We start from the raw sequence: 205,036 nt of genomic DNA, 5'->3' as shown, positions 1-205,036 counted from the left end.
TCGACGATGGACGCGGTAGCGCCGTTGTTGATGTAGTAGATGTCGTCACCAGCACCGCCTTCCAGTGTGATCGTCGGGGCGGTGTGATCCGGGCCGACGGCGAAGGTGTCATTGAATGCCGAACCAATGACGGTTTCGACGCTGGTCAGGGTATCCCCCTCCGCATCCCCGCCCCACCCCGCCATGCCTGTGCCAAAGCGGACCTCAACGTTTACTCCGGTGGCCGAGGTCGAGTAATCGACCGTATCGGTACCGGTGCCGCCATCCAGCGCATCCGCACCGGCACTCCCCATGATCACATCATCACCACCCAACGCATTGATCTCGTCATCACCGCTGGTACCTGTCAGCGTATCCACGCCGTTTGTCCCGTCTATCACTGCCATTTCGACTTCTTCCTTGCCATGTTGTTGAACCAGATACCTGCCGCCACAACGACCTGCAAACGCAGGTCACAGACGAATCTTTCAATAAACGAAGCCTTGGCGGTTTATCGACACAAACGACACCAAGCTTGAGCTCACCACTGCAAAATCTGTAACGCCACCGACACAAACAAAACAGGCGACCGAAGGCCGCCTGAATAGAAAGTGAACGTCAATGCTGGATCAGTTTGGCAACCAGCCCTCGGCCCAGTAGTTGAGGTTGTTGCCTTTGAGCATGTAATCGCGCAGCACTTCCTCACGCAGTGCATCACCCATGCGGTAGCTCGCATCAGGGTCGGACAGGTGCATGCGGATTGCCTCAAGCCACTCCTCGGTGCTATTGCTCACGACCTTGGTGCAGGGCAAATAGCCGCGATAGGCTTCAGTGTCGGTGCAGATCACCGGGTAACCGCAGGCGCCGTACTCCAACAGGCGCAGGTTGCTCTTGCAGTCGTTGAAGATGTGAAATTCCAGCGGCGCCAGTGCCAGATCGAGGTTCAGGCTGGCCAATTTGGCCGGATAGGCCTCCAGGCCGATGCTGGGATGGAACTCATGGACAAACGGACGCAAAGCCGGCGGACACATGCCGAAGAACACCCATTCGACTTCGTTGGCCAGCAGGCGTACCACGTCCGCAATGATCGCCAGGTCTCCATCATGACTCGTCCCGCCGCCCCAACCCACGCGAGGTTTGCGAGAGGTGCGGCGCTGACTGGTGAGCCCGGTCCAGAGGTGCGGCGCAAGCATGTTCGGGACGACCCGGATATCGTGATGCATGTCCCGCAATGCATCGGCCAAAGGCTGGGTCGAGACCACAACCCGATCACACAGCCCTATGCCACGGCGCACTATTTTATCGACCCCGACCTCGGCCTTGCGCAGATGCGCGTTTTTTTTCGGGACATCAATCACATAATCGTCAAGTTCGAAGATGCGCAAAGCGTTCGAACAGTTTTTGACTCGCTCAACCTCATCGACCGCATTCTGGCTATAGCGCCCCTGCAACACGATCACGTCGGGGGAGCACCGTTCAAGGTCAATGTCTGTCGGCGTGTGATAACTCAGGTGCCCCACCACGCGCCCGGCCGCCTCCAACTCACGGAACGGCTGGGCAACCCGGTAATGGCCCACTGCAGTGGTATTGATTGGAATCGCCAGAATCTTTGGCAAAAGCTGACGCGAGAACGGGTCCCAACCATCCTTGAACCCCGGCTCCAGACTGAAGTTGCTGGTGCCCAGACTCAGATTAGGGTTGTAGGCCGGATCCCTGGCGATCACCGGCAACCATCGCTGGTAAAAACTTTTCTGCTCGGCCTGCAACACCCTGGGAGCTGGACTGAAGGCAGAGGATGGAACCACTCGCATCAATTCGGCATAGGGAGTCCACACCACCAGGTATCCGCTTTGCTTCACGCGCAGGCAAAAGTCAGCGCCATTGAGTGCTTGCGCCAGATTTTGCTCGTCCAGGCCGTGCAGATCATCAAAAACCTTCTTGCGCACCAGCAGGCAATCGATGCCCACGGCACTGAAGTTCTGCACTGTCTGCTGGCGCTGCATGTAACCCGACGTGTTGAGTGGCTCGCCACGATTGGGAATACCAATGACACCCCGCAACCCCAGCACCTGGGCCGTTCCCTCGATACGCCCTTGCGGACTTACCAGCCGACCGCCGACCACGCCGACTTCCGGACGCTGAGCGTGGTTGAGCAACTCGTCGAGCCAGTCAGGATTGACGACGATGCTGTAGGGACTGAGAAACAACAAATAGTCACCACGGGCGTGGCCGGTAGCGAAGTTCTGCACTGCCGCCAGATTGTCGCCATGATCACAGTGCAACACCCGAAGTTTGTCACTGCCCATTTGCTCCATGGCCGACAGCCAGTTGCAGGCATCAACAGCAGTGCTGCCATTGTCGACAATGAGAACTTCATAACGTTGGCAGGCGGTTTTCTCCAACAAACTTTCGACGCAACGCTCCAGGGAACTCAGTTCATCGCGGGTCGCAATGATGATCGAGACCATGGCCGGCTCATCATGCAGGTAGTCCACACGATTGATCATCGGCTGGCTGCCGGAGCGAATCCGGTGCGGTGCACCGAGCCGCTGCAGATGCGCGGCCAGCACTCGAGGGTTCTGCTCGATAATCTGCGGCTGCGTCAGCCACTGGGAGAGACGCAGAGCAGACTCCACGAGAATTTCAGCAATATGCCCGATCGCATGCGGCCCGTTACTCTCCACCAGTCGCCAGACCAGATCATGCACACTCAGCTCGCCAAAACCGTGTTGCATGCCACCCAGCTCGATCATCCGTTGCCGCTGCAGGGCCAGCACGCGGCCGACATAGGGATAGCTGCGCATCAGATCCAGGTTGAAGTCCGGCTTGAACACCGGCTCGACCGAGACGTCATCACGCAATCCGCCCTCGTCACTGTAGAGGCAGCGCACGTCAGGCATTTCCACCATGCGCTCTGCCAGCAACAGTAAAGCCAGTTCATTCAAGCAATCACCCGCGCGAACCAGATAGATCCAGTCTGCATTGTCCAACTGGGCCAGCAGGCGATTGAACTGGGCAACCGGCTCATCATCCAGGTGCATGTGACGCACACCGTCGCATGGCTCGTGCTGCAATTGGGACAGCACTACCACTTGCTCGGCGGCGTAGGTCTGATGACGAATGCTCTTGAGTGTCTCTTCCAGCGCCGGAACATCGCCGTCGCTGTCGAGAACAATCGGCACGATGCGCGGACGCCAGCTCCAACCCTGCAAACGGGCGTCGAGCAAACGTTGCTGGGCCGGTTTCAAGCGACGGCACGACAGCCATTCCCGGTACATGTCGGCAAAGCTGTCGCACTCGACGCCTACCCGGGTACGCACCATCGTTTGAATGAAGCCCAGTTGCCGGCCCAGCGCGGTTTCTTCCCAGGCATAGGCGTGCCCTTCAACCGCATCGGCCAGCGCCATATAACGCACCCAACCCGGCGCAGGCGCAGGCTCACCACTGCGCAAGGCAAGCATTTGCTTGAGCCAGTCGAGCTCTGTCATGACCGCAGCCTTGACTGGCGCCTGATTGCTTAGCCGCGCCGGATGCAAACGCTCAAGGCTCGACACCTGACTCACCACCACCAGATTGCCACGCCGTAGCAGACAGGCGAACAAGGCGAAGTCCAGACGAGCAATAAAACCTTCGCCTATCTGGGTCAGGGCCGGCAAATATTCCAGTGCATGCCGGGTCCGCAACAACGCCGCGCTGAGGCCACTGAGAAAATTGACCGGACTGCTTTCCAGAATGCCCAGCAGATCCTCCCCCTTGAACAAGGTGACACCCGTGGAAAAACAGCAATTTTCCACACGGTCGGAAAGCAGGATGTAATCACCGTCGTAAAACTGCCGCTGGCCGATCACCAGGTTGACGTCGTCGTGATCAATGAAGCCGGCGATCTGCTGAGTGATGCATTCAGGGAGTAGCTGGTCGTCGTCGCACAGCAACTTCAGATAATCACCGCTGGCCTCTTGCGCACAGGCCATGAGGTTGGCCTGAAAACCCAGGCGCCGCGGATTGCGCACATAGCGCAGGCGAATCGAGACAGGCACCTCACAGGCATCGACGATCTCGCGGACCTCGTCACCGCCGCTGTCATCGCAGACGATCACTTCAAGATTGGCGTAGGTCTGACTCAGCGCGCTTTGCAGTGCCGTCTGGAAGAACTGCGGGTTGAACGCGGGGATGGCGATGGTGACAAGAGGTGCTGGTTTCACGGCGGGAGAACTCGCGAGCGGCGGGAGCTTACTTCAACGAAGTGAAACTCCCCGAACCGCTGAATAAAGACGGTTTACACTCGGCAGTCGCAAGCCTTCGCGAGATCATCGCGAAGGCCCTGACTCAGACTTTGTTGAACAGCCCCAACTGAGCAATCTTGCTGAACGCCAGTTGCGAGGCCTGCAGCATGGTCTGCTGCAGAGTCAGGCGGGTCATCACTTCGGCCGGATCGGAATCGCGAATGGCCGATTGGGTCTGGGTGTTGGCGAGTGCCAGACTCTGGTTGATATCAGTCTGTGTATCCAATGACGAACCGCGACCGCCTACAGAACTGATACCTGAGGCCAGTTGATCCATGCCGCTGGACAGGTTGCCAATACCGGCAGCGACGGCAGCGTTCATTTGTTGAATGGCAATCGGATTATTATTGGTTGGCGTCGACAGCGCTGTTTTCAGCTGGCTGACGGTGTCCAGAATGTTTTGGGTCTGGTGCGTATTGACCGCCACCGAGAACTGATCGCCTGCACCCGGCGTGCCGGCCATGGTGAACGAGACACCTGACGCTGTCGCGGTCGTACCGGCCATGGTACCGGTGGACACCGGTTTACTGTTGGCGGTCAATGGCGCGGCATAGAGTTCGAAGTTCGTGGCACTGGTGAACTTGAGAATCGCCCCGCCGCCCGGGAAGCTTGCGTGGTAGTCGGTGCTGTTGGTCACAGAGGCGCCTGTCACCAGTGCGGCCGACGGGTTGCCCGGGCTGCGCGAAGTGTTAAAGCTGTCCGGCGTGGCTGCCAGCGTGAAGCTGTGCCCGGTGATCACAGTCCCCGGGACATCCCCCGCTTGCAGGTTGATGTTCAACTTCAGATCAATGCCACGAAAACTGACCGTCTGTGTGGCCGCACCACTGGTGGAACTGAACACGCCGTTCTGACTGGCCTCGGCGGTGACATCATTGCCTAACGAGTCAGTAATTTGTAGCTGCGTGCCGCTGACGAAATTCACGGTATAAGGCTCGCCGCTGCGGAACTTGGCGTTGTAGGTGACATCGGATTCGACCTGACCGTTGGACAACACCACACGACCGTCATCGACCGCAGGCGCGGTGAGTGTGGTCTGAGTCCGGGTGGTGTTGATCGCTTGCTGGAACACATCCCAACCGGTGCTGTTGGTGGCCATTGACTGGGTATCGCCAATCGGCAGATCCAGCGTGACCTGATCACCGTTGTAGGTGTAGCTGCCATCGGTGTTGCGGGTGAACGGCACCACATCGCCCTTGGAACCGGCGAAGATGTATTTGCCGTTTTCATCCTTGGTGTTCATCAGGCTAAGCAGTTGCTCTTCAATCTGCCCCAGTTCGGAAGCGTTGGCCTGACGGTCGCCATCGGTATAACCAGCGTTACCGGCGCCCAGCGCCAGCTCTTTGGCGCGTTGCAGTACGTTGCCGATGCTGGTCATCACCGCTTCGGTCTGGCCAAGGGTGCCTTTGATGGTGGTCATGTTGGCCGAGTACTGATCAAGCATCGAAGCCTGTTGACCCAATTGCAGCAGACGCGAAGCGCCGACCGGATCATCCGCCGCGGTATTCACACGAACCAGGCTGCTGGCCTCTTCGCTGCTCTTGACCACGTTGGAAAAGTTCTTCTGATAGTTGGCAGCAGAGGATTCGTAAAACTGGGCGGTAGAAATGCGCATGGGCTACGACTCCTTAAAGACTGTTGATCAGTGTGCTGAAGATTTCCTGCGCAGCCTTGATGATCTGCGAAGACGCGGTGTAGTACTGCTGATACTTGACCAGGTTGCCGGTTTCCTCATCGAGGTCGACACCCGACAGCGAATCGCGAGCCCCTTTGGCGTTAGCCAGAATCGCTTCGGTGGCAGCGCTGTCGAGCTTGCCCTGAGCGGCCTTGGCGCCAACACCCTCGACCAGTTTGCCGTAGGCGTCGTTCAGGGAAATACCGTTGCTGGCCGAACCCGTGTCCACAGTCTGCTTGGTCTGAAGGCCGGCCAATACGGTGCCGTTACGGTTGTCCAGAGAACCTGGCTGGCTCAGCGTCACGTTGATCGCCGTCGAGGTTGCCGGCGAGCCTGCGATGGTCATGTCGAACGTTGCATTCCGCTGCACGACTGGCGGTCCCGGATCATTGATCGCGGCGCCGCTGGCGTCGACCAGCGGAATGCTCAGGCTCAGCGTATTGCTCTGGCCGGGCACGATAGTGCCGCTGCTGAGCGGGTTACCTTGGGCGTCGAGCATCTGGTAAGTCTGAGTCGTGCCACCGGCCGCACCGAACACGATTTTGACCGGCGTCGAAGTCTTCAGGCCATTCTGGATCGTGGTGGTGGTCGCCGTGTCGTAGACATCGAACTTCGTGGTCAGGGTCGGTTGGCCGCTGGCCGGAATCGTCAGCGTGCCGCTGCCGCCCGCAGCAATGGCCGCGCCCAACGGTGCCGCGATGGCCAGACGCTTGGAGTCGGTCATCTCGGTCTTGATGTTGGTCGCCGCGTTGCGGGTCGGGGTGATCTTGAATGTGTCGCCAGCGGCTGCGGTGCCACCGGAAAGTGTCATGGAGAAACCGTCGATCACCGGTGGCGGCGTGGTCAGCGTGCTGAACGCGCCCATGGCGGTGCCTTCAGGCAGGCGCTGCACGGTGTAGTTCGTGGCGCTGGTGAAGGTGACCTTGTAATCGTTGATGGTCAGCTTGCCGCTGTCCTCGATGCTCACGTCGAAGTTGCCTGAGCCGGCGCTGTTGCCGACCGTGGCAACGCTGCGCTGAGCCATTTGCGCGGCACTGTTGATGCTGTTGAACAGGTTCGAACCGAAGTCACCGTTCTTGTCGATGCCCTGGGCCTGGACGGTGTTCATCTGATCGGCAACGACCAGCGCCACGCGACCCAGCTCGTTCATGGCCGGGTCCAGCACGGTGCTGCGATAACGCAGCAAGCCGCCCATCTCGCCACCGGTCACCACCGAAGTGATGTCGATGGTGCTCGAACCGCGATTGAGCTGAATGGCCGAACGCGACGGGTCGTCTTTGCTCGGCACCACTTCCAGCTTGCTGGCGGTGCTGCCCATGACCAGCGGCTGACCGCTGCCCAGGTAAATATCGAGGTTACCGTCACGCTCGATCACTTGCGCGCCGGTGAAGGTGGACAACTGGCGCACGGTCTCGTTGCGCGCATCGAGCAAGTCGTTGGGCTGGCCGCCAGCGTTGGAAATTTCGGAGATTTTCTGGTTCAACTGGGCCACGGTGGCGGCCAGTTTATTGACCTGATCGGCCATGTCCGCCAGGTTGCCGTTGACGTTGGCGTTCTGCTGCGTCAACTGGCTGGAGATCGAGTTGAACCGGTTGCTCAGGGCTTGCGCATCGCTGAGCAGCAGCTGGCGGGAAGCATCGTCGCCCGGTTTGGCGTTGACGTTCTGTACCGAGGCGAAGAACTTGGTCAGGGCGCCATTGAGCCCGGTGCCGCTGTCCGACAGCAACTTATCGAGCGGGCTGATCTGCCCGGCGTAGGCCGCCGAGTCACTATTGAGCGACGTGGTGGTTTGCAGCTGCGCATCGAGGTAGCTGTTGTACACCCGACGCACATCGGCCAGGGTCGTACCGGTGCCGATGTAGACATTGCCGAACTGATTCGAGGCCTTGGTGCCCTGCACGGTTTGCTGGCGTGAGTACCCGGAGGTGTCGGCGTTGGCAATGTTATTGCCGGTAGTCATCAGCGCGGTTTGGCTAGAGGATAAACCCGACATCCCGATATTGAGCAAACTCATGGTTCAAACCTTATACCTTGTGCCTATAAAGGCGTGGTGGAAGCGCCCGCCGCAGCGTAGTTTTGGTAACTCGTCATCTGCTTGGCTATCTGCGAAATCTTGCTTGCGTAATCCGGGTCGGTTGCATACCCGGCTTTTTGCAACTCGCGTACAAACTGTTCTGGGTTATCGGCCGACTTCAGCACATCTTGATAGCGATTATTGCTTTGCAGCAGCGTCACAAGGTCATGGAAGCTGTCCTTGTAAGAGCCGTAGGAACGGAACTCGGCCGTCTCCTTGACCTTCTCGCCATTTCTGAATTCGCTGGTGATCGCCCGCGCCGAATCACCCTTCCAGTTACTGCTGGCCTTGATACCGAACAGGTTGTGACTGCTGCTGCCATCCTGAGCACGCATGACCGATTTGCCCCAACCGGTTTCCAGGGCCGCCTGAGCCACCAGGTAACGCGGATCGACGCCGATGCGGTCGGCGGCTTCCTTGGCCAGCGGCAGCATGGTGTTGACGAATTCGTCGGCGGAACTGAAGGCTTTCTTCGCCGGTGCCAGGGGGATTTGCGCCATGGCACGACCATAAATCTGCAGGCGCCCGCTGGAGGACGTATCCGTTTGCGAAGCCAGCCAATCGCCGTTGTACAGGGGCCCGGAACCGGCCTTGGTGCTCTGCGGCAACTGGATGTTGTTCTGCACCGTTGTGGCGGTTGTTGCAGCGGTCGATGCCGACGGCACCAATCCTGCGAGCAAGCGGTCGGCCAGTTTCGGCGGCAGTGCCAGACGCCGCTGATTGATCAGCGCCATGTCATTGCGATGAGCACCCTCGCCCGCACTTGTCGACGCCTTCACCGAGCGCGAAGCCCACAACGGGCGTTCACCATTGAGGCGCGACAGCGGCCCGTTGGTGGCGACCGTACCGGCGGCAATCGGTGTTTCCACGGCGGCTTTCGCGGCAGCTTGCTTGGCGGCAGACGCCGCTGCGGCCTCCCCCGGCGCCATCGGTTTGTTCTTCGACATCTGGCGCATCAGCACGTCCGCCAGGCCAATACCGCCGCCTTCACGGGACATGGAAACAGCCAACTGCTGGTCGTACATTTCCTGGTACTGCTTGGCCGCCGGCGTATTGAGCGGATTGTCCTGGCCCAGCGCTTCGGTGGCCGAGCGCATGGACTTGAGCATTTCACCAAGGAACAGCGACTCGAATTCCTGCGCCACTTTGCGCATGTTCGCATCGCTGTTCTTGTCGCCGACCTTGAGCTGGTTAAGACGGTTCAGGTCCGAGTAGGAACCCGAGTCGCTGCTGCTGACCAGACCACTTTTGCGCATATCCATGGTCGCCGTCCTCAGATCACGATCAGGTCGGCTTGCAACGCGCCGGCCTGCTTCAGCGCTTCGAGAATCGCCATCAAGTCACCCGGTGCCGCGCCGACCTGGTTCACCGCACGGACGATTTCGTCGAGGGTGGTGCCCGGGCCGAACTTGAACATCGGCTTGGCCTCTTGCTGAGCATTGACCCGCGAGCGCGGCACCACCGCTGTCTGCCCGTTGGACAGAGGGCCGGGCTGGCTGACGATCGGGTCTTCGGTGATGGTCACGGTCAGGCTGCCGTGGGTTACGGCGGCCGGGGAAACCTTGACGTTCTGGCCGATCACGATGGTGCCGGTGCGCGAATTGATGATGACTTTCGCCACCGCCTGACCCGGGTCGACTTCGAGGTTTTCGAGGATCGACAAATAATCGACCCGCTGGCTCGGATCGAGTGGCGCAGTCACGCGAATCGAACCACCGTCGATGGCCTGGGCAACACCAGGGCCAAGCATGTTGTTGATCTTGTCGACGATACGCTTGGCGGTGGTGAAGTCCGAACGGTTGAGGTTCAGGGTCAGACTGTTGCCCTGATTGAAACCGCTTGGCACTGCACGCTCGACCGATGCACCGCCAGGAATGCGACCGGCCGACGGAACGTTGACGGTAATCTTCGAACCGTCACGACCTTCGGCATCGAAACCGCCAACCACCAGGTTGCCCTGAGCGATGGCGTAGACGTTGCCATCGATACCTTTGAGCGGCGTCAACAGCAAGGTGCCGCCGCGCAGGCTCTTGGAGTTACCGATGGAGGCAACGGTGATATCCACCTGCTGACCCGGCTTGGCGAACGCTGGCAAGTCGGCACTGATCGATACCGCCGCGACGTTCTTCAACTGCACGTTACCCGAACCCGCCGGCACCTTGATGCCGAACTGCGAAAGCATGTTGTTGAAAGTCTGCAGGGTGAACGGGGTCTGGGTCGTCTGGTCGCCGGTGCCGTTAAGCCCGACCACCAGGCCGTAGCCGATCAATTGGTTGGAACGCACGCCGGAAATACTGGCGATGTCCTTCAGCCGCTCGGCTTGAGCATCGAAGGCCACGGACAGCAACAGAGCGCCCGCTATGAGGCTTTTGAAATTCAACATAGCCACCTAGAAAGGGAATAGCGGGCTGAGGAAGAAACGGTCGAACCAGCCTGGCTGACTCGCATCGGCAAACGCGCCGGTGCCCGAATAGGTAATGCGTGCATCGGCGACGCGGGTCGACGACACGGTGTTGTCGGTGGCGATGTCATCGGCGCGAACGAGGCCGGCAATTCGCACCAGCTCGTCACCGGTGTTGAGGGTCAGCCACTTCTCGCCACGCACGGCAATGATGCCGTTGGGCAACACGTCGGCGACGGTCACGGTGATCGAGCCGGTCAGGCTGTTGCTCTGGCCGGACTTGCTGTCGCCCTTCGTTGAGCGGTCGGCGCTGTAGCCGGCGTTCAGACTCAGGTCGTTGCCACCGATCGGGTTATTGGTGGTCAGGCTGGAGCCGAACAACGAGGTCAGGCCGATCTTGTTATCGCTGTTCTTGTCCATCTGCGAGTTGGCGTTCTTGCTCGCCTGGGTGCGCTCGTTCAGGGTAATGGTGATGATGTCACCGACCCGGAACGCCTTGCGGTCGCTGTACAGGTTCTGTTCGAAACCGGCCTGGTAGATCGAGCCGTTATTGGCGGCAGCCGGCAGCGGCGTGCGCGGCAACACCGGGGCGTAGTAAGGGTCATTGGGCTTGGGCGGCGGAGCGACGCAGCCCGCGAGCACGACGACCCCACTCAGTGCCAGAACAGATACAAAGCGATTCATGACCCTACCTCACGGTGTTGCAGACGACCTCATGGCCGCCTCATAGACTTGATTACAGATTCTGCGTTACGAACGAGAGCATCTGGTCGGCGGTGGAGATCACCTTGGAGTTCATCTCGTAGGCGCGCTGAGTGGTGATCATGTTGACCATCTCTTCAACGGTGCTGACGTTGGACGTTTCCAGGGTGTTCTGCAGGGTGGTGCCAAAACCGGCGAGGCCCGGGGTGCCGACTTGCGGCGCGCCACTGGCAGCGGTTTCCAGGAACAGGTTGTTACCCACCGCTTGCAGACCGGCCGGGTTGATGAAGTCGGCGGTTTGCAGGTTGCCGATCACTTGGGAGGCCGGGTTGCCGGCAACGGTGATGGACACGGTGCCGTCACGACCGACCGTGAAGGTCTGGGCATCGTTTGGAATGACAATCGCCGGCTCCAGGGCGAAGCCGCTGGCGTTGACGATCTGGCCATTGGAATCCAGGTGGAACGTACCGTCACGGGTGTAGGACGTGGTGCCGTCCGGCTGCAGAATCTGGAAGAAACCGCGACCGTCGATGGCCATGTCCAATGGCTGCTCGGTGGTTTGCAGGCTACCGGCCGTGAAGTTTTTCTGGGTGCCGACGATGCGCACACCGGTACCCACTTGCAGACCCGACGGCAATTCGCTGTCCTGGGTCGACTGGGCGCCTGGCTGACGCTTGATCTGATACAGCAAGTCCTGGAACTCGGCGCGGTCACGTTTGAAACCCGTGGTCGATACGTTCGCCAGGTTGTTGGAAATGGTGGTGAGGTTGGTGTCCTGGGCGGACAGACCTGTTTTGGCAACCCATAGAGCCGGAAGCATTCGATTCTCCTCGTGCGCCTGTTTTACGGCGCGACGTTCTGATAATTAGCTGATCTGCAAGACCCGAGCCATGGCCTGGTCATCGTCTTTGGCGGTGTTCATCATCTTGATGTGCAGCTCGAACTGCTTGGCCAGCGCCAGCACCGAGGTCATTTCTTCCACGGCATTGACGTTGCTCGACTCAAGGAACCCGGACACCAGTTTGACGTTGGCATCGGCCTGCGCCGGCTTGCCGTCCTTGGTGTGGATCGAACCGTCCAGGCCTTTGGTCATGTTCTTGAAGTCCGGGTTGACCAGTTTGATGCGGTCGACTTCCGCCATCACCCGCGGGCCTTCGCCCATTGCACGGATGCTGATGGTGCCGTCTTCGCCGACTTCGATTTGCTGCTCGGGCGGCACGGCAATCGGCCCGCCATTGCCTACCACCGGCATACCGTTGCCGGCACGTAGCACGCCCAGCGCATCAACGTTGAGGCTGCCGGTGCGCACGTAGCTTTCGCCGCCGTCCGGGTTCTGCACGGCGATCCAGCCATTGCCTTGCACCGCGACATCGAGGTCGCGACCGGTTTCCACCAATGCGCCAGGGGAGAAATCGGTAGCCGGACGTTCGGACAGGGCAAACGCACGCGCCGGAAAGCTGTCACCAAACACCGGCATCGAACGGGCCTGTTCCAGGTCCTTCTGAAAACCGTTGGTAGAGATGTTCGCCAGGTTGTTGGCATGAGCCTTCTGCGCCAGTGCATTCTGGCTGGCGCCGGTCATTGCCACATAAAGGTACTTGTCCACACTCTTTCCTCTGCATGCCGGACGTTTGCCGCCCACCGCTGTACTGCTGAGCCATAAGCAATTTGCAGACCAACTTTTTTCTGGCGGCACAGGGCCCGGCAAACAAAGGACTTGAGGGATTCAGAGAGAATTGGGGGAATGTGTCGAAGACGAAAAACCGGCGGTGTTATGCCGGTTGGCGGCAAGGCTTGACCAAGGTGTTGGCGGCGCTGACGCCTTCGCGGGCAAGCCCGCTCCCACAGGTTACTTTGTTGTTCACAAAATTGTGTGCACCGAAGATCCCTGTGGGAGCGGGCTTGCCCGCGAAGAGGCCAGCACAAACATCGCACATGCCTGTCATGACTCGGTCTTGCCGACTTCATACTCACGCAACTTATTGGCAATGGTGGTATGCGAAACCCCCAGCCGCTTGCCCAATTGCCGACTGCTCGGATGCTCGGAATACAAGCGTTCCAGCACCGCTTTCTCAAAGCGCCCGACAATCTCGTCCAAGCCGCCCTCAAGGGAAAAATCGCCAAGCGGCTGACGCACGCCGTAGTCCGGTAGACGAATGTGCTCGGCTTTGACGGTCCCGCCGTCGCACAAGGAAACTGCCTGGAACAGTACGTTTTCCAACTGCCGCACATTACCCGGCCAGTGATAGTGACTGAGCCGCTCCATCGCCGCCGGCGCCAGTTTCGGCAGCGGACAACCGATCTGCCGACTGGCCTGATCGAGGAAGTGCTCCACCAGCGGCGCCAATCCGTCGAGGCATTCGCGCAGCGGCGGGATGTGCAACGAAAGCACGTTCAAGCGATGGTACAAATCCTGGCGAAACTCACCGCGTGCGCACAGCTCGGACAAGTCCACTTGCGTTGCGCAGATCACCCGCACATCCAGATAGACCTCTTCATCACTGCCTACACGACGGAAGCAGCCGTCCTGCAGAAAGCGCAGCAATTTCACCTGCAAGCGCGGGCTCATTTCGCCGACGCCATCGAGAAACAACGTACCGCCCGCCGTCAGCTCCAACAGCCCGAGCTTGCCTTCGGCCCTTGCCCCTTCGAAGGCGCCGGGGCCGTAGCCGAACAGTTCGGTCTCGGCCATGGACTCCGGCAGACCGGCGCAGTTGAGCGCCATCAGCGGTGATTGCCCACGCGGGCTCGCCAGGTGACAGGCCCGCGCCAACAATTCTTTGCCGGTGCCGGTTTCGCCTTCTATCAATAGCGGTGCATCCAGCGGCGCCATGCGTCGCGCTTCGCGAACCACCGCCGCCATCACTTTCGAGCTCTGGAAAATGCTGTCGAAGCCACGCAACTCCTGCTTACGCACGTTATAAATGCGCTCGCCCACCCGGTCCGCCCGGTGCAACGTCAACACCGCACCGGCCATGGCCTCGCTTTCGTCATGCTCCGACTGCAGCGGCGCGATGTCGGCGAGAAATACGTCGCCCTTGACCTTCACCCGCAAGCCGTTGATCCGCGACTTGTTGGCGCGCACCAGTTCCGGCAAATCGAAATCCTCGGCGTACCGCGACAGCGGAATCCCCGGCACCTCGTCCACCCGCACCCCGAGCAACTGCGCCGCCGCACGGTTGGCCGCGACGATGGAGCCACCCATGTCGATCGACAGCACTGGAAATTCCAAGGCACCGAGCAAGGCATTGAGCTCCATATGCCGACGCTCACTGGGCATCAGCCCTACGCGCTTGACGCCGAATACCCCGGCAATCGCCTCAAACTTCGGACGCAACGCCTGGAACTGAATGTTGATCAGGTTCGGGCAGTGCAGATAGATCGCATTGCCGTGCTCACCGCCCACTTCGCCGCGAGCGACGTTGATCCCGTACTCGACCAGCAGGTTGAGAATGTCGCGCAGGATACCGATGCGGTTCTGGCAGTGAACTTTGATACGCATATAAAGGCCCGTAACAGCGGTGATCGAGGCCCGGCGCAAGAAATTTTCTGCGTAGGCACTAAGTTAGTCGTCAAGATTATGTGACACCCGCCAGCCATTTCAAACCCGCAAATATCAATACTTGCGCCATAGCGGCCATTCCGTAACGAATACTTTACGAAAAGTGCGGATTTTTCCTACTATCACCGCGGTTCACCTGCTGCAACACCGCACGCCTTGGGGTATCTCTAGGTCTATAGCTGTACACACAACAAGAACGAATCCCCTAGCAGGAGAGCAGCATGAAGCAGACGCAATACGTGGCTCGTGAGCCCGATGCGCAAGGTTTTATCGACTACCCCGCCGAAGAACACGCGGTGTGGAACACGCTGATCACTCGCCAGCTGAAAGTGGTCGAGGGCCGTGCGTGCCAGGAATACCTGGACGGTATCGAAAAACTCGGTCTGCCCCACGACCGCATTCCGCAACTCGGTGAAATCAACAAGGTCCTCGGTGAAACCACCGGTTGGCAGGTTGCCCGAGTCCCCGCACTGATTCCCTTCCAGACCTTTTTCGAATTGCTGGCGAACAAGCAGTTTCCGGTGGCGACGTTTATTCGTACCCGCGAAGAGCTGGATTACCTGCAAGAACCGGACATTTTCCACGAGATCTTTGGCCACTGTCCGCTGCTGACCAACCCCTGGTTCGCCGAATTCACCCACACCTACGGCAAACTTGGCCTACAGGCTTCCAAGGAAGAACGCGTGTACCTGGCGCGCCTGTACTGGATGACCATCGAGTTCGGCCTGGTCGACACCCCACAAGGCCTGCGCATCTACGGTGGCGGCATTCTGTCTTCGCCCAAAGAAACCGTTTACTGCCTGTCGGACGAGCCTGAACATCAGGCCTTCGATCCACTGGAATGCATGCGCACGCCATACCGCATCGACATTCTGCAACCGCTGTACTTTGTCCTGCCGAACCTCAAGCGCCTGTTCGATCTGGCCCACGAAGACATCATGGGCATGGTCAAGCAAGGTATGCAGCTAGGGTTGCGCGCACCGAAATTTCCGCCAAAAGCTGCGTGAGCCGCCGTTTTTAGAATCAAGTGAGTCTGTCCGGAACCGACGCTTTGCTTTAGCGTGGTAACACTGACAGCCGACTTCCAATAATTCGATTTCAGGAACCCATCATGTCCACATTGAACCAAGCCCATTGCGAAGCCTGCCGCGCCGATGCCCCTCAAGTCAGCGACGAAGAACTGCCGATCCTGATCAAGCAAATCCCTGACTGGAACATCGAAGTCCGCGACAGCGTGATGCAGCTGGAAAAAGTTTTCCTGTTCAAGAATTTCAAACACGCGCTGGCGTTCACCAACGCCGTCGGTGAAATCTCCGAGGCCGAAGGTCACCACCCGGGCCTGCTGACCGAGTGGGGCAAAGTCACCGTGACCTGGTGGAGCCACTCCATCAAGGGCCTGCACCGCAACGATTTCATCATGGCCGCGCGCACTGACGAAGTGGCCAAAGACGCCGAGGGCCGCAAATAATGCATTTCGACGCCATCGGCCGAGTACCCGGCGATCCGATTCTCGGCCTGATGGAGGCCTATGCGCTGGACCCTAATCCGCGCAAATTCGACCTTGGCGTGGGTGTCTACAAAGACGCCCAGGGCCTGACGCCAATCCCCGAAGCGGTGAAGCTCGCCGAGCAGCACTTGGTGGAGCGTCAATCCACCAAGACCTACATCGGCGGCCACGGCAATGTAGCGTTCGGCAAGGTCATCAACGAGTTGGTGCTTGGCGCTGACTCGGCGCTGATCGCCGAACAACGGGCCGGTGCCACTCAAACGCCGGGCGGCACTGGCGCATTGCGCTTGAGCGCCGACTTCATCGCCCAATGCCTGCCGGGCCGTGGCGTGTGGTTGAGCAACCCGACCTGGCCGATTCACGAAACCATTTTCGCGGCGGCCGGGGTCAAGGTCAGTCATTACCCGTACGTGGGCAGCGATAACCGTCTCAATGTGGAAGCGATGCTGGCGGTGCTCAATGAAGCACCCAAGGGCGATGTGGTGCTGCTGCATGCCTGCTGCCACAACCCGACCGGTTTCGATCTGTCCCATGACGATTGGCGTCGAGTGCTGGACGTGGTGCGCAGTCGCGATTTGCTGCCACTGATCGACTTCGCTTATCAGGGTTTCGGCGACGGCCTGGAGCAAGATGCCTGGTCGACCCGGCTGTTCGCCGCCGAGTTGCCGGAGGTGCTGATCACCAGTTCCTGCTCGAAGAACTTCGGCCTGTACCGCGACCGCACTGGCGCACTGATTGTCTGCGCGATAACCGCCGACAAGCTGGTGGATATCCGCAGCCAACTGGCCAACATCGCCCGTAACCTGTGGTCGACGCCACCGGATCATGGCGCCGCCGTGGTCGCGACTATCCTCGGCGATCCAGAGCTGAAAAGCCGCTGGGCCGACGAAGTGGAAGCCATGCGTTTGCGTATCGCCCAGTTGCGCAGCGGCCTGGTGGAAGCGCTTGAACCCCATGGCTTGCGCGAGCGATTTGCGCACATTGGTGTGCAACGCGGGATGTTTTCCTACACCGGTTTGTCGCCGGAGCAGGTCAAGCAGCTGCGCGAGCATCACAGCGTGTACATGGTGAGCTCAGGCCGGGCTAACGTGGCAGGGATTGATGCGACGCGCCTGGACTTGCTGGCCGAAGCTATCGCTGAGGTCTGCAAGTAACACGACGCAATGGCGAGCTCCCTGTGGCGAGGGAGCTTGCTCCCGCTCGAGCGCGTAGCGGTCGCAAAAACCGCAACCGAGTTCTAACGCAAACAACTCATTGCCTGCATTGGGGCCGCTCCGCAGCCCAGCGGGAGCAAGCTCCCTCGCCACAGTAGGTCTTCGCCCCTGTAGACCTGTCTAGACAATCCCATCCGTCGCAACAATTGGATATAAAAGTCTTTTTGTCATTTCTCCTGCTGTATCCTGCGCAGGCTTTTTTAAAAGCGCGGATCTACCAGATCTATCAACAGACTTAGCGAGGAGCGCGAACATGCACGAGATCCCTAATCTCCCCTTCCCAAGCCTGCACGAAACTGAGCAGACAACCACGCAACAAGCCGGTGCCCAACAGCCCGAGACGAAAGAAGCACCTGAACGCCGCCAGGCCGACAGCGAAGACTGATACCTGCACGACCAGACCGTGTGGAAAGCGCTAATATGCGCTTTCCACACCGCCTGAACCTTGAGCCTTCCCCATGACCGATGAATTCACTCCTCCTTTTGATGAAGAGCTGCAGGCCAGCGTCCTGATCGGCACCGCCGAGAAGATGATCGAGATCTGGAACCGCCTTTCCCCCGAGAAACAAGCCGCCCTGCTGGCCCGCTTCGGTAGCGAAGAAAATGCCTTGGCCGCCCTGGTCACGACGCAACTGGTTGCCCCCGCCAAATCCTGATCATCCCCATCCGGGAAATAGTTTTACTTTTTCACGCCCCGCGACCGCCCGCGCCGCTATCATAAGCAGCCTATCTATCCTGCTGCCCCGTGGACCTTTTACCCATGTCAGAAACCCAGCGCCCCATGGCGGTCACGCTGCAAGTCGTTTCCATCGTCCTGTTCACGTTCATCGGTTACCTGAATATCGGCATTCCCCTGGCCGTACTGCCCGGCTATGTCCACAGCGACCTCGGTTTCGGCGCCGTGATCGCCGGGCTGGTGATCAGCGTGCAATACCTGGCCACCCTGCTCAGCCGCCCTTACGCCGGGCGCATCATCGATAACAAGGGCAGCAAACTGGCAGTGATGTATGGCCTTGCCGGCTGTGGCTTGAGCGGTGTGTTCATGTTGATTTCGGCCTGGACACAAAGCCTGCCCATGTTGAGCCTGATCAGCCTGTTGATCGGCCGACTGGTGCTCGGCAGCGCAGAAAGTCTGGTCGGCTCCGGCTCGATCGGCTGGGGCATCGGCCGGGTCGGTGCAGCGAACACCGCCAAGGTCATCTCCTGGAACGGCATCGCCAGTTACGGCGCGCTGGCGGTCGGCGCACCGCTGGGGGTGCTGCTGGTGAGTCAACTGGGTTTGTGGAGCATGGGCGTGAGCATCGTGCTATTGGCCGTTCTGGGCCTGGCGCTGGCCTGGCCAAAAACCGCTGCACCGATCGTTGTCGGCGAACGCCTGCCGTTCATGCATGTGTTGGGGCGCGTGCTGCCTCATGGTTGCGGCCTGGCCTTGGGCTCCATCGGCTTTGGCACCATCGCCACATTCATCACCCTGTATTACGCCACTCAGCACTGGTCCAACGCGGTGCTGTGCCTGAGCCTGTTCGGCGCCAGTTTCATCGGTGCGCGATTGCTGTTTGGTAACCTGATCAACCGCCTCGGCGGCTTTCGCGTGGCGATTGCCTGCCTCTCGGTGGAAACCCTCGGGTTATTGCTGCTGTGGCTGGCACCCGATGCCCATTGGGCACTGGCCGGCGCGGCGCTGAGTGGTTTCGGCTTCTCACTGGTGTTCCCGGCATTGGGCGTGGAAGCGGTCAACCTGGTGCCCGCCTCCAGCCGTGGCGCGGCGGTTGGGGCGTATTCGCTGTTCATCGATTTGTCGCTGGGGATTACCGGTCCGCTGGCAGGTGCGATTGCGGCTGGATTCGGCTTTGCCTCGATCTTCCTGTTTGCCGCATTGGCCGCTCTGAGTGGCCTGGCACTGAGCGTTTACTTGTACCGGCAAGCGCCGAAGCACCTTAATGAAAAGCACCGCGAAGAACGCGACGCCCGTTAGAAATCCACTTTGCCGCGTCCAGCCTTGATACTGCCGCGTTTGGTCTTGGATTCGAGCCGACGCTTCTTCGAACCGAGGGTCGGCTTGGTCGGGCGGCGTTTCTTTTCCACTTTGATGGCGCTGAGGATCAACTCGGTCAACCGCTCCAGCGCATCGGCGCGATTGGCTTCCTGCGTGCGGTATTGCTGGGCCTTGATGATCAACACGCCTTCGCTGGTGATGCGACTGTCACGCAGCGCCAGCAGCCGTTCCTTGTAGAACTCGGGCAAGGACGAGGCCGGAATGTCGAAGCGCAGGTGCACGGCGCTGGAGACCTTGTTGACGTTCTGCCCACCGGCGCCCTGGGCGCGAATGGCCGTCAACTCGATCTCGGCATCCGGCAGATGCACGTTGTTGGAAATCACCAGCATGGAAAAGCGTCCGTATTCAGAACAAGAAGGATACCGCGAATAGACAGAAGGAATGCGGCCCCTGTGGAAGCGTGGCTTGCCCGCGATGAACGATAACGCGGTATGCCTGATGAACCGCGGTGCCTGAATCGCGAGCAAGCCACGCTCCCACAGGGTTTTGTACGGAACCCAAAAATGACAAACCCGGCACATGGCCGGGTTTGTTGTTTCTGCGCTTTGCACTTACTTGGCAGCGGAACCCGCAGCCTGCAACGCCTGCTGGGCGCTGCGCTTGTTCTTGATGCCGTAGCAGACCCACATGAACGCGACCCACACCGGAATCGCATACACCGAGATCTGGATGCCCGGAATCAGCAGCATTACGCCCAGAATGAACACCACGAACGCCAGGCAGATGTAGTTCCCGTACGGGTACCACAGGGCCTTGAACAGCGGCGTTTGTTTGGTCTTGTTCATGTGCTGGCGGAACTTGAAGTGCGAGAAGCTGATCATCGCCCAGTTGATCACCAGGGTGGCCACCACCAGCGACATCAACAGTTCCAGCGCGTTTTGCGGGATCAGGTAGTTCAGCAACACCGCGATCAAAGTCACAGCGGCCGACGCCAGGATCGAACGCACCGGCACGCCACGCTTGTCGATCTTCGACAAGACCTTCGGCGCATCGCCCTGATCGGCCATGCCCAGCAGCATACGACTGTTGCAGTAAGTGCCGCTGTTGTACACCGACAGCGCCGCGGTCAGGACCACGAAGTTGAGGATGTGCGCGGCGGTGTTGCTGCCGAGCATCGAGAACACTTGCACGAACGGGCTGCCGCTATACGCGTCGCCGGAAGCGTTCAGGGTTGCCAACAAACTGTCCCAAGGCGTCAGCGACAGCAGGACTACCAGCGCACCGATGTAGAAAATCAGGATCCGGTAGATCACCTGATTGATGGCTTTCGGGATCACGGTTTTCGGCTTGTCGGCTTCAGCGGCGGTGAAACCGAGCATTTCCAGACCGCCGAAGGAGAACATGATGATCGCCATGGCCATCACCAGTCCGCTAACGCCGTTCGGGAAGAAGCCACCGTGGGACCACAGGTTGGTTACCGAGGCTTGCGGGCCGCCATGGCCGCTGACCAGCAGATAGCTGCCCAGGGCAATCATGCCGACAATCGCCACAACCTTGATGATCGCGAACCAGAACTCGGCCTCACCGAAGACTTTGACGTTGGCCAGGTTGATCAGGTTGATCAATACGAAGAACCCGGCTGCCGATACCCAAGTCGGGATATCCGGCGCCCAGTAGTGGATGTATTTGCCGACCGCGGTCAGCTCCGACATGCCCACCAGAATGTACAGAATCCAGCAGTTCCAGCCCGACAGGAAACCGGCAAAACCGCCCCAGTACTTGTGGGCGAAGTGGCTGAAGGAACCAGCGACCGGCTCTTCGACAATCATTTCGCCGAGTTGGCGCATGATCATAAAAGCGATGAAGCCGCAGATGGCGTAGCCGAGGATCATCGACGGGCCGGCGGATTTGAGCACGCCGGCCGAGCCGAGGAACAACCCGGTACCGATCGCGCCACCGAGGGCGATCAGTTGAATATGGCGATTTTTCAGGCCGCGTTTCAGCTCGCCTGAATGCGAGTTTTGTCCACTCATGAAAAGGTCTCACGCAAGGTTTGATGATGTTCAGTAGACGTTGCTGCTCAGTTGCGATTTCAAGCAGCGCCGATCAAACCCCAGCGCAGGCACCAGGAGTTCAGCGTTTTTACGACAGTCATGCGTCACCTGTTTGTTTTTATCTGTGACGAAATCGAACCCGACACGCTCGTGACGCGGCGGAGTGAACAAGGCGGATAGCCTTGAGGTTTGCGCGATTGCGCAGAAGGTCACAGTTAAAACGCGGCGCATTGTACACCTGTAACCCCCTGCTGCCAGACACCGCTGGATCAGCGCGTCGGTTGCCGGGATTGCCTGTGTCCGCCTCGAGGGTCTCGGGCGACTGCAAAAATTGAGTCAGACCTTTGCAGGTCATTGATAAGGGCAGCGGAAAAATCGCCCTTTGGGGAGAGATGGAGATGAGTCACGGCGTTCATTGCGCCTCCTTCTTGTTATGCACCTGCACGACAGGCATGGGGCGCATCTCACCCTTCATACGCTGCTGAAACAAGCGTGCCAGAGCCCTTGAAGACTATAAATCCGGCGGTTGGCGGAAGGTTTTCCTTACAGACCTTTCCTCAGCAGCATTCCATGGAGTTTGAGACGGGTTTTCGTAACGTTTTATTTACAAGTCGTAACGCAAGTTTTCCAAATCAGATCCAGAAGACCACTGACTGTAAATTGACGATAGGAAGCTTCCTAAGGAAATGTCCTGCTTAGTTTTCTGTTTTTTATTAAGAAAACTGGCTTTCGAAAAATGGAATAAATAGTTCAAATGAAAATTGTTTAATTATTTTTTTGCATTTTAAAAACCTGTGAACTAGGTTTTCAGCGACTTGCCGAGCCGCATCGACCGGCACGTTGACGCGCTCTTCAACGAGTGAAAAGCACGCCGTTGTTCTTACCGAAGCTGTTCTTACCGAAGAAGTCATCTAGGAGATTCACCATGCAAGCACTGGACAAAGACTTGGACACTGAACTGCAACTGGACGATTGGTTTGAAGCACCGACCCATGATGCCGCCGTCGAAATGATGCAAGCCGACGCGGTTGTTCCGTTCGGCACGGCGATGTGGCCTCTGTAAGACATCCCGGCAGGCATGATCCGGCCGGTCGTGCCTGCCACTTTCTCGGTTTGTCAGGGAGGACTACATGGATAAGCAACGCGCCATCTCGCATTTCCTTTACTACCTCGAACATCACCCTGCCGTTGCCGGTATCAACCCGGCGAAGGTCTTGCTCGGCCATACCGCTGATTACGAGGCACTGACCGGCGCTATCGCCGAACAGGCCAACAGCCCACGGTTCAGCTTCAGCGCGATGCGTCTGGACCTCGAACCCACCCAATTGCTGGCCCGGGCGATTACCGACAGCGATCTGTACATTTTCTTCTACGACTCTTCCACCCTGCCCAACCCGCGTCCCGACGGCCCGGACTTTGTCCGCGCGCTGCAAGGCGTGATGGCGGAGAACTGGAAGAAGTCATTGCTGTTCAAGGATTACGGCGATTACTTCTACGACACCTTCAGTGTCACCCCGCAGCGAATTGCCGGGTTGAACAGCCATTTGATCCAGCGCATGTCCCACGCCACCACCCTGAGCTTCAAAGATGATCATGGGTCGTGGTTCGAAACACCCTTGAGCAGTATCAAGAAGTGGACCGACATCAACGGTATCGGCAACTTCGATCTGGCGCCCGGCGAGATCGCTACTCATAGCGAGGCCATTAATGGGCGGGTGAAGTTTATGGGGACTTTCCTCAGTACGATTCCATTTGCCCGCAAGTACGGCGTATTGGCCTCACCCCTGGAGTTGTGGATCGAGAACTCGACCATCAGCAAAATCGCCACCGATGTGCCGGGGCTGGAACATGACTTCAACAAGTACCTGGACGCCAATCCGTCCAATCGGCGAATCGAGGAGTTGGGGATCGGCACCAATGAAGGCGTGAAAGATTTGTATGCGCGCAATGCAGGGTTCGAGGAGCGCCATTGCGGCTTGCACCTTGGGCTGGGCGGTGGCGCCAAGGGCAGCCATCATTTGGACCTGATCTTCTCCGGTGGCGTGTTGGCGCTGGATGATGACCCGCTGTTTGATGGACGGTTTGTGTTTTAAGCAACACCTAACCCTGTGGCGAGGGAGCTTGCTCCCGCTCGGCTGCGCAGCAGCCGCAAAACCTGCCGACGCGGTTTACCAGACATAACGAGGTGAATGGTTCTGGGGCCGCTTCGCGACCCAGCGGGAGCAAGCTCCCTCGCCACAGGTTCACCTGCTTTCTGAAAACCGGTTTGCCAGACAAAAAAAACGCCATCCCGAGGGATGGCGTTTTTCATGCAGCGCTTACCGATTACTCAGGCTTGCGACGACCAAAGCCCGGACGCTGGCCGGAACCGGCTGGCGCGCCGCGGCGTTTGCCCGATGGCGCGTCACGGTCGACCAGCACGATGCCTGGGCGTTTCTTCGGAGCTGGCTTGGCCGGGCGCTTGGTATCGGCCGGGCGGTCTGCCACGGGCGTACCACGACCGGCAGGCGCGCCGCGATCGCTACGACCACCGGACGGAGCACCACGGCCTTCGCCACGTTCAGTGCGACCGTTGGCCGGACGTGGCGTACGTGGGCCGCGCTCGCCATCAGCACGAGGTGCTGCTGGCTTGCGGGCCGGACGTTCGCCTTCGATGTGCGGTTCACGGGAATCACGCGGAGCAACAGCTGTCTGGCCACCGGCTGCTGGACGCAACGTACGCACGCGCTCGGTCTTGCCCATCGGACGCGACGATTTACGCTGCATGCGATCAAGCTTGTCTTTGCTCTTGGCGTTCATTTGCGGCATCGCCACCGGCGTCAGGCCGACCTCGGCACTCAGAACATCGACTTCGTACTGGCTCATTTCGCGCCAGCGGCCCATCGGCAGGTCGGAGTTGAGGAACACCGGACCGAAACGCACGCGCTTCAGGCGGCTAACCACCAGACCTTGGGATTCCCACAGACGACGGACTTCGCGGTTACGACCTTCCATCACCACGCAGTGGTACCAGTGGTTGAAACCTTCGCCACCCGGAGCCTGTTTGATGTCGGTGAACTTGGCCGGGCCGTCTTCGAGCACCACGCCTGCCTTCAGGCGCTCAATCATCTCGTCGTCGACTTCGCCACGTACACGTACCGCGTATTCACGGTCCATTTCGTAGGATGGGTGCATCAGGCGGTTGGCCAATTCACCGTCGGTGGTGAACATCAGCAAACCGGTGGTGTTGATGTCCAGACGACCGATGTTGATCCAGCGACCTTCTTTCGGGCGCGGCATCTTGTCGAACACGGTCGGACGACCTTCAGGGTCGTTACGGGTGCAGATTTCACCGTCGGGTTTGTTGTACATGATCACGCGGCGTACCGACTCGGCGGCTTCTTCGCGCTTGATTACCCGGCCATCGATGGTGATGGCGTCATGCAGGTCGACGCGCTGGCCGAGGGTGGCGTCTTTGCCATTGACCTTGATGCGGCCGTGGCTGATCCAGGCTTCTACGTCACGGCGCGAGCCGACGCCGATACGGGCGAGGACTTTCTGCAGCTTTTCGCCTGCAGGGCCGATTTCCTGGTCGTCTTTCTGGTCGTTGATACTCATCTGGGCACCTCCCGGTGTGGTCTGTTCAGGCTTTTGCCTGAAGCGATGTAAATCTGGGTACTTTTTGAAGAACTTGGGCGAAGCGATCGCCGAAGGGTCGCGAATCATACGCTCATGGAGACGTTCGCGCATCAGAGACTAGCTGATCAATGGAGACTTACTTGATTTTCCGCCGACCGGTGGTGCCAATTTCGACCGCAGTCGTCGATGAATTTGCAGACTCATCAAATACCCCAGTCAACACAACACCCTGTGGGAGCGGGCTTGCCCGCGATTGCGGTGGGTCAGACAGCAATGATGTTGACTGGCACGCCCTCTTCGCGGGCAAGCCCGCTCCCACAGGGACTCCCATTGCCCGCAGGATTTGGATCAATCTTCGAACTGGCGACGCTCGGCCTCGATGGCTTCTGCCAAAGCCTTGGCTTCGGCCTCTTCGTCGGTCAGTTCGGGCTCAGGTTTCGGCGGCTCCAGCGCGGCGACGGCGGCCAGGAGTTTTTCCCGCGCTTCGGCAACGCCAAGAATGTCATCTTCCTGTTCTGGTTCTGGTTCGGCTTCAGCCTCGACCTGAGGTTCAACTTCGGTTTCAGGCTCGGGTTGAGCCAATTCCCCTTCGGTCTCGGTCACCGCCCCATCCCGCAACAAATCGTCGAAATCGGTCTTGAGCCCTTCTTCCATGGTGTCCAGTTCCAGCAACAGCGTGTGGAAACTGGTTTCTTCCTTCGGCTCCTCCGGTTCAGCGCTGGCGTCGGCCAGTTCCTGCAAGCCTTGCGGAACCGGAGCGTCGTCGAAATCGAGGACAGGATCAGGTTCCAGCTCACGCAGCTCGGCGAGCGGCGGCAGGTCGTCGAGGTTTTTCAGGTTGAAGTGATCGAGAAACGCCTTGGTGGTGGCGAACATCGCCGGTTTTCCGGGTACGTCGCGGTAACCGACGATGCGGATCCACTCGCGTTCCAGCAGGGTTTTCACGATGTGGCTGTTGACCGCCACGCCGCGCACGTCTTCGATCTCGCCCCGGGTGATCGGCTGGCGATAGGCGATCAGCGCCATGGTTTCGAGCATGGCGCGGGAATAGCGCTGCGGCCGCTCTTCCCACAAACGTCCTACCCATGGCGCGAACTTTTCGCGGATCTGCAGGCGATACCCGGAGGCGACTTCCTTCAACTCGAAAGCACGGCCGTCGCAGGACTTGGCCAGAATCGTCAGCGCTTTCTTGAAAACAGGGGGCTCGGGCCGCTCGCCTTCTTCGAAGAGTTCGAACAGGCGTTCAAGCGATTGCGGTTTTCCCGAGGCCAACAGAAAGGCTTCAAGCAGTGGCGCCAGCTCGCGGGGTTCAGTCAGGTTCATGATTCAACTCGTTATTCGGCTCGGGCCCGGACATGGATCGCCGCAAACGGCTCATTCTGCACCAGCTCGACCAAGGATTCCTTGACCAGTTCGAGGATCGCCATAAAGGTCACCACCACCCCCAGGCGCCCTTCTTCAGCGGTGAACAGCTCGACAAACGGCACAAAACCGCCGCCCTTGAGCCGTTCCAGCACATCGCTCATGCGCTCGCGGGTGGACAGCGCTTCACGGCTGACCTGGTGGCTTTCGAACATGTCGCCACGGCGCAAGACCTCGGCCATGGACATCAGCAACTCTTCCAGACGAACATCCGGCAACAGTTTGCGCGCCCGGGCTTCCGGGGCATCGAGCTTGGGCACCACCACGTCGCGGCCGACGCGGCTCAGGCCATCGATGCCTTCGGCAGCAGCCTTGAAGCGCTCGTACTCCTGCAAGCGACGAATCAACTCGGCGCGAGGATCGTCCTCTTCATCTTCAATCGTTTCGGCACGGGGCAACAGCATCCGCGACTTGATCTCGGCCAGCATCGCGGCCATCACCAGGTACTCGGCGGCCAGCTCCAGGCGCACCGACTGCATCAACTCGACATAGCCCATGTACTGACGGGTGATTTCCGCCACCGGGATGTCGAGGATGTTGATGTTCTGTTTGCGGATCAGGTACAGCAGCAAGTCGAGCGGGCCTTCGAAGGCCTCAAGAAAGACCTCGAGCGCATCCGGCGGGATGTACAAGTCCAGCGGCATTTCCATGACCGCCTGACCATAGACCATGGCGAAAGGCAGTTCTTGCTGGGCGCCGGCCTGGCTGTCGACGGGTTCTACTGCAGACATCTAGGCCTCGGCCATGAAAGGCGCAGGGTCGCCGCAACCGACGCGGATGACTTCCGGTTCGCCGTCGGCGAGGCTGATCACCGTGGATGCCTTGATCCCGCCGAAACCGCCGTCGATGATCAAGTCGACCTGATGCTCGAGCAACTGGCGCATTTCATAAGGATCAGTCATCGGGTCGGTGTCGCCAGGCATGATCAGGGTCACGCTCATCAGCGGCTCGCCGAGTTCTTCCAGCAATGCCAGGGCAATCGGATGGCTTGGCACACGCAGGCCGATGGTGCGTTTTTTCGGGTGCAGCAACAACCGTGGCACTTCGCGGGTAGCGTTGAGAATGAAGGTGTAAGGGCCAGGCAAGTGAGCCTTGAGCACACGGAAGGTGCCAGTGTCGATCTTGGCAAACAGCCCCAATTGCGACAGGTCACTGCAAATCAGCGCGAAGTTGTGCTTTTCATCCAGCTGACGTAGCCGGCGCACGCGCTCCACGGCGTTCTTGTCGCCGATTTGGCAACCAATGGCGTAGGAAGAGTCTGTGGGATAAATCACCACCCCGCCGTTGCGGATGATCTCGACAGCCTGTTTGATCAGGCGCGCTTGCGGGTTTTCCGGATGAATCTGGAAAAATTGACTCACATTCTCTACCTGTTCAGACGACGGCAATAATTGGGTCATGTTTGAATCGACACCACAGTGGTGGCAGATCCTCCGGGAGCGGGCGGTATTCACCGATCTCGGACCAGCCTCCAGGGCCATGAAAATCACTGCCGGCGCTGACCAGCAGACCAAACTCGCGGGCTAGAATCGCCAGGCTGCCCACCTGTTCGGCGGGTTGATGGCCATTGACCACTTCTATCGCGTGGCCCCCTGCTTGAATATAGTCGGCAATCAGGCGACGACGCTTGCTACGAGTGAAATCGTAGTGCCAGGGATGCGCCAGGCTGACCCAGGCACCCGCGGCGCGCAGGGTTTCGACGGTGTCTTCCAGGGTCGGCCAGTGTTGTTTGACGTCCCCCAGTTTGCCGGCGCCCAGCCATTTGCGGAACGCTTCGGCGCGATCCTTGACGAAACCTTCGCGCACCATCCAGTCGGCGAAGTGCGGACGGGCCGGCGCATTACCACTGTCGCCCAGCTCCTGTTGAATGGCCCGGGCGCCGTCAAGCGCCCCCGGCATGCCTTTCAACGCCAACTTGCGGCTTATTTCTTCGGACCGTAACCAGCGGCCATCGTGCAATTTTGCGATGGCCTCGACCAACGGCGGCGCATTGACGTCGAAACCGTAGCCCAAAACGTGAATGGTCGCCCCGCCCCAAGTGCAGGACAATTCGACACCATTAACCAGTTGCATCCCCAGCGCCGTCGCGGCGCTGCGGGCCTCGTCGAGGCCTTCAAGGGTGTCGTGATCGGTCAAGGCCAGGACTCGCACGCCTTTCTCGAACGCACGCGCAACCAGTACCGCAGGCGCCAGGGCGCCATCGGAAGCCGTGCTATGGCAGTGCAAATCAACATTCACAGGACTGTGTAACCTCAAATCAGCTGACGCTATCGCGCGTCAATATGTTTGTTATTATGCCGCCACATCCTGCTTCTGGCTGCCACTGTGAAACAATTCATCGACTTCATCCCGCTTCTGCTGTTTTTCATCGTCTTCAAAATCGATCCACGGGTCGTCGACATTGGCGGTCATCAACTGACTGTCGGTGGTATTTACAGTGCCACCGCGATGCTGATCATCAGTTCCCTGGTGGTTTACGGCACGCTGTTCATCAAGCAGCGCAAGCTGGAGAAGAGCCAGTGGCTAACCCTTATCGCCTGCCTGGTCTTCGGCAGCCTGACCCTGGCGTTCCACAGCGAGACCTTCCTGAAATGGAAAGCCCCGGTGGTCAACTGGCTGTTCGCCCTCGCATTCATCGGCAGCCACTTCGTCGGTGATCAACTGCTGATCAAACGCATCATGGGCCACGCACTGACTCTACCGGAGCCGGTCTGGACCCGCCTGAACATCGCCTGGATCGGGTTTTTCCTGTTTTGCGGCGCCGCCAACCTGTTCGTTGCGTTCACGTTCCAGAACTACTGGGTCGACTTCAAAGTCTTCGGCAGCCTGGGCATGACGTTGCTGTTCCTGGTCGCCCAGGGCATTTACCTGTCCCGCCACCTGCACGACGCCGATACCACCACGCCAAAAACCGAGGACTGACATGCTTTACGCAATCATTGCCACAGACGTCGCCAACTCCCTGGAAGCCCGCCTGGCCGCACGGCCTGCGCACCTTGAGCGCCTGCAAGTGCTTAAAGGCGAAGGTCGTATCGTACTGGCCGGCCCTAACCCGGCCGTCGACAGCAATGATCCGGGCGCCGCGGGTTTCACCGGCAGCCTGATCGTCGCCGAATTCGATTCGCTGAGCGCCGCACAAGCCTGGGCCGACGCCGATCCGTACATTGTCGCAGGCGTCTACGCCAACGTTTCGGTCAAGCCGTTCAAGCAAGTCCTCCCGTAAACTCCATCAGCGCGATGAGCCTTGTCGGTTCATCGCGCGTTCAATCGCTCATTATTCTCGTTTATCGGCCGACAACCTGCCCAATACTCGTATTGGAATCAGGAGTTGCGATGCGCAAAGGTCCGTTGTGTCTGATGTTGGTGACGTTGTCGATCATGGCGCCCGCCCATGGTGAAGAAAGCGCCAATGGCGGTAGTTCGACGCCGCTGTCCTTGAGCGCCGGCAGCCAGATCACCGAGTTGCAGCAGCGCTTGAAGGCAAGCGAACAGCAACGAGAAGAATTGAGCAAACAACTGCAAAATACCGATGGCGAACGCGAAAGCGCCCATCTGAGCCGGTTGCGCCTAGAGAATCAGCGCCTGAAGCTGCAACTCAAGGAAGCCCAGGCCAGCAGCCCACTGCCGCGCCTGCTGACAGATCAGCAGCAATGGTTCGTTATCGGTGCCGCAGTAGCGCTATCGGCCCTGCTCTGCGGTATCTTCGCCAGTGGTGCAACCAGAAAACGTCGGCAATGGCTAAATTGAGTGAGTCATGAGCGAGCTGTTATTAATTGATGATGACCAGGAGCTGTGTGAGCTCCTGAGCAGTTGGCTGAGCCAGGAAGGCTTTCAGGTCCGCGCCTGTCACGACGGCCAGAGTGCTCGTCGCGCACTGGCTGAAACATCCCCCGCGGCCGTGGTGCTGGACGTGATGCTGCCGGATGGCAGCGGCCTGGAACTGCTCAAGCAACTGCGCAGTGACCATCCGGATTTGCCGGTGCTGATGCTTTCGGCCCGTGGTGAACCGCTGGACCGCATCCTTGGCCTGGAACTCGGTGCCGATGATTACCTGGCCAAACCGTGCGATCCACGGGAACTGACAGCGCGTCTGCGCGCGGTATTGCGCCGCAGTCATCCGACGGCAGTCTCCAGCCAGCTCGAATTGGGCGACTTGTGCTTCAGCCCGGTGCGTGGCGTGGTCAGCATCAATGAACAGGAGTTCACCCTGACTGTCTCCGAAAGCCGTCTGCTCGAAGCCCTGCTCAAGCAGCCCGGCGAACCGCTGGATAAACAGGAACTGGCGCAAATCGCCCTCGGTCGCAAACTGACCCTGTACGACCGTAGCCTGGATATGCACGTGAGTAACCTGCGCAAAAAAATCGGCCCGCACCCCGACGGTCGCCCACGCATCGTTGCCCTGCGCAGTCGCGGTTATTACTACAGCCTCTGAATCCGAACGCGATCCCCTTTGTGCGCGACCTGCGATCCCCCTGTAGGAGTGCAGTAGGCAGGCATCGTGTGGTGTGGCGGCCGATGTGTTGGAATTGTCAGTAAGATAGAAAATCGTCTTTACCCAAGCTTTACGCTCCGCTGACCGCCGCTGACCTAGATCTCCGTAATCTGCACACATCCGGAACGTACCGGGAATGAGACAAGGAGATACACCATGCGCAAGACTCTTATCGCTTTGATGTTTGCTGCCGCCCTGCCGACCGTTGCCATGGCCATGCCTGAAGGCGCAGGTCCAATGGGTGACCACATGGACGGCTCACGCCACGGCGGTCAGATGCACGGCATGCACGGTAAAGGCCCTTACAGCCAGCTGGACCTGAGCCGCGAACAGCGCGAGCAAATCCGCAAGATCATGGGCGAGCAGATGCATGAGCGTCAGCAACTGGTCGACAAGTACCTGGAAAAACTCTCGCCAGCCGATCAGAAAGCCCTGAAAGACGAGATGGAGGCCAAGCACAAGAAAGCCGAAGCCGACGTTCGCGCACTGCTGAAACCGGATCAACAGAAGCAATTCGACGAGATCCAGAAGGAACAAGCGGAGCGTCGCGCCGAATGGGCCGAGTTCAAGGCCTGGAAAGCGCAGCAAGCGCAAAAAGCGCAATAATGCGTTAACCCTGGACCCAACGGCTAAACCCCGTTGGGTCTTTGCCACTCAATTTAATGTGGGAGCGAGCCTGTGTGGCGAGGGGGCTTGCCCCCGTTGGGTCGCGAAGCGGCCCCGGCATTTCAAAGTTAAGCCGCAGGTAACGGGTTTACGACTGCTTCGCAGCCGAACGGGGGCAAGCCCCCTCGCCACATAAGCCCGCTCCCACATGGATTGCGTTTGTTTGAGGATTTTCTGTGCGCTCATTGTTCTGGCGTATCCTGGCCAGCTTCTGGCTGGCCATCGCTCTGGTTGCGGGCCTTTCCATTCTGCTCGGGCACATGCTCAATCAGGATGCGTGGATTCTCAGCCGCCACCCGGGCCTAAACACCCTGGCCGAACAGTGGACGCAAACCTACGAAAGCCAGGGCGAAGACGCTGCCCAGGACATTCTCGAGCAGCGCAAGCGCCAGTATCACATCGACGTTCAGGTGCTCAACGAGGCCGGTGACCCGGTGGTACGCGGCACCTTCCCCCGGCGGGCGGCGGCCTTCGAAGCGAGACAGAACGATAATGATCGACGCCTGCCATGGCGGCGTCTGACCGATGAGTACACCAGCGCCAAGACTGGCGACACCTACCTGCTGATCTACCGCATTCCGCACCCGGAACTGGATGCCTGGCACCGTGAAAGCCTGCTCTGGCCGTTGAGTGCGCTGGGTATCGCGTTGGTGGTGCTGACCCTGTTCAGCCTGCTGGTGACCTTTTCCATCACCCGACCGCTGAGCCGTTTGCGCGGTGCGGTACATGACCTGGGGCAGACGACGTATCAACAGAACAGCCTGGCGCAACTGGCCAACCGCCGCGATGAGTTCGGCGTGCTGGCCAACGACTTCAACCGCATGGGCGCGCGCCTGCAAAGCCTGATCGGCAGCCAGCGGCAATTGCTGCGCGATGTGTCTCACGAATTGCGTTCACCCTTGGCCCGACTGCGCATTGCCTTGGCACTGGCCGAGCGGGCAAATCCTGAGGAGCGGGAAAAACTCTGGCCACGCCTGACTCGTGAATGCGATCGACTGGAAGCGCTGATCAGCGAAATCCTGGTGTTGGCGCGAGTCGATGCCGACAACGCCAGTGCCGAAGAAGTGGATCTCAACGCGCTGCTCAATACCCTGCAAAAAGACGCGCAGCTGGGCTCGCCCGAGCAGAACGTGCGCCTTGAGGCCGAGCCGCAACTGAACCTCAAAGGCTGGCCGACCATGATTGAGCGCGCCGTGGATAACCTGCTGCGCAATGCCCAGCGCTTTAACCCGATCGGGCAACCGATCGAAATGCAGGCGTTGCGTCAGGGCGACAGGATTGTAGTCAGCGTGCGCGATCACGGCCCCGGCGTGGAGTCCGAGCATTTGAATCAGCTGGCTGAACCGTTCTATCGGGCACCGGGACAAACAGCGGCCGGGCACGGCCTGGGGCTGGCCATTGCGCGCCGTGCGGCGGAGCGGCATGGAGGGAGTCTGGTGCTGGCCAATCACCCGGAGGGCGGGTTTATTGCCAGCCTGGAGTTGCCGCTAGTGCCGGGGGCGGTGGTTCAACCCTGAACCCTGTGGGAGCGAGCTTGCTCGCGAAGACGAAGTGTCAGTCGACATCATCGTTGCCTGACACACCGCTTTCGCGAGCAAGCCCGCCCCCACATTAGATCGGCGTCTTCAGGACTTGCCAGGCCAGGCGCTAACAAACTCGGTCAAATCAACCTTCTCCGCCACCCGCGGTTCTTTCTGCGGCGTACCAAGGTAAAGAAACGCAATCACCTCTTCCCCTTCCGCCAACCCCAAGCCTTTAGCCACATGCGCTGAATAAGCCAGCTCACCGGTGCGCCAAACCGCGCCAATGCCTTGCGCATAGGCCGCCAGCAAAATCCCGTGAGCCGCACAGCCTGCCGCCAACAGTTGCTCGGACTTGGGATACTTGTCGTGCTCCTGCAAACGCGCAATCACCACAACCACCAGCGGCGCACGCAACGGGCCGTTGCGCGCCTTGTCCAGCAAGGGCTCGGACACATCACTGTCTTGCAGCTTCGCCGCTTCGGCCAGCAACTCACCCATTTGCTCGCGCGCGGCGCCTTCGACTGTCAGGAAGCGCCAAGGCTGCAAGTGGCCATGGTCTGGCGCGCGCATCGCGGCGGCAAACAACACTTCCCGTTGCTCGGCGGTTGGCGCCGGATCGAGCAGTCGTGGGACGGAAACACGGTTGAGCAAAGCGTCGAGAGCCTGCATCGGCCACCTCCTGTAGAAAATGTCTGGCTATTCTAGCGTCAACTGTCGCGACGGCGTCGGTTTACATGCCCTGCCCCGCAGGTAGAATGGCGCCCTTCTTACTATCAGCCCGAGCGGACTTCATGGCGTTGCCGACCTTACGGATCATTGGTTTCATCATCGGCATCTTCCTGATCACTCTGGCCATCGCCATGGTCGTGCCCATGGCCACGCTGGTGATCTTCGAGCGCACCAGCGACCTGCCGTCGTTCCTCTGGGCGAGCATGATCACCTTCGTCGCCGGCCTCGCTCTGGTGATACCCGGACGCCCCGAGCACATCCATCTGCGCCCGCGAGACATGTACCTGCTGACCGTCAGCAGCTGGCTGGTGGTATGCATCTTCGCCGCCCTGCCGTTCTTGCTGACCCAGCACATCAGCTACACCGACTCGTTCTTCGAAAGCATGTCCGGCATCACCGCCACCGGTGCGACGGTGCTCACTGGCCTGGACAGCATGTCCCCCGGCATCCTCATGTGGCGCTCATTGCTGCACTGGATCGGCGGCATCGGTTTTATCGGCATGGCGGTAGCGATTTTGCCATTGCTGCGCATCGGTGGCATGCGGCTATTTCAGACCGAATCGTCGGACCGTTCCGAAAAAGTCATGCCCCGTTCGCACATGGTGGCGCGTTTGATCGTTGCGGCCTACGTCGGCATCACCATTTTCGGCAGCCTGGCATTCTGGTGGGCCGGGATGAGCCCGTTCGATGCGATCAACCATGCAATGTCGGCGATTTCCACCGGTGGCTTCTCCACCTCCGACCTGTCTTTGGCCAAGTGGCCTGAGCCTGCGGTGCATTGGGTTGCCGTCGTCATCATGATTCTCGGTGCCCTGCCATTCACCCTGTACGTGGCGACGTTGCGCGGTAACCGTCGGGCCTTGATCAAGGATGAACAGGTTCAAGGCCTGCTCGGCATGTTGCTGGTGACCTGGCTGGTGCTCGGCACCTGGTACTGGTGGACCACCCAGTTGCACTGGCTGGAGGCCTTGCGGCATGTGGCGCTGAACGTGACGTCGGTGGTGACCACCACCGGTTTTGCACTGGGGGACTACAGCCTCTGGGGTAACTTCTCACTGATGCTGTTCTTTTATCTGGGGTTTGTCGGCGGCTGCTCGGGGTCGACCGCTGGCGGGATCAAGATATTCCGCTTCCAGGTTGCCTACATTCTGCTCAAGGCCAACCTTAACCAATTGATTCACCCGCGCGCGGTGATCAAGCAGAAATACAACGGCCACCGTCTCGACGAAGAGATCGTGCGCTCGATCCTGACCTTTTCGTTCTTCTTCGCCATCACCATTTGCGTCATCGCACTGCTGCTGTCGCTACTGGGCGTGGACTGGATGACAGCGCTTACCGGCGCGGCCGCCACGGTGTCTGGCGTAGGCCCGGGGCTTGGTGAAACGATTGGTCCGGCGGGTAACTTCGCCAGCCTGCCGGATGCCGCGAAGTGGATTCTGTCGTTCGGCATGCTGCTAGGCCGACTGGAGATCATTACGGTGTTTGTTCTGTGTATCCCGGCATTCTGGCGTCACTAATCGGCATGGGCGCTTCCGTCAGCCGCGTCCGGTATTCGCCGGGGGTGGAATCGAACCAGCGTCGGAAGGCGCGGAAGAAATTGCTCGGATCGGCAAACCCCAGCAGGTAGGCAATTTCCAGCAGGGTCATATTTGGTTGCGCCAGGTATTGCTCGGCCAGTTCACGTCGGGTGTCATCCAGCAACGTCTGAAAACTCGTGCCCTCTTCCTGCAAGCGACGCTGCAAGGTGCGTTGCGACAAATGCAGCGTCTGGGCCACCGCATCGCGCTTGGGCTCGCCCTGAGGCAGCAGACGGCATAACACCTGCCGCGCCTTGTGGGTTACGCGGCTCTCGGAAAACCGCGCCAGGTACTCGCCGGCAAACCGGTCGTGCAGCCGCGCCATGGCCTCGTTGGCGGTGGGCAGCGGTGCCTCCATGTCGGCGCGCTCGAAGATCAAGGCGTCATAAGGCGCGTTGAACAGCAACGGGGCATGGAAGGCTTGTTTATACGGTTCAAGATCAACGGGCTCATCGCCCTGCAGCAAAACCTTGCGCGGCTGGAACGTGCGGCCGGTCAGCCAGCCGCAGAGTGCCAGGGCGCAGGCCATTGATGCTTCGGCACTCTGCCGGGTCGGCGGCAGGTGATCGCCATGGACTGTCAGAATCAGCGCATAACCCTCATCCAGCAATCGAAAACTCAAGTCGGCACTTTCGGCGATGATTCGCTGATAACGCACCAGACGTTGAAAGCCTTCAGCCAGGGTCTGGCTGGACATCAAGGCATAACCGGCGACATGGAAGGACGCCGGTCGCACCACCTTGCCCATGTTCAGGCCGATCGCCGGGTTGCCGGACAGTTCGACCGCGCGCTGCCAGAGTCGCGTCATGGAATCTTGCGGGAAGCGCGCATCCGGGTCATCCAGTGCCGCATAGTCGAGCCCTAGTTGCTTGAACAGAACCCGGCAATCCAGGCCGTCCATTTCCAGTGCCTTGACAATCCCCATCGCCCAGCTTGCAGAAGTCGTTCGTTCGCTCATGGCGTTTACTACGTGATGGCCGCATGCCACGACCCAATACCCAAGGATACTAAAGTGGCGCCTATTGTCACTGGCTGATACCAATGATCACTCTAGACTTAAATAAGCTACCCGCAGAACAACTTGTCGCATGCACAGTAACCACAGAGATCGCCGTCGTGGAAAACATCAAACGTTTCAACAGCTTCGCTGAGTTTTACCCGTATTACCTCGGCGAACACCGCAACAGCACTTGCCGACGATTGCACTTTGTCGGCACCTCCCTGGTTATTTTCATTCTGGCGCTGACCATCGGCAACGGCGCGTGGTGGATGTTGCTGGCCCTGCCGCTGGCCGGTTACAGCTTCGCCTGGGTCGGGCATTTCTTCTTCGAGAAGAATCGCCCTGCCACCTTTCAGCATCCTCTTTACAGCCTGCTCGGCGACTTCGTCATGTACCGCGACATGATTCTGGGTCGCGTGGCGTTCTAGGCTCCATTGGCCACAAAAGCGCCTTGAGCAGCCAATGCAGCCTTGGATCCAAGTCCTACACTCAATACATCCCTTTCGATCAGAACAAGAGGATAGCCGATGAATGCCCATGCCCGTTTTACCCATATGCAGGACGGCACGCAGGAAGACTGGGCGATCATCGCCGCAGATTTCAGCGCCTATGCCCGGCAATTGCCCAAACGGATCGTGGCGCACCTGAAGTTACTGGAGGGGGATTTCGGCGGTTTCCCGGTGGATCGTCTGACCCACTCCCTGCAAACCGCCAGCCGCGCCTGGCGCGATGGTCGCGACGAAGAATACGTGGTCTGCGCCCTGCTCCATGACATCGGCGACACGCTGGGCTCCTACAATCACCCGGACATCGCCGCGGCGATCCTCAAGCCGTTCGTCAGCGCCGAGAACCTGTGGATGATGGAGAAGCACGGGATTTTCCAGGGCTATTACTTCTTTCATCACCTGGGCTTGGACCGGCATTTGCGCGAGCAATTCAGCGGTCATCCGCAGTATCAGGCGACCATCGAATTTTGCGCCCGGTACGATGCGGCGGCGTTTGATCCGGCGTACGACACGCTGCCGCTGAGCTTCTTCGAACCGATGGTGGAGCGCCTGTTTGTGCAGCCGAAGAATTCGATTTACAAGGCGGCGATGGAAGAACACACGCCAGCCTGATAGGTCTCAGGAGACCGCTTCGCGGTCCATCGCGGGCAAGCCCGCTCCCACAGTTTTTTGCAGTGTTCAAAAAAGTTGTGCACAGCCACAACCCTGTGGGAGCGGCAAGCCCGCGATGAGGTCGGCCAATACACCCGATTTTTAAGCCGGCTCCGCGACCTTCACCGCCTTCAACTCGGCCTCTCGCGCCTGGGCATCGGCCAATCGATACAGCTCGATCGACCCATCCCAATGCTCAATCAGCGCCGTGCACGACTCCACCCAATCCCCGCAATTAAGGTAATCCACCCCACCGACCTTGCGAATCTCGGCATGGTGAATGTGCCCGCACACCACCCCGTGCAACTCGCGTTTGACGCATTCGTGGGCGATGGCTTCTTCAAAATCGCTGATGAAACTGACGGCGGTCTTTACCTTGTGCTTGAGGTACGCCGACAGCGACCAGTAGCCGTAGCCATAGCGGGCACGCCAATGGTTGAGCCAGCGGTTGAGCGTCAGGGTGAATTCGTAGGCCGAGTCGCCGAGAAACGCCAGCCAGCGGTGGTAACGGGTGATCACGTCGAACTGGTCGCCATGAATCACCAACAGATGACGGCCATCGGCGGTCACGTGCACGGCTTCGTCCACCAACTGGATATTGCCCAAAATCAGCTTCGAATAACGGCGCAGGAATTCGTCATGGTTGCCGGTGACGTAGATCACTTCCGTGCCGCGTTTGCTCATGGTCAGCAGGCGACGAATCACATTGGTGTGCGCTTGGGGCCAATACATGCCACTGCGCAGTTTCCAGCCGTCGATGATGTCGCCGACCAGGTAAATCTTGTCGGTGTGGTAGCCCTTGAGAAACTGCGACAGGTGTTCGGCCTGGCAGTCCCGGGTGCCCAAATGCACATCGGAAATCCACAAGGTCCGCACACGTTGCTTACGGCTGGGTTTGGCGAGCTCGGCGCTGGTCATGGGCAACCTCTGCGATATTTTTTGCGAGCTTGCGCCGGCGCCGTTAACAGTCAGTGACACAAACAAGTCAGTGTTGTGACAGTGAGTCCGCGAGTGCCGGTGTAGACTGGCGACCTGTCCCCGGGAGACCTGCGATGAGACCGATCCTCACCCTCCGCCAATACACCCACGATCTGATCGTCCACAGTCACGACCACGCACAACTGGTGTTCGGGCTGTCAGGCGCGCTGGATTTCGAGGTCGAGGGGCGTGGCAGTCAGGTGGTTCAGCAGAGTTTCGTGGTGGTGCCGTCGGGGGCGCATCATGCCTGCGACAGCGCCCATGGCAGTCGTTGCCTGGTGCTGGATGTGCCGAGCGATCAGTGGGTCTCGCAGTCCCTTGGCGATCACGCCGAAGCCAGCCGCCGCTTGCTCGACAATGCCGGGCGCCTGTCGCTGGACGCCGGGCAAAGCCAACTGGTGAGTTGGCTGGCGGGCAGCCAGATCAGCGATCCGCTGATCGCCCAGCAAGGCGCGGTGCTGTTGCTGGCCAGCCTGAACAACGCCAAACCCGACAGCGTGGGCGGCCGGCGTCTGCCTTATGCGGCGTTGAATGCGCACATCGATCAATACGCGGCCTATCCACTGCAAGTCGCCGATCTGGCGCGCATTGCCGGCCTGTCCAGCGCTCGGTTGCACGCACGGTTCGTGGCGGAATGCGGGCAAACGCCGATGGACTACATTCGCAGTCGTCGGCTGCACATTGCCGTGGGCCTGTTGCGCGATTCAGCGTTGCCCATTGGCGAGATCGCCTGTCGGGTCGGCTACAGCTCCCAGAGTGCATTCGCCGCTGCGGTGTTGCGTGAGTTCGGTGCCTCACCCGGAAAAATGCGGCGCGAGGCTGGCGACAAATGACGCGAGTCTGACGACAGACACAACCGGCTCAGCACGATTCAATGCAGGAGCTGCCGAAGGCTGCGATCTGTTGATCTTGTTTTTGGAGATCCAGATCAACAGATCGCAACCTTCGGCAGCTCCTACAGGGGTCGACGGTTGTCGGCCGGATTCGATACGTTTATCAAGGATTGCAATGACTCCCCGTACCGCCCTTGGCGCTCTGCATATCGGTGCATTGATGTTCGGTCTGACTGGCGTATTCGGCAAACTCGCCGCCGCCTCGCCAGCCATCATCGTGTTCGGCCGTGCTGCGTTTGCCGTCCTCGCCCTGACGTTTTTCGCACGGTTCGCCAGCAATACCCGTTGGCAGAAACTCGATGCAGTGGACCTGCGCCGCCTGCTGCTCAGCGGCTTGCTGCTGACCGGGCACTGGGTGAGTTTCTTCATCGCGGTGAAGGTGGCCGGGGTGGCGATTGCGACCCTGGGCTTTGCCAGTTTCCCGGCGTTTACCGTAATCCTCGAAGGGCTGATCTTCCGCGAGCGCATCCGCGCCAATGAAATCCTGCTGGTGGTGCTGGTCAGTATTGGATTGGTACTGGTCACGCCGGATTTCGATCTGGCCAGTGGCGCCACCATTGGCCTGTTATGGGCAGTGGCTTCCGGCTTGCTGTTCGCCCTGCTGTCCCTGACCAACCGCGCCAGCTCCGGACGAGTCCCGCCGGTGCAGGCTGCTCTGTGTCAGAACGTGGTGGTTGCGATCTGCCTGCTGCCGGTGGCGGTGCCGCAGTTGAGCGAAGTGCGCGCCATCGACTGGCTGTGGATCGGCCTGCTCGGGGTGTTCTGCACCGGCGTCGCCCACAGCCTGTTCGTCGCCAGCCTGGCGGTGATCAAGGCTCGGACCGCCGCCGTGGTATTCGCGATGGAACCGATTTACGGCATCACCGTTGCCTGGCTACTGTTCAATGAAAACCCGACACTGCGCATGCTGATCGGCGGCGCACTGATCATCGTGGCTATCGTGGTCTCGAGCCGGTTGTCCGGCAGTTCAAGCAAGAACGCTGTAGCGACACAAGCCCCGTCTCACTGAGTGCGGTCGTTGTGGCCCAGGTCGCGGTCCGGATCGATCTGATCGCGGACCCGCTGCTTGAGCACCTTGGCCTCGGGAAAACCGCCATCGGCCTTGCGCTCCCAGAGCTGCACATCGTCACAGAAAATGTGAAAAACCCCGCCGGTTCCGGGCACCAGGGACACTTTTCCCAGGTCATCGCCGAAGGTACTGAGCAGTTCCTGGGCCAGCCAGGCGGCGCGCAACAGCCATTGGCATTGCGTGCAGTAGGTGATGACGATTTCCGGTTTACGTGCGGTCATGATTGGCAAAACTCCTGTGCCAGAGGGCCTCGCTATAATAGCCGCCTTTATCGCTCGCCCCGAGATCCATGATGCGCCGTTTGCTGTCCTGCCTGTTGCTGTGCCTCTTCCCCTTGATCGTGCAAGCCGTCGATGCCCCGCGACCAAAAATCGGTCTGGTGCTGTCCGGTGGTGCCGCCCGTGGCTTGGCTCACATTGGTGTGCTCAAGGCACTGGAAGAACAAGGCATCAAGATCGATGCGATTGCCGGCACCAGCATGGGCGCGGTGGTCGGCGGCCTGTATGCCTCGGGCTACAAGATCGATGAACTGGAAAAACTCGCCCTGAGCATCGACTGGCAGCAGGCGCTGTCCGACGCCCCGCCTCGGGAAGACGTACCGTTTCGACGCAAACAGGACGACCGGGATTTCCTCGTCAAACAGAAACTCAGTTTCCGTGACGACGGCAGCCTTGGCCTGCCACTTGGCGTGATTCAAGGCCAGAACCTGGCACTATTGCTGGAAAGCTTGCTGGCTCATGCCAGCGATACCCGCGATTTCGACAAACTGCCGATTCCGTTCCGGGCGGTAGCGACCGACATCGCCAGCGGCGAAAAAGTGGTGTTCCGCAAGGGCCACCTGCCTAAGGTAATTCGTGCCAGCATGTCGATCCCGGCGGTGTTCGCGCCGGTCGAGCTCAACGGCCGCTTGCTGGTGGACGGTGGCATGACCGACAACATCCCGCTGGATGTGGCGCGGGAGATGGGCGTCGACATCGCCATCGTGGTCGACATCGGCACGCCGCTGCGCAATCGCAAGCAACTGACCACGGTGGTCGATGTGTTGAACCAGTCAATCACCCTGATGACCCGACGCAATTCCGAAGAACAACTGGCCGCCCTGCACAAAGACGACGTATTGATCCAGCCACCGCTGGCGAGTTTCGGGGTTACCGATTTTGGTAAAGCCCAGGAAATGATCGACGCCGGCTACCGTGCAACCAGAATTCTCGACGCGCGTCTGGCGCGGCTCAAACCTGCACAACCACTGGACGCCGAACTGACCGCCGCCCGGGCGCCGAGCCAACGCACGCCGATCATTACTGCGATCAAAGTGGAAAACGACTCGAAGGTTGGCGACGACGTAATTCGTTACTACATTCGCCAGCACATCGGTGAACCGCTGGACCTTGGCCGTCTGCAAACTGACATGGGCACGTTGTACGGCCTCGATTACTTCGAGCAGGTGCAATACCGCGTGGTCCATAAGGGCGCCGATCACACTCTGGTGATCAGTGCCCGCGGCAAACGCAGCGGCACCGATTACTTGCGGGTGGGTTTGAACCTGTCGGACGACATGCGCGGCGACAGTGCTTTCAACCTGGGCGCCAGTTACCGGATCAACGGCATCAATCGCCTCGGTGCCGAATGGCTGACCCGGGCACAGCTCGGTGACAAGCAGGAACTTTACACTGAGTTCTATCAACCGCTGGATGTCGGCTCGCGCTACTTCATCGCGCCTTATGCGGCATTCGAAGCGCAGAACGTCGAAGCGATTCTGGACAACGATCCGATCGCCCAATACCGCGTCGAACGCTATGGTTTGGGCCTGAACATCGGCCGGCAAATCGGCCATAGCGGCGAAGTGCGCTTTGGTGTCGGTGAAGCCTGGGGCAAGGCTGACGTGCGCATCGGTGATCAGGATTTGCCGAGTGAAAACTTCAACGAGGGTTTCTATGAGCTGAAGTACTCGTTCGACTCGCTGGACAACGTCTACTTCCCTCATGAAGGCCAGGATATCGGCCTGTCGTTACGCCAGTTCGAACCGGGCTTGGGTTCGGACAAACGCTATCGCCAATGGGAGTTCAAACTGGACAAGGCCCTGAGCAGCGGCCCGGACACCTTCATCCTCGGCGGGCGCTACGGACGCACACTGGATGAGGCCAACGTGGTCACTTCCAGTTTCCTGCTCGGCGGCGCGCGACAGTTGTCGGGCTTTCGCGAGGATGCGATCTCCGGGCAGAACGTCAGCCTGATGCGCGGTGTTTACTACCGCCGCCTGACGCCGCGCTCGTACCTGCCACTGGACTTCCCGCTGTACATCGGCGGCTCGCTGGAACGCGGCCGGGCGTGGAACAACGACAATGAATTCGACAGCGGCTACATCAATGCAGCCAGTATGTTCATCGGTTTCGACACGCCGCTGGGACCGCTGAACTTCAGTTACGGCATCAACGATGCGGACGAACAGGCGGTTTATCTGAACCTGGGGCAGACGTTCTAAAGCGAACACCCTCTACAGGTATCCTCCCACATTAGATCTCCAAGACTTTCCTATCGGATACCGGCCAACAGAGTCCGGGCCGTTTCCTTGAGCGGTTCGTCGCCTTCCTTGAGTAGCTCGTTAAGCAGCTCGATGGCGCTGTCCAGATCGCCGTCGTCGATGCAGGTCTGGGCCTGTTCGAGTTTTCCCGCGCTGCCCGGCCCGGCCGGTTCAAGATCGATCAATTCAGCATTCAGCGGCTCAAGCTCCAGCGGCTGGCCAGGATCGCTGAATTCGTTGAGAAAGGCCTCGTCCAGAGATTGAGCATCAGGTTCGGCGATCCATTCAAGCTCGGGCTCGTCCAGCGTCGGCTCCTCGGGCATTTCGAAGACATCGGGCAATACATGCAGGTTCGAGGTGAACCCGGGGTCGTTTGTTGCCTGCTCTGGCTCATTCGACGGTTTAGCGCTGGATGATGAGTTTTCGAAGGGGCTGATCAGATCCCAGTTCGAATCCATCGACAGGTCATCGAGGTTCAACTGGAACTCATCGCTCGGTGCCGCTTCAGGGATTACAGGCGCGGGCGGCGCTACTGCCACAGCGACAACCAACGGTGCGGCACTGATCAGTTTCGGATGGCGGGCGCGGATGTCCTGAAGTTGCTCTGCATCGAACCCTGCGTCTCGCAGGCTGCTTTCCTGCGCGTCATAAGCTTGCACGTCGCCCTGTTTACCGAGGACTTCCAACAGTTGCACGGCCAGATCGGTGCGCAGGGGTTCCCTGACCAACGCATCTCGCAACAAACCGGCTGCCTCGGACAAACGGCCATACGCCAGGTAGATACCAACCCCTTCCAGCACGTCGCCTGCGGGAGTCTCTTCGGCCGATCCGGCTACCGGTTGCGGCTGGGACGCCGGACTGGCCGGTTCTGTTGCACGGCTGAGCACCGATTCATGACGGGACGGCAGCACGGGTAACGGTTCGGGCTGGACCTGAGCCTGAACCTGCTGTCGTTGATGGCGAATGAATACACCGAGCAACGCCAACGCCACCACTGCCAGCAACCCGATGATCAGTGGCCATTGGGTGGTCTCGGGCGTCTCGACAATTGCCAAGGCCGGTGGCGTCACCTCAGGCGCAACCGGCGGCACCGATGCCTGTTTGATTTCCGCCAATTGGGTTTGCAGCTCGATCACCTGCTTTTTCTGGCCGGCGATCTGCTCATCCTGAGCCTGAAGCTTCGCATTGAGTTCATCGATAGTCTTTTGCAACTGCTGGTTTTGCAGCACGCTGGCGGCCAGTTGTTCGGCAACAGCATCATTCGCAGGCGCGGCAGCTGGTTTATCGACATCAGGCTTGGGCGCCGCCCCCTTCGCAGCAGGTGGCGGTGCAACAGCCGGTTCGACGGACGGGAACGCGGAAGACTGAGGGCGCGGCTCGGGCTCGTCGCTGATGGGAACAATTCCCGGCGAACCCGGCGGATCGATCAGCACTGTGTACTCGTGCAGCAAACGCCCGTTGGGCTGATTAAGCTGCACCAGAAAATTCAGGAAGGGTTCCTTGACCGGTTTGCTGGAAGTCACCCGGATCAGGCTGCGGTTGCCCCGTAGGATCGGTGTGAACTTCAGATCGTTGAGAAAGAACAACCGCTCGACGCCGGCGCGACTGAACTCGTCCGCCGTCGCCAGGCTGACCGATAGCTCGCCCTCCTCCAGGCCACCGGCGTCCACCAGCGCGATGTCGGCATTGAAAGGCTGATTCAACGCCGAATGCTGGGTAATCTCACCCAAGCCTAGCGCCGGGGCCAATGCCGAGTAAGTGACGGCACCACCGACCAGCAGCAGCCTGGTGCAACACCGCAATACAACGTGCCAACTCTCGAGCATGAGCATCCCTTAGATAACCAGAACCAACCTGTACGTGTTCGCACATCCGGTACGAACACGATATTGCCTAGTAGTTCTTTATAGTCCGCCCAACGGGGTATCTCAAAAATCCGGCGCGTGGTTGTGCCTCAAGATTTTTCCAGGTTGGCCAGAATATGCCCATGGACTCGCATACAGACCTTTAAATCCGCCTCATCGACGCCTTCGAACAGTTCGTGGCGCAATTGAGTGGCGATGGTTTCAATTTGTTCGATCAAGGGCCGGGCCGGGGCACACAGGACGATTTTTTTCGCCCGACGGTCTTCCAGCACGGATTGGCGTTGCACCAGGCCCTGACTTTCCAGGCTGTCGAGCAGTCGAGCCAGGGTGGGCCCTTCGACGCCAACGCTCTGCGCCAGTTCTCGCTGGGTGGGAGCATCATCGAATCGCGCCAGGTGCAGCAGCACCAGCCAGCGCGCCTGGGACAGGCCCAGGCCAGCCAGTCGGCGGTCCAGTTCGGCACGCCAGCCCCGAGACATCTGGGCCAATTGCATGCCAAAGCGGTGTTGATCGGTTAACGGCATAAAACACTCATGATTAGACTGAAATAGAGAAAAACTAATTATTAGTCAGCTAAGCATGACCTTTGGCTATAGGCAAGGCTTGCTCTGTACTGAATCGTTACATCTGTGCCGCAGGTCACTCAGACTTCGAATTCCGACTGCAGAGCGGCACGAACGCAATACAAAACACCTTCAGGAACTCTCCCTGCGAACAGCGCGGCAATTTCTGACACCGGCGGCAGTTCGCCTTCGCCGTCGAGGAACGCATCCTGGACTTCGCCCATCAACTCTTCCGGCAGGTCCAGCGCCTGCTCAAGCGACAACTGCTGCTTGCCGATCGCCTCGGCGAGCATCGCGTAGACGTTCTTTTCCGAGCATTGCAGCTGACCGGCGATCTGCAGTGGTGTCATGCCGGCCCGGGCCAGTGTGATCAACTCGTGGCGCACGTCGGCCACGACTTTCGGCGCCTCGACCTGACCGCCGAGCACTTCGAGGAAGGCCTCGCCGTAACGCTCCAGTTTTCGCGCACCAACGCCGCTGACCGTGGCCATTTCCGCCAGCGAGGTCGGCTGGCTGCGGAGCATTTCCAGCAGTGTCGAGTCGGGGAAGATGACGTATGGCGGCACGCCATGCTCTTCGGCCAGTTTGCGACGCAGGGCACGCAAGGCTTCCCACTGTTCGCGTTCTTCGCCGCGAACCAATTGGCTGGCCTGGCTCTTGCTGCTTTTGGCGGTGGTTTGCGGCTTGAGGTCGCGGCGCAGTTCCAGGGTCACTTCGCCCTTGAGCAGCGGCCGACAGGTGTCACTCAGGCGCAGCCCGCCGTAGCCTTCGAGGTCGATGTCCGCCAGACCACGGGCAACAAGCTGTCGGAACAAGGAGCGCCATTCGCTCTCCCCCATCGCTTTGCCTACGCCGAATACCGACAAATGCTGATGACCGAAGCTGCGGACCTTTTCGTTGTCCTTGCCCAGCAACACGTCGACCAAATGACCGACGCCATAACGCTGACCGGTGCGGTAGATCGCCGACAGCGCCTGACGGGCCGGCTCGGTGGCGTCCCAGGTCTGTACACCGTCGACGCAGTTGTCGCAGTGGCCGCAGGGTTCGGGCATGTCTTCGTCGAAGTACGCGAGCAGCGTCTGGCGACGGCAGCGGGTTTCTTCGCAAAGCGAGAGCATGGCGTCGAGCTTGTGCTGCTCCAGACGCTTATGGCGCTCGTCGCCTTCGGAGTTTTGCAGCATCTGCTTGAGCATCACCACGTCTTGCAGGCCGTACGCCATCCAGGCATCCGCCGGCAGGCCATCACGACCGCCGCGACCGGTTTCCTGATAGTAGGCCTCAAGGGACTTCGGCAAATCGAGGTGCGCGACAAAACGTACGTTAGGCTTATCGATGCCCATGCCGAACGCCACGGTGGCGACCATGATCAGGCCTTCCTCATTGAGAAAACGCTTCTGGTGTTGGGCCCGCGTGTCGTTGGGCAGACCGGCGTGGTACGGCAGCGCCGGGAAGCCTTGCTCGCTGAGGAACACCGCTACTTCATCAACCTTCTTGCGCGACAGGCAGTAAACGATACCGGCATCGCTGCGCCGCTCGGCGAGGAACGCCAGCAACTGCTTGCGCGGCTGCTCCTTGGGCACGATGCGATAGAAAATATTGGGGCGGTCGAAACTCGAGAGGAAGCGCTCGGCATCCTGCAGATGCAGACGATCGACGATTTCTTCGCGGGTGCGCTTGTCGGCGGTGGCAGTCAGGGCAATACGCGGGACGTTGGGGAACAGTTCCGCCAACTGGCCCAGTTGCAGGTATTCCCGACGGAAGTCGTGTCCCCATTGGGACACGCAATGCGCTTCGTCGATGGCGAACAGGGCGATTTCAAGGCTTTGCAAGAACGCCAGCATGCGCGGCTGAACCAGGCGCTCGGGCGCCAGGTAGAGTATTTTCACCTCGCCGCGCTTGATCCGCGCCGCCAGATCACGCTGTTGCTCAGCGCTCAACGTGGAGTTCAACGCCGCCGCGGCGACGCCCAGCTCTTCTAGGGTGGCGACCTGATCGTCCATCAGCGCGATCAGCGGCGACACCACCACCGCCAACCCCTCGCGCAGCAGTGCCGGCACCTGGAAGCACAAGGACTTGCCGCCACCGGTAGGCATCAGCACCAAGGCGTCGCCGCCACTGGCCACGCGCTCAATGATTGCACCCTGACGGCCACGGAAACTGTCGTAGCCGAAGATGTCCTTGAGGACGCGTTGAGCCTGTTCGAGCATAAAAACTCCAAAAATCACCGAAACATCCCTGCAAGGCTGGTTCAGAATCACCAAAGCTGCACCGACAAATCGTAAGTGCGCATTGCATGACGCTGCACATTTCAGCCGTGACGCCAGCAGGGCATCACAAAACGCGCGAGTATACCCGACGCCTGTCCGGCAAAGGGCGCCGCTGAGAAGAGGAACGCAATGCAATCCCTGTGGGAGCGGGCGTGCCCGCGATGGCGGCGTGTCAGGCGAAAAATGTATTGGAAGTACCGGCCTCATCGCGGGCAAGTCGAATCGTCGCACCGCCGCTCCCACAGGGATTGGGCCAGACTGGCGGTATCGATAACCACAGAATTCCCCCGCAAGGCTGCAAATACACCGCGCGGCTGGCCTGAGCGCTCAAGAAGGCCTAGAATTCCCGCATCGTATATTCCCCAAGGTAGCCCTTTAATGTCCTTCGCTGAGCAACTAACCCGCCTGCAAGTCTTCCTCGACGCCGACGAGCTGCATGACGAGGCGCTGGACTACGTGGCCGCCCACGGCTACCTAACTGCGCTGTCGATCTGTTCCGAGAGCGTTCCCGACCGTGAATGGATCGACGCACTCTTCGCCGAAGAGCCGCATTACGCCGACGACACCGAGCGTGAAGCGATCGAATCCACCCTGCTGCTGCTCAAGGCGCACATCGCCCGCCAACTGGCGGCCGACGAAGAGTTCGAGCTGCCGTGCGACCTGGACCTGGGCGAAGAGCCGGACGATTCTGACCTGCGCGGCTGGTGCATCGGTTTCATGGAAGGCGTATTCCTGCGCGAAGCGGCCTGGTTCGAAACCGCCGAAGACGAAGTCAGCGAAATGCTGCTGCCGATCATGGTCGGTTCCGGTCTGTTCGACGAACAGCCAGAGTTCGAAGACATCGCCAAAGACGCCAACCTGATGGACGACATGATCGTGCAGATCCCGGAAGCCCTGACCGCGCTGTACCTGCTGTGTCAGGCGCCAGACGAAAAACCGGCGATTCTCAAGCCACGTCACCACTAAGGTTTTGCCTATGGACAACCCCATAGGCAACCGCTCCCTGATGTTGCGCTACGTGCTGCTGGCCATCGGCTGGCTGAGCGTAGCGCTGGGGGTGATCGGGATTTTCCTGCCGGTGCTGCCCACCACACCGTTCCTGTTGCTGGCGGCCGCCTGTTTCGCCCGCAGCTCGCCGCGTTTCTATCAGTGGCTGGTTGAACATCCACGGCTTGGGCCATGGGTTCGCGACTACCTGAGCGGCAATGGCATTCCGCTCAAGGGCAAGGTCTACGCCATCGGATTGATGTGGGCGAGCATCCTGCTTTCCTGCTACCTGGTGCCCCTGCCGTGGGCGCGAGGGTTCATGCTGACCAGTGCAGTGCTGGTGACGGTTTATATCCTCAAGCAGAAAACCCTGCGTAAACCCTGATCCCATCTGTGGCCCGGGGTCTTTTGTGGCGAGGGAGCTTGCTCCCGTTGGGTTGCGAAGCGACCCCAAAACCAGCCACCCAACTTTTCCTGACTCACCGCACTGACTGGTTTTGCGACTGCTGCGCAGCCGAGCGGGAGCAAGCTCCCTCGCCACAGAAAGCAACCCGCCGCCGTCCATTCGTCCGACGACCTGCCCTCCCTCGCCGAAAACACCGCCTAGACTTCAGACATCTGCACCCGAGCAGCCAGACATGTCCCGCAGTCCGCGTAGTCCAGGATGGTCAACGCTCCGACTTCGGTTCGGCGGATGGCTGCTGCTGACGAGTTTTCTGCTGGCAGGGTTGGGCAGTGTCTGGGCTGACTGGGACTTTGCGCAGATTCTGCAAACGGCCGAAAAACGCTACGGCCCCCTTGGCCTGGCCCGGGGACGGATCGAGGCCTGGAGTCAAATGCTGCAAAGCGAACGCAAGCAGCCTGAGCGCGAACAACTGAGCGCGGTCAATCGCTTCTTCAATCAGCAACTGAGCTTTCAGGACGACACGCGTATCTGGCGTCAGACCGATTACTGGGCCACGCCCGTCGAATCCTTGATCAAGGGTGCCGCCGACTGCGAGGACTACGCCCTGGCAAAATATTTCAGCCTACGTCACCTCGGGATTCCCAGCGAGAAACTACGTATCACCTACGTCAAGGCCCTGACCCAGAACCAGGCGCACATGGTGTTGACCTTCTACGCCAGCCCCACGGCCGAGCCGCTGGTGCTGGACAACCTGATCGACGAAATCCGTCCCGCCTCCCAACGCAAAGATCTGCTACCGGTGTACGCCTTCAACGCCGAAGGCCTGTACTTGCCGGGAGCCAATGGTGGCAAACGCAGCAGCGACTCGAAAAAATTGTCGCGTTGGCAAGACGTGTTGAAAAAGATGCAGTTTGAAGGGTTCGCCGTGGGCGAAGGCTAGCCGCTATTGCAAGGAGCGTTTTATGTCACTGCGCAAACAGTTGTTTCTCGCCATTTGCCTGTTCTTGCTGGTGGCCTTCGGCGGCAGTTTTTTTGTCAGCCTGGAAAGCTCTCGCGAACAGATGCTCAGCCAGTTGCGCTCCCACGCTCAGGACGCCGCCACGGCGCTGGGCCTGTCATTGACAGCGCAGATCGACGACCCGGCGATGATCGAGTTGATGGTCAGCTCGATTTTCGACAGTGGTTATTTCAGCAGCATTCGGGTCGTCAGTATTGTGGATGAACGAGTGTTGGTGGAACGCAGCGCACCGCCGCAAATCGAGGGTGTTCCCGGCTGGTTCATCAGCCTGGTTAACCTGCGCCCACAGGGTGGCGATGCACTGATCATGCGTGGTTGGGAGCAAGCGGCGCGGGTCGAAGTGTTGAGCAATCCGCAATTTGCCTTGGCCAAACTCTGGGACAGTACCCTCGGCAGCCTGATCTGGTTGCTGATTTGCGGACTGCTCAGCGCTGTGTTTGGTGGCTGGCTGTTGCGCCGGCAATTGCGCCCGCTCGACAACATGGTCAAACAGGCTGAAGCCATCAGCAAACGCGAGTTTCGCAGTTTGCCGAAACTGCCGCGCACACCGGAACTCAAACGCGTGGTGCTGGCCATGAACCAAATGGTCGAGAAGCTCAAGGCGTTGTTCGCCGAAGAGGCCGCGCGCAGCGATAAACTGCGCTCCGAATCTTATCAGGACAGTCTTACAGGCCTGGCCAACCGGCGCTTGCTGGATGAACAACTGGCCGACCATTTGCTGGTCTCCGAACAAAGCAGCGACGGCCACTTGCTGATGTTACGGATCAACGACCTGATCGGGCTCAACCAGCGCCTGGGTGGCCAGCGCACCGATGCCTTGATTAGCACGGTCGGCGAACTGCTCAAGCGCCTGACGCAACCACCGGAACGTCGCACCTGGCTCGCGGCGCGCAATCGAGGTGGAGAATTCAGCCTGCTGACACCGGGCCTGAGCAGCACAGATGCCGCACGCCTCGCCTCCGAAATCAGCGCCACCCTGGAAAACCTGCGCCTGACCGGCGCCAGCGACTGCATGCCCGTGGCACATCTGGGCGTGGTCGCCTATCACCCCGGCGAGCCGGCGAACGGCGTGCTGCTGCGCCTCGATCAAGCGCTGACCCAGGCCCGGCAACACCCCGAGCGGCCATGGATACACATGACCCATTCCGATACCGAGCCGAACCAGTCCCAACACGACTGGCGCAGCTGGATCGACGACGCGCTGACCGAGGGCAAGATGCAGCTGTATTTTCAACCGGTGGTGCAGTGCGCCGATACCAGCCAGGTGTTGCATCACAAAGTCCTCGCGCGCCTGCTCGACCCGCAAGGCGAGGCGATTGCCGCCGGGCATTTCCTGCCGTGGATCGAGCGCCTTGGCTGGTCGGCACGATTCGATCTGGTGATGCTCGAAACCACTCTCGAATATCTGGCTGCCAACCGTTGGCCACTCGCGTTGAGCCTCTCCGGCAGCACCCTGCGCGATCAAGCGCAGCTGCAACAAATTCTCGATCTGCTGGAATCACTGCCGGAACTCGCGCCACTGCTGACCCTGGAAATCGACGAACGCCAACTGCCGCCCCCCGAAGAACTGCAACGTCTGAGTCACAGTCTGCTCAACACCGGTTATCGCATCGGACTGCAGCACTTCGGCGGCAGCTTCAGCCAGATCGGTAACCTGACGCAGTTGGGGCTGGCTTACCTGAAAATCGACGGAGCCTACATTCGGGGTATCGATGAACAGACTGATAAACGACTGTTCATCGAGGCGATTTTCCGGGCGACCAACAGCATTGATTTGCCGTTGATTGCCGAGATGGTAGAGACGCAGGGGGAGCTGGAAGCGATTCGGGAGTTGGGGTTGTTTGGGGTGATGGGAAGACTGATTGGGCCGCCGGAGCCGATGTGAGTCGCAAGGCCCGCACGATCAGACACACCGCGTCATCGTTCATCGCGAGCAAGCTTCGCTCCCACAGGTGTTCGGTGTCGGAGCCTCAGGGCCGGCGATCCTCGACCCGAGCCTGACTCTTGCTCCAATCGGTCAACAAGCTGTAAGCCACGGCCAACAACGTCGGGCCGATGAACAGACCGATAAACCCAAATGCAATCAACCCACCAAACACCCCAAGCAACACAATCACCAACGGCAAGTTCCCGCCCCGACTGATCAGGTACGGCTTAAGTACGTTATCGACCCCGCTGATGATGAACATACCCCAGATCCCGAGGAATACCGCCATCCCATACTCGCCCTTCCAGGCCAACCACGCCGTGGCAGGAATCCACACCAGCGGCGGCCCCATAGGAATCAGGCTCAGCAAAAACGTCACAATCCCCAGCACCAGCGCTCCAGGCACGCCGGCAATCAGGAAGCCGATCAACGCCAACACGGCCTGAGCCGCCGCAGTGCCGATCACCCCGTTGACCACGCGCTGCACGGTGCCCGCCACCAATTCGATGTAATAGCCGGCGCGGTCACCGATCAGCCGTTCCAGCAACCCATGGACAAACACCGCCAACCGCGGCCCGTCCCGGTAGAAAAAGAACACAAAGACAATACTCAGCGTCAGCTCGAGGATGCCGCCGCCGATCTGTGCACTGCGCGCCAGCAACCAGTTACCGACTTGCCCCAGATAAGGCTTGATCGCCAGCATCATCGCCGCGCCTTGCTGATCGATGCTGTTCCAGATAGCCACCAACCGCTCGCCGACCAAGGGAATACTGCCCAGCCAGGTCGGCGCTTCAGGCAGACCGTCGACTTGCACATCCTTGATGAACGCCGTGGCATCGCGTACATGGTCCGCCAGGTTGAAACCCAGCCACACCAGCGGTGCTGCCACCAGCAGCATCCAGCCCAGCGTCAGCAACAGCGCCGCCAGGGATTCACGGCCATTGAGCCAACGGGTCAACAAACGCATCAGCGGCCAACTGGCAAACGCCAGCACCGCGCCCCAGAACAGCGCCGACCAGAACGGCGCCATCACCCAGAGGCTCGCGCCAAACAGCACCAGGAGCAGAATCTGCACCAACAGCCGATCGTTATTGGGCATGTAATGTCTCGAAAAAGTCAGTCAGCAAAGAGTAGGCGAACGCGCGAAGCGCGCTCGCCCAATGAAGCTTATCGCAACAGCTCAAAGTGCAGGCCAGAGCCTTCGACGTTGCCGGTTTCCATCCGTGCCGACCGTACACCCTGGCCGATCAGCGCCTGGCGCCAGGCTTCGGCATTGGGCCCCGACACATTGACGCGCAATGTGGTGTCCAGATTCAGGCCTCGGGAAATCAAACGTAGCCAGGTATCGTCAGGGTTGCCGTCGAGTTTGGGAAAATCAAGTTCACCGGTACTCTTGAGCTGCCGCAGCAAAGTCGCGGAAGTTGGCAGCAAATCGCCCAATGGTGCGGCAGCGTCGAACTGCTCGACGTGCAGATAGGCTTTGCGATTGCCGCGAGTGATGCTGTAAAGCGCCACCAACGTGTTGTCTTGAGGGGCTGCCAGACGCAGCAGCAAATAGGCCTGCTGGTTATCGGCGCCATACAGCTTGGCGTTGCCGAAGACTTCATTGGCCCACAGACTGCTTTCGCCGCAATCACGGGCCTGACACCAGAACAGCAACTCGGCGCCCTGCTTTTGCAAGACTTCGCGGGCGGCGGTAAAGGCATCGGTAGAGGAATGCTCCGGTGGCAGCTCGTAGGTCACCGAGGTGGCGTGCCCACGGGCGCTGACCTGACCGTCGAAGCGCAACTGACCGCTGATCTTGCGGATAGAACCCAGCGGGTAGATCCGCTCAAGCTCGACAGCCGGCCGATAGTCCACGATCTGCGCATCGGCCATACGCGGCACGATCGGCAGGTCCTGACTGCCAGGGACATCAGCGGCAAATAAAAGAGGACTGAAACAACACAGCGCCAGCAGAGTGAGTGAACGCATGGATAGACTCATCGAATCAGCATGGCCTGGGCACCCTTGATGACACTGTCGTCATCGATGCGCTCGGGCACCAGTAAACCGCGTTGTACCGCAGGGCGCGCCGCCATGGTCGCCATCCAGCGCTGCAGGGCTGACAAGCCATCCACCGCGACACCGGACCATTCATGCCCACGGACCCACGGATAAGTGGCAATGTCGGCAATGCTGTACTCGCCCGCCAGAAACTCTACGGCTTGCAGACGCGTGTCGAGCACTTCATACAGGCGCCGGGTTTCATGTTGATAACGATCGATGGCGCCTTGGAGTTTTTCCGGGAAATAGCGAAAAAACACGTTGGCCTGGCCCTGCATCGGCCCGATTCCGCCCATCTGGAACATCAGCCACTGCAACACCACCGAGCGCCCCTTGGGGTCCTGGGGCAGCAGTTCGCCGGTCATCTCGGCGAGGTAAATCAGGATCGCGCCGGACTCGAACACGGCGAAATCGCCATTGGCACGGTCGACAATCGCCGGAATCCGCCCATTGGGATTGATCTTGAGGAAGCCCTTGGACTTCTGTTCCTTTTTGTCGAAACTCAAGGCATGCACCGTATAGGGCAGGCCGAGTTCCTCGAGCACGATAGAGACCTTGTGGCCATTCGGGGTCGCAGCGGTGTACAGATCTATCATGGTTGTCTCCCATTTCAACCCGCCCAGCCTCGACAGTTGCCGGGCGCAAGTCAAGGAACGGCGAAGAACCGATTGAAACAGTCTGCGACAAGGTCGGCACCGGGTTCGTCATTCAGGTGCAAATGATGGCCGCCAGGCAACTGTTCACGGCTAAAGGGTAGACGTTCCAGCAACTCGGGATGTTTGGCCAGCATGCCGTCAGCCGCAACCACCAGGTGTGCAGGACAACTGACACGCTGGACGAAGGCCATCGCCTGCTCAGTGGTCAGACGTATCGGCGACGGCAGGGTCAGGCGGTTGTCGGTGCGCCAGGTATAACCGCCCGGCACCGGCATCAAGCCGCGTTGCGCCAGCAGTTCGGCGGCTTCACGACTGACCGCCACCAAGCCTTTCATTCGCGCCTCGATGGCGCGGTCGAGGGTGTTGTAGACCGGTTTGCGTTTTTCCCGCAGATCCAGCTGCGCTTGCAGGGCCATGCCCATGCGCTCGGCGGCGTTTTCGCCTTTATCTGTAGGAGGAATGATGCCGTCGATCAAGGCCAGATGAGTCACCCGCTCCGGCAACGAACCGGCCAGCACCAGCGAGACGATTGCCCCCAGGGAATGCCCCAGCAGCGCAAAACGTTTCCACCCCAACTGCTCGGCCACTTGCAGCACGTCGTGCGCGTAGTCCCACAGCGCGTAGCCGGCGCCGTTCGGCCGATGCCCCGAGTGACCATGCCCGGCCATGTCCAGTGCGATGATGCGCAAGCCCTTGAGCTTGGGCGCCAGCCGGGCAAAGCTGTTGGCGTTGTCCAGCCAGCCGTGCAAAGCGATCACCGGCAAGCCGTCCTCGGGACCGAACAAGTGCGCCGCCAACTCGATATGCGGCAGGCTCAGGCGAACTTCTTCGACGACGTTGCTCATGCGCAATCCTGTTGGCTGCGACCTTCCCAGCGGCTGAACAGATTCTTCAGCAGCGTGGCCGTGTCTTGTGGACGTTCGAGGGGAAACATATGGCCACCAGGCATGGTCAAGGACTCACCCAAAGGCATGCGCCCGACGGATCGGGCGTGATGGCGCATTACCACGCGGCTCTTGTGCCCACGGACCACCGCCAGTGGCACTTTCAACTGCCGTGCACGACCGGGGCTGGTGTGGGGCACACCGCGGTAGATGCTGATTTCCGTGGCCGGGTCGAAACGCAGGCGCAGTTTGTCGCCGACTTTTTGCAAACCATATTGAAGATAGGCGTCGAAACATTCCGGGTCAAAGCCACGAAACAGGGTTTTACCGGCGAAATACAGTCGGGCCGCGTCCAGATCGGCAAACTCTTCCCGTCGTCCCAACGTACGGCCGGCCGGGGTCAGCCGATCGATGAAACCGAAGCGCTTGGCGGCACGGATCACCCACTGATCGGCGCGGGTCAGCACCGGTGAATCGAGCATTACCACGCCGCGATACAGCTCTGGGCAACGCAAAGCGGCGTGCAGGTGCAGCACGCCGCCGAAGGAATGACCGACACCCCAGACCGGCTCGGGCTGTTGCTTGAGGTGATGAATCAACTCATCCACCAGATTGTTCCAATTGTCATCCGCCGGAAAACGCGGATCGTGGGCGTGCTGCTCCAGATGCGTCACCTGATACTCGGGCGCCAGCGCCGCGAACAACTTGCCGTAGGTTCCCGAAGGAAAGCCATTGGCGTGGGCGAAAAATATCTGTTGCGACATACCTGCAAATCCATGAGCGAGAACGGAGGTTGATTGTCCGTAAGACCGTGTCCTGCAGCAATGACCATAACTGCCAGGAATGGTGGTAGGAGATGTCGCAAAGATCAAAAGATCGCAGCCTTCGGCAGCTCCTACAGTGTGTACGCGATCCAGGTAGGAGCTGGCGAAGCCTGCGATCTTTTGATCTTGCTGCTTCAACGCGCCGGAGGGCTCTCCCCCACCGGCACCACCGCCATGGTCAACCGCGACACACAACTGGCCTTGCCCTCATCACTGCTCAACCGAATATCCCAGACATGCGTCGTGCGACCAATGTGAATCGCCTTGGCCACCGCCGTCACCCGACCACTGCGCAGGCCGCGCAAATGGTTGGCGTTGATTTCCAGGCCCACGCAATAAAACTTGCTGGTGTCGATGCACAGGAAACTGGCCATCGAACCGACGGTTTCGGCCAGCACCACCGAGGCGCCGCCGTGCAACAAACCATAGGGCTGGTGCGTGCGATGGTCGATGACCATGCTTGCGGTCAGGGACTCGTCATCGAAGGCTTCGAAGCGAATATCCAGCACTTCGCCGATGGTGTTTTTCTGGATTGCGTTCAACTGCTCGACGTTGGGAGTGGTGCGCCACAGACTCATCGTTACGTTCCTTTGTTGGAGTTGTTCGTGGCTCAATCCTGCCACAGCACCGCCTCGCTGCGCTCGCTCCATTCTGCAAACCGAGCACCGTAAGCCGTTTCAATCATGTTGCGCTTGATCTTCAGGGTCGGTGTCAGGAAGCCGTTTTCGACCGCCCAACTGTCCTTGACCACCACCAATCGACGCAAGCGCTCATGCCTGTCGAGAACGCCGTTAACCTCCTCCAGCAGTTTTTCCAGGCTTGAATGCAAACCCGCCCGGGCCGATCCCTTCGCGTCCTGCTGACCGACCGCCGACAACACGCACAACCCCAGTGGTGCGCTCAGCCCATCGCCGACCACGCACACTTGTTCGATCCGCGAATGCACTGCCAGACGATTTTCAATCGGTGCCGGAGCAACGTATTTGCCTTTGCTGGTTTTGAAGATTTCCTTCAGGCGCCCGGTCAGGCGCAGGTTGCCTTCGGCGTCTTCTTCGCCCTTGTCACCGGTGCGCAGGAAACCGTCCTCGGTGATGGTTTCGGCGGTTTTCCCGGGTTCCTTGAAATAGCCGAGCATGGTCGCGCCACTGCGCACCAGTACTTCACCAGACGGTTCGATGCGCACTTCGACTTCCGGGCATGGCTTGCCGATCCAGCCGGGTTTGTTCTGGCCAGGCCGGCCGATGTGGGAATAACCGCAACTTTCGGTCATGCCGTACACCTCCAGCACATCCAGCCCCAGTTTTCGGTACCAGAGCAGCAAGGTCTGCGGCACTGGCGCCGCGCCCGACAAGGCGATGCGCAAGGCGTCCAGCCCCAGCCCGGCGAGAACTTTGTGCCCTACACGCTTGCCGATGAAGGGCAAGCCGAGCAGGAAGTCGAGACGTTTTTCCGGGATCTTGCTGTAGACGCCCATCTGGAATTTGGTCCAGATCCGTGGCACACCGAATAACGCGGTGGGCCGGGCACGTTTTAAATCAGTGAGAAAAGTGTCGAGGCTCTCGGCGAAGAACACCGTTTGCCCGGTGTAGATCGACGCCAGCTCGACGAACATCCGCTCGGCGACGTGGCACAGCGGCAGGTAGGACAGCAGGCGATCCGACTCATTCAGGCCGAACAGCTGTGTGCCGCGAGTGGTGGCAAATCCCAAGGTGGCGAAACTGTGCATCACACCTTTGGGCTGGCCCGTGGTGCCGGAGGTATAAATAATGGTCGCCAGTTGATCGGCGGCGGGCTTGGGGTCGTCCTGAATCGGCGAACTGCGTTGCAGATCGGCCCAGCTGAAATCGAAGTTGCCGGCCGGGCACAGCGGCAGGCTGATAGTTGCCAGGTCGGGGCTGACCCCGGCGGACATGCCCGGCCAGTCATCCAGCTTGCCAATGAACACCAGCGCGGCTTCGGAGTGATTGAGTACCTGAGCCACGGAATCGGCGGTCAGATTGGGATACAGCGGCACCGAGACATGCCCGGCCATCCAGATTGCCAGGTCGGCGATGATCCAGTGGGCGCAGTTTTTCGAGATCAGCGCGATGTGACTGCCTTGCGGCAATTCGCGAGCCCGCAGCCAGTGGGCAGCACAGCGCGCCTGATGACCGACCTCGGCCCACGTCAGCGTCTCGACCTGGCCGCCCCCCATTGGCTGGACCAGAAAGCGTTGGCGGGGATGACGGGCTTCACGCTCGTAAAAGGCGTCCAATGGCAAACGGGAAGCAGCAGACATGCGACTTGCTCCTTTATTTTTGATCTGGAGCAAGCGTAGTCAACCAAGCAAGTGCTTGGTTGACTATTTCACACAAAAAACAAGAATGCCGCCGCCCCTGTGGGAGCGTGGCTTGCCCGCGATGGCATCACCGCGGTTTCACCGATACACCGTGGTGTCTGCATCGCGGGCAAGCCACGCTCCCACAAAAACGGTCAAGGGTGCTTGATGCCGTTGAGCTTCATCGCCCCGACCAGCAGTTCGTCGCCCTCAAGCTCCGCCAGCCCGGCGGTGCCGACTTTCTCCGGCTCCTGCACATGACCATGCTGCAAATAGCCCAGCAGGTTACCGACCAGCGGGTTATGGCTGACCAGCAGCGCGTAATCCACGGACACCAACTGCTCTGCCACCGCTTGCGGATAGTTGTCGGGCTTGAGCCAGTCGACCGTGCGGATCTCTGGCGCGAAACCCAGCGCCGTACGCACAATTTCTGCCGTCTCCTGCGCTCGATGATAAGGACTGGCATAAATGGCGGTGAGCGGCTGGCCGATCAATTGGGCCGCAGCACGCAACACCTCTTCACGGCCGTGAGCGGTCAATGTCCGCTCGGAGTCGGGGCGAGTACCGTGAGGTTCGGCTTCACCATGACGCAATACCCAGAGTTTCATAGCTTCGGTTCCTCATCTCGGGCCGGATGCGGTGCTGGCGCCACAACGTGCGGGGCTTCACCTTCCGGTGTACGCGGCGTCGGCCAGTCGGCGAACGGCCAAGGCTTCTGGTCGCTGTGAAAGCTGCCGAAACGACCGATCTGCGCCAGAAACTGGCTCAGGCTGTCGCCGAAGTTCATCAGGCTGGCGCTCGGTGCGCCATAAATCAAACGATAGATCAGCTGCACCAATACCACCGCACCGAGGATCAATTGCGCCACTTGCCAGACCAGCACATAGACAATCATCCACAGCACTCGCAGCAGGATGGATTCGTACTTGGCTTCTACTTTCTGATCGTTCATGTCTCACTCCGTTCCTATTGAGTAGAGGGTTCAGTTGAAACCGCTGGTTGAGATAAAATCGACGTCGGTTTTCGGCTCGCCACGCATCAGCAGTGCGATCACCTGATCAAGCGTGCGTCCTTCGAACAGAATCGCATGCAATCCGGCGACCAATGGCATATACACGCCCGCATCCGAAGCCTTGGCCTTGAGCACCTTAAGGGTGTTCACACCTTCGGCGACTTCGCCCAGACGCGTCACCGCGTCTTCCAGGCTCAAGCCCTGGCCGAGGGCAAACCCGACCTGATAGTTGCGGCTTTTTGGCGACGAGCAGGTGACGATCAAATCGCCGACGCCCGCCAAACCGAGGAAGGTCATCGGGTTGGCGCCCTGATTCACCGCGAAGCGGGTCATTTCCGCCAGCGCCCGGGTGATCAGCATGCTCTTGGTGTTTTCACCCATGCCCAACGCCACCGCCATGCCGGCGATGATTGCGTAGACGTTTTTCAGTGCCCCGCCCAGCTCCACGCCAAAGCGGTCGGCGCTGGCGTACACGCGAAAGGTCCGGCCATGCAGTGCTTCCTGAACCCTTTGGCAAAGCTCTTCGTCTTCACTGGCGACCACGGTGGCGGTCAGCGCGTGTTCGGCGATTTCACGGGCCAGATTCGGGCCCGACAGCACGCCGATGCGCGCTTGCGGGGCGATTTCTTCGAGGATCTCGCTCATCAGCTTGAACGTATGGGCTTCGATACCTTTGGTCAGGCTCACCAGCAGTTTGCCGCTCAAACGTTCGGCGTGAGGAACCAATACCGAGCGCAGCGCGCTGGACGGCAGCGCGACGAAGCACAGGTCGCAGGCCTCCAGGGTGGCTTGCAGGTCCGTAACCGCCTCCACCGCCGGAAGAATCTTGATGCCTTTGAGGTAACGCGGGTTCTCGCGATTGACCCGAATGGCCTCAGCCTGTTCGGGGTCACGCATCCACAACCGGACCTGATGCCCATTCTCGGCCAGCAGATTAGCCACGGCGGTACCAAAACTTCCGCCTCCCAGGACCGCAATCGGGCGCTGTTCAGTCATATGCAATCCGTTAATCCATACCAGTGGCGATGCCGGCATTATACGGAGCGGCCCGGTCGCGGCCAGCCCCAGCATCAATTACCGACACTTGTAGGAAGAAGACCAAGAAAACCGAGGAAAATGCCCACAACGTGACTGGAAAAGTCTCTGCCCTCGGTTAACATGCGCGCCAACTAATCGCTATCAAGGCCGTGCCGTGTCTTTTGGCTTTCCCCGTCCTCGCTCGCCGCTGGTATTGGCGCTGATCTTCAGCTCGCCATTACTGGCCGACGACCTGTTCCTCGACAATGATCCGTTGCCGCAAGTGCTGACGGCGACGCGCTTGAAGCAGTCGCCTGCGGCCGTGCCGGGGAGCATGACGGTGATCGACAGCGAACTGATCAATGCCAGCGGCGCGCGGGACATCAGCGAGTTGCTGCGGCTGGTGCCGGGGATGATGGTCGGTAATATCAGCGGCAATCAGGCGGCGGTGAACTACCACGGCACCAAGGCCAGCGAAGCACGGCGCATGCAGGTGTTGATCGACGGCCGCTCGGTGTACCGAGCAGGCCTGGCCACGGTGGACTGGAGTGATATTCCGGTGGCCATGGAAGACATCGAACGCATCGAGGTTTTCCGTGGCCCGAACACCGTCAGTTACGGCGCCAACGCGCTGATGGCGGTGGTCAATATCATCACCCGTAAACCCGCCGACAGCCACGGCACGCGGCTGAAAGTCTCCCGTGGCCAGCGCGGTATCAATGATTTCTACGCCAGCCAGGGCATGGGCTGGGACAGCGGCGATTTGCGCCTGTCGTTGTCAGGCCAGCAAGACGACGGCTTCGACTCGGACCGCACCGGCGCCGATTACCGCGACAGCCGTCGCTTGAACCGCTTCAGCCTCGCCGTCAGCCAGACGCTCGATGAAAACCAGAGCATCGACTGGCAACTGAACGCCAAGGACGGGACTAACCAGCGGCCCTATACCTACCGTCCGGTGTTCTCGGGGATTACCGCCGCAGGGGACAATTCCGACGTCATCGCCAAGGACTATGCCGGCTCGCTGCGCTGGAACCTGGACATTAACCCCAATCACAGCCTTTATATTCAAGGCTCGGCGCAACATTGGGATCGCCAGCAGACGTGGCGCGCCTGCGATGCCGAGATCTCGTTCAGCCCGGAGCTGACCCAACTGTGGCAACTCAACCCGAACTACACCGAACGTCTGGCGCGTAACATGCTGCGCTACACCGGTTCCGGCGCACCGGCGGGCACTGAGGCGGAACGTGCGCTGGGCAATCAGGTATTGAGGCAATGGCAAAACGGCGCCCGGCAAACCCTCTGCGGCGACATTGACCAGAGCGCCCGGGAATCGCGCTACGACCTCGAACTGCAAGACACACTCAGCCTGTCCGACAGTCTGCGGTTGGTCAGTGGCATGAATTATCGTTACGACCGGGCAAATTCCGAGACCTACTTCAATGGCACGCTCGACGACACGACCTGGCGAGCGTTCGGCCAACTCGAGTGGCGTGCCACCGAGCACTGGTTGCTGCAGGGCGGGGCGATGTACGAAGACTCACAGTTGACGGGCAACTCGCTGACCCCACGGGTGGCGGTCAATTACCTGATCAATCCGCGCCATGGCTTGCGCGCGGTGTATTCGGAAGCCATCCGCTCGCCGGATATGTTCGAAAACAACGTCAACTGGAGCTACCAGGTAACCAATTTGCGACCCAGTGCGTACGGCCAGACCAGCGCCCGCTATTTCGTCAAGACCCGTGGCCCGGGCGACCTCGAACAGGAACGCATGCGCTCCCGGGAATTGGGCTATAACGGCTACTTCGCCGAATGGGGGCTGGCGGTCGACGTGAAGCTGTTCTATGACGAAATCACCGGCATGATCAGCGAACCGCTGCGCAACAACCAGTACATCGCCAGCAACTCGAACAGCTCGCGCTTCAGCGGAACTGAAACCCAGCTGGATTGGCGCCTCAGCAGCGCCGATCGTTTGCGCCTGACCTATGCCTATGTCGATGCCGAGGCGAGCAACCCGCTGGATGCACAACAGACTGCGCGCAACAGCGGCTCCGCCGGTTGGCTACGCGGCTGGGGCCATGGCTGGAACAGCGCGCTCTTCTACTATGGAGCCGACGCTCTCAACGGTTATCGCTTCGAACGGGTCGACACCCGCATCGCCAAACGCATTGGTTTGGGCAAGGCCAATCTGGAGCTGGCCGGGGTCCTCCAGCAGCGCCTCGACAATCAGTCCACCACCTTCGTCGACAACCATTACGACGAGCGCCGGGTGCTCTACTTCAGCGCGGAGCTGGAGTTTTAAGATGCAGCATCGCCCGTCACCGAAGACGCCAACCCTTGGCCGCCTGCTGGTCGGGTTGTGCCTGGTGTTTACCGGTTTGCTGTGCAGTCTGCCGGCACGGGCCGCCGACATTCTGCTGACGGGTGCCGAGGACAGCCCCGGTGTGGAGTCTTTCGTTCAGGCCCTGAGCGAGTTGCGCCCCACCGACAGCGTGCGCTTCCAGCCTGTCGCCAGCCTGCCGGCACCAGGCCAACTGCCCGTCGACATCCGCCTGGTTCTGCTCGACTTGCCCAGCCTCGACTGGCGCCTGCAAGACGCTCAGGGTCCGGCAACGCTGGTGCTGCGCATCAGCCGCCTGCAAGCCCGCCAACGCTTGGGCAACGACCTGCCCCCGCACCTCAGCCTGCTCTGGAGCGATCCGCCGCTGGACCGACAGTTGCGCCTGACCCGACTGCTTCTGCCTGAGGCCCGGCGGGTCGGTGTGCTTTTCGACAGCCACAGCGAATTCCTTTTGAAAGAACTGCGCCAGGCCGCCCTGCCCCTGGGCCTTGAAGTGGTCACCGAGCGTTGGGATAACACCCATGACAGTCGCCCCTTACAAGCCCTGCTGAAAAACAGCGATGTGCTGCTGGGCCTGGACGACCCTGATCTGTATAACCCGAAAACCGTGAAAAACTTGCTGCTCAGCAGCTATGCGCGGCACCTGGCGCTGATCGGTCCGAACGCAGCCTTTGTCAGGGCCGGCAGCCTGGCCAGCACTTACAGCGACCAGAACGATTGGCTGAAGATTCTCGACGAGCTGCTCGACCGCCCCTCGAACACCTGGCCACGCGCACTTTATCCGCAACACTTCAAGGTCTTAAGCAACCCGCAAGTGGCTCGTTCATTAAGTATTGAACCGATGAATGAAGCCTCTGTCGCAACACAGCTGGCCGAAGGAGAACGCCGCCCATGACCTTTCGTCGCGGTTGGGACATCAATACCCGCACCCAGATCATCAGCCTCGGCCCGGCCCTGCTGCTGACGTTGCTGCTGATCAGTTTTTTCACCTTCGTGCGAATCCAGGACCTGCGCCAGGAACTCAATCACACCGGCCAGCTGATCGCCAATCAACTGGCGCCAGCCACCGAATACGGGGTGATTTCAGGCAACAAAGAGGTGCTCGAAAGTTTGCTCAAGGCCACCCTGGCCACGCCCAACGTACGTTTTCTGGAAGTACAGGACCGCGCCAACCGGATTCTGGTGTACGTCGAGCAACCGTCGGAAGCCCATAACCGCTCGCATCAGGTCGAAGTGTTCCAGGCACCGGTGCGCCTGCAACGCATCGCGCTCAACAATGACTTTTTCCAGAACAGTCGTACCGTCGCCAGCGCGCCGGGCGAGGATTATCTGGGCCGGGTGATCGTCGGCCTGTCCAATGACGCCTTCAACCAACGCCAACAGGAAATCCTCTTCAAGGCCGGGATCCTGGCCTTGTTCGCTCTGTTATTTACATTTTTGCTGGCTCGGCGCCTGGCCGGCAGCCTGTCGCAACCGATCCACGACATTGGCAATGCGGTCAAGGCGATCCAGAAAGGCGACTACAAAACGCCCCTGCCGATTGTCGACGACACCGAGCTGGGCGCCCTGTCGCAGCACATCAACAACCTTGCCCAAGGCCTTGAGCAAGCCAGTCGCGAACAGCATCAGGCCATGGCGCAATTGATCCAGACCCGCGAGGAAGCGGAAAAGGCCAACAACGCCAAATCCGATTTCCTCGCGATGATGAGTCACGAATTGCGCACGCCGATGAATGGCGTGCTGGGCATGCTGCAACTGCTGGAAACCACCGCGATGACCGAGGAGCAGATCGAGTATGCAGCGCTGGCCTCGGAATCCACCGAACACCTGCTCAAAGTCATCAACGACATTCTCGATTTCTCGCGCATCGAGCGTTCGGAGCTGGAGCTGGAGCACATTCCGTTCAACCTTGCGGACCTGATCGGCAGTTGCGCCCAGTCATTCCAGCACAGCGCGGCGCAACGCGGGCTCGACCTGCAACTGCGGATCCCCGAGGACATGCGCGTCCTGCAGGTTCAGGGCGATCCGACGCGGATCCGGCAGATCCTGGTCAATCTGGTTGGCAATGCGCTGAAGTTCACCGAACGGGGCAGCGTCGCGATCGAACCGCAGTGGCAGTCCCTGGATCACCAACTGCTGTGGTTCACTTGCTCCGTGCGCGACAGCGGGATCGGCATCCCGCCCGCAAGCCTGGAATTGATGTTCAATGCGTTCCAGCAGGCCGACAGTTCTATTTCAAGACGTTACGGAGGCACCGGACTGGGGCTGCCGATTGCCCGCACGCTGGCTGAACGGATGGGCGGCACCTTGCGTGCTCAGAGCGAAGAAGGCGTTGGCTCGGTGTTCACCCTGGAAATCCCGTTGGCTCTGTATAAACAGCCACTGCCGGTGCGGACCCCGAGAGGTCATACCGGCAATGACCACGGCGAAGGTCGCAATGTGCTGCTGGTGGAGGACAATCCGGTCAACCGCACTGTTGTTGAAGCAATGTTGCGCAGTCTGGGCTTTACTGTCAGCGTCGTCACCGATGGTGCACAAGCGGTGCGTAGTGCCGAGAGCCTGATTTTCGAAGCGATTCTGATGGACTGCCGACTGCCGGTCATCGACGGCTACGAGGCCACCCGACAGATTCGCCGACTGCCCGGCTGCGCTGACGTGCCAATCATCGCCCTGACGGCCAACGCCTTGCAGGGCGACCGCGAAGCCTGCTTATCGGCAGGAATGAACGATTACCTGGCCAAGCCCTTCAAACGCACTGATCTGCAGCAAATTCTGCAGCGATGGGTGCAGTAGTACAGGCCTTTCGGCTATCTGCGACTGGCGTGAATGACGAAAGTGCGGCAGTCTTAGGCACCCGAACAGGCCCGAAAAGGGGCTTGAATAATAATTTCAGTGCACAAGTGTACATTCATGTCCTTGGTGCTGTGACTTTCACCACAACGCAATAGTCTATGAGTAGGCTGCTGACTCGAGGCATGAACGCTTCGATCGGCCGGGAAGATTCGCCCCACCCTGCCGCATGGACTATTGAGGAGCTCGCATGACCAAACAAAACGCCTTTACCCGGGAAGACCTGCTGCGCTGCAGTCGCGGTGAGCTGTTCGGCCCAGGTAACGCGCAACTGCCCGCCCCGAACATGCTGATGGTCGATCGCATCACCCATATCAGCGAAGAAGGTGGCAAGTACGGCAAAGGTGAATTGGTCGCCGAGCTGGATATCACTCCAGACCTGTGGTTCTTCGCCTGCCACTTCGAAGGTGATCCGGTGATGCCGGGCTGCCTGGGCCTTGATGCCATGTGGCAACTGGTCGGTTTCTTCCTCGGCTGGCAAGGCCTGCCGGGTCGCGGTCGCGCCTTGGGTTCGGGCGAAGTGAAATTCTTTGGCCAGGTACTGCCGACCGCCAAGAAAGTCACCTATAACATTCATATCAAACGCGTCCTCAAGGGCAAGCTGAACATGGCCATTGCCGATGGTTCGGTGACCGTCGACGGCCGCGAAATCTATACCGCCGAAGGCCTTCGGGTCGGCGTTTTCACCTCCACTGACAACTTCTAAGGGTTATCCGCATGCGCCGCGTCGTTATCACTGGTCTGGGCATCGTTTCGTGCCTGGGCAATGACAAAGAGACCGTCTCCGCTAACCTGCGTGCAAGCCGCCCTGGCATCCGGTTCAACCCGGAATATGCCGAAATGGGTCTGCGTAGCCAGGTTTCCGGCTCCATTGACCTTCCCCTCGAAGAACTGATCGATCGCAAGATCTTTCGCTTCGTCGGCCACGCGGCGGCTTACGCCTACCTGGCCATGAAAGATGCCATCGCAGACTCCGGTCTGACCGAAGAGCAAGTTTCCAACGTGCGTACCGGCCTGATCGCTGGCTCCGGTGGCGCGTCGACCTTGAACCAGATGGAAGCGCTGGACATCCTGCGCGAGAAAGGCGTCAAGCGCGTCGGCCCGTACCGCGTCACGCGGACCATGGGCAGCACCGTTTCAGCCTGCCTGGCCACGCCGTTCAAGATCAAGGGTGTGAACTACTCGATCTCCTCCGCTTGCGCCACCAGTGCTCACTGCATCGGTAATGCCATGGAACAGATCCAGCTGGGCAAGCAGGACATCGTTTTCGCCGGTGGTGGTGAAGAAGAACACTGGAGCCAATCGTTCCTGTTCGACGCCATGGGCGCCCTGTCCACCCAGTACAACGAAACCCCGGAAAAAGCTTCCCGTGCCTACGACGCCAAGCGTGACGGTTTCGTCATTGCCGGCGGTGGCGGCATGGTCGTGGTCGAAGAGCTGGAACACGCTCTGGCCCGCGGCGCGAAGATCTACGCGGAAATCGTTGGCTACGGCGCGACCTCCGACGGCTACGACATGGTCGCCCCAAGCGGCGAAGGCGCCATCCGCTGCATGCAAATGGCCATGTCCACCATCGACGCACCGATCGACTACCTGAACACCCACGGCACCTCGACTCCGGTCGGCGACGTCATGGAAATGAAAGGTGTGCGCGAAGTGTTCGGCGACAAGGCTCCGGCCATCAGCTCCACCAAGAGCCTGTCGGGTCACTCCCTGGGCGCCGCTGGTGTTCACGAAGCGATCTACTGCCTGCTGATGATGGAAGGCAACTTCATGGCGGGTTCGGCCAACATCGACGAACTGGACCCGGAAGTGGCAGACATGCCAATCCTGACCAAGACTCGTGAAGACGCCACCATCAACACCGTGATGAGCAACAGCTTCGGCTTCGGTGGCACCAACGCCACGCTGGTACTGAAGCGTTGGGCAGGTAAATAACACCTCGCCGTTTCGCTGTACACAAAAACGCCCCGACTGGTTCGGGGCGTTTTTTTGTGCTCGAAGAATTGAACGCCACAACCATTGTGGGAGCGAGCTTGCTCGCGATGAGGGAGTGTCAATCGACATTATTGCCGTCTGACCCACCGCCATCGCGAGCAAGCTCGCTCCCACAGGTTCTGTGCTCTACACGGGATTTTCGGTGCTTCCAACATGAAGCTTTTGTCATGAAACCAAAAGCCCTGCGACTGAATGTCGCGTATTTCGCGGGCTGCAGGACTTTTTCTGTTTTGGCAAAAAAGCGTTACCAAACTCAGTCGTTTACTTAGCCGGCTAATCAAACTTATAACAAAGGCCTGCACACGCCTTGCTGCAGATAACAGAGATGGGAGTTAGCAGATGACTGTAAAAGTAACTGAACGCGACGATTCACATATGTCCCATGAAGGCATCGCCGCCGGTATCCGCATCTGGGATGTACATCAACAAGACCTGCTGGTCGGGATGTTCCACTCCGAGACCGAAGCCCACCAATACAAGGCCGAACTGGAAACACTGGAGCAGCAGCGCGAAGCGCGCTCTGCATAATGACCGCATTGAAAACGACAAACCCCGCCATGAGCGGGGTTTGTCGTTATTGCAGTCGCTAACGGCTTACCACATCAGATCATCAGGGATCTGATAGGCCGCGTACGGATCGTCTTCGACGCTGACTTCTTCTGTCTTCACGTTCATCTGCACGATGCGCTGTGGATCGCGCTCCTGGATCTTCAGGGCCGCCTCACGCGGGATCACTTCATAACCGCCGGCATGGTGCACGATCGCCAGGAAGCCATTGCTGAGCTGGTTACGCATCAGGGTGTTGACGGAGATGCGCTTGACCTTCTTGTCATCGACGAAGTTGTAGTAGTCCTCGGTGGTCAGCTTGGGCAGGCGCGAGACTTCGATCAATTGCTTGATCTGGGCGGCGCGGGCCTTCGCTTCGGCCTTCTCCTGCTGCTGGCGGTTCAGCTCCTGGTCGCGCTTGACCTTCTCGGCCATGGCTTCCTGAGCGGCACGCTGCTGGGAGTCATCGAGTTCAATCTGACCTTTATGGGCCAGACGTTGCTGCTTCTGCTTCTCTTTGCCGACCTGTTTGGCCTGCTTTTGATTGACCAGCCCTGCTTTGAGCAACTGGTCGCGAAGGGAAATGCTCATGGTGCTTATTTCTCACTTAGGCAACTGCTCAACCGCAGCTGGGCAAATTCTTTTCCTGACGTTTGGCTTCGCCCCACAAGGCGTCCAACTCTTCGAGGGTGCAATCTTCTATGGGACGGTGGGTGTCGCGCAATGCCTGTTCGATAAATCGGAAGCGTCTTTCAAATTTTGAGTTCGCGCCGCGCAGTGCGGTTTCCGGATCGACCTTGAGATGTCGCGCCAGATTGACCACGGAAAACAGCAGGTCGCCGACTTCATCGGCAATCGCTACCGCGTCATTGTCGGCCATGGCTTCGAGCACTTCATCGAGCTCTTCGCGCACCTTGTCGAGCACCGGCAAGGCGTCCGGCCAGTCGAAACCGACCTGCCCCGCGCGCTTCTGCAGTTTTGCCGAACGGGACAGCGCCGGCAACGCGGCAGGCACGTCGTCGAGCAAGGACAACTGCTCCGGCGCCAAAGACTTCTCGGCGCGTTCTTGCGCCTTGATCTCTTCCCAGCGTTGCTTGACCTGCTCTTCATTCAAACGCGGGATGTCCAGCGGCGCATACAGATCACCGGTGGGGAACACGTGAGGATGACGGCGGATCAGCTTGCGCGTGATGCTGTCGACCACGCCATCGAACTCGAAGCGCCCTTCTTCCCGGGCCAGTTGGCTGTAATAAACCACCTGGAAAAGCAAGTCGCCCAACTCACCCTGCAAGTGATCGAAGTCCCCGCGCTCGATGGCGTCAGCGACTTCGTAGGCTTCTTCCAGGGTGTGCGGGACGATGGTCGCGTAGGTTTGCTTGATGTCCCATGGGCAACCGTACTGCGGGTCGCGCAGACGGTTCATCAGGTGCAGCAAGTCTTCAAGTGAATACATTTATCAAACTCTGCAAGAACCTGTGGGAGCCGGGCTTGTCGGATCGCCGCACCGCCGCGATGGCATCACCTCGGTTTCTCAGGATGACCGAGGTGATGCCATCGCAGGCAAGCCAGCTCCCACAAAAGCCCGGCGGCCACAAAAAATGGTCGCGTTACGGTGTGCGGTTACGGCGGGTTTCGATGATATTCGGCAACTGGGAAATCCGCCCCAGCAACCGCCCCAGCGCATCCAGCCCCGGAATCTCGATGGTCAGGGACATCAACGCCGTGTTGTCCTCCTTGTTCGAACGAGTGTTGACCGCCAGCACGTTGATCCGCTCGTTGAGCAGCACCTGCGACACGTCACGCAGCAGACCGGAGCGGTCGTAGGCGCGGATGATGATGTCCACCGGATAGGTGAGCACCGGCACCGGCCCCCAGCTGACCTGAATGATCCGCTCCGGCTCGCGCCCGGCCAGTTGCAGCACCGAGGCGCAATCCTGACGGTGAATGCTCACACCACGGCCCTGAGTGATGTAACCGACGATCGCATCCCCCGGCAGCGGCTGGCAGCAGCCGGCCATCTGGGTCATCAGGTTGCCGACGCCCTGGATCTGAATGTCGCCGCGCTTGCCCGGCTTGTAGCCGGTGGCTTTGCGCGGGATCAGTTCCAGCTGTTCGTTGCCGCGCTCCGGCTCGACCAGTTGCTGCGCCAGGTTCACCAGTTGTGCCAGGCGTAAATCGCCTGCGCCCAAGGCGGCGAACATGTCCTCGGCGGTCTTCATGTTGGCCTTCTCGGCCAGCTTGTCGAAGTCCACCTGCGGCAGGCCGAGGCGATTGAGTTCGCGCTCGAGCAAGGTTTTACCGGCCGCGACGTTCTGATCGCGCGCCTGCAATTTGAACCAGTGAACGATCTTCGCCCGGGCCCGCGAGGTGGTGATGTAACCCAGGTTCGGGTTCAGCCAGTCGCGGCTCGGGGTGCCGTGCTTGCTGGTGATGATCTCGACCTGTTCACCGGTTTGCAGACTGTAGTTGAGCGGCACGATGCGCCCGTTGATCTTGGCGCCGCGGCAGTTGTGACCGATTTCGGTGTGCACGCGGTAGGCAAAATCCAGCGGTGTCGCGCCCTTCGGCAAGTCGATGGCGTGACCGTCCGGGGTAAAGATGTAGACCCGGTCCGGCTCGATATCGACCCGCAGTTGTTCGGCAAGGCCACCAATATCACCAAGTTCTTCGTGCCACTCGAGGACCTGACGCAGCCAGGAGATTTTCTCTTCATAGTGATTGGAGCTGGACTTGACGTCGGTGCCTTTGTACTTCCAGTGCGCGCATACCCCCAGCTCGGCTTCTTCGTGCATCGCGTGGGTGCGGATCTGCACTTCCAGCACCTTGCCTTCAGGGCCGATGACCGCGGTGTGCAGCGAGCGGTAGCCGTTCTCTTTCGGGTTGGCGATGTAGTCGTCGAACTCTTTCGGGATATGCCGCCACAGGGTGTGGACGATGCCGAGCGCGGTGTAGCAGTCGCGCATTTCCGGCACCAGCACGCGAACGGCGCGCACGTCGTAGATCTGGCTGAACTCCAGACCCTTGCGCTGCATTTTGCGCCAGATCGAATAGATGTGTTTGGCACGGCCGCTGATGTCGGCATCGACGCCGGTGGCCTGCAACTCGTCTTTGAGTTGGGTCATCACGTCGGCGATAAAGCGCTCGCGATCCAGCCGTCGCTCGTGGAGCAACTTGGCGATCTGCTTGTACTGGTCGGGCTCAAGATAGCGGAAGGACAAGTCCTCCAGCTCCCACTTGATATGACCGATACCGAGGCGGTGGGCCAGCGGCGCGTAAATGTCGAAGACTTCACGGGCGACGCGATTGCGCTTCTCGTCGTCAGCGGTTTTCACCGCGCGGATCGCACAGGTGCGCTCGGCCAGTTTGATCAGCGCGACGCGCACGTCGTCGACCATGGCCACCAGCATTTTGCGCAGGTTCTCGACCTGGCCCTGAGTGCCCAGCACCAGGGATTGACGGGGGCTCAGGCTGGCGCTGATCGCCGCCATGCGCAACACGCCGTCGATGAGTTTGGCGACCACCGGACCGAAACGCTGGCTGACCGCCGGCAATTGGATCTGGCCTTCGCGCACGCCGCGGTACAGCACGGCTGCGACCAACGAATCCTGATCGAGTTTGAGGTCGGCGAGAATCTCGGCGATCTCAAGGCCGGTGCGGAAACTCGAGGTCCCTTCGGACCACAGATTCTTTGCCGCATTGGCTTGTTGTTCGGCCTCGCGAGCGAACTCGCAGGCTTCCTTCAAGGCTTCGCGATCCAGTGCCAGATCGACACTGACCGCATGATCGAGCCAAGCCTCGAGGTTGATACTGCCGTCCGTGTTGATCGGCTGGTGTGCTCTCACCTGTACCATCTTGCTTTACCTTCCCTACGACGCAGATTCAATGCGTCAAATCGCTGACCTTCGCTGCCCGTGTGCACTCGCGGGGCTAAGACGAATGCATGTGCACGGGCGGGTCAGTCGGACCAGACGAGCCGTCCTAGCTCGCTTCAAATAACGCCATGGCCTCGACATGTGCCGTCTGAGGAAACATATCGAGAATCCCGGCACGTTTTAACCGGTAGCCCTGCTTGATCAATTCCACCGTGTCGCGCGCCAGCGTTGCCGGGTTGCACGACACATACACCAATCGTTTGGCGCCCAGGGACGCCAGCTTGCGCACCACCTCAAAAGCGCCATCGCGAGGTGGGTCCAAGAGTACCGCACAAAAGCCTTCATCGGCCCATTCGGCATCGGCCAAAGGCCGGGATAAATCGGCCTGAAAAAACTTCACGTTATGCAGATTATTGCTGACAGCATTCGCGGCGGCACGCTCGACCATCGCCTGCACGCCCTCCACCGCCACCACTTCGCGAACGGTTTTGGCCAGCGGCAAGGCAAAGTTGCCCAACCCGCAAAACAGGTCCAGAACCCGCTCATCAGATTTCGGCGCCAACCATGCCAACGCCTGGGCGACCATCGCTTCGTTGACCCCGGCGTTGACCTGGATGAAATCTCCTGGCCGATACGCCAGGTTCAAGTCCCACTGCTCAAGGCGATAACCCAGCGACTGATCGGCCTCGACCGGTTGCGGCTCGCCGTCGCCATGCAGCCACAACTGGGCTTCATGGAACGCGCAGAATTCCTTGAGGATGGTCATGTCGGCTTCGGACAACGGCGCCATGTGCCGCAGCAATACCGCCAATGACGAACCGCTGAACAACTCCACATGCCCCAGTGCCTGAGGTTTGCTCAAGCGCCGCAGCATCTCCGGCAAGCGGCTCATGATCGGTTGCAAGGGCTGTACCAGCACCGGGCATTCGTTGATGGCGACGATGTCCTGACTGCCGGCAGCGCGGAAGCCGACTTCGAGTTTTTTCGCTTTCATGTCCCAACGCACCGCCACTCGGGCGCGACGACGGTAGCCGAATTCCGGACCGCTCAACGGCGCTGCCCACTCTTCAGGTTCGACACCGGCAACCCGCGACAATTGCTCGGCGAGCATGCGCTGTTTCAGGGCGAGCTGTTCGTTGTGGGGCAAATGCTGCACGCTGCAACCGCCGCAGCGAGCGGCATGAGCGCACGGTGCCGGGCGGCGCAAATCACTGGACTGGAACACGCGCTCGGTGCGCGCCTCGACCACTTTGCCGTGGGCACCCAAGACCCGCGCCTCGACGTCTTCACCGGCCAATGCGCCGATGACGAACCAGGTGCGACCTTCGAAAAACGCGATACCGCGACCGTCATTGGCCAGGCGCTCGATGGTCAAGCGCTGCTTTTTGCCGGTCGGGACTTGCGGGGCCTTGCTGCCGCCCGTGGGCTGGAAGCGCAGGCCTCTCTCTTGCTTGGCCATCAGTTGGGCGCGTCGAAAATGCCGGTCGACAGGTAACGGTCGCCACGGTCGCAGATGATCGCGACGATCACCGCGTTTTCAACTTCTTTGGACAGGCGCAGCATCGCCGCCACGGCACCGCCCGAAGACACGCCGCAGAAGATGCCTTCTTCGCGCGCCAGACGACGGGTCACGTCTTCGGCTTCGCTTTGCGCCATGTCGACGATCCGGTCCACGCGCTCGGCCTGGTAGATCTTCGGCAGGTATTCCTGCGGCCAGCGACGGATGCCCGGAATCGCCGAGCCTTCCATCGGTTGCAGCCCGATGATCTGCACGTTGTCGTTCTGCTCTTTCAAGTAGCGCGAAACGCCCATGATGGTGCCGGTGGTGCCCATCGAGCTGACGAAATGAGTGATGGTGCCTTCGGTCTGACGCCAGATTTCCGGACCGGTGGTGGTGTAGTGCGCCTCGGGGTTGTCACCGTTGGCGAACTGATCCAGCACCTTGCCGCGACCTTCGGCTTCCATTCGCTGGGCGAGGTCGCGAGCGCCTTCCATGCCTTCTTCCTGGGTGACCAGAATCAGCTCGGCGCCATAGGCCGTCATCGCGGCTTTACGCTCGGCGCTGGAGTTGTCCGGCATGATCAGGATCATCTTGTAACCCTTGATCGCGGCAGCCATCGCCAGGGCGATCCCGGTGTTGCCCGAGGTCGCTTCGATCAACGTATCGCCGGCGTGGATCTGCCCGCGTAATTCGGCGCGGGTGATCATCGACAGCGCCGGACGGTCCTTGACCGAACCCGCCGGGTTGTTCCCTTCAAGCTTGAGCAAAAGGGTGTTGCTGGTGGCGCCAGGCAGGCGCTGCAAACGGACCAGCGGAGTGTTGCCGACGCAATCGGCGATGGTTGGGTACTGCAAGGTCATGGCGTATTCGCAATCCAGACTGCGGGGGCGCCTATCATACCGGCAAACGTGCGCAGGCCATATCACGCAAAGTAAGGGGCTTATGGCTTATGGGAATAAGGGTGGGTTTTGTATGGAATGTGAGGGCCTCTTCGCGGGCAAGCCCGCTCCCACAGGGTTTGGAGTTGATCACACAATTTGTGGCAGATACACATCAACTGTGGGAGCAGGCTTGCCCGCGATAGCGTCATCACTGACACCGTCATCATCTGCCAATAACCGCATATTCAGCCGCAACCCTGCCCCGCTATTCTCCGCCCACAACCGCCCACCCTGGCGCTGCACCGCATTCCTCGCGATGCTCAAACCCAATCCGAATCCACCATCCCCCGGCCGCGAACCATCAAGCCGGATGAACGGCGAGAAGATCCGTTCAAGATCCTCGTCAGCCACCCCGCCGCCCTCGTCCTCCAGCCACAAGCGCCAGAAATCGCCATCACGCCGACCACCGAGCGTCACGACACCGCCCTTGGGTGAATGACGAATGGCGTTGCGCAGAATGTTTTCCAACGCCTGGGCCAGGGTATTGAGATGGCCACGAACCCAGCAGGATGCATCCACTGCACAGTGCAACTGACTCGCCGGCCAGCCACTTTCATAGCAGGCGTTTTCCGTGAGCATTTCCCACAAGGCCTGGACCTGGATCGCTTCATCGGGCAACGGCGCGCGCTCGGTGTCGAGCCAGGCGAGTTGCAGGGCGTCTTCGACCAGACGCTGCATGCCGTCGACCTCCCGGCCAATCCGTTCGCGCAGTTGCCCCAGGTCCTGCTCGCTTTCACTGGCCACCCGCAGCCGGCTCAGCGGTGTGCGCAATTCATGGGACAGGTCGCGCAGCAGTTGCTGTTGCAGGGCCACTGTGCTTTGCAGGCGCTCGGCCATGTGATCGAAGGCCCGGCCCAGTTCACCCAATTCATCCGAACGATTGGTGGTGCGACTCGATAAACGCACCGTCAGTTGGTCGGCGCGCCAGGCGTTGGCCTGTTCGCGCAAGCTGTTCAATGGCACGACCAACAATCGATACAGCCCCACGCACAGCAGCAGGGTGAACAGCCCGGGAATCACCCCATTGGTGATCACCCGCCAAAACACCCGGTAGCGCCCGGGCATGAAACGCTGAGGCAACTCGATCACCAGGCTGCCGGCAGACGGGTCGTTGGGAAATGGAATTTTCAGCCACGGCAGGCCTTGGTGACGCCGACTCACCGGCCAATCCAGACCGCGCAAAAAGGTCAGGCGCTGGATTTCCTGGTTGGCTAGCGGATAGCTGCTCAAGGATTGCAAGTCGCCACCAATGACACCGACCCAGGTCGACTCGTGCTGGCCGACACGCCGCAACCAGGCATCAATGCCTGCACTCTGTTGTTCGTTCCACGCCCGCTCCGCCTCGGCGGCGTAGCTCGTCAGGGTGCCCCGGGCCTCGTCGGACAGGAACAGGTTTTTCTTTTCCATGTAGCGGCCCCAGGACCAGCTCAACCAGATCATCAGCAGACAGAACGCCACCAACAAGCAAGCCAGTTTCCAGAACAGTGAATGCCTGCCCGGCACGTCAGACCATTTCATCGGCGGCACTCAGTACATACCCCTTGCCCCAGACCGTACGCACTTCGCGCTCGGTGTAGCCGATGGCCTTGAGCTTGCGGCGAATCTGACTGATGTGCATGTCGAGGCTGCGGTCATGGGGCGCGTAACCGCGCTGCAACACCTGCTGATAAAGGAACGCCTTGCTCAGTACTTCATCACCGTTGCGATTCAATGTATCCAGCAACCGATATTCGCTGCGAGTCAGGCCGGCCGCGTGCTCGCCCAGAAAGACCTCGCACCGTTCATCGTCGAAACGCAGGCAGTCCATCGCAGGGGCAATCGGCGCCGGCACCGGCCGCCGGTCGAGCGCCACCCGCCGCAGGATCGCCTCGATGCGCACCCGCAACTCGGCCATGCTGAACGGTTTGGGCAGGTAATCGTCGGCGCCGAGGCGAAAGCCACTGATGCGATCCGCCTCCGCGCCCAGCGCCGACATCAGCACCACCGGCGTGGAATGGCTCTGGCGCAATTGGGTCAGCACCGCCAGGCCATCCAGCCCCGGCAGCAGAATATCCATCAACACCACATCGAAGGCTTGTTGGCGGGCAATGGCCAACCCTTCCTGACCGTTCTGGCACCAGGTCACCTGAAAACCGCAGCGCCCCAGATGCTCATGGACATAAGCACCGAGCACCAGATCGTCTTCGATGGAGAGGATGCGGGGATGGCCAACAGAGATGGGAGTCATGAGTATCTGCAAATAATTCTCAGTTGCCGATTATTCAAGATTGCCTCGACAGGGGCAAGCCAAGGTTTGCCCCCCGCGACCAAAGCATTGAACTGGCCGACGAATGACGACATCAATTTTACGAAGATTGCCCGCATGCAAATCGCTACACTGCGCAGGTGGCGCGTGCCGGACGCATGTGCAGGTCAATAAACAGCTGGATGCAGGAGAGATGCGTGCTCAAGAAACTGGGAATTAAAGGCCGCGTGCTATTGCTGACTCTGTTGCCGACCACCCTGATGGCGCTGGTCCTGGGCGGCTATTTCACCTGGATGCAGCAATCGGACCTGCAATCCCAACTCATGCAGCGCGGCGAAATGATTGCCGAACAGCTAGCACCGCTGGTTGCCCCGGCCATGGGTCGCAAAGACAACGACCTGCTGGAACGCATCGCCACCCAGTTCCTGGAACAAACCGACGTGCGCGCGGTGACTTTCCTCGCCCCCGACCGCACACCACTGGCCCACGCCGGCCCGACCATGCTCAATCAGGCTCCTTTGGGCAACGGCTCACAGCTGTTGCGCCGCAGTGGCAATGACGCCACGCGCTACCTGCTGCCGGTGTTCGGCAAACACCGCAACCTGGCCGGCGACCTGATCCCCGATGAATCCGACCGCCTGCTGGGCTGGGTCGAACTCGAACTGTCACACAGTGGCATGTTGCTGCGCGGTTACCGCAGCCTGTTCGCCAGCCTGCTGCTGATCGGCGGAGGCCTGATCGGTGCGGCGCTGTTGGCGTTGCGCATGGGCCGGACCATCAATCGGCCGTTGAGCCAGATCAAACAAGCCGTGGCGCTGCTCAAGGACGGTCATCTGGAAACCCGCCTGCCGCCCCTCGGCAGCCAGGAGCTGGATGAACTGGCGTCCGGCATCAACCGCATGGCCGGAACCCTGCAGAACGCTCAGGAAGAATTGCAAAACAGCGTCGACCAAGCCACCGAAGACGTGCGTCAGAACCTGGAAACCATCGAGATCCAGAACATCGAGCTGGACCTGGCGCGCAAGGAAGCCCTGGAGGCGAGCCGGATCAAATCCGAGTTCCTGGCCAACATGAGCCATGAAATCCGCACGCCGCTGAACGGCATTCTCGGCTTCACCCATTTGCTGCAAAAAAGCGAACTGACGCCGCGCCAGCTCGACTACCTGGGCACCATCGAAAAATCCGCCGACAGCCTGCTGGGGATCATCAACGAGATTCTCGACTTCTCGAAAATCGAGGCCGGCAAACTGGTGCTCGACCACATTCCGTTCAACCTGCGCGACCTGCTGCAAGACACCTTGAACATCCTTGCCCCGGCCGCCCACGCCAAAGAGCTTGAGCTGGTGAGCCTGGTTTATCGCGATACGCCATTGTCGCTGGTGGGCGATCCGCTGCGGCTCAAACAGATTCTCACCAACCTTGTGAGCAACGCGATCAAGTTCACCCGCGAAGGCACCATCGTCGCCCGGGCCATGCTCGAAGAGGAGCATGAAGACAGCGTGCAACTGCGCATCAGCATTCAGGACACCGGCATCGGTCTGTCGAATCAGGACGTGCGCGCCTTGTTCCAGGCCTTCAGCCAGGCCGATAACTCACTGTCCCGGCAACCTGGCGGCACCGGGCTGGGGCTGGTGATTTCCAAACGCCTGATCGAACAGATGGGCGGCGAGATCGGCGTCGACAGCACACCGGGTGAAGGTTCGGAATTCTGGATCAGCCTGAGCCTGCCCAAAACCCGCGACGACGCCGAAGACCTGCCCGGTCCACCGTTGCTCGGGCAGCGGGTGGCGGTGTTGGAAAACCATGAGCTGGCCCGCCAGGCCTTGCAGCATCAACTGGAGGACTGCGGCCTGACAGTCACGCCGTTCAATACCCTGGAAAGCCTGGCCAATGGCGTGACCGGCGCCCATCAGACCGATCAGGCCATCGGCCTGGCAGTGCTCGGCATCACCAGCAACGACATGCCGCCGGAGCGCCTCAACCAGCATATCTGGGACCTCGAACACCTGGGCTGCCGAGTGCTGGTGCTGTGCCCGACCACCGAACTGACGCTGTTCCACCTCTCGGTGCCCAACCCCCACAGCCAGCTGCAGTCCAAACCGGCCTGCACGCGCAAACTGCGCCGGGCCTTGTCGGATCTGGTCAACCCGCGCCAGCAGCGCAGCGACCCCGGCGAGCCGCTTTCAAGCCGCGCGCCGAAGGTCCTTTGCGTCGATGACAACCCGGCCAATCTGCTGCTGGTACAAACCCTGCTCGAAGACATGGGCGCCAAGGTGCTCGCGGTGGAAAGCGGTTATGCCGCGGTCAAGGCCGTGCAGAACGAGACCTTCGACCTGGTGCTGATGGACGTGCAGATGCCCGGCATGGACGGCCGCCAGAGCACCGAAGCCATTCGCCAGTGGGAAAGCGAGCGGCATTGCACGCCACTGCCGATCGTTGCCCTTACCGCCCACGCGATGGCCAACGAAAAACGCGCGTTGCTGCAAAGCGGCATGGACGACTACCTGACCAAACCCATCAGCGAACGGCAACTGGCACAAGTGGTGTTGAAATGGACCGGCCTGGCGTTGCGTAATCTGGGGCCGGAGCGCTCCAGCGAAAGCCACAACGGTCATGAGTTGCAGGTGCTCGATCACGATGAAGGGCTGCGCCTGGCGGCCGGCAAGGCCGATCTGGCGGCGGACATGCTGGCAATGCTGCTGGCTTCCCTGGAAGCCGACCGCGAGGCCATCCGCGTCGCCCGTGAAGCCAATGACCAGAATGCCCTGATCGAGCGGGTCCATCGCCTGCACGGGGCGACCCGTTATTGCGGCGTCCCGCAACTGCGCGCCGCCTGCCAGCGCAGTGAAACCCTGCTCAAGCAACAGGACCCGAAAGCCCCCGGCGCGCTGGAAGAACTCGAACGAGCCATCAATCGCCTGGCGGCCCAGGCGCGCATCAATGCCTGATGCAGCGCAATAACGCTGGGCGCCTTGAAGGCTAAGCTCACCGCATTCCGGTTTGAGACTTCCAGGAGCACATCATGCGCACGATTCTTTTCAGCAGCCAGACTTACGACCGCGACAGTTTTCTGAGTGCCGACCTTCCTGTCGGCATCGAGCTGCATTTCCAGTCGGCGCGACTGAGTCTCGACACCGTGGCGTTGGCAGAGCATCACGACGTGGTCTGCGCCTTCATCAATGATGACCTCAGCGCTCCGGTACTCGAACGTCTGGCGGCGGGCGGCACACGCCTGGTTGCCCTGCGCTCGGCCGGTTACAACCATGTCGACCTGACGGTGGCGAAGCGCCTGGGGCTAGCGATTGTAAGGGTTCCGGCCTACTCGCCTCACGCGGTGGCCGAACACGCGGTGGCGCTGATTCTGGCGCTTAACCGCCGACTGCACCGTGCCTACAACCGTACCCGCGAGGGGGATTTCAGCCTGCATGGGCTAACCGGTTTCGACCTCGTGGGCAAGACCGTCGGCGTGGTCGGCACCGGGCAGATCGGCGCGACTTTCGCGAAAATCATGAACGGCTTCGGCTGCCGGTTGCTGGCTTGTGATCCTTACCCGAACCCGCAGGTCGAAGCGCTCGGCGCGCGCTACCTCAGCTTGCCGCAACTGCTGGCCGAGTCGCAGATCATCAGCCTGCATTGCCCGCTCAACGAACAGAGCAAACACTTGATCAACAGCGAGTCACTGGCGCACATGCAGCCAGGCGCGATGTTGATCAATACCGGGCGTGGCGGTCTGGTGGACACGCCGGCGCTGATCGACGCGTTGAAGGACGGCCAATTGGGCTACTTGGGGCTGGATGTGTATGAAGAGGAAGCGCAGCTGTTCTTCGAGGATCGCTCCGACCTGCCGCTGCAGGACGATGTGCTGGCGCGCCTATTGACCTTTCCGAACGTCATCATCACGGCGCACCAGGCCTTCCTCACCCGTGAAGCGTTGGGCGCGATTGCCGCGACCACTCTGCACAACATCGCGGCCTGGGCGGCCGGTTCGCCACAGAATCAGGTCGAGAGCTGATCGGCTCAGGCCTTGGACAAAAGGTACATAAACGCCAGCCAGCCGAAGCCCAGCAAGCGCTGCCCCAGCGAATGCCCGCGACGCAGCAGGAACCAGACAAAAAACGGCGGAAGCAAGAAAATCATCAGTTTCAGCCAGAGTTCCACCGGACGCGGCCCGCCGGGTGCCGGTGCCGGGATCTCTGCCTCGACTTCGGCTTTACGTTTGCGCCCGAAAGCGGCCGGGGTCACCCTGGGCACGTTCTCATTGGTCGGTAAACGCCCGAAAGAAAGAGGCGCCTGCGTTGCCGTCGACGTGGCGGCTTCTGCCACCGCAGGTGCACCGCAATGAATGCAAGCAGGCGCCGTGGAACTGATGCGTTGCTTGCACTCAAAACATTCGATCAACGCCATTTCTGTTCCTTAGAGATGCAAAAGCGGCAGTGTGCCATGACTCGACAGGTAATTCGAACCAGATCGAAGGTCACATGCCCGCGCCATGCTGCGTTCATGCCCGTGCTAGCATATCGCGCATATTTGGAGGACCCATGGTCGAACACGATTTCCGCTACAGCCTGATGAACCCGCAACACACCCTCACCGAATGCCGCGCCCTCGTGCCGGGGCGTTATCAAGTCACTGGCAACGGCGGCTCGATTCGTAATAACGACGTGCTGGTAGTGACCCTTAAAGGCAGCAAGGACTTGTCCATGCGCCTGACCGTCGAAACGGTTCGCCATCTGATCAACCCGCCAGGCCAATGGGTCGCGGTGGCCAGTGGTCCAGTGTTCGGCGAACTGGCGATCCACACCTGGAAAGTCAACTGCGACAGCTGCGCCAAAGAGCTGAGCTTTGAGTTCGCGGTCGACGCCAAGCTGGGCAACAAGGCGGAAAAACCGGCGGCCACTGCTCGGATTGCCGAGCTGGGTTGGGCCACTGTTGCCGACAAGCACCTGTGCAAGAAGTGCCAGGAGCCTGCGTGATGAAACGCCTTGCTCTGACCGCCATGGCTGGCGCCAGCCTGTTGGGCTGCGCCGCCGAACCGGTGCAATTGCAACACAACCGCAGCTACATTCTGGAGTGGATCGGCGAGCGTCCGCTGATGGACTACAGCCACCTGACCATCACCCTCGATGAAGACGGTCGGGCCTATGGCAACGGCGGCTGCAACCACTGGTTCGCGCCGTATACCCTGGAAGGCGACAAGCTGAGCTTCGGGAAGATCGGCAGCACCCGCAAAATGTGTGCGCCGGCGTTGATGGAGCAGGAAAAACGCTTCCTGCAGGCGCTGGAAAACGTGCAACGCTGGGATGTTTCACCGATCGACCAGATGCGCTTCTGGCCGGCGCAAGGCAAACCGTTGCGTTGGTGGCTTGAAGAGGGTTGATCACGTAGCCAAGTGAGTGACTGTGGCGAGGGAGCTTGCTCCCGCTGGGCTGCGAAGCAGCCCTAAAACCCACCACCTCGGTTCTTCAGATATACCGTATGGACCGAATTTGCGACTGCTGCGCAGCCGAGCGGGAGCAAGCTCCCTCGCCACAAAAGCTCCCTCGCCACAGGTCGGCGCTCGATCAGTTAGTCGCCTGCAACGCCTCAAGCTTCGCCATCACCCCCGCCGCCGTCTGCTCTCCCATCAATTGTTCCCGCACCTTGCCCTTGTTATCGATGATGTAAGTCACTGGCAGCGCTTCACTGCGCGGCAATTCGAAAAGGTCGGCCGGATCCTGCGCCAGCACGGTGAAAGCGATCCCCAGTTTCTCGCTGGCACTTTTCAGCTCTTCGCCCTGCACATTGTCGAAATTGACCCCGAACACACCGATCTTCTTGCCCTTGAGCTGCTCGGCCAGCACGTTCAACTCGGGAATCTCGGTACGGCACGGGCCGCACCATTCGGCCCAGTAATTGAGCACCAGCCATTGTTTGTCCAGACGCTCGGCGGCGACTTTGTGACCATTTTGGTCGGTGCCATAGTCGTTGCCGCAGCCTCCCAGTAATAACGCCCCCATGATCGCCAATGCCGCTGCCAGTCGCCTTGTCATGTCTCAATCCTTGTCAAAAATAGAATGCACCTGCGACCCATCGCCTCCCAAGGTTCTGGATTACGCGCCGCACAGTTAGAATAGCCGCCACCTTACGCAAGATGCGACCCGCACATGACCGATCTGACGCTTTATCACAACCCGCGCTGCTCGAAATCCCGCGGTGCGCTCGAACTGCTCGAAGCCCGTGGCCTGGCCCCGACCGTGGTCCGCTACCTGGAAACCCCGCTGGACGCCGCGCAAATCCAGAGCCTGCTGAGCAAGCTCGGCATCAGCGCCCGGCAATTGCTGCGCACTGGCGAAGACGAGTACAAAACCCTCAACCTGGCCGACAGCAACCTGAGCGAGGCGCAATTGATCGCCGCCATCGCCGCGAACCCGAAACTCATGGAGCGCCCGATTCTCGAAGTCGGCGACAAAGCCATCATCGGCCGTCCGCCGGAGAATGTGCTGGAGTTGCTGCCGTGAGTGCGCCGTACATTCTGGTGCTGTATTACAGCCGCAGCGGTTCGACCAATGAAATGGCTCGGCAGATTGCCCGTGGTGTCGAGCAGTCCGGTATGGAAGCGCGCCTGCGCACCGTGCCGGCGATCTCCACTGAATGCGAAGCCGTGTCGCCGGACATTCCCGATGAAGGCGCGCTGTACGCCAGCCTCGACGACTTGAAGAACTGCGCCGGACTGGCCCTCGGCAGCCCGACCCGCTTTGGCAACATGGCCGCACCGTTGAAATACTTCCTCGATGGCACCAGCAATCTGTGGCTGACCGGCGCCCTGGTGGGCAAACCGGCCGGGGTCTTCACCTCCACCGCGAGCCTGCATGGCGGCCAGGAAACCACGCTGCTGTCGATGATGTTGCCGTTGCTGCACCACGGCATGCTGATCACCGGCCTGCCTTACAGCGAATCGGCGCTGCTGGAAACCCGCGGTGGCGGCACGCCTTACGGCGCCAGCCATCACGCAGGTGCCGATGGCAAAAGCGGTTTGAATGAACACGAAGTCGCGCTGTGCCGGGCCTTGGGCTTGCGGTTGGCGAAAACTGCGCAAAAGTTGGTGAGCTGATATGGCCAAAAAGCCGAAGATTCTGCCTTCCATCGAATGGCTCGAACCGCGAGTACGGGCGATGCGCGTCATCAGCCTGCTGTGCTTTTTCGGCCTGGTGGGACTGCTCTGCGCCTACTACCTGGTATTCGCCGACCTGCATGGCGCGCGGCCGTGGGTGATTCTGCTGATCGAACTGGTGCCGCTGCTATTGCTGGCGCCGGGGATGATCGTCGGCAGCGCCCGTGGGCATTCGTGGATGTGTTTTGTGGTGAACCTGTATTTCATGAAGGGCGCATTGGCCGCGTATGACCCGAACCGGCAGTTGTTCGGTTTACTGGAAATGGGCGCGAGCCTGGCGGTGTTCTGCTCGGCAATGTTGTATGTGCGGTGGCGGTTTCAGTTGAACCGCAAGTTGGCGGGTGAAGGCGAAACCAGCGTCGCCTGACAGGACGCCTTCGCGAGCAAGCCCGCTCCCACAGTGACCGGAGTCGTTCACAAATTTTGTGCTCAAAACCAATACCTGTGGGAGCGGGCTTTGCCCGCGATGGAGTCGACTCGGTCTCAATGATTCACTGTGTACGCCAGCATCATCGAAATCTGGCTCATCGGCCGCCCACCGCTCTCTTCGTGCCACTGGTTGAACGCATTCTGCACCGTGGCCATGTCCCGCAGGCTGGTCGGCACCTTGTCGACGATCTTCTGCGCACTCAGCGCTGCCACCACGTCGTAGCTCGGCACGAAGGTGTCCTTGCCCACCATCCGCAAGAACCGCGGTGCCGATAACCCGCCCAACTGATGCCCGTGTTTTTTCAGGTAGGTCCACAAACCGACAATATCGGTCACCGGCCATTCGGCGATCAACGCGCCAAAACTGCCTTTCTCATGGGCCACGTCCAGAATGAACTGCGCATTGCGTGGCACGCTCTTGAGCTTGCCCAGGTGGCGGATGATCCGCGCATCCTGCATCAAGCGCTCCAGATGCTCAGCGCTCATCAGCACGACTTTTTCCGGGTCGAACTTGAAGAACACCTCTTCGAACGCCGGCCACTTGGCGTCCACCAGGCTGTGCTTGAGGCCGGCGCGGAACACCCGCAACGCCATGGTCGAGAGGTAGCGGTCGTCGCTGATCTTGCGCAATTGCGCCGGGGTCTTGGGAACGGGCAGACGGGCTTCCAGTTCAGCCGCCGAACCGAAGCGGTTCAAGCAGTATTCGTTCAGCCACTTGTAGTCGCGCATGCCCTCTCCTGAGGATTGAAGCGAAAAACCAACTGTGGGAGCGACCTGTGGCGAGGGGGCTAGCCCCCGTTGGGCTGCGAAGCGGCCCCAAAATCTCTGATGTACCAAAGATCTTGTGAGTGCTACGCACTCAAACGGGGGCAAGCCCCCTCACCACAAGGCTCGCTCCCACACAATTTGTGTCAGAGATTGACCACGTTGACGAAGCGCGAAGCCGCCGTTTCGTCAATCTTGAGGCTGGTGAAGTCAAACAGGTTACGGTCCGCCAGTTGCGACGGGATCACGTTCTGCAAGCTGCGGAAAATGCTTTCGGTACGGCCCGGGGTCTTGCGTTCCCAGTCCTGCAGCATTTCTTTAACCACTTGGCGTTGCAGGTTTTCCTGGGAGCCGCAGAGGTTGCACGGGATGATCGGGAATTGTTTGAAATCCGAGTAGGCCTGAATGTCTTTTTCGTTGCAGTAGGCCAGCGGGCGGATCACTACGTTGCGACCGTCGTCAGCGCGCAGCTTCGGCGGCATGGCCTTGAGCGAGCCGTTGAAGAACATGTTCAGGAAGAACGTCTCGACGATGTCGTCGCGATGGTGACCGAGGGCCATTTTGGTCGCGCCGATTTCATCGGCAAAGGTGTAGAGCGTGCCGCGACGCAGGCGCGAGCATAGCGAGCAGGTGGTTTTTCCCTCAGGAATAAGCTCCTTGACCACCGAATAGGTGTCTTTCTCGACGATGTGGTACTCGATGCCCAGTTCTTTGAGGTAAGCCGGCAGCACGTGCTCGGGAAAGCCTGGCTGCTTCTGGTCCATGTTCACGGCCACGATCTCGAACTTGATCGGGGCGACCTTCTGCAAATGCATCAGCACGTCGAGCAGGGTGTAGCTGTCTTTTCCTTATAGCTCAAGGATATCCTAGTAAACAGTACACTCATGTTTGTAACCCTATAATTTTACTACGTTTTACGAATAACATTATTTACAAAAAAAGTCGATAATGTAAATTTCATGGTTTCGCGAGCTCCAGAACCTCCCTTTCCTCACAAAAAACGACGTTGAACCTTTACAAAACCTGGACGACATCTATCCAGTTTTCAACGCGGGAAGAAGAAACCGTTGCGTCTTCAAACTTGTAGGGCGGCCGGTCTTCCGATCTGTCAATAGACAGATTTACGAAGTCGAACAGACTGCGATCGGCCATCTGGGAAGGGTTTACGCTTTGTAAGCTGTGAAAAATATTTTCCACGCACCCGGGATTTACCGAGTCCCACTCCGCAATCATCGATTTAATTTTTTTCCTTTGGAGATTCTCTTGTGAGCCGCAGAGATTACATGGAATGATCGGATACGCACTATCAGCAGCGACCTTCGCTACATCTTTTTCTCGGCAATAGGCGAGCGGCCGAATAACGATATTCCTCTTATCGTCACTGAGAAGTTTAGGCGGCATCCCTTTCATCTGCGCTTGGAAAAACATGTTGAGAAATAAGGTCTCAACCATATCATCCATATGATGTCCAAGCGCCAATTTAGTAGCCCCTATTTCCTCGGCAAAACTATAAAGCGTACCCCTTCTGAGTCTTGAACAAAGAGAGCAGGTTGTTTTACCTTCAGGAATCTTTTGCTGGACGACTGAATAAGTATCTTTGTCAATTATATAATAATCAATCCCTTTACTCTCAAAAAACTCAGGCAAAATATGCTCAGGAAACCCAGGTTGCTTCTGATCAAGATTTACGGCTACAACGCTAAATTTTATTTGCGCAACGCGCTGGAGGTGTAGCAGCGCATCCAGCATTACAAATGAATCTTTGCCACCACTTACGCACACCATAACTTTATCGCCGTCGTCGATCATTGCGTAATCTACAACAGCCTTTCCGACACTACCACGCAGCTTTTTACGACGAAGCTCTGCCGCCTTATTTAATTGAGCTGTACTTTCATCTATCATCATGGCTTTAAGTTCCGACCAATAATTTAGAAGTTTAGAAATAATCCCAATGAAAAAACAGCCTACCTAAAACATCCACACTCTTGCAACGAGTTAAGATAGCTAATTAACACAAAAACAAAAAACAGAAAACAGAAAACCCATGACAAATAACATGCATTAGCCCAGACACTTCACATCTTATCTAGACGCTTAAAACTCGAAAATGAGATAAAGCGAACGATATCTGACTTGGCTGCATCATAACAAGATTGTGTCTACGTTTTAAGTGCACCCTGACCAACGATCGCTTTCAGCTTCGCTAGGGCGCCTCAGTGATTGACTACACCGCGGAGTACTGCTGGTGACCAGGGTTGATTGGCCTCAAAGACACTCATGGCGACAGATCATCCTCTACCATTTGGGACGGCAGCAGCCGCCATCAGTGCAGCCGGGATCATCAAGCGCACGTAACGTCGTTGGTGATTGCAGCGTGATCGGGACTGTGATTGGCCCACTGCAGAGGAATAGTCGAATCGAGTGTAAACGCCTAGTCAAATGCCATACGTTGCCCTAATTTATGTGGTGAGCTGTCTCGTCTAAGGTCGCGCGCCGCTACTTACAATAGATCGCTGCTAGCTTGGAGGCATTCCTTAAACGATCATTTTCTATAGAGCGTCATGACTAATCCAGATCTAATAGCGCTTCTCACCAGAGCATCCGAAATTGTTCAACGAGCAGGCGTTTTGCTATCCGAAGAGTGGAGTCGTCCGGATGGACCTCGAGGCCAGGGAGATAAGGCTGCGATTGACGTAGAAATTGAAAATATCTTGAGGCCTGAGCTCCTCAGCCTGCTTTGCTGCGATTTTTGGGGTGAAGAGACGGGACACATCCTCACGGGGAATGCTTGGTGTTGGGTTGTGGACCCTAACGACGGAACGAGTGACTTTCTGAACGGCTTGAAGGGATCTGCAATATCAGTGGGGCTATTGCATAAAACCATCCCAGTACTCGGGATTGTATTTGCCCCCGTAACTCCTGAGGGGCCACCAGACTGCATCGGGTGGGCGGAAGGCATGCCCCATCTGATTCGCAATGGTCAACCAGTAAGCTCCTGCCTTGCTGATAAAAAGCTGTCGAGCGACAGCACTATAATGGTCAGCGCTGCGGCTCTAAATAAACCGGACCTCAATCGAGAGATGTGTGCTCCAGGGAGTTTTCATGCAATGCCATCCATCGCATACAGACTGGCTAGAGTAGCCGCTGGCGACGGTGTATGCGGCGTTTCGCTTTACGCCGTTTCAGCACATGATGTTGTTGCTGGGCATGCACTGTTGAGAGGCGCCGGTGGTGTGCTGCTAAACGAAAACGGAATTGCCATCAGCTACGCCACGGAGGTCAATATGGAGACCGTTTCGCAGCGCTGCTTCGGTGGATCACCAACCGTTTGCCACGAACTGACAACTCGTAAATGGGATCGAGTCCTCCGAGCTTAAACGGGCCGAGGCCACTATAGAGATAACATCGAGACAACGAATGCCTTCAGAACTAACTGAAGAAGAAATGCGCCGAGCGTTGTTTGGCGGAGCCCAGGCCTCTGCACCTGTGGAAGTACACGTACAAACTGTCAGCGACGGTATTCCAAACCTGGCGAAAGTGGTGCCTATTCAGGAACTCCGAGGGCTTGAGCAAAATAGGGCGCCAGCGGGCGCTCAGGAGTAGACCTGCCACGGCGGTGTGGTTTGCTATTGCAGCCCTACTGAAGTAACGACAGTATGTGTAGCCAAATGCCAGCAGCCAAAGGATGATTTGATGCCCACCGACAATAGGATCATGCCCGCCATTTTGGATCGTGAAATTTCTGGTGCGGATCAAGATGCATTCGGCCATAGGCATTTCGCTCAGGGCCTGCAAAGCCTTATCGAGTCAGAGCAATTAGCCCCTCCGTTTAGCATTGGTCTCCTTGGTGGCTGGGGTACCGGCAAAAGCAGTATTAAGGAGCTGTACACAAACCATCTGAAAAATGATGCTTCCAAACAAGGTGGGAAGATTAGAAAGGATCGGTTCCACTGCATCACATTCAACGCTTGGCGATTCGGCGGGCACGACCAGGACATCAAGCGTGCCTTGTTGCGTCATGTGTACCTGGAGTTGGGCGGCAAGGAAGATCACCTACACGATAAGCTTTTTCGGCAGATCAGCGAGACAACCCAAAAACCGAAGGGATGGTTAAAAATTACTCTGGAGACGCTCAAGGCATGGACGTTGCCGGTACCTGCTTTGATCGCTGCAATGTCCCTTTTGTTTGGGATTTGCTACCTAACGCTATTCGTTTTCAATGTTCAAAGTGAGTTTCTGAAAAGCATCGTATTTTTGTGTGTAACCGCGGCTTACACCTACCTTCTAAAGCACATCAAACCACCTGCCGTTGGATCGTCAACCCCGATCACGCGAGTGGAGCTTCCTAACACTACGTCCGAACAATACGAAGACCTCCTCCTCGATCAAATCCGAAACTACAAGTCTGGTGACTGTAGATCTTTGGAAGGTCGCTCAGGAAAGTCCTGTGAACGGTTGGTTGTTTTTGTTGACGATTTGGATCGCCTTTCAGCCGAGGAAATGGTCCTTGGTTTGGATGCTGTACGCACCTTTATGGAGATTCCTGCAAATCGGCTTCCGAAGGGCATTGGCTTAGTGTTTGTTATTTCCTGTGACGAAGCCAAAGTAGCTGACGCTCTTGCTCGGGGGCGAAGAAATAGTGACCTTCCTGGCTCGGTAGTGACTCACAACGACGCACGTAGATATCTGGATAGGATCTTCCAATTCCGCTTGGAGATTCCACCGCCCCCCCGTCATGACATGCGCGAGTTCGCGCGCTTTCACTTGGCCAAATTGACTAGCGTCACGGCAGATCTTGAGGCCCGTGGTTTCCAGCTTGCGCCGATTATTGATCGTATGATTCATGTCAGCGTCCAGGATCCGAGAAACGCCCTTCAGATAGTGAATGCTTTCGCTCAAGCTTGGTGGATTGCTCGAAAGAGGGAAGCTGAAGGTCTAGGCACTAACAAGCCCGGAGGACTCCACGAAGGGGCTGTCACGTCGCATCCCATTTCACTTGGTGCACTATGTGCGATGAAAGTAAGTTTTCCTGATTTTTATCGCGACCTCCAGGAAGATCCAGCATTTCTGCAGCGTTTTACTGATGTTGTCATCCGCGGGCTAAAGATGGATGACCAGCCTCTGCAAACACAGGATCGCTTAAAGGAACGCTATTACAAGCTCACTGATGGTCTGCTCACTCTTAAGGCAGAGCATCGGCCACTTCGACAATTTATCGCAAGCCTCGTTGGCTTAAGGTGGCCACCCTCACTACAAAGCCTGCTTCTACTTTCCGAGGACCACATCACTCGACGTTTGGGGCCGAAGATCGCCCCAATCTACGGTGACTTTGTTTCCGGTAACACGCAGGGGGTTTTGGAGGGACTCGCCAGGCACAGCGATAATGCTCCTCTCCACGAAGACGAAGCCCGAGCGCTTTATCAGATGTTTGAAGACCTGCGGCAGGAATTACCTGCGCTCAGAGCGCGCGCTTCACGGGTAGTAGCAGACCTCGTGGAGCGCCTACCCGAGCCACCGGCCTACCAGCTCATCAGTATGCTTTGCCGTGAAATGGCTGACTCTCTGGAGCTACGCTCACAACTTGGGCTAGAAAAGATCGGCAAGATTCTGCGATCTGCCGTTTCCGACGACCAACGAGTTATTGCCTCCCGCCTTGTAGGCGATGTACTCGGCGGTACCGACGCCGTGAAGCTTTTGCGCGAGACCATGGAGCCCCCTAGTCTCGATGAAGCAATCGCTATGGTTCACATGGCAGTCCCGATGATTCTGACAGTGCGTGTAAGCATTGGACTGGAGCGTCGGGCTGACGAACAACTGCTTAGCTGGTTGCTCGACCGGAATATTTCGATCGGCACTAAACACGCCCAGCTGTCCTTCAATGAGCTGGAACAATGGCTGGAAAGCTATGGTGAGAAGCTAGTTGCAGACTTAGGCCTCGACTACATAAATGCGCTCGCAGACGAGCTGGAGAGAAGTCAGAACCCTCAATTTGATATGGCCTCCAGTATCTCTCGGGCCCGAGGTGTTTTTGACCAGATGATGGCGCAAGGCGCCGAGTCACGAACGCTGCTATGGGCCCCGCTGGCACGATATGTATCTCTCTCCGAGGAGGTTGCCGTGCGTATGGCTTGGGAGGTCGCTCTAAGCAACCACCGGTACGCTGATGATGAAGATGTTTGTCAATTCGTCAGCGATTTCGTCGCGCGGCTGTCGAAGGACTTCAACGACGAAGAGTCAACAATCGAACATGAAGTGGCAGCATCAATCTTGCTAGCGTTTGTCCGCGAACGGGTGGATGCCCTTGACGATGAAACGGTCAAAGCGACCGCTGATTTGGCTGATCAATGGGGTAAAAGCGACGTCCTTCCTGAGCAGGCATGTGCGTTGCTTTCAGAACTACGAAAAAGTAATGAAGCGGACTTCATGCGAGTGCTTGGCGGGTGGGTCCCCCAACTCTTCGTAAGTCTTCCCATCGAATGCGTGAAACTGATCGCGACTCAGTTTGAAACTCTGCCTGCACCGACTCAAACCGCGATAGGTAGTTCTCTTTCAACCTTTCTCACCAGTGTTGCTGTGACTGATCCGGCATTGGAAAGGTACAAAATATTCTCTCTTGCTACCCCTCAAGCGGCGTGGAAAGTCGGTCCGTTGCATGGCTATGTAAACAGCCTCCTTCCGCACTTGGTATCTCAGATCAGTGCCGAGGCATACATTAGATCGATCTTGGAGCCGAGCACGCCCCTCATACAATATGCATCGCCGAGCATCCTAGGACCCAACCTGCAGCAACTTTTTGTTCAGGGCAAAGGTTATCCGAGTCTTTTTTCGTGGCTGCACAGCTGTTTTGCGGAGCGTTGGCCTTCGAAGTCAGACAGCCTCCCAGGCTACGACCCACAGGCCATTTTCGATGAAGCTGGCACGTTTGCAGTGACTAACTCCGCCGAAACGAAGCGGGGGGTTTTGCGCTCCATGCGCCATATGGTTGAGAGAGGCCTTGTTGGAAGCGAGGGGCGCGCAAAACTAATTGCCGCTGCTAGTTCGGCCTGGTCAGCCAATCCGAATTCCGCATTGGACACCTTCGAGAGGGGCTACTGCGAGCTTACCCCTGATCAAGCTGCCAACCTTGCTTCACACATCTCGTGGGATAAACCCGAGCACCTCGACGCACTGCAAAAGGCTTGGACGGCCATTGCCGCCGATAAGAAAGGCCCCGAACCTAGTGAGGTAATGGTGCGAATTCTTCAGCGAGGTCTACTTGGGAATACAGAACAGCCTGACTTGGCGACCCGTATGTGGATTCAATCCCAACAGGACACAGGGCACGAGCTTATGGCGAATCTACTAGTAAGCAAAGCTCTCGAAGATAGCCATAGACGGAGGTTATGGGCTTGTGCGATTGAGCAGGTAAAAGAGCTCGGCGCTTCGTTCTTCCTAGAATTGATCCCCAAAGTAAGCGCACTCACCAACGCTGATGAAACGATCAAGGCGGTGTTTGACGACTTCAGCATCGTCATGACCGTACTGGACTCTAAAGATCTACAGGCTGAAATGGCAATGCGCTTGATGAACCAATTCTCAGGTGCCTCTACCAATTCAACGAAAGGGCGTATAGCCGAAATAAGCAACCAGCTTGTCAGCCAAGCAGCTTTAAAGAACTTCAAGCCAGAGTCGCTTCACAAGGATGAGTACGAGATTTTGGCGGTGCATTTTGGCACTCGCCCCACGAAAAGCTTCGAGAAGCTGCTGGTCAGTGAGTGACGTGTATGGTCACCAAAGAGTGCAACGTCTTGGCAGGGAGCTAATCGATCACAATGACGAAAATACGCGATAATTACGACAGTGTTCGAGCGTCAAGAGACGGTCATGAATTCCATGAGGCTTGGGTAGCACGAAAATGTTTGGGTTTACTGCTGCCGAAAGACGATTTCATCGGCTTGGCGATCGAGGGTTTTTCTCCGGCTGACCAAAAAACCGCGGAAGACGCAGGAAACGAAATCGCAGACGCCGTTTTGTACTATGGGTGTTGGGTCAGTTTTCAATCAGCGCCAACAGGCTATAGTCATCCAGGGCAAATCTGATGTCAGTCATCGGTCGCGCATCAACACCGTGCACGCGAAAGAATGCAGTCACGCCGTACGATCAATACTGGCGGTGTGCCTCGTCATTACGCGCAAAAAGGATCTCATTGTGACTCACAACGAGGGACAGAGTGATCAAGCAGCAATGGCCGCCTCTGACCTGCTCGAACTGCTTTTTCGTGCCTATCGCGGCGGCCTTAGCGTACGGTTGTGGAACGGTACAAGCATGCGACTCGGTAAAGCAGTGGAAAAACCGCTTCCCCCATTTACCCTGATATTTCGTAGCCCACAGGCAGTACTGAACCTGGCAATTGGGCGTGCCCCCCTGCGCTGGATTGATGCCTATCTTCGTGAAGACATCGATATCGACGGCGATCTGTTCAGCGCCTTAGCACTGAAAGACCACCTGGGGAACCTGAGCATTCGCGGTCTCGATCGACTTGAAGCGATTACCGCGGCGCTGCGCTTAAAACTGGCGATCCTTCGCAGTACGCCAGCTCGTCACCATCATCCGAGGCTTCATTCACGTCGAGTTAACTTACGGTCCCGAACCGCAAATCTAGAGACCATCGCTTTTCACAACACTCTGCCGAGCGCTTTCTACGGGTTGTGGCTGGATGAGTCGATGGTCTATTCCTGCGCCTACTTCAAGCGCATCGACGACGAACTGGAACAAGCGCAGCAGCAAAAGCTGCACCTGATCTGCCGCAAACTAATGCTCAAGCGCGGCGATCATCTGCTTGATATCGGTTGTGGTTGGGGAGCACTGATCATTTATGCCGCACGTAATTTTGGTGTACGCGCCCATGGCATAACCACCAACCAGCAACAGATGGACATTACACGAGAAAAAATTTGCGAAGCGGGCCTACAGGATCTAGTCACCGTCGAGGTCGCTGACTACCACACTCACCCGGGCGAAGAGATTTACGACAAGGTGACCAGCCTCGGCATGTTTGAGCACGTCGGCTTGGAGAATCTGCCACGGTATTTCACGGCCGTGTATCGACTCTTGAAACCCGGCGGTCTTTTCCTCAATCAGGGGATTACTCACGATGTGCATGGGTGGAAAGAAACCTTGTCCACCCTGTTCATCGATCACTACATTTTCCCCGAAGGCCAACTCGATACCGTCAGCCATATCCAGCAGGCGATGGAGCATTGCCTATTCGAAATCGCCGACGTCGAAGCGCTACGCCACCATTACGCACTGACGCTCAAGCGTTGGGTTGAGCGGCTCGAGGCGAACAAGGATCAGGTGTTGGGATTAGTCAGCAAGGTCACCTACCGTACATGGCGTCTGTATATGACGGCGTGCGCACTCGAGTTCGAAGCTGGTGACCTGGGGGCCTACCAGATAATGTCGAGTAAACGTGCAGGTAGCTTTTTAGCTCTTCCCTTGACGCGCAATCATCTAATGGCGAAGGGAAAAAAAGGCTGCAGGAGCAGCCTCAAGGATGGGGGGGGCAGAGATGACTTAGCATCACTCATGTTTTCTTATAGGGCGTAGCTTTATCGGCCAACCAACAAGATCAATCGACTACATGGAACCTAGGTAGCATCCATTTCCAACGAATGGCGGCAATACGGCTGACAAAAACGAACGCAATGGCAATTGCAGACGCTACTTCAAGTGAAATCTGCAAATCCAGCAGCGTGATGTAGGCGACGGCACCCAAAATACTGATGGATGCATAAACCTCACGTCTAAACACCAACGGTATTTCGTTACACAACACATCACGCATCACACCCCCAGCGACTGCGGTAGCTACACCCATGATCACTGCGATGCTGGGAGGGAGGTTTTGCTGAAGAGCCATATCTGTTCCTGTGACCGTAAATACAGCCAATCCAAATGCATCGGCTACCAACAACACCCTCTCGTTGAAGGTTTTCAAGGTCCTCGCCCAAATCATGGTTCCTAGCGAAGCACTAACCCCTACCAAAAAGCCATTCTCATTGGAAACCCACTCGATCGGATAATGAGCCATCAGTACGTCACGCAAGGCACCGCCGCCTAAAGCGGTGACTAAACTGATGGTGATTACGCCGAACCAGTCCAACGATTTTCGCCCTGCCATCAGGGTGCCTGTCACTGCGAAGGCTGCGACGCCTAACAACTCACAGTAATAGATCACCCAACCAGCGTGGTAAGCCTTCATCTACGGAACCAGCCTGTACTGCAAATGGGAAAAGCCCTTGAAATGAGGCGCCTTCAAGACACACATTAGGGTCTAATTACATTATCATAATATTATAATAAAAGTACAACCGAGGCGTGCGATGAAGACAGGGGCAAAAAACACCGTGGTGTATCGACATGAGGATTTTTCTCTTGGAAAAACCACCGTTGAACCAAGCGTGCGGGTCGAAACAGTTGGCGACCTAGCAATGGCGTATAGCCCAGGGGTGGCGCAGCCTTGCTTGGCAATCTCGAAAAATCCGGATGACGCTTACCGCTTTACGGGTAAGGGCAATCTCGTCGCAATCATTTCCGACGGCTCGTCAGTTCTGCATCTGGGCAACCTGGGATCTCTTGCCAGCAAGCCGGTGCTAGAGGGAAAAGCGCTCCTGTTTAGACGCCTGGCCAAGATCAACGCGGTAGATATCCAGGTCAACACCAGCGAATCGGCCGCTTTCATTGATACGGTTGTTCGAATTGCCGACACCTTCGGCGGCATCCATCTGGATGGCATGGCTGAGTTTCAGAGCCTGGAGATCGAACAAGCGCTGATCGCTCGGTGCGACATTCCGGTGTTCTCAGATGAACCACACGGAATGGCAATTGTTGTGGTGGCCAGCCTGCTGACGGCATTAAAAGTTCAGGGCAAAAAACTTAAAGACGTCAGAATCGTCTGCGGACTGCACGGGCGTGCGGCGGTCGAGTGTGTGAGGTTGCTGCTGAGCTTGGGAGCCCACAAATCTCGTATTGTCGTAACAACCGGCAGTGTCCGCACGATCGCGCAGCTGGGGCAAACTGTTCAGAATGGACTCACACAGCACTCGCCCGCGGCAATGAAGGGATCTGACGTTTTTATTGGTGTTGCAGATCCAGACTGGTTAACACCGGAAGCAATTCTGTCGATGGCAAGCAACCCCATCGTGTTTGCCTACGCGGGTCCCTATCAAGCGATTTTGCCTTGGCAGGCTCGTGAAATTCGGACGGATTTGATTCTCGCCACCGACAGCTTCGATCATCCAAATGAGTTAGCCAGCTGCTTGGCTTCGCCCTACGTCTTCCGAGGAGCCTTGGACGTTAGAGCGCGATGTATAAATGAAGCCATGAAGATTGCTGCGATCCGTGCTTTGCACCTGCTTGCTTTGCAACCGGTGCCGTTAGACGTACTGCGAACCTACAACGTCGACAGGCTGGTGCTGGGAAAGGATTACATTGTTCCCAAGCCTTTGGATGGGCGCTTGCACTCGGTAGTTGCCGGCGCAGTGGCCAGGGCGGCTATTGATTCGGGAGAGGCCAGAATCAGTTTCCCTGCCCATTACCCGTCTATCTATCCCTTCTTTTACCCGTTTCTGGTTGACGTACCGTCGCCATTTTTTGATCACGGTCAATCTAGTTAGCGGTAACGAACCTAACCGGTGACAAATAACCCTCCGCCTATTATAATTTGATTATCATCGACCGTTTTAGGGTACCGGTAATTCCATGGAAAATAAGACTGCACGATTAACTGTGCTCATTGATCCCGTCAAGAAAAAAGCACTTGAGGAGCTTTGTGCGTCTCAGGATCTGACACCTTCTCAGGTCGTTCGTCAGCTTATTCGGGACTACCTGGAGACGCATGGCGTGTCCTACTCGACCAAAAGCAGAATTGCAGCCAATGGTAAGTGATTCGTCTGCGCGTGGGCGGGCACGACGAATGCCTGCTCATCGCCCTTCTAAGCCTGCTGCACCCCATCTCTAGCCTTGGGGCTTGTCGATCTCGACATAACTGCCCAGTGCGCCACTGAAGTCGGCATGATAATGCTCTGAGCCGAGCGCCTGAAGAATCCCTGCCCTGTCGAGCTTGCCAAGGACTTTCTCGTTGGCTTCACACAACTTCACGACGATGCTGCGCTTGCGCAGCTGCTCAATGACTTCGAGCAGCGTTTGTAAGCCCGTGATGTCCATGAACGGTACCCGCTTCAAGCGAATAATCAACGTCCCGGGATCGGTGTGCGTTTGAGCCAAAACCCGCTCAAAGGTTTCTGCTGCGCCAAAGAAGAGGGGCCCCTCAATGGTGTAAACCAAAATACCGGGGGGAAGGTGCACATGCCCATTCATACGTAACTCTACCTCCAGCTCTTTTTCGACCATCAACTGAATCTCCACAGAAGACGCCATCCGACGCATAAATTGCAGCATGGCGAGAATGACCCCAATGTTCACCGCAATCGCCAGATCACTGAAAACAGTCAAGCTGAAGGTAATTAACAGGATGGCAACGTCGGCTTTTGGAGCTCGTTTGACCATGCGTTTGAAGTGCTTCAGTTCGCTCATGTTGTAAGCGACCACGAATAAGATCGCTGCCAACGCACACAGCGGGATATCCGCAGCCAAAGGCGCCAAGAAGAAGATCAGTAGAATTAACGTGAGGGCGTGTGCAAAACCCGCGATTGGACTGTTGCCACCATTGCGGATGTTGGTTGCTGTTCGAGCGATCGCGCCTGTTGCAGCAAAGCCACCAAACAGAGGAGTGACCAGGTTAGCAATGCCTTGTCCGATTAACTCCTGATTGGAGTCATGTTTGGTACCGGCCATACCGTCGGCAACAACAGCAGAGAGCAGCGACTCGATCGCCCCAAGCATCGCGATCGCAAACGCAGGGCCAATCAACTCAATGACCTGCGGCAGCGTTATTTCAGGAAGGCCTATCTTGGGAAGCCCTTGAGGAATACCCCCAAATGCACTACCGATCGTGGCCACGCCGTTGAATTGAAAATAGGAATGCAATGCCGTCACAACGACCATGGCGATCAGGGGGCCAGGAACACGTCTTACACCGGGTAGTTTAGGCGCGAGGATCACCAACACCAGGCTCAACAGGGCTAACAGTGTCGTGGGCACATGAAGGCTGGGTAGTGCCTGGATGAGGTGCCACAGCCGCTCGTGGAAATGGTCACCACTAATTTTCGGTAAGCCCAAAAAGTCTTTCCATTGCCCGACCCAAATGATCACCCCGATGCCGGCGGTGAATCCCACAATCACGGGGTCAGGGATGAACTTGATGAGTGCGCCAAGCTTGGTGATACCGAGCAGTAATAAAATGGCCCCGGCCATCATTGTCGCGATCTGCAAGCCATCCACACCGTACTTGGCCGTCACGCTGGCCAGAATGACGATGAATGCCCCGGTGGGGCCAGCAATCTGAAGCCGGCTTCCGCCGAACAGCGAAACCAGCAAACCACCCACTATGGCCGTGTAGATCCCCTGTTCCGGCTTGACGCCCGAGGCGATGGCAAAGGCCATGGCCAAGGGCAGCGCCACGACGCCGACGATGACCCCTGAGACGATATTTCGAAGCCAGTGCTCGCGCCCTAACAAGCCCGCTTTCCAAGCTTCTCGTATCGCAATCATGACTAGCCTCGCTCTGGTGGCATGTGCATACTATTCACACCTAGTGATAATAGCAAAGCAATTGGCCTAGCCTCGGTACGACACCTGCATCGCTGTAGAATCGGTACTTAAAGAGCTAATCCCTATGTCCGGAGGCCCGCATGAAACGCGAAGAAGTCAAAACCAAACACGGTGAAGGCATGCATTTCGACACACATGTGATCGCCAACCCGACCAATACGCACGAGTGGATCATTCTTTTCAAAAAGGATGCAGGAAGAAGCTATTTCCTGGTCAATGACAATGAGGAGATTGAGTCCTTTGGTCGCGTCGATGATGTGATCCATGAGCTTCGCGAGCTAGGCATCAAGTCTGCTGAAGTTCATTTTTGATCGGTGTACTCAGGAAGTTTGATCATGTCAGTAAAGATTGAGCATCTGTCGGGTCAAGGCGAGGAGCTTTGGTCTGTCTGTTTCGGTAGCCACAGCATTCAATTTCGTAACGAGCAAGGGGCGAAGGACTATGCAGCCACACTGAAAGAAAGAATCGACGCACCGCATACCTTTCCGCGAATTCACCATGCCTCTCCCAACCCGCACCACTGATCAACACTGAGCTGGATTTTTCCTCGATTGGACAGCCTCGAAGGCTGACGAACGAGGAGCAGAACGCTAAGTCCCTTGATGAAAGGCGTCCAAGGCAGCTCAGAACACACCAAGCTGTTGGCCATTCATTGACGCTGGCTGATCAGGTTTTTATCACGCTCGAGGCTGGAGTCCCAAGGTGGCAAAATTAAAAGACGTATCCGGTGCCACCATCCCTCCCGGGCTCTCCAATGAAGCAGCCGGCGCTGTGGCATTGCTGGGCACCTCTGTCATCGCATTTGTCTTAGCCAACTCTCCTTTCGCTCCCGGCTATTTTGAGTTGCTACATCGCGTCCATCTGGGCCTGTCATTAACCCACTGGGTCAATGACGGTCTGATGACGTTGTTCTTCTTGGTCATCGGGCTGCAATTCAAGCGTGAATGGCTGGTTGGGCATCTGGCCACGTGGGAGAAGCGCGCATTGCCAGGCTGTGCAGCGCTCGGTGGCATGGTCCTGCCGGCGCTTATTCTTTGGGGTTTTAATCACTCCCAAAACGAAACACCATTCTTGATGGCTGTTCCCACAGCCACGGACCTTGCATTTGCGCTGGCCGTCCTGTCGCTGCTCGGTGACAGGGTTCCAGCTTCGCTAAAAGTATTCCTGCTCGCTATCGCGATTCTGGAGGATCTTGGCGGAGTCATGATCGTTGCCTTTTTTCATACCCAACATTTTTTTGTTCCGATGCTGCTGGCCCCATTACTGCTGTTAAGTCTCCTTATAGCGCTGAACCGCAAAGGCATAACACGCCTGCGTCCCTACATAGTGACCGCAGTGTTTTTGTGGATGGCTCTTGGGCTATCCGGCTTTAATCCGACACTCGCCGGACTTGTGTTGGCGCTGTCCTTACCGCTAGGTAAGCCCGATACAAGCTCCAGCTCTGCGTCGCGAACCGTTGAAGAAAAGCTCATCCCTTATGTGACATTTTTGATATTGCCGATTTTCGGTTTTACCAATGCTGGCGTGTCACTCCTTGGCATGTCACTGCAAGATCTCTCAGCCCCGGTCACGACGGGTGTCGCGACAGGACTTCTGATCGGAAAGCCACTGGGTCTCTTCGCTGTATCGGGTCTTGTCGTTGCACTCGGGCTCGCCAAGCTCCCCGAGAACTGCAACTGGGTGCAGCTTTATGGCGTTGCTGCACTCAGCGGCATTGGTTTTACCGCAAGCCTGTGGATCGGCGCACAGACCATTCCTGCACCTTCGCAAACGATGACCGACGTAAAAATCGCGGTGCTGATGGGTTCAGTTTTGTCTGCGCTATTGGGCGTCTTGATTTTACGTTCTGGAGTGGCCGACTCAGTTTCCAGAATTCTGCACTCCACCTGTGCCCTCACGCAGAAATGAATTATTCACCCTCGCAGCAGCACTGTTTGGTATTGCTCAGGAGAAACCTAGATGTTTGAAACATCCATCAGTAAGTCACAGTCTCTACGTTGTGTAATTGCATCGATTTGACCACCTGTTTGTATTCGACTTGACCAGTTATTTGCATTCGAATTGACCGTGACACCTTTCATGATGTATCGCGCGGTTGAGATGGCATGCAGTGTAAAATAGATAAAGCCAGCATAGACAATGCGGAGATTTCGAGTGATGGCTACAGAATTGACGGTGCGAGTAGCACAACAGGACGATCACGAGTGGCTTATTGCTGCGAATGGTGACGTCTATGCCACCGAGTTCGGTTTTGACAGGCACTTTCAGGATGGCGTCGCCGAAAAGATGCGCAACTTTCTTGAATTACCAAGTCCATTCAATCGCATCTGGGTTGGATTGGTAGGGGACAAACGCGTAGCGTCGATAGCGATATCGGAGAGAGCTGACAGCGTGGCATTTCTTAACTTCGTGCTAGTCCTGCCGCAGTTTAGGGGTAAAGGTGTTGGTTCTGCGATGATGAAACTCGCTCTTGATCATGCTCGCCAGCACTCGTTTAAGCAGGTGCAGCTAGAAACCTATAGCTGCCTTGTCGACGCAAGGGCGCTTTATGAGCGCCTCAACTTTCGAATGACTGAGGTGATGCCTGGGCAAAAGGCTTATGGGAAGAAATTCGATCTGGAATTCTGGTCGCTGAAACTCTAGGGATTCTACGAGCCACATCTCCGAATGTGCTGAAGTATACCCTCACCACCTGATCCGAGCCGCCCATGAGCCAGATGAGCTTTCCGACTTTGAATACGCCGGAAAGCGCAAGCAGATACGCCGCGAGCGGTTCCTCGCCGAGATGGATCAGATAGTGTCCTGTAGCGGTTTACTGCCGTTGATTGAACCGTATTACTCAAAGGCCGGCAGTGGTCGAAAACCCGCTCAAGCCACCGGCTGACCAACCCTCATTTATTGAGTTTCAATCGTGCTTGATCGCAGTGTACCAGCGACCCTACGCCCAAACCTCCCAAGTCACTACGTTGATTATTTGGCAATGCTCGCACTGAACCTCGAACCGATGCCTAGCGTCATCGGGAACGAAATCCATCGTTAGGTCACAGTACGCACAGTCAGACATCCTCTGTTCTTCCTTTTCGCCGCCGCTCATAAAGCAAGCCTCAAGTGAAGCGATAAGCATACCCGTCCGCCCCTGGAATCAGGGTGTTCGACTGGAATAATCGGAGGCAGACCACCGTATTGATGTTGAGGGGCCAGCTACTGGCCGGTTTCTGCCTGCTTACCTGTCGAGTCGTACGGGTATTGCCATTCAACCAGTGCAGGACCTTTTTGATTTCAAAAGGTACGTTCCAGGAACTACTGAGGAACGCGAATAATGGCTGTAAATGCTGCGCTGGTATTGATTCACGGGCGAATGACCCACGCAGAAGCCCTATGCAACTGGGTCATGAGCTCACGCAATTGTCGAAATACGCGGATCAGATCCAAGAGGCCATGAGAAAACTCTGAATCCTAATGTGCCGCGCTTGGGCGTGACACCGATTGGGACATTCGAGCGCGCAAAAAAATGGCCACACGAGGTGGCCTAAGACGGGTTCAAGCATAGGAGGATCTCTATTGACCAACAGATACAGGCCCGCCCTGAAGTCTTAAGGCCAATAGAGTTGGTCCGCTGGCTGACAAACCCCTTCATCAGCAGCGTTCAAGCCGGCAATTCGACCCTGGTCTGTGGGTCAGGATCTCGTTGCCTTGCATTATAATAGTGTTAACATGGCATTGTAATCAACGTCTAATTAGGGGATCGCATGACTACCGACTTCAAGAAGGCTGCACTGGATTACCATGAATTCCCAACCCCTGGGAAAATCAGCATTGAACTGACCAAACCCGCCGACACCGCCGCCCAACTTGCCTTGGCCTATAGCCCAGGCGTCGCTGAGCCTGTACGCGAAATCGCGCAGAACCCAGAGAATGCTTACCGCTTCACTGGAAAAGGGAATCTGGTGGCCGTGATCACCAACGGCACGGCCATTCTGGGACTTGGCAATCTAGGCCCCTTGGCCAGCAAGCCCGTCATGGAAGGCAAAGCGTTGCTGTTCAAGCGTTTTGCCGGCATTGACTCGATCGATATCGAAGTCAACTCCGAGAGCTCCCAGGCCTTTATCGATACCGTCGTGCGCATTGCTGACACCTTTGGTGGAATCAATCTGGAAGACATCAAAGCGCCCGAGTGCTTTGAAATCGAAAAGGCACTGATCGAACAGTGCAGCATCCCAGTCTTCCATGACGACCAACACGGTACTGCCATCGTCACCGCCGCTGGCATGCTCAATGCGCTGGAAATTCAGGGCAAAACCCTAGAGGACGCGAAAATTGTTTGCCTGGGTGCGGGTGCCGCCGCCACTGCCTGCATGCGCCTGCTGCTCAGTCTCGGCGCTCAAAAAAGTAATCTGTACATGGTCGACCGTACCGGTGTCATCCACTCCGAACGAGAAGACCTCAACCAATACAAAGCACAATTCGTAAACGACGGTGGCCCGCGTACGCTGATGGAAGCCATGAACGGCGCTGACGTGTTTGTTGGCCTGTCCGGAGCTAATCTTCTCCCAGCTGAAGCACTGGCAGTGATGGCTCCCAATCCGATCGTGTTTGCGTGCTCGAACCCCGATCCCGAAATCAGCTACGAACTGGCCATGGCCACTCGTGATGACCTGATCATGGCGACTGGGCGCTCTGACTACCCAAACCAGGTTAACAACGTTCTGGGCTTTCCGTTTATCTTCCGCGGGACCTTGGATGTTCGGGCAACCCGGATCAACGAAGCGATGAAAATTGCGGCGGTGGAAGCACTGCGCCAACTGGCCAAAGAGCCCACCCCTGTTGAAGTGCTGCAAGCATTCAACGTCGATAAGCTTGAGTTTGGGCGCGATTACATTCTCCCAAAAGCACTTGATGCTCGCCTGCTCGGAGCAATTGCCGGCGCAGTGGCTAAAGCGGCGGTCGACACCGGCGTTGCGAAGCTGCACTACCCGACACACTACCCGCTCTAAGCTGACGTCAATCATGCTGATGTGCCGCAGCTGCACGACCTTTTACAAGGTCGCAGCTGTCGCACCGGGGATCATCCAGCCGCAGCACGTCCTGAATATCGACAGCCCGCCATTTGCAAGATCATCCGCTCTTGGCTGATCGCGGGGTGAAGCTTTCCGGATCCCCGTCTGCTTCCCCAGCAGGTAATCACCACACAGGGTTGCCATCCCAAGCAATCCTGATCACCGATCAGAAAAAACGACAGTCAGCGGCTTTACCACTCAACGAGCAGACCAGCCTAAATCGCGAGGACCTGGTGATATCAGATGTGCATAATCGGTTGGCTTTCTTGCTCCTCATACGCTTGGGACAGGGGTGAATGAATGCCGATCAAATATGTTAGGAGCCTCACTGGGCGAAGGCGTACCACAGACGCAAACCGACATCTTGGATTTGCCTTAGCCTTCGTAGCGGGGGCAACCAACGCCGGTGGTTTCCTGGCGGTGCATCAGTACACCTCACACATGACAGGCATCGTCTCCTCGATGGCAGACAATAGTGTGCTAGGGGCCTACGACCTGGTGCTTAGTGGTGCCGGCGCCTTGTTGTCCTTTCTGGTTGGGGCCGCGTGCTCGGCGGTCATGGTCAATTACTCCCGACGCAGACGGATGCACAGTGAGTTTGCAGTGCCGCTCTTGTTCGAAGCCTTTCTGCTCATCTGCTTTGGCTTTCTGGGCGCTCGGCTATCCACCGTGGATGGTCTATTCGTGTCCGTCACCGTGATGCTGCTGTGCTTCATCATGGGGCTACAAAACGCAGTGATCACCAAAATTTCCAAAGCCGAAATCCGAACGACGCATATCACCGGCATCATCACGGATATCGGTATTGAGTTTGGAAAACTCTTTTATTGGAATGCCGTCAACACATCGAAGCATCCAAAAGTTCTCGCCAATCGGACCCGACTCAAAATACTGATACTGCTTGCGCTGAATTTCTTTTTTGGCGGCGTGGTGGGTGCCTTTGGGTTCAAGCACATTGGTTATATCTCAACGGTACCGCTCGCGATGGTTCTGGTGACGCTGGCGATCGTGCCTGCCGTTGATGATGCCAGGCTTTTTGTCCGCCGCGTCATGCGAAAGTGAGCAGCCTGCCTGCAAGCATCTTTCCAGGCGTTGCTATACTGGAGTTTCACTACGTCGTGTCGATATATGACGCGCCCGGTGTCCAGCGCGGATCCCACTCGTTCGAATGCTAAAAGCGATGCCTTCGCCGAGCGGTTTTTTTCGTTTATACCCCGCGTGGTGACCGGCTCTTCAAGATCATCGAGATGAGGGTTGTGATGACCCACATATTGGCCTGTATCGACAGTTCAGCGACATCTCCGGCCGTCTGCGACTACGCCGCTTGGGTCAGTCTCAACTTTGTTTTGCCGTTAACCCTCCTGAATGTTGTAGACCGCCCCGCTGGCGTAGAGATACGGCCCGGCAGCCTGGCGCACGTGCTAGAAGCTATGTCGCTGGACGAAAAGCGCCATGAGCAAGCGTTGAAGCAAGGCTTGATAATGCTGCAAAACGCTCGAGAAAGAGCGATTGCTGATGGTGTGATGCAGCCAGAGCTTCGTCAAAGCGACGGAGAACTGTTGGGTCGGTTACTCGAGATGGAAACTGACATGCGCTGGCTGGTCATGGGAAAACAAAGCTCGTTCTATCCCCGACTCAACCAGCTCGAAACCATCATCCATGCGTTGCACAAGCCGATCCTGGTCACACCTTGTTCCTTCAACCCACCACGAAGCCTGATATTTGCTTATGACGGGAGCGAGGACACGCACATGGGGGTGGAAATGCTGGCAGCGAGTCCAGTTCTCAGAAAGCTGCCCGTGCACCTGGTCATGGTCGCAGCCAACACGTCGAAGAATCTGGAACGACTCGATGCGGCAGGAGCCATTCTGCAATCAGCCGGGTGTGACGTGCGGACAGCCATCTGTGGCGGGAGAGTAGAGCTCGCCTTACAGTCCTATCAGATCGAACACGATATCGACCTGATGGTTATGGGCGCTTTTGGTCATTCGCGAGTCCGTCGATTTTGTCTTGGCAGTACGACTTCAAGAATGATCCGAGCCACAACTCGTCCTCTTCTATTCCTGCCCAAAAGCTACCTCAACATGTAACGCACAGACATTCAAACACCTTACCGTCTCAGGATGAAAACGCTCCCTGTCAGCACATGTGATTAACATTATATGTTAATGTTGTGCACATCTTCGATGGAGCAAATGACAGCATCCTGATCAGGTAACTCGCCCGTTACAGCCGCATCCTTGAGTAGTTTTGTGCGGCGCGAGAACTGACACCCACTCAGGTCGCCCGTCTATTGATCCGCGATGACCTGCGCAGTCACGGCGCGGAGGATGAAACACAGCACACTGGCGCGGTGAAAGCCGCCAGACAGACAATGCCAATCAGCAGACTCGTGACACCAGTCTCAATGACCCAATCAATACAGCGGCTGACAAAGCGCTGTTAAGGAAGAGACCATGAGCAAAACTATCGCAATCATCAAGGGTGACGGCATCGGCCCTGAGATCATGCAAGCGACGCTACGCGTACTCGATGCCCTTGACTGCAATCTTCAGTACGACTTCGTTGAGGCCGGTTTAGAGGCCTTGCAGCAGCATGGGCAACTTATGCCTCCCGCGTCCATCGAGACGATCGCCAAACATGGTGTCGCACTCAAAGGCCCTCTGACAACGCCGATTGGTCGCGGCTTCTCATCGATCAATGTCCACCTTCGCCGCCATTTCGATCTCTACGCCAATGTCCGACCAGCGATCAGTTTCCCAGGCACCCGTTCGCGCTTCGAAGATATCGACATCATCACGGTGCGCGAAAATACCGAAGGGGCGTACCTACCAGAAGGACAAAGTATTTCGGAGGACGGCGAAGTCGCTCTGGCGAGCATTCGTGTAACACGCACTGCCTCCGAACGCATCGTGCGGTATGCGTTCGAGCTGGCTCGTAGCAAAGGCCGTAAGAAAGTGACCGCGGTGCACAAGGCCAACATCATCAAGTCTTGCTCCGGGTTGTTCCTTGAGGCGGCGCGTGAGGTCGCTGCGAATTATCCGGAAATCGAATTCCACGAGATGATCGTCGATAACGCCTGTATGCAGCTGGTGATGAATCCCCATCAATTTGATGTCATCGTCACCACCAACCTGTTTGGCGACATCCTTTCAGACTTGTGCGCAGGCCTGGTAGGTGGATTGGGCTTGGCGCCGGGGTCCAACATCGGCGCCGATGCGGCCATCTTCGAAGCGGTCCACGGCTCGGCACCGGACATCGCCGGCAAGAACATCGCGAACCCATGTGCATTGTTATTGGCTGCCGCAGACATGCTTGATTACCTGGGCATGGTGGACAAGGGGACACGCATTCGTACAGCTATCCGCGTTGTTCTGAAAAGCTCTTGTGATCAAGTGACACCCGATATGGGAGGGACCGGTACAACTGAGTCCTTCGCTGACGCCTTGGTGGCCTACTTGCGTGACTAAATAGAGAATCAAGAAACACGCGCTCCGTCCGAGTCGCCAGCTCAGTACGAGCTGGCGACTTTCTACTCGTGCTCCACTCTGACCTACCAGTAGGACAGTCTGTTGGATTAAATCTTCTTATACTCCACGGGCTGATCCGGCCATGCTGTCAACACCTCAAAGCCATCGCGGGTGACCAAGACCATATGCTCCCACTGGGCCGAGAGCGAAAGATCCTTGGTGATCACGGTCCAGCCATCCCCCAGCGTTCTAACACCGTGCTTTCCAGCATTGAGCATTGGCTCGATCGTGAAGATCATGCCCGGTTTCAGTCTCACACCTTCACCGGGGTTGCCATAATGACGGACCTGTGGCTCATCGTGGTAAACCATGCCAATACCATGTCCACAGTAGTCACGCACTACGCTATACCCTTCACGGTGCGCCACGGTTTGAATGGCGTGACCGACATCACCGAGCGTGGCACCAGGGCCTACTGCATGAATGCCGGCACACATCGCCTCATAGGTCGAGTCCACCAGCCGACGAGCCTCTGCGCTTGGCTCGCCGACAAAATACATGCGGCTTGTATCACCGAACCAACCATCTTTGAGCACCGCGACATCAATATTGAGGATATCGCCATCCGAGAGTTCTTTATCTGACGGGATTCCGTGGCAAACGACATGATTGATGGAGGTGCACAAGGTTTTGGGGAAACCGTGATAACCGATATTGGCTGGAGTGGCCTTCTGTACGTTGACAATGTAGTCATGACAGAGTTTATCAAGCTCATTGGTCGAAACTCCGGGCCTGACGTGAGGCGCAATCATGCTCAGAACCTCCGCAGCCATCTTTCCCGCAGTTCGCGACATAGAAATTAGTGCAGGCTTCATAGTGGTACTTTTACCCTCATTATGAACATTGGTTGGCCGGGTGCTCATTCGCCAGATGCTATGCAATTGCAGGAACGCAGCATAAAAATTAATTCGACTTACTAAGTCCCACAGTACTCTACGGAAGAAAATTTTTTTGCACGGTAACTTTAACGTTAACAGAAGTCCATTAAGCATTATTACTTGCTGCAGCCACGCGTGTAGGTGGACGGCAATGCACAAGGGTATGAGTGCGGAGCTTCTATACGCTCTTTTAGCTTTGCTGCGTAATCTTTTGCACCCTGCTCATTGCGGAATTGAATGCGCCTGGTTCCAATACACACGGACCATAGTTCTTCACTCTGACTAGACAGATACTCGATTCTGACTGACATGACGACACTCCAAGGAAAAGAATTCAAAAATGAATTTCAGCAACCTTGATACCGATTTCTCGCAGTTCATGAATCAAATCATCAAGGTATCGAAAGGGTTCGATTTCTTCGTTGTCATTGACCAGGAAGAAGCTTCTTCCTGCATCCTTTTTAAAAAAGACGATCCACTCCTGGGTGTTGGCCGGGTTGGCAATCAAATGGGTATCAAACTGAATGCCTTCAGCGTGTTTGGTTTTTACGTCCTCACGTTTCATACGGGTCTCCAAGCGCTCACAGTATTGCTGTTCTCATGCATGAATTTGCCTCCCGGCAATCGATCAAAAGACCTCGCCCGTGCCTGAAGCAAGGGCGAGTAGATTACCTTTCCATTATCACTTGATGATAATATTATGCACATATGACCCCTTGGAGGCTAGTCATGAGCAGGACTGTCGAAGCACCTGAGCCACGTGGGTCCGAGTAGGTCCACCCAATGCCGTGGCTTTGAAGGCGTGCGACCATGCGGTCGGCTTCCGGCGATAACAGGATTTGCCGGCCAGATAGAGAACAAGTAGGACCAAAGGGTTCTAATAATAAGTAGCGAGCTATCAATTCAAGGCCTTGAAGGTGATTGTCTGCACAGGCTCCGAAATGGCTTACTGGATCGTGATGGTTACCACCTTGAAGAACACATATGGCGTCATGCGCAAAGGCACCAGATGAGTACCTCGCAGCGGCGGATCCTCCTTGCTTTTGATTCAACGCGTACGGTTTCTGAATTTTAAGGACGACGACATTCATCATGCGGAAAACAGAAAGTGAGAAGCGCCTCCCGCTCAATGCTCCGACCCTAGAGCCTGGGCAACGACTGTTGGTTTGCCATGAGCAATGCGTCGTCGTCCAGCAGCGAGAAACGAGAATTTATCAAGTTGTATTCGACTGCAAATCACCCAAAACAATTCGAATTTTTTGGGCAGAAGATGAGTGGATTTTCATCGGCAGGCATAAGCAAGATGCTGAGAAAGATCCTTCACTGGAGACCTTTGTATCAACGCTAAGAACTGGGCTAAAAACTGTCTGGCGATAAATACGGTTCTGATCTATCGCGGTGAATCAAGACGCATGCAGTTGACCGCTCACTACTGATTTTTCTTCGCCTGTCCAAGTAGCACAACGTTGGGGCTCGAAAGCGCCAGCTCCAATTCGGCAACATGATTCTGGCAGTAGGCTGGCAAGGTATCGCGTTGCTGCACAACCGCTCCCATTCGTTCCCGGAGGCCGCGGTTCTTTTTACGAGCTGTAACCCTGACCTGATGAGCGGATTCCGGTCAACATCAAGATGGGCTGCTACATACTTCTGAGTTTCAGCGATGAGAGTGGGGAAGCGATATTTTAACTCTGATGGATCGCCCCCCACCTCCTTGGCCTGACTGACTCGGGCGCCCTTCGGCAAGCGCTCAGGCTCGTCATTTTTCAGGCACACAATGCGGCGCAGTAGAGATCGCCATGCTTTTTTGGTTGAGGTGATACGTCATCTATCGCTGGTCAGCTCGAATGCAAACAAGTGGTCAGTGGGAATGCAAACGACTGGTCAAGTCGAATGCAAACGGGTGGGCAGTGGCTGTGCAAACGGGTGGTCAAGTGAGGTGCAATTACGCAACGTGTACGGTATCAAGCTCTCTCACCCATGCGTGCCCTCAGTCGTCACGGATTATCATCGCAGGAAAGTCGCCCCATGGATCTGGATCAGCTCATAACAATCGAGCCTGCTGCGTTTAGGCAGCTCTTGGAAGAAGACTATTTCGACAACAACGGCATCTACATCATCCGGGTCTACAACGCGCTGATGCACAGTGCACTGGATCAACCTGTCAAAGTTGCACGGCTTGCTGAAGTTGCCGTCGAGGTCTATTCCGAGGCCGGGAATGACGAGGAAACAATCTTGTACCTGGAGCTGCAGATACGTGCATTGCTCTGCGATCAGAATCTTAATCAAGCGATGCTTCTAGTCGAACGTATTGCCTGTATAGACCATGACGCCAGTGAGACAACCGTGCTGGAGCTGGCCGAAGACATCTTGAGCAGTAAGGACGACTATGGGGTTAGCGTTGACCAGCGTCCACGCATCCTCGCTCATGTTGCGCGGCTGATTCAACGCTATGGTCAACAGGAGAGAGTGGCCCATCTCTATTTGGAGGCTGCCAGCCTCTACTCTAGTCATGGTGCGTTTCAACCGGCCTATCGCTGTGTGAGTGAAGCCGAAGAAATCGCCCAATCATTGGACTCACTGGCGCTTAAGGCACATTGCTACACAATCCTAATGAGCGTCGCGTGTGAAGAAAACGATTACGGTTTTGGTGTGACCACGGGCGAAATGGCAGTAAGTGCTTATCAGGAGCTTGGTGAGACATCTCCCGCCATGCTTCTTGGGAATCTAGGCGTGGCTTACATGAACTCTAATGAGGAAGAAAAAGCGATTGGCTATTTCGAACAGGCCCTCGCGAGCGCTGATTGCACGGATTACATGACAATCACGGCAAGAGGCAACCTGTCCGTATGCCTGAGACGCTGCGGTCGACTCGTCGAGGCCGAAAATCTGCTTGCCATAGCCGAAGCGGCGCTCGTGGATGATGTACAGAACCTGGAAGGACTTTTAGAGATTTCCTTGAGCGGTGCAAAGCTAGCGGTAGAACGACAGGATGCACCGCTTCTGGTTAAGCGGCTTCAAGACGCCACGAATCATTTGGATCGAATTCTTTCCGATGTATTAAGACTGCACCACCGCCGCGGTATCCGAGAGCGCTATATCACCCGCATTGAAGGACTGCTGCGTGCACTCCCGCCTACTGGAAACACTACAGATGCGCTGCTGCCTATCATCGCTACCAGGGGCAATGCGATGGGAGACTGGCTTACGATTTTGAGTTGGGCTAATGATTTCCGCAGGTCTCGACCAGCGTTGGACGAAACCGCCCTACAGCTTGGCCGCGTGCTAAAGGCCATACGAGAGATCGGCGCTCCCCATCTCTATGGATACCGCGAAAAAGCGGATGATGCATGGAGTGTTTTCAACACCACGCGCGTGTGGGACGAACTCTCAAATATCGCTGCGACCATTGACTCCCAGAGTGCCAATCGCCCCCTGGAACGCGCTAACGCTCAGCATCAGTCCACGCTCTGCCTGTCTCGCCTAGATGCTGGTCACTGCCTGATGGTAATGACTTATGCGGGGGAATCGGCGTTGCTTTGGTACTTCCTCGGAGGCGAGTACAACCGGATCTCGATTCCGTTAGTCCCAATGAAAGAATGGCATTTGGCTCAGCTCGACTTTGCTCAACAGTTCATGAGCAAGGGTGAATTTATGGGGGCGCTTAGCAAATTGATCACTTCGCTAGCGCCATCACTGGACACCGTGTTCTCTGATATTGCTGGCGCGGGATGTAAGTCCGTCCGATTCATTGAGGACTGTTTTAACGACGTCCCGCTGATAGAGTTTGCAATGCGCAATACCGAGCTATGCGCACGGATGGCGGAGGGGACGTTTGAGGTCAGAATGGTTCCAGCTCTCATCGAACCGATAGATGTAGAAGGCCCTCTCTTAACTACAGCAGCTATCATTGACCGCAAGGAAGACCTCCTGCTCGCCCCTTATGAATCCATGGCTTTTACCCAAGCTGCGGGCCTGGAGCAGGCTACGATGATGGAAGCAGATGGGCCTGCTGATTTAGAAGATCTTTTGCGGAAATACGATGCTTTGATCGTCTCCACACATGGGCATTCGCTGAAGTTTTTCGCAGACGCTCACTTTGCTCACCTGGGGAGCCGTGAACACCCGCATCCGATAGGCGTCGCCGCTATGCAGGCGGCTGCACCAAATCTTCAACTGCGTCTCGCATTAGTAAACACTTGCTTCTCGGGGACCAGATCATCGCGCAACACCCAAAAGAGATTTCGCACGAGCGACTCTGTGGCATTACCTAACCTCTTTTTGCTCAATCGAAAAGCCATCGCGTTAGCTGGGATGTGGAAGATATCTGACACGGCATGTTTCACACTTACGCACTTGGTAGGCGAAGGACTCAAGCTCGGATTTGAGCCCTCCCTTGCGGTGTCAAGGGCGGTCGCTAAGGTTCGTATGAGCACCCGTACATCTGTGACCAACATCCTAGAAAACGGTCTCCCTGAATCGCTTCATGCTGAAGCGCTCCAGCGGATTTCAGGAGCTCCGGAGGTTGGAATGTTTTCCAGTCCTTACGTCACAGCAGGTTTCACCATACACGGCCTCCTATGACCGTAAGCGTCCCGCAAAGGCATCTGGTTAGCACCGCTAAGCCAGGAAAGGGTCTCCACTAAGTGGACACCATTTCTAGCTCCTTTATTCGATGCTGAGTGCTGGAGGCTGATTTGCCGCCGCAGCAAGATCAGAGAGCAGCAATTGTTCAAAGTCCAGCGGGTCTTCTATCCACTCTGGCCACGTCATGTTCAGGCAAAGCCTGAGGTCTTGATCGGACTCCACAACCGGCGCGGGGACAGTGCAACACAGAATCTCGGCTACTCGATCACGAAAAATCAGGAGAGGTACCTTCCGAATTCAAAGCAGTCAACAACCGCGACCGCAATTTCACCAGCGCCAAACTGAAGCGGCGAATGGAAGAAATTGAATCGATTATCAATCGTTACCTGACGGCACTCGATGCTGCCGATCGGCAAGAATCAACAGCTTCCGAGCCCAGTGCCGAGCGGCTGGAAGAGAAAATCGCCAAGCTTAAAACTCAAATGAAAGAGCTTCAGGCGATCGAAATCCAGCTCAATGAATCGCCGGATTAGCAGGTCTCACTGACCGACCCAGACAGCCGCTCCATGATGACGCGCGGCACGGGAATCGTTGGCTACAACGTGCAGACAGCGGTCGATACGCAGCACCATTTGATCGTTGCGCATGAGGTGACCAACGTCGGTTCCGACCGCGATCAACTCAGCTCGATGGCCAAGCAGGCCCGCGAGGCGATGACGTCAGATTCGTTGTCGGTAGTGGCGGACCGAGGTTATTTCAAAAGCGAACAAATCCTGGCTTGTCACGACGCCGGCATCACCGCCTATGAGCCCAAACTGATGACCTCTGGAGCCAAGGCTGACGGGCGTTTCAATAACGATGCCTTCATCTATGACACAGCGAAAAACGAATACATTTGTCCGGCTGGCGAGGCGCTGATCTGGCACTACTCCTACGTTGAAAAAGGTCTGAAGTTGCATCGTTACTGGAGTTCGAAATGCCGGGGCTGCGTGTTGAAATCGCAGTGCACCCCGAGCACGGAACGACGAATTCGACGCTGGGAACATGAAGCTGTACTGGAGGAAATGCAGGCCCGGCTGAGCAATACACCGGAGATGATGCAAGTCCGAAAACGGACTGTTGAGCATCCCTTCGGGACGCTCAAACAATGGATGGGTGCGACGCACTTCCTGACGCGAAAGCTGGCTGGGGTGAGCGCGGAGATGAGCTTGAATGTGCTCGCCTACAACTTGAAACGGGTTATGAAAATCATCGGTGCCAACGGTTTGATGAAAGCGCTGACGGCCTGAAAAAGGCTGATTTTGGCCCATCCCAGAGGCTGTAAAACAGCGTTGACGTGTTCCAGAGAGCGATCGATGCGACCCGCGGCATTGACCGTGCGATCGCTCAGCCAACGAACGTTGATGATCCAAGACGATGAGGCCAAGAGCGTTTTTACACACTCTGGGCCAGAAGCAGACGGTCAATCGACTAAGGCAGCGAGCAAGGTTGAGATAGCCAGAGGACTACATTTAATTGCATTTCCGGTAGGTCTTGATTGAATCTCTCAGGGTTATAGGTCGCGGGCGATCAGTTCCTTCATAAATTTGTTGGAGCCGCCAGAGATCCGCATCGTTCGGCTATTGGTGTAGAGCCAAGCGATCGGATATTCAAAAAATATAGTGAATACGGCCGTCTTTTTTCCGCATGCCCACGATATTGTCTTTGCTGGATTACTCTGAAAGAGCGATGGGCGGCCATTTTTCGATGGCCGCCAAATGGCCGTAAAGGTCAGATACGTTCGACGCGGGTCTTGCCAGACGCGACCAGGCGTTCCAGCAAATGTGCTGGTTGGAACCACATGGTGCCATAGGCTCCAAGTGATTCTCGGTAATGGCCGATTCGTTCCAGTACCTGTGCCAGCCCCAGCCCTTCGGCGTAGTGCAGCGGGCCACCGCGCTAGGCCGGGAAGCCGTAGCCGTTGATCCAGACCAGATCGATATCGCTGCTGCGCTGGGCGATGCCTTCGTCGAGCAACTGGATGGCCTCGACATCGACTGTTTGGACGTTCGCTGCCCACTTTTGCCTATTCCTGCCATACCAGAACAGTATTCCACGCGAAGCGGAGGATTGAAGCCGAAACGTACTACCGTCATCTCCCACTCCGACTGATAAACCGGCCACTAAGTCGGCACATAGACTGTCCAACGTATGCAGGTGAAGCGGGCGGCTCGACTCCGTCGTCATGTTCGTCTCCTAGACTTGTTCTCTCCGCATCTTACGAAGGAAATTCCGGATTTAGCATTCACAGGATAGTTATATCTACTATTGCTAATAAAAGCATGGCACCCGGAGGCGAATGACCGCTATGGTCGATTTCTGCCTGTCGCCACCCTCAGTTATGTGGCTTGGGGCTGGCGACCAGTTAAACATTGAGATGTTGGATGGAGTGATGGTGTTAAATCCAGTCCGGGATACGTCTACCGCCCCCTAATGTTTGAGGCTTCAATCGAGACGAACCTATTGGGCGACCCGCGGTAACCGAATGCGGTTTAATGCCAGGCGGGCGAGCTAAGTAAGAGTACCCACTTACATCGACTTGACCGAGACCACTTCCACAAACCTGAATTTTTTTCTGGCCGTCTTAGTAGCTTCTTGTTCTGCAACCAGGGAGCTCAGCGTATCGGCCTCATGTACCATCTCGTGCATCTCGCCTTCAAATTCGTTTCCCACACGGAGCGTGACTCTCAACCTAGGCGTGAAGCCTTTTGAGACTGTCTTTTTCTTCGCTGCCTTCACCGGTTGCACGATCACAACATCCGGGACTGTGTCCTGCACGTCTGAGTTAATTGCCGGCGCAGAGGGCTCAGAATCACCGAATAGCGCCCGGCGCATCTCATCTTCCATCAATTCTGCATTCATACCATTTCTCAGAAAGGTGTTATCTATAACCTGATCGATTCTATCAGGATGGCCGGACTCTGTAGTAAAGCGTCGCAGGGGGCAGACCTGAAGTGGTAAAGGGCCAGCAGATACCGGCGAGCGTCAGCGTCTGTCCATCTGCCGCCTATCATGGCGGGCTGCTGTCGGCCAAAAGCCGCCGCTCGCGAACAGCAGCAATCAACCCATAGCTGCCGTTCGTAAACGGCAGGCTCAGCCGAAGACAGCGGAGCGTCCACCGGTGAGCAGAAACCTTGGGGGGCCGTGGAACACCCGACTGCAACGTCTAGTGGTCCGACATTTTAAGCCGGCATCCTTATATAGCAGGCGGTCGAATGTTCTCATCAATGGTGTCAGAATCAGGGAAATTTCTCCTGGCGGATGCGCCCATGCTGGTTACTCACATACTCGGAGACTGTCCAGCCTGCCAAGGTAAAGACTGCTTCGGGAACGTTGCCGTTTATAGCGACTACGTTCTGCGGGGATGTCTGCATTGTCGGCATGAGCTTACGGTTTGGCTGCCGGAGGTTCACAAGAAGGTCCTGTACCTAGACCAGTTCTTCTTTTCTGGCGCGTTTCGTGGTGGGGAGGCTAATGCTAAGTTTGTAGGGGCGGCCGAACGTGTGAAGCAGGCCGCGCGCTTACAGCTTCTGGTCGCGCCATACTCTTCAATTCACGAGGACGAGACCCGTCAGTGGCGCGGCTATGATGGCTTGAAAAACGTCGACCTCTTGGCGTTCATCAAAAATGTTTCGCATGGATCAGAGTTCCACCAGGACTATTACGTCGAGAGGACGCAGGTTTTCAAGGCGTGGAGCGCGTTCCTCAAAGGCGAGCCTCCAGAGTATGTGCTTGAGCGTGACGACGCTATCGAAGGAGCGCTGGACGAGTGGGACAGCTACTATCGCGTTGATGTGGATGGGTACTACAAAGATATCGAGTTGAAACGGTTACTGAAGGCGCAATCAGTCGATGAACTGATTACTACGTTCGATGAATGGCAAGTATCGACTCAATCGTTCGAGCAAGACGTCGCCCTTGAGGTGGCTGAAACCGCGAAGATTTACCTGAATACATACATCACCAAGTTGACTCGACTTGCGCACGGTGACTACGCAGCGCTAGGGGACTCTCCGATTGTGAGCCAGGTCGTCGAGCAGATGCTGCATTGGCTTCCGAAGGACCAGCCTCTGGATCTGCAACTCAGGCGGTGCGCTGACTTCTTTAAGTCTGAGCATTTTCAGCAGGTGCCAAACCTTTATATTTCCGCCCGAATTTACCCAACGCTAAAGGAAATGGTGAAGCGAGGTGCCTACGCCAACCGCAAATTAGCTCGCAAACGCCTCAACGGTTTTTTTGAAGACGTCAGCCACATTTCGCTATACGCGCCGTACTGCGACGCGTTCTTCATGGACCAGCCAATGGCTGAGCTTGTCAGCCATCCCAACATCGACCTTCAGGGCCGCTATGGAGTGCGTGTTTTCAGCCTGAACAATCTGACGCAGTTCTTCGAGTGGATTGATGAACTTGAGTCCAGTATGAGCGACGACCACAAGGCTGGAATCGAAGCGGCGTATCCCTCACGAAACACGCGGGTTGGATAGAGTGCGGGTGCAGGCCTCTGTTTTCGAGCTTGGTACAAAATGAGCAATGGCCTTCTGACTCTCGCCATGGCTCAGGTGAATTTGAAACAATGGCGTGTGGTTGAAACAGTGTATCAACGATAACGCAGGAAATGTCTGCCGACGCTAGTGATCAGCGCCAAGGCCCTCGTCACCCTGTTCCTAGCAGCCAGTGCACCGCTAAACAGGCCGTTATCGCTCAATTCGAGTATGTAGGGGAGGAGGTAATCCGATACGCTCCTCCCATAACCTAACAATTAGCTTTCCTCTAACGGTGGAGTATTTTCATCTTCAGATGAAAGTTTCTTCGCCTGTGCAGTCAGCTTGTTAATGATTTTTCCTGTGTCAGGGTGTGAAAACAGCTCTCGAAGGGCCTCTTCCAAACCCAGCTTGTCGTGGCATGTGATCGACTTTCCAGAAAATGAAAGCGATATGGGATAGCCCGTTTTAGAAAGCTCATAGAACGAAATGTCGTGCAGGGTTTCTTCACCGTCCAGTTTTATGCATAGGCAATTCTTTTTTATTTTTTTTCTTAATACATTGAGGGTGCCACCTATTATGCTGCTCAAAGGATCGTATGTCGAATCAGCATCCAGCGCCAAATCTTTAGTGCCACGAATCAGCGTTAACTTTCCCCCGCTGAAGCTTTCCAGTTGCGCTCCAAGTTCTGAGAAGACTCCATAAATCTCACTTATATTGGCTGCTGCGTCATTTGCAGCTTTGACACCCGACTCAAAAGCTTTAAAAAAATCACTCATGGCTAGATTACTCTCTCGACAGTTGCGTAGATTGGCATATGGTCGAACTTGCTCTTAGTGCTTCGAATTAGTTTGCGCAGCTCGAGCATATCCGGCACCATATGGCTTTGATGCGATAGTTTCCATGAGTCTCCTTTAAGTAACGAGGATGTAACAAAGATTTGATCGAAGGCCAGCCATTTTGCGAAGACACCCCCAGAGTAGTAGTAGGTTCCTTTAAGCCCCCTGGGGTCTTCAACTAATAAACTCCATGTAGGGTTGTAGAACATATTTTCTCTTTTGGTCACGAGTTCGCGATGCCTGCTTGTAAAGAGATGTTCCTGCATATGCTTGGCATAGGGCTCCGCGTTGTAATCACCCATCATTATAGATTTTATTAAATTTTCAGAGTCGTCCTTCGTTTTCAGAACCCAGTCCCGGAGAGTGCTTGCGAGGTGGTGTCGACGGTAGTCATCCGGTGCTACGTTGAGAAGGCTGGGCCAATGAGAGGCGAAAATACAAATCGGTTCGCCAGTTAATTTTTCAATGAGGGTTAATCTTTGGGCAACCTTGGCCGAGCCAATGTAATCATTGCTGGTTATATCGAAAACATTCAATAGCTCAAAGACTTCAGCTTTATATATATAGCACAGGTCGAAAATTGGCCCGCCAACATCGCTCTGATTGGCGAAAAATATCCAGCCGTCAAGAGCTAGTTCTTTGCTGATGCCCTCAAACTCATTAGAAGTAATTTCGCACAGAGCTATGAAGTCCGCCTTGATATCAGTTATCAAGGATCTGATGACGCTTGCTATAGTCTTCCTATGCCCTGTCATGTCGATGTCACGATCTTTGCCTGCGGGAACTAAAGCTGTATTCCACCATGCGAAAGTGAGCGAAATAGTAGTGATTTGCTCGGCAGTAGGATTGTTCATGCGCACCGTCTCAGACCATGGTTAACTTGGGCAGGGAAAATTTCATCATCCTATAGCTACAAGCCCGCTGTTGTTAGTTAGGTAAGAAATTTTAGCTCACATTTAGGCGCGGAAGCTAATTTCGCACGCGGCTTATCAGGATTTGATCAAACTAGTTTCATCGGTAGCGAGCCGTCACTCTGGCAAACGCCGCCTTGCGATCAGATGAAAGAGACCGGAATGGATGGCACTTTGGGCCGGTGAGGTCGCTTGGTAGCGTCCGCTTATGGCCGTTTTTTGCCTGTCGCGAAGGGCGGCAACCGACCCTTTGCAGTCATTCATATAGTCCCCTCGAAGCGGTTATCTGACGAGAATTCTCGCCTAAATGGGAGTCGGGTTTCATCAGACCACTACACAGTGAGTCATAGCGCTAATGGCAATGTGCTCATATAGTGGCTGAGTCATCAGGAAAGGGAGGTCAAAATGGCAGCGCATAGTGATGCAACAGGTTATCTTTTAGCTCACCGAGATTCGGTCAAAGAAGCGTGGTTTCACGCGGTGTGTGAAGCCGCAATCAACTCAGACGGAGGCAACCTATCTCCAGGTGAGCTTGAGCGCCTCTGGAGGCTGTTTTGCGGGCTGGAAACCTTTGCACCTGCGGCAGCTACTCCCCCGACGCTGAAGGCAAATGCACGCGACGCAATCCAACCGTTTCATCTGGAGAGTCTGTCGGACTTCTCCGGATTTAAGAAATTAGGCGGCATGCTAAGGTTGGATCTATCGAAGCGTATAACACTAGTGTTTGGTCGGAATGGCGCAGGGAAATCGAGCCTATGCCAGGCATTTAAAATCCTGGCAAATCCTGAGAAGCCGAAAGAGCCTCTGAATAATGTTCGTTCTTCTAGCAAGGTTCTTCCGTCCTTTAGCTATAAGCTACGGGGCGGCTCTGTACAAAATTGGACAGAGCTGGACGGTTTTGGTGGCCAGGCTCAGGCTCTGAAATATTTTGACTCCGCAGTTGCATACAAACACGTCAATAGCTCTATCTCACCAGAAGCTGTCGTGGAGTTGAGTGCGTTCCGATTAGAGTGCTTCGATTATGCACGTGAGTATTTGAAGCAGTTTCAGGCTTACGGTGGATCTAAAATTGCGGAGTACCGGCAGGATGCCGATAGGAAGATTGCCGAAATTAAGCTGGGCGCTCATGCAGTTATAGATACAAATTCTGGGGTTTTTAAGGATTGGAGTGCAACCAATTGCGAGCCTATGCTTTCTTGGATAGGGACGGTGAGCTTTGGTGTAGAAAAGCGCCTGCAAAAGGCAGAAAAGCAGGTACGGCTAGAGCAGCTTAAGGGTGCGACGAGCGCGGAGGGGCAACAAGCCCTCACTCTGAGGAAAAGCCTGCTAGGCCAAGTAAAACAATCATTGGCAAATTTCGTTCAGCAGTGCGGAGGTTTTTCATACTCTGCCTACAATCAGATTCTGCTTTCAATCCAGCAAAAGCAGGCTGCAAGCATTGAGCTTGCAGGTGCTGTATTTTCCAAAGACCTGGATGTGGCAGGCCAGCAGAAGCTTCTCTCCGCAGCTGCTGCATTGCGGCCATTTGTTCCTGCTGAAAACTGCCCGCTGTGCCGTCAGACACTAGAGAATGAAGCTAAGGCACTCTTCCTGGCCTTCCATAATCACTTGATTTCAACGGTTCAAACGGAGCTATACGCCCTAAATACTAAACAGCAGGCTGAGCACTCCAAGAAAAGAATGATCGAGGGCTTCGCAGAGATAAATTATTCACAATATTCGAATGTGTTGAATGCCGATTTCTTGCGTGCAGCCTCGGATCTGATCACCTCAGTCAAAGCCTCATTGCAGGCACCTCTAATTGATCAGGCTGCGCTCGATGCTTACTCTCGTTACGCCGAGCTGAATGCTTATATCGAAGCGGTTAATACAGAGTACAACAACGCTGACTCAGCTTTGACGTTAGCGTCGAATGGGTTGCAAGCGCTGAACGAGGAGATTTCAAAGCTCACAACAGAAATTGGTGTACTGAGCATCGATGAAACCGCATCTTCCGTGCGCCCTCAAATCGAGACGATTTGCCAAAACGCGATTTCCTTTGCTGGCGTCGCCACTGTGGTGGAGTCCTATAACTTCACATCACGCCTGTCCGCGCTGACCGCGCGAAAGAAGGATGCGCACACAGCGCTCGTTCTAGGTTCGTTTGTACCGTATTTGGATGGAGAGTATCGCCGTCTCTGTGGTGCCTCGCTGGAACAAATTGGTGTCCGCCTGGCCAACCAAGGAGCTGATGCGATAGTTCTTCCGAAAATCGGAGATGAGCTGGTGCATCGCGTGCTGAGTGAAGGCGAGCTTAAGGTTCACGCACTAGCCTTGTTCATGTGTGAGGCGAGCGTCGCACCGCACCAAGTCCTGATTCTGGATGATCCAGTCACCAGCTTTGACTACAACTATATCTCTAATTTTTGTGAGCGCCTGCGTGACTACGCGAAGGATAATGCACAGTCGCAACTGATCGTATTGACACACAATTGGGACTTCTTTGCGAACCTCCAGAATACGTTAAATGGTTCAGGCCTGAGTGGCGCCTTCTCCGTGCAAGTGCTGGAAGACTGTGCGACGGTATCTGAGTACGTAGAGAAATGGGAGGAGCTATGTGGGCAAATTGATAGCTACATTGGCCCACAAGTCGAGATCAGTCCTGATGAAAAATCCAAGCTTTCTGCTCTGCTAAGACGCTTGGTGGAGAGGTTAACGAACTCCTACGTATTCAATGAGCAACGTCACCAGTACAAAATCAGAACGTTGCAGGTTTCCAACTTTAAGGACTTCGTGAAGTTGGTGCCATTGCTTCCGGCAGAGGCGGACAGGCTTAAGGATTTATACGCTAATCTGAGCCCGCTTGAGCATGATGATGTGCGCAACTATTACTCCACCAAATCCATCTATCAATTTGGCACCTGGTACGATGAGATTAAATCAATAAAGAATGCAGTTGAGGGACGGCGCACCTAACGCGCTACGCCCTTGGCAGATGGCAGTGCGGCCTTGTCTATTGGGCAGTCGCCCGCATCAGAAAGCTCGCGGCCAAGAGGAATGAGTACCCAGAGCTAGCTTGCACGGCTTTGCGGGCGACCTGAACTTAGCGTGCTGGGCGCCTGGGCATAGAAGTGATCAGGTCATTGGTGGATGTCCGCTAATGGCTCGAAGAACGGGTTCACCGCTCACAATACCTGCCGAAATCTTTACGACATTTCTACGCCGGACTCACCAGAATAGTCAGCGTTTTTACACGGCTGTGGCTAGTCTGTTGCTTATCGTAAAAGGACGCTCAATATGACCAATAAAGTGTCGTTGTTGAGAAGTAAGTCGGAAAAATTCACCTCGCTACAGGGGTATTTACTGACCATCCTCGCCTGCAGCGCAATGACGCTTATAGCCACACCGCTGCTCTCTTATCTCGACTTGGCCAATATCGTGATGCTGTTCCTGCTGACCGTGCAACTGGTGGCGGCAAAGATAGGGCGCAATCAAGCCATTTTGGCCTCAGTTCTCAGCGTTTTACTCTTTGACTTCTTTTTCGTACCGCCACGTTTTTCTCTGGCAGTCAGCAACATCCAGTATCTGGTCACGTTTGGCGTCATGCTGGTGACCGCATTGACGACCGCGCAGCTTGCCGCCGGACTGAAACAAAGGGCACAACAATCTCACTTCCGCGAACAACAAACGCAGGCGCTGTATCAACTGGCCCGCCAACTGGCCGGAACCCTCACCGTTGAACAGGTAGTGGGCATTGGCCAGTCCTTCATCAAGACGCAATTCGATGCACAGTCAGTCATCTTGCTGCCCAATGAACAGGAAGTGCTGAGCAACTCGCCTAAGCCCGAATCTCCGCTGGTTGAAATGCGCCTTGCCCAGGTCGCGCTGGAGAGTGGACAACTGGTGCGTAACGACGAACTCAACAGCATGGGCTATGCGCCGCTGTATCTGCCCTTGCGAGCGTCGATGCGCACTCGGGGTGTACTTGCAGTCAAATTCGCAGAAGGCTCGCCAAAACTCTCAAGCAATGCCGTATCACTATTAGAGACCCTCGCGTCCCTGATCGCAGTCGCGGTCGAACGCCTGCATTACGTCGAAGTAGCGCAAACCACTGAAGTTAATATGCTGACAGAGCGCCTACGCGGCTCCATTCTCGCGGCGCTATCGCACGATCTTCGTACGCCGTTAACCGCAATGGTTGGCTTGGCTGACTCGTTATCGCTTATCCAGCCGGCGTTGCCTGCGATGGCCTTGGAAACGGCTCAGGCCTTGCACGAGCAGGCCGCGCGCCTGGCGGGTCTAGTCAGCAACCTTCTGGATATGGCCCGGCTGAATGCTGGTGAAGTCACCTTGCGGCGTGAGTGGCAGCTGCTTGAAGAGGTAATTGGTGCCAGCATCAAGTTGCTTGGCAGCGCATTGACTGAACATCCCATCAAAGTGACCCTCCCCAAGGGGTTGCCGCTGCTCAACTATGACGCCGTCCTGATCGAACGGGTCCTCTGCAACCTACTTGAAAATGCTGCGAAGTATTCGCCTGAAGGTAGTGCCATTGAATTGGTGGCCATACAGAATGACGACAACGTAGAGGTCCGTGTCGAAGACCATGGTCCAGGGTTTTCGAGCAAACGAAGCGACGATCTATTCAAGATATTCGTCCGAGGGGAAGGCGCATCTGACAAACCGGGGACAGGGCTTGGGTTGGCCATTTGCAAAGCCATTGTGGAAGCGCATAGCGGACGGATCAGCGCCGACAATCGACCAGGCGGTGGAGCCAGCGTCAGCTTTACCCTGCCCAAAGGGACACCACCGATTGTTGAGGAAGAGCAGCCATGATCTCGACCTCAGCCAAAGTTCTGGTTATTGAAGACGAGAAGCAAATCCGTCGTTTCGTTCGGCTGGCACTGGAAGCAGAAGGCTGCCAGGTGGCTGAAGCTGAAACGATGAGCCACGGCCTGATCGAAGCGGGAACGAGAAAGCCCGATCTGCTGATTCTCGACCTGGGTCTACCGGATGGAGACGGCATCGACCTGATACGGGACCTACGTAGCTGGTCCGATGTTCCGGTACTGATTCTGTCTGCCCGATCGCAGGAAAACGACAAGATCGATGCCTTGGATGCCGGGGCCGACGACTACCTGACCAAACCCTTCAGTGTTGGCGAGTTGCGTGCAAGGGTTCGCGCGCTGCTGCGGCGCCGTAGTCGGAGTGCCGAAGCGGCTTCCCCGATTATCGAGTTCGGCACCATCAGCGTGGATTTATCGCGCCGACTGGTGGTCCGTGATGGCGAGACCATTCACCTCACTCCAATTGAATATCGACTGCTTTCATGCCTGCTGGGAGAACCCGGCAAGGTGCTGACCCAACGCAGTTTGCTGCGGGAAATTTGGGGGCCGGCCTATGTCGAGAGTAGTCACTACCTACGCGTTTATGTCGGGCACTTGCGCCAGAAGCTCGAAGACGATCCGACTCAACCCAAATATTTTCTGACAGAAACAGGCGTGGGTTACCGCTTCCAGCCTTGAGGGGACTTGCATGCACGACGAACAAGGCAAAAAACGTCTGGCCACATTGACGCTGGCTGCACTAGGCATTGTCTATGGCGACATTGGTACCAGCCCGCTGTACTCTCTCAAGGAAGTATTCGGTAGCGCTCACCATCCGGTTGCCATTACCCCGGAAAATGTACTGGGAGTTTTGTCCCTGTTCTTTTGGTCGCTGATCATTGTGGTCACGCTGAAATATGTGGTCTTCATCATGCGGGCCAATAACAAGGGCGAAGGTGGCATCATCGCGCTAATGACCCTGGCCTTGCAGAAAGGTGTGGAGCGTTCCTGGCAGCAAAAACTGCTGGTTACTCTCGGGCTTTTCGGTGCGGCGCTGTTTTACGGGGACGGGGTCATTACCCCAGCAATTTCAGTGCTCTCGGCTGTCGAGGGATTGGAAATCATCACGCCCACGTTCAAGCCTTACATCATCCCCATTACCGTGGCCATTTTGATTGGCCTGTTCGCCTTTCAGCGCAAGGGCAGCGCCGGCGTAGGGGCCCTGTTTGGGCCGGTGATGCTGCTCTGGTTTGCCGTTCTGGCGGTATTGGGTGCTGCCGCCATTATTGGCAATCCGTCAGTACTCGCGGCCATCAACCCGCTGCATGCCATGCACTTTCTACTTGGGAACTCCATCCTTGGCTTTCTCGCCTTGGGTGCAGTGGTTCTATGCATTACCGGTGCCGAAGCTTTGTATGCCGACATGGGCCACTTCGGTGCCAAACCTATTCAATACGCCTGGATTGGGTATGTTCTGCCAGCACTACTGATCAATTACTTTGGCCAGGGCGCTCTGTTGCTTGCTGATCCGACGACAATACAGAACCCGTTTTATCTGCTAGCCCCGGAATGGGGACGCTATGCGCTGGTGATTCTGGCGACAGTGGCAACCATCATCGCTTCACAGGCTGTGATCTCCGGCGCCTTTTCCATCACCCAGCAGGCGATGCAACTCGGCTACACCCCCCGCCTGGAAATTCAGCACACCTCAGATCGGCAAATAGGCCAGATCTATTTGCCGGCCATAAATTGGCTGCTGCTCGCATCGATCATTGCTCTGGTTGTCGGGTTCGGCTCGTCCTCAAACCTGGCTGCCGCTTACGGCATTGCCGTTACCGGAACCATGCTTATCACCAATTTTCTGGCCATAGCTGTAGCGATTCGATTGTGGCATTGGAGTCCGTTGCGCGCCGTTCTGGGGGCATTACCCTTTATTTGCATTGATCTCGGATTTTTCCTGGCCAACTCAGTGAAAATTCCAGACGGTGGTTGGTTCCCACTGGTATTCGGCATGGCTATTTTCGTCTTGCTGACCACCTGGAAACGTGGCCGAGAACTGCTGAGTGAACGCTTGGCGGCCGAAGCGATGCAGTTGCAGCCCTTCATCGCCAATATTGTCGAAGGCGGCGTTCAGCGTGTACCTGGGACGGCTGTATTCCTGACCGCAGAGCCAGAGTCCGTGCCGCATGCCATGATTCACAGTCTGAAGCATTACAAAGCACTGCATGAGCAGATCATTATCCTGAGCGTGAAGGTACTTGATGTTCCTTATGTTCTTATTGACGACCGCCTAATGATTCGTCGCCTGGCGAGCAACTTCGCACAAGTGGTCGTGCAATATGGTTTTAAGGACGAACCAGATATTCCTGCAGCATTGGTCCTGGCAAGTGAGGCTGGGCTGGAGATCAACATGATGGATACGTCGTTCTTCCTCGGGCGAGAAACGCTGATTCCGAAGTTAGGTTCAAGCATGGCCTATTGGCGCGCCCTGATTTTTGTGGCGATGTTCCGCAATGCCAGTAGCGTTACTGCCTTCTTCAAAATCCCCTCTAATCGGGTGGTCGAATTGGGTACTCAGGTGGTGCTATAGCGCTATCCCTCACGACCTGTCTCTAATGAATAGAGTGGGGTGCCCGGGGTCATGGCGTAAGCGTCTGCCAAACCTACCTTCCTGATGCCTACGCTTATGTAGTACTGAAGCAGGTGCGTCGACCGACCGCTATTGGCCGACTTCTGCCTTTCACCACCGTCAGCTTTGGGTCGCACGCTACCCTTCGCGACAGGCACCGATCGGCCAAGTGCGGTCGTTCAGCGTCTAAAAAATTAGGGGCGATTCAGTATCTGTAGCTGTCGTTTCCTCCATTCCCGCTTTCTAAGATGGGATGCTCGACAGACCTTTAGACAAAAAAAGGTCGATTGCCTTTATCAGTGAGTCAAAATGTAAAACCTTCAACTGCTTGAATTAACATCTCTTCAACTTTCTGAGCACCTTGAATAGTGGAAAGCATCGCTATCGGCGTTGCGCCGGAAAAAACCTCTTTCGGCTCCGCCAACCAACGTCTTGCCTTCGAGTCATTACCGAAAATGACCTCAGCTAGCGCGACGACGTGTGCGACGCGAAACAAATGTGCGCTATCGTTCTCACTCAGTCGCTCACCACGCGATATATTCACATCAGGTATTACCGGCGAGATGAAGCTCGAACAATCGAGTAGGCTTGCCCTGCAGTATTCGAGAAGCGACTCGAGGCTGTAGGTCGGAAAACCGACCTTGATCATTTCGTGGATATCATGATCCGAAACGGCCGTAGGAATACGGATGATTACCTCCAGGCGGGCGCGGTAAGAATGGTGTGCCTTCGCACGCATAGCTTCTACAGACATGGCCAACACTCATACTCCGCATTTGTCGGAATGGCCTTCAATCCACATAGTTCCTATGGAGTGATGTTTAGAGCTGGGGCTCCAAATTATCATCAACAATCGCTATCGCATCCAAGAATCGACTCGCGCGAGCTGAACGCTTTTCGAGCAACTGACGCGCCTCCCGAGTGATTTCGATGGTCATCAACGGCTTGATGAATTTCTTTTTCTTACGTTTGTTTTTCTGTTTTCGCACAACAGGTTTCTCGCATTGGTGGCAAGCAGTGTTTTGCTGCTATCCAAACGAGCTTTTGGAAGCCGGCGTTTGCGCCCGCTAGGTCAGTTAACAGGGAAGCCGAAGCTGAGCTTTTCCAAGCTCAGCTACGTTGGTGCACCCATGCGCTCAATACACACTCAGAAGCTGAGTTCGGTAGTGCTGTGAAAAGTTGAGTTCATAGAATGCGGGCTCAGATGAGCCGAGAATCGAAATAGCGTGATCGCTCCCCATTCGGGAAAAGGCTCCGCCCATTGAGCCTCCTAAGATGGCGATTTCAATGCCACTAGGATCTGCTGGATGGCCGTCAATCTTGTCGTCGCACTCATACTCCGCAGCTCGCACGACACTCAATACGGCATGATCATCGGGCAGATCATCGGCCAAACGCTCCGAGTACTGCTGGAGCGCAGGTTCCGCGAGAACATACAGCCAAGCTTTTTCATCCGCATCACTTGAGCGCCTGAGGATTCTGCCCAACACCTGGCGATAGTGCAGTTCGGTACGTATACGACTTAGATGACAGCAAACCTGAAGCCTGGGTATGTCCGTCCCCTCGCTGATCATGCCAACCGCAATAATCCAGGTGCAGCCACCATGTCGAAAATCATTGATGACCTGCTGCGCGTTTGGCGTCTTATTGGTCACGACCTGACACACCTCCCCCTGAGCACGCATAAGGTCAGCTATGCGGTGAGCGTGCTCAATGTTTGTCGCAACCACCAGGCCCCCGGCTTCCGGATGGCGCTCACGGATTTCGTGAAGCTTTGTGCACCCTAACAACAGAATCTGCCGCAGGATATCGTCATGGAACAGCAGATCTTCATAAGACACGGGTGACTCAGAAAGTAGCCTGGCTATACTCGGATACGTCGTGACGGTGCCTTCTGTGGATAGCGTTTCAGTTAACCTCACCATGTTGTTATCCAATACGACGATGCGCGGCGACCGACATACGCCGTCAGCGATTGCCTCCTGCAGGCCATATCGGTAATCACAGATCAGCACCCCGTCTGGCTGAGAATATCGAGCAAGCGCTATTGCCTTCTGGTCAGACCTCCAGGGTGTCCCCGAGAGGGCAAGAGTGAAGGTGGCGCGATCTTGAATCCTTTGCACAATCTGCTGACCCCATGCATTGCTTAACAGCAAGTCATGGCCAGCGCAGTGATGGATTTCATCGAAAACTGCGAACACCCTATAGTCGTCGAACAGTTTCCAGAATGCTGCGTCTCGATATTCCATTCCTTGATACGTGCAAGCAGCACCGACGGCACCTATCAATCCATCCAGGCGCTTCCCTAGAACGGCTGAAAATGTTCTCTGAAATCCATCCATTGTTTGCCGTGACGGAGCAAAGCAGAGAATCAAATCTATCTTGTCTTGCTGCAGCAACTGCCTGGCCAACTCCGCTGCCATTTTCGTCTTGCCGGCACCGGGAGTTGCTTGGCAAAAAAAATGAGGTTGCTTGGTGTAGTGCTGCATAGCCAACTTAATGCAGTCGTGTTGCCATACCCTGAGAGTAGAGTTCATGCGGCAGAAATCGCCTTAAGCGTATTCTCGATTGCACGAACGTGACCAAGAAGCTTTGAGCTCCTATCACGGACTTCCAGATATACCCCTTCAAGACGCCCCTTCAGGTGAGGAATTTCCTCAAACAACTGCTTGTACCGCTCGGTCTCGCCCAAAGATGAAAGCAGATCAAGCTGGGTCTCCTTAAGCATCGCTTGAAGGCGGGCCTGATCGTCTTGCCCTTCCTTTGAGCTAGGCACAGGGCATGGTGTTTCTCTTCCCTCATCTGCTGGAGCTTCCAGAGGATCGACGGCCAGGGAGAAGTTCCCATCTACCAGTACGAGCTGCAGCCGTTGGGGCATCTCCAGCATACGAAACACCTGTCCGCGCTTCTGGCGCTGCACTGCCATCTCCGCCCAGCCAACGCGAATTAACCTTCGGATCTGTTCATAAACATAAACACGCACATCCGCGAGCCGAAAGCTTGAGGGAGGAAGGAGTGCCGCGTACGCGTCTCTCAACTGCCGGGTCGTGAACTCCCTAGAAAAATGGTCGCAAAGCAGAGAATGGAGCTGCCTGTCGAATTCGAATAAATCTTGTTTCATGCAGGCGCCTCAATGATCTTTAAACAAAATACGGATTATAGTCCGTGGCTGATTCGTCCGCAAACGCTCGATAGTCCTTCCTCATGTGTGTCGAGGCGGCTATGGGGAATCTGGCGAAAGAATTGGGGAAAAAGATCAGGCAAGCGAGGAAAGCGAAAGGTCTATCGCAAGACGTCTTCGCTCTGTTTTGCCAAGTAGACCGTAGCTATATGGGGCGAATTGAACGGGGCGAAGTCAACATTACGGTCGAAAAGCTGTACCAGATTGCCGAAAGCCTTGAATGTGGCCCAGCAGAACTATTACCGTAGAAAATTTATGAAAGACTCTGTGTTAGACAACACAACACTTATTTTTTGCATGCCAACTAAATCACCCGAGCTTTTTAAAACACTCCGCCATACTCTAAAAAAGATATGAGACAATTAAAATAAGTACATATTAGTTTTTTTGTACCTCCTCAGGTCTTCGCTTAACTAAAGCATACAGATCTAGATTGGGAATTGTACTTGCATTCAAAAGCATCCTTTCAATCATTCGAAGTTGTTCAGCATTATTTTTTTTCAGCACTTCAACCGCAGCCTTCAGGTTCTCTATCTGTTCGACCAACTTTACATCAGAAGCGGTAATTTTTGTGTAGAGCGAGGGGGATGCGCCTCGAAGTTGCGCTTTCTTGTTTTTATATGATGTAGCTATACCCACATAAGTGCAGAGAGTTTGTCTTGTCGTTTTCATCGCAAGTTCAAGCTCAACCTTTGTCACCAGCGCATCCCAAGTAAGCTTACCCGTCCATTTGGTCAGCATAATCTCTATCTTGCGTTGTGCCTGGGCAGATATTTTTGGTTCCACCACGTCATGCCTCCTTATTGCTCAGGCCGAAAGACGTCAAAAGAGAACGTAACTGAGGATTGGTATCAGTCGTAGCACTCGTAACTTTATCTTCAATCAGACCTTTTAAGCGCGCCTCAAGATCTGGGAGCGCACACGCAACTTTTTTTATGATCATCGTATTTAAATCGATCAGATTGAATTCAGAGTTTCTGTTCGAGTAACGAATTGTGGTACCTGCGGAACAATCTCTCATCAGATCAATCAGCATCGAAAGAACATGAACATTTCGAGAATGGATAACATACCATTTTTTCATTGCCGAAGAAGCTGACAAACGAATATCACCCGCTACCGACTCTAACCGCGCGTTTTGAAACCCTAAATCTTTTTCAAAAAGCTCGATAGCACTCTCATCACCTGCAATATAACAAGCCTCAGGACACAGAAAACACTGGGAGATGAAATCATTCAAATAATTGCAGGGGTCTACATGTAGATTTTGACTACAAAGTCCCGTCGAAGTGATCGAGGCTGGTAGATTCGTAACTGTTGCAAGCTGCTCCTTAGAATAAGTCCTAATTGAGCTCTTGTCGAACTTCGGCGGATTTACTATCGCGCTTACTCGGCTCGCTTTTACGTCATCACTCGTATGGATATAAGTATGAGTTTGCTCAGAGCTTTTCCTACCTGACCAAGCAGTAATAATTTCAACTGGAATATTACTTAAATCAGCGAGAGTATTTGTTAGGTGGCGCAACTGATTTGGTGTCAGCCGTATCTCTGAGGAATATCCATAGTCAACGAAAAGCGAATCTTCACCTCCATGGGGGCAAAGTCGAGTTAAAATGGAGTTTCCTAATGAGGCCAAAGGGACAACCGCGTAATTCGTTTTCTGAAGTGTCTTTCCACCTCCCCCTTGATTTTTTGAATCCCCATAAAACCAACCTCCCAAGAAGCAAAACATAGCGTTTTTAAGCTTAATGCTCGATTCACCGTTAGAGAAAGAAAGAGGAAACTCGGGTAAAATTTCTTTTCTATAAAAAGACACCCACCAATTTTGCACCTCTTCCACCGTCACGACATCTTTATCAACAAATAGCTCTGGGAGTTGTGTATACCCGAATAGATAGGGTAAAGCAGATAATTTAGTCTTCTTAGAACTCGATACAGACAACTGATCATCAGGTAGCAAAGAAAAAATTGGTTTATTTTCAAAAAAACGACCTCTGTGATTAGCATGAGTACTCGTTAGATCAGCCCCTTTTTTTAGTACCGGAACGCAATCGTCTACACCATAAAAGCCTAGTGCATAGCCCAGTGTAAAAAGATTTGGTTGCTGAGTCTGAGATAAGTTTTTCTTTAGTTCCGTTTCAATCTCGAACCCCCCAAGCAACCTTCTCCAATTCCCAGAAGGCTTTTCATAAAATCTGCAAAGTATTCTGGCGGGTTCACAAGCGTTGAAAAAATAGTTAACGGCTTTGTTAATTGACTCAGCAAGCGCAGAAAGTACGTGATTACGATTATTTTTGTATCCTTTGCTTCCAATCCAATTAAGATAATAAACGGGCTCCCCATCACCCTCTGAGTGAGACTGAAGTACTTGTTTAGGCAGAACTGGAATTTCAGCAGAGGTACGGTTAGGTGATGCAAGAGATAGAAGGGTAAAAGTTAAAACCATTGCATCATGGATTATTACGTCCTTACCAGGGAGAACAGTTCCTTTTTCATCTACATGTTCGAATACTGTCGAAAAAATATTACCTAAGGCTACAACTGCACTGATATCAGGAAGTTTTTCCAGTTTCTTATCGTAACTTGCATGCCCAGTCCTGTCTCGATCTTCAACACCCTGCAAATCAATCTTTCTCATCAATCCCTTATCAGCACAGAATTCAAAAAACGGGCGCAGACGGTCAACAGTCCTACTTCCTAAGCAAAGACTGCGAACTGAAGACTCCGATTGAACGTAAAGATCGCCATCCATGCGTGACAGCATCTTTCTGGCGGCAGATGTTCGAGCTTTTTTTTCACTGACAGACAAATTTGTATTGGTTGTTTCGACAACCCAAATTTTTATCAGATAACTATAAGGGTAAGGAAGAGCATCGCTAGACAGGTTACCGGAATATCTACCCTTTTTTCCATGTATGCCGCAGAGAAACCTATTATTGCGACCACTATTTGGATCGATGTGGTGCCAGATTAAATCATCGAAATCTGCCTTCTCTCCATCAGGGCCCTCAAATTGTATAAATTCCGATTCACGATACAAACAGATTAGTGATTCCAGTCTGTCTAAGTATTTATTAATCATCTATAGAGCGCTGCCTGGCAAGAGTCTCATCACACACGGCAATAGTCAATTTAACCCAAACAATCTGCCGCTCTAGTTTTTCGATGCTTCGAGTATGAAGAGGGTTGAGTAAGGCGTTACGATTTAGCGTAAGCTTATCCTCCGCCGCTTCTAAGACTGACCTGTGATCTGCCTCAAGTATTGGAAAGAAATTAGGACACCCATAACAGCCCAACGGTCGCCCCATAACTGTGGAACAGGTATGGCAAACACGCTCATTTCGCGCTCCCCCAACAGGGCTGAAATTGTAATCAACTATAACTTCATCTCTTTCCCGGCTCAAAGCTAAGGAGCCGCTAAACGCAGCCTTAAGAAATTCGTTGCCTATATATTTTGAGTCAATCTCCCGTCTAGACTTATAATCCAAGTCAATGTAGTGCCTTGCAGCTGGCACGGTTACACCGGTTATTTTGGCCAATTGTGCAGCAGAAAGTCCATCTTGAGCACCTCGAGTTAATACGGTATGGCGAACCCTATTAGAACTGGCTATACAATCCGCTACGCGATCAGAGCTGGGACGAACGCACCTGATGGCATTTGTGATGCACGATTCCGATACATGGTAGGCAGTAGAGCGGGGAGAAAAAAGACTTCTTAAGAAATCTAACGACTCAACTTCCAAAGAAAAAAGGCTTACATCTGGAAACATAGGAATATCGTTCATTAACTTCAGAAGCTCGGTATCATCAACGTCAATCTCCGATGATTTCATAAGCAACTTGACCCCCTTGAAAACTACTCCCTTAAACTCAATTAGCACTTTTGCTAACTCTTCAGAAATATACAATGGATATCTCTCGGGACGCTCCCGCGAAAAAAGCATTCCCGTAGACTTAGCGATGTACACTCTAAGTTGAAGCGTCTCTCCCCCCAAGCTGCCTATCTCGTCCACGCTCCGGATTGCCGCATCGTGAAAACTTGAACCTGAGGGAATCAAATCTGACCACTTCAAAAGCGCAATCTGGATTGGCCGACGTACAATGGACACCAACAACTTAGTCGTCACCATATTTTTGAGAACACCATAACGCATCGAAGACTGGTAAAAAGAAAGTTCTTGCTCAGCATTCCACTTAAATCGCTGAAGGTTTTCATTGATTTTCTTCGCCAACGAATCAAACTCTACATCGTTAAAAGCACCTGTGGACAAATCAAGTGGATTAACGCTAGTTTTATCCAAATGTTCTTTTGTGAATTTGTGGTAGCCATGAAATTTCTTATGCCCCATTTTTGATAGAGTACCAAAAAACTGATTAAGAGCCTTTTTCTTATGCGTACTCAACCCACTCCATAACGCCTTAACTTTATCTAACGAAGGTATACCACCCAAGACAAATGGCCTTATGTTGGTAACAACACCCGATGCAGTGCTTGCAGCCTTGGTTCTTACGTAATAGACAAACACATCCAAAATCAACTCTTTTTCAGTTTCTGTCATATCCGAAGCATGAACCCAACCAACGCTAACCCCCGCTCCTTTCCCCTTATTTGGAAGTATTACCCATTCATCATCTAAAGCATCAACAATCAAACCAGACTTGGCTGAAAACAATGAAGGCGCTTTATCAACTTTATTTGTCGATATCGATCCGTTTGAGTGGTTCATTTTTTTTGCGCCATACGTTGCTGATGCGCTATCGACAGTTCCCTTGCTACAAGCGCCAAGCGCTTATCATCGTATACGTCGACCATTGTGCTATTATGCGACCACCCCATCGCATATTTTCTAGTGTCCTCACGAAGAACTGGATCAATCCCAACACGATCCGCCTCTTTATCAAAAATCTCATTCCATTTATGGCGGAGCATATGGGGATGGACATGAAACCCCAAAGCCTTAGAAATGGTCTGAAAAATTGAATTTATCGACTTTAAGGAAAGTGGTTGGCCTGCAGTTCCTTTAGAATCATTTTCACTGATCAATAAAAAATCATGATATTGAGCCCGAGAAAATTTTGACCGAATCTGATCAATATAGAACTTAACATGAAACATCAAATCCTGACCAACCGTAGCCAGATGCGCCTTAGTCTTTTGGTTGGGTTTTTCTGTACGAGAGTCTGTCGGGTCGTTTCCCGAGCGGTATATAGATACCTGATCATAAGTTCCGTAGAAATGAAAGTCTGATACCTTTGACTTCGCTAGCGCGCCTCTCCTGATACCACCGCAAATTAACAAATTAACTATTAAGTAATTTCTAATTCTTGACCCTTTGAATGGATTATTAGGTGAAGATGGCACCATCATTTCCAACAATTTCGTGAAAACCTCATCAGGAATCACAGACTCGTCAGCCCCCTTTATTTCTTGTCCGTGATTTCGCCCAAGATCTTCTTCATCTAGTTTGATTTTTGAAATCAGCTTATCGAATCGATCATTCAGACTTTCTTCAATCCCGAATACACCATGAAACTGTTCAAACAGCCATATAAGAAAACATCTCAGCCTTCTGATGCGGCCTTGCAAAGTTTCATTTGACACCTTCGCCATCCCCTTCTGATTGGCGACAATAACATTACGGAGGTGTTTATCGCTTACTTGAAACTCTTTTATACTCAAACTTGAGTCAAACACATCCTTGATTAAGCAACACGCGTCATAAAACTGCATATACTCTTTCTGCGATATCAACTTCCCAGACGCAATTCGTGCCGGAAGATTTATATTTTTTTCAACAAAGAACTGAAGCACGAACAACAGTTCATTCGCGTATCTAAGTCTTGTATTTGGTGCTTTAGAAGACAGTGGCCCATTCAGATAACACGAAACATACGGATCGAACGGACAATCCGATTCATCGACTATGGACACGAAAGGTATCGAATTATATTGGTACTGTCTGACTTTCATTGACAAAATACCTCGTCCAATAACCAATCAGTGAAGATTAGTACGAAAGAGAGCTTTGTCAAGTTAGAGGGAGGGAGAACTGATATATGGCAGGCTTTAAAGGCAAGAACTAAGAAATTTTCTGTTTTACAAAATAATCTTTGCTTATAACTTGCCACCGGACAGGCAGACCATGACCTTGTCGCCGTCTTCAATCATGTTGAAATCGGCAACAGCCTCACCCGCCTGGCGGCGAAGGCGCTTTTGCAGTTTGTTCTGGTTGACCGTAAGAGTGCCCATGACGCGAAATCCGTGAGGTGTGACGAAAGGCCGGCATTTTACGCAAAAACCCTTTCGGGGCGAAGCCTGCGCTTTAGATGACTTGAGCATACCCCTGTGGCGAGGGAGCTTGCTCCCGCCCGGCTGCGCAGCAGTCGCAAAACCTGCCGCCGCCGGTTTGCCTGACACGACTGGGGTGGATGTCTTGGGGCCGCTTCGCGCCCCAGCGGGAGCAAGCTCCCTCGCCACAGAGGTCATTCGGTACAGACCCGGCGGCGATTAACAAGAGTGTTTACAGCGCGATTTGCTCTAAGCCCCTCGCACTATTACCGGTAACTCCTTTCTATACTGCGGCATAAGGTCGCACACGTATTCAGACCTGTACTTACCTGGCCACTTTGGCCCGTAAGCGCTCCGCTGGGGGGCGATGGCAACAACAAGAGGAGTGACTGGCATGATCCATCACGTAGTGGGGCTCTTCACCCACCCTGACCAGGAATGGAAAGAAATCCGTGGCGACCAGGAGGAAAGCATCAGCCACATGTACCTCACGCACACCCTGATTCTGGCGGCGATCCCCGCTGTATCAGCGTTTATCGGCACCACGCAGGTCGGCTGGGTCATCGGTAGCCGGGCGCCGGTGATGCTGACCACGGAAAGCGCACTTTGGATGACCGTCATGTCGTACCTGGCGATGCTCGGCGGTGTCGCAGTGATGGGGGCTTTCATCCACTGGATGGCCCGCACCTATGACGCCAACCCGAGCCTGGCACGCTGTGTCGCGTTCGCCACGTACACCGCGACTCCACTGTTCATCGGCGGCCTGGCGGCGCTGTACCCGCATATGTGGCTGGGAATGATCGTCGGCACCGCAGCCATCTGCTACACGGTGTACCTGCTGTATGTGGGCCTGCCAACGTTCATGAATATTCCGTCGGACGAGGGATTCCTGTTTTCAAGCTCCGTGCTAGCCGTAGGACTGGTGGTGCTGGTGGCGATCATGGCGTTCACGGTGATTGTCTGGGGACTGGGCGTGGGACCGGTCTATACGAATTAGCAACACACCCGCCAAAAACAAGATCTGCCAACACAGGCCGCCGCAAGGCGGCCTTCTACTCTCTAAGAGAGCAGGAGGTACGACCATTCGGCGCCTCGGCGATTCGCAAGTTCCGAGGGTTGCGGCATACTCGACGTCTCTGGAGATCCATCAAGCATGCCCGAGCAACTCAATACCCGCGTCGAAGACTGTTTCCAACAAGCCGAATCCTTTTTTAAACGACCTTTCAAACGCCCCGTGGTGAGCCTCAAGCTGCGCGGGCAAAAAGCCGGTGTCGCGCATTTGCACGAGAACCTGCTGCGCTTCAATCCGCAGCTCTACCGGGAAAACACCGAAGACTTCCTCAAGCAGACCGTGGCGCATGAAGTCGCGCACCTGATCGCCCATCAACTGTTCGGCGACCGCATCCAGCCTCATGGCGAAGAGTGGCAACTGATCATGCGCGGTGTTTACGAACTGCCGCCCAACCGCTGCCACACCTACGACGTCAAACGCCGCAGCGTGACCCGCTACATCTACAAATGCCCGTGCGCCGACAGCGATTTCCCGTTTTCGGCGCAGCGTCATGGTCTGGTGAGACAGGGGCGGCGGTATTTGTGCCGACGGTGCAGAAGCACATTGGTGTTTAGTGGGGAGATGCGGGTCGAATAAGTCAGATTTGTGGTGGTTCGGCCGGCCTCATCGCGGGCAAGCCCGCTCCCACAGTGATCGGATTCGTTCACAAATTTTGTAATCAAAGCTGATCCCTGTGGGAGCGGGCTTGCCCGCGATTGGGCCGGGACAGACGCTAGATAACCACCCTGGCACGGCGCAATTCCTCGATCCGCTCAACACTAAACCCCAACTCCCCCAAGACCTGGTCGGTATGCTCACCCAGCCTCGCCCCGATATGCCGCGGCTCAGGCAACCCCGCTGAAAACTTCAACGGGCAAGCCATCTGCGCCTGAGTCGAACCGTCCCCACGCGGCACCTCAGTCACCAATTCCCGCGCCTTCAACTGCGGATGCCGCACCGCTTCGTCCAGGCTCAACACCGGCTCGACACACGCATCGAGTTCGGCAAACAACGCGCACAAATCGGCAAAGTCATATTTTTCGAATTCAACTTTCAGCGCCTCCTTGAGCGCCTGTTGCCGGGCCGGTTCGGGTGACAGCCCCTGGGTCGCCAGTTCCGGCCGGCCCAGCGCCGTGCAGAGTTGCTGCATGAACGCCGGCTCCAGACTGCCCACCGACAACCAGCGTCCATCGCGTGAGCGGTAATAGTCGTAGAAGCTGCCGCCATTGAGCATCTGCTCTTCCCTGCCCGGCTCCACGCCACAGGCCAGGTACCCGGCACCGGCCATGGCATTCAGGCTGAAGGCGCAGTCGGTCATGCTTACATCCAGGTGCTGCCCTTGCCCGGTCTGCTGCCGTGCAATCACCGCCGCCAGCAGGCCGATCACCCCGTGCAGCGAGCCACCGGCGATATCCGCCACCTGCATGCCCAACGGCAACGGGCCGCTGTCGGCACGGCCGGTGTAGCTCGCCAACCCCGCCAGCGCCAGGTAGTTGATGTCGTGGCCGGCGCGATCCTTGTAGGGGCCGGTCTGGCCATAACCGGTGATCGACACATAAATCAGCTTCGGGTTGATCGCCTTCAAGGCTTCATACCCCAAACCCAACCGGTCCATCACGCCGGGGCGAAACTGCTCCAGCACGATGTCGTGGTCCTGCAGCAATTGCTTGATCACCTCCAGCGCCTCGGGCTGCTTGAGGTCCAGCGCCAGGCTGCGCTTGTTGCGATTGAGGTAGGCGTGGCTGGCCGACACGCCTTGATCATGCGGCGGCAATACTCGCAGCAGGTCCATGCGGGTCGGCGATTCGATGCGCAGCACCTCGGCGCCCATGTCTGCCAGCAGCAACGAGGCGAACGGCCCCGGCAGCAGTGTCGAGAAATCCAGAACCTTGAGTGATGCCAGAGGACCGAGCATAAGTGTTCTCCAATGCGATCCCCCAAGCCTAGGCAGCCTAGGACATTGCAGCAATCACCTTATGTGTCAGCGGTGGTGACCGTTGCGCTCAAATCGCAGGCATGAAAAAACCCGCCGAAGCGGGTTTTTCATTACAACAAGGCTTACTTGGCGTTCGTCGGGGTTGCCCCTTCGACGTGGCCCAGAACATCGTCTTTAGGTTCGTCGGCAATACCGCGACCGCCCGAGGCCAGCTCGGCTTGCAGCACGTCGGTATCCAGTTCCTTGACCCACTTGGCCACAACAAGGGTGGCAACCGCGTTACCGATCAGGTTGGTCAGCGCGCGGGCTTCGGACATGAAGCGGTCGATACCGAGGATCAGCGCCAGGCCAGCGACCGGCAGGTGGCCGACAGCGGACAAGGTGGCAGCCAGAACGATGAAGCCCGAACCGGTCACGCCGGCAGCGCCTTTGGAGGACAGCAGCAACACCACCAGCAGAGTGATCTGGTGAGTGAGGTCCATCTGGGTGTCAGTTGCCTGAGCAATGAACACAGCCGCCATGGTCAGGTAGATCGCCGTACCGTCGAGGTTGAACGAGTAACCGGTCGGGATCACCAGACCCACAACGGATTTCTGCGCGCCCAGACGCTCCATCTTGATCAGCATGCGTGGCAGTACCGATTCCGAAGAGGAAGTACCCAGCACGATCAGCAGCTCTTCACGGATGTAGCGGATCACTTTCAGCACGCTGAAGCCGTGAGCGCGAGCGATACCGCCCAGCACCACCAGAATGAACAGCAGGCACGTGATGTAGAAGCAGGCCATCAGCTGACCCAGTTGCACCAGCGAACCCACACCGTAGGCACCGATGGTGAAGGCCATGGCACCGAAGGCACCGAGTGGCGCGAGCTTCATGATCATGTTGATGATGTTGAACATCACGTGGGCGAAGCGATCGATGAAGTCCAGGATCGGCTTGCCGTAGGCACCCAGGCGATGCAGGGCGAAACCGAAGATCACCGAGAACATCAGCACTTGCAGGATATCGCCCGTGGCGAACGCGCCAATGATGGTGGTCGGGATGACATTCAACAGGAAGCCAACGACGCTTTGATCCGCACCGGCAGCAACGTAGGTAGCGATTTTGGAGGCATCCAGCGTGGTGACGTCGATGTGCATGCCGTTACCCGGCTGCACGATGTTGACCACGACCAGACCGACCAGCAAGGCGATGGTCGAAACGATTTCGAAGTACAGCAGCGCGTAACCGCCGGTCTTGCCGACCGACTTCATGTTCTGCATGCCCGCGATACCGCTGACGACGGTGCAGAAGATGATCGGAGCGATGATCATTTTGATCAGTTTGATGAACCCGTCACCCAGCGGCTTGAGGGCTACACCGGTCTGCGGGTAGAAGTGACCGAGCAGGATGCCGATAGCGATGGCAACGATCACCTGGAAGTACAGGGATTTATACAGTGGCTGACGAGTCGTCATTGCAAAGTTCCTCAAGAGTGCCTCAGTAACAACATCCATCTGTTGTCCCTGACACCTCATTTGCGAACCCTCCTGCACTGGAGGGATTTGTTTTGTCGAGCTGCGCGCTGGCAGACCTCTGCGGCTTGTATCGCAAGCCCCGTGCCACCTTCGGTAAAAACTCCTACACGCTTCAGGCATCAAGGGTTGCGAGTTCTTCCTTGTCACTGAGCGGTTACGTCAAAGTGGCGGATTTCCGCCCATCAACCAAACTGCGTCCTGCAATTTGGCGGATATCCGCCTTGTTCATCATCGACCGGCACCGCTACTCTCCATTACTCAGTGGACGGACCTGCCCTCTATGCGTGAACGCACCATCGCCAGCCATTTCGCCCGTGCCGCCCTCGGTGGCGCGCATCGGCGCGGGTATGACTATTCGAGCCTGCTGCAGCAACTGGGGATCAGCCCCGAGTTGCTCGACGAACCGCGTGCGCGTATCGCGCCCGAGCAGTTCGCCCGATTGATCCAGAGGCTGTGGCTGGCCCTGGACGACGAATACCTGGGCTTCGGGCAGGCACCTAGCAAACCCGGCAGCTTCGCCATGATGTGCCACGCGGTGATCCACTGCCACACGCTGGAGAAAGCGCTCAATCGCGGCCTATTGTTTTACAGCCTGTTCCCCGGGGCACCGCGTCTGACGCTGAACCGCGAAGGCGACATGATTCGCCTGAGCCTGGACGATTCGCCGCTGTGGGACCCGGACCACTTCCTCACTGAAAGCCTGCTGGTGATCTGGCATCGATTTGGCAGCTGGCTGATTGGCCAGCGCATTCGCCTGGAGCAAGCCACGTTCAGCTATCCAAAGCCCGAGCACGGGGCCGAATACGATTTGCTGTTTTCCTGCCCACTGGGCTTTTCCACAGCAAAGAGCACCCCTATTCAGAGTAGCCTGCTGTTCCACAGTCGCTACCTGAACATGCCACTGCTGCAGGACGAACGCACCCTCAAGCACTTTCTCGAACGCTCCCCCGCCGACCTGCTCTCGCGCCCCGACGAAGGCGACAGCCTGAGCAGCCAGTTGCGCCGCTTGCTCAGCCGCGACAGTGCACATTGGCCGGACCTGGAAGCCGTGGCCGCGCACCTGCACATCAGCCCGCAAACGTTGCGTCGGCATTTGCGCGAAGAAGGCACGAGTTTTCAGGAATTGAAGGACCAGTTGCGGCGGGACATTGCGATTTATCACCTGGGGCGTGCGGATCTGTCGTTGCAACAGATTGCCGAGCAGTTGGGGTTTTCCGAACCTTCGGCGTTTCACCGGGCGTTCAAGAAGTGGACGGGGTTGACGCCGGGGGCTTATCGGGCGCAGGAGCATTGATTCAAGGCTTGAGATCCAGCCCTCTCCCAAGGGGAGAGGGCTGGATCTCAAGCCAGGCGTATCTGTCAGGCACGACACTTACCCACTCGCATCGCGCAACATCAACGTTTAACCGACCGTTATATTGTCCAGGAACATATCGTTGGCATTACGGACTTCAAATGACGCTATTTTTTGGCCAACGGGCGCCGTAAAAATAACGTACGCGTATTGATAATTTCCGGTGTAGGGAAGTGGCCGATGACCAATGATCTGGTTGTTTGCTCCGTAGTAGGTGACGGCCCCTGCTTCCTCTTGCTGGTGCGAGTCGATCATAAACTTCACAGAGGATCCGCCTCTCGGAAACGTAAAACGCACAGCCCCTAACATGCCCAGCGTTACCCTTCCCAGCAAAGCGGTGTGCGGTGGAACAGGAGGGTTGGTTAAATAAACAGTACCGCCCAATGACTGGAGAACAATTGCGCTGGGAAGTCCATGCGCAACACCTGGCGTGAAATACACCGGAGAAGAGTTTTCAAAGCTTTCAACCGCCCTGAAAAAAGCCTGACTGACCGTGTACTCAGGCTCTTTAAAAACCACTGGGGTCACCGAATCACTACCGAATATCACCTCAACCCTGAGCGTGATTTTTTTGTTGTCCGATAAACCGTTTAACCAACTGCGAGATATAGCTCTGGTCAAACCACTCTCCGCTTCCGCAGCCGAGACAGAATGGCGCTGAAGCAAGATCAGTGACTGACTTCCTACGCTGGAAAGCGTTACCGAGATCAATTGTTGCGCTTGGATGAGTGGCCATTTAGCAATTGAAAAGGTGGCATCGCCGGCAAAATTGTTGAGGTCAACGACGGAAGTGCCATTCGCCTGCACAATGTGAGGAACTGTTAATCGAGGATCCCCATCCGCAATCCGATTCACGTTCAACACCAACGGCCCCGATCGGGCAATCTCCTTGCCCCCTCGAATCAGCGCCCAGCGAAACGTCAGTTGCGCCCCGTGCCGTGCCGCAAGAAAGGCCTGGCTGAGGACGGTGTTCGTCCGCTTGTTCGCATTGAACGCCACTGCTGGAAATGGTGTGGCACCGGCGGGTGGATTGATTTCGATCAATTGAGCCTGGTCCCCCGCAAGCGCATCCAGGAACTCGGTGCGCACGGTGACGCCGGTCGGATAGAGCCACAGATCGATCGGGCTGACAGCCGGTGCAACCAGTGTCGCCGGGTTTAATTTGATAACGCCTACGCCAATCACCTGCGCCGTGGCAGGTAAAGAAGTTGCGATGACTGCACCGCCTCGGACCTGTTCATACACCACCTTCACGGTGCTGTTGGGGATGATCTTATTATTGGGAACACTCCACACAAACTGACTCGGCACTTGCGTTATTGGCGATGTTTCTTCGTGAGTCGCAACGACACCGCCATTCAACTCGGCGGTAAACACCAGCTTGATTGAGTCACCCACCTTCCAGATCGTTTCGACGAGGTGGATCAGCGCCGACAGCGGATTACCGTTCAACTTGGCGAGGTCCACCGTGTTGGGGTCGTCATTGTTCTCGGTCGGGATTTCTCGAAGGATTGCCGCCGAGAGATTGACACGGCCAAGGTGAACATCGACCTCCTTGGTAGACGATCGGCTGAAATTGCCCAACTGGTCAAAAACGACGAAATCAAGCAGCAGATTCGGGTTGTCACCCACCTGCTGGAACGTGTCGGTGAAGAGTGTTTTGGTCACCGGCGTCGAAGCGTCGGTGATCTCCCACTCAACCGACTCATCGCCTAACTGAAAGCGAATACGGTCATAGGCTCGCGGGTTGGAATAGGTGAACCCGAACTCCACACCTTGCACCGCCCGCTCGGCGCTGACCCCGTCTTTGATAACGTCGGGCGGGATCACCAGGTCCAGGCCTTCCGGCGCAGGCTCACCAGGAGAACGCAGGTGATACAGCACATTTAAATCCCGAGAAGGTTCGGCGCTTCCACCGGGGCGGGTGACTTTGTAATGCAGTCTATTGACCCCATGACGCAGGCGCCCATGAGGCACGTACAGCCGCAGGCGCAGTTGCTCTTCTCCCGGAGCGACAGTCTTCCCCGTCACGGGGGTGGGATCGTCGTTGAGGTACAAATCAACGCGATCATCCGCCGCCAGCGCACCGGTGTGGACCTCGGTCCACGGATCAACCAGACACTCAAGGCCATTGGGCTGGCCATCGTAAAGGGACTTGGGAATACCGCCGTGAGCTAAATCGGCAGGTTTCACCGGTGACACCCAGCCTTGGATGATGATGGGGTACAGCACAAACAGCTCGTTCAACGCGGCAGACTGGATATCCATCATGTTCTCCTGGGGAGGTGACAAATCCTGAGTCCTCTCGGGACGAAGGCACATCACACACCAGGCAGGGGAAACTGGCTACTGTCAGAACTTACAGGTCGACGTGCTTTCCGGATGGACGGTCAGCCTTTACTGTCGATAGATCATTGCGAGTAGCTGAGGTTTTCCGAACCTTCGGCGTTTCACCGGGCGTTCAAGAAATGGACGGGGTTGACGCCGGGGGCTTATCGGGCGCAGGAGAACTGATATTTGCGTTGAATTGACTGGCCCCATCGCGGGCAAGCCCGCTCCCACAGGGGGCGGTGTTGTTCACAAATTTTGTGTCAGAAGTCGAAACCTGTGGGAGCGGGCTTGCCCGCGATGAGGCCCGAAAGAACACAGCAAAACTTGCAGCTAACCAAGCTGTTGTGGCGAGGGAGCTTGCTCCCGCTGGGTTGCGAAGCGGCCCCAAACCCGGCAATCACGTTTTCTTCAGACACACTGCATGCACCGGTTTTACGACTGCTGCGCAGCCGAGCGGGAGCAAGCTCCCTCGCCACAACAAGCTCCATTGCCATAGATCTTTTGATTTTCCTGGCTAGCCTTGTGGATCGAGGTTATCCAGCACCCGATTCACCGCCAGCTCACCGAGCATGACCACCGATTGAATCCCCAACATCATGTTGCGATGTGGCATGTCCATCAATCCGGCGAACTCATTGAGCATCATGCTCGCGGACGCCAGGGATTCGCAGGCGTTGACCAGCAGGGTTTCGTTATCGACCTCGGCGCCGACGTGGTAAATGGTGCTGGGTTTGCGCTTGGTGTCTTTGGGGATGGGCGGCTTGAGGTAGTGATCGAGGGCGCGGTCGGCGGCTTCGTTGAGTTTTTTGGAATCGAGGGATTCGTAGGGGGAAACGTCGTCGGTTTCCGGTGGGTTAGGTGTGATTTTGAACATGGTGAAGCTCCTTATACCTGATGGAGCCACCAGAACCTGTCGCTAAACAAGTAAGGGTGGCGGCTGTACGCAGGTTAGCGAACCGAGAGGTATAAGACCCGGCAGACCCGAGGGTCTCCCGCGCACAGCCGCCATATCGAAACTGCAGACGTTCGCCTGCAGCAAGACTGAAGTGTTGCGCTTATACCTGGTCGGGTCGCTAAACCCGATCGCTGATTGGCAGCGATGCGGAAACGATAAAGATCAGGGCCAAGGCGCACAAGCCGGCGGATTCTGGCGTAGTCGTAGGCAGCGGCGCAAGGATGTGTAGCCTGGGAGAGTATCTGGAAGTGTCGTTTAAACAGTGCTTGTTTAGCGGTCTGACACCGAGCCTTGTGGTGGCTGTACCGGCCTCATCGCGGGCAAGCCCGCTCCCACAGGTTTCGAGTCTGAACACAAAATTTGTGAACGACATAGCCCACTGTGGGAGCGGGCTTGCCCGCGATGAGGCCCAAAAGAACACCCTCAAACCCAGGATCAAACCACCGGAAAATGAATCCGGAACGCCGCCCCGCCCATCGGCGAATCCCCCAGTGTCAGCTTGGCGCTGTAGCTTTCAATAATGTCCTTGACCACTGCCAACCCGATCCCCTGCCCCGGGTGCTGACGATCCAGCCGCTCGCCACGCTGCAGAATCCGCGCACGTTGATCCGGTGGTACGCCCGGCCCGTCATCTTCAACGCTCAACTCAATCCCGCTGAGGGTTTCACGCACGCTGATGCGCACTTCGCCGAGGCACAGGCGATAGGCGTTTTCCAGCAGGTTGCCCATCATTTCCAGCAGCGCACCTTGCTCGATCGGCACGTAACACTGCTGCGGCAGATCAAAAGTGACGCGCACGGGCTTGTCGCGATAGACCTTGCCCAGCGTGTCGCAGAGGCTTTGCAGCACCGGTCGCAGGCGCACCTGATGGCGCACCAGGCCACTTTTGCGCAGGCTGGCGCGTTGCAGTTGATAGCCGATCTGCTGGCTCATGCGTTCGATCTGGGTTTGCAGCACCCAGGCCTGATCGCGCTCTTGCGGCTTTTGCGCCATGTCTTCACTGACCCCTTGCAACACTGTCAGCGGGGTTTTCAGGCTGTGGGCCAGGTCGTCGAGGGAATCGCGATAACGGCTGCGCTGTTCACGTTCGCTGTGCAACAAACGGTTGAGCGAGCCGGTCAGGCGCAGCAGTTCACGCGGGTGTTGTTCGCTGAGGCTTTCGCGGGTGCCGCTTTCGATCTGGTCCAGCTCCTGGCTCAGCCGACGCAACGCCTGCAAGCCCCAGGTCAGGCCGATCCACAGCAAGGCGAGCAACACCAGCAAGGCTGCGCCGAAGCCCAGATAAAGGTTTTCCCGCAGGCCTTCTAGCGTGACTTCGTATTCGCGCACCGGTTGCAGGGCGACGATGCTGAACGCCGCACTTTGGCCGCCCAGCAGTTTGACTTCGACGTCATAGACGAAGAACTCTTCACCATTGGCTTCGCTGATCCGCGCGAACTCGTTACCGCGTCCATCGTAGCGTGGCTTGTAGTTAATCTTCTCTTCCTGGGTGGCCTTCGAGCGCCAGACCAGATGACCTTCGCGGTCATAGATATAGCCGAGCAATCGGCTGTCGGCGAGGTTGAAGCGTTCATCGGGCAATTGCGCCGGCATCTGCAAGCGGTTGTTATCCACCCGGGCGGCGGAGATCAGCGTGGTGACGTCCGACGCCAGGCGTTGTTCGATGGAATCCTGCAACGCCAGGCTGAACGCGCCCTGCATCGCAGGCAGCAACGCCAGCATGAACAACACCGCCAGGATCGTGGCGGCGAGCATCAAGCGGACACGAAGGGAACGAATCAAGTGCAGCGCTCGTTGAACAGGTAGCCGAGGCCACGCACGGTATCGATCGGTTTGAAGCCGGCCGGGCCTTCGAGTTTGCGGCGCAAGCGGCCGACCAATACCTCGATCACATTCGGATCGCGCTCGCCGTCATCCGGGTAGAGCTGCTCCATCAAGCGGTCCTTGGCCACCACTTGCTGGTGATGCCGCATCAGGTATTCGAGGATCCGGTATTCGTAGGCGGTCAGCGCCAGCGGTTGCTCGTCGAGGGACGCCTGCTTGCGATTGAGGTCCAGCAGCAAGGGGCCGGCGACGATGGTCGACTGGGTGAAACCGCTGGAGCGTCGCAGCAAGGCATTCAGGCGGGCGTCCAGCTCTTCGAACTGGAACGGCTTGACCACGTAGTCGTCGGCACCGGCGGCGAGGCCTTCGACCTTGTCCTGCCAGTTGCCGCGTGCGGTGAGGATCAGGATCGGGAAGGTCTTGCCCCGGGAGCGCAATTGACGAATCAGGTCCAGTCCGCCCATGCCCGGCAGACCGAGATCGATCACCGCCAGGTCATGGTTGAACTGCTCGGCCTGATACAACGCCTCTTCCGCGTTGGCCACGGACTCGACCACGTGGCCGCTATCCGTCAGGCGGGTTTGCAGGTGATGGCGCAACAGCGCTTCATCTTCGACGACCAGCAATTTCATAACGCTCTCCTGGGCAAATCAACATCTCCAAAGGCGCAACACATACAAAGGCATGCGCACCTCGATGGCTAACATGGCGACGCCGGATCAACCGCTTGGGGTGATCCGGCGCGTGCACTAATGCCAGTCAATTAAGCCTTAATCCCTGTGGGAGCGGGCTTGCCCGCGATAGCGATCGGTCTGACACATCAATGGTGAATGTGCTGCCGTCATCGCGGGCAACCCCGCTCCCACAGGGATTGCGTTTAACAGACTGGCCTCGGGGCATACCCTCGCGAAACGCTTTTTAGAAAGCGTAGTTGGCGGACAGGTAAGTCTGGGCGCTGCTGGTCAAGTCCAGCGAACCCTGTTTGCTGCCACCGCGCTCGCTCATCTCGGTGCTGGCGTTGCTGCGCAGGTAACGGTAACCCAGCTCGACCGAGGTGTTTTGCGAAACTTGCTGCAATACACCGACCTGGCCACCAATGGCGTAACCGATGTCGCTGTCGCGGCTGAAGCCTGGCGAATCCTGGGTCAGTTTGGTCAAACCGGCCGTGCCACCGCCGAACAATTTGGTGCTGCCACCCACCGGGTAGAACAGATCGTAGCTGCCCAGCAGGTTTTCCTGACGCAGTTTAATGCCATTGTGCGAGCCCGACACGTTGTCGTAAGTGGCGTAGTAGCGGCCCTTGCTGTCTTGCTGGCCCAGACGCACGCCCCAGGTGTTGTCCTTGCCGATCACACCGTCGGCGTTCGGGTGGTTGAGGTTGTCGTTCAGGGCGCTGGATTTTTTAACCTTGTCGCTGGTCTGGCCAAAGGTCAGGCCGGCGAAATTGGTGGTATCGGCGTGGGCCGCAATACTGGCGCCCATCATGGTGAAAGCCAGAAACAGTTTTTTAAAAGTAGTCATTGGGGAGTTTCCTCATGCGCTATGTGCTTTTTGGGTACGGGGCAAGGTTACGCACCCCTCCCTGTACTGCCCCTGAACGCACTCTGAACCTGAGCTGAATCACATCGACTACGCTGTTCTGACGACTCTTAAGGAGATTTGATCATGCGTGTGTTCCTCGCCCTCGTGTTACTGGCTCTGAGCGGGGCCAGCCAGGCCGCCATCCAGACCCAGGAAATTCCCTACCAGAGTGCCGATGGCACCAAGCTGATCGGCTATTACGCCTACGACGACGCCATCAAAGGCCCGCGCCCGGGCGTAGTGGTGGTGCATGAGTGGTGGGGCCTCAACGACTACGCCAAGCGCCGCGCCCGCGATCTGGCCGGTCTGGGTTACAGCGCGCTGGCGATCGACATGTTTGGCGACGGCAAGAACACCGAACACGCCAAGGACGCCATGGCCTTCATGCAAGCAGCATTGAAGGACAGCGCAGCAGCCAGCGCGCGGTTTCAGGCCGGGCTCGATTTGCTGAAGAAACAGCCGCAAACCGACCCGGACAAACTGGCGGCCATCGGTTATTGCTTCGGCGGCAAGGTGGTGCTGGATGCAGCGCGTCAAGGCGTGCCGCTGGCAGGCGTGGTGAGTTTCCATGGTGCGCTGGTGACCAATACGCCGGCGACGCCTGGCAGCGTGAAAACGAAAATCCTGGTGGAGCATGGTGCTCTGGACAGCATGGTCACGGCGGAAAACGTGATGGCATTCAAAGCAGAAATGGACAAGGCCAAAGCCGACTACAAGTTTGTCAGCCTCGAAGGCGCCAAGCATGGGTTCAGCAATCCCGAGGCGGATCGTCTGAGCCATGGCGACCACGGCGGGCCAGACATTGGTTACAGCAAGACCGCGGATGAGAAGTCTTGGGCGGACATGCAGGCGTTTTTCAAGAAGATTTTTGGCTGACACACCAACAGCATTGAGCCGGGCATTGCTCCCTGTGGCGAGGGAGCTTGCTCCCGCTGGGCTGCGAAGCGGCCCCAAAACCTGCAACCGCATTTCGTCAGGTTCAATGCGGCTGCCTTACTTTACGACTGCTTCGCAGCCGAACGGGAGCAAGCTCCCTCGCCACAAAAGCCCTCAGCTACTACCCAGCCTCAAGGCAACCCGGCAAAATGCCCGTCATGAATCCCGTCCCCGCCCTACCCGTCTGCTGCACCCCGCTCGACGCCCATTGGCCGCTGCCGTTTGTGCTGCCCGATACGGTCTTGTTGGGTACCCACTTCGATACCAGGCAACTGGCCAGCGATGATTTCCAGCGCAGCGCCATTGAGCCGCCTGCGAGCATCCAGCGTTCGGTGGCCAAGCGCCAAGCCGAGTTTCTCGCCGGGCGGGTCTGCGCTCGGGCAGCGTTGCAACAACTGGAAGGGCTGAGTTTCATCCCGGCCATCGGCGAAGACCGCGCACCGGTGTGGCCATCGCATATCACCGGCTCGATCACCCACAGCCCCGGCCGGGCCGCGGCGATTGTCGCGAACAAGGCGCACTGGCGCGGTCTGGGGATGGACCTGGAAAACCTGCTCGATGCGGAGCGCGCCGAACGCCTGGCCGGGGAAATTCTCACCGGGCCTGAGTTGCAGCGCATGGCTGGCGGCGCTCGTGATCAATTGGCACTGTGGGTGACGCTGACGTTTTCGGTGAAAGAAAGCCTGTTCAAGGCACTCTACCCGATCGTCCAGAAGCGCTTCTATTTCGAACACGCCGAAGTGCTGGAGTGGAGCGCGGGTGGTGAAGTGCGGTTGCGGTTGTTGACTGACCTGTCCAGTGAATGGCGTAGCGGCATTGAGCTGGATGCGCAGTTTGCAGTGATGGATGGGCAGTTGTTGAGTCTGGTCAGTATCAAGGCTTGAAGGCTTTCAGTGTTTGGGATGGCCTCATCGCGGGCAAGCCCGCTCCCACAGTTTCAGTGGTGTTCACAGATTTTGTGTACGACACGGACCCTGTGGGAGCGGGCTTGCCCGCGATAGGGCCCTAAAGGACACCAACAATCTCAACGCCGCTCCTGATTCCTCGGCCAGCTCAGACTGAAACACGCCCCGCCCAAACTCTTGCTCTTGCTGATCAACGCTCGCCCGTCGTGCCAATGGATGATCCGCCGCACAATCGATAACCCCAACCCATGCCCGCCCGAGGCGCGGGTGCGGCTGTCATCGAGTCGCAGAAACGGGGTGAAGATTTTCTCCCACGCGGTTTCCGGCACGCCCGGTCCGTCATCCTCGACATCCACCCGACAACGCTGCTGCCCCACCTGATAACTGACGGTCACCCGCGAATGGGCGTGGCGCATGGCGTTGCTCACCAGGTTCTGCAACGCCCGGTGCAAGTAACGCGGCTCGGCCTCGACCCAGGCGTCGTCGCAATCGGCGGCCGACAGGCACAAGCCACGCTGTACGGTGACCTCGGCGCGCAGTGGCGCCAGTTCTTCGATCACCTGATTGACCAACGCATCCAGATCGATCCGCTGAAAATTCAACGCCGGCGAACCTTGCTCCAGCCGCGCATAGGTGAGCATCTCGTCGACTAGCCGATCGAGGTCCTCGATGTCGTGGTCCATCCCTTCGCGGTATTTTTCCAGCGCCTCAGGCGTGGTGGCCGAGCCGATCATCTCCAGGCCAAAACGCAAACGCGCCACTGGGGTGCGCAGTTCATGGGACACGGCACGCACCAGTTCTCGCTGAATCGCCAACAATTGCTGCAAGTGCTCGGCCATGCCGTTGAACGCCGAGGCCAGGCGCCCCACCGAGTCCGCGCCGCGTGCCGGTACACGGGTTTCCAGGCTGCCCTTGGCGATGCGCGTGGCGGCCGCTTCCAGCCCGCGCAAACGGCGCTCCAGCTGACGCACCAACAGATAGACAATCAAACCGATCAGGCTCAGGCCGAGAGCCGCGATCAGCACCAGCCACTCAGGCGGGTAAGGATTCATCTGATACAGCGGACCGATTTCCAGCACCCACGGCGTACCGACCATGCCGGCAAACACCCGGATCGAATCACCGCCCTTGCCCAACGCCATTACCGTGTCGCCTTCGGATACGCGGCGGCTCTGGTCTTCGTCCATGTCGGCCTGATCGATCGTGACCAACTGCAGATCGAAGCCGAACCCCTTCTCTTCCTTTAACTGCGCCAGACGTTTGGGCTGCTCGGCCACCGGGTAGCGCACCAGTTCGTCGGCCAGCAGATAAATGGTCGCTCGCGCCAGTTGCTCGCTGATCTGCTGGACTTCCCCCGTGAGCACCAGTTGTTCCTTGTCGCTGACCAGGCGATAAACCTTCGCCGCGTGCGGGCCGGTCTGCTCCACCAGGGCTTGGCCGCGCAGCACGCGGGTACGCTGGGTCAGGTCGAGGCCGGTCTGGGGGAATGTCTTCAGCGCCAACGGAATGCCGAGCAAGCGCTCCCACACCAGCAAGGCCCGATGGCGCTCGGTTTCGTTCATCGGTTGCAGGTTGTCGGCCATCAGCGAGAACGTGCCGTGGGCCAGGCGCTCGCGGTATTGCTCGCTGCGCACCTGATTGAGCAAGTGCAAGGCCAGCACGCCGAGCACGGCCACCAGAATCAGCGCCGCGCACATGCCGCCATAAATGCGCAGGAAGATCGAGTTCACAGCGACAAGTCTGCGCAGGCTTCGGGAACGAACAGATAACCTTTACTGCGGATGGTTTTGATCAGTCGCGGATGCTCCGGGTCATCGCCGATCTTCGGCCGGATGCGCGAGATGCGCACGTCGATGGAGCGGTCCTGGCCGTCATAACCGATACCGCGCAGCGCGGTGAAAATTTCTTCGCGAGACAGAATGCGCCCGGCGTTGGCTACCAGCAGCCAGAGCAAATCGAACTCGGCGCTGGTCAACTCGATGCCTTTGTCATGCAGCCAGGCCTCGCGCAACGCGTTGTCCACCACCAATGGGCCGAACTGCAGGCGCCGTTGTTTCTCCGGAGCGGTTTCAGGGGTTTCACTGCGCCGCAACAAGGCCTGGATGCGCGCCAGCAGCAGGCGTGGACGAACCGGTTTGCAGACGTAGTCGTCGGCGCCGAGGTCGAGGCCGAGGATTTGATCGGTGTCGTCGGTGCGCGCGGTGAGCATCAGGATCGGGCCGTCATACTTGTCGCGAACCTTGCGGCAAATGCTCAGGCCATCTTCGCCGGGGAGCATCAGGTCGAGGATCACCAGGTCCGGTTTTTCCTTGATGATGCGTGCCGCGGCAAGGGCGCCGCTGCCCTCGATCGAGACGCGCAGGCCATTGGCTTCGAGATAGTCGCGGGTCAGTTCGGCCAGACGCTGGTCGTCCTCGACAATCAATACCTGCCAGACTTCTTGCTCCACGGTGACCTCTGCTTGCCAACATCACTTTATAGGGAAGGATCCGCCCGTCTTTTTGTAATGATTGGGGAGGATAAGAATGCATCTGCATTGGCCGATTGTATAAACGGCGCACGTCTGGAACACAAGCGCGTAAATGCGTTCGGACACAGCGGTTTTTTGTGATAGGGTTCGCGCCCTTAAAAATCCGAATGACTGTTTTCAATCGCTGAAAATCCGTGAAAAACAGTCCGCTCCAGCTAGGTCGCGGCCTACACGCTCGTTCCACCTTTCACACACAATTTACGCACAGGTTTATCCACAGGCAGTACGTTGCAACACCCTCAAAAACGCATTATCTTGTACCTCTGCGCTAAAAAAACCCTACATGTAGGGTTTTAGCTTAAAAGCCCAACCACATTTCAGACCAGAAACTCAAGCGCTTTATTGCCTGTTGATGGTTGAACCAAGCGTGATTTTACAAGCCCAAACCGCATGCGCGGATGGCACCGTTTTTTTCAGGCCAGAACAGCCAAAACGGTACGGGTGTTGCAGTCAAAACTGGCACCCCTGAAAGGAATCCGGCTTCGAGCCCAGGCTCGCGGCCAAAGACTTCGGCAAGGAAGCGGCATCATTAGCCTTTTTCCTACTGTCCCGAAGTTGTTATGCCCGACGCCACGTCGGTTGTAGTGCTTCAGGACAGAACGGTGGGTACCGTGACGGTGCCCAAACAAACATAGAGAATGTGGAGACAACCCCCCATGCAAACCGACACAACTCGCGAGAACCCGCAGGGCACCTTGCCGCAGGCCGCCGATTCGAATTCGGATCTGTCCGCCACCGCGCCTGGCCAGCTGCGCGTGATCAAGCGTAACGGGACTGTCGTTCCTTACACCGATGACAAAATCACCGTCGCCATCACCAAAGCGTTTCTTGCAGTTGAAGGCGGCACCGCTGCCGCTTCGTCGCGCATCCACGACACCGTTGCCCGCCTGACCGAACAGGTCACCGCGACCTTCAAGCGTCGCATGCCATCGGGCGGCACCATCCACATCGAAGAAATCCAGGACCAGGTCGAACTGGCCCTGATGCGTGCCGGCGAGCAGAAAGTGGCCCGCGACTACGTGATCTACCGTGACGGTCGTTCCAAAGAACGCGCTGCCCACGCACCGGCCGAAGAAGCCGTTAACGCTCACCCGTCGATCCGCATCACTCGCGCCGATGGCAGCCTTGCACCTCTGGACATGGGCCGTCTGAACACCATCGTTACCGAAGCGTGCGAAGGCCTTGCAGAAGTCGACGGCGACCTGATCCAGCGCGAAACCCTGAAAAACCTGTACGACGGCGTGGCCCTGACCGACGTCAACACCGCTCTGGTGATGACCGCCCGTACGCTGGTCGAGCGTGAGCCGAACTATTCGTTCGTGACTGCTCGCCTGCTGATGGACACCCTGCGTGCCGAAGGCCTGAACTTCCTGGGCGTCGCCGAGAGCGCGACCCACCACGAAATGGTCGATCTGTACGCCAAGGCGCTTCCAGCCTATATCGCGAAGGGTATCGAATTCGAATTGCTGAACCCGGTTCTGGCGACTTTCGACCTGGAAAAACTCGGCAAGGCAATCAACCACGAGCGCGATCAGCAGTTCACGTACCTGGGCCTGCAAACCCTGTACGACCGTTACTTCATCCACAAGGACGGTATCCGCTTCGAACTGCCGCAGATTTTCTTCATGCGCGTGGCCATGGGCCTGGCAATCGAAGAGAAGAACAAAGAAGACCGTGCGATCGAGTTCTACAACCTGTTGTCGTCCTTCGACTACATGTCCTCGACCCCGACCCTGTTCAACGCCGGTACCCTGCGTCCACAGCTGTCGAGCTGCTACCTGACCACCGTGCCGGATGACCTGTCGGGCATTTACCATGCGATCCACGACAACGCCATGCTGTCCAAATTCGCTGGCGGCCTGGGCAACGACTGGACCCCGGTTCGTGCACTCGGTTCGTACATCAAGGGCACCAACGGCAAATCCCAGGGCGTTGTTCCGTTCCTGAAAGTCGTGAACGACACCGCCGTCGCCGTTAACCAGGGTGGCAAGCGCAAAGGCGCTGTGTGTGCCTACCTGGAAACCTGGCACATGGACATCGAAGAGTTCATCGAACTGCGTAAGAACACCGGTGATGATCGCCGTCGTACCCACGACATGAACACCGCCAACTGGATCCCTGACCTGTTCATGAAGCGCGTCTTCGATGACGGCAAGTGGACCCTGTTCTCGCCGTCCGAAGTGCCGGACCTGCACGACCTGACCGGCAAGGCTTTCGAAGAGCGTTACGAGTACTACGAAGCCCTGTCCGAGTACCCGGGCAAGATCAAGCTGTTCAAGACCATCCAGGCCAAAGACCTGTGGCGCAAAATGCTGTCCATGCTGTTTGAAACCGGCCACCCATGGCTGACCTTCAAAGACCCGTGCAACCTGCGCAGCCCGCAGCAGCACGTGGGCGTGGTTCACAGCTCGAACCTGTGCACCGAGATCACCTTGAACACCAACAAGGACGAGATCGCCGTTTGCAACCTGGGCTCGATCAACCTGCCGAACCACATCACCAACGGCAAGCTGGACACCGCCAAGCTGGAACGCACCGTGAACACCGCCGTTCGCATGCTCGATAACGTTATCGACATCAACTACTACTCGGTGCCACAAGCGAAGAACTCCAACTTCAAGCACCGTCCGGTCGGTCTGGGCATCATGGGCTTCCAGGACGCTTTGTACCTGCAGCACATTCCTTACGGTTCCGACGCTGCCGTCGAGTTCGCCGACAAGTCGATGGAAGCGGTCAGCTACTACGCGATCCAGGCTTCCTGCGACCTGGCCGACGAGCGCGGCGCTTACGAGACGTTCCAGGGTTCGCTGTGGTCCAAAGGCATCCTGCCGCTGGATTCGCAACAGATCCTGATCGAGCAACGTGGCCAGAAGTACATCGACGTTGACCTGAACGAATCCCTGGACTGGGCACCGGTTCGTGCCCGCGTTCAGAAAGGCATTCGTAACTCCAACATCATGGCCATCGCACCGACCGCGACCATTGCCAACATTACTGGCGTGTCGCAGTCGATCGAACCGACTTATCAGAACCTCTATGTGAAATCGAACCTGTCGGGCGAATTCACCGTGATCAACCCGTACCTGGTTCGCGATCTGAAAGCTCGCGGCCTGTGGGACTCGGTCATGATCAACGACCTGAAGTACTACGACGGTTCGGTACAGCAGATCGAGCGTATCCCGCAAGAACTCAAAGAGCTCTACGCGACTGCGTTCGAAGTGGACACCAAGTGGATCGTTGACGCGGCCAGCCGTCGTCAGAAGTGGATCGACCAGGCTCAATCGCTGAACCTGTACATCGCTGGCGCTTCGGGCAAGAAGCTGGACGTGACCTACCGCATGGCTTGGTACCGTGGTCTGAAAACCACTTACTACCTCCGTGCCCTGGCCGCGACCAGCACTGAGAAGTCGACCATCAACACCGGTAAGCTGAACGCTGTTTCCAGCGGCGGCAACCACGGTGAAGATTCGGTTCTGGCGGCTCCTGCCGGTCCTGCTCCAGTGCCGAAGGCTTGCGCCATCGACGAGCCGGATTGCGAAGCTTGCCAATAAGCTGAGCCGGTGAGCGCTGAAAGGCGCTTACCTCGACAACCCCCGATCAGTCCTCTGGATTGGTCGGGGGTTTTCTTTTGCCTTGAGGAACGTGGTGGCCGGTCTGACGCCATCGCGGGCAAGCCACGCTCCCACAGGATTTTGTGTGTTCATGGTTTCCACTAACGACACAAAACCCTGTGGGAGCGGGCTTGCCCCGGGCGGCGTTCCGACGAAGGGGTCAGCACAGACAACCAAAACCTTATGCACTGACAAAATTCCCGGCCATAAAAAACCCCTCTTGCGAGGGGTTTTTTATGCAGCGATACCCAGCATCAGGTCATCTGAATGATGGTCTGCATGATGGTGCTCTGGGTGGAGATGGTCTTGGCGTTTGCCTGGTAGTTGCTCTGCGCCTTGATCAGATCAACCAGTTCGTTGGTCAGGTTGACGTTGGACTCTTCCAGGGAGTTGGACACGACCGAACCCAGGGTACCGGTCTTCGGCGCATCGACGCCGGCCACGCCGGACGCAAAGGTTTCTTTCCAGCGGGTACCGCCCACTGGCTGCAAGCCTTGCTCGTTGGCGAAGCTGGCGACCGCTACCTGGCCGATGGCCTTGGTTTGCTGGTTGCTGAAGTTGGCGGTCATGACGCCGCTGGCGTCGATGGTCAGGCTGGAGATCTGGCCGGTGGCGTAGCCGTCCTGGAATTGGGCGGTACGAGCGGTTGGCGAGTTGTAAGAGGTGGTCAACGCCATGTTGAACGCAATACCACCCGTGGCCGCGACGGAACCGTTCGGGCCCCAGGTCACAGGAGTCGTTGCGGCGTTGGTCACGGCACCAGGCACCCAACCGGTCATGGTCAACGTGTTGCCAGTCTGGGTCCAGCCAGCACCCGCCGTCAGCGTATTGATGCTGCCGTTGGAGTTGAATGTGATGTCGGCGGTGATCGCCACTGGAGGCGTGGTTGCAGGGTTGGCCGGGGAACGACCGTCCATGTAAGTGTGAACACGCCAAGCGTTGGTACCCGTTTTCACGTAGTACTGATCCATGGTGTGCTCGTTACCCTGGCTATCGTAGACCTTGGTAGAAATGGTCTTGTTATAGCTGTTGGTATCGGTAGGACTGAACGGCGTCACCGTCGGTGTTGTTTCAGCCGAGTTCAGGTTCATCGTCTGATCAACCTTGGTCGTCGGGTTCGGTTTCAGACTCGAAGTATCAATCTTCAAATCGGTCAACACACCGTTGATGATCTTGCCATTGGAGTCGACGCCATAACCCTGCAGACGGTTGCCGTTGTTATCAACCACATAGTTTTCAGCATCGGTCTTGAACGCACCGGCACGGGTGTAGCTCAGGGAACCGTTGTCGCTGAGGATGAAGAAGCCGTTGCCCTGGATGCCCATGTCGAGCACGTTGCCGGTGTTGTTCACGTCGCCCTGGCTGAACTGCTGGGAAACGTTGGCCAGACGCACGCCATTACCAATGGTCTTGCTGCCGGTACCCAGGCGAGTGGCTGAGTACACGTCTTCGAATTCTGCACGGGACGATTTGAAACCGGTGGTCGCGACGTTGGCGATGTTGTTGCCGGTCACGTCCAGTTGCTTGTTGGCTGCATAGAGACCGCTAAGGCCGATATTGAAAGACATATTCCACTCCTTTGTGCCGTGCTAGTCGGCTCTATATACCAATGGTTTGAACTTTGGACAGGGCAACGCTGCCCATGCCTGCCAGGTTCAGCATCAACTCACCGCCGGTCTGGCTGATGGTCACGCTGTTGACCGTTGCCGGCAGGTAAGTAATCAGTGAGGTGTTCGTGCCGTCGATGGTGGTCGTCGCGCCAAAGGTGTAAGTACCCGCCGGTGCCACCACACCCGCATCGTCCTTGCCGTCCCAGATGAAACTGGCGTTGCCGGCGCTTTGGCTGCCCAGGTCGAGGGTGCGGATGGTCGTGCCTGCAGAGTTGGTGATCTTGACGGTGGCCGCGGAAACCGATGTCGGTACCACGACGGTACCGTTGAGGCTCTTGGAGGTGTCAACCACCGTTTTGTCGGTCTGCGCGACGACCGAACGCCCCACCAGCGAAGAAGCCTGCAAGGCTTGCGACGAGTTGTAGTTGCCCGCAATACCGCTGACAGTGTCGTTCAGCGTGGTGATACCTTCCAGGCTACTGAACTGCGCCAGCTGGGCCACGAACGCGCTGTTGTCCTGAGGATCGAGCGGGTTCTGGTTTTTCAGCTGAGTCACCAGCAATTGCAGGAACGCATCCTTGCCCAGCGCCTGGCCGCCGGTAGCGGCCGAGGTCAGGCTGTCTTTGGTGGTAGGGGTCTGGACCGAAGAGCTGGCCAGAACATCGCTGATAACGCTCATATGAATCGCCCCTTATCACTGACCGAGGGTCAGGACCTTCTGCATCATGGTTTTGGCGGTGTTCATCATTTCGGCGTTGGTCTGGAACGAACGGCTCGCGGAAATCATGTCGGCCATTTCTTCGACGACGTTGACGTTCGGGTAGTAGACGTAGCCCTTGGCATCGGCGGCCGGATGGTTCGGCTCGTAGCGCGCTTCAAGGTTGCTCTGGTCTTCGACCACGCCCAGCACTTGCACGCCTTGACCGGCCGCGTCCTGGTTCTGGAACAGCGAATCGCTGCCGCCGCTCTGGCCACCCTGGAACATGGTGGCGAACACCGGGTGACGGGCACGGTAGGTCTGGTCGATGCTCGACGAGACGGTCTCGGCGTTGGCGATGTTCGAGGCCACGGTGTTCAGGCGCGTGGTTTGCGCACTCATGCCGCTACCGGCAATGTTGAAAACACTGGATAGGGACATGGATTACTCTCCGCGCAGGGCTGACACGAGCCCTTTGAATTTACTGTTGAGCAGGGTGAAGCTGGCCTGGAAGTTGACCGCGTTTTCCGCGTAGTTCGACTGTTCCAGCTGGGCGTCCACGGTGTTCTGGTCAATCGACGGTTGCATCGGCGTGCGATACATCAGCGACTCATCGCCGCTGCCCATGCCTTCAGCTTCGATATGACGGCTGTTGGTCATGTTCAAGGCGAACTTGCCGTTTTTGGTTTTCTCGTTCTGCTCGGCGAGCACTTTCGAGAAGTCCAGATCCCGAGCCTTGTAGTTCGGGGTATCGGCGTTGGCGATGTTGTTGGCCAGGACTTCGGCACGCTGAGCGCGGAAGCCCAAGGCTTGTTCGTGGATACCGAGCGCTTTATCGAAGCTGATGCTCATGTCGGGAAACCTTCGGGTGACCTGATTTTTCGTACGATGGATATAGCAAGCGGCGTGCCAATTCAAAAAAGCCCGTAAACCGGGGCTTTGCGCGCGGTGGCAAGGCGGCAATGCCAGAAAAGCGGCAACCGATTTCCGCCGCCTGCCGCTTTTCTGCCGCTTATCACCAATCGCCAGAACAACAACTGACCCTGTGGGAACGGACTGTGGCGAGGGGGCTTGCCCCCGTTTGAGTGCGTAGCACTCACAGGATTTTTGCTACATCAGAGATTTTAGGTCTGCTTCGCAGCCCAACGGGGGCAAGCCCCCTCGCCACAGTTCGCTCCCACAGCGGGATGACGGTGGACTTGCGAAATCATCAGGCACAAAAAAACGGGAGCCCCTGAGGACTCCCGTTTTTTGATGAAGCAACGAATCACTTCGCCTTGTAAATGATCCCCGGGCTGCACTGGACCATTTGATAATGATCCGGCAAACCGTTCAGCGCTTCGGACGCGCCAAGGAACAGATAGCCGCCGGGCTTGAGCGTGCTGTGGATGCGCAACAGGATGTCTTTCTTCACCTCGGCGGAGAAGTAAATCAGCACGTTGCGGCAAAACACGATGTCGAACTTGCCCAGGCTCGCGTAGCTGTCGAGCAGGTTGAACGAGCGAAATTCCACGCGACTCTTGATCGGTGCCTTGATGGCCCAGCGTCCCGGCCCTTTCGGGTCGAAGTAACGCTGAAGGCGCTCGGGCGACAGACCGCGACCGATGGCCAGGCTGTCGTATTCACCGGTCTTGCAGTTGGTCAGCATGGTGCCGGACAGGTCCGTGGCAACGATCTGCACGCCCATCTTCAGCTGGCCCATGTTGACCCGCTCGAACTCATCGATGGACATCGACAGCGAATACGGTTCCTGACCCGACGAACACGCCGCCGACCAGATCCGCAGGCGCTGTCCGGGGCTTGCCTTGATCGACTCAGGCAATACCTTGTTCTTCAAGACTTCAAACGGATAGGTGTCACGAAACCACAGGGTTTCGTTGGTGGTCATGGCATCCACCACTAGCTCGCGCAAACCGCTGCGCGGTTGGGTCTGGATGCGCTGAACCAATTCACCCAGCGATTTGATGCCCTGCTGTTCCATCAGTTTGTTGAGACGGCTCGAGACCAGGTATTGCTTGTTTTCACCGAGCAAAATGCCACAGGCTTTTTCCAGGAAGACCCGGAACTGTTCGAAATCCAAATTACCCGTAGACAATGATGCGGCCTCTTAAATCGTGTTGACCGCCAGGGGCAAAGCGCCCCTAGCTGATATCTGCTGCTTTGATCCGGTCGACCACCCGGGATGCCAAGTCATCAGGACGGAACTTGGCCAGGAAGTCATCGGCACCGACTTTCTTGACCATCGCCTGATTGAACACACCCGACAACGAAGTGTGCAGGATGATATGAAGCTTTTGCATGCGCGGGTCGGCGCGGATCTCGGCCGTCAGGGTGTACCCGTCCATCTCCGGCATCTCGATGTCGGAGATCATCATCAGGAACTCGTCTTCCGGCTTCTTGCCCTCATCGACCAGCTTGCGCAGGTAATCCAGCGCTTGCCGACCGTCGTTCAACGCCACCACTTCGACGCCGATCGTTTGCAGACAACGCGTGACTTGCTTGCGCGCCACCGATGAGTCATCGACCGTCAGCACGCGCAAGGACAACGCCTTGTGCTGAGTCTCGACATCCACCACGCCCACCGAAATCGCTTCCGGTGTCGGCGCCACTTCCGCCAGCACCTTCTCGACGTCGATGATTTCGACTAACTGGTTGTCGACCCGAGTCACAGCCGTCAGGTAGTGGTCGCGCCCGGTGCCCTTGGGTGGCGGATGAATCTCTTCCCAGTTCATGTTGACGATGCGCTCCACCGAGCGCACCAGGAAACCCTGGGTCTTGGTGTTGTACTCCGTGATGATCACGAAGGGATTGCTTTGATCTTTCAGCGCTCCGGAACCGGTCGCCATCGCCAGATCCAGAATCGGAATGGTCGCCCCCCGAATATTTGCCACACCGCACACGACAGGACTGGACTTGGGCATCAGGGTCAGCTTGGGGCATTGCAGCACCTCACGAACCTTGAATACGTTGATCCCATACAGCTGCTGGCCGTCGAGACGGAACAACAACAGCTCAAGGCGATTCTGCCCTACCAGTTGCGTGCGCTGGTTCACCGAATCCATTACACCAGCCATGCCAGACTCCTACACCAACGCTAAGTGTGTTGCGACGCACATTCATCACTAAACGGCACGGCGCTTGCTTTTTAACTCTTATGAACACAGAACCGACATTTTTTCGACGCCTGACATCAACCTGCCGCAGATTGCGCGGCGTGTTGTCGGCCGTTTGCCTGTTCAACGCTGGCAGCCCTGCCCTTGCTGACGCGGTTACCTTGCCTGACATGCTTATCGGCGTCACTCAGGGCTTTCTTGAATTCACCGTAGAAGACTATCTGGCCACGAGTCAAACACAAGGGCGCTACGAGATCGAGGTCAACCAGCTCGATCCACGCCTGCGCATGCCCATGTGCGACAAGGAATTGACAGCCACCCTCGAGAGCCCCGCCAGGCCTCTGGGCCGGGTCACGGTCAAGGTTCGCTGCGAGGGCGCATCCCCCTGGACAGTCTTCGTACCCGCTCAAGTACGGCTGTTTCGCGACATCGTGACCACCACCCGCCCCCTCAAGCGCACAGGGATTATCGAGCCTCAGGACGTGACCCTGCGCGAACGTGATATCAGCCTGATAAATCAGGGTTTTCTGACCTCCGTGGATCAGGCGATCGGACAGAAACTTACCCGACCAATGGTCGCCGATCAGGTCATTACCCTGGTGCACCTCGAACAGGCGGAAGTCATTCGCAAGGGCGATCAGGTGGTGATTACCGCCCGCAGTGGTACGCTCAGTGTACGCATGCCGGGTGAAGCGCTATCCGATGGCGGCATGAGCGAACAGATTCGCGTGAAAAACCTTAACTCCCAGCGGGTCATCAAGGCGCAAGTCACCGCGCCCGGCCAGGTGGAAGTTTCTATGTGAGCGGCCATGTAGGGATCTCTGTTCGTGAAAATATGGCGCCGAGCCTGGCTGTTCCCTAAACTGTGCCGCATGCGGAAGACACGCTGGCGCATGCAAGCTCATTGATAAATGGGCCTAAAGTTTTCCGGGGAAGAGCCGAAAACATGGCAAGCGTCCAAATACCCAGAGGTTTTTTGTCATGGTCATCGATTTCAGTCGTTTAAACAGCTCCTCGTCACTTACGGGCAGTACACGTACCAGCGCAGCGAAGGAAACCGCCGAAGCCGGCCAATCCGCGCCGCTGAATACCCCGGCCGAACAGGCCAGTACCACCAAAAGCGGGGAATCGGTACACCTCAGCAATGAGGCTCAACAGTTGCAGAAGGTCACTGACAAGCTGCGCGATCAGCCTGCAGTCGACAAAGCCCGCGTGGCCGAGTTGAAAGCAGCGATTGCCGATGGCAGCTATAAAGTCGACAGCAACCGTGTAGCCAGCAAACTGCTCAACTTCGAAGCCCAGCGCTAGGCCACGGCCCGCGCCGGCTTTTGGACGCTTAAAACCCAAGGCCAGCCATGCACGACACTAATTTACTGCAACTGATCATCGACGACTTTGCCCCGGCGCAACACCTGCTGGAGCTGCTGCAAACCGAGTCCCTCGCGCTGCACGGTCGCGACATGCCACTGCTCGAAGAGATTCTGGCGCAGAAACAGGCATTGATCATTTTGCTTGAGCAGCATGGCCGCAAACGCAGTGAAATCCTCGCCAGCCTCAACCTGCCAACCAATCGCCAGGGCCTGGAGCAACTTGCCAGCCATTCGAGCATTGGTGACCAGTTGCTGGCACAGAGCGACGTACTGACCGACCTCCTGGCCCAGTGTCAGGCCGCCAATGTCAACAATGGCCAGTCGATTCTGGTGCAGCAGGCCGCCACGGCCAACCAGCTGAAAATCCTCACCGGCGGCGAGCCGCCAGCGCTCTACGATGCCCGCGGTTCAACCTCCAAACTCGCAAAACCACGCCCGCTCAGTCAGGCTTGAGCCTTTCAATGAGCACGCCCTATCAAGACGCGAAACATGCTGGCAGAATGCTGGCTAGTAGTCATATTTGTCTGGAGATTGATACCCCGTGTCCAATGCCTTAAGCGCGGAAGATGCTCCGCAGCCACCCAAGGTGCTCACCACGCCCCTGGAAATCTCCGGCAATCTGCGTCAGCTGCAAGACAGCCATGACCCGCTGATCATCACGTTCCATGAGCGCAGCCAGCGCTTCCAGAGTTATCTGGTGGACATCGACCGTGACAGCAACATGATCGCCCTGGACGAAATGATCCCGCGCGACGGCGAACGCTATCTGCTGGCTGGCGAACCGTTCAAGGTCGAAGGCTTTCACGACGGTGTACGCATCGCCTGGGAAAGCAATGGCCCGCTGACCATCGACGAATCCGGCGATGGCCGCTGCTACCGTGGCGCGCTGCCCGATGAGGTGGTTTACCACCAGCGCCGCAATGCTTTTCGCGCTGCGTTGAAGCTGGCACAACTGGTCAATGTCGAACTGGGGGGCGACAAACTCAAGTCGCCCATCAACGGCAAACTGCTGGACATCTCCGCCACCGGCTGCAAGTTGCGCTTCGAGGGCGACATCACCGCCAAGCTACAACTGGGTCAAGTCTATGACCGCTTCGTTGCCGCCCTGCCCTTCGGCAGCATGACGGCACCGGTCGAGCTGCGTTACCTGCACTTCGAAGAAAAGATCAACACCACTTTTGCCGGTGTGCGTTTTCACAACATGAGCGGCCTGGTGCAGCGGCAGGTCGAGCGGTTCGTCTATCAGCTTCAGCGCGAAGCGCGGCGCTTCGATAAAGACGACTTCTGATACGCCACTCCCATAAAAAAACGGGCAGCCCCTTGCGGTGACTGCCCGTTTTTTATGCCTTGATCAAGGCCTTGCTTCGGTAAAACTTTGCTCGCGACCCGCGTCAGGGTCTTTTGATTCCGAATCTGTTGCAGCTTCGGTTTCCGGCCCGGCATCCGGATTGAAGTCAGCTTCAGGGTTGACCGGATTCTGCATCTGATCCTGCACCACCTGCTCATCGACTCGCGGGTCAAGGCAAGCGACCAGTGGTGAACTCGACATGCTGTCCGGCATGGCCACGTGATGCAGTGGAGCATCGTCCACCTGATGCAGGTTGGTAACCGCTTTCGGACGAATTCGCCATACCAGCACCAAGGCGAAAAAACTGAAGAAGGCATAGAGCATCTGACTGCCGAACAGCTTCATCAACACCCCGGCCACCAACGGCCCGATACTCGCGCCGACACCGTAGGTCACCAGCAGCATCGCCGTCAGCGACACCCGGCGATCACCCTCGACGTGGTCGTTGGAGAACGCTACCGCCAACGGGTACAGGCAGAACTGCACCAGCGAACAGAAAAACCCGGCGACGAACAGCACCTCAAGCGGCACCTGCCGCATGATCGCCAGGGGCAATGCAGCCAGCGCCAGGCTAAACGCGAAACAGCGGATCAACAGCGCCCGGTCATAGCGGTCCGACAGCCAACCCAACGGCCACTGCACCACCAGCCCTGCAAAAATGCAGCTACCCATGAACAGACCGACCTGTTCGGTCGACAACCCTTGCTGCGAGGCATACAGCGGCGCCAGACCGTAGAATGAACCGACGATCAAACCCGACCCCAACACCGTACTCAATGACTGCGGCACGCGCTTGATGAAGAACCGTGGTTCCATCGGCGCCGGGTGCAAAGGCGCCGGGTGAATCCGCCGTGTCAGGGCTACCGGCACAAGGCACAGGGCGAAACACAGGGCGACCAGCATCAGCAATTCCAGGCCCAGGCCCGGGTGCATGACCAGAATCAACTGACCCAATACCAGCCCCAGGTACGAGGCGATCATGTAGCCGCTGAACACGACCCCACGCTTATTGGCTTCTGCCTGCTCATTGAGCCAGCTTTCGATCACCATGTATTGGCACATCATGCCCAGGCCGACGATCACCCGCAGGAACAGCCACGCGGGCAACCAGTCCACCAGACCATGACCCAGCACTGCCGCGCCGACGATTCCGGCGCAGGCTGAATAGGCTCGAATATGCCCGACCCGGGCAATTAGCCGGTGGCCGATCTTGCCGCCCAGCACCAGGCCGAAATAGTTGGCGGCCATCAACGCACCGACCCACAGGCTGTCGACTTTGTCGGCCGCCAGGCGCAGGGCAAGGTAAGTACTCAACAGGCCCGAGCCGATCAACATCATCAGCGAGGCGAAATAAAGCCCTCGAAAGGATTTCAGGATTTGGCGCATCGGCGTTCCGAGCGGCTCCTTGCAGTGAGTATCGGACTATCGACAAACGATAGCCCGATGGCGACGGATCGTCAGGCCTGGGCTGCTAGAACACGCCGTTCCCAGGGAGTAATTTCATCAAAAAAGCTGGTCAACTCCATGGTCTTCGAAGCGATGTAGCCTTCGATGAACTCCTTGCCGAACAGTTTCTTCGCCAATTGGCTACGTTTCAGACGTTCAAGAGCGGCAGGCAAGGTACACGGCAACGAAAGATTATCCGGTACAACGAACTCACCCTGGATCGGCTCGCTCGGCTCCAGTTTGTTCTCGATGCCATACAACCCCGCGGCCAGGCTCGCGGCGATCGCCAGATACGGATTGGCATCGGCCCCCGGCAAGCGATTCTCGACCCGACGAGCGACCGGTGAACTGGCCGGAATGCGCAGCCCGGCCGCGCGATTGTCGTGGGACCAGCAGGCATTATTCGGTGATGCGAAAGGATGGTACAGGCGCTGATAGGAGTTCACGTTCGGCGCAAACAGCGCGGTGAAATCCGCCAGGCCGGCCTGCTGACCACCGATAAAATGACGGAAGGTCGCGGTCGGCTCGCCGGCCTTGTCGCTGAATACGTTACGCCCGCTGCCGATCTCGACGATGCTCTGGTGGATATGCATCGAACTGCCCGGCGTGTGGGCCAACGGCTTGGCCATGCAAACCACAGTCAGGCCATGCTTGAGCGCCACTTCCTTGAGCAGATGCTTGAACAACAAGGTCTGGTCGGCCAACAGTAGCGGATCGCCGTGCAGCAGGTTGATCTCGAATTGGCTGACGCCCATCTCATGCATGAAGGTATCGCGCGGCAAGCCCAGCGCCGCCATGCATTCGTAGACTTCATTGAAGAACGGCCGCAAGCCGTTATTGGAGCTGATGCTAAACGCCGAATGACCGTCCTCGCGACGACCGTCCAGGCCCAGTGGCGGCTGGAAGGGTTGCTTCGGGTCAGGGTTCGGCGCGAAGACGAAGAACTCCAGTTCGGTCGCCACCACCGGCGCCAGACCGAGAGCGGCGTATCGAGCGATCACGGCCTTGAGTTGGCCGCGGGTCGACAATGGCGAGCGCTCGCCAGTCAGTTCGTCCGCATCGCAAATGGCCAGCGCCCGAGGCTGCGAGCTCCAGGGCAAGCGGTGGATCTGCGCGGGATCAGGCACCAGCGCCAAGTCGCCATCATCACTGCCGTAAAAGCGCGCCGGCGGATAACCGCCCATGATGCATTGCAGCAGCACTCCCCGCGCCATCTGCAAACGCCGCCCTTCAAAAAATCCTTCGGCGGTCATCACCTTGCCGCGTGGTACGCCGTTCAGGTCCGGCGTGACACATTCAATCTCATCAATGCCCGTCAATCGCTGCGCGAGTGAACGATGGCCATCGGTTGTCATGACGCAATCCTTGTTGTACGAGCCGCGAACGGCGACTCGTACAAAATAGGCTCCGGCTGTTCGGAATATCAAGCAGCGTCAAACAAAAAGGCGCAATCCTGTGGGAACAATCGAAGGGGTTGTGTCATTCAGGGAAGATAGAGGCTGAACACACCGCCACCCAATGGGCCGCCATTACTGATTTCGGTGCGCCCGCCCACGCCATTGCGCTGATGCAACGCGGCAATCCGCCCGGCAAAGTACAGGCCCAGGCCGGTGCTGCCACTGCTGTGGTTGATGCCCTGCACATAATCGGCTTGACGCTCGATCATCTCGGGCGGGTAACCCTCACCATCGTCATTGATGGTCAGCACCAGTTGCCCGGCCTCATCGCTGACGCGGATCAACAAGGCATGGCGGGCGTAACGAATGGCGTTGTTGATGCAATTGGCGAGCACCGAGGCAATCAGCTCACGGTCGAAGAAACCCAGCGGGCTCAACGGGTCCACTTCATACGTCGCGATGATGCCGCGGCTGGCGAACACTTCTTGGTGAGCCGCCAGTTGCGCTTCAATGAAATCATCCAGCTCATGGTAGGCCGGCTGCAACGGCATCTGGTTGACGCCGAGTTTGTACAACCCCAGCAGTTGCACCAGCATGCCATTGAGGTGGGCGAACTCGAAGTCGATCACGCCCTGCTCGGGGGTGTGCCGCTCGGGATCGGGCAAGCGTGCCAGCCATTGACTGTGCGCCTGCATCAGCATGGCCAGGGAGTTCTTCATGTCGTGCACGGTGGAGGCAATCACCGTGGAAAAGTCGAGTGACGGTTCGCTGTCGATCATTCGCCGAACGCCTTGATTTTCAGTTTCTGGTAGCGCGGATAACGCGCGTCGGTATCGGGCATCAGGCCGACCGTTTTCAGGCAGGTGCGGCATTCTTCCAGTTCGGCCGACGGCACGCTGGTGTCAGTGCCATGCAGCAACGATTGCGCCATGTTCAGGGCAATACTGATGTTCTTTGGCTGCAGTGCCAGAGCTTTGCGAAACACATCCCGGGCTTCCACCAGGTTGCCGGTCTTGTACACCCGCACGCCCTGACGGTTAAGGTCGGCGGCCGCGTTGCCGGAGTTGAGGATGGTCGGGTCGTCAGTCAGTTTGGCGATGCCTTTCATCACGGTCGGATCGTCGCCGTAGATTTCCGCACAGTTCTTCAGCATCGAAGCGCCGGCATCCGCCTGCCCGAGCATTTGCAGCTGTTTGGCCACCAGCAGCGCCGCTTCGGCGCTCATGAACTGCTCCATGCCATCGAGGCGCATCATCGCTTGCTCGGTGAGCTTTTCGGCCGTTTCGGCATCGTTGAGCAGCAGGCTGGTGGCTTTCATCAGACGCGCACGAATCTGCAGGCCGGGGTCGGAAGGATTCTCCTTCGCCACCGCACTCAGCGTCGTGTTGATTTCGAGACGGGTCCGGGTGTCCAGGCCCTTCTCACTGCCTTTGCTGATCAAGGCATGGGCCAGGCCGAGGTTGCTTTCCGCATCCTTGAAACGCGACTGAGCCCCTTGAGTCACGGCCTGGCGATAGGCTTTTGAGGCGGTGTCGAAATCCTCGTTGGCCATCGCCAGTTTGCCCAGCAACGCCTGCCGGCGCACCGCCAGCGGCGACAGGCGAATAGCCTCTTCCAAGACTCTCTGCGCCCCCTTGGTGTCGCCTTCGGCGACCAGCACATCGGCCATGCCGTCGTAGAGGGCTGGCATCATCGGGAAGACTTTCAGGGCTTTTTCGTAAATGCCTTTGGCCTGGCTGACCTGGCCGCGTTTGAACAGCAACTGGCCCAACCCGGCAAACGCCCAAGGCAAAGGTCGATCAGCAATGATGCTGTCGTACAGGCGCTCCAGCGCTTCGTTCTGGTTCAAGTCGCGCAACGCATCGGCGCGGTAACGCAGGCACAGCGGCGAATAACGAATGTCTTGTTTGCACAGAGCGATGCAGGCATTGAGCACTTCAACCGGTTTACCCCGGTCAAGGGCTTGCAGGATCGGTTTAAGCAAGGTCTTGCGCTGCTCCAGACGCTCCAGACGCTGGGCCAGGCCGGAACGGTTGAACGGCTTTGTCAGGTAAGCATCAGGCTCGTGCTCCAGTGCGCTGAGCACCATGGCCTGACTGGTTTCGGCGGTGACCATGACAAACACACTTTCATGGCTGATCAGCTTCTCGATCATCAGGTCTTCGAGCACCTGCTGACCGTTCTTCTTGCCATCGCCCAAGTGGAAGTCCTGCAGGATGAAGTCGTAGGACTTCTGCGAGCACATGCGCAACGCCTGTTCACCGGTATCGGCGGTGTCGACGTCCTTGACGCCCAGCTCCCGCAGCATGGACCTGACGGAACTGCGGAAATCCGAGAAATCATCGACGATCAAAAAACTTTTTTGGTGATACGACAGCATCGAAGATTTCCAGGCAATTTAAGAAGAACAACCCAAAGGCAACGACACGGGGCGAGCTCAGCTTCGCGGCCCTTTTTGGCGCGCAGATGATAGCGGGAGGCCATAGGCTATCAAGCAATTTCGCATAAACCCGTGATGACAATTGCCGGTCGCCAGAGATAAAAATGACAACGACCGTTCGGGTTATCGGCCAGTAGTCGCGTTCCCTTGAAGCGACGGGAGTGCATTTGCGCATTTGGCTGTCATGACAGGCTCTCCATATAAGTCGTCGGGTGGTTCGGGCGTAAAAAATCCCGCCAAAGCAAAACGCCCTGGCGGGCTTTTTTAACAGCTGAATGCTGAGATTTTATGGAGTTTCAGGGCCGGTACGATTCAGCCAGCCCGCGCCCCACTTGGATTTCAGCTCATTAGAGCCGCGTCTGTGTCGAGTATTCACGGCCCTTCCCCGCCCTCTTCGCCAAAAACAAATCGACATAATATTGACACCAAAATACCCGCCTGTCGGAATATTGGCACGTCGTACTGTTAGCTGCGGTTAACACCTTTACAAAGCCTGAGCCCACAACTAAACACACATCAAACTGATATCAGGAAAGGCCGTATCCCTGAGTCAGTGCTACCTCAAAACACGGCCTCATCCAGCCATTATTTCAGGAGTCCCTGCCACATGGGTGCTCTCAGTCTATTGCGTGCCATGTGCAGCGCAGCACCAGCCTCGGGCTCACATTCGCCCGACCTGTCCTGCGATCCGCTCCTCAAGCGCGGCGAACTTCTCCACCCCCGCAATACCCGCGCGCCTCTGCCGGCAGCGCCCGGCCCGTCAGGCCGACGATGTCCGGCGGCCGCCTCGCACCACTCCTGAACTACCTGAGCGGTGCAAGAACGGGACTTCGTCCTGTTAGCAGTCCCACGCGATTCTAAAAATAAAAAATGGCATTTTCGGGAGAAAGACATGGCTACCACCACAACTACCAGCGGCGGCACCGTTACTTCGTTTTCCAACACTCCGCAGGCGCAGGACGACATTTTCACTACCGGTGTTATTGGCACGGGCACCGCGGCCATCACTGAAGACCTGCTGGGGGTCGTGTACCTGGACGTCATGTCCAATGACCTCGGCGGCAACGCAAAGACACTTTGGTCACTCGATAACGCGACCAGTCTTTCTACTGCCACCAAGATTTATGCGCCGGCCGATCTCCTGATCCAGGACACGGGCAGAATTGAGGCGACGAGTACTGACACCAGTTTCAACGGGGCAAAGATCTGGATTACGTCGGATGGCAAAGTCGGCTACGACGCCGCTACGTTGTCGACTGCTTTCAGGACACAACTCCAGTCGCTGGCTGCCGGAGACTCCCTGACGGACAGCTTTACCTATGCGATTCGTCTCGGCAACGGCACGCTCAGCTGGGCCACTGCGCAGGTGCAGTTCGCTGGCATGAATGACAGTGTGACGATGAACATCGGCGTGCAAGCCAGCACGGTAACCGAAGATGCGACCACAACGCCGAGCCCGACCGACTCGCTGAGCGCGACAGGCACTATTGCCTTTAGCGATGTCGACCTGAGTGACACCCATACTGCCTCTTTCGTCGCTGCGAGTGGTAATGCCACAGCGCTGGGCAACTTTACCCTTGCCTCTGTGATCGAAGCGGCCAATGCGGCCAACGGCACCGTTAACTGGACTTATGCCCTGAATAATGCGGCAGCTCAGTTCTTGGCCCAGGGTCAGACGGCTACCGAAACTTACGTAGTCACCGTCAGTGATGGGCATGGCTCGTCGACAACACAGAATGTCACCATCACCATCACCGGCAGCAACGATCAGGTGCAGATCACCAGCGGCGTGCAAGCCGGCGATGCCAAGGAAGACAGCGGCGACTATGCAGCCAGCGGCAACATCACCTTCACCGATGTCGACCTGATCGACACCCATAGCATCACCGTCACGCCAGGTGCTTCCGGGTATTTGGGCAGCTTCACCACCAATCCACTGAGCGACAGCACCGGCACGGGCAGTGGTTCGCTGGGTTGGAACTTCGCGGTGAACAACACCGCCCTGCAATTCCTCGGCGAAGGCCAGACCCTCACCCAGACTTATAACGTGGCGATCGGCGACGGCGCGGTGCAGACCGTGACTATCACCATCGTCGGCACTAATGACCAAGTGCAGATCACCAGTGGCGTGCAAGCCGGCGATGCCAAGGAAGACAGCGGCGACTACGCAGCCAACGGCAGCATTACCTTCACCGACGTCGACCTGATCGACACCCATAGCGTCACTGTCACGCCGGGCGCTTCCGGCTATTTGGGCAGCTTCACCACTAATCCACTGAGCGACAGCACCGGCACGGGCAGCGGTTCGCTGGGCTGGAACTTCGCGGTGAACAACACCGCCCTGCAATTCCTCGGCGAAGGCCAGACCCTCACCCAGACTTATAACGTGGCGATCGGCGACGGCGCGGTGCAGACCGTGACCATCACCATCACCGGCAGCAACGACCAAGTGCAGATCACCAGCGGCGTGCAAGCCGGCGATGCCAAGGAAGACAGCGGCGACTATTCAGCCAACGGCAGCATCGCCTTCAGCGACGTCGACCTGATCGACACCCACAGCGTCACTGTCACACCGGGCGCTTCCGGCTATTTGGGCAGCTTCACCACTAATCCACTGAGCGACAGCACCGGCACGGGCAGTGGTTCGCTGGGCTGGAACTTCGCGGTGAACAACACCGCCCTGCAGTTCCTCGGCGAAGGCCAGAACGTCACTCAGACCTATAACGTGGCGATCGGCGACGGCGCGGTGCAGACCGTGACTATCACCATCGTCGGCACTAATGACCAAGTGCAGATCACCAGTGGCGTGCAAGCCGGCGATGCCAAGGAAGACAGCGGCGACTATGCAGCCAGCGGCAGCATCGCCTTCACCGACGTCGACCTGATCGACACCCACAGCGTCACTGTCACGCCGGGCGCTTCCGGTTATTTGGGCAGCTTCACCACCAATCCACTGAGCGACAGCACCGGCACGGGCAGTGGCTCGCTGGGCTGGAACTTCGCGGTGAACAACACCGCCCTGCAGTTCCTCGGCGAAGGCCAGACCCTCACCCAGACTTATAACGTGGCGATCGGCGACGGCGCGGTGCAGACCGTGACCATCACAATTACCGGCACCAACGACCAGCCAACGCTGACGATTGCCGACACTACCGGTGCGATGAGCGAAGGCAACGGCACTGCAACCCTGAGCGACAGCGGCGCACTGAGCTTCGCCGATCTGGACAGTACCGACACGGTGACCGTGTCGCAGACCGCCAACGGCGACATCGCCTGGAGTGGCGGCGCGCTCAATGCGACCGTGGCCTCGGCACTGGTGGCTGGTTTTTCGGTCGACCAGAACAGCTGGGACTACAGCAGCAATCAGAACCTCGACTTCCTCGGTGCGGGTGAAACCATCACCTTCTCGTACTCTGTGGTCGCCACTGACGATAGCGGCGCGGCTAACGCTGCCTCGGCGACGCAGACCGTCACCATCACTATCACCGGCACTAACGATGCGCCGGTGCTCAGCTTCGCGACGGGCAACGATGCCGGCGCGGTGCAGGAAGACACCACGCTCAGCGTGAGCGGCCAGTTCAGTTCGGCCGACATCGATCATGCTGCTACGGCCACTTGGAGCATTGCCGGTACGAATACCGGCACCTATGGTTCGATCGCGGTGGATAGCACTGGCCAGTGGACGTACACCTTGGCCAATGGCACCGACGGAATCGCCAGCGCGGTGCAATCGCTGAAGGCGGGCGAGAGTCATGATGACGTGTTCAGCGTGCAGGTCAGCGATGGCCTCGGCGGTGTCGACACCCAACTGGTGACCGTCACCGTTACCGGCACTAACGATGCGCCGGTGCTCAGCTTCGCAACGGGCAACGATGCCGGCGCGGTGCAGGAAGACACCACGCTCAGCGTGAGCGGCCAGTTCAGTTCGGCTGACATCGATCATGCTGCTACGGCCACTTGGAGCATTGCCGGTACGAATACCGGCACCTATGGTTCGATCGCGGTGGATAGCACTGGCAAATGGACTTACACCTTGGCCAATGGCACCGATGGCGTCGCCAGTGCGGTGCAGTCGCTGGGGGCTGGCGAGAGTCACGATGACGTGTTCAGCGTGCAGGTCAGCGATGGCCTCGGCGGTGTCGACACCCAACTGGTGACCGTCACCGTCACTGGCAGCAACGACGCCGCCGTGCTGTCCTCGGCCAGCGTCACCCTGACCGAAACCGATGCACCGCTGACCACCAGCGGCAGCCTGACCATCAGCGATATCGACAACGCTGCGACTTTCGTCGCGCAGTCTGGCACTGCCGGCAGTTATGGCCACTTCTCCATCGGCACCAATGGTGCCTGGACCTACGTCGCCGATAGCGCTCACAACGAGTTCGTCGCCGGCACCACCTACACCGATACCTTCGCGGTGAGCAGTGCCGACGGCACCCTCACTTCGGTCACCGTGCAGATCCTCGGCAGCAACGATGCAGCGGTACTGTCCTCGGCCAGCGTCACCCTGACCGAGACCAATGCCGCCGTCGACATCTCCACCAGCGGCAGCCTCACCATCAGCGATGTCGACAGCGCCGCGACTTTCGTCGCCCAGTCCAACACCGCCGGCAGTTATGGCCAGTTCTCCATCGGCACTAATGGGGCCTGGACCTATGTCGCCGACTCGGCTCACAACGAGTTTGTCGCGGGCACCACCTACACCGACACCTTCGCCGTGAGCAGTGCCGACGGCACCCTCACCTCGGTCACCGTCCACATCAACGGGACCAACGACGCCGCCGTCCTGTCCTCGGCCAGCGTCACCCTGACCGAAACCGATGCTCCGCTGACCACCAGCGGCAGCCTGACCATCAGCGATGTCGACAGCGCCGCAACTTTCGTCGCCCAGTCCAACACTGCCGGCAGTTACGGCCAGTTCTCCATCGGCACCAATGGGGCCTGGAGCTATGTTGCCGACTCGGCTCACAACGAGTTCGCCGCCGGCACCACCTACACCGACACCTTCACCGTGAGCAGTGCCGATGGCACCCTCACCTCGGTCACCGTCCACATCAACGGGACCAACGATGCCGCCGTCCTGTCCTCGGCCAGCGTCACCCTGATCGAGACCGATGCTCCGCTGACCACCAACGGCAGCCTGACCATCAGCGACGTCGACAGTGCCGCGACCTTCGTCGCGCAGTCCAACACCGCCGGCAGCTATGGCCAGTTCTCCATCGGCACCAATGGTGCCTGGAGCTATGTTGCCGACTCGGCCCACAACGAGTTTGTCGTGGGCACCACTTACACCGACACCTTCTCGGTGAGCAGCGCCGACGGCACCCTCACTTCGGTCACCGTCCACATCAACGGGACTAACGACGCCGCCGTTCTGTCCGCCGACATCGCGAACCTCACCGAAACCAATGCCGCTACCGACATCTCCACCAACGGCAGCCTGACCATCAGCGACGTCGACAGTGCCGCAACCTTCGTCGCCCAGACCAACACCGCCGGCAGCTATGGCCAGTTCTCCATCGGCACCAATGGTGCCTGGAGCTATGTTGCCGACTCGGCCCACAACGAGTTTGTCGTGGGCACCACTTACACCGACACCTTCGCGGTGAGCAGCGCCGACGGCACCCTCACTTCGGTCACCGTCCACATCAACGGGACTAACGACGCCGCCGTTCTGTCCGCCGACATCGCGAACCTCACCGAAACCAATGCCGCTACCGACATCTCCACCAACGGCAGCCTGACCATCAGCGACGTCGACAGTGCCGCAACCTTCGTCGCCCAGACCAACACCGCCGGCAGCTATGGCCACTTCTCCATCGGCACTGATGGTGCCTGGACCTACGTCGCCAATAGCGCTCACAACGAGTTCGCCGCCGGCACCACTTACACCGACACCTTCGCCGTGAGCAGTGCCGACGGCACCCTCACCTCGGTCACCGTCCACATCAACGGGACCAACGACGCCGCCGTTCTGTCCGCCGACATCGCGAACCTCACCGAAACCAATGCCGCTACCGACATCTCCACCAACGGCAGCCTGACCATCAGCGACGTCGACAGCGCCGCAACCTTCATCGCCCAGACCAACACCGCCGGCAGCTACGGCCAGTTCTCCATCGGCACCAATGGGGCCTGGACCTACGTCGCCAACTCGGCCCACAACGAGTTCGCCACCGGCACCACCTACACCGACACCTTCGCGGTAAGCAGTGCCGACGGCACCCTCACCTCGGTCACCGTCCACATCAACGGGACCAACGACGCCGCCGTCCTGTCCTCGGCCAGCGTCACCCTGACCGAAACCGATGCTCCGCTGACCACCAGCGGCAGCCTGACCATCAGCGATATCGACAGCGCTGCGACTTTCGTCGCGCAGTCTGGCACTGCCGGCAGCTATGGCCACTTCTCCATCGGCACTGACGGTGCCTGGACCTATGTCGCCGACTCCGCTCACAACGAGTTCGTCGCCGGTACCACCTACACCGACACCTTCGCCGTGAGCAGCGCCGATGGCACCCCCACCTCGGTCACCGTGCAGATTCTCGGCAGCAACGATGCCGCGGTGCTGTCCTCGACCAGCGTCACCCTGACCGAAACCGATGCCCCGCTGACCACCAACGGCAGCCTCACCATCAGCGACGTCGACAGCGCCGCGACCTTCGTCGCCCAGTCCAACACCGCCGGCAGCTACGGCCAGTTCTCCATCGGCACCAATGGGGCCTGGACCTACGTCGCCGATAGCGCCCACAACGAGTTCGTCGCCGGCACCACTTACACCGACACCTTCGCCGTGAGCAGTGCCGATGGCACCCCCACCTCGGTCACCGTGCATATCCTCGGCAGCAACGATGCCGCCGTGCTGTCCTCGGCCAGCGTCACCCTGACCGAAACCGATGCTCCGCTGACCACCAGCGGCAGCCTGACCATCAGCGATATCGACAGCGCTGCGACTTTCGTCGCGCAGTCTGGCACTGCCGGCAGCTATGGCCACTTCTCCATCGGCACTGACGGTGCCTGGACCTATGTCGCCGACTCCGCCCACAACGAGTTCGCCGCCGGCACCACCTACACCGACACCTTCGCGGTGAGCAGTGCCGACGGCACCCTCACCTCGGTCACCGTGCAGATTCTCGGCAGCAACGATGCCGCGGTGCTGTCCTCGGCCAGCGTCACCCTGACCGAAACCGATGCCCCGCTGACCACCAACGGCAGCCTGACCATCAGCGATGTCGACAGCGCCGCGACTTTCGTCGCCCAGTCCAACACTGCCGGCAGTTACGGCCAGTTCTCCATCGGCACCGACGGGGCCTGGAGCTATGTCGCCAACTCCGCTCACAACGAGTTCGTCGCGGGCACCACTTACACCGACACCTTCGCGGTGAGCAGTGCCGATGGCACCCTCACCTCGGTCACCGTCCACATCAACGGGACTAACGACGCCGCAGTCCTGTCCTCGGCCAGCATCAACCTGACCGAAACCGATGCCCCGCTGACCACCAACGGCAGCCTGACCATCAGCGATGTCGACAGCGCCGCGACTTTCGTCGCCCAGTCCAACACTGCCGGCAGTTACGGCCAGTTCTCCATCGGCACCGACGGGGCCTGGAGCTATGTCGCCAACTCCGCTCACAACGAGTTCGTCGCGGGCACCACTTACACCGACACCTTCGCGGTGAGCAGTGCCGATGGCACCCTCACCTCGGTCACCGTCCACATCAACGGGACTAACGACGCCGCAGTCCTGTCCTCGGCCAGCGTCACCCTGACCGAGACCGATGCCGCCGTCGACATCTCCACCAGCGGCAGCCTGACCATCAGTGATGTCGACAGTGCCGCGACCTTCGTCACCCAGACCAACACCGCCGGCAGTTACGGCCAGTTCTCCATCGGCACCAATGGGGCCTGGACCTACGTCGCCGATAGCGCGCACAACGAGTTCGCCGCCGGCACCACTTACACCGACACCTTCGCCGTGAGCAGCGCCGATGGCACCCTCACTTCGGTCACCGTGCACATCAACGGGACCAACGACGCCGCCGTCCTGTCCTCGGCCAGCGTCACCCTGACCGAGACCGATGCCGCCGTCGACATCTCCACCAGCGGCAGCCTGACCATCAGCGATGTCGACAGCGCCGCAACTTTCGTCGCCCAGTCCAACACTGCCGGCAGTTACGGCCAGTTCTCCATCGGCACCAATGGGGCCTGGACCTACGTCGCCAACTCGGCCCACAACGAGTTCGCCGCCGGCACCACCTACACCGACACCTTCGCGATAAGCAGTGCCGACGGCACCCTCACCTCGGTCACCGTCCACATCAACGGGACCAACGACGCCGCCGTCCTGTCCTCGGCCAGCGTCACCCTGACCGAAACCGATGCCGCCGTCGACATCTCCACCAGCGGCAGCCTGACCATCAGTGATGTCGACAGTGCCGCGACCTTCGTCACCCAAACCAACACCGCCGGCAGCTATGGCCAGTTCTCCATCGGCACTGATGGTGCCTGGACCTACGTCGCCAACAACGCCCACAACGAGTTCGTCGCCGGCACCACTTACACCGACACTTTCTCAGTGAGCAGTGCCGACGGCACCCTCACCTCGGTCACCGTCCACATCAACGGGACCAACGATGCCGCCGTGCTGTCCTCGGCCAGCGTCACGCTGACCGAAACCAATGCCCCGCTGACCACAGCGGGCACCCTCACCATCAGCGACATCGACAGCCCGGAAACCTTCCAGGCCCAATCCGGTACCGCCGGCGCCAACGGAACCTTCGCCATCAATACCGCGGGCAACTGGAGCTATACCGCCAACTCGGCCTTCGACGCGCTCAGTGTCGGTGACAGCCTGACCGACACCTTCACCGTACTCAGCGCCGATGGCACCGCGACTGCGGTGACGGTGACCATCAACGGCAGCAACGACTCGCCGACAATCACCTCCAACGGTGGTGGTACGACGGCCTCCATCAGCGTGGCGGAGAACACCACAGCAGTGACGACGGTGCTAGCAACCGACGTTGATCTTCCGGCACAAACCCTGAGCTACAGCATTGTCGGGGGAGCAGATGCCGCGAAGTTCTCGATCGTTTCAGGCACGGGCGCGCTGAGCTTTGTCTCTGCACCTAACTTTGAGTCCCCAACTGATTCAGGAACGAACAACGTCTACGACGTGATTGTGCGGGCATCGGACGGCACACTATTCGACGACCAAACGCTCGCGGTGAGCGTGACAGGCATCAACGACAACACCCCGACGATCACAACCAACGGTGGTGGTGCGACAGCCTCCGTCAACGTGGCGGAGAACACCACGGTGGTCACAACAGTGACGGCGACCGATGCCGATCTGCCAGCGCAAACCCTGAGCTACAGCATTGTCGGCGGAGCAGATGCCGCGAAGTTCTCGATCGTTTCAGGCACAGGCGCACTGAGCTTTATCTCTGCGCCCAACTTTGAGGCGCCGACTGATTCGGGAACGAACAACGTCTATGACGTGATTGTGCGGGCATCGGACGGCACGCTGTTTGACGACCAGGCGCTCGCGGTGAGCGTGACGGGCGTCAATGACAACAGCCCGGTAATCACCTCCAACGGTGGTGGTGCGACAGCCTCCGTCAACGTGGCGGAGAACTCCACGGCGGTCACGACAGTGACGGCGACCGATGCTGATCTTCCGGCGCAAACCCTGAGCTACTCGATCCTGAATACGGCCGGGACGGACTTCAGCAAGTTCTCGATCAGTCCGAGCGGGGTGCTGACGTTCAATTCGGCGCCGGATTACGAGAATGCCCAGGATGTCGGTGGTGCTGACGGTGACAATGCCTATGTTGTGGACGTTTTGGTGGCGGACGGCAATGGCGGAACCGACACCCAGACGATTACGGTGAATGTGCAGAACGTAGTTGAAACTCCAGTTGATACCGTGGCACCGACGGTGACTGTGACGGGGACTGCCTTAGGGATTCAGAACGGTTCAACGTCGACAGTCACATTCCAGTTCAGTGAGGTTGTGAGCGGTTTCAACCTTTCGGACGTCACGGTAACTACAACGAGCGGAACGCCCCGCGGAACCTGGAGTAACTTCACGCAGGTAGACGGCGATACCTACACGGCGACGCTGACTAGAACACAATCCGGTAGCGTGAAAGTCGACGTTACCGCGAACAGCTACACAGACCTGGCGGGCAATGCGGGGGCTGCCGGGAGCAGTGCAAACCTTCCGGCAGGCGTTGCCGGCGAACCCATCAATTTAGCCCTCAACACTCCGTCAGCTGATATTAGCGGCCCGATAACCGTATCAATCAGCGGTGTTCCTTCGGGATGGATATTCAATGCGGGGACCGACAACGGAGACGGCACCTGGACCGTGCAGACCAGCGATCCTGGTGCATTGACTGTGACAACCCCAAGCGACTTCGCGGGAGCGTTGGTGCTTGATGTCAACATGTACTGGAGCAATAGTGACGGCAGCGACGGTAGCGCTTATGTGTTCAATAACATCGAAGTCTATGCACCCGACGCGCCGATTTTCGCCTTGTCCGCTGATGACAACCTGACCGGCTCCTCCGGTGCCGACACGTTCGTCTTCGCCCAGCCGATCGGCAACAACCAGATCTACAGTTTCGATGCCGCAGCGGACAAAATCGACTTGATCGGCTTCGCGGGCGTCAACGGCTTTGCTGATTTGAGTATCACTAACGACGCCAACGGCAATGCGCTGGTCAGCATCGGCTCCGGCCAGTCGGTCACCCTTAAAGGTGTCGATGCGGCAGACTTGAGCGAAGCGAACTTCCAGTTTGATGTGGACCCGGAGATGACCAATACCGGTACCCTCATCATTGCCGACGGCGCGATCATGCCGTTCGGTGGCAGCATCCATAACAGCGGCACGATCGAGCTCGGCTCCACCGGCAGCGAGACCAATCTTGAGATTCTGTTCCGTGGCGCAACCTTGACCGGTGGCGGCCAGGTACTGCTATCCGACAGCGCGCAAAATGTGATTTTCGGCGGCAGCGCCGACACCGTGCTGACCAACGTCGACAACCGCATTTCCGGCGCCGGCCAATTGGGCGCCGGGCAGATGGTATTGGTCAATGCGGGGTTGATCCTGGCCAGCGGGCTGAACAGCCTGGTGCTCGACACCGGCAGCCACACCATCACCAACAGCGGGGTGCTGGAGTCCACGGGTGAAGGCGGCATGACGGTGGCCAGTGCGGTCGACAACTCCGGCCACTTATGGGCCAACGGTGGCGACCTGCGCCTGCTGGCTGACGTGATGGGCAACGGCAGCGCTACTATCGATGGCGACGCGACCCTGACCTTTTCCGGTGCTGCACACGGGTCCGTCGCCTTCCACGGCGAAGGCGCGGGCACGCTGGTGATCGCACAAGCCGAAGCAGCGGGTTCCCTGGTCGGCATCCTCGGCCTGGAAAGCGATGACATGCTGACCTTCAGCGATCTCGCCTTCGGCGCCAACACCCAACTCAGCTACAGCGCCAACGCCTCTGGCACCGGCGGCCTGCTGACAGTGGACGACGGCGTGCATCGGGCCGAGGTGAACTTGCTGGGGCACTACACAGTGGATGACTTCCAGGCCACCGACGGCGGCGAGACCGGTACCCAAGTCAGTTACAGCGGCGAATCCAGCGGCACACTGGTGGGCAGCATGGAGGCGGACGTACTCAGTGGTGGCGATGGCAACGACATCATCGTGGGTCGTGGCGGGGAGGACACGCTCAGCGGTGGCGCGGGAGCCGATGTGTTCGCCTACCTCAACGTGAACGAAGGCGGCGACCATATTCTCGACTACAGCTTCGCCGAAGGTGACACCGTCGACCTCTCCGCGCTGCTCAACGCCAACTTCGTCAACGGCACCAGCCAGGTGTCTGACTTTGTCCAACTGGCGCAGTCCGGCAGCGACATCACCGTGAAGGTAGACACCGACGGCGCAGCCAATGGTACGAACTTCGCCGATGTGGCGGTCCTTGCCAACACGGCCACGAGCGGTACCGATCTGGTGCGCACCTGGTTTGGGGAGGCTGACCATACGCTGACGGCGTGATGCTGGGCTGGAGTTGAATCCACCGCTGCAGACAGCCACAAAAAAGCCCCACCAGATCACTCTGCGTGGGGCTTTCAAATATGTGGTGTCCCAGGGCAGGTTCGAACTGCCAACCTTCCCCTTAGGAGGGGGATGCTCTATCCAATTGAGCTACTGAGACACAAGTCGCTCCGCAAGGAATGCGCAGCGATAGACGGCGTGCATGTTAACGGGCAGGCCCGCTTTTGTCATGTCGTCCGTAGGGCTTTTTAAGTGTAGGCAGACGCCTCACCGTCGCGTGGCTTTGTTTACCGTGCAAATTGCATCACCTCAAAATGCCATCATTGCAAAATGCAATGCGGGGATTTTTCAAAAATATCTTAATTCATTGTTTTTAAAGGATTTAATAGCCGTTAAACTTTTGGCATGCAGGCTGCTTCGGCTGTTCTCACAGAACACAGGAGGTCAGCCCCATGAACAGCGCTCTGTTAGTCGCAAACGCGGTCGCTTTGGCGGTTCTGGTGGGTTTTCATTTCTTCCCCGAAAACGACGTTGCGACGATTGCTCAGCGCATCCCCCATTATCTGCAACTGCAAAAAACACCGCAGTTGGCAGTCATGAGTGATCAACGCGGTTTTGTCAGCCACGAGGTGAGCCAGGAGACTATTCAGCTGCGCACACAGTCTTTTGAACGCTTGGTATTTTGAATCACCCCATCAGGAGCACAGCATGTCCAAATCAGCCGCAGGATTTTTCATCCTCGCCTTACTGAGTGGCATCCTTCATCTGTCATTGGTTCAGGACACGGTCGTCACCCTGCCCCTGATTGCTTGCGGCGTATTCGGTGCACTGTTCGTGCTGGCGCTGATCGCCGGGCGCAAGATCAAGTTCGATCCGGTTTTGCGCTGAGACTCAGCAGCTTCAGAAGATTGGCGACGGTGCCCGCAAGGTCGCCGGAGTTATCGAGTCGGCGGATCTGCGTATCACCGATTGAATCATCAGCCGTAAACAGCGCATTACGGTGCAGTCTTGCTTCAATTTCTGCCGAGCTCTCACGCCCCCGCCGTAGCAGGCGCTCGCGCAGGGCTTCATCCTTGACCGTCAACAGCACCGGCAATAGCGTGGGATAACGCTGTTGCGCTTCTGCCAGGTGCCCGCGAGAACCGTTGATCAAAACATCGCGACCGTCCGCGAGCCATTGGTCTATGCGCACTGGAACACCGTAACTCAGCCCATTGGCTTGCCACGACAATGCAAAATCCCCATTGGCTCTGCGTCGCTCGAACTCTTCGCGGGAAACCTCGATGGCGTCTTCACCCACGGATTCTGCCGAGCGCGTGATAACGCGGCGCACGACTTCACAATTGCCTGCGCGCAACGGCTCGCGAGCGGCTTCGATGAGGCTGTCCTTGCCGGATCCTGAAGGCCCCATTAAATAAATCAGCCTGCCATCCATCCTTAAATCATCCCGCGCCACGTGCCCACACTAGTATTTCGGCCATTTGCCACTATCCTTGTATGAAGTAAGGAACAAGGATCGAATCCGCATAGCATGCACCTTCAGGCGTCTTCGGGCATTACCTGTCGGGCAAGAGGACGCGGTTCAGCGATACGGACTCATGGATTATTTTCAAACCAGTCCGCATTTCTGATAACAGGTGCTGGCATTAAGCCTTTACCCAGATCGAAATTTGTCACAGAATTGACGCCAATGATCTGGCTAATTTGAGGCATGATGCGCGCCTCTATCAATTCAGGTTGAACATTTGGCCGGAGTGCTTGTCCTATCTGACATCCTGCGGCCTATCCCGAGAACCGCTCCCCTGAACTAACCGGTTAAATATATGCGCCCATTGAAACAGGCAATTTATTCCAGCCGTACGGCTGACAAGTTCGTCGTACGTCTGCCAGACGGAATGCGTGAACGCATTGCCGAGGTGGCTCGCAATCATCATCGCAGCATGAACTCCGAAATCATCGCGCGCCTTGAGCAGAGTCTTATTCAGGAAGGCGCGTTGGGTGAAGAATTGAGCATGCGCCTGGACAGCCCCGAGCTGTCATTGCATGAACGCGAACTGCTGCAACGCTTCCGCCAACTCTCCCACCGTCAGCAAAACGCTCTGGTTTCGCTGATCGCCCATGACGCCGAAATGGCCGCAGACGCTTCCTGATTCATCCCGAAAGCTCAAGCCAGCGTAATTGCTGGCTTTTTTTTGCCTGAAATTTGGCTAAAAATAACCCGCCGATCAGGCGGGTTGTTTTGAAGCAGGATGTTAAAGCAGGAAAATCGTCGCCAGCCCGAGGAAGATGAAAAAGCCACCGCTGTCGGTCATGGCAGTGATCATCACACTGGCACCCATTGCCGGGTCGCGCCCAAGCCGCGCCAGGGTCATTGGAATCAAAACCCCCATCAATGCCGCAAGCAACAGGTTAAGCGTCATGGCGGCGGTCATCACCACGCCCAGGGACCAACTGCCATAAAGCAGATAGGCCACCACACCAATCACGCCGCCCCAGACCAAACCATTGATCAAGCCTACCGCCAACTCTTTGCGCATCAGCCGCGACGTATTGCCGGTACTGACTTGGTCCAGCGCCATGGCTCGAACGATCATGGTGATCGTCTGGTTACCCGAGTTGCCACCGATACCGGCAACGATCGGCATCAATGCCGCAAGTGCTACCAGTTTCTCGATAGAGCCTTCGAACAGGCCGATCACCCGGGATGCAATGAACGCGGTGATCAGGTTCACCGCCAGCCAGGCCCAACGGTTACGCAGGGATTTCCAGACTGACGCAAAAATATCTTCTTCTTCACGCAGACCCGCCATGTTGAGAACTTCGTTTTCGCTCTCTTCACGGATCAGGTCGACCATTTCATCGATGGTCAGACGACCGATCAGCTTGCCGTTCTTGTCGACCACAGGGGCCGAGATCAAGTCGTAACGTTCGAATGCTTGAGCGGCCTCGTAAGCGTCTTCGTCCGGATGAAAACTCACCGGGTCGCTGGCCATGACTTCCGACACTTGCTTTTCCGGGTCGTTGACCAGCAGACGCTTGATCGGCAACACGCCCTTGAGCACGCCATCGTAATCGACCACAAACAGTTTGTCGGTGTGGCCCGGCAGCTCCTTGAGACGGCGCAGGTAACGCAAAACCACTTCGAGGCTGACATCCTCACGGATGGTCACCATCTCGAAGTCCATCAGCGCACCGACCTGATCCTCGTCATAGGACAACGCGGAGCGGACGCGCTCACGCTGTTGACCATCGAGGGTTTCCATCAGCTCGTGGACGACGTCTCGCGGCAGCTCAGAGGCCAGGTCAGCGAGTTCGTCGGCATCCATGTCCTTGGCCGCCGCCAGGAGCTCGTGATCGTCCATGTCGGCGATCAGGGTTTCACGAACCGAATCGGATACTTCGAGCAGAATGTCGCCGTCGCGATCAGCCTTGACCAATTGCCAGACCGTCAGGCGATCGTCCACCGGCAAGGCTTCAAGGATGTAGGCAACGTCGGCGGAGTGCAGATCATCGAGCTTGCGCTGCAACTCGACGAGGTTTTGCCGGTGAACCAGGTTCTCGACCCGGTCGTGATGCGGACCTTCCTGGCGATGAGTCAGGTCTTCGACCACCCGCTGGCGCTGCAGCAGCTCAACGACTTGAGCGAGGCGATCCTGCAAGCTTTCCTGCGTTTTCTTTACTTCAATTTCAGACATAGGCGAACTCCACTCCCAGCAGCGGGGCACGCCGGAAGGATCAATCAGTCAATTCATGATTGTAGAAACGGGGTACTGAGTAACTACTGGGTAAGTCCATGGAGGTATTCCACAAGCCCCGGCGGGGCTGACGGGCGCAATGATAACACCGCCTGACGGTTTTAAACGTTAAAAAATCGCGGCTGAAACAAGTGCTTGCGAGACAAACTTGAGCGCCATCCTGATCCATGAAACTGCGACGACTTATCCTGAAAAGAAAACACACCGCCGCCTGAAAATGTAATGACTACCCTTGATGGAGACCGTCATGGAGGACGTCGAATGCCATCCAATGCTCGTTATTTACTTGCTGCCCTGCTCTGCCTGCCGCCCCAGGCGCTCGCCACGACCGTTCACCGGTGCGAAGCCGCCAATGGGCACATCACCTTCACGACGTTGAGCTGCACGGCCGGAGAAAGCCTCTCACTTCAGGACGTACACACGTTTTTGCCAGGCAGCGCGACACCCCTGATGCCAGAAGCCGAGTTTCGCGAAACATCAGGTACGAAATCCCAAAGGAGAGAGCCGACGATCGTTGGTCAGTCCGAGGGCAAATGCGGAAATCTGCTCAGCGCGAAGGAACGCCGCATAGCGATCATCAATCAGCGGGTCGTTGCCGGCATGAGTCAGCAGGACGTCGAAAGCGCTCTCGGCAAACCCGACAAAATCAGCACCCGCAATTCAGCCACAAGCTATCGCTACGACAACAAGCGAGGGCGCAGTGCTCATATCGAGTTCGACGAAAAAGGTTGTACCAAAGGAAAAGCCAAATCGCAGACGGCCAAAAGCCCGCGTTAAACGCGGGCTTTTTGGTGTTTGGTGCACTCGACAGGATTCGAACCTGTGACCGCTCGGTTCGTAGCCGAGTACTCTATCCAGCTGAGCTACGAGTGCATTTGTTGCCGCGCATTATAGGCCGTTGAATCTTTTTGTAAAGCACTTTTTCTAGTAATTTCAACAACTTACCGAAGAAGCCAGATTACAACGTACTACGCAAATAATGGCGGAGAACGGGGGATTCGAACCCCCGACACCCTTTTGAGGTGTACTCCCTTAGCAGGGGAGCGCCTTCGGCCACTCGGCCAGCTCTCCGCAACACGGGGCGTATCTTAACCAACCTTTTCCCCGTTTGCAAACATAAAAAACGATAAAAATTAATGGCTTGGTTCTTCGTCCTTCTCTTTCTTTATACGCAGGTAAATTTCTTCACGGTGCACAGCAACCTCTTTCGGGGCGTTGACACCGATACGCACTTGATTTCCTTTAACGCCGAGCACGGTCACAGTGATTTCGCCATCACCAATAATCAGGCTTTCTGCGCACCGACGAGTCAGAATCAGCATACCTTTCTCCTCACGCATTTCATTTCAGGGACAACAGTCTGCAAAAAAAAGGCATTCGACCTACAACCAGAACGATCGCAGCCCTACATGCCTGAGTATTGACTAGCGCGGGCAAAAGAACAGCTTTGGGCCGCGCCATTCAAAAAAACGAAGGGCGCGGTCAGACCGCGCCCTTCGGGAAACGCATTACTCGCCCTGTCGGGCCGGCGCATCCAGTTCGAAAGCCGTGTGCAGAGCGCGCACAGCCAGTTCCAGGTACTTCTCTTCGATTACCACGGACACCTTGATTTCCGAGGTCGAGATCATCTGGATGTTGATGCTCTCTTTCGCCAGGGATTCGAACATACGGCTGGCCACGCCTGCGTGGGAGCGCATGCCGACGCCGACGATCGAGACCTTGGCAATCTTGGTGTCGCCAACGACTTCACGGGCACCGATCTCGCGAGCGGTGTTTTCCAGCACGGTTTGCGCCGCCTGGTAGTCGTTGCGGTGCACGGTGAAGGTGAAGTCGGTGGTGTTATCGTGCGCAACGTTCTGCACGATCATGTCGACTTCGATGTTCGCGGCACTGATCGGGCCGAGAATCTTGAAGGCAACGCCCGGGATGTCTGGCACGCCACGGATGGTCAGCTTGGCTTCATCGCGGTTGAAAGCGATACCGGAAATGATCGGCTGTTCCATGGTTTCCTCTTCATCAATAGTAATGAGGGTGCCCGGACCCTCCTTGAAGCTGTGCAGTACGCGCAGCGGAACGTTGTACTTGCCGGCGAATTCCACCGCACGGATCTGCAACACCTTGGAACCGAGGCTGGCCATTTCCAGCATCTCTTCAAAGGTGATCTTGTCCAGGCGCTGAGCCACGGATACCACACGCGGGTCGGTGGTGTAGACGCCGTCGACGTCGGTGTAGATCTGGCATTCGTCGGCCTTCAGGGCCGCCGCCAGCGCTACGCCGGTGGTGTCGGAACCGCCACGACCGAGGGTGGTGATATTGCCGTGCTCGTCGACGCCCTGGAAACCGGCGACAACCACTACACGACCGGCCTTCAGGTCACCGCGAATCTTCTGGTCATCAATCTGCAAGATACGCGCTTTATTGTGCGCGCTATCCGTCAGAATCCGTACCTGATTGCCGGTGTACGACACCGCTGGCACGCCGCGCTTGATCAGCGCCATGGCCAACAGTGCAATCGTCACCTGCTCACCGGTGGATACGATCACATCCAGCTCGCGAGGAACCGGTTGGCCGTCGCCACTGATTTGCTTGGCCAGATCGATCAGACGGTTGGTTTCGCCGCTCATTGCAGACAGCACAACCACCAGGTCATCGCCCGCATCGCGGAATTTCTTAACCTTGTCGGCGACCTGCTCGATTCTCTCGACAGTGCCGACTGAGGTGCCTCCAAATTTCTGTACGATCAAAGCCATTTCAAAGCCGCCTCTGCCCATGAAGGGCGCCCAATAATCACTCAAACAGCGTTCTGGCCCGCCACTAGACCGCGGGCCAGGCACACTGCCTTATAAACCCTGCTCTACAAATGGAACAGTCAGGGCCAATGCGGCATCCAGTGCGCCAGCGTCAATACCACCGCCCTGCGCCATGTCTGGACGACCACCGCCCTTCCCGCCCACTGCCGCAGCAGCCTGTTTCATCAAATCACCGGCTTTGAGTTGGCCAGTCAGGTCTTTGGTTACGCCTGCAACCAGAACGACCTTTTCCTCATGGACACTGCCGAGCAGGATCACTGCGCGGCCGAGTTTGTTTTTCAGTTGATCGACCAGCGCCAGCAGCGCCTTGCCATCCTGACCGTCCAGACGCACGGCCAGCACTTTCACGCCTTTGACGTCCAGGGCAGAAGCCGACAGATCGTCGCCCGCCGCGCTGGCCGCCTTGGCCTGCAACTGCTCGAGTTGCTTCTCCAGCAGACGGTTGCGCTCCAGCACAGCCGACAGCTTGTCGATCAGGTTATCGCGGCTGCCCTTGACCAGGTTGGCCGCTTCCTTGAGTTGTTCTTCAGCCGCGTTCAAGTAGGCCAGCGCGGCTGCGCCGGTGACTGCCTCGATACGACGCACACCAGAGGCCACACCGCCTTCGCTGGTGATTTTCAGCAGGCCGATGTCGCCGGTACGGTTGGCGTGAATACCGCCGCACAGCTCGACGGAGAAATCGCCCATGCTCAGCACGCGCACGCTGTCGCCGTACTTCTCGCCGAACAGCGCCATGGCGCCCTTTTGCTTGGCGGTTTCGATATCGGTTTCTTCGGTTTCAACCGGCGAGTTCTTGCGAATCTCGGCGTTGACGATGTCTTCCAGCGCCTTCAACTGCTCAGGCTTGATCGCTTCGAAGTGGCTGAAGTCAAAGCGCAGACGCTGACTGTCGACCAACGAGCCTTTCTGCTGAACGTGGTCGCCCAGCACCTGGCGCAATGCAGCGTGCAGCAAGTGAGTGGCGGAGTGGTTCAGCGAAGTCGCGTGACGCACGTCGGCATCGACATGAGTCTCGACCGGAGTACCCACGATCAGGCTGCCCGAATCCAGCACACCGTGGTGCAGGAACGCACCGCCGGTCTTGGTGGTGTCGCGCACGTCGAAACGCGCAGCGCCAGCCTGGAGGAAGCCGCAGTCGCCAATCTGACCGCCGGATTCCGCATAGAACGGCGTCTGATCGAGAACGACCACGCCCTCTTCGCCTTCGCTCAGCACGTCAACCGATTGCCCTTCTTTATAGAGAGCAACGATTTTGGCGGAACCGCTGTGAGCGGTGTAACCGGTGAACTCGGTGGCCACATCAACCTTGACCAGGCTGTTGTAGTCCATTCCAAAGGAGCTGGCGGAACGAGCACGCACGCGCTGGGCTTCCATTTCGCGCTCGAAGCCTTCCTCGTCGATGGTCAGGCTGCGTTCGCGCGCGATGTCGCCGGTCAGGTCCATCGGGAAGCCGTAAGTGTCGTAAAGCTTGAACACTACATCGCCCGGCACCACGTCGCCTTTGAGTTCGGCCAGATCCTGCTCGAGGATCTTCAGGCCCTGCTCCAGGGTCTTGGCGAACTGCTCTTCTTCGGCTTTCAGGACGCGCTCGATGTGCGCCTGTTGGGATTTCAGCTCAGGGAATGCTTCGCCCATCTCGGCGACCAGGGCCGCAACGATCTGGTAGAAAAAGCTGCCCTTGGCGCCCAGCTTGTTGCCGTGACGGCAAGCGCGACGAATGATCCGGCGCAGCACATAACCGCGACCTTCGTTGGACGGCAGCACGCCATCGGCAACCAGGAAGCCGCACGAACGAATGTGGTCAGCCACGACTTTCAGCGAAGCCTGAGCGTCGTTGGTGCAGCCGATGGCCTTGGCCGATGCAATCAGCAGGCTCTGGAACAGGTCGATTTCATAGTTCGAGTGAACGTGCTGCAGCACGGCACTGATCCGCTCCAGGCCCATGCCGGTGTCCACCGACGGCGCTGGCAACGGGTGCAACACGCCATCGGCGGTGCGGTTGAACTGCATGAACACGTTGTTCCAGATCTCGATGTAACGGTCGCCGTCTTCTTCCGGCGAGCCCGGCGGGCCACCCCAGATGTCGGCGCCGTGATCATAGAAAATCTCGGTGCAAGGACCGCACGGGCCGGTATCGCCCATGGTCCAGAAGTTATCGGACGCGTACGGCGCGCCTTTATTGTCGCCGATGCGAACCATGCGCTCGGCCGGCACGCCGATGTCTTTGGTCCAGATGTCGTACGCCTCGTCATCGCTGGCGTAGACGGTGACCCAGAGCTTTTCTTTCGGCAGGTTCAGCCACTTCTCGGAGGTCAGGAAGTTCCAGGCGTAGGTGATGGCGTCACGCTTGAAATAATCACCGAAGCTGAAGTTACCCAGCATTTCGAAGAAGGTATGGTGACGGGCGGTATAACCGACGTTTTCCAGGTCGTTGTGCTTGCCGCCGGCGCGCACGCATTTCTGGCTGCTTACAGCGCGGGTGTACGCGCGCTTTTCCTGGCCCAGAAAGCAGTCCTTGAACTGGTTCATCCCCGCGTTAGTGAACAGCAGGGTTGGGTCGTTGCCCGGAATCAAAGAGCTGGAGGCTACACGGGTGTGGCCTTGCTCTTCGAAGAAGCGAAGGAAGGCTTCACGGATTTCTGCGCTTTTCATTAGGTTCTTCCACGGAGGCTGCGGCCAAAGGCCTGTGCGAAACGTCAACAGACGAAGCGACGGCAAAGGGCCGCATTATATCGGCGTTAGTGACTAGGTACAGTGTGTTTGTACGTTACAAGCCGTCAATTGGACGGCTAACACGGTCAGTTGTGAGAAAAGTCGGCAAATGTGGCGACGACTTGCTCGATTTGCGCACGACTGACGTCCATGTGCGTGACCATTCGCAGACGACCGGCAGCACTGAGCTTGATCCCGCGTGTCGCGGCGAAGGCCTTGATCGCTTCAGCCTTGTCGCCCATCTGCACGTAAACCATATTGGTCTGCACTGGCTCGACCTCATAGCCCGCCGCTCGCAGGCCGTCGGCCAAATAGTGCGCATTGGCATGGTCATCCGCCAGGCGCTGAACGTTATTGTCCAGCGCATAGAGCCCCGCTGCGGCGAGAATCCCGGCCTGACGCATACCGCCGCCGACCATCTTGCGCAGACGTCGCGCCTTGGCGATCAACTCGGCCGAGCCGCACAGCACCGAACCGATCGGCGCGCCCAGACCTTTGGACAGGCAAACCGAAACCGAATCGAAATGCTGAGTGATCTCCCGGGCATCGACACCCAGTTTAACGGCCGCGTTGTAGAGCCGTGCGCCATCCAGATGCAGCGCCAAACCGTTTTCACGAGTGAAACGACGAGCCCGGGCCAGATACTCCAGCGACAGAACCTTGCCCTGCATGGTGTTTTCCAGTGCCAGCAAACGGGTGCGAGCGAAGTGGAAATCATCGGGCTTGATCGCCGCGGCGACCTGCACCAGGTCCAGCGAACCATCGGCCTGCACTTCCAGAGGCTGCGGCTGGATCGAACCGAGCACTGCCGCGCCACCACCTTCGTACTTATAGGTGTGGGCCTGTTGTCCGACAATGTATTCGTCACCGCGATCGCAGTGGGCCATCAGGCCCAGCAAGTTGCTCATGGTGCCCGTCGGAACGAACAGCGCAGCGGCAAAACCCAACTGATTTGCAAGCTCGGCTTCCAGACGGTTGACCGTCGGATCTTCGCCATAAACGTCGTCACCGGTGGCGGCATTGGCCATCGCGTCGAGCATCCCTGCGGTCGGTTGGGTGACGGTGTCGCTGCGAAGATCGATAACGCTCATGAATCTGGCCTCGGTAAGCAGGGAAAATCCCTTTCAGGATGGAATTACTGCGGTCATATCGGCGAATAATCAAGCCTTGAACGAGGAAAAGGCGCTTTACGTCTTCGAAAAAGCGCAATCCATGTGGGAGCGGGCTTGCTCGCGAAGGCGGACTGACAGGTAACATTTGCGTTGAATGCTAAACCGCTTTCGCGAGCAAGCCCGCTCCCACAGGTTCTGCATTTTGATTGACGGGCATTGGCATGCACACCACGGAAATATGTGTTAAAAACGCTTCGCCGCCAAACAATCTGGCGGCAAAACGTTCTCAGGGCGGGGTGTAACTCCCCACCGGCGGTAATTGCGCGCAATGCGCATAGCCCGCGAGCGCTTGGCGACAGGCACGGCAATGGCTGTGATGGCGACAAGGTCAGCAGACCCGGTGTGATCCCGGGGCCGACGGTCATAGTCCGGATGAAGAGAGAACGGGATTGGCGCCGCCTAGGCTCTGTACCAAAGCGCCGTCCGTAGGCACTTGTGCCTGCGTACCCTTAAATCCCATTCGATTCATAACGCCCTGTTTTTCACACAAACAGGAGTCAGAACATGCAACCCACCGCAATCGATAGCAAAAGCAAAAACCATCAGGGCGAGCGCGTCGCGTTCATCCAGGCCTGCTGGCACAAGGAAATCGTTGATCAGAGCCGTAAAGGCTTCGTCACCGAAATGATTGCTCAGGGTTATCAAGAGTCGGACATCGATTTCTTCGAAGTCGGCGGCGCCTTTGAAATTCCGCTGCACGCCAAGTTGCTGGCCAAGTCCGGCCGTTATGCCGGCATCGTCGCGGCGGGCCTGGTGGTCGACGGCGGCATCTATCGCCACGAATTCGTCGCCCAGTCGGTAATCAGCGGCCTGATGCAGGTTCAGCTGGAAACTGAAGTGCCAGTGTTCTCGGTGGTTTTGACCCCGCACCACTTCCATGCTGGCGAAGAACATCAGAAGTTCTTCTTCGAGCATTTCGTGCATAAAGGTCAGGAAGCGGCGAAAACTTGTGCGGATACGCTGCACAAAATGCGGGCGTTGCGTCGCAGTGAGCCCCGCGCGGTAGCCGTCTAAACACAAAACCTGTGGGAGCGGGCTTGCCCGCGATTGCGGTGTGCCAGTCACCTAGTTATCGACTGACAGTCCGTTATCGCGGGCAAGCCCGCTCCCACAAGGATTTATGTCGAGCCAGAGATCATAGTCAGGCGAGGTTTTCGTCGGTGGTCGGCACGATCAGGATGCCGGCGCGCAGGCCGTTCTTGACCTTGGGGTTCGGGAAGATGATCCGGGCGCCCTTCTCTTCGATGATCCAGCGGGTATTGGCGATGTCCTCGGCCAGCACATACCCCACTTTCAACTCCGAAAAGTTTTCGATATCCGCCGGCAGGTTCAGGCGGAAGCTATCGCTGTGCTTGATGATTTCCCGTGCGACGCTGAACAACTGCAACCCATCCAGCCCGTCGTCGGTCATTGGCGGCTCGGTGCCTTCGATGATCTGCTTCAGACGGGTTTCAAGAAGGTTGACGTTGACCCCATCGTTCTGCCCGAAAGGCCGGGCCTTGCCCAACTCCAGGGTGAAGGACTCGGCATCGAGCTTGTCGTAGGTATAAGAGCTGAAGACGATGGAGGGTTTGTTCTGCAACAGCACCGCTTCCATGCCGGCGGCGCGCAGGCGAGCCAGTTCCAGGCGTGAATGCTGACGACCTTCTTTCCAGGGATACAGGGCGAACTGCTCGATTTTCGAGCCACGGATCGCCGTGTGCAGGTCGTAGTGCAGGCGATTGCGATCCGACAGGCTGAAGAAAGTCGCCGCCAGCCGCTCCAGCTCACAAGCGCGCAAGGCCTCGGAACCGCTGGTTTGTTCGTGACGGCCGTTGAACAGCCGATTGACGTCCTGCTCGATAAAACGCTCGCCGCGGCGGATAGCCTCGGGATTGCCGAACAGAAACAGAATACGTGCGCGCGGCTTCAAGTCACCGCGGGCGATGTCATGCAACAGACGATCGAGCAGCTCGATCGGCGCTGTTTCGTTGCCATGGATACCGGCCGAAAGCAGCAGGTCCAGGCCATTGTCGCGGGCTTCAGGTGGCCGGACTTCCAGCGCACCTTCGCTCAACCAGCGCATCCGCACGCCTTCGACAGTCAGTTGAGTCTTCTCCGCCGGTTCGCGACCGGCGAGGGTCAGTTCAAGCAGTTTGCCGAGGGCGAGCATAGAGCGGTTTCCTTAGTGATCGTGATTGCAATCCGGGCCGTGTACGTGGTCCTCATCATCACCGACGTCGGCCGGTTCCATCTCCAGTTGCAGACTTACCAGATTAGTCGCCAATGGGCGCAGCAGCAGGTTGGCGTATTCAGCGTCACCTTCTTCGACGTCCACGCCGATCAGCAACTGGCCGCGGCCGTCCTGCTGGATCCACAGCTCTTTACCTTGCCACATGACCGCGACGCGGGTGCAGGAAGTTTCCAGTTGCGTGCCGTCGGTGTCTTCAAGGATCAGCTGCAGGGTATCGCTCATGTTTTACGCTCTCGTCTGGAGATAGCACGGCGCATTCAATTCATGCGCCGACTTTCAATTGATCTGGAATGGATAAACCGCGCCCAGTTTAAGGATTTGCGTCAGTTCATCCAGTGCCGTCCGGCACTCAAGCAGCAATTGCGGGTCCGCGAGATCGTTTTCGGTCATGCGGTCGCGGTAGTGCTTGTCGACCCATTCGGTCAATGTGCCGTACAACGGTGCCGTCATGATAACCCCTTGGTTGACGGCCGCCAGTTCGGTTTCGTTAAGTGCGACGCGTAACCGCAGGCAAGCCGGGCCACCGCCGTTCTGCATGCTCTGCTTGAGATCGAAAACTTTTACTTCGCGGATCAGGCCGCCAGAGCTGGTCAGGCCTTGCAGGTACTGCCAGACACGCTCGTTGCCACGGCATTCTTCCGGCACGATCAATAGCATGGAGCCGTCAGGACGCGACAGCAGCTGGCTATTGAACAGGTAGGAACGAACAGCGTCTTCTACGGTGACCGCGGAACGCGGTACGCAGATCGACTGAAATTTCCCACCGACCTTGGCGAGTTTGCCGTGCAGTTCAGCGAGCATCTTCTCGGTGTCGAGGAAGGCGTCCTCGTGATAGAACAGCACCTCGCCATTACCCACTGCGATCACGTCGTTGTGAAACACACCCTGATCGATCACCGAAGGGTTCTGCTGGGCATAGACCACGCCGTCATCGCTCAGACCGTGCAGACGCGCGACGGCCTGGGACGCTTCGAGAGTCTGGCGTGCCGGGTACTTCTGCGGATTCGGGTAACGGGTGTCGAACGCGCTGCGACCGAACACGAAAAACTCGACGCCAGCTTCACCGTATTCACGGCAGAAACGGGTGTGGTTGGCCGCGCCCTCGTCACCAAACTGCGCCACGGCCGGCAAAGCGGCGTGGTGAGCAAAGTGCTTCTGATCGGCGAACATCGCCCCCAGTACGCGACTGGTGGTCGGGTGTTCGATGCTGCGGTGGTATTTGCAGTTCAGGTTGGCGGCGGTGAAATGCACGCGGCCATCCGCGGTGTCAGCGCTCGGGCTGACCGTGGCGGCGTTGGCCACCCACATGCTTGACGCCGAGCAACTGGCAACCAGCAGCGGCATGGCCTCCTTGGCGGCGCGCTCGATCACCTGAGCATCGGTACCGCTGAAACCCAAGCGGCGCAGTGCGGCTACGTCCGGACGTTCTTGTGGCGCCAAAACGCCTTGTTGAAAGCCCATTTCCATCAGCGCTTTCATCTTCGCCAGGCCTTGCAGCGCGGCTTCCTTCGGGTTCGAAGACTGCTGGCTGTTGCTCTGGGACGCGACGTTGCCGTAGGACAGGCCGCCGTAGTTATGGGTCGGCCCCACTAGACCGTCAAAATTGACTTCATAGGATTTCATCAGCGAGGCTCCACGAGAATCTGTTGTTATAGGCATCAGTAACTAACTGTTCAGTGCGACCGGGTCGCGGCCATCGCGGGCAAGCCCGGCTCCCACAGGCCTAGCGGCGTTCACAGATTTTGTGTTCGCCGCAAACACTGTGGGAGCGGGCTTGCCCGCGATTGGGCATCACGCCATCGTCACGCCTGGTGTCAGAGCAGCTGGCATGACCAGGCTCGGGGTTTCCAGCGAGGCCACCGGGTACGCGCAGTAATCTGCGGCGTAGTAGGCGCTGGCGCGATGGTTACCCGAGGCGCCGACACCGCCGAATGGCGCGCTGCTTGCCGCACCGGTCAGCTGCTTGTTCCAGTTGACGATACCGGCGCGGCTTTCCAGCCAGAACTGCTGATAACGCGCTTCGGAATCCGACAGCAGACCGGCCGCCAGGCCATAGTCGGTGTCGTTGGCTTCAGCGATCGCCGCTTCAAAATCAGCGTAGCGGATCACTTGCAGCAGCGGACCGAACAGCTCTTCGTCCGGGCGATTGGCAACCGCCGTCACGTCCAGAATGCCAGGGGTCAGCAAGGCTGCCTGAGCCTGGGGCTGAGTCATTTCCAAAAGCGCCACCGCGCCGTTGGCCAGCAGATGTTCTTGCGCATCCATCAGCGCTTTCGCAGCGCCGAGGGAAATCACCGAGCCCATGAATGGCGCCGGTTGCTGATCGAACGCACCGACTTCAATCGTCGAGCTGACCGCTACCAGACGCGCCAGCAGCGTATCGCCCCAAGCGCCTTGCGGGACCAGCAAGCGACGGGCACAGGTGCAACGCTGACCGGCAGAAATGAATGCCGACTGAATGATGGTGTAAACGGCGGCATCGAGGTCCGCGACCTGATCCACCACCAATGGATTGTTGCCGCCCATTTCCAGCGCGAGGATCTTGTCCGGACGACCGGCAAACTGCTGGTGCAGGTGATTGCCGGTACGGCTGGAACCGGTGAAGAACAGACCGTCGATGCCCGGGTTCGCCGCCAGGGCAATACCGGTTTCACGAGCGCCTTGCAGCAAGTTCAGCACACCGGCCGGCAGACCCGCTTCGATCCAGCACTTGACCGTCAGCTCGGCAACTTTCGGGGTCAGCTCACTCGGCTTGAACAGCACACTGTTACCGGCCAGCAGCGCCGGCACGATGTGCCCGTTCGGCAAATGGCCGGGGAAGTTGTAAGGACCAAACACCGCCACCACACCGTGTGGCTTGTGGCGCAACACCGCCGTGGCGTCGCCCAGCGGGCCGCTCTTCTCGCCGGTACGTTCGCGGTAGCTCTGCACCGAGATGGCAATCTTGTTGACCATGCTGGTGACTTCAGTCGCCGCTTCCCACAGGGGTTTACCGGTTTCTTCACCGATGGTGCGAGCCAGTTCGTCAGCATGATTCTTCAGCGCGGCGGCAAAGGCTTCCAGCACGCTGATGCGTTCTTCCAGGGTACGGCGAGCCCAGCCCGGGAACGCTTGACGCGCAGCTTGCACAGCCGACTCGACCTGACCGGTCGTGGCGCCTTCACCAGCCCACAGCACTTGCTGGGTCACCGGGTTTACCGATTGAAAGCTTTCACCCTGACCGGCCAGCCATTCACCGGCGATGTATAGCGAATTCATTATTTCGACTCCCGAGCAGCGGACAACGGAACGGCGCGCACTTGATCGCCGACGTTGAGTTGAAGACGTTTGGCGGTCAGCGGATCGACCACCAAAGTGCCGGCGGCGAAGCGTGCTGGCGCGGCAGTGATCCGGCAGTCTTCGCGCTTGCGGTTATGAATCAGGAACGGCGTGGCGTCGTCACCCGGGGTGCCAATGGCCAGCACCAGCGCCTGGCTGTCACGCACTGCGCGGATCTTGGTGGTTTCGCATTCCACCGCAGGACCGGCATCGAAAATGTCGACGTAGCCTTGGTAGCTGAAACCTTCGCTCTTGAGCATCGACAGCGCCGGCTCGGTGTCCGGGTGAACCTGGCCGATCACGTTGCGCGCGTCTGGCGACAGGAAACAGGTGTACAGCGGGAATTTCGGCATCAGTTCGGCGATGAACGCCTTGTTGCCCACACCGGTGAGGTAATCGGCCTGGCTGAACTCCATCTTGAAGAAGTGCCGACCCAGGCTTTCCCAGAACGGCGAACGCCCGGCCTCATCGGACACACCGCGCATTTCGGCGATGATCTTGTTGCCAAACAGTTGCGGAAACTCGGCGATGAACAGCATCCGCGCCTTGGCCAGCATGCGACCGTTGAGGCCAGTGCGAAAATCGGCGTGCAGGAACAACGAGCACAACTCGGAATTGCCGGTCAGGTCATTGGCCAGGAACAGCGTCGGAATCTCGCGGTAGATATTCAGCTCTTGCGAGGCGCTGACGGTCAGACCGACGCGGAAGTTGTACCAGGGCTCACGCAGGCCAACGGCGCCGGCGATGGCGGAAATGCCCACCACGCGGCCGTTGTCGTCTTCGAGCACGAACAGGTAGTCCGCATCACCGCGCCCGGCGTCGCCACGGAAGGTCTTCTCGGCCCAGCCGACCCGATGGGCCAGACGCTCTTCGTTGGCCGGCAAGGTGGTCAGGCCGGTGCCGGTGCTGCGGGCCAGGTCGATCAGAGCGGGTAAATCGCTGCTGCGTACGGGACGAACGATCATGCTATCTCCTCAAACGGGCCGCTTGCGCCACCCGTGAAACTCGCTGCTTTACTAAGCATTCATTCTTTTAGGCATAGCGGCAGGCGTTAAACCGCCACCAGGCGCACGCTGGCACCTTCACCGACGCCCAAGGCTTCGGCCGCTTCAAGATCCAGGGTCACGGGTTTGCCCGGCGCGTAATCGAGCTCGAGCAAAACGGCGCGGTAATCCTGCAACTGGGCGTTGGCCACCAGGTATTGACGACCGGCACCTTTGACCGGCTCGCCGATTTTCACCGGGACTACACGGCTCTGGGCGATCGAACGGATCCCCGAGACGCGGGCATGCAGGGTCGGGCCACCGTCGAAAATGTCGATGTAGTGATCGGTCTCGAAGCCTTCGCGCATCAGGATGTCGAAAGTGATCTGCGCCCGTGGGTGCACCTGGCCCATCGCTTCTTGAGCGGAGTCCGGCAGCAAGGGCACGTAGATCGGATAATGCGGCATCAACTCGGCCAGGAACGTGCGGCTTTTCAAGCCACACAGACGCTCGGCGGCGGCGTAGTTGAGGTCGAAGAAGTTGCGACCGATGGCATCCCAGAACGGTGAGTCGCCATTTTCGTCGCTGTAACCGACGATCTCGGTGACCACCGAATCGGCAAAGCGCTCTGGATGGCTGGCCACAAACAGCAGGCGACCACGGGAATTGAGCTCCGCCCAAGGCGAACCTACCAATTCCGGCTTCACGTAGAAACTGGTCAGCAAGCTGTTACCGGTCAGGTCGTGGCACTGGGAGAGCACGTGGATCTTGTTGTGAATCTTCAGCTCGCGGGAGGCGTGCACGAAAGTTTCGTTACGAAAGCTGTAGAACGGCTCGGAATAACCGGCCGAAGCAACGATGGCCGAACAGCCGACCAGTTTGCCGGTGGCCGTGTCTTCGAGGACGAAGAAATAGCTCTCTTCACCGTTGAAGCTGACTTCGGCGGCGAATGAGGCTTCGCTCGCCGCGATCTTGTCGCTCAGGCGTTCAACGTCATCCGGCAAGGAAGTGACACCAATCGGGCTGTCCGCAGCCAGACGCTGTACCTCGCCCAGATCAGCCATTTGCGCGGGGCGCATCACCAGCATGGTGTCACTCCTTTCTCGAAAAAATTCACAGAGGAAAAATAATCCAGGCCGAGCATTGAGACACTGTGGGAGCGAGCCTGCTCGCGATTGCGCCCGGTCAGGCAACAGGATGTTGGCTGTCAGGCCCTCATCGCGAGCAGGCTCGCTCCCACAGTTGATCAAGCCTGGAACAAAAAATCAGGTTCGACGCCTGAACAGTTCAGGCATCGAAGGGACTATCAGGCTTGCGTCAGTTTCGCCGCGGCGCGCTCGAAACGGTCCAGACCGGCATCGATATCGGCGTCTTCAACCACCAGGCTTGGCGCGAAACGAATCACGTCCGGGCCGGCTTGCAGAATCATCAGGCCTTCACGCTCGGCGGCGTTGAAGATGTCCTTGGCCTTGCCTTTCCAGGCATCGTTCAGCACGCAACCGAGTAGCAGGCCCAGACCGCGGACTTCAGTGAAGAGGCCGTACTTCTCGCCGATCTGCTCAAGACGGGTCTTGAACTTGTCGTGCTTGGCATTGACGCCGTTCAGCACTTCAGGCGTGTTGATCACATCGATCACCGCTTCAGCGACAGCGCACGCCAGCGGGTTACCGCCATACGTGGTGCCGTGGGTGCCGACGACCAGGTGTTTGGCCAGGTCTTCGGTGGTCAGCATCGCTGCAATCGGGAAACCGCCGCCCAGGCTCTTGGCGCTGGTCAGGATGTCCGGGGTCACGCCGTAATGCTGATAGGCGAACAGCTTGCCGCTGCGGCCCATGCCTGTCTGAACTTCGTCGAAAACCAGCAGCGCGTTGTGCGCATCGCACAGTTCACGAGCACCTTGCAGGTAAGACAGCTCGGCCGGCAGCACGCCGCCTTCGCCCTGGATCGGCTCCAGAACCACCGCGCAGGTCTTGTCGGAAACAGCGGCTTTCAGCGCGGCCAGATCGTTGTAAGGCACGTGGGTGATGCCAGTGATCTTCGGACCGAAGCCGTCGGAGTACTTCGACTGGCCACCGACGTTCACGGTGAACAGGGTACGGCCGTGGAAGCTGTTGAGCGCGGCAACGATTTCGTACTTCTCGGTACCGAAACGGTCATGGGCCACGCGACGGGCCAGCTTGAAAGCGGCCTCGTTGGCTTCGGCGCCGGAGTTGCAGAAGAACACGCGCTCGGCAAAAGTGGCGTCGACCAGCTTATGGGCCAGGCGCAAGGCCGGCTCATTGGTGAACACGTTGGATACGTGCCACAGCTTGTTCGCTTGCTCGGTCAATGCAGCGACCAGCGCCGGATGCGCATGGCCCAATACGTTAACGGCAATCCCGCCGGCGAAGTCGATCAGCTCGCGGCCAGACTGGTCCCAAACACGGGAACCGGCACCACGCACAGGAATGAAAGCGGCTGGCGCGTAGTTGGGAACCATTACCTGGTCGAAATCGGCGCGTTCTACCGCAGCGTGCTCAACGGACATCGGAGTCTCCTGAAGAGGAACACTCGCCTGAAACTGGCGAGCGATGAGGGGATTGTAAGGACAGTTTTCAGCCCGGCCTTGCCGCCAAGCGACAACTTCTTATAGCGCAAACACAGGTTTTGACCGGGTTTACGGCAATGCGACATATAGGGTCGCAAAGGCGCAGTTTAAACCGACAGCACAGGTTATAGGCAGGGTTGGCGAGCGGTGCGGTAAATATGTACCGCACACCCCCCTCTTTCTTTTGTTTTCCTTGGGCTCAATCCAAACGCCAAGGGACTCGCACATGAATCAGCCCCCATTTGAGCTTGCCACTCATCCGGACGCGCACTATCACCACGCGTTCAAAAATCTGCCCGACTGGGTAATGAAAGCTTCACCCGTTACGCGCAACGCGCTGAAAAACGCCCGGCTGAAATTTCCTGATTGGCATGGCACAACCCGCCAGCAACATCTGTCGCTGAAAAGAGCCAGTGAGGAACACTGGACCCAGCGCAATCGACTGGAGACGATGTTCAATGAATTGCAGAACGCCCGGGACTTTGCCGAACGGCTCTTGAGTGATGCGCTGAAAACCCGCTTCGGCCTCGAACTGGACGTCAAGACAACCTTCCTGCGCCTGTACATTCCTCAGACGAGCCCCTGGTTCCCGATCAAGACCGGAGCCGCGCGCACCTGGACGGTATCGCTGCTCGATGCAGCCCTGCACAACTTTGAGGATTCGGAGACAAAGGCCGACGCTTATGAGTCCGACTCGACATTCATCACCGAACCTTCACCTTCAGGACAGTTCGATACGTTGCCGGCGATCAAACGCCAACTCTCTATCCAGAGCTTTACCCGGTTATGTCGGGAACTGGATATCGGCGCGCGGTACGAGGCCTACCTCACAGACCATCTGGGGCTGACCGATCCGGTGGCACGCTCGGTGCTGAAATCGAAAATCATCACGACGCACAAAACCGCGTTCAAATCCGCATTGCAAATGGCCCACGTCCGGGAAGATCTGCCAATCGACGCTTATCGTTCGCTCCTCTGCATTGTGCATGGGGATCAAAAGGTGGGGCTCGATGGCCGGCAGCTGTCCTGTCACACCCTGACGATGATGTCGTCACCGCTGACCGGCATCGTCATTTTCACGCCCGAACTTGAGCGCGCACGGCAGGCAACGCGGATCATTGTCTACATTCCCGACGATCCGGAGCACCCGCTCAAACAGTACCCCGATGCTCGCGCATTCATGACAGAGCTGACTCGCAAACTGCGCTCACCCGCTTACCAGACTTTCTTCAGCCGATTCGTCGATCATCAAGAACGAGGGCATTTTTTTGCCGACCTCAACGGCCGACTCAGCGCCGTTACCTGGCAGCAGCACCGGCACGGCGATCCGCTTCCCAGCTGGCGAAACACACCCATCGATAAACCCGACTTGCGATTTGCAGTGAGCCCGATCAGAACCGGGCTGTGGCCCCACCTCTATCAACAGCAACTGAACAAGATCCTCAATGACGCGCGTGCCATTGCCGTGTCCACCGCCAGCGCCGACCGAAACGCGCGATGGGCGTTGTGGGATGCCTTGAGCAAAGTCACCACGACAATTCTTGAAGTGGCAGCGTTCGTTGCCCTGCCCTTCGTGCCGCTGCTCGGTGAACTGACGCTGGCCTATATGGCTTACCAGTTACTCGACGAAACCTTCGAAGGTTTCGTGGACTGGGCCGAAGGTCTGCAAACCGAGGCGTTCGGGCATCTTGTCGGGTTGGTCGAATCGGCGGTGCAGCTGGGAACATTCGCAGCAGGCGGCGTCATTGCCCTTGGCGAACTCAAGCCTCTACTGCCCCGTGATGCACAGGCGTTTTTCGACAAGCTCACACCGGTCAAGACAATCGATGGAAAAACCCGTTACTGGAAACCCGACCTGACGCCCTACGAACAATCCGTCGACTTACCGACAATGGCCAAACCCGACCGCCTCGGGTTGTCCCGGTATCAGGGCAAAACCCTGCTGCCGATCGAAGGCCGGCGCTATGCGGTAGAACTGAATAAAGACACGGGGCAATTCCGGATTCAGCATGCGACCCGCTCCGACGCTTATCAGCCGTCGCTGCGGCATAACGGCCATGGCGCCTGGCACACCGAACTTGAACAACCGCTGAATTGGGACCGGGAAACCGTCCTGCGCCGGCTCGGCCCTAGCGTCGAATATCTTTCCAGCACCGAACGCGAGCAAGTCCTGCGTATCAGCGGCTTTCACGACAACGTGCTGCGCGAGATGCACGAAGACAACCTGCCACCGCCCTCGCTACTGACCGACTGCCTCAAACGCTTCAAGATCGATCGGGATATCCAGGCGTTTATCGAGCAGATCGGCAGCGAAAAACCGGAGCAATACGTGAAGGCCGATCCGGCCGTGCAACGTGATCTGCTGATCCGGTTTGAGGGTTGGCCCGCTGCCACTCCCCTGCCTGAACTTGAAGCGCAAACGCCTGAATTTCGCCAGCAAACCGCAGCTACGGCGCGCAACTACCGTCTATCGCTGTTCGAGTTACGCTATCGGGCACTCGAAAAAACCGACGATCAGGCAGCGCGGCAACTGATCGACGACATGCCGGGCCTGCCGACAGACATCGCAGAAGAGCTGGCAAACAACGCAGCAGGCAACGAGCTGATTCAATTGCATAACGGTCGAGTACCCCAGCGTTTGAAAGACGTAGCGCAAAAAGCCATGGAAGCGGTTCGCGCCGCCCGTGCCCACGAGGGGCTTTACTCCGAATCACTGACAACCGCAGATACTCATCGGCTGGCCCTGCATAGCCTCGAATCGCTGCCAGGCTGGCTGGAAAGCCTGCGAATTGAAATCAGGGATTATTCCGCTGACGGGACATTGCACGACAGCATTGGCAAAACCGACGCGCCGCTCCTCAGAACAATAGTGCGCAGCGATGAGGGAACCTATCGGGTCGAAGGAAACAGCGAACAGACCCGTGATTTCTACGACGCCCTCCTGCGGGCCCTGCCGGATACGCAACGCAAAGGGCTGAAGCTTTCGCTTGGCGACGGG

165 protein-coding genes, 3 tRNA genes, 6 pseudogenes and 1 riboswitch (1 of these 175 only partly in view) are annotated in these 205,036 nt (G+C 57.5%); of the genes and pseudogenes, 77 read left to right on the top strand and 97 right to left on the bottom strand.

Translation table 11 applies throughout. From position 1 onward, the window contains the following. The 10 genes from ACZ3HH_RS18430 to ACZ3HH_RS18385 all read right to left on the bottom strand — a co-directional run. On the bottom strand, positions 1 to 386 hold a 386-nt coding region (locus ACZ3HH_RS18430), incomplete at its 3' end, for a calcium-binding protein (protein ID WP_465806517.1). Between the two features lie 222 nt (positions 387 to 608). Then, the gene (locus ACZ3HH_RS18425) at positions 609 to 4,181 is read right to left on the bottom strand and encodes a glycosyltransferase (protein WP_465806515.1); all 3,573 of its coding nucleotides are present in this window, start codon (positions 4,179 to 4,181) and stop codon (positions 609 to 611) included. 124 nt (positions 4,182 to 4,305) lie between these two features. Then, positions 4,306 to 5,874 carry a flagellar hook-associated protein 3 gene (locus ACZ3HH_RS18420; RefSeq protein WP_465806513.1) on the bottom strand — a complete coding sequence of 523 codons (1,569 nt, stop codon included), beginning with the start codon at positions 5,872 to 5,874 and terminating at the stop codon, positions 4,306 to 4,308. Positions 5,875 to 5,887: 13 nt separating this feature from the next. Then, complete coding sequence (flgK, locus tag ACZ3HH_RS18415) at positions 5,888 to 7,948, bottom strand: flagellar hook-associated protein FlgK (protein WP_465806511.1); 2,061 nt, start codon at positions 7,946 to 7,948, stop codon at positions 5,888 to 5,890. A 23-nt stretch (positions 7,949 to 7,971) separates the two neighbouring features. Further along, entirely contained in the window at positions 7,972 to 9,270 is a 1,299-nt protein-coding gene (gene flgJ, locus ACZ3HH_RS18410; RefSeq protein WP_465806509.1) for a flagellar assembly peptidoglycan hydrolase FlgJ, read from the bottom strand. A gap of 11 nt (positions 9,271 to 9,281) precedes the next feature. Continuing rightward, positions 9,282 to 10,391, bottom strand: coding sequence for a flagellar basal body P-ring protein FlgI (locus tag ACZ3HH_RS18405; protein ID WP_465806507.1), 1,110 nt, complete (start codon positions 10,389 to 10,391; stop codon positions 9,282 to 9,284). 6 nt (positions 10,392 to 10,397) lie between these two features. Next, positions 10,398 to 11,093, bottom strand: a complete 696-nt coding sequence (gene flgH, locus ACZ3HH_RS18400; protein WP_123360246.1) for a flagellar basal body L-ring protein FlgH — start codon at positions 11,091 to 11,093, stop codon at positions 10,398 to 10,400. Between the two features lie 52 nt (positions 11,094 to 11,145). Next, entirely contained in the window at positions 11,146 to 11,931 is a 786-nt protein-coding gene (flgG, locus tag ACZ3HH_RS18395) for a flagellar basal-body rod protein FlgG (RefSeq protein WP_008011001.1), read from the bottom strand. Between the two features lie 45 nt (positions 11,932 to 11,976). After that, on the bottom strand, positions 11,977 to 12,717 hold the full coding sequence (locus tag ACZ3HH_RS18390; RefSeq protein WP_465806504.1) for a flagellar basal body rod protein FlgF: 741 nt from the start codon (positions 12,715 to 12,717) through the stop codon (positions 11,977 to 11,979). A gap of 336 nt (positions 12,718 to 13,053) precedes the next feature. Then, positions 13,054 to 14,613, bottom strand: coding sequence for a sigma-54-dependent transcriptional regulator (locus ACZ3HH_RS18385; RefSeq protein ID WP_465806502.1), 1,560 nt, complete (start codon positions 14,611 to 14,613; stop codon positions 13,054 to 13,056). A gap of 281 nt (positions 14,614 to 14,894) precedes the next feature. Here ACZ3HH_RS18385 and phhA point away from each other — a divergent pair, with 281 nt between their 5' ends. The 6 genes from phhA (at position 14,895) to ACZ3HH_RS18355 (ending at position 19,369) form a co-directional block, all read left to right on the top strand. Continuing rightward, positions 14,895 to 15,680 carry a phenylalanine 4-monooxygenase gene (phhA, locus tag ACZ3HH_RS18380; RefSeq protein ID WP_465806500.1) on the top strand — a complete coding sequence of 262 codons (786 nt, stop codon included), beginning with the start codon at positions 14,895 to 14,897 and terminating at the stop codon, positions 15,678 to 15,680. 104 nt (positions 15,681 to 15,784) lie between these two features. Beyond that, positions 15,785 to 16,141, top strand: coding sequence for a 4a-hydroxytetrahydrobiopterin dehydratase (locus ACZ3HH_RS18375; RefSeq protein ID WP_007938547.1), 357 nt, complete (start codon positions 15,785 to 15,787; stop codon positions 16,139 to 16,141). Next, positions 16,141 to 17,334 (top strand): amino acid aminotransferase, encoded by a 1,194-nt coding sequence (locus tag ACZ3HH_RS18370; RefSeq protein WP_465806497.1) that lies wholly within the window; start codon positions 16,141 to 16,143, stop codon positions 17,332 to 17,334. The genes ACZ3HH_RS18375 and ACZ3HH_RS18370 overlap by 1 nt, the downstream gene beginning before the upstream one ends. A gap of 313 nt (positions 17,335 to 17,647) precedes the next feature. Further along, positions 17,648 to 17,779, top strand: a complete 132-nt coding sequence (locus ACZ3HH_RS18365) for a hypothetical protein (protein ID WP_007902501.1) — start codon at positions 17,648 to 17,650, stop codon at positions 17,777 to 17,779. Between the two features lie 73 nt (positions 17,780 to 17,852). Further along, positions 17,853 to 18,050, top strand: a complete 198-nt coding sequence (locus tag ACZ3HH_RS18360; RefSeq protein ID WP_465806495.1) for a hypothetical protein — start codon at positions 17,853 to 17,855, stop codon at positions 18,048 to 18,050. 104 nt (positions 18,051 to 18,154) lie between these two features. Then, positions 18,155 to 19,369, top strand: coding sequence for an MFS transporter (locus tag ACZ3HH_RS18355; RefSeq protein ID WP_465806493.1), 1,215 nt, complete (start codon positions 18,155 to 18,157; stop codon positions 19,367 to 19,369). On the opposite strand, the gene arfB is transcribed toward ACZ3HH_RS18355, so the two are convergent. Together arfB and ACZ3HH_RS18345 are read right to left on the bottom strand one after the other, a co-directional pair. Beyond that, a complete protein-coding gene (arfB, locus tag ACZ3HH_RS18350; RefSeq protein ID WP_157714241.1) occupies positions 19,366 to 19,779 on the bottom strand; it encodes an alternative ribosome rescue aminoacyl-tRNA hydrolase ArfB in 414 nt (137 codons plus the stop codon). The genes ACZ3HH_RS18355 and arfB overlap by 4 nt on opposite strands. A gap of 222 nt (positions 19,780 to 20,001) precedes the next feature. After that, the gene (locus tag ACZ3HH_RS18345; RefSeq protein WP_465806490.1) at positions 20,002 to 21,423 is read right to left on the bottom strand and encodes an amino acid permease; all 1,422 of its coding nucleotides are present in this window, start codon (positions 21,421 to 21,423) and stop codon (positions 20,002 to 20,004) included. 946 nt (positions 21,424 to 22,369) lie between these two features. Here ACZ3HH_RS18345 and ACZ3HH_RS18340 point away from each other — a divergent pair. Both ACZ3HH_RS18340 and ACZ3HH_RS18335 read left to right on the top strand, forming a co-directional pair. Further along, complete coding sequence (locus ACZ3HH_RS18340) at positions 22,370 to 22,507, top strand: hypothetical protein (protein ID WP_038979531.1); 138 nt, start codon at positions 22,370 to 22,372, stop codon at positions 22,505 to 22,507. Between the two features lie 67 nt (positions 22,508 to 22,574). After that, the gene (locus ACZ3HH_RS18335; protein WP_465806488.1) at positions 22,575 to 23,537 is read left to right on the top strand and encodes a M29 family metallopeptidase; all 963 of its coding nucleotides are present in this window, start codon (positions 22,575 to 22,577) and stop codon (positions 23,535 to 23,537) included. Between the two features lie 232 nt (positions 23,538 to 23,769). On the opposite strand, the gene rluB is transcribed toward ACZ3HH_RS18335, so the two are convergent. The 5 genes from rluB to ACZ3HH_RS18310 form a co-directional block, all read right to left on the bottom strand. Then, positions 23,770 to 25,041 (bottom strand): 23S rRNA pseudouridine(2605) synthase RluB, encoded by a 1,272-nt coding sequence (rluB, locus tag ACZ3HH_RS18330; RefSeq protein ID WP_465806486.1) that lies wholly within the window; start codon positions 25,039 to 25,041, stop codon positions 23,770 to 23,772. Between the two features lie 369 nt (positions 25,042 to 25,410). Continuing rightward, a complete protein-coding gene (gene scpB / locus ACZ3HH_RS18325; protein WP_465806484.1) occupies positions 25,411 to 26,385 on the bottom strand; it encodes an SMC-Scp complex subunit ScpB in 975 nt (324 codons plus the stop codon). Between the two features lie 11 nt (positions 26,386 to 26,396). Beyond that, the gene (locus tag ACZ3HH_RS18320; RefSeq protein WP_258700775.1) at positions 26,397 to 27,155 is read right to left on the bottom strand and encodes a segregation and condensation protein A; all 759 of its coding nucleotides are present in this window, start codon (positions 27,153 to 27,155) and stop codon (positions 26,397 to 26,399) included. Between the two features lie 60 nt (positions 27,156 to 27,215). Beyond that, complete coding sequence (locus ACZ3HH_RS18315; protein WP_465806483.1) at positions 27,216 to 27,845, bottom strand: L-threonylcarbamoyladenylate synthase; 630 nt, start codon at positions 27,843 to 27,845, stop codon at positions 27,216 to 27,218. A gap of 13 nt (positions 27,846 to 27,858) precedes the next feature. Continuing rightward, positions 27,859 to 28,722 carry a PHP domain-containing protein gene (locus tag ACZ3HH_RS18310; protein WP_030130050.1) on the bottom strand — a complete coding sequence of 288 codons (864 nt, stop codon included), beginning with the start codon at positions 28,720 to 28,722 and terminating at the stop codon, positions 27,859 to 27,861. Positions 28,723 to 28,809: 87 nt separating this feature from the next. Between ACZ3HH_RS18310 and ACZ3HH_RS18305 the strand changes: the two genes are divergently transcribed. The 6 genes from ACZ3HH_RS18305 to ACZ3HH_RS18280 all read left to right on the top strand — a co-directional run bounded on the left by ACZ3HH_RS18305 (position 28,810) and on the right by ACZ3HH_RS18280 (position 33,159). Then, positions 28,810 to 29,406, top strand: coding sequence for a septation protein A (locus tag ACZ3HH_RS18305; protein WP_460147361.1), 597 nt, complete (start codon positions 28,810 to 28,812; stop codon positions 29,404 to 29,406). Between the two features lies 1 nt (position 29,407). After that, positions 29,408 to 29,707, top strand: coding sequence for a YciI family protein (locus tag ACZ3HH_RS18300; RefSeq protein WP_465806480.1), 300 nt, complete (start codon positions 29,408 to 29,410; stop codon positions 29,705 to 29,707). A gap of 110 nt (positions 29,708 to 29,817) precedes the next feature. Then, positions 29,818 to 30,231, top strand: coding sequence for an SH3 domain-containing protein (locus tag ACZ3HH_RS18295; RefSeq protein ID WP_465806478.1), 414 nt, complete (start codon positions 29,818 to 29,820; stop codon positions 30,229 to 30,231). Between the two features lie 7 nt (positions 30,232 to 30,238). Then, a complete protein-coding gene (locus ACZ3HH_RS18290; protein ID WP_460147363.1) occupies positions 30,239 to 30,916 on the top strand; it encodes a response regulator transcription factor in 678 nt (225 codons plus the stop codon). A gap of 216 nt (positions 30,917 to 31,132) precedes the next feature. Beyond that, positions 31,133 to 31,582, top strand: a complete 450-nt coding sequence (locus tag ACZ3HH_RS18285; protein ID WP_465806475.1) for an LTXXQ domain protein — start codon at positions 31,133 to 31,135, stop codon at positions 31,580 to 31,582. A 236-nt stretch (positions 31,583 to 31,818) separates the two neighbouring features. After that, positions 31,819 to 33,159 carry a sensor histidine kinase gene (locus ACZ3HH_RS18280; protein ID WP_465806473.1) on the top strand — a complete coding sequence of 447 codons (1,341 nt, stop codon included), beginning with the start codon at positions 31,819 to 31,821 and terminating at the stop codon, positions 33,157 to 33,159. Between the two features lie 108 nt (positions 33,160 to 33,267). Here ACZ3HH_RS18280 and ACZ3HH_RS18275 read toward each other — a convergent pair whose 3' ends face one another. Further along, positions 33,268 to 33,834 (bottom strand): NAD(P)H nitroreductase, encoded by a 567-nt coding sequence (locus ACZ3HH_RS18275; protein WP_465806471.1) that lies wholly within the window; start codon positions 33,832 to 33,834, stop codon positions 33,268 to 33,270. 122 nt (positions 33,835 to 33,956) lie between these two features. Here ACZ3HH_RS18275 and ACZ3HH_RS18270 point away from each other — a divergent pair, with 122 nt between their 5' ends. Further along, positions 33,957 to 35,411, top strand: coding sequence for a TrkH family potassium uptake protein (locus ACZ3HH_RS18270; protein ID WP_367374671.1), 1,455 nt, complete (start codon positions 33,957 to 33,959; stop codon positions 35,409 to 35,411). Here ACZ3HH_RS18270 and ACZ3HH_RS18265 read toward each other — a convergent pair. Continuing rightward, complete coding sequence (locus ACZ3HH_RS18265; RefSeq protein ID WP_465806469.1) at positions 35,368 to 36,429, bottom strand: AraC family transcriptional regulator; 1,062 nt, start codon at positions 36,427 to 36,429, stop codon at positions 35,368 to 35,370. The genes ACZ3HH_RS18270 and ACZ3HH_RS18265 overlap by 44 nt on opposite strands. A 158-nt stretch (positions 36,430 to 36,587) precedes the next feature. Between ACZ3HH_RS18265 and ACZ3HH_RS18260 the strand changes: the two genes are divergently transcribed. Together ACZ3HH_RS18260 and ACZ3HH_RS18255 are read left to right on the top strand one after the other, a co-directional pair. Beyond that, positions 36,588 to 36,899, top strand: coding sequence for an Mpo1-like protein (locus ACZ3HH_RS18260; protein WP_465806467.1), 312 nt, complete (start codon positions 36,588 to 36,590; stop codon positions 36,897 to 36,899). 99 nt (positions 36,900 to 36,998) lie between these two features. Beyond that, positions 36,999 to 37,589, top strand: a complete 591-nt coding sequence (locus tag ACZ3HH_RS18255) for an HD domain-containing protein (RefSeq protein WP_465806465.1) — start codon at positions 36,999 to 37,001, stop codon at positions 37,587 to 37,589. A 141-nt stretch (positions 37,590 to 37,730) separates the two neighbouring features. On the opposite strand, the gene ACZ3HH_RS18250 is transcribed toward ACZ3HH_RS18255, so the two are convergent. Beyond that, positions 37,731 to 38,546: a UDP-2,3-diacylglucosamine diphosphatase gene (locus ACZ3HH_RS18250; RefSeq protein ID WP_123495951.1), complete on the bottom strand. Its 816-nt coding sequence runs from the start codon at positions 38,544 to 38,546 to the stop codon at positions 37,731 to 37,733. A 134-nt stretch (positions 38,547 to 38,680) separates the two neighbouring features. Between ACZ3HH_RS18250 and ACZ3HH_RS18245 the strand changes: the two genes are divergently transcribed. Beyond that, positions 38,681 to 39,439, top strand: a complete 759-nt coding sequence (locus tag ACZ3HH_RS18245; protein WP_465806462.1) for a helix-turn-helix transcriptional regulator — start codon at positions 38,681 to 38,683, stop codon at positions 39,437 to 39,439. Positions 39,440 to 39,614: 175 nt separating this feature from the next. Then, complete coding sequence (locus ACZ3HH_RS18240; RefSeq protein WP_465806460.1) at positions 39,615 to 40,508, top strand: DMT family transporter; 894 nt, start codon at positions 39,615 to 39,617, stop codon at positions 40,506 to 40,508. Here the strand turns inward: ACZ3HH_RS18240 and ACZ3HH_RS18235 are convergent. After that, positions 40,502 to 40,789, bottom strand: a complete 288-nt coding sequence (locus tag ACZ3HH_RS18235) for an Rdx family protein (RefSeq protein ID WP_007895010.1) — start codon at positions 40,787 to 40,789, stop codon at positions 40,502 to 40,504. The genes ACZ3HH_RS18240 and ACZ3HH_RS18235 overlap by 7 nt on opposite strands. 71 nt (positions 40,790 to 40,860) lie before the next feature. Between ACZ3HH_RS18235 and ACZ3HH_RS18230 the strand changes: the two genes are divergently transcribed. Further along, entirely contained in the window at positions 40,861 to 43,050 is a 2,190-nt protein-coding gene (locus ACZ3HH_RS18230) for a patatin-like phospholipase family protein (protein WP_465806529.1), read from the top strand. A gap of 50 nt (positions 43,051 to 43,100) precedes the next feature. Here the strand turns inward: ACZ3HH_RS18230 and ACZ3HH_RS18225 are convergent, their stop codons facing one another. The 3 genes from ACZ3HH_RS18225 to recQ form a co-directional block, all read right to left on the bottom strand. Further along, entirely contained in the window at positions 43,101 to 44,915 is a 1,815-nt protein-coding gene (locus ACZ3HH_RS18225) for a motility hub landmark protein FimV (protein ID WP_465806458.1), read from the bottom strand. 128 nt (positions 44,916 to 45,043) lie between these two features. Further along, the gene (locus ACZ3HH_RS18220; RefSeq protein WP_007895007.1) at positions 45,044 to 45,478 is read right to left on the bottom strand and encodes a MarR family transcriptional regulator; all 435 of its coding nucleotides are present in this window, start codon (positions 45,476 to 45,478) and stop codon (positions 45,044 to 45,046) included. Positions 45,479 to 45,597: 119 nt separating this feature from the next. After that, positions 45,598 to 47,724 (bottom strand): DNA helicase RecQ, encoded by a 2,127-nt coding sequence (gene recQ, locus ACZ3HH_RS18215; RefSeq protein WP_465806455.1) that lies wholly within the window; start codon positions 47,722 to 47,724, stop codon positions 45,598 to 45,600. 438 nt (positions 47,725 to 48,162) lie between these two features. Between recQ and ACZ3HH_RS18210 the strand changes: the two genes are divergently transcribed. From ACZ3HH_RS18210 to lapD, 4 genes are all read left to right on the top strand, one after another. Further along, the gene (locus ACZ3HH_RS18210) at positions 48,163 to 48,750 is read left to right on the top strand and encodes a UPF0149 family protein (RefSeq protein WP_465806453.1); all 588 of its coding nucleotides are present in this window, start codon (positions 48,163 to 48,165) and stop codon (positions 48,748 to 48,750) included. A 10-nt stretch (positions 48,751 to 48,760) separates the two neighbouring features. Beyond that, positions 48,761 to 49,156, top strand: a complete 396-nt coding sequence (locus ACZ3HH_RS18205; protein ID WP_465806451.1) for a YbaN family protein — start codon at positions 48,761 to 48,763, stop codon at positions 49,154 to 49,156. A gap of 253 nt (positions 49,157 to 49,409) precedes the next feature. Further along, the gene (gene lapG, locus ACZ3HH_RS18200; protein WP_465806449.1) at positions 49,410 to 50,117 is read left to right on the top strand and encodes a cysteine protease LapG; all 708 of its coding nucleotides are present in this window, start codon (positions 49,410 to 49,412) and stop codon (positions 50,115 to 50,117) included. 22 nt (positions 50,118 to 50,139) lie between these two features. Next, entirely contained in the window at positions 50,140 to 52,080 is a 1,941-nt protein-coding gene (gene lapD, locus ACZ3HH_RS18195; protein WP_465806447.1) for a cyclic di-GMP receptor LapD, read from the top strand. Between the two features lie 85 nt (positions 52,081 to 52,165). On the opposite strand, the gene ACZ3HH_RS18190 is transcribed toward lapD, so the two are convergent. The 10 genes from ACZ3HH_RS18190 to ACZ3HH_RS18145 form a co-directional block, all read right to left on the bottom strand. Continuing rightward, positions 52,166 to 53,221 (bottom strand): AI-2E family transporter, encoded by a 1,056-nt coding sequence (locus ACZ3HH_RS18190; RefSeq protein WP_465806445.1) that lies wholly within the window; start codon positions 53,219 to 53,221, stop codon positions 52,166 to 52,168. 68 nt (positions 53,222 to 53,289) lie between these two features. Further along, a complete protein-coding gene (locus ACZ3HH_RS18185) occupies positions 53,290 to 54,096 on the bottom strand; it encodes a DUF4892 domain-containing protein (RefSeq protein WP_465806443.1) in 807 nt (268 codons plus the stop codon). 8 nt (positions 54,097 to 54,104) lie between these two features. Further along, positions 54,105 to 54,764, bottom strand: a complete 660-nt coding sequence (locus ACZ3HH_RS18180; RefSeq protein ID WP_465806441.1) for a glutathione S-transferase family protein — start codon at positions 54,762 to 54,764, stop codon at positions 54,105 to 54,107. 50 nt (positions 54,765 to 54,814) lie between these two features. Next, positions 54,815 to 55,669, bottom strand: coding sequence for an alpha/beta hydrolase (locus tag ACZ3HH_RS18175; RefSeq protein WP_465806439.1), 855 nt, complete (start codon positions 55,667 to 55,669; stop codon positions 54,815 to 54,817). Beyond that, entirely contained in the window at positions 55,666 to 56,472 is an 807-nt protein-coding gene (locus ACZ3HH_RS18170) for an alpha/beta fold hydrolase (protein WP_465806437.1), read from the bottom strand. The genes ACZ3HH_RS18175 and ACZ3HH_RS18170 overlap by 4 nt, the downstream gene beginning before the upstream one ends. A 194-nt stretch (positions 56,473 to 56,666) precedes the next feature. Then, entirely contained in the window at positions 56,667 to 57,110 is a 444-nt protein-coding gene (locus tag ACZ3HH_RS18165) for a hotdog fold thioesterase (protein WP_465806435.1), read from the bottom strand. 32 nt (positions 57,111 to 57,142) lie between these two features. After that, positions 57,143 to 58,810, bottom strand: coding sequence for an AMP-binding protein (locus ACZ3HH_RS18160; RefSeq protein WP_465806433.1), 1,668 nt, complete (start codon positions 58,808 to 58,810; stop codon positions 57,143 to 57,145). A 194-nt stretch (positions 58,811 to 59,004) separates the two neighbouring features. Continuing rightward, positions 59,005 to 59,457: a phosphohistidine phosphatase SixA gene (sixA, locus tag ACZ3HH_RS18155; RefSeq protein ID WP_465806431.1), complete on the bottom strand. Its 453-nt coding sequence runs from the start codon at positions 59,455 to 59,457 to the stop codon at positions 59,005 to 59,007. Further along, on the bottom strand, positions 59,454 to 59,801 hold the full coding sequence (locus ACZ3HH_RS18150; protein WP_095051689.1) for a DUF4389 domain-containing protein: 348 nt from the start codon (positions 59,799 to 59,801) through the stop codon (positions 59,454 to 59,456). Before ACZ3HH_RS18150 ends, sixA begins: the two co-directional genes overlap by 4 nt. 30 nt (positions 59,802 to 59,831) lie before the next feature. Next, the gene (locus ACZ3HH_RS18145; protein ID WP_253548636.1) at positions 59,832 to 60,857 is read right to left on the bottom strand and encodes an NAD(P)H-dependent glycerol-3-phosphate dehydrogenase; all 1,026 of its coding nucleotides are present in this window, start codon (positions 60,855 to 60,857) and stop codon (positions 59,832 to 59,834) included. A 196-nt stretch (positions 60,858 to 61,053) separates the two neighbouring features. Here ACZ3HH_RS18145 and ACZ3HH_RS18140 point away from each other — a divergent pair, with 196 nt between their 5' ends. From ACZ3HH_RS18140 to ACZ3HH_RS18115, 6 genes are all read left to right on the top strand, one after another. Further along, positions 61,054 to 63,177, top strand: coding sequence for a TonB-dependent receptor plug domain-containing protein (locus tag ACZ3HH_RS18140; protein WP_465806428.1), 2,124 nt, complete (start codon positions 61,054 to 61,056; stop codon positions 63,175 to 63,177). Between the two features lies 1 nt (position 63,178). Continuing rightward, on the top strand, positions 63,179 to 64,111 hold the full coding sequence (locus ACZ3HH_RS18135; RefSeq protein WP_465806425.1) for an ABC transporter substrate-binding protein: 933 nt from the start codon (positions 63,179 to 63,181) through the stop codon (positions 64,109 to 64,111). Further along, a complete protein-coding gene (locus ACZ3HH_RS18130; protein WP_465806423.1) occupies positions 64,108 to 66,009 on the top strand; it encodes an ATP-binding protein in 1,902 nt (633 codons plus the stop codon). Before ACZ3HH_RS18135 ends, ACZ3HH_RS18130 begins: the two co-directional genes overlap by 4 nt. A 247-nt stretch (positions 66,010 to 66,256) precedes the next feature. Then, positions 66,257 to 66,772 (top strand): 3-hydroxyacyl-[acyl-carrier-protein] dehydratase FabA, encoded by a 516-nt coding sequence (fabA, locus tag ACZ3HH_RS18125; RefSeq protein ID WP_007899046.1) that lies wholly within the window; start codon positions 66,257 to 66,259, stop codon positions 66,770 to 66,772. Between the two features lie 11 nt (positions 66,773 to 66,783). Beyond that, positions 66,784 to 68,004, top strand: a complete 1,221-nt coding sequence (gene fabB / locus ACZ3HH_RS18120; RefSeq protein ID WP_367374645.1) for a beta-ketoacyl-ACP synthase I — start codon at positions 66,784 to 66,786, stop codon at positions 68,002 to 68,004. A gap of 399 nt (positions 68,005 to 68,403) precedes the next feature. Beyond that, the gene (locus ACZ3HH_RS18115; protein ID WP_030130084.1) at positions 68,404 to 68,592 is read left to right on the top strand and encodes a hypothetical protein; all 189 of its coding nucleotides are present in this window, start codon (positions 68,404 to 68,406) and stop codon (positions 68,590 to 68,592) included. Positions 68,593 to 68,658: 66 nt separating this feature from the next. On the opposite strand, the gene ACZ3HH_RS18110 is transcribed toward ACZ3HH_RS18115, so the two are convergent. The 7 genes from ACZ3HH_RS18110 to ACZ3HH_RS18080 all read right to left on the bottom strand — a co-directional run bounded on the left by ACZ3HH_RS18110 (position 68,659) and on the right by ACZ3HH_RS18080 (position 77,151). Next, positions 68,659 to 69,201: a DUF2058 domain-containing protein gene (locus ACZ3HH_RS18110; RefSeq protein WP_465806420.1), complete on the bottom strand. Its 543-nt coding sequence runs from the start codon at positions 69,199 to 69,201 to the stop codon at positions 68,659 to 68,661. A gap of 28 nt (positions 69,202 to 69,229) precedes the next feature. Beyond that, complete coding sequence (gene mazG / locus ACZ3HH_RS18105; protein WP_465806418.1) at positions 69,230 to 70,063, bottom strand: nucleoside triphosphate pyrophosphohydrolase; 834 nt, start codon at positions 70,061 to 70,063, stop codon at positions 69,230 to 69,232. A 154-nt stretch (positions 70,064 to 70,217) separates the two neighbouring features. Further along, entirely contained in the window at positions 70,218 to 72,461 is a 2,244-nt protein-coding gene (gene relA, locus ACZ3HH_RS18100) for a GTP diphosphokinase (RefSeq protein WP_465806416.1), read from the bottom strand. Positions 72,462 to 72,588: 127 nt separating this feature from the next. Further along, positions 72,589 to 73,941 (bottom strand): 23S rRNA (uracil(1939)-C(5))-methyltransferase RlmD, encoded by a 1,353-nt coding sequence (gene rlmD, locus ACZ3HH_RS18095; protein WP_465806414.1) that lies wholly within the window; start codon positions 73,939 to 73,941, stop codon positions 72,589 to 72,591. Continuing rightward, the gene (gene cysM, locus ACZ3HH_RS18090) at positions 73,941 to 74,843 is read right to left on the bottom strand and encodes a cysteine synthase CysM (RefSeq protein WP_095051678.1); all 903 of its coding nucleotides are present in this window, start codon (positions 74,841 to 74,843) and stop codon (positions 73,941 to 73,943) included. Before cysM ends, rlmD begins: the two co-directional genes overlap by 1 nt. A gap of 168 nt (positions 74,844 to 75,011) precedes the next feature. After that, a complete protein-coding gene (locus ACZ3HH_RS18085; RefSeq protein ID WP_465806412.1) occupies positions 75,012 to 76,442 on the bottom strand; it encodes a histidine kinase sensor domain-containing protein in 1,431 nt (476 codons plus the stop codon). Next, complete coding sequence (locus ACZ3HH_RS18080; protein ID WP_465806410.1) at positions 76,429 to 77,151, bottom strand: response regulator transcription factor; 723 nt, start codon at positions 77,149 to 77,151, stop codon at positions 76,429 to 76,431. The genes ACZ3HH_RS18085 and ACZ3HH_RS18080 overlap by 14 nt, the downstream gene beginning before the upstream one ends. Before the next feature lie 215 nt (positions 77,152 to 77,366). On the opposite strand from ACZ3HH_RS18080, the gene ACZ3HH_RS18075 reads away from it, so the two are divergent. Next, positions 77,367 to 80,117, top strand: a complete 2,751-nt coding sequence (locus ACZ3HH_RS18075; protein ID WP_465806408.1) for a response regulator — start codon at positions 77,367 to 77,369, stop codon at positions 80,115 to 80,117. A 74-nt stretch (positions 80,118 to 80,191) separates the two neighbouring features. Further along, on the top strand, positions 80,192 to 81,181 hold the full coding sequence (locus tag ACZ3HH_RS18070) for a 2-hydroxyacid dehydrogenase (protein WP_465806406.1): 990 nt from the start codon (positions 80,192 to 80,194) through the stop codon (positions 81,179 to 81,181). Between the two features lie 5 nt (positions 81,182 to 81,186). On the opposite strand, the gene ACZ3HH_RS18065 is transcribed toward ACZ3HH_RS18070, so the two are convergent. Then, positions 81,187 to 81,573: a hypothetical protein gene (locus ACZ3HH_RS18065; protein ID WP_465806404.1), complete on the bottom strand. Its 387-nt coding sequence runs from the start codon at positions 81,571 to 81,573 to the stop codon at positions 81,187 to 81,189. Positions 81,574 to 81,707: 134 nt separating this feature from the next. On the opposite strand from ACZ3HH_RS18065, the gene ACZ3HH_RS18060 reads away from it, so the two are divergent. Together ACZ3HH_RS18060 and ACZ3HH_RS18055 are read left to right on the top strand one after the other, a co-directional pair. Further along, positions 81,708 to 82,142, top strand: a complete 435-nt coding sequence (locus ACZ3HH_RS18060) for a hypothetical protein (protein WP_007899088.1) — start codon at positions 81,708 to 81,710, stop codon at positions 82,140 to 82,142. Continuing rightward, positions 82,142 to 82,546, top strand: coding sequence for an META domain-containing protein (locus ACZ3HH_RS18055; protein WP_201059640.1), 405 nt, complete (start codon positions 82,142 to 82,144; stop codon positions 82,544 to 82,546). Before ACZ3HH_RS18060 ends, ACZ3HH_RS18055 begins: the two co-directional genes overlap by 1 nt. A 184-nt stretch (positions 82,547 to 82,730) precedes the next feature. Here the strand turns inward: ACZ3HH_RS18055 and ACZ3HH_RS18050 are convergent, their stop codons facing one another. Next, positions 82,731 to 83,198, bottom strand: a complete 468-nt coding sequence (locus ACZ3HH_RS18050; protein WP_465806402.1) for a TlpA family protein disulfide reductase — start codon at positions 83,196 to 83,198, stop codon at positions 82,731 to 82,733. Between the two features lie 114 nt (positions 83,199 to 83,312). Between ACZ3HH_RS18050 and arsC the strand changes: the two genes are divergently transcribed. Genes arsC through ACZ3HH_RS18035 form a run of 3 tightly spaced genes read left to right on the top strand, consistent with a single transcriptional unit; the run spans position 83,313 to position 84,686 of the window. Next, positions 83,313 to 83,666: an arsenate reductase (glutaredoxin) gene (gene arsC, locus ACZ3HH_RS18045; RefSeq protein WP_465806400.1), complete on the top strand. Its 354-nt coding sequence runs from the start codon at positions 83,313 to 83,315 to the stop codon at positions 83,664 to 83,666. Then, positions 83,663 to 84,259, top strand: a complete 597-nt coding sequence (wrbA, locus tag ACZ3HH_RS18040; RefSeq protein WP_008011647.1) for an NAD(P)H:quinone oxidoreductase — start codon at positions 83,663 to 83,665, stop codon at positions 84,257 to 84,259. Before arsC ends, wrbA begins: the two co-directional genes overlap by 4 nt. Position 84,260: 1 nt before the next feature. Then, the gene (locus tag ACZ3HH_RS18035) at positions 84,261 to 84,686 is read left to right on the top strand and encodes a DUF2069 domain-containing protein (protein ID WP_007899093.1); all 426 of its coding nucleotides are present in this window, start codon (positions 84,261 to 84,263) and stop codon (positions 84,684 to 84,686) included. 116 nt (positions 84,687 to 84,802) lie between these two features. Here ACZ3HH_RS18035 and ACZ3HH_RS18030 read toward each other — a convergent pair whose 3' ends face one another. The 3 genes and pseudogenes from ACZ3HH_RS18030 to ttcA (ACZ3HH_RS18020) form a co-directional block, all read right to left on the bottom strand. Continuing rightward, on the bottom strand, positions 84,803 to 85,477 hold the full coding sequence (locus tag ACZ3HH_RS18030) for a DNA-3-methyladenine glycosylase I (protein ID WP_465806397.1): 675 nt from the start codon (positions 85,475 to 85,477) through the stop codon (positions 84,803 to 84,805). Positions 85,478 to 85,659: 182 nt separating this feature from the next. Continuing rightward, positions 85,660 to 86,361 (bottom strand): annotated as a pseudogene (gene ttcA / locus ACZ3HH_RS18025) (tRNA 2-thiocytidine(32) synthetase TtcA); the annotation flags it as partial. Positions 86,362 to 86,527: 166 nt separating this feature from the next. Next, the gene (gene ttcA / locus ACZ3HH_RS18020; protein ID WP_221174464.1) at positions 86,528 to 87,421 is read right to left on the bottom strand and encodes a tRNA 2-thiocytidine(32) synthetase TtcA; all 894 of its coding nucleotides are present in this window, start codon (positions 87,419 to 87,421) and stop codon (positions 86,528 to 86,530) included. Between the two features lie 656 nt (positions 87,422 to 88,077). Between ttcA (ACZ3HH_RS18020) and ACZ3HH_RS18015 the strand changes: the two genes are divergently transcribed. From ACZ3HH_RS18015 to ACZ3HH_RS18005, 3 genes are all read left to right on the top strand, one after another. Beyond that, complete coding sequence (locus tag ACZ3HH_RS18015) at positions 88,078 to 88,893, top strand: inositol monophosphatase family protein (RefSeq protein ID WP_080943052.1); 816 nt, start codon at positions 88,078 to 88,080, stop codon at positions 88,891 to 88,893. 316 nt (positions 88,894 to 89,209) lie between these two features. Continuing rightward, on the top strand, positions 89,210 to 93,274 hold the full coding sequence (locus tag ACZ3HH_RS18010; protein ID WP_046031611.1) for a KAP family P-loop NTPase fold protein: 4,065 nt from the start codon (positions 89,210 to 89,212) through the stop codon (positions 93,272 to 93,274). A 429-nt stretch (positions 93,275 to 93,703) separates the two neighbouring features. Beyond that, entirely contained in the window at positions 93,704 to 95,104 is a 1,401-nt protein-coding gene (locus ACZ3HH_RS18005; RefSeq protein WP_465806394.1) for a class I SAM-dependent methyltransferase, read from the top strand. Positions 95,105 to 95,126: 22 nt separating this feature from the next. On the opposite strand, the gene ACZ3HH_RS18000 is transcribed toward ACZ3HH_RS18005, so the two are convergent. Next, on the bottom strand, positions 95,127 to 95,759 hold the full coding sequence (locus tag ACZ3HH_RS18000) for a trimeric intracellular cation channel family protein (protein WP_046031607.1): 633 nt from the start codon (positions 95,757 to 95,759) through the stop codon (positions 95,127 to 95,129). A gap of 121 nt (positions 95,760 to 95,880) precedes the next feature. Between ACZ3HH_RS18000 and ACZ3HH_RS17995 the strand changes: the two genes are divergently transcribed. Further along, complete coding sequence (locus tag ACZ3HH_RS17995) at positions 95,881 to 97,173, top strand: malic enzyme family protein (RefSeq protein WP_080943051.1); 1,293 nt, start codon at positions 95,881 to 95,883, stop codon at positions 97,171 to 97,173. 85 nt (positions 97,174 to 97,258) lie between these two features. After that, positions 97,259 to 97,444 (top strand): ribbon-helix-helix protein, CopG family, encoded by a 186-nt coding sequence (locus ACZ3HH_RS17990; protein ID WP_077185744.1) that lies wholly within the window; start codon positions 97,259 to 97,261, stop codon positions 97,442 to 97,444. A gap of 69 nt (positions 97,445 to 97,513) precedes the next feature. Here the strand turns inward: ACZ3HH_RS17990 and ACZ3HH_RS17985 are convergent, their stop codons facing one another. Further along, complete coding sequence (locus ACZ3HH_RS17985; protein ID WP_046031606.1) at positions 97,514 to 99,169, bottom strand: SulP family inorganic anion transporter; 1,656 nt, start codon at positions 99,167 to 99,169, stop codon at positions 97,514 to 97,516. Between the two features lie 140 nt (positions 99,170 to 99,309). Here ACZ3HH_RS17985 and ACZ3HH_RS17980 point away from each other — a divergent pair, with 140 nt between their 5' ends. From ACZ3HH_RS17980 to ACZ3HH_RS17940, 9 genes and pseudogenes are all read left to right on the top strand, one after another. After that, positions 99,310 to 99,540: a hypothetical protein gene (locus ACZ3HH_RS17980; RefSeq protein WP_046031605.1), complete on the top strand. Its 231-nt coding sequence runs from the start codon at positions 99,310 to 99,312 to the stop codon at positions 99,538 to 99,540. A gap of 24 nt (positions 99,541 to 99,564) precedes the next feature. Further along, positions 99,565 to 99,753: a hypothetical protein gene (locus tag ACZ3HH_RS17975; protein ID WP_185752277.1), complete on the top strand. Its 189-nt coding sequence runs from the start codon at positions 99,565 to 99,567 to the stop codon at positions 99,751 to 99,753. 178 nt (positions 99,754 to 99,931) lie between these two features. Next, positions 99,932 to 101,137 (top strand): Na+/H+ antiporter NhaA, encoded by a 1,206-nt coding sequence (nhaA, locus tag ACZ3HH_RS17970; RefSeq protein WP_046031604.1) that lies wholly within the window; start codon positions 99,932 to 99,934, stop codon positions 101,135 to 101,137. 249 nt (positions 101,138 to 101,386) lie between these two features. Next, positions 101,387 to 101,872: a GNAT family N-acetyltransferase gene (locus tag ACZ3HH_RS17965; RefSeq protein WP_221174462.1), complete on the top strand. Its 486-nt coding sequence runs from the start codon at positions 101,387 to 101,389 to the stop codon at positions 101,870 to 101,872. 65 nt (positions 101,873 to 101,937) lie between these two features. Beyond that, positions 101,938 to 102,095 (top strand): annotated as a pseudogene (locus ACZ3HH_RS17960) (IS5/IS1182 family transposase); the annotation flags it as partial. Positions 102,096 to 102,978: 883 nt separating this feature from the next. Continuing rightward, complete coding sequence (locus ACZ3HH_RS17955; RefSeq protein ID WP_465806388.1) at positions 102,979 to 104,223, top strand: malic enzyme-like NAD(P)-binding protein; 1,245 nt, start codon at positions 102,979 to 102,981, stop codon at positions 104,221 to 104,223. Between the two features lie 363 nt (positions 104,224 to 104,586). Further along, entirely contained in the window at positions 104,587 to 105,348 is a 762-nt protein-coding gene (locus tag ACZ3HH_RS17950; RefSeq protein WP_046031601.1) for a YoaK family protein, read from the top strand. Positions 105,349 to 105,545: 197 nt separating this feature from the next. Further along, entirely contained in the window at positions 105,546 to 106,376 is an 831-nt protein-coding gene (locus tag ACZ3HH_RS17945) for a universal stress protein (protein WP_046031823.1), read from the top strand. 366 nt (positions 106,377 to 106,742) lie between these two features. Continuing rightward, positions 106,743 to 107,756, top strand: a complete 1,014-nt coding sequence (locus ACZ3HH_RS17940; RefSeq protein WP_046031600.1) for an isocitrate dehydrogenase — start codon at positions 106,743 to 106,745, stop codon at positions 107,754 to 107,756. A gap of 107 nt (positions 107,757 to 107,863) precedes the next feature. On the opposite strand, the gene map is transcribed toward ACZ3HH_RS17940, so the two are convergent. Together map and ACZ3HH_RS17930 are read right to left on the bottom strand one after the other, a co-directional pair. Then, positions 107,864 to 108,631 (bottom strand): type I methionyl aminopeptidase, encoded by a 768-nt coding sequence (map, locus tag ACZ3HH_RS17935; protein WP_465806385.1) that lies wholly within the window; start codon positions 108,629 to 108,631, stop codon positions 107,864 to 107,866. Between the two features lie 397 nt (positions 108,632 to 109,028). Beyond that, entirely contained in the window at positions 109,029 to 109,259 is a 231-nt protein-coding gene (locus tag ACZ3HH_RS17930; RefSeq protein WP_046031598.1) for a hypothetical protein, read from the bottom strand. Positions 109,260 to 110,719: 1,460 nt separating this feature from the next. On the opposite strand from ACZ3HH_RS17930, the gene ACZ3HH_RS17925 reads away from it, so the two are divergent. Both ACZ3HH_RS17925 and ACZ3HH_RS17920 read left to right on the top strand, forming a co-directional pair. Beyond that, entirely contained in the window at positions 110,720 to 113,275 is a 2,556-nt protein-coding gene (locus tag ACZ3HH_RS17925) for a tetratricopeptide repeat protein (RefSeq protein WP_046031597.1), read from the top strand. 293 nt (positions 113,276 to 113,568) lie between these two features. Beyond that, positions 113,569 to 114,567, top strand: a pseudogene (locus tag ACZ3HH_RS17920) (IS1182 family transposase); the annotation flags it as partial. Positions 114,568 to 115,048: 481 nt separating this feature from the next. Here ACZ3HH_RS17920 and ACZ3HH_RS17915 read toward each other — a convergent pair. Then, a pseudogene (locus ACZ3HH_RS17915) lies at positions 115,049 to 115,306 on the bottom strand (3-hydroxyacyl-CoA dehydrogenase family protein); the annotation flags it as partial. 540 nt (positions 115,307 to 115,846) lie between these two features. After that, positions 115,847 to 116,179 (bottom strand): hypothetical protein, encoded by a 333-nt coding sequence (locus ACZ3HH_RS17910; protein ID WP_046031582.1) that lies wholly within the window; start codon positions 116,177 to 116,179, stop codon positions 115,847 to 115,849. Between the two features lie 353 nt (positions 116,180 to 116,532). Between ACZ3HH_RS17910 and ACZ3HH_RS17905 the strand changes: the two genes are divergently transcribed. Beyond that, on the top strand, positions 116,533 to 117,801 hold the full coding sequence (locus ACZ3HH_RS17905) for a hypothetical protein (protein ID WP_465806382.1): 1,269 nt from the start codon (positions 116,533 to 116,535) through the stop codon (positions 117,799 to 117,801). A 275-nt stretch (positions 117,802 to 118,076) separates the two neighbouring features. Here ACZ3HH_RS17905 and ACZ3HH_RS17900 read toward each other — a convergent pair whose 3' ends face one another. Beyond that, positions 118,077 to 118,577 carry a hypothetical protein gene (locus ACZ3HH_RS17900; RefSeq protein WP_465806380.1) on the bottom strand — a complete coding sequence of 167 codons (501 nt, stop codon included), beginning with the start codon at positions 118,575 to 118,577 and terminating at the stop codon, positions 118,077 to 118,079. Between the two features lie 2 nt (positions 118,578 to 118,579). Beyond that, positions 118,580 to 119,491, bottom strand: a complete 912-nt coding sequence (locus ACZ3HH_RS17895) for an endonuclease/exonuclease/phosphatase family protein (protein WP_465806378.1) — start codon at positions 119,489 to 119,491, stop codon at positions 118,580 to 118,582. A 462-nt stretch (positions 119,492 to 119,953) separates the two neighbouring features. On the opposite strand from ACZ3HH_RS17895, the gene ACZ3HH_RS17890 reads away from it, so the two are divergent. The 4 genes from ACZ3HH_RS17890 to ACZ3HH_RS17875 all read left to right on the top strand — a co-directional run bounded on the left by ACZ3HH_RS17890 (position 119,954) and on the right by ACZ3HH_RS17875 (position 126,940). After that, entirely contained in the window at positions 119,954 to 122,503 is a 2,550-nt protein-coding gene (locus ACZ3HH_RS17890) for an AAA family ATPase (RefSeq protein WP_465806376.1), read from the top strand. A gap of 321 nt (positions 122,504 to 122,824) precedes the next feature. Next, the gene (locus ACZ3HH_RS17885) at positions 122,825 to 124,360 is read left to right on the top strand and encodes a DUF4118 domain-containing protein (RefSeq protein ID WP_465806374.1); all 1,536 of its coding nucleotides are present in this window, start codon (positions 122,825 to 122,827) and stop codon (positions 124,358 to 124,360) included. Then, complete coding sequence (kdpE, locus tag ACZ3HH_RS17880) at positions 124,357 to 125,049, top strand: two-component system response regulator KdpE (protein ID WP_465806372.1); 693 nt, start codon at positions 124,357 to 124,359, stop codon at positions 125,047 to 125,049. Before ACZ3HH_RS17885 ends, kdpE begins: the two co-directional genes overlap by 4 nt. 10 nt (positions 125,050 to 125,059) lie before the next feature. Beyond that, positions 125,060 to 126,940, top strand: coding sequence for a potassium transporter Kup (locus ACZ3HH_RS17875; RefSeq protein WP_465806370.1), 1,881 nt, complete (start codon positions 125,060 to 125,062; stop codon positions 126,938 to 126,940). Positions 126,941 to 127,283: 343 nt separating this feature from the next. Here ACZ3HH_RS17875 and ACZ3HH_RS17870 read toward each other — a convergent pair whose 3' ends face one another. From ACZ3HH_RS17870 to ACZ3HH_RS17860, 3 genes are all read right to left on the bottom strand, one after another. Further along, the gene (locus ACZ3HH_RS17870) at positions 127,284 to 127,733 is read right to left on the bottom strand and encodes an antitoxin Xre/MbcA/ParS toxin-binding domain-containing protein (protein WP_046031577.1); all 450 of its coding nucleotides are present in this window, start codon (positions 127,731 to 127,733) and stop codon (positions 127,284 to 127,286) included. A 382-nt stretch (positions 127,734 to 128,115) separates the two neighbouring features. After that, positions 128,116 to 129,516: a DEAD/DEAH box helicase gene (locus ACZ3HH_RS17865; protein WP_046031576.1), complete on the bottom strand. Its 1,401-nt coding sequence runs from the start codon at positions 129,514 to 129,516 to the stop codon at positions 128,116 to 128,118. Then, positions 129,513 to 130,100 (bottom strand): hypothetical protein, encoded by a 588-nt coding sequence (locus ACZ3HH_RS17860; RefSeq protein ID WP_465806367.1) that lies wholly within the window; start codon positions 130,098 to 130,100, stop codon positions 129,513 to 129,515. The genes ACZ3HH_RS17865 and ACZ3HH_RS17860 overlap by 4 nt, the downstream gene beginning before the upstream one ends. A 101-nt stretch (positions 130,101 to 130,201) precedes the next feature. On the opposite strand from ACZ3HH_RS17860, the gene ACZ3HH_RS17855 reads away from it, so the two are divergent. Then, a complete protein-coding gene (locus ACZ3HH_RS17855; RefSeq protein ID WP_046031820.1) occupies positions 130,202 to 130,408 on the top strand; it encodes a helix-turn-helix domain-containing protein in 207 nt (68 codons plus the stop codon). A gap of 130 nt (positions 130,409 to 130,538) precedes the next feature. On the opposite strand, the gene ACZ3HH_RS17850 is transcribed toward ACZ3HH_RS17855, so the two are convergent. The 5 genes and pseudogenes from ACZ3HH_RS17850 to ACZ3HH_RS17830 form a co-directional block, all read right to left on the bottom strand. Then, positions 130,539 to 130,949, bottom strand: a complete 411-nt coding sequence (locus ACZ3HH_RS17850) for a hypothetical protein (RefSeq protein WP_052961898.1) — start codon at positions 130,947 to 130,949, stop codon at positions 130,539 to 130,541. 1 nt (position 130,950) lies between these two features. Then, positions 130,951 to 133,242: a hypothetical protein gene (locus ACZ3HH_RS17845; RefSeq protein WP_080943050.1), complete on the bottom strand. Its 2,292-nt coding sequence runs from the start codon at positions 133,240 to 133,242 to the stop codon at positions 130,951 to 130,953. Beyond that, entirely contained in the window at positions 133,235 to 134,887 is a 1,653-nt protein-coding gene (locus ACZ3HH_RS17840) for a hypothetical protein (RefSeq protein ID WP_465806364.1), read from the bottom strand. The genes ACZ3HH_RS17845 and ACZ3HH_RS17840 overlap by 8 nt, the downstream gene beginning before the upstream one ends. After that, the gene (locus ACZ3HH_RS17835; protein WP_259674371.1) at positions 134,884 to 135,972 is read right to left on the bottom strand and encodes a site-specific integrase; all 1,089 of its coding nucleotides are present in this window, start codon (positions 135,970 to 135,972) and stop codon (positions 134,884 to 134,886) included. Before ACZ3HH_RS17835 ends, ACZ3HH_RS17840 begins: the two co-directional genes overlap by 4 nt. A 309-nt stretch (positions 135,973 to 136,281) precedes the next feature. Further along, positions 136,282 to 136,410 (bottom strand): annotated as a pseudogene (locus ACZ3HH_RS17830) (tRNA 2-thiocytidine(32) synthetase TtcA); the annotation flags it as partial. A 433-nt stretch (positions 136,411 to 136,843) separates the two neighbouring features. On the opposite strand from ACZ3HH_RS17830, the gene ACZ3HH_RS17825 reads away from it, so the two are divergent. Both ACZ3HH_RS17825 and ACZ3HH_RS17820 read left to right on the top strand, forming a co-directional pair. Continuing rightward, positions 136,844 to 137,446 (top strand): Yip1 family protein, encoded by a 603-nt coding sequence (locus ACZ3HH_RS17825; RefSeq protein WP_123360297.1) that lies wholly within the window; start codon positions 136,844 to 136,846, stop codon positions 137,444 to 137,446. Positions 137,447 to 137,602: 156 nt separating this feature from the next. After that, positions 137,603 to 138,097 (top strand): SprT family zinc-dependent metalloprotease, encoded by a 495-nt coding sequence (locus ACZ3HH_RS17820; protein ID WP_008011643.1) that lies wholly within the window; start codon positions 137,603 to 137,605, stop codon positions 138,095 to 138,097. A gap of 136 nt (positions 138,098 to 138,233) precedes the next feature. On the opposite strand, the gene ACZ3HH_RS17815 is transcribed toward ACZ3HH_RS17820, so the two are convergent. Together ACZ3HH_RS17815 and ACZ3HH_RS17810 are read right to left on the bottom strand one after the other, a co-directional pair. Beyond that, positions 138,234 to 139,415, bottom strand: coding sequence for a CaiB/BaiF CoA transferase family protein (locus ACZ3HH_RS17815; RefSeq protein ID WP_465806361.1), 1,182 nt, complete (start codon positions 139,413 to 139,415; stop codon positions 138,234 to 138,236). A 143-nt stretch (positions 139,416 to 139,558) separates the two neighbouring features. Beyond that, positions 139,559 to 140,893 carry a dicarboxylate/amino acid:cation symporter gene (locus ACZ3HH_RS17810; protein WP_465806359.1) on the bottom strand — a complete coding sequence of 445 codons (1,335 nt, stop codon included), beginning with the start codon at positions 140,891 to 140,893 and terminating at the stop codon, positions 139,559 to 139,561. A 340-nt stretch (positions 140,894 to 141,233) separates the two neighbouring features. Here ACZ3HH_RS17810 and ACZ3HH_RS17805 point away from each other — a divergent pair, with 340 nt between their 5' ends. Beyond that, complete coding sequence (locus ACZ3HH_RS17805) at positions 141,234 to 142,247, top strand: AraC family transcriptional regulator (RefSeq protein ID WP_465806357.1); 1,014 nt, start codon at positions 141,234 to 141,236, stop codon at positions 142,245 to 142,247. 108 nt (positions 142,248 to 142,355) lie between these two features. Here the strand turns inward: ACZ3HH_RS17805 and ACZ3HH_RS17800 are convergent, their stop codons facing one another. Next, positions 142,356 to 144,578, bottom strand: a complete 2,223-nt coding sequence (locus tag ACZ3HH_RS17800; RefSeq protein ID WP_465806355.1) for a hypothetical protein — start codon at positions 144,576 to 144,578, stop codon at positions 142,356 to 142,358. 153 nt (positions 144,579 to 144,731) lie between these two features. Here ACZ3HH_RS17800 and ACZ3HH_RS17795 point away from each other — a divergent pair. Beyond that, a pseudogene (locus ACZ3HH_RS17795) lies at positions 144,732 to 144,821 on the top strand (AraC family transcriptional regulator); the annotation flags it as partial. A gap of 331 nt (positions 144,822 to 145,152) precedes the next feature. Here ACZ3HH_RS17795 and ACZ3HH_RS17790 read toward each other — a convergent pair. The 4 genes from ACZ3HH_RS17790 to ACZ3HH_RS17775 all read right to left on the bottom strand — a co-directional run bounded on the left by ACZ3HH_RS17790 (position 145,153) and on the right by ACZ3HH_RS17775 (position 148,938). Next, positions 145,153 to 145,512: a DUF6124 family protein gene (locus tag ACZ3HH_RS17790; RefSeq protein ID WP_465806353.1), complete on the bottom strand. Its 360-nt coding sequence runs from the start codon at positions 145,510 to 145,512 to the stop codon at positions 145,153 to 145,155. Positions 145,513 to 146,028: 516 nt separating this feature from the next. Continuing rightward, positions 146,029 to 147,375, bottom strand: a complete 1,347-nt coding sequence (locus ACZ3HH_RS17785) for an ATP-binding protein (RefSeq protein WP_465806351.1) — start codon at positions 147,373 to 147,375, stop codon at positions 146,029 to 146,031. Further along, positions 147,372 to 148,049 (bottom strand): response regulator, encoded by a 678-nt coding sequence (locus ACZ3HH_RS17780; RefSeq protein ID WP_007899104.1) that lies wholly within the window; start codon positions 148,047 to 148,049, stop codon positions 147,372 to 147,374. The genes ACZ3HH_RS17785 and ACZ3HH_RS17780 overlap by 4 nt, the downstream gene beginning before the upstream one ends. A gap of 286 nt (positions 148,050 to 148,335) precedes the next feature. After that, entirely contained in the window at positions 148,336 to 148,938 is a 603-nt protein-coding gene (locus ACZ3HH_RS17775; RefSeq protein WP_465806349.1) for a hypothetical protein, read from the bottom strand. 144 nt (positions 148,939 to 149,082) lie between these two features. Between ACZ3HH_RS17775 and ACZ3HH_RS17770 the strand changes: the two genes are divergently transcribed. After that, the gene (locus ACZ3HH_RS17770; RefSeq protein ID WP_465806347.1) at positions 149,083 to 149,874 is read left to right on the top strand and encodes a dienelactone hydrolase family protein; all 792 of its coding nucleotides are present in this window, start codon (positions 149,083 to 149,085) and stop codon (positions 149,872 to 149,874) included. A 218-nt stretch (positions 149,875 to 150,092) separates the two neighbouring features. After that, complete coding sequence (locus ACZ3HH_RS17765; protein WP_465806345.1) at positions 150,093 to 150,818, top strand: 4'-phosphopantetheinyl transferase family protein; 726 nt, start codon at positions 150,093 to 150,095, stop codon at positions 150,816 to 150,818. A 140-nt stretch (positions 150,819 to 150,958) separates the two neighbouring features. On the opposite strand, the gene ACZ3HH_RS17760 is transcribed toward ACZ3HH_RS17765, so the two are convergent. Beyond that, positions 150,959 to 152,569: an ATP-binding protein gene (locus ACZ3HH_RS17760; RefSeq protein ID WP_465806343.1), complete on the bottom strand. Its 1,611-nt coding sequence runs from the start codon at positions 152,567 to 152,569 to the stop codon at positions 150,959 to 150,961. Then, the gene (locus ACZ3HH_RS17755) at positions 152,566 to 153,288 is read right to left on the bottom strand and encodes a response regulator (RefSeq protein ID WP_465806331.1); all 723 of its coding nucleotides are present in this window, start codon (positions 153,286 to 153,288) and stop codon (positions 152,566 to 152,568) included. The genes ACZ3HH_RS17760 and ACZ3HH_RS17755 overlap by 4 nt, the downstream gene beginning before the upstream one ends. Before the next feature lie 737 nt (positions 153,289 to 154,025). Between ACZ3HH_RS17755 and ACZ3HH_RS17750 the strand changes: the two genes are divergently transcribed. Beyond that, complete coding sequence (locus ACZ3HH_RS17750; protein WP_465806327.1) at positions 154,026 to 156,920, top strand: ribonucleoside-diphosphate reductase subunit alpha; 2,895 nt, start codon at positions 154,026 to 154,028, stop codon at positions 156,918 to 156,920. Between the two features lie 314 nt (positions 156,921 to 157,234). On the opposite strand, the gene flgE is transcribed toward ACZ3HH_RS17750, so the two are convergent. The 6 genes from flgE to ACZ3HH_RS17720 all read right to left on the bottom strand — a co-directional run bounded on the left by flgE (position 157,235) and on the right by ACZ3HH_RS17720 (position 162,361). After that, positions 157,235 to 158,548: a flagellar hook protein FlgE gene (gene flgE, locus ACZ3HH_RS17745; protein ID WP_465806325.1), complete on the bottom strand. Its 1,314-nt coding sequence runs from the start codon at positions 158,546 to 158,548 to the stop codon at positions 157,235 to 157,237. A gap of 31 nt (positions 158,549 to 158,579) precedes the next feature. Further along, on the bottom strand, positions 158,580 to 159,269 hold the full coding sequence (gene flgD / locus ACZ3HH_RS17740; protein ID WP_465806323.1) for a flagellar hook assembly protein FlgD: 690 nt from the start codon (positions 159,267 to 159,269) through the stop codon (positions 158,580 to 158,582). Between the two features lie 15 nt (positions 159,270 to 159,284). Beyond that, positions 159,285 to 159,728 (bottom strand): flagellar basal body rod protein FlgC, encoded by a 444-nt coding sequence (gene flgC / locus ACZ3HH_RS17735; RefSeq protein WP_007937507.1) that lies wholly within the window; start codon positions 159,726 to 159,728, stop codon positions 159,285 to 159,287. A gap of 3 nt (positions 159,729 to 159,731) precedes the next feature. Then, the gene (gene flgB / locus ACZ3HH_RS17730) at positions 159,732 to 160,139 is read right to left on the bottom strand and encodes a flagellar basal body rod protein FlgB (protein WP_465806320.1); all 408 of its coding nucleotides are present in this window, start codon (positions 160,137 to 160,139) and stop codon (positions 159,732 to 159,734) included. Between the two features lie 415 nt (positions 160,140 to 160,554). After that, the gene (cheR, locus tag ACZ3HH_RS17725; protein WP_367374614.1) at positions 160,555 to 161,382 is read right to left on the bottom strand and encodes a protein-glutamate O-methyltransferase CheR; all 828 of its coding nucleotides are present in this window, start codon (positions 161,380 to 161,382) and stop codon (positions 160,555 to 160,557) included. 46 nt (positions 161,383 to 161,428) lie between these two features. Next, positions 161,429 to 162,361 carry a chemotaxis protein CheV gene (locus tag ACZ3HH_RS17720; protein WP_095051642.1) on the bottom strand — a complete coding sequence of 311 codons (933 nt, stop codon included), beginning with the start codon at positions 162,359 to 162,361 and terminating at the stop codon, positions 161,429 to 161,431. Between the two features lie 80 nt (positions 162,362 to 162,441). Here ACZ3HH_RS17720 and flgA point away from each other — a divergent pair, with 80 nt between their 5' ends. From flgA to ACZ3HH_RS17700, 4 genes are all read left to right on the top strand, one after another. After that, positions 162,442 to 163,203 carry a flagellar basal body P-ring formation chaperone FlgA gene (gene flgA, locus ACZ3HH_RS17715; protein WP_465806317.1) on the top strand — a complete coding sequence of 254 codons (762 nt, stop codon included), beginning with the start codon at positions 162,442 to 162,444 and terminating at the stop codon, positions 163,201 to 163,203. A 178-nt stretch (positions 163,204 to 163,381) separates the two neighbouring features. Next, a complete protein-coding gene (gene flgM / locus ACZ3HH_RS17710) occupies positions 163,382 to 163,708 on the top strand; it encodes a flagellar biosynthesis anti-sigma factor FlgM (RefSeq protein ID WP_105346318.1) in 327 nt (108 codons plus the stop codon). Positions 163,709 to 163,755: 47 nt separating this feature from the next. After that, entirely contained in the window at positions 163,756 to 164,223 is a 468-nt protein-coding gene (locus tag ACZ3HH_RS17705; protein WP_008071798.1) for a flagella synthesis protein FlgN, read from the top strand. 88 nt (positions 164,224 to 164,311) lie between these two features. After that, positions 164,312 to 165,058 (top strand): flagellar brake protein, encoded by a 747-nt coding sequence (locus ACZ3HH_RS17700; protein ID WP_465806314.1) that lies wholly within the window; start codon positions 164,312 to 164,314, stop codon positions 165,056 to 165,058. Between the two features lie 63 nt (positions 165,059 to 165,121). Here the strand turns inward: ACZ3HH_RS17700 and ACZ3HH_RS17695 are convergent, their stop codons facing one another. The 4 genes from ACZ3HH_RS17695 to ACZ3HH_RS17680 form a co-directional block, all read right to left on the bottom strand. After that, complete coding sequence (locus tag ACZ3HH_RS17695) at positions 165,122 to 166,504, bottom strand: MFS transporter (protein WP_465806312.1); 1,383 nt, start codon at positions 166,502 to 166,504, stop codon at positions 165,122 to 165,124. Positions 166,505 to 166,575: 71 nt separating this feature from the next. Further along, on the bottom strand, positions 166,576 to 167,817 hold the full coding sequence (locus tag ACZ3HH_RS17690; protein ID WP_465806527.1) for a glutamine synthetase family protein: 1,242 nt from the start codon (positions 167,815 to 167,817) through the stop codon (positions 166,576 to 166,578). 230 nt (positions 167,818 to 168,047) lie between these two features. Next, entirely contained in the window at positions 168,048 to 168,740 is a 693-nt protein-coding gene (locus ACZ3HH_RS17685) for a sensor histidine kinase (RefSeq protein ID WP_465806310.1), read from the bottom strand. Next, positions 168,737 to 170,341 carry a response regulator gene (locus ACZ3HH_RS17680; protein WP_465806308.1) on the bottom strand — a complete coding sequence of 535 codons (1,605 nt, stop codon included), beginning with the start codon at positions 170,339 to 170,341 and terminating at the stop codon, positions 168,737 to 168,739. Before ACZ3HH_RS17680 ends, ACZ3HH_RS17685 begins: the two co-directional genes overlap by 4 nt. Positions 170,342 to 171,293: 952 nt before the next feature. Here ACZ3HH_RS17680 and ACZ3HH_RS17675 point away from each other — a divergent pair. Further along, on the top strand, positions 171,294 to 182,468 hold the full coding sequence (locus ACZ3HH_RS17675; protein ID WP_465806306.1) for a VCBS domain-containing protein: 11,175 nt from the start codon (positions 171,294 to 171,296) through the stop codon (positions 182,466 to 182,468). Positions 182,469 to 182,551: 83 nt separating this feature from the next. Here ACZ3HH_RS17675 and ACZ3HH_RS17670 read toward each other — a convergent pair. Continuing rightward, positions 182,552 to 182,628, bottom strand: a tRNA-Arg gene (locus ACZ3HH_RS17670). A 292-nt stretch (positions 182,629 to 182,920) separates the two neighbouring features. On the opposite strand from ACZ3HH_RS17670, the gene ACZ3HH_RS17665 reads away from it, so the two are divergent. After that, positions 182,921 to 183,154: a hypothetical protein gene (locus ACZ3HH_RS17665; protein ID WP_465806304.1), complete on the top strand. Its 234-nt coding sequence runs from the start codon at positions 182,921 to 182,923 to the stop codon at positions 183,152 to 183,154. A gap of 22 nt (positions 183,155 to 183,176) precedes the next feature. Then, complete coding sequence (locus ACZ3HH_RS17660) at positions 183,177 to 183,356, top strand: PA3371 family protein (RefSeq protein WP_007904756.1); 180 nt, start codon at positions 183,177 to 183,179, stop codon at positions 183,354 to 183,356. Here ACZ3HH_RS17660 and phnN read toward each other — a convergent pair. Next, a complete protein-coding gene (gene phnN / locus ACZ3HH_RS17655) occupies positions 183,331 to 183,903 on the bottom strand; it encodes a phosphonate metabolism protein/1,5-bisphosphokinase (PRPP-forming) PhnN (protein ID WP_465806303.1) in 573 nt (190 codons plus the stop codon). The genes ACZ3HH_RS17660 and phnN overlap by 26 nt on opposite strands. A gap of 388 nt (positions 183,904 to 184,291) precedes the next feature. Here phnN and ACZ3HH_RS17650 point away from each other — a divergent pair, with 388 nt between their 5' ends. After that, positions 184,292 to 184,618, top strand: a complete 327-nt coding sequence (locus tag ACZ3HH_RS17650) for an Arc family DNA-binding protein (protein WP_003178899.1) — start codon at positions 184,292 to 184,294, stop codon at positions 184,616 to 184,618. A gap of 102 nt (positions 184,619 to 184,720) precedes the next feature. Here the strand turns inward: ACZ3HH_RS17650 and mgtE are convergent, their stop codons facing one another. After that, the gene (mgtE, locus tag ACZ3HH_RS17645) at positions 184,721 to 186,163 is read right to left on the bottom strand and encodes a magnesium transporter (protein ID WP_465806300.1); all 1,443 of its coding nucleotides are present in this window, start codon (positions 186,161 to 186,163) and stop codon (positions 184,721 to 184,723) included. Between the two features lie 321 nt (positions 186,164 to 186,484). On the opposite strand from mgtE, the gene ACZ3HH_RS17640 reads away from it, so the two are divergent. Next, positions 186,485 to 187,000 carry a cell envelope protein SmpA gene (locus ACZ3HH_RS17640; RefSeq protein WP_465806298.1) on the top strand — a complete coding sequence of 172 codons (516 nt, stop codon included), beginning with the start codon at positions 186,485 to 186,487 and terminating at the stop codon, positions 186,998 to 187,000. 19 nt (positions 187,001 to 187,019) lie between these two features. On the opposite strand, the gene ACZ3HH_RS17635 is transcribed toward ACZ3HH_RS17640, so the two are convergent. From ACZ3HH_RS17635 to ltaE, 6 genes are all read right to left on the bottom strand, one after another. Beyond that, a tRNA-Arg gene (locus ACZ3HH_RS17635) sits at positions 187,020 to 187,096 on the bottom strand. A gap of 107 nt (positions 187,097 to 187,203) precedes the next feature. Beyond that, positions 187,204 to 187,294 (bottom strand) — tRNA-Ser (locus ACZ3HH_RS17630). A 62-nt stretch (positions 187,295 to 187,356) separates the two neighbouring features. Then, the gene (gene csrA, locus ACZ3HH_RS17625) at positions 187,357 to 187,545 is read right to left on the bottom strand and encodes a carbon storage regulator CsrA (RefSeq protein ID WP_002554426.1); all 189 of its coding nucleotides are present in this window, start codon (positions 187,543 to 187,545) and stop codon (positions 187,357 to 187,359) included. A gap of 186 nt (positions 187,546 to 187,731) precedes the next feature. After that, a complete protein-coding gene (locus ACZ3HH_RS17620; protein ID WP_367374604.1) occupies positions 187,732 to 188,973 on the bottom strand; it encodes an aspartate kinase in 1,242 nt (413 codons plus the stop codon). Positions 188,974 to 189,063: 90 nt separating this feature from the next. After that, positions 189,064 to 191,685 carry an alanine--tRNA ligase gene (gene alaS, locus ACZ3HH_RS17615; protein WP_465806278.1) on the bottom strand — a complete coding sequence of 874 codons (2,622 nt, stop codon included), beginning with the start codon at positions 191,683 to 191,685 and terminating at the stop codon, positions 189,064 to 189,066. 146 nt (positions 191,686 to 191,831) lie between these two features. Then, positions 191,832 to 192,836, bottom strand: coding sequence for a low-specificity L-threonine aldolase (gene ltaE, locus ACZ3HH_RS17610; protein ID WP_465806276.1), 1,005 nt, complete (start codon positions 192,834 to 192,836; stop codon positions 191,832 to 191,834). A gap of 299 nt (positions 192,837 to 193,135) precedes the next feature. Next, positions 193,136 to 193,306: riboswitch (FMN riboswitch) on the top strand. 115 nt (positions 193,307 to 193,421) lie between these two features. Here ltaE and ACZ3HH_RS17605 point away from each other — a divergent pair. Next, the gene (locus ACZ3HH_RS17605) at positions 193,422 to 193,931 is read left to right on the top strand and encodes a 6,7-dimethyl-8-ribityllumazine synthase (RefSeq protein WP_237884060.1); all 510 of its coding nucleotides are present in this window, start codon (positions 193,422 to 193,424) and stop codon (positions 193,929 to 193,931) included. A 127-nt stretch (positions 193,932 to 194,058) separates the two neighbouring features. Here ACZ3HH_RS17605 and astE read toward each other — a convergent pair whose 3' ends face one another. From astE to ACZ3HH_RS17570, 7 genes are all read right to left on the bottom strand, one after another. After that, positions 194,059 to 195,069: a succinylglutamate desuccinylase gene (gene astE / locus ACZ3HH_RS17600; protein WP_465806273.1), complete on the bottom strand. Its 1,011-nt coding sequence runs from the start codon at positions 195,067 to 195,069 to the stop codon at positions 194,059 to 194,061. 12 nt (positions 195,070 to 195,081) lie between these two features. Then, entirely contained in the window at positions 195,082 to 195,372 is a 291-nt protein-coding gene (locus ACZ3HH_RS17595) for a hypothetical protein (protein ID WP_007904718.1), read from the bottom strand. Between the two features lie 54 nt (positions 195,373 to 195,426). Beyond that, positions 195,427 to 196,773, bottom strand: a complete 1,347-nt coding sequence (gene astB / locus ACZ3HH_RS17590; RefSeq protein ID WP_465806271.1) for an N-succinylarginine dihydrolase — start codon at positions 196,771 to 196,773, stop codon at positions 195,427 to 195,429. Between the two features lie 168 nt (positions 196,774 to 196,941). After that, entirely contained in the window at positions 196,942 to 198,411 is a 1,470-nt protein-coding gene (gene astD / locus ACZ3HH_RS17585; protein ID WP_465806525.1) for a succinylglutamate-semialdehyde dehydrogenase, read from the bottom strand. Beyond that, on the bottom strand, positions 198,408 to 199,433 hold the full coding sequence (gene astA / locus ACZ3HH_RS17580) for an arginine N-succinyltransferase (protein ID WP_465806269.1): 1,026 nt from the start codon (positions 199,431 to 199,433) through the stop codon (positions 198,408 to 198,410). Before astA ends, astD begins: the two co-directional genes overlap by 4 nt. An 86-nt stretch (positions 199,434 to 199,519) precedes the next feature. Beyond that, positions 199,520 to 200,539, bottom strand: a complete 1,020-nt coding sequence (aruF, locus tag ACZ3HH_RS17575; protein WP_007904685.1) for an arginine/ornithine succinyltransferase subunit alpha — start codon at positions 200,537 to 200,539, stop codon at positions 199,520 to 199,522. Positions 200,540 to 200,757: 218 nt separating this feature from the next. Continuing rightward, complete coding sequence (locus ACZ3HH_RS17570) at positions 200,758 to 201,978, bottom strand: aspartate aminotransferase family protein (RefSeq protein ID WP_038979422.1); 1,221 nt, start codon at positions 201,976 to 201,978, stop codon at positions 200,758 to 200,760. 286 nt (positions 201,979 to 202,264) lie between these two features. On the opposite strand from ACZ3HH_RS17570, the gene ACZ3HH_RS17565 reads away from it, so the two are divergent. Further along, positions 202,265 to 205,036, top strand: partial view of a dermonecrotic toxin domain-containing protein gene (locus ACZ3HH_RS17565; protein WP_465806266.1) — the 5' portion only. The gene runs 2,061 nt beyond the window's last position; 2,772 of the gene's 4,833 nt are visible here — the first part of the coding sequence; the start codon lies at positions 202,265 to 202,267; the stop codon falls past the right edge of the window.

The organism is Pseudomonas sp. PME37.24/025, assembly GCF_055556615.1.
Note: the sequence above shows the minus strand (reverse complement) of the source record. Positions and strands in the feature narration are given on the sequence as shown.

Coding starts and splice junctions, on each gene's coding strand:
- ACZ3HH_RS18420 (WP_465806513.1), bottom strand. CDS start 5,874: ATGCGCATTTCTACCGCCCAGTTTTACGAATCCTCTGCTGCCAACTAT.
- flgK (WP_465806511.1), bottom strand. CDS start 7,948: ATGAGTTTGCTCAATATCGGGATGTCGGGTTTATCCTCTAGCCAAACC.
- flgJ (WP_465806509.1), bottom strand. CDS start 9,270: ATGGATATGCGCAAAAGTGGTCTGGTCAGCAGCAGCGACTCGGGTTCC.
- ACZ3HH_RS18405 (WP_465806507.1), bottom strand. CDS start 10,391: ATGTTGAATTTCAAAAGCCTCATAGCGGGCGCTCTGTTGCTGTCCGTG.
- flgH (WP_123360246.1), bottom strand. CDS start 11,093: ATGAATCGCTTTGTATCTGTTCTGGCACTGAGTGGGGTCGTCGTGCTC.
- flgG (WP_008011001.1), bottom strand. CDS start 11,931: ATGCTTCCGGCTCTATGGGTTGCCAAAACAGGTCTGTCCGCCCAGGAC.
- ACZ3HH_RS18385 (WP_465806502.1), bottom strand. CDS start 14,613: ATGCGTATCAAAGTTCACTGCCAGAACCGCATCGGTATCCTGCGCGAC.
- phhA (WP_465806500.1), top strand. CDS start 14,895: ATGAAGCAGACGCAATACGTGGCTCGTGAGCCCGATGCGCAAGGTTTT.
- ACZ3HH_RS18375 (WP_007938547.1), top strand. CDS start 15,785: ATGTCCACATTGAACCAAGCCCATTGCGAAGCCTGCCGCGCCGATGCC.
- ACZ3HH_RS18370 (WP_465806497.1), top strand. CDS start 16,141: ATGCATTTCGACGCCATCGGCCGAGTACCCGGCGATCCGATTCTCGGC.
- ACZ3HH_RS18365 (WP_007902501.1), top strand. CDS start 17,648: ATGCACGAGATCCCTAATCTCCCCTTCCCAAGCCTGCACGAAACTGAG.
- ACZ3HH_RS18360 (WP_465806495.1), top strand. CDS start 17,853: ATGACCGATGAATTCACTCCTCCTTTTGATGAAGAGCTGCAGGCCAGC.
- ACZ3HH_RS18355 (WP_465806493.1), top strand. CDS start 18,155: ATGTCAGAAACCCAGCGCCCCATGGCGGTCACGCTGCAAGTCGTTTCC.
- arfB (WP_157714241.1), bottom strand. CDS start 19,779: ATGCTGGTGATTTCCAACAACGTGCATCTGCCGGATGCCGAGATCGAG.
- ACZ3HH_RS18345 (WP_465806490.1), bottom strand. CDS start 21,423: ATGAGTGGACAAAACTCGCATTCAGGCGAGCTGAAACGCGGCCTGAAA.
- ACZ3HH_RS18340 (WP_038979531.1), top strand. CDS start 22,370: ATGCAAGCACTGGACAAAGACTTGGACACTGAACTGCAACTGGACGAT.
- ACZ3HH_RS18335 (WP_465806488.1), top strand. CDS start 22,575: ATGGATAAGCAACGCGCCATCTCGCATTTCCTTTACTACCTCGAACAT.
- rluB (WP_465806486.1), bottom strand. CDS start 25,041: ATGAGTATCAACGACCAGAAAGACGACCAGGAAATCGGCCCTGCAGGC.
- scpB (WP_465806484.1), bottom strand. CDS start 26,385: ATGAACCTGACTGAACCCCGCGAGCTGGCGCCACTGCTTGAAGCCTTT.
- ACZ3HH_RS18320 (WP_258700775.1), bottom strand. CDS start 27,155: ATGGTCTATGGTCAGGCGGTCATGGAAATGCCGCTGGACTTGTACATC.
- ACZ3HH_RS18300 (WP_465806480.1), top strand. CDS start 29,408: ATGCTTTACGCAATCATTGCCACAGACGTCGCCAACTCCCTGGAAGCC.
- ACZ3HH_RS18295 (WP_465806478.1), top strand. CDS start 29,818: ATGCGCAAAGGTCCGTTGTGTCTGATGTTGGTGACGTTGTCGATCATG.
- ACZ3HH_RS18290 (WP_460147363.1), top strand. CDS start 30,239: ATGAGCGAGCTGTTATTAATTGATGATGACCAGGAGCTGTGTGAGCTC.
- ACZ3HH_RS18285 (WP_465806475.1), top strand. CDS start 31,133: ATGCGCAAGACTCTTATCGCTTTGATGTTTGCTGCCGCCCTGCCGACC.
- ACZ3HH_RS18275 (WP_465806471.1), bottom strand. CDS start 33,834: ATGCAGGCTCTCGACGCTTTGCTCAACCGTGTTTCCGTCCCACGACTG.
- ACZ3HH_RS18270 (WP_367374671.1), top strand. CDS start 33,957: ATGGCGTTGCCGACCTTACGGATCATTGGTTTCATCATCGGCATCTTC.
- ACZ3HH_RS18265 (WP_465806469.1), bottom strand. CDS start 36,429: ATGAGCGAACGAACGACTTCTGCAAGCTGGGCGATGGGGATTGTCAAG.
- ACZ3HH_RS18255 (WP_465806465.1), top strand. CDS start 36,999: ATGAATGCCCATGCCCGTTTTACCCATATGCAGGACGGCACGCAGGAA.
- ACZ3HH_RS18250 (WP_123495951.1), bottom strand. CDS start 38,546: ATGACCAGCGCCGAGCTCGCCAAACCCAGCCGTAAGCAACGTGTGCGG.
- ACZ3HH_RS18245 (WP_465806462.1), top strand. CDS start 38,681: ATGAGACCGATCCTCACCCTCCGCCAATACACCCACGATCTGATCGTC.
- ACZ3HH_RS18240 (WP_465806460.1), top strand. CDS start 39,615: ATGACTCCCCGTACCGCCCTTGGCGCTCTGCATATCGGTGCATTGATG.
- ACZ3HH_RS18235 (WP_007895010.1), bottom strand. CDS start 40,789: ATGACCGCACGTAAACCGGAAATCGTCATCACCTACTGCACGCAATGC.
- ACZ3HH_RS18230 (WP_465806529.1), top strand. CDS start 40,861: ATGCGCCGTTTGCTGTCCTGCCTGTTGCTGTGCCTCTTCCCCTTGATC.
- ACZ3HH_RS18225 (WP_465806458.1), bottom strand. CDS start 44,915: ATGCTCGAGAGTTGGCACGTTGTATTGCGGTGTTGCACCAGGCTGCTG.
- ACZ3HH_RS18220 (WP_007895007.1), bottom strand. CDS start 45,478: ATGCCGTTAACCGATCAACACCGCTTTGGCATGCAATTGGCCCAGATG.
- recQ (WP_465806455.1), bottom strand. CDS start 47,724: ATGCTCGAACAGGCTCAACGCGTCCTCAAGGACATCTTCGGCTACGAC.
- ACZ3HH_RS18210 (WP_465806453.1), top strand. CDS start 48,163: ATGTCCTTCGCTGAGCAACTAACCCGCCTGCAAGTCTTCCTCGACGCC.
- ACZ3HH_RS18205 (WP_465806451.1), top strand. CDS start 48,761: ATGGACAACCCCATAGGCAACCGCTCCCTGATGTTGCGCTACGTGCTG.
- lapG (WP_465806449.1), top strand. CDS start 49,410: ATGTCCCGCAGTCCGCGTAGTCCAGGATGGTCAACGCTCCGACTTCGG.
- lapD (WP_465806447.1), top strand. CDS start 50,140: ATGTCACTGCGCAAACAGTTGTTTCTCGCCATTTGCCTGTTCTTGCTG.
- ACZ3HH_RS18190 (WP_465806445.1), bottom strand. CDS start 53,221: ATGCCCAATAACGATCGGCTGTTGGTGCAGATTCTGCTCCTGGTGCTG.
- ACZ3HH_RS18185 (WP_465806443.1), bottom strand. CDS start 54,096: ATGCGTTCACTCACTCTGCTGGCGCTGTGTTGTTTCAGTCCTCTTTTA.
- ACZ3HH_RS18180 (WP_465806441.1), bottom strand. CDS start 54,764: ATGATAGATCTGTACACCGCTGCGACCCCGAATGGCCACAAGGTCTCT.
- ACZ3HH_RS18175 (WP_465806439.1), bottom strand. CDS start 55,669: ATGAGCAACGTCGTCGAAGAAGTTCGCCTGAGCCTGCCGCATATCGAG.
- ACZ3HH_RS18170 (WP_465806437.1), bottom strand. CDS start 56,472: ATGTCGCAACAGATATTTTTCGCCCACGCCAATGGCTTTCCTTCGGGA.
- ACZ3HH_RS18165 (WP_465806435.1), bottom strand. CDS start 57,110: ATGAGTCTGTGGCGCACCACTCCCAACGTCGAGCAGTTGAACGCAATC.
- ACZ3HH_RS18160 (WP_465806433.1), bottom strand. CDS start 58,810: ATGTCTGCTGCTTCCCGTTTGCCATTGGACGCCTTTTACGAGCGTGAA.
- sixA (WP_465806431.1), bottom strand. CDS start 59,457: ATGAAACTCTGGGTATTGCGTCATGGTGAAGCCGAACCTCACGGTACT.
- ACZ3HH_RS18150 (WP_095051689.1), bottom strand. CDS start 59,801: ATGAACGATCAGAAAGTAGAAGCCAAGTACGAATCCATCCTGCTGCGA.
- ACZ3HH_RS18145 (WP_253548636.1), bottom strand. CDS start 60,857: ATGACTGAACAGCGCCCGATTGCGGTCCTGGGAGGCGGAAGTTTTGGT.
- ACZ3HH_RS18135 (WP_465806425.1), top strand. CDS start 63,179: ATGCAGCATCGCCCGTCACCGAAGACGCCAACCCTTGGCCGCCTGCTG.
- ACZ3HH_RS18130 (WP_465806423.1), top strand. CDS start 64,108: ATGACCTTTCGTCGCGGTTGGGACATCAATACCCGCACCCAGATCATC.
- fabA (WP_007899046.1), top strand. CDS start 66,257: ATGACCAAACAAAACGCCTTTACCCGGGAAGACCTGCTGCGCTGCAGT.
- fabB (WP_367374645.1), top strand. CDS start 66,784: ATGCGCCGCGTCGTTATCACTGGTCTGGGCATCGTTTCGTGCCTGGGC.
- ACZ3HH_RS18115 (WP_030130084.1), top strand. CDS start 68,404: ATGACTGTAAAAGTAACTGAACGCGACGATTCACATATGTCCCATGAA.
- ACZ3HH_RS18110 (WP_465806420.1), bottom strand. CDS start 69,201: ATGAGCATTTCCCTTCGCGACCAGTTGCTCAAAGCAGGGCTGGTCAAT.
- mazG (WP_465806418.1), bottom strand. CDS start 70,063: ATGTATTCACTTGAAGACTTGCTGCACCTGATGAACCGTCTGCGCGAC.
- relA (WP_465806416.1), bottom strand. CDS start 72,461: ATGGTACAGGTGAGAGCACACCAGCCGATCAACACGGACGGCAGTATC.
- rlmD (WP_465806414.1), bottom strand. CDS start 73,941: ATGGCCAAGCAAGAGAGAGGCCTGCGCTTCCAGCCCACGGGCGGCAGC.
- cysM (WP_095051678.1), bottom strand. CDS start 74,843: ATGACCTTGCAGTACCCAACCATCGCCGATTGCGTCGGCAACACTCCG.
- ACZ3HH_RS18085 (WP_465806412.1), bottom strand. CDS start 76,442: ATGAAATGGTCTGACGTGCCGGGCAGGCATTCACTGTTCTGGAAACTG.
- ACZ3HH_RS18080 (WP_465806410.1), bottom strand. CDS start 77,151: ATGACTCCCATCTCTGTTGGCCATCCCCGCATCCTCTCCATCGAAGAC.
- ACZ3HH_RS18070 (WP_465806406.1), top strand. CDS start 80,192: ATGCGCACGATTCTTTTCAGCAGCCAGACTTACGACCGCGACAGTTTT.
- ACZ3HH_RS18065 (WP_465806404.1), bottom strand. CDS start 81,573: ATGGCGTTGATCGAATGTTTTGAGTGCAAGCAACGCATCAGTTCCACG.
- ACZ3HH_RS18060 (WP_007899088.1), top strand. CDS start 81,708: ATGGTCGAACACGATTTCCGCTACAGCCTGATGAACCCGCAACACACC.
- ACZ3HH_RS18055 (WP_201059640.1), top strand. CDS start 82,142: ATGAAACGCCTTGCTCTGACCGCCATGGCTGGCGCCAGCCTGTTGGGC.
- ACZ3HH_RS18050 (WP_465806402.1), bottom strand. CDS start 83,198: ATGACAAGGCGACTGGCAGCGGCATTGGCGATCATGGGGGCGTTATTA.
- arsC (WP_465806400.1), top strand. CDS start 83,313: ATGACCGATCTGACGCTTTATCACAACCCGCGCTGCTCGAAATCCCGC.
- ACZ3HH_RS18035 (WP_007899093.1), top strand. CDS start 84,261: ATGGCCAAAAAGCCGAAGATTCTGCCTTCCATCGAATGGCTCGAACCG.
- ACZ3HH_RS18030 (WP_465806397.1), bottom strand. CDS start 85,477: ATGCGCGACTACAAGTGGCTGAACGAATACTGCTTGAACCGCTTCGGT.
- ttcA (WP_221174464.1), bottom strand. CDS start 87,421: ATGATGATAGATGAAAGTACAGCTCAATTAAATAAGGCGGCAGAGCTT.
- ACZ3HH_RS18015 (WP_080943052.1), top strand. CDS start 88,078: ATGACTAATCCAGATCTAATAGCGCTTCTCACCAGAGCATCCGAAATT.
- ACZ3HH_RS18010 (WP_046031611.1), top strand. CDS start 89,210: ATGCCCACCGACAATAGGATCATGCCCGCCATTTTGGATCGTGAAATT.
- ACZ3HH_RS18000 (WP_046031607.1), bottom strand. CDS start 95,759: ATGAAGGCTTACCACGCTGGTTGGGTGATCTATTACTGTGAGTTGTTA.
- ACZ3HH_RS17995 (WP_080943051.1), top strand. CDS start 95,881: ATGAAGACAGGGGCAAAAAACACCGTGGTGTATCGACATGAGGATTTT.
- ACZ3HH_RS17990 (WP_077185744.1), top strand. CDS start 97,259: ATGGAAAATAAGACTGCACGATTAACTGTGCTCATTGATCCCGTCAAG.
- ACZ3HH_RS17985 (WP_046031606.1), bottom strand. CDS start 99,169: ATGATTGCGATACGAGAAGCTTGGAAAGCGGGCTTGTTAGGGCGCGAG.
- ACZ3HH_RS17980 (WP_046031605.1), top strand. CDS start 99,310: ATGAAACGCGAAGAAGTCAAAACCAAACACGGTGAAGGCATGCATTTC.
- ACZ3HH_RS17975 (WP_185752277.1), top strand. CDS start 99,565: ATGTCAGTAAAGATTGAGCATCTGTCGGGTCAAGGCGAGGAGCTTTGG.
- ACZ3HH_RS17965 (WP_221174462.1), top strand. CDS start 101,387: ATGGCTACAGAATTGACGGTGCGAGTAGCACAACAGGACGATCACGAG.
- ACZ3HH_RS17955 (WP_465806388.1), top strand. CDS start 102,979: ATGACTACCGACTTCAAGAAGGCTGCACTGGATTACCATGAATTCCCA.
- ACZ3HH_RS17950 (WP_046031601.1), top strand. CDS start 104,587: ATGCCGATCAAATATGTTAGGAGCCTCACTGGGCGAAGGCGTACCACA.
- ACZ3HH_RS17945 (WP_046031823.1), top strand. CDS start 105,546: ATGACCCACATATTGGCCTGTATCGACAGTTCAGCGACATCTCCGGCC.
- ACZ3HH_RS17940 (WP_046031600.1), top strand. CDS start 106,743: ATGAGCAAAACTATCGCAATCATCAAGGGTGACGGCATCGGCCCTGAG.
- map (WP_465806385.1), bottom strand. CDS start 108,631: ATGAAGCCTGCACTAATTTCTATGTCGCGAACTGCGGGAAAGATGGCT.
- ACZ3HH_RS17930 (WP_046031598.1), bottom strand. CDS start 109,259: ATGAAACGTGAGGACGTAAAAACCAAACACGCTGAAGGCATTCAGTTT.
- ACZ3HH_RS17925 (WP_046031597.1), top strand. CDS start 110,720: ATGGATCTGGATCAGCTCATAACAATCGAGCCTGCTGCGTTTAGGCAG.
- ACZ3HH_RS17910 (WP_046031582.1), bottom strand. CDS start 116,179: ATGAATGCAGAATTGATGGAAGATGAGATGCGCCGGGCGCTATTCGGT.
- ACZ3HH_RS17905 (WP_465806382.1), top strand. CDS start 116,533: ATGTTCTCATCAATGGTGTCAGAATCAGGGAAATTTCTCCTGGCGGAT.
- ACZ3HH_RS17900 (WP_465806380.1), bottom strand. CDS start 118,577: ATGAGTGATTTTTTTAAAGCTTTTGAGTCGGGTGTCAAAGCTGCAAAT.
- ACZ3HH_RS17895 (WP_465806378.1), bottom strand. CDS start 119,491: ATGAACAATCCTACTGCCGAGCAAATCACTACTATTTCGCTCACTTTC.
- ACZ3HH_RS17890 (WP_465806376.1), top strand. CDS start 119,954: ATGGCAGCGCATAGTGATGCAACAGGTTATCTTTTAGCTCACCGAGAT.
- ACZ3HH_RS17885 (WP_465806374.1), top strand. CDS start 122,825: ATGACCAATAAAGTGTCGTTGTTGAGAAGTAAGTCGGAAAAATTCACC.
- kdpE (WP_465806372.1), top strand. CDS start 124,357: ATGATCTCGACCTCAGCCAAAGTTCTGGTTATTGAAGACGAGAAGCAA.
- ACZ3HH_RS17875 (WP_465806370.1), top strand. CDS start 125,060: ATGCACGACGAACAAGGCAAAAAACGTCTGGCCACATTGACGCTGGCT.
- ACZ3HH_RS17870 (WP_046031577.1), bottom strand. CDS start 127,733: ATGTCTGTAGAAGCTATGCGTGCGAAGGCACACCATTCTTACCGCGCC.
- ACZ3HH_RS17865 (WP_046031576.1), bottom strand. CDS start 129,516: ATGAACTCTACTCTCAGGGTATGGCAACACGACTGCATTAAGTTGGCT.
- ACZ3HH_RS17860 (WP_465806367.1), bottom strand. CDS start 130,100: ATGAAACAAGATTTATTCGAATTCGACAGGCAGCTCCATTCTCTGCTT.
- ACZ3HH_RS17855 (WP_046031820.1), top strand. CDS start 130,202: ATGGGGAATCTGGCGAAAGAATTGGGGAAAAAGATCAGGCAAGCGAGG.
- ACZ3HH_RS17845 (WP_080943050.1), bottom strand. CDS start 133,242: ATGATTAATAAATACTTAGACAGACTGGAATCACTAATCTGTTTGTAT.
- ACZ3HH_RS17840 (WP_465806364.1), bottom strand. CDS start 134,887: ATGAACCACTCAAACGGATCGATATCGACAAATAAAGTTGATAAAGCG.
- ACZ3HH_RS17825 (WP_123360297.1), top strand. CDS start 136,844: ATGATCCATCACGTAGTGGGGCTCTTCACCCACCCTGACCAGGAATGG.
- ACZ3HH_RS17820 (WP_008011643.1), top strand. CDS start 137,603: ATGCCCGAGCAACTCAATACCCGCGTCGAAGACTGTTTCCAACAAGCC.
- ACZ3HH_RS17815 (WP_465806361.1), bottom strand. CDS start 139,415: ATGCTCGGTCCTCTGGCATCACTCAAGGTTCTGGATTTCTCGACACTG.
- ACZ3HH_RS17810 (WP_465806359.1), bottom strand. CDS start 140,893: ATGACGACTCGTCAGCCACTGTATAAATCCCTGTACTTCCAGGTGATC.
- ACZ3HH_RS17805 (WP_465806357.1), top strand. CDS start 141,234: ATGCGTGAACGCACCATCGCCAGCCATTTCGCCCGTGCCGCCCTCGGT.
- ACZ3HH_RS17800 (WP_465806355.1), bottom strand. CDS start 144,578: ATGATGGATATCCAGTCTGCCGCGTTGAACGAGCTGTTTGTGCTGTAC.
- ACZ3HH_RS17790 (WP_465806353.1), bottom strand. CDS start 145,512: ATGTTCAAAATCACACCTAACCCACCGGAAACCGACGACGTTTCCCCC.
- ACZ3HH_RS17780 (WP_007899104.1), bottom strand. CDS start 148,049: ATGAAATTGCTGGTCGTCGAAGATGAAGCGCTGTTGCGCCATCACCTG.
- ACZ3HH_RS17775 (WP_465806349.1), bottom strand. CDS start 148,938: ATGACTACTTTTAAAAAACTGTTTCTGGCTTTCACCATGATGGGCGCC.
- ACZ3HH_RS17770 (WP_465806347.1), top strand. CDS start 149,083: ATGCGTGTGTTCCTCGCCCTCGTGTTACTGGCTCTGAGCGGGGCCAGC.
- ACZ3HH_RS17765 (WP_465806345.1), top strand. CDS start 150,093: ATGAATCCCGTCCCCGCCCTACCCGTCTGCTGCACCCCGCTCGACGCC.
- ACZ3HH_RS17750 (WP_465806327.1), top strand. CDS start 154,026: ATGCAAACCGACACAACTCGCGAGAACCCGCAGGGCACCTTGCCGCAG.
- flgE (WP_465806325.1), bottom strand. CDS start 158,548: ATGTCTTTCAATATCGGCCTTAGCGGTCTCTATGCAGCCAACAAGCAA.
- flgD (WP_465806323.1), bottom strand. CDS start 159,269: ATGAGCGTTATCAGCGATGTTCTGGCCAGCTCTTCGGTCCAGACCCCT.
- flgC (WP_007937507.1), bottom strand. CDS start 159,728: ATGTCCCTATCCAGTGTTTTCAACATTGCCGGTAGCGGCATGAGTGCG.
- flgB (WP_465806320.1), bottom strand. CDS start 160,139: ATGAGCATCAGCTTCGATAAAGCGCTCGGTATCCACGAACAAGCCTTG.
- ACZ3HH_RS17720 (WP_095051642.1), bottom strand. CDS start 162,361: ATGGCTGGTGTAATGGATTCGGTGAACCAGCGCACGCAACTGGTAGGG.
- flgA (WP_465806317.1), top strand. CDS start 162,442: ATGAACACAGAACCGACATTTTTTCGACGCCTGACATCAACCTGCCGC.
- flgM (WP_105346318.1), top strand. CDS start 163,382: ATGGTCATCGATTTCAGTCGTTTAAACAGCTCCTCGTCACTTACGGGC.
- ACZ3HH_RS17705 (WP_008071798.1), top strand. CDS start 163,756: ATGCACGACACTAATTTACTGCAACTGATCATCGACGACTTTGCCCCG.
- ACZ3HH_RS17695 (WP_465806312.1), bottom strand. CDS start 166,504: ATGCGCCAAATCCTGAAATCCTTTCGAGGGCTTTATTTCGCCTCGCTG.
- ACZ3HH_RS17690 (WP_465806527.1), bottom strand. CDS start 167,817: ATGACCGCCGAAGGATTTTTTGAAGGGCGGCGTTTGCAGATGGCGCGG.
- ACZ3HH_RS17685 (WP_465806310.1), bottom strand. CDS start 168,740: ATGATCGACAGCGAACCGTCACTCGACTTTTCCACGGTGATTGCCTCC.
- ACZ3HH_RS17680 (WP_465806308.1), bottom strand. CDS start 170,341: ATGCTGTCGTATCACCAAAAAAGTTTTTTGATCGTCGATGATTTCTCG.
- ACZ3HH_RS17675 (WP_465806306.1), top strand. CDS start 171,294: ATGGCTACCACCACAACTACCAGCGGCGGCACCGTTACTTCGTTTTCC.
- ACZ3HH_RS17665 (WP_465806304.1), top strand. CDS start 182,921: ATGAACAGCGCTCTGTTAGTCGCAAACGCGGTCGCTTTGGCGGTTCTG.
- ACZ3HH_RS17660 (WP_007904756.1), top strand. CDS start 183,177: ATGTCCAAATCAGCCGCAGGATTTTTCATCCTCGCCTTACTGAGTGGC.
- phnN (WP_465806303.1), bottom strand. CDS start 183,903: ATGGATGGCAGGCTGATTTATTTAATGGGGCCTTCAGGATCCGGCAAG.
- ACZ3HH_RS17650 (WP_003178899.1), top strand. CDS start 184,292: ATGCGCCCATTGAAACAGGCAATTTATTCCAGCCGTACGGCTGACAAG.
- mgtE (WP_465806300.1), bottom strand. CDS start 186,163: ATGTCTGAAATTGAAGTAAAGAAAACGCAGGAAAGCTTGCAGGATCGC.
- ACZ3HH_RS17640 (WP_465806298.1), top strand. CDS start 186,485: ATGCCATCCAATGCTCGTTATTTACTTGCTGCCCTGCTCTGCCTGCCG.
- csrA (WP_002554426.1), bottom strand. CDS start 187,545: ATGCTGATTCTGACTCGTCGGTGCGCAGAAAGCCTGATTATTGGTGAT.
- ACZ3HH_RS17620 (WP_367374604.1), bottom strand. CDS start 188,973: ATGGCTTTGATCGTACAGAAATTTGGAGGCACCTCAGTCGGCACTGTC.
- alaS (WP_465806278.1), bottom strand. CDS start 191,685: ATGAAAAGCGCAGAAATCCGTGAAGCCTTCCTTCGCTTCTTCGAAGAG.
- ltaE (WP_465806276.1), bottom strand. CDS start 192,836: ATGAGCGTTATCGATCTTCGCAGCGACACCGTCACCCAACCGACCGCA.
- ACZ3HH_RS17605 (WP_237884060.1), top strand. CDS start 193,422: ATGCAACCCACCGCAATCGATAGCAAAAGCAAAAACCATCAGGGCGAG.
- astE (WP_465806273.1), bottom strand. CDS start 195,069: ATGCTCGCCCTCGGCAAACTGCTTGAACTGACCCTCGCCGGTCGCGAA.
- ACZ3HH_RS17595 (WP_007904718.1), bottom strand. CDS start 195,372: ATGAGCGATACCCTGCAGCTGATCCTTGAAGACACCGACGGCACGCAA.
- astB (WP_465806271.1), bottom strand. CDS start 196,773: ATGAAATCCTATGAAGTCAATTTTGACGGTCTAGTGGGGCCGACCCAT.
- astA (WP_465806269.1), bottom strand. CDS start 199,433: ATGATCGTTCGTCCCGTACGCAGCAGCGATTTACCCGCTCTGATCGAC.
- aruF (WP_007904685.1), bottom strand. CDS start 200,539: ATGCTGGTGATGCGCCCCGCGCAAATGGCTGATCTGGGCGAGGTACAG.
- ACZ3HH_RS17570 (WP_038979422.1), bottom strand. CDS start 201,978: ATGTCCGTTGAGCACGCTGCGGTAGAACGCGCCGATTTCGACCAGGTA.